The sequence below is a fragment of the Bradyrhizobium sp. sGM-13 genome, assembly GCF_018398875.1.
In the GTDB taxonomy this organism is placed as follows: Bacteria; Pseudomonadota; Alphaproteobacteria; order Rhizobiales; family Xanthobacteraceae; genus Bradyrhizobium.
Genome location: NZ_JAGWDK010000002.1, coordinates 1 through 228,342, shown reverse-complemented (window position 1 = coordinate 228,342; position 228,342 = coordinate 1). Strand labels below are relative to the sequence as shown.

At 62.6% G+C, this 228,342-nt stretch carries 211 protein-coding genes and 3 pseudogenes (1 of these 214 only partly in view); 111 read left to right on the top strand and 103 right to left on the bottom strand.

What is annotated here, in order from left to right; genetic code table 11:
• On the bottom strand, positions 1-537 hold the beginning of the coding sequence (locus tag KJQ96_RS03545) for a sugar ABC transporter ATP-binding protein (protein ID WP_213285318.1). It extends 1,008 nt beyond the left edge of the window; only the first 537 of its 1,545 coding nucleotides appear in the window; the start codon lies at positions 535-537; its stop codon lies beyond the left edge, outside the window.
• A 134-nt stretch (positions 538-671) separates the two neighbouring features.
• The gene (gene ytfQ, locus KJQ96_RS03540; RefSeq protein ID WP_065728285.1) at positions 672-1,637 is read right to left on the bottom strand and encodes a galactofuranose ABC transporter, galactofuranose-binding protein YtfQ; all 966 of its coding nucleotides are present in this window, start codon (positions 1,635-1,637) and stop codon (positions 672-674) included.
• 323 nt (positions 1,638-1,960) lie between these two features.
• Between ytfQ and garD the strand changes: the two genes are divergently transcribed.
• Complete coding sequence (gene garD, locus KJQ96_RS03535; protein ID WP_213285317.1) at positions 1,961-3,496, top strand: galactarate dehydratase; 1,536 nt, start codon at positions 1,961-1,963, stop codon at positions 3,494-3,496.
• Between the two features lie 60 nt (positions 3,497-3,556).
• Here the strand turns inward: garD and KJQ96_RS03530 are convergent, their stop codons facing one another.
• Positions 3,557-4,012: a host attachment family protein gene (locus tag KJQ96_RS03530; RefSeq protein ID WP_057847726.1), complete on the bottom strand. Its 456-nt coding sequence runs from the start codon at positions 4,010-4,012 to the stop codon at positions 3,557-3,559.
• Between the two features lie 145 nt (positions 4,013-4,157).
• Here KJQ96_RS03530 and KJQ96_RS03525 point away from each other — a divergent pair, with 145 nt between their 5' ends.
• A complete protein-coding gene (locus tag KJQ96_RS03525; RefSeq protein ID WP_213285316.1) occupies positions 4,158-4,493 on the top strand; it encodes a hypothetical protein in 336 nt (111 codons plus the stop codon).
• Between the two features lie 131 nt (positions 4,494-4,624).
• Positions 4,625-5,056 carry a CBS domain-containing protein gene (locus KJQ96_RS03520; RefSeq protein ID WP_213285315.1) on the top strand — a complete coding sequence of 144 codons (432 nt, stop codon included), beginning with the start codon at positions 4,625-4,627 and terminating at the stop codon, positions 5,054-5,056.
• Between the two features lie 388 nt (positions 5,057-5,444).
• Here KJQ96_RS03520 and KJQ96_RS03515 read toward each other — a convergent pair.
• A pseudogene (locus tag KJQ96_RS03515) lies at positions 5,445-5,663 on the bottom strand (DUF6496 domain-containing protein); the annotation flags it as partial.
• 582 nt (positions 5,664-6,245) lie between these two features.
• On the opposite strand from KJQ96_RS03515, the gene KJQ96_RS03510 reads away from it, so the two are divergent.
• From KJQ96_RS03510 to KJQ96_RS03500, 3 genes are all read left to right on the top strand, one after another.
• On the top strand, positions 6,246-6,605 hold the full coding sequence (locus tag KJQ96_RS03510) for a hypothetical protein (protein WP_213285313.1): 360 nt from the start codon (positions 6,246-6,248) through the stop codon (positions 6,603-6,605).
• 4 nt (positions 6,606-6,609) lie between these two features.
• Positions 6,610-7,332 (top strand): DUF72 domain-containing protein, encoded by a 723-nt coding sequence (locus KJQ96_RS03505; protein ID WP_213285312.1) that lies wholly within the window; start codon positions 6,610-6,612, stop codon positions 7,330-7,332.
• Positions 7,333-7,418: 86 nt separating this feature from the next.
• On the top strand, positions 7,419-8,957 hold the full coding sequence (locus tag KJQ96_RS03500) for an FAD-dependent oxidoreductase (RefSeq protein ID WP_213285311.1): 1,539 nt from the start codon (positions 7,419-7,421) through the stop codon (positions 8,955-8,957).
• 17 nt (positions 8,958-8,974) lie between these two features.
• Here KJQ96_RS03500 and KJQ96_RS03495 read toward each other — a convergent pair whose 3' ends face one another.
• On the bottom strand, positions 8,975-9,886 hold the full coding sequence (locus KJQ96_RS03495; protein ID WP_213285310.1) for an NAD(P)/FAD-dependent oxidoreductase: 912 nt from the start codon (positions 9,884-9,886) through the stop codon (positions 8,975-8,977).
• 159 nt (positions 9,887-10,045) lie between these two features.
• Between KJQ96_RS03495 and KJQ96_RS03490 the strand changes: the two genes are divergently transcribed.
• Together KJQ96_RS03490 and KJQ96_RS03485 are read left to right on the top strand one after the other, a co-directional pair.
• Positions 10,046-10,225: a CsbD family protein gene (locus KJQ96_RS03490; protein WP_213252361.1), complete on the top strand. Its 180-nt coding sequence runs from the start codon at positions 10,046-10,048 to the stop codon at positions 10,223-10,225.
• A 48-nt stretch (positions 10,226-10,273) separates the two neighbouring features.
• A complete protein-coding gene (locus KJQ96_RS03485; protein WP_213285309.1) occupies positions 10,274-11,131 on the top strand; it encodes an SDR family oxidoreductase in 858 nt (285 codons plus the stop codon).
• A gap of 33 nt (positions 11,132-11,164) precedes the next feature.
• Here the strand turns inward: KJQ96_RS03485 and KJQ96_RS03480 are convergent, their stop codons facing one another.
• Positions 11,165-11,785, bottom strand: a complete 621-nt coding sequence (locus tag KJQ96_RS03480) for an NUDIX domain-containing protein (protein WP_249733694.1) — start codon at positions 11,783-11,785, stop codon at positions 11,165-11,167.
• 107 nt (positions 11,786-11,892) lie between these two features.
• Between KJQ96_RS03480 and KJQ96_RS03475 the strand changes: the two genes are divergently transcribed.
• Positions 11,893-12,069, top strand: a complete 177-nt coding sequence (locus KJQ96_RS03475) for a DUF3072 domain-containing protein (RefSeq protein ID WP_213285308.1) — start codon at positions 11,893-11,895, stop codon at positions 12,067-12,069.
• Between the two features lie 47 nt (positions 12,070-12,116).
• Here KJQ96_RS03475 and KJQ96_RS03470 read toward each other — a convergent pair whose 3' ends face one another.
• The 3 genes from KJQ96_RS03470 to KJQ96_RS03460 form a co-directional block, all read right to left on the bottom strand.
• Positions 12,117-12,353 (bottom strand): hypothetical protein, encoded by a 237-nt coding sequence (locus KJQ96_RS03470; protein ID WP_057847844.1) that lies wholly within the window; start codon positions 12,351-12,353, stop codon positions 12,117-12,119.
• Between the two features lie 84 nt (positions 12,354-12,437).
• Complete coding sequence (locus KJQ96_RS03465) at positions 12,438-12,608, bottom strand: hypothetical protein (protein WP_213285307.1); 171 nt, start codon at positions 12,606-12,608, stop codon at positions 12,438-12,440.
• A 63-nt stretch (positions 12,609-12,671) separates the two neighbouring features.
• Positions 12,672-12,827: a hypothetical protein gene (locus KJQ96_RS03460; RefSeq protein ID WP_176722019.1), complete on the bottom strand. Its 156-nt coding sequence runs from the start codon at positions 12,825-12,827 to the stop codon at positions 12,672-12,674.
• Between the two features lie 445 nt (positions 12,828-13,272).
• Between KJQ96_RS03460 and KJQ96_RS03455 the strand changes: the two genes are divergently transcribed.
• On the top strand, positions 13,273-13,500 hold the full coding sequence (locus KJQ96_RS03455) for a hypothetical protein (protein WP_213285306.1): 228 nt from the start codon (positions 13,273-13,275) through the stop codon (positions 13,498-13,500).
• 146 nt (positions 13,501-13,646) lie between these two features.
• Here the strand turns inward: KJQ96_RS03455 and KJQ96_RS03450 are convergent, their stop codons facing one another.
• Positions 13,647-13,796, bottom strand: coding sequence for a hypothetical protein (locus KJQ96_RS03450; RefSeq protein WP_213285305.1), 150 nt, complete (start codon positions 13,794-13,796; stop codon positions 13,647-13,649).
• A gap of 32 nt (positions 13,797-13,828) precedes the next feature.
• Positions 13,829-14,173: a cupin domain-containing protein gene (locus tag KJQ96_RS03445; protein ID WP_213285304.1), complete on the bottom strand. Its 345-nt coding sequence runs from the start codon at positions 14,171-14,173 to the stop codon at positions 13,829-13,831.
• A 162-nt stretch (positions 14,174-14,335) separates the two neighbouring features.
• Here KJQ96_RS03445 and KJQ96_RS03440 point away from each other — a divergent pair, with 162 nt between their 5' ends.
• Complete coding sequence (locus KJQ96_RS03440) at positions 14,336-14,563, top strand: hypothetical protein (protein WP_213285303.1); 228 nt, start codon at positions 14,336-14,338, stop codon at positions 14,561-14,563.
• A 199-nt stretch (positions 14,564-14,762) separates the two neighbouring features.
• On the top strand, positions 14,763-14,975 hold the full coding sequence (locus tag KJQ96_RS03435) for a hypothetical protein (RefSeq protein ID WP_213285302.1): 213 nt from the start codon (positions 14,763-14,765) through the stop codon (positions 14,973-14,975).
• 31 nt (positions 14,976-15,006) lie between these two features.
• Here the strand turns inward: KJQ96_RS03435 and KJQ96_RS03430 are convergent, their stop codons facing one another.
• From KJQ96_RS03430 to KJQ96_RS03370, 13 genes are all read right to left on the bottom strand, one after another.
• Positions 15,007-16,341 (bottom strand): c-type cytochrome, encoded by a 1,335-nt coding sequence (locus tag KJQ96_RS03430; RefSeq protein WP_213285301.1) that lies wholly within the window; start codon positions 16,339-16,341, stop codon positions 15,007-15,009.
• Positions 16,342-16,354: 13 nt separating this feature from the next.
• A complete protein-coding gene (locus KJQ96_RS03425; RefSeq protein ID WP_213285300.1) occupies positions 16,355-16,741 on the bottom strand; it encodes a gamma-butyrobetaine hydroxylase-like domain-containing protein in 387 nt (128 codons plus the stop codon).
• A gap of 8 nt (positions 16,742-16,749) precedes the next feature.
• Entirely contained in the window at positions 16,750-16,905 is a 156-nt protein-coding gene (locus tag KJQ96_RS03420; protein ID WP_213285299.1) for a hypothetical protein, read from the bottom strand.
• Between the two features lie 35 nt (positions 16,906-16,940).
• Positions 16,941-17,966, bottom strand: a complete 1,026-nt coding sequence (locus KJQ96_RS03415; protein WP_213285298.1) for a formate dehydrogenase subunit gamma — start codon at positions 17,964-17,966, stop codon at positions 16,941-16,943.
• Between the two features lie 67 nt (positions 17,967-18,033).
• The gene (gene fdh3B / locus KJQ96_RS03410) at positions 18,034-18,630 is read right to left on the bottom strand and encodes a formate dehydrogenase FDH3 subunit beta (protein WP_028348819.1); all 597 of its coding nucleotides are present in this window, start codon (positions 18,628-18,630) and stop codon (positions 18,034-18,036) included.
• A 14-nt stretch (positions 18,631-18,644) separates the two neighbouring features.
• Entirely contained in the window at positions 18,645-21,611 is a 2,967-nt protein-coding gene (locus KJQ96_RS03405; protein WP_213285297.1) for a formate dehydrogenase subunit alpha, read from the bottom strand.
• 13 nt (positions 21,612-21,624) lie between these two features.
• Positions 21,625-21,840: a hypothetical protein gene (locus KJQ96_RS03400; protein WP_213285296.1), complete on the bottom strand. Its 216-nt coding sequence runs from the start codon at positions 21,838-21,840 to the stop codon at positions 21,625-21,627.
• Between the two features lie 33 nt (positions 21,841-21,873).
• On the bottom strand, positions 21,874-22,662 hold the full coding sequence (locus KJQ96_RS03395) for a molecular chaperone TorD family protein (protein ID WP_213285295.1): 789 nt from the start codon (positions 22,660-22,662) through the stop codon (positions 21,874-21,876).
• 125 nt (positions 22,663-22,787) lie between these two features.
• Positions 22,788-23,492, bottom strand: coding sequence for a DUF3306 domain-containing protein (locus KJQ96_RS03390; protein WP_213285294.1), 705 nt, complete (start codon positions 23,490-23,492; stop codon positions 22,788-22,790).
• Positions 23,489-24,001 (bottom strand): DUF3305 domain-containing protein, encoded by a 513-nt coding sequence (locus KJQ96_RS03385; protein WP_213285293.1) that lies wholly within the window; start codon positions 23,999-24,001, stop codon positions 23,489-23,491. The genes KJQ96_RS03390 and KJQ96_RS03385 overlap by 4 nt, the downstream gene beginning before the upstream one ends.
• Before the next feature lie 28 nt (positions 24,002-24,029).
• Positions 24,030-25,052, bottom strand: coding sequence for a DUF6352 family protein (locus KJQ96_RS03380; protein ID WP_213285292.1), 1,023 nt, complete (start codon positions 25,050-25,052; stop codon positions 24,030-24,032).
• Positions 25,049-25,624: a DUF6505 family protein gene (locus KJQ96_RS03375; RefSeq protein WP_213285291.1), complete on the bottom strand. Its 576-nt coding sequence runs from the start codon at positions 25,622-25,624 to the stop codon at positions 25,049-25,051. The genes KJQ96_RS03380 and KJQ96_RS03375 overlap by 4 nt, the downstream gene beginning before the upstream one ends.
• Positions 25,625-25,631: 7 nt before the next feature.
• A complete protein-coding gene (locus tag KJQ96_RS03370) occupies positions 25,632-26,366 on the bottom strand; it encodes a biotin/lipoate--protein ligase family protein (protein ID WP_213285502.1) in 735 nt (244 codons plus the stop codon).
• Positions 26,367-26,555: 189 nt separating this feature from the next.
• Here KJQ96_RS03370 and KJQ96_RS03365 point away from each other — a divergent pair, with 189 nt between their 5' ends.
• Together KJQ96_RS03365 and KJQ96_RS03360 are read left to right on the top strand one after the other, a co-directional pair.
• Positions 26,556-28,595, top strand: coding sequence for a 4Fe-4S binding protein (locus tag KJQ96_RS03365; RefSeq protein ID WP_213285290.1), 2,040 nt, complete (start codon positions 26,556-26,558; stop codon positions 28,593-28,595).
• Between the two features lie 7 nt (positions 28,596-28,602).
• Positions 28,603-29,454, top strand: a complete 852-nt coding sequence (locus KJQ96_RS03360; protein ID WP_213285289.1) for an Mrp/NBP35 family ATP-binding protein — start codon at positions 28,603-28,605, stop codon at positions 29,452-29,454.
• Positions 29,455-29,469: 15 nt separating this feature from the next.
• Here KJQ96_RS03360 and KJQ96_RS03355 read toward each other — a convergent pair whose 3' ends face one another.
• From KJQ96_RS03355 to KJQ96_RS03345, 3 genes are all read right to left on the bottom strand, one after another.
• A complete protein-coding gene (locus KJQ96_RS03355; protein WP_213285288.1) occupies positions 29,470-29,703 on the bottom strand; it encodes a hypothetical protein in 234 nt (77 codons plus the stop codon).
• A gap of 138 nt (positions 29,704-29,841) precedes the next feature.
• Complete coding sequence (locus KJQ96_RS03350; protein WP_213285287.1) at positions 29,842-30,867, bottom strand: histone deacetylase family protein; 1,026 nt, start codon at positions 30,865-30,867, stop codon at positions 29,842-29,844.
• Entirely contained in the window at positions 30,864-31,601 is a 738-nt protein-coding gene (locus tag KJQ96_RS03345; RefSeq protein WP_249733693.1) for a GntR family transcriptional regulator, read from the bottom strand. Before KJQ96_RS03345 ends, KJQ96_RS03350 begins: the two co-directional genes overlap by 4 nt.
• 125 nt (positions 31,602-31,726) lie before the next feature.
• Here KJQ96_RS03345 and KJQ96_RS03340 point away from each other — a divergent pair, with 125 nt between their 5' ends.
• The 6 genes from KJQ96_RS03340 to KJQ96_RS03315 all read left to right on the top strand — a co-directional run bounded on the left by KJQ96_RS03340 (position 31,727) and on the right by KJQ96_RS03315 (position 38,571).
• Complete coding sequence (locus KJQ96_RS03340; protein ID WP_213285285.1) at positions 31,727-32,515, top strand: class II aldolase/adducin family protein; 789 nt, start codon at positions 31,727-31,729, stop codon at positions 32,513-32,515.
• Positions 32,516-32,574: 59 nt separating this feature from the next.
• On the top strand, positions 32,575-34,128 hold the full coding sequence (locus KJQ96_RS03335; RefSeq protein WP_213285284.1) for an ABC transporter substrate-binding protein: 1,554 nt from the start codon (positions 32,575-32,577) through the stop codon (positions 34,126-34,128).
• Positions 34,129-34,200: 72 nt separating this feature from the next.
• A complete protein-coding gene (locus tag KJQ96_RS03330; protein ID WP_213285283.1) occupies positions 34,201-35,172 on the top strand; it encodes an ABC transporter permease in 972 nt (323 codons plus the stop codon).
• Positions 35,169-36,008 carry an ABC transporter permease gene (locus KJQ96_RS03325; RefSeq protein ID WP_213285282.1) on the top strand — a complete coding sequence of 280 codons (840 nt, stop codon included), beginning with the start codon at positions 35,169-35,171 and terminating at the stop codon, positions 36,006-36,008. The genes KJQ96_RS03330 and KJQ96_RS03325 overlap by 4 nt, the downstream gene beginning before the upstream one ends.
• Before the next feature lie 2 nt (positions 36,009-36,010).
• Complete coding sequence (locus KJQ96_RS03320; protein ID WP_213285281.1) at positions 36,011-37,618, top strand: ABC transporter ATP-binding protein; 1,608 nt, start codon at positions 36,011-36,013, stop codon at positions 37,616-37,618.
• 17 nt (positions 37,619-37,635) lie between these two features.
• A complete protein-coding gene (locus KJQ96_RS03315; protein ID WP_213285280.1) occupies positions 37,636-38,571 on the top strand; it encodes a glyoxylate/hydroxypyruvate reductase A in 936 nt (311 codons plus the stop codon).
• A 472-nt stretch (positions 38,572-39,043) separates the two neighbouring features.
• Here the strand turns inward: KJQ96_RS03315 and KJQ96_RS03310 are convergent, their stop codons facing one another.
• Both KJQ96_RS03310 and KJQ96_RS03305 read right to left on the bottom strand, forming a co-directional pair.
• Positions 39,044-39,916: an alpha/beta fold hydrolase gene (locus KJQ96_RS03310; protein WP_213285279.1), complete on the bottom strand. Its 873-nt coding sequence runs from the start codon at positions 39,914-39,916 to the stop codon at positions 39,044-39,046.
• 29 nt (positions 39,917-39,945) lie between these two features.
• Positions 39,946-40,995 (bottom strand): hydroxyacid dehydrogenase, encoded by a 1,050-nt coding sequence (locus tag KJQ96_RS03305; RefSeq protein ID WP_213285278.1) that lies wholly within the window; start codon positions 40,993-40,995, stop codon positions 39,946-39,948.
• A gap of 325 nt (positions 40,996-41,320) precedes the next feature.
• Between KJQ96_RS03305 and KJQ96_RS03300 the strand changes: the two genes are divergently transcribed.
• The 3 genes from KJQ96_RS03300 (at position 41,321) to KJQ96_RS03290 (ending at position 42,966) form a co-directional block, all read left to right on the top strand.
• A complete protein-coding gene (locus tag KJQ96_RS03300) occupies positions 41,321-41,920 on the top strand; it encodes a thiamine pyrophosphate-binding protein (RefSeq protein ID WP_213285277.1) in 600 nt (199 codons plus the stop codon).
• A gap of 8 nt (positions 41,921-41,928) precedes the next feature.
• Positions 41,929-42,537, top strand: coding sequence for a thiamine pyrophosphate-dependent enzyme (locus KJQ96_RS03295; RefSeq protein WP_213285276.1), 609 nt, complete (start codon positions 41,929-41,931; stop codon positions 42,535-42,537).
• Between the two features lie 75 nt (positions 42,538-42,612).
• Entirely contained in the window at positions 42,613-42,966 is a 354-nt protein-coding gene (locus KJQ96_RS03290) for a VanZ family protein (protein WP_213285275.1), read from the top strand.
• A 63-nt stretch (positions 42,967-43,029) separates the two neighbouring features.
• Here KJQ96_RS03290 and KJQ96_RS03285 read toward each other — a convergent pair whose 3' ends face one another.
• From KJQ96_RS03285 to KJQ96_RS03265, 5 genes are all read right to left on the bottom strand, one after another.
• The gene (locus KJQ96_RS03285; RefSeq protein ID WP_213285274.1) at positions 43,030-43,413 is read right to left on the bottom strand and encodes a DUF1236 domain-containing protein; all 384 of its coding nucleotides are present in this window, start codon (positions 43,411-43,413) and stop codon (positions 43,030-43,032) included.
• Positions 43,414-43,542: 129 nt separating this feature from the next.
• Entirely contained in the window at positions 43,543-44,430 is an 888-nt protein-coding gene (locus KJQ96_RS03280) for a 2-hydroxy-3-oxopropionate reductase (protein ID WP_213285273.1), read from the bottom strand.
• A 27-nt stretch (positions 44,431-44,457) separates the two neighbouring features.
• On the bottom strand, positions 44,458-45,243 hold the full coding sequence (gene hyi / locus KJQ96_RS03275) for a hydroxypyruvate isomerase (RefSeq protein WP_213285272.1): 786 nt from the start codon (positions 45,241-45,243) through the stop codon (positions 44,458-44,460).
• Positions 45,244-45,258: 15 nt separating this feature from the next.
• A complete protein-coding gene (gene gcl / locus KJQ96_RS03270; RefSeq protein WP_213285271.1) occupies positions 45,259-47,058 on the bottom strand; it encodes a glyoxylate carboligase in 1,800 nt (599 codons plus the stop codon).
• 193 nt (positions 47,059-47,251) lie between these two features.
• A complete protein-coding gene (locus KJQ96_RS03265; RefSeq protein WP_213285270.1) occupies positions 47,252-47,503 on the bottom strand; it encodes a PepSY domain-containing protein in 252 nt (83 codons plus the stop codon).
• A gap of 252 nt (positions 47,504-47,755) precedes the next feature.
• On the opposite strand from KJQ96_RS03265, the gene KJQ96_RS03260 reads away from it, so the two are divergent.
• Positions 47,756-49,090, top strand: coding sequence for an APC family permease (locus tag KJQ96_RS03260; RefSeq protein ID WP_249733691.1), 1,335 nt, complete (start codon positions 47,756-47,758; stop codon positions 49,088-49,090).
• A gap of 14 nt (positions 49,091-49,104) precedes the next feature.
• Here KJQ96_RS03260 and KJQ96_RS03255 read toward each other — a convergent pair whose 3' ends face one another.
• From KJQ96_RS03255 to KJQ96_RS03245, 3 genes are all read right to left on the bottom strand, one after another.
• Positions 49,105-50,166 (bottom strand): ketopantoate reductase family protein, encoded by a 1,062-nt coding sequence (locus tag KJQ96_RS03255; protein ID WP_213285269.1) that lies wholly within the window; start codon positions 50,164-50,166, stop codon positions 49,105-49,107.
• Between the two features lie 167 nt (positions 50,167-50,333).
• Positions 50,334-51,182 carry an IclR family transcriptional regulator gene (locus tag KJQ96_RS03250; protein WP_213285268.1) on the bottom strand — a complete coding sequence of 283 codons (849 nt, stop codon included), beginning with the start codon at positions 51,180-51,182 and terminating at the stop codon, positions 50,334-50,336.
• 126 nt (positions 51,183-51,308) lie between these two features.
• Entirely contained in the window at positions 51,309-53,474 is a 2,166-nt protein-coding gene (locus tag KJQ96_RS03245) for an acetate--CoA ligase family protein (RefSeq protein ID WP_213285267.1), read from the bottom strand.
• Between the two features lie 219 nt (positions 53,475-53,693).
• On the opposite strand from KJQ96_RS03245, the gene KJQ96_RS03240 reads away from it, so the two are divergent.
• From KJQ96_RS03240 to frc, 3 genes are all read left to right on the top strand, one after another.
• On the top strand, positions 53,694-54,389 hold the full coding sequence (locus KJQ96_RS03240; protein WP_249733735.1) for a GntR family transcriptional regulator: 696 nt from the start codon (positions 53,694-53,696) through the stop codon (positions 54,387-54,389).
• 66 nt (positions 54,390-54,455) lie between these two features.
• Entirely contained in the window at positions 54,456-56,186 is a 1,731-nt protein-coding gene (gene oxc, locus KJQ96_RS03235) for an oxalyl-CoA decarboxylase (RefSeq protein WP_213285265.1), read from the top strand.
• Between the two features lie 59 nt (positions 56,187-56,245).
• Positions 56,246-57,523: a formyl-CoA transferase gene (gene frc, locus KJQ96_RS03230; protein ID WP_213285264.1), complete on the top strand. Its 1,278-nt coding sequence runs from the start codon at positions 56,246-56,248 to the stop codon at positions 57,521-57,523.
• Positions 57,524-57,737: 214 nt separating this feature from the next.
• Here the strand turns inward: frc and KJQ96_RS03225 are convergent, their stop codons facing one another.
• Together KJQ96_RS03225 and KJQ96_RS03220 are read right to left on the bottom strand one after the other, a co-directional pair.
• A complete protein-coding gene (locus tag KJQ96_RS03225) occupies positions 57,738-59,156 on the bottom strand; it encodes a sulfatase-like hydrolase/transferase (protein WP_213285263.1) in 1,419 nt (472 codons plus the stop codon).
• Between the two features lie 69 nt (positions 59,157-59,225).
• On the bottom strand, positions 59,226-59,537 hold the full coding sequence (locus KJQ96_RS03220; protein ID WP_213285262.1) for a hypothetical protein: 312 nt from the start codon (positions 59,535-59,537) through the stop codon (positions 59,226-59,228).
• A 57-nt stretch (positions 59,538-59,594) separates the two neighbouring features.
• Here KJQ96_RS03220 and KJQ96_RS03215 point away from each other — a divergent pair, with 57 nt between their 5' ends.
• The 9 genes from KJQ96_RS03215 (at position 59,595) to KJQ96_RS03175 (ending at position 68,681) form a co-directional block, all read left to right on the top strand.
• Positions 59,595-59,732 (top strand): hypothetical protein, encoded by a 138-nt coding sequence (locus tag KJQ96_RS03215; RefSeq protein WP_213285261.1) that lies wholly within the window; start codon positions 59,595-59,597, stop codon positions 59,730-59,732.
• 538 nt (positions 59,733-60,270) lie between these two features.
• A complete protein-coding gene (locus KJQ96_RS03210) occupies positions 60,271-61,281 on the top strand; it encodes a tripartite tricarboxylate transporter substrate binding protein (protein ID WP_213285260.1) in 1,011 nt (336 codons plus the stop codon).
• An 80-nt stretch (positions 61,282-61,361) separates the two neighbouring features.
• Positions 61,362-61,859, top strand: a complete 498-nt coding sequence (locus KJQ96_RS03205; protein ID WP_213285259.1) for a tripartite tricarboxylate transporter TctB family protein — start codon at positions 61,362-61,364, stop codon at positions 61,857-61,859.
• Positions 61,860-61,891: 32 nt separating this feature from the next.
• Positions 61,892-63,394 (top strand): tripartite tricarboxylate transporter permease, encoded by a 1,503-nt coding sequence (locus tag KJQ96_RS03200; RefSeq protein ID WP_213251820.1) that lies wholly within the window; start codon positions 61,892-61,894, stop codon positions 63,392-63,394.
• Between the two features lie 209 nt (positions 63,395-63,603).
• Entirely contained in the window at positions 63,604-64,896 is a 1,293-nt protein-coding gene (gene oxlT, locus KJQ96_RS03195; protein ID WP_213285258.1) for an oxalate/formate MFS antiporter, read from the top strand.
• Between the two features lie 267 nt (positions 64,897-65,163).
• Positions 65,164-65,595: a CBS domain-containing protein gene (locus KJQ96_RS03190; protein ID WP_213285257.1), complete on the top strand. Its 432-nt coding sequence runs from the start codon at positions 65,164-65,166 to the stop codon at positions 65,593-65,595.
• Positions 65,596-65,754: 159 nt separating this feature from the next.
• Entirely contained in the window at positions 65,755-66,843 is a 1,089-nt protein-coding gene (locus KJQ96_RS03185) for a ketopantoate reductase family protein (RefSeq protein ID WP_213285256.1), read from the top strand.
• 560 nt (positions 66,844-67,403) lie between these two features.
• Positions 67,404-67,730, top strand: coding sequence for a hypothetical protein (locus KJQ96_RS03180; RefSeq protein ID WP_249733689.1), 327 nt, complete (start codon positions 67,404-67,406; stop codon positions 67,728-67,730).
• Positions 67,731-67,925: 195 nt separating this feature from the next.
• A complete protein-coding gene (locus tag KJQ96_RS03175; RefSeq protein WP_249733688.1) occupies positions 67,926-68,681 on the top strand; it encodes a response regulator transcription factor in 756 nt (251 codons plus the stop codon).
• 58 nt (positions 68,682-68,739) lie between these two features.
• Here KJQ96_RS03175 and KJQ96_RS03170 read toward each other — a convergent pair whose 3' ends face one another.
• The 4 genes from KJQ96_RS03170 to KJQ96_RS03155 all read right to left on the bottom strand — a co-directional run bounded on the left by KJQ96_RS03170 (position 68,740) and on the right by KJQ96_RS03155 (position 74,073).
• Positions 68,740-70,248, bottom strand: coding sequence for an HlyD family type I secretion periplasmic adaptor subunit (locus tag KJQ96_RS03170; RefSeq protein ID WP_213285254.1), 1,509 nt, complete (start codon positions 70,246-70,248; stop codon positions 68,740-68,742).
• Positions 70,245-71,978, bottom strand: coding sequence for a type I secretion system permease/ATPase (locus KJQ96_RS03165; protein WP_213285253.1), 1,734 nt, complete (start codon positions 71,976-71,978; stop codon positions 70,245-70,247). Before KJQ96_RS03165 ends, KJQ96_RS03170 begins: the two co-directional genes overlap by 4 nt.
• Before the next feature lie 112 nt (positions 71,979-72,090).
• Positions 72,091-72,612 (bottom strand): hypothetical protein, encoded by a 522-nt coding sequence (locus tag KJQ96_RS03160; protein ID WP_249733686.1) that lies wholly within the window; start codon positions 72,610-72,612, stop codon positions 72,091-72,093.
• A 270-nt stretch (positions 72,613-72,882) separates the two neighbouring features.
• Positions 72,883-74,073, bottom strand: a complete 1,191-nt coding sequence (locus KJQ96_RS03155; protein WP_213285252.1) for a hypothetical protein — start codon at positions 74,071-74,073, stop codon at positions 72,883-72,885.
• 484 nt (positions 74,074-74,557) lie between these two features.
• On the opposite strand from KJQ96_RS03155, the gene KJQ96_RS03150 reads away from it, so the two are divergent.
• The 4 genes from KJQ96_RS03150 (at position 74,558) to KJQ96_RS03135 (ending at position 79,139) form a co-directional block, all read left to right on the top strand.
• The gene (locus tag KJQ96_RS03150; RefSeq protein WP_213285251.1) at positions 74,558-75,703 is read left to right on the top strand and encodes a fructose-1,6-bisphosphatase; all 1,146 of its coding nucleotides are present in this window, start codon (positions 74,558-74,560) and stop codon (positions 75,701-75,703) included.
• Positions 75,704-75,724: 21 nt separating this feature from the next.
• Positions 75,725-76,912, top strand: a complete 1,188-nt coding sequence (locus tag KJQ96_RS03145; protein ID WP_213285250.1) for a 6-phosphofructokinase — start codon at positions 75,725-75,727, stop codon at positions 76,910-76,912.
• A gap of 231 nt (positions 76,913-77,143) precedes the next feature.
• A complete protein-coding gene (locus tag KJQ96_RS03140) occupies positions 77,144-78,139 on the top strand; it encodes a nitronate monooxygenase family protein (protein ID WP_213285249.1) in 996 nt (331 codons plus the stop codon).
• A 31-nt stretch (positions 78,140-78,170) separates the two neighbouring features.
• The gene (locus tag KJQ96_RS03135) at positions 78,171-79,139 is read left to right on the top strand and encodes a zinc-binding dehydrogenase (protein ID WP_213285248.1); all 969 of its coding nucleotides are present in this window, start codon (positions 78,171-78,173) and stop codon (positions 79,137-79,139) included.
• 635 nt (positions 79,140-79,774) lie between these two features.
• On the opposite strand, the gene KJQ96_RS03130 is transcribed toward KJQ96_RS03135, so the two are convergent.
• The gene (locus tag KJQ96_RS03130; protein ID WP_213285247.1) at positions 79,775-80,182 is read right to left on the bottom strand and encodes a hypothetical protein; all 408 of its coding nucleotides are present in this window, start codon (positions 80,180-80,182) and stop codon (positions 79,775-79,777) included.
• 125 nt (positions 80,183-80,307) lie between these two features.
• On the bottom strand, positions 80,308-81,306 hold the full coding sequence (locus KJQ96_RS03125) for an aldo/keto reductase (protein WP_213285246.1): 999 nt from the start codon (positions 81,304-81,306) through the stop codon (positions 80,308-80,310).
• Between the two features lie 377 nt (positions 81,307-81,683).
• Here KJQ96_RS03125 and KJQ96_RS03120 point away from each other — a divergent pair, with 377 nt between their 5' ends.
• The 4 genes from KJQ96_RS03120 (at position 81,684) to KJQ96_RS03105 (ending at position 85,277) form a co-directional block, all read left to right on the top strand.
• Positions 81,684-82,103, top strand: a complete 420-nt coding sequence (locus KJQ96_RS03120) for a copper chaperone PCu(A)C (protein WP_309142358.1) — start codon at positions 81,684-81,686, stop codon at positions 82,101-82,103.
• 105 nt (positions 82,104-82,208) lie between these two features.
• The gene (locus tag KJQ96_RS03115; RefSeq protein ID WP_213285244.1) at positions 82,209-83,996 is read left to right on the top strand and encodes a PQQ-dependent dehydrogenase, methanol/ethanol family; all 1,788 of its coding nucleotides are present in this window, start codon (positions 82,209-82,211) and stop codon (positions 83,994-83,996) included.
• A gap of 97 nt (positions 83,997-84,093) precedes the next feature.
• On the top strand, positions 84,094-84,630 hold the full coding sequence (locus KJQ96_RS03110) for a c-type cytochrome (RefSeq protein WP_213285499.1): 537 nt from the start codon (positions 84,094-84,096) through the stop codon (positions 84,628-84,630).
• Entirely contained in the window at positions 84,630-85,277 is a 648-nt protein-coding gene (locus KJQ96_RS03105) for a hypothetical protein (RefSeq protein ID WP_249733684.1), read from the top strand. The genes KJQ96_RS03110 and KJQ96_RS03105 overlap by 1 nt, the downstream gene beginning before the upstream one ends.
• A gap of 389 nt (positions 85,278-85,666) precedes the next feature.
• Here KJQ96_RS03105 and KJQ96_RS03100 read toward each other — a convergent pair whose 3' ends face one another.
• Positions 85,667-88,987 carry an adenylate/guanylate cyclase domain-containing protein gene (locus tag KJQ96_RS03100; RefSeq protein WP_213285243.1) on the bottom strand — a complete coding sequence of 1,107 codons (3,321 nt, stop codon included), beginning with the start codon at positions 88,985-88,987 and terminating at the stop codon, positions 85,667-85,669.
• Positions 88,988-90,192: 1,205 nt separating this feature from the next.
• Between KJQ96_RS03100 and KJQ96_RS03095 the strand changes: the two genes are divergently transcribed.
• Both KJQ96_RS03095 and KJQ96_RS03090 read left to right on the top strand, forming a co-directional pair.
• The gene (locus KJQ96_RS03095; protein WP_213285242.1) at positions 90,193-91,572 is read left to right on the top strand and encodes a cation-efflux pump; all 1,380 of its coding nucleotides are present in this window, start codon (positions 90,193-90,195) and stop codon (positions 91,570-91,572) included.
• Positions 91,573-91,765: 193 nt separating this feature from the next.
• Positions 91,766-94,075, top strand: a complete 2,310-nt coding sequence (locus KJQ96_RS03090; RefSeq protein WP_213285241.1) for a PAS domain-containing sensor histidine kinase — start codon at positions 91,766-91,768, stop codon at positions 94,073-94,075.
• Between the two features lie 2 nt (positions 94,076-94,077).
• On the opposite strand, the gene KJQ96_RS03085 is transcribed toward KJQ96_RS03090, so the two are convergent.
• Positions 94,078-94,968 carry a LysR family transcriptional regulator gene (locus KJQ96_RS03085; protein ID WP_057847652.1) on the bottom strand — a complete coding sequence of 297 codons (891 nt, stop codon included), beginning with the start codon at positions 94,966-94,968 and terminating at the stop codon, positions 94,078-94,080.
• A gap of 362 nt (positions 94,969-95,330) precedes the next feature.
• Between KJQ96_RS03085 and KJQ96_RS03080 the strand changes: the two are divergent.
• A pseudogene (locus tag KJQ96_RS03080) lies at positions 95,331-95,689 on the top strand (NAD(P)H-dependent oxidoreductase subunit E); the annotation flags it as partial.
• 99 nt (positions 95,690-95,788) lie between these two features.
• Here KJQ96_RS03080 and KJQ96_RS03075 read toward each other — a convergent pair.
• The gene (locus tag KJQ96_RS03075) at positions 95,789-96,565 is read right to left on the bottom strand and encodes a DUF4394 domain-containing protein (protein ID WP_213285240.1); all 777 of its coding nucleotides are present in this window, start codon (positions 96,563-96,565) and stop codon (positions 95,789-95,791) included.
• Positions 96,566-96,718: 153 nt separating this feature from the next.
• Between KJQ96_RS03075 and KJQ96_RS03070 the strand changes: the two genes are divergently transcribed.
• Both KJQ96_RS03070 and KJQ96_RS03065 read left to right on the top strand, forming a co-directional pair.
• A complete protein-coding gene (locus KJQ96_RS03070) occupies positions 96,719-97,297 on the top strand; it encodes a sigma-70 family RNA polymerase sigma factor (protein ID WP_213285239.1) in 579 nt (192 codons plus the stop codon).
• On the top strand, positions 97,294-98,046 hold the full coding sequence (locus KJQ96_RS03065; RefSeq protein ID WP_213285238.1) for an anti-sigma factor domain-containing protein: 753 nt from the start codon (positions 97,294-97,296) through the stop codon (positions 98,044-98,046). Before KJQ96_RS03070 ends, KJQ96_RS03065 begins: the two co-directional genes overlap by 4 nt.
• Before the next feature lie 34 nt (positions 98,047-98,080).
• Here the strand turns inward: KJQ96_RS03065 and KJQ96_RS03060 are convergent, their stop codons facing one another.
• Entirely contained in the window at positions 98,081-98,545 is a 465-nt protein-coding gene (locus KJQ96_RS03060; RefSeq protein ID WP_213285237.1) for a hypothetical protein, read from the bottom strand.
• 70 nt (positions 98,546-98,615) lie between these two features.
• Between KJQ96_RS03060 and KJQ96_RS03055 the strand changes: the two genes are divergently transcribed.
• Complete coding sequence (locus KJQ96_RS03055) at positions 98,616-98,840, top strand: hypothetical protein (protein ID WP_213285236.1); 225 nt, start codon at positions 98,616-98,618, stop codon at positions 98,838-98,840.
• Between the two features lie 18 nt (positions 98,841-98,858).
• Here KJQ96_RS03055 and KJQ96_RS03050 read toward each other — a convergent pair whose 3' ends face one another.
• Positions 98,859-99,068, bottom strand: coding sequence for a hypothetical protein (locus tag KJQ96_RS03050; protein ID WP_213285235.1), 210 nt, complete (start codon positions 99,066-99,068; stop codon positions 98,859-98,861).
• 571 nt (positions 99,069-99,639) lie between these two features.
• Between KJQ96_RS03050 and KJQ96_RS03045 the strand changes: the two genes are divergently transcribed.
• The 3 genes from KJQ96_RS03045 to KJQ96_RS03035 are packed head-to-tail and all read left to right on the top strand — an operon-like array spanning position 99,640 to position 104,833.
• A complete protein-coding gene (locus tag KJQ96_RS03045) occupies positions 99,640-101,298 on the top strand; it encodes an efflux RND transporter periplasmic adaptor subunit (protein ID WP_213285234.1) in 1,659 nt (552 codons plus the stop codon).
• A gap of 12 nt (positions 101,299-101,310) precedes the next feature.
• Positions 101,311-104,439, top strand: a complete 3,129-nt coding sequence (locus tag KJQ96_RS03040) for an efflux RND transporter permease subunit (RefSeq protein ID WP_213285233.1) — start codon at positions 101,311-101,313, stop codon at positions 104,437-104,439.
• Between the two features lie 28 nt (positions 104,440-104,467).
• Entirely contained in the window at positions 104,468-104,833 is a 366-nt protein-coding gene (locus KJQ96_RS03035) for a hypothetical protein (protein ID WP_213285232.1), read from the top strand.
• Positions 104,834-104,864: 31 nt separating this feature from the next.
• Here KJQ96_RS03035 and KJQ96_RS03030 read toward each other — a convergent pair whose 3' ends face one another.
• The 5 genes from KJQ96_RS03030 to KJQ96_RS03010 form a co-directional block, all read right to left on the bottom strand.
• On the bottom strand, positions 104,865-107,801 hold the full coding sequence (locus KJQ96_RS03030) for a bifunctional [glutamine synthetase] adenylyltransferase/[glutamine synthetase]-adenylyl-L-tyrosine phosphorylase (RefSeq protein WP_213285231.1): 2,937 nt from the start codon (positions 107,799-107,801) through the stop codon (positions 104,865-104,867).
• The gene (locus KJQ96_RS03025) at positions 107,798-109,264 is read right to left on the bottom strand and encodes a HAMP domain-containing sensor histidine kinase (protein WP_213285230.1); all 1,467 of its coding nucleotides are present in this window, start codon (positions 109,262-109,264) and stop codon (positions 107,798-107,800) included. The genes KJQ96_RS03030 and KJQ96_RS03025 overlap by 4 nt, the downstream gene beginning before the upstream one ends.
• Positions 109,248-109,928, bottom strand: a complete 681-nt coding sequence (locus KJQ96_RS03020; RefSeq protein WP_213285497.1) for a response regulator transcription factor — start codon at positions 109,926-109,928, stop codon at positions 109,248-109,250. Before KJQ96_RS03020 ends, KJQ96_RS03025 begins: the two co-directional genes overlap by 17 nt.
• Before the next feature lie 291 nt (positions 109,929-110,219).
• A complete protein-coding gene (locus tag KJQ96_RS03015) occupies positions 110,220-111,815 on the bottom strand; it encodes a Do family serine endopeptidase (protein WP_213285229.1) in 1,596 nt (531 codons plus the stop codon).
• A gap of 102 nt (positions 111,816-111,917) precedes the next feature.
• Complete coding sequence (locus KJQ96_RS03010) at positions 111,918-112,865, bottom strand: LysR substrate-binding domain-containing protein (protein ID WP_213285228.1); 948 nt, start codon at positions 112,863-112,865, stop codon at positions 111,918-111,920.
• A gap of 113 nt (positions 112,866-112,978) precedes the next feature.
• On the opposite strand from KJQ96_RS03010, the gene KJQ96_RS03005 reads away from it, so the two are divergent.
• From KJQ96_RS03005 to KJQ96_RS02990, 4 genes are all read left to right on the top strand, one after another.
• A complete protein-coding gene (locus tag KJQ96_RS03005; RefSeq protein ID WP_213285227.1) occupies positions 112,979-113,716 on the top strand; it encodes a TSUP family transporter in 738 nt (245 codons plus the stop codon).
• A 95-nt stretch (positions 113,717-113,811) separates the two neighbouring features.
• Positions 113,812-114,252 (top strand): hypothetical protein, encoded by a 441-nt coding sequence (locus KJQ96_RS03000; protein WP_213285226.1) that lies wholly within the window; start codon positions 113,812-113,814, stop codon positions 114,250-114,252.
• Positions 114,253-114,263: 11 nt separating this feature from the next.
• Positions 114,264-114,779 (top strand): MAPEG family protein, encoded by a 516-nt coding sequence (locus KJQ96_RS02995; protein WP_213285225.1) that lies wholly within the window; start codon positions 114,264-114,266, stop codon positions 114,777-114,779.
• A 588-nt stretch (positions 114,780-115,367) separates the two neighbouring features.
• Positions 115,368-116,081 carry a hypothetical protein gene (locus KJQ96_RS02990; protein ID WP_213285224.1) on the top strand — a complete coding sequence of 238 codons (714 nt, stop codon included), beginning with the start codon at positions 115,368-115,370 and terminating at the stop codon, positions 116,079-116,081.
• Positions 116,082-116,315: 234 nt separating this feature from the next.
• Here KJQ96_RS02990 and KJQ96_RS02985 read toward each other — a convergent pair whose 3' ends face one another.
• From KJQ96_RS02985 to ccmI, 5 genes are all read right to left on the bottom strand, one after another.
• A complete protein-coding gene (locus tag KJQ96_RS02985; RefSeq protein ID WP_213285223.1) occupies positions 116,316-116,840 on the bottom strand; it encodes a DUF1993 family protein in 525 nt (174 codons plus the stop codon).
• Between the two features lie 75 nt (positions 116,841-116,915).
• Positions 116,916-117,413, bottom strand: a complete 498-nt coding sequence (locus KJQ96_RS02980) for a cytochrome c-type biogenesis protein (protein ID WP_213285222.1) — start codon at positions 117,411-117,413, stop codon at positions 116,916-116,918.
• 4 nt (positions 117,414-117,417) lie between these two features.
• Positions 117,418-119,400, bottom strand: a complete 1,983-nt coding sequence (locus tag KJQ96_RS02975) for a heme lyase CcmF/NrfE family subunit (RefSeq protein WP_213285221.1) — start codon at positions 119,398-119,400, stop codon at positions 117,418-117,420.
• Positions 119,397-119,888 carry a cytochrome c maturation protein CcmE gene (gene ccmE / locus KJQ96_RS02970; protein ID WP_213285220.1) on the bottom strand — a complete coding sequence of 164 codons (492 nt, stop codon included), beginning with the start codon at positions 119,886-119,888 and terminating at the stop codon, positions 119,397-119,399. Before ccmE ends, KJQ96_RS02975 begins: the two co-directional genes overlap by 4 nt.
• A 41-nt stretch (positions 119,889-119,929) precedes the next feature.
• On the bottom strand, positions 119,930-121,036 hold the full coding sequence (ccmI, locus tag KJQ96_RS02965) for a c-type cytochrome biogenesis protein CcmI (RefSeq protein ID WP_213285219.1): 1,107 nt from the start codon (positions 121,034-121,036) through the stop codon (positions 119,930-119,932).
• A 495-nt stretch (positions 121,037-121,531) separates the two neighbouring features.
• Between ccmI and exbB the strand changes: the two genes are divergently transcribed.
• Genes exbB through KJQ96_RS02950 form a run of 3 tightly spaced genes read left to right on the top strand, consistent with a single transcriptional unit; the run spans position 121,532 to position 123,425 of the window.
• Positions 121,532-122,242 (top strand): tonB-system energizer ExbB, encoded by a 711-nt coding sequence (exbB, locus tag KJQ96_RS02960; RefSeq protein ID WP_375293133.1) that lies wholly within the window; start codon positions 121,532-121,534, stop codon positions 122,240-122,242.
• Between the two features lie 5 nt (positions 122,243-122,247).
• The gene (gene exbD, locus KJQ96_RS02955; RefSeq protein WP_213285217.1) at positions 122,248-122,673 is read left to right on the top strand and encodes a TonB system transport protein ExbD; all 426 of its coding nucleotides are present in this window, start codon (positions 122,248-122,250) and stop codon (positions 122,671-122,673) included.
• The gene (locus KJQ96_RS02950) at positions 122,670-123,425 is read left to right on the top strand and encodes an energy transducer TonB (protein WP_213285216.1); all 756 of its coding nucleotides are present in this window, start codon (positions 122,670-122,672) and stop codon (positions 123,423-123,425) included. The genes exbD and KJQ96_RS02950 overlap by 4 nt, the downstream gene beginning before the upstream one ends.
• 46 nt (positions 123,426-123,471) lie before the next feature.
• Here the strand turns inward: KJQ96_RS02950 and KJQ96_RS02945 are convergent, their stop codons facing one another.
• Entirely contained in the window at positions 123,472-126,390 is a 2,919-nt protein-coding gene (locus KJQ96_RS02945; protein WP_213285215.1) for a TonB-dependent receptor domain-containing protein, read from the bottom strand.
• Between the two features lie 464 nt (positions 126,391-126,854).
• Between KJQ96_RS02945 and mntR the strand changes: the two genes are divergently transcribed.
• Positions 126,855-127,343, top strand: a complete 489-nt coding sequence (mntR, locus tag KJQ96_RS02940) for a manganese-binding transcriptional regulator MntR (protein WP_375293134.1) — start codon at positions 126,855-126,857, stop codon at positions 127,341-127,343.
• Between the two features lie 20 nt (positions 127,344-127,363).
• Here mntR and KJQ96_RS02935 read toward each other — a convergent pair whose 3' ends face one another.
• The 4 genes from KJQ96_RS02935 to KJQ96_RS02920 all read right to left on the bottom strand — a co-directional run bounded on the left by KJQ96_RS02935 (position 127,364) and on the right by KJQ96_RS02920 (position 131,509).
• Positions 127,364-128,770 carry a hypothetical protein gene (locus KJQ96_RS02935; protein WP_213285213.1) on the bottom strand — a complete coding sequence of 469 codons (1,407 nt, stop codon included), beginning with the start codon at positions 128,768-128,770 and terminating at the stop codon, positions 127,364-127,366.
• Positions 128,771-128,934: 164 nt separating this feature from the next.
• Positions 128,935-130,308: a sensor histidine kinase gene (locus KJQ96_RS02930; RefSeq protein ID WP_213285212.1), complete on the bottom strand. Its 1,374-nt coding sequence runs from the start codon at positions 130,306-130,308 to the stop codon at positions 128,935-128,937.
• A 98-nt stretch (positions 130,309-130,406) separates the two neighbouring features.
• Entirely contained in the window at positions 130,407-131,078 is a 672-nt protein-coding gene (locus KJQ96_RS02925; protein ID WP_028348898.1) for a response regulator transcription factor, read from the bottom strand.
• Positions 131,079-131,356: 278 nt separating this feature from the next.
• The gene (locus tag KJQ96_RS02920; RefSeq protein ID WP_176722012.1) at positions 131,357-131,509 is read right to left on the bottom strand and encodes a hypothetical protein; all 153 of its coding nucleotides are present in this window, start codon (positions 131,507-131,509) and stop codon (positions 131,357-131,359) included.
• 261 nt (positions 131,510-131,770) lie between these two features.
• Here KJQ96_RS02920 and KJQ96_RS02915 point away from each other — a divergent pair, with 261 nt between their 5' ends.
• Together KJQ96_RS02915 and KJQ96_RS02910 are read left to right on the top strand one after the other, a co-directional pair.
• Positions 131,771-132,736 (top strand): Ku protein, encoded by a 966-nt coding sequence (locus tag KJQ96_RS02915; RefSeq protein WP_213285211.1) that lies wholly within the window; start codon positions 131,771-131,773, stop codon positions 132,734-132,736.
• 40 nt (positions 132,737-132,776) lie between these two features.
• Complete coding sequence (locus tag KJQ96_RS02910; protein ID WP_213285210.1) at positions 132,777-133,013, top strand: hypothetical protein; 237 nt, start codon at positions 132,777-132,779, stop codon at positions 133,011-133,013.
• 62 nt (positions 133,014-133,075) lie between these two features.
• Here KJQ96_RS02910 and KJQ96_RS02905 read toward each other — a convergent pair whose 3' ends face one another.
• A complete protein-coding gene (locus KJQ96_RS02905) occupies positions 133,076-133,240 on the bottom strand; it encodes a Flp family type IVb pilin (protein WP_213285209.1) in 165 nt (54 codons plus the stop codon).
• Positions 133,241-133,455: 215 nt separating this feature from the next.
• Between KJQ96_RS02905 and KJQ96_RS02900 the strand changes: the two genes are divergently transcribed.
• Complete coding sequence (locus tag KJQ96_RS02900; protein WP_213285208.1) at positions 133,456-133,623, top strand: hypothetical protein; 168 nt, start codon at positions 133,456-133,458, stop codon at positions 133,621-133,623.
• Between the two features lie 62 nt (positions 133,624-133,685).
• On the opposite strand, the gene KJQ96_RS02895 is transcribed toward KJQ96_RS02900, so the two are convergent.
• A complete protein-coding gene (locus tag KJQ96_RS02895) occupies positions 133,686-135,284 on the bottom strand; it encodes a porin (protein WP_213285207.1) in 1,599 nt (532 codons plus the stop codon).
• A 396-nt stretch (positions 135,285-135,680) separates the two neighbouring features.
• Between KJQ96_RS02895 and KJQ96_RS02890 the strand changes: the two genes are divergently transcribed.
• On the top strand, positions 135,681-137,315 hold the full coding sequence (locus KJQ96_RS02890; RefSeq protein WP_213285206.1) for a thiamine pyrophosphate-requiring protein: 1,635 nt from the start codon (positions 135,681-135,683) through the stop codon (positions 137,313-137,315).
• A 59-nt stretch (positions 137,316-137,374) separates the two neighbouring features.
• Here KJQ96_RS02890 and KJQ96_RS02885 read toward each other — a convergent pair whose 3' ends face one another.
• Together KJQ96_RS02885 and KJQ96_RS02880 are read right to left on the bottom strand one after the other, a co-directional pair.
• Positions 137,375-138,949, bottom strand: coding sequence for an MDR family MFS transporter (locus tag KJQ96_RS02885; protein WP_213285205.1), 1,575 nt, complete (start codon positions 138,947-138,949; stop codon positions 137,375-137,377).
• A 161-nt stretch (positions 138,950-139,110) separates the two neighbouring features.
• The gene (locus KJQ96_RS02880) at positions 139,111-139,626 is read right to left on the bottom strand and encodes a YcgN family cysteine cluster protein (protein ID WP_213285204.1); all 516 of its coding nucleotides are present in this window, start codon (positions 139,624-139,626) and stop codon (positions 139,111-139,113) included.
• Positions 139,627-139,902: 276 nt separating this feature from the next.
• Here KJQ96_RS02880 and KJQ96_RS02875 point away from each other — a divergent pair, with 276 nt between their 5' ends.
• The 3 genes from KJQ96_RS02875 (at position 139,903) to KJQ96_RS02865 (ending at position 143,530) form a co-directional block, all read left to right on the top strand.
• Positions 139,903-142,188: a transglycosylase domain-containing protein gene (locus tag KJQ96_RS02875; protein ID WP_213285203.1), complete on the top strand. Its 2,286-nt coding sequence runs from the start codon at positions 139,903-139,905 to the stop codon at positions 142,186-142,188.
• Between the two features lie 152 nt (positions 142,189-142,340).
• Positions 142,341-142,919, top strand: coding sequence for a DUF1214 domain-containing protein (locus tag KJQ96_RS02870; protein ID WP_213285202.1), 579 nt, complete (start codon positions 142,341-142,343; stop codon positions 142,917-142,919).
• The gene (locus tag KJQ96_RS02865; protein ID WP_213285201.1) at positions 142,916-143,530 is read left to right on the top strand and encodes a DUF1254 domain-containing protein; all 615 of its coding nucleotides are present in this window, start codon (positions 142,916-142,918) and stop codon (positions 143,528-143,530) included. Before KJQ96_RS02870 ends, KJQ96_RS02865 begins: the two co-directional genes overlap by 4 nt.
• Here KJQ96_RS02865 and KJQ96_RS02860 read toward each other — a convergent pair whose 3' ends face one another.
• Entirely contained in the window at positions 143,531-144,385 is an 855-nt protein-coding gene (locus KJQ96_RS02860; RefSeq protein WP_213285200.1) for an MBL fold metallo-hydrolase, read from the bottom strand.
• Positions 144,386-144,479: 94 nt separating this feature from the next.
• Between KJQ96_RS02860 and KJQ96_RS02855 the strand changes: the two genes are divergently transcribed.
• The 4 genes from KJQ96_RS02855 (at position 144,480) to KJQ96_RS41935 (ending at position 147,523) form a co-directional block, all read left to right on the top strand.
• Positions 144,480-145,340, top strand: a complete 861-nt coding sequence (locus KJQ96_RS02855) for a LysR family transcriptional regulator (RefSeq protein ID WP_213285199.1) — start codon at positions 144,480-144,482, stop codon at positions 145,338-145,340.
• A gap of 219 nt (positions 145,341-145,559) precedes the next feature.
• On the top strand, positions 145,560-146,129 hold the full coding sequence (locus tag KJQ96_RS02850; RefSeq protein ID WP_213285198.1) for a VOC family protein: 570 nt from the start codon (positions 145,560-145,562) through the stop codon (positions 146,127-146,129).
• 191 nt (positions 146,130-146,320) lie between these two features.
• Complete coding sequence (locus tag KJQ96_RS02845) at positions 146,321-146,776, top strand: GFA family protein (protein WP_309142356.1); 456 nt, start codon at positions 146,321-146,323, stop codon at positions 146,774-146,776.
• A gap of 345 nt (positions 146,777-147,121) precedes the next feature.
• On the top strand, positions 147,122-147,523 hold the full coding sequence (locus KJQ96_RS41935) for a lipocalin-like domain-containing protein (RefSeq protein ID WP_213285197.1): 402 nt from the start codon (positions 147,122-147,124) through the stop codon (positions 147,521-147,523).
• A gap of 352 nt (positions 147,524-147,875) precedes the next feature.
• Here KJQ96_RS41935 and KJQ96_RS02835 read toward each other — a convergent pair whose 3' ends face one another.
• Both KJQ96_RS02835 and KJQ96_RS40080 read right to left on the bottom strand, forming a co-directional pair.
• Complete coding sequence (locus KJQ96_RS02835) at positions 147,876-148,649, bottom strand: hypothetical protein (RefSeq protein ID WP_213285196.1); 774 nt, start codon at positions 148,647-148,649, stop codon at positions 147,876-147,878.
• Positions 148,650-148,665: 16 nt separating this feature from the next.
• Entirely contained in the window at positions 148,666-148,866 is a 201-nt protein-coding gene (locus tag KJQ96_RS40080; protein WP_249733679.1) for a hypothetical protein, read from the bottom strand.
• Positions 148,867-149,109: 243 nt separating this feature from the next.
• Here KJQ96_RS40080 and KJQ96_RS02830 point away from each other — a divergent pair, with 243 nt between their 5' ends.
• Positions 149,110-150,087: a DUF2336 domain-containing protein gene (locus KJQ96_RS02830; RefSeq protein ID WP_213285195.1), complete on the top strand. Its 978-nt coding sequence runs from the start codon at positions 149,110-149,112 to the stop codon at positions 150,085-150,087.
• A 13-nt stretch (positions 150,088-150,100) separates the two neighbouring features.
• Here KJQ96_RS02830 and KJQ96_RS02825 read toward each other — a convergent pair whose 3' ends face one another.
• The 3 genes from KJQ96_RS02825 to KJQ96_RS02815 are packed head-to-tail and all read right to left on the bottom strand — an operon-like array spanning position 150,101 to position 153,020.
• Entirely contained in the window at positions 150,101-150,445 is a 345-nt protein-coding gene (locus KJQ96_RS02825) for a DUF1491 family protein (protein WP_213285194.1), read from the bottom strand.
• Between the two features lie 33 nt (positions 150,446-150,478).
• Positions 150,479-151,201 (bottom strand): peptidoglycan-binding domain-containing protein, encoded by a 723-nt coding sequence (locus KJQ96_RS02820; protein WP_213285193.1) that lies wholly within the window; start codon positions 151,199-151,201, stop codon positions 150,479-150,481.
• Positions 151,194-153,020, bottom strand: a complete 1,827-nt coding sequence (locus tag KJQ96_RS02815) for an ATP-binding protein (protein ID WP_309142355.1) — start codon at positions 153,018-153,020, stop codon at positions 151,194-151,196. Before KJQ96_RS02815 ends, KJQ96_RS02820 begins: the two co-directional genes overlap by 8 nt.
• A 422-nt stretch (positions 153,021-153,442) precedes the next feature.
• Between KJQ96_RS02815 and KJQ96_RS02810 the strand changes: the two genes are divergently transcribed.
• On the top strand, positions 153,443-153,874 hold the full coding sequence (locus tag KJQ96_RS02810) for a DUF5330 domain-containing protein (RefSeq protein WP_213285191.1): 432 nt from the start codon (positions 153,443-153,445) through the stop codon (positions 153,872-153,874).
• Between the two features lie 82 nt (positions 153,875-153,956).
• Positions 153,957-154,385, top strand: a complete 429-nt coding sequence (locus KJQ96_RS02805; RefSeq protein ID WP_213285190.1) for a SufE family protein — start codon at positions 153,957-153,959, stop codon at positions 154,383-154,385.
• A gap of 21 nt (positions 154,386-154,406) precedes the next feature.
• Here KJQ96_RS02805 and KJQ96_RS02800 read toward each other — a convergent pair whose 3' ends face one another.
• Together KJQ96_RS02800 and KJQ96_RS02795 are read right to left on the bottom strand one after the other, a co-directional pair.
• Positions 154,407-154,820, bottom strand: a complete 414-nt coding sequence (locus KJQ96_RS02800) for a MucR family transcriptional regulator (protein WP_065728006.1) — start codon at positions 154,818-154,820, stop codon at positions 154,407-154,409.
• Between the two features lie 173 nt (positions 154,821-154,993).
• The gene (locus KJQ96_RS02795) at positions 154,994-155,884 is read right to left on the bottom strand and encodes a DUF308 domain-containing protein (RefSeq protein WP_213285189.1); all 891 of its coding nucleotides are present in this window, start codon (positions 155,882-155,884) and stop codon (positions 154,994-154,996) included.
• Positions 155,885-156,225: 341 nt separating this feature from the next.
• On the opposite strand from KJQ96_RS02795, the gene KJQ96_RS02790 reads away from it, so the two are divergent.
• Complete coding sequence (locus tag KJQ96_RS02790) at positions 156,226-157,875, top strand: glycosyltransferase family 39 protein (protein ID WP_213285188.1); 1,650 nt, start codon at positions 156,226-156,228, stop codon at positions 157,873-157,875.
• 105 nt (positions 157,876-157,980) lie between these two features.
• Positions 157,981-158,964 (top strand): NAD(P)-dependent oxidoreductase, encoded by a 984-nt coding sequence (locus tag KJQ96_RS02785; protein WP_213285187.1) that lies wholly within the window; start codon positions 157,981-157,983, stop codon positions 158,962-158,964.
• Between the two features lie 144 nt (positions 158,965-159,108).
• Here the strand turns inward: KJQ96_RS02785 and KJQ96_RS40075 are convergent.
• The 4 genes and pseudogenes from KJQ96_RS40075 to KJQ96_RS02765 all read right to left on the bottom strand — a co-directional run bounded on the left by KJQ96_RS40075 (position 159,109) and on the right by KJQ96_RS02765 (position 164,127).
• Positions 159,109-159,639, bottom strand: a pseudogene (locus tag KJQ96_RS40075) (transposase).
• A 58-nt stretch (positions 159,640-159,697) separates the two neighbouring features.
• Complete coding sequence (locus KJQ96_RS02775) at positions 159,698-161,101, bottom strand: M20/M25/M40 family metallo-hydrolase (protein ID WP_213285185.1); 1,404 nt, start codon at positions 161,099-161,101, stop codon at positions 159,698-159,700.
• Positions 161,102-161,107: 6 nt separating this feature from the next.
• Positions 161,108-162,427 carry a glycosyltransferase family 87 protein gene (locus tag KJQ96_RS02770; RefSeq protein ID WP_249733721.1) on the bottom strand — a complete coding sequence of 440 codons (1,320 nt, stop codon included), beginning with the start codon at positions 162,425-162,427 and terminating at the stop codon, positions 161,108-161,110.
• Between the two features lie 80 nt (positions 162,428-162,507).
• Positions 162,508-164,127: a helicase HerA-like domain-containing protein gene (locus KJQ96_RS02765; protein ID WP_213285184.1), complete on the bottom strand. Its 1,620-nt coding sequence runs from the start codon at positions 164,125-164,127 to the stop codon at positions 162,508-162,510.
• Between the two features lie 327 nt (positions 164,128-164,454).
• Here KJQ96_RS02765 and KJQ96_RS02760 point away from each other — a divergent pair, with 327 nt between their 5' ends.
• The 9 genes from KJQ96_RS02760 to KJQ96_RS02720 all read left to right on the top strand — a co-directional run bounded on the left by KJQ96_RS02760 (position 164,455) and on the right by KJQ96_RS02720 (position 172,537).
• On the top strand, positions 164,455-164,820 hold the full coding sequence (locus KJQ96_RS02760) for a DUF2267 domain-containing protein (RefSeq protein ID WP_213285183.1): 366 nt from the start codon (positions 164,455-164,457) through the stop codon (positions 164,818-164,820).
• Positions 164,821-164,871: 51 nt separating this feature from the next.
• Complete coding sequence (locus KJQ96_RS02755) at positions 164,872-165,279, top strand: DUF4332 domain-containing protein (RefSeq protein ID WP_057848113.1); 408 nt, start codon at positions 164,872-164,874, stop codon at positions 165,277-165,279.
• An 86-nt stretch (positions 165,280-165,365) separates the two neighbouring features.
• Positions 165,366-166,223 (top strand): dihydropteroate synthase, encoded by an 858-nt coding sequence (gene folP / locus KJQ96_RS02750; RefSeq protein WP_213285182.1) that lies wholly within the window; start codon positions 165,366-165,368, stop codon positions 166,221-166,223.
• Complete coding sequence (gene folB / locus KJQ96_RS02745; protein WP_028348933.1) at positions 166,220-166,591, top strand: dihydroneopterin aldolase; 372 nt, start codon at positions 166,220-166,222, stop codon at positions 166,589-166,591. Before folP ends, folB begins: the two co-directional genes overlap by 4 nt.
• A 1-nt stretch (position 166,592) precedes the next feature.
• Positions 166,593-167,084, top strand: a complete 492-nt coding sequence (gene folK / locus KJQ96_RS02740; protein WP_213285181.1) for a 2-amino-4-hydroxy-6-hydroxymethyldihydropteridine diphosphokinase — start codon at positions 166,593-166,595, stop codon at positions 167,082-167,084.
• A 92-nt stretch (positions 167,085-167,176) separates the two neighbouring features.
• Positions 167,177-169,039, top strand: coding sequence for a methylmalonyl-CoA mutase family protein (locus KJQ96_RS02735; protein ID WP_375293132.1), 1,863 nt, complete (start codon positions 167,177-167,179; stop codon positions 169,037-169,039).
• Positions 169,040-169,041: 2 nt separating this feature from the next.
• Positions 169,042-169,509, top strand: a complete 468-nt coding sequence (locus tag KJQ96_RS02730; protein WP_213285179.1) for a GFA family protein — start codon at positions 169,042-169,044, stop codon at positions 169,507-169,509.
• Between the two features lie 42 nt (positions 169,510-169,551).
• Positions 169,552-171,708 (top strand): methylmalonyl-CoA mutase, encoded by a 2,157-nt coding sequence (scpA, locus tag KJQ96_RS02725; RefSeq protein ID WP_213285178.1) that lies wholly within the window; start codon positions 169,552-169,554, stop codon positions 171,706-171,708.
• A 55-nt stretch (positions 171,709-171,763) separates the two neighbouring features.
• The gene (locus KJQ96_RS02720) at positions 171,764-172,537 is read left to right on the top strand and encodes a DUF3298 and DUF4163 domain-containing protein (protein WP_213285177.1); all 774 of its coding nucleotides are present in this window, start codon (positions 171,764-171,766) and stop codon (positions 172,535-172,537) included.
• A 7-nt stretch (positions 172,538-172,544) separates the two neighbouring features.
• Here KJQ96_RS02720 and KJQ96_RS02715 read toward each other — a convergent pair whose 3' ends face one another.
• Entirely contained in the window at positions 172,545-173,015 is a 471-nt protein-coding gene (locus KJQ96_RS02715; RefSeq protein WP_213285176.1) for an SRPBCC family protein, read from the bottom strand.
• 216 nt (positions 173,016-173,231) lie between these two features.
• Here KJQ96_RS02715 and KJQ96_RS02710 point away from each other — a divergent pair, with 216 nt between their 5' ends.
• From KJQ96_RS02710 to KJQ96_RS02685, 6 genes are all read left to right on the top strand, one after another.
• The gene (locus KJQ96_RS02710) at positions 173,232-174,227 is read left to right on the top strand and encodes a tripartite tricarboxylate transporter substrate binding protein (RefSeq protein ID WP_213285175.1); all 996 of its coding nucleotides are present in this window, start codon (positions 173,232-173,234) and stop codon (positions 174,225-174,227) included.
• 46 nt (positions 174,228-174,273) lie between these two features.
• Positions 174,274-174,759: a tripartite tricarboxylate transporter TctB family protein gene (locus KJQ96_RS02705; protein ID WP_213285174.1), complete on the top strand. Its 486-nt coding sequence runs from the start codon at positions 174,274-174,276 to the stop codon at positions 174,757-174,759.
• 3 nt (positions 174,760-174,762) lie between these two features.
• Positions 174,763-176,274 carry a tripartite tricarboxylate transporter permease gene (locus KJQ96_RS02700; protein WP_213285173.1) on the top strand — a complete coding sequence of 504 codons (1,512 nt, stop codon included), beginning with the start codon at positions 174,763-174,765 and terminating at the stop codon, positions 176,272-176,274.
• Positions 176,275-176,327: 53 nt separating this feature from the next.
• Positions 176,328-177,320, top strand: a complete 993-nt coding sequence (gene meaB / locus KJQ96_RS02695) for a methylmalonyl Co-A mutase-associated GTPase MeaB (RefSeq protein ID WP_213285172.1) — start codon at positions 176,328-176,330, stop codon at positions 177,318-177,320.
• On the top strand, positions 177,317-177,961 hold the full coding sequence (locus KJQ96_RS02690; protein WP_213285171.1) for a pyroglutamyl-peptidase I: 645 nt from the start codon (positions 177,317-177,319) through the stop codon (positions 177,959-177,961). The genes meaB and KJQ96_RS02690 overlap by 4 nt, the downstream gene beginning before the upstream one ends.
• Before the next feature lie 270 nt (positions 177,962-178,231).
• A complete protein-coding gene (locus KJQ96_RS02685; RefSeq protein ID WP_213285170.1) occupies positions 178,232-179,602 on the top strand; it encodes a TIGR03808 family TAT-translocated repetitive protein in 1,371 nt (456 codons plus the stop codon).
• Between the two features lie 18 nt (positions 179,603-179,620).
• Here KJQ96_RS02685 and KJQ96_RS02680 read toward each other — a convergent pair whose 3' ends face one another.
• The 4 genes from KJQ96_RS02680 to KJQ96_RS02665 all read right to left on the bottom strand — a co-directional run bounded on the left by KJQ96_RS02680 (position 179,621) and on the right by KJQ96_RS02665 (position 183,752).
• Complete coding sequence (locus tag KJQ96_RS02680) at positions 179,621-180,160, bottom strand: TIGR03809 family protein (protein ID WP_213285169.1); 540 nt, start codon at positions 180,158-180,160, stop codon at positions 179,621-179,623.
• Positions 180,161-180,706: 546 nt separating this feature from the next.
• Positions 180,707-182,440, bottom strand: a complete 1,734-nt coding sequence (locus KJQ96_RS02675) for a S8 family serine peptidase (protein WP_213285168.1) — start codon at positions 182,438-182,440, stop codon at positions 180,707-180,709.
• Between the two features lie 35 nt (positions 182,441-182,475).
• Positions 182,476-183,186, bottom strand: a complete 711-nt coding sequence (locus KJQ96_RS02670; protein WP_213285167.1) for a hypothetical protein — start codon at positions 183,184-183,186, stop codon at positions 182,476-182,478.
• Positions 183,183-183,752, bottom strand: coding sequence for a sigma-70 family RNA polymerase sigma factor (locus KJQ96_RS02665; protein ID WP_028348949.1), 570 nt, complete (start codon positions 183,750-183,752; stop codon positions 183,183-183,185). The genes KJQ96_RS02670 and KJQ96_RS02665 overlap by 4 nt, the downstream gene beginning before the upstream one ends.
• 419 nt (positions 183,753-184,171) lie before the next feature.
• Between KJQ96_RS02665 and KJQ96_RS02660 the strand changes: the two genes are divergently transcribed.
• Positions 184,172-185,320 (top strand): GGDEF domain-containing protein, encoded by a 1,149-nt coding sequence (locus KJQ96_RS02660; RefSeq protein WP_213285166.1) that lies wholly within the window; start codon positions 184,172-184,174, stop codon positions 185,318-185,320.
• 62 nt (positions 185,321-185,382) lie between these two features.
• On the top strand, positions 185,383-186,489 hold the full coding sequence (locus KJQ96_RS02655) for a DUF2336 domain-containing protein (protein ID WP_213285165.1): 1,107 nt from the start codon (positions 185,383-185,385) through the stop codon (positions 186,487-186,489).
• A 14-nt stretch (positions 186,490-186,503) separates the two neighbouring features.
• Here the strand turns inward: KJQ96_RS02655 and KJQ96_RS02650 are convergent, their stop codons facing one another.
• Positions 186,504-187,142 (bottom strand): NrsF family protein, encoded by a 639-nt coding sequence (locus KJQ96_RS02650; protein ID WP_213285164.1) that lies wholly within the window; start codon positions 187,140-187,142, stop codon positions 186,504-186,506.
• Positions 187,143-187,144: 2 nt separating this feature from the next.
• The gene (locus KJQ96_RS02645) at positions 187,145-187,690 is read right to left on the bottom strand and encodes a sigma-70 family RNA polymerase sigma factor (RefSeq protein WP_213285163.1); all 546 of its coding nucleotides are present in this window, start codon (positions 187,688-187,690) and stop codon (positions 187,145-187,147) included.
• 347 nt (positions 187,691-188,037) lie between these two features.
• On the opposite strand from KJQ96_RS02645, the gene KJQ96_RS02640 reads away from it, so the two are divergent.
• Both KJQ96_RS02640 and KJQ96_RS02635 read left to right on the top strand, forming a co-directional pair.
• On the top strand, positions 188,038-188,715 hold the full coding sequence (locus KJQ96_RS02640; RefSeq protein WP_213285162.1) for a hypothetical protein: 678 nt from the start codon (positions 188,038-188,040) through the stop codon (positions 188,713-188,715).
• A gap of 120 nt (positions 188,716-188,835) precedes the next feature.
• A complete protein-coding gene (locus tag KJQ96_RS02635) occupies positions 188,836-189,615 on the top strand; it encodes an enoyl-CoA hydratase (protein WP_213285161.1) in 780 nt (259 codons plus the stop codon).
• A gap of 130 nt (positions 189,616-189,745) precedes the next feature.
• Here the strand turns inward: KJQ96_RS02635 and KJQ96_RS02630 are convergent, their stop codons facing one another.
• Positions 189,746-191,599, bottom strand: a complete 1,854-nt coding sequence (locus tag KJQ96_RS02630; RefSeq protein ID WP_213285160.1) for an acetyl-CoA hydrolase/transferase C-terminal domain-containing protein — start codon at positions 191,597-191,599, stop codon at positions 189,746-189,748.
• A 341-nt stretch (positions 191,600-191,940) separates the two neighbouring features.
• Between KJQ96_RS02630 and KJQ96_RS02625 the strand changes: the two genes are divergently transcribed.
• From KJQ96_RS02625 to KJQ96_RS02605, 5 genes are all read left to right on the top strand, one after another.
• Complete coding sequence (locus KJQ96_RS02625; RefSeq protein ID WP_213285159.1) at positions 191,941-193,353, top strand: TolC family outer membrane protein; 1,413 nt, start codon at positions 191,941-191,943, stop codon at positions 193,351-193,353.
• Between the two features lie 208 nt (positions 193,354-193,561).
• Entirely contained in the window at positions 193,562-193,984 is a 423-nt protein-coding gene (locus KJQ96_RS02620; protein ID WP_213285158.1) for a hypothetical protein, read from the top strand.
• Positions 193,977-195,077 carry a hypothetical protein gene (locus KJQ96_RS02615; RefSeq protein WP_213285157.1) on the top strand — a complete coding sequence of 367 codons (1,101 nt, stop codon included), beginning with the start codon at positions 193,977-193,979 and terminating at the stop codon, positions 195,075-195,077. Before KJQ96_RS02620 ends, KJQ96_RS02615 begins: the two co-directional genes overlap by 8 nt.
• The gene (locus tag KJQ96_RS02610) at positions 195,067-195,411 is read left to right on the top strand and encodes a hypothetical protein (protein WP_213285156.1); all 345 of its coding nucleotides are present in this window, start codon (positions 195,067-195,069) and stop codon (positions 195,409-195,411) included. The genes KJQ96_RS02615 and KJQ96_RS02610 overlap by 11 nt, the downstream gene beginning before the upstream one ends.
• A gap of 147 nt (positions 195,412-195,558) precedes the next feature.
• Positions 195,559-196,734: a LysM peptidoglycan-binding domain-containing protein gene (locus KJQ96_RS02605; protein ID WP_213285155.1), complete on the top strand. Its 1,176-nt coding sequence runs from the start codon at positions 195,559-195,561 to the stop codon at positions 196,732-196,734.
• A 329-nt stretch (positions 196,735-197,063) separates the two neighbouring features.
• On the opposite strand, the gene KJQ96_RS02600 is transcribed toward KJQ96_RS02605, so the two are convergent.
• Positions 197,064-198,662 carry an FAD-binding protein gene (locus KJQ96_RS02600; protein ID WP_213285154.1) on the bottom strand — a complete coding sequence of 533 codons (1,599 nt, stop codon included), beginning with the start codon at positions 198,660-198,662 and terminating at the stop codon, positions 197,064-197,066.
• A 152-nt stretch (positions 198,663-198,814) separates the two neighbouring features.
• Between KJQ96_RS02600 and KJQ96_RS02595 the strand changes: the two genes are divergently transcribed.
• On the top strand, positions 198,815-199,780 hold the full coding sequence (locus tag KJQ96_RS02595) for an amidohydrolase family protein (RefSeq protein WP_213285153.1): 966 nt from the start codon (positions 198,815-198,817) through the stop codon (positions 199,778-199,780).
• Here KJQ96_RS02595 and KJQ96_RS02590 read toward each other — a convergent pair.
• The 5 genes from KJQ96_RS02590 to KJQ96_RS02570 form a co-directional block, all read right to left on the bottom strand.
• Entirely contained in the window at positions 199,768-200,676 is a 909-nt protein-coding gene (locus KJQ96_RS02590) for a hypothetical protein (RefSeq protein WP_213285152.1), read from the bottom strand. The genes KJQ96_RS02595 and KJQ96_RS02590 overlap by 13 nt on opposite strands.
• 15 nt (positions 200,677-200,691) lie before the next feature.
• Positions 200,692-202,167 carry a hypothetical protein gene (locus KJQ96_RS02585; protein WP_249733675.1) on the bottom strand — a complete coding sequence of 492 codons (1,476 nt, stop codon included), beginning with the start codon at positions 202,165-202,167 and terminating at the stop codon, positions 200,692-200,694.
• A gap of 104 nt (positions 202,168-202,271) precedes the next feature.
• Positions 202,272-205,394, bottom strand: a complete 3,123-nt coding sequence (locus KJQ96_RS02580; RefSeq protein WP_213285151.1) for an efflux RND transporter permease subunit — start codon at positions 205,392-205,394, stop codon at positions 202,272-202,274.
• Between the two features lie 29 nt (positions 205,395-205,423).
• Positions 205,424-206,665 carry an efflux RND transporter periplasmic adaptor subunit gene (locus KJQ96_RS02575; RefSeq protein WP_213285150.1) on the bottom strand — a complete coding sequence of 414 codons (1,242 nt, stop codon included), beginning with the start codon at positions 206,663-206,665 and terminating at the stop codon, positions 205,424-205,426.
• Between the two features lie 138 nt (positions 206,666-206,803).
• On the bottom strand, positions 206,804-208,198 hold the full coding sequence (locus tag KJQ96_RS02570; protein ID WP_213285149.1) for a CoA transferase: 1,395 nt from the start codon (positions 208,196-208,198) through the stop codon (positions 206,804-206,806).
• A 149-nt stretch (positions 208,199-208,347) separates the two neighbouring features.
• Between KJQ96_RS02570 and KJQ96_RS02565 the strand changes: the two genes are divergently transcribed.
• The 4 genes from KJQ96_RS02565 (at position 208,348) to KJQ96_RS02550 (ending at position 211,420) form a co-directional block, all read left to right on the top strand.
• Positions 208,348-209,118 carry an SDR family NAD(P)-dependent oxidoreductase gene (locus KJQ96_RS02565; RefSeq protein WP_213285148.1) on the top strand — a complete coding sequence of 257 codons (771 nt, stop codon included), beginning with the start codon at positions 208,348-208,350 and terminating at the stop codon, positions 209,116-209,118.
• A gap of 299 nt (positions 209,119-209,417) precedes the next feature.
• Positions 209,418-209,690 (top strand): PilZ domain-containing protein, encoded by a 273-nt coding sequence (locus KJQ96_RS02560; protein ID WP_213285147.1) that lies wholly within the window; start codon positions 209,418-209,420, stop codon positions 209,688-209,690.
• A gap of 280 nt (positions 209,691-209,970) precedes the next feature.
• Positions 209,971-210,888 (top strand): hypothetical protein, encoded by a 918-nt coding sequence (locus KJQ96_RS02555; protein WP_213285146.1) that lies wholly within the window; start codon positions 209,971-209,973, stop codon positions 210,886-210,888.
• 70 nt (positions 210,889-210,958) lie between these two features.
• Positions 210,959-211,420 (top strand): MgtC/SapB family protein, encoded by a 462-nt coding sequence (locus tag KJQ96_RS02550; protein ID WP_213285145.1) that lies wholly within the window; start codon positions 210,959-210,961, stop codon positions 211,418-211,420.
• Positions 211,421-212,124: 704 nt separating this feature from the next.
• On the opposite strand, the gene KJQ96_RS02545 is transcribed toward KJQ96_RS02550, so the two are convergent.
• The 5 genes from KJQ96_RS02545 to KJQ96_RS02525 form a co-directional block, all read right to left on the bottom strand.
• A complete protein-coding gene (locus KJQ96_RS02545) occupies positions 212,125-212,940 on the bottom strand; it encodes a slipin family protein (RefSeq protein WP_213285144.1) in 816 nt (271 codons plus the stop codon).
• 11 nt (positions 212,941-212,951) lie between these two features.
• Positions 212,952-214,334 carry a nodulation protein NfeD gene (locus KJQ96_RS02540; protein ID WP_213285143.1) on the bottom strand — a complete coding sequence of 461 codons (1,383 nt, stop codon included), beginning with the start codon at positions 214,332-214,334 and terminating at the stop codon, positions 212,952-212,954.
• A 278-nt stretch (positions 214,335-214,612) separates the two neighbouring features.
• Entirely contained in the window at positions 214,613-218,047 is a 3,435-nt protein-coding gene (locus KJQ96_RS02535; protein WP_213285142.1) for an error-prone DNA polymerase, read from the bottom strand.
• A complete protein-coding gene (locus KJQ96_RS02530; protein WP_375293131.1) occupies positions 218,044-219,759 on the bottom strand; it encodes a DNA polymerase Y family protein in 1,716 nt (571 codons plus the stop codon). Before KJQ96_RS02530 ends, KJQ96_RS02535 begins: the two co-directional genes overlap by 4 nt.
• On the bottom strand, positions 219,650-220,444 hold the full coding sequence (locus KJQ96_RS02525; RefSeq protein ID WP_213285140.1) for an ImuA family protein: 795 nt from the start codon (positions 220,442-220,444) through the stop codon (positions 219,650-219,652). The genes KJQ96_RS02530 and KJQ96_RS02525 overlap by 110 nt, the downstream gene beginning before the upstream one ends.
• Before the next feature lie 225 nt (positions 220,445-220,669).
• On the opposite strand from KJQ96_RS02525, the gene KJQ96_RS02520 reads away from it, so the two are divergent.
• A complete protein-coding gene (locus KJQ96_RS02520) occupies positions 220,670-222,037 on the top strand; it encodes a UdgX family uracil-DNA binding protein (RefSeq protein WP_213285139.1) in 1,368 nt (455 codons plus the stop codon).
• Between the two features lie 346 nt (positions 222,038-222,383).
• Here the strand turns inward: KJQ96_RS02520 and KJQ96_RS02515 are convergent, their stop codons facing one another.
• Entirely contained in the window at positions 222,384-222,854 is a 471-nt protein-coding gene (locus tag KJQ96_RS02515; protein WP_213285138.1) for a VOC family protein, read from the bottom strand.
• 428 nt (positions 222,855-223,282) lie between these two features.
• Between KJQ96_RS02515 and ppk2 the strand changes: the two genes are divergently transcribed.
• Positions 223,283-224,209 (top strand): polyphosphate kinase 2, encoded by a 927-nt coding sequence (gene ppk2, locus KJQ96_RS02510; RefSeq protein WP_213285137.1) that lies wholly within the window; start codon positions 223,283-223,285, stop codon positions 224,207-224,209.
• A 163-nt stretch (positions 224,210-224,372) separates the two neighbouring features.
• On the opposite strand, the gene KJQ96_RS02505 is transcribed toward ppk2, so the two are convergent.
• On the bottom strand, positions 224,373-225,545 hold the full coding sequence (locus KJQ96_RS02505; protein ID WP_213285136.1) for a M20 aminoacylase family protein: 1,173 nt from the start codon (positions 225,543-225,545) through the stop codon (positions 224,373-224,375).
• Between the two features lie 173 nt (positions 225,546-225,718).
• Here KJQ96_RS02505 and KJQ96_RS02500 point away from each other — a divergent pair, with 173 nt between their 5' ends.
• A complete protein-coding gene (locus tag KJQ96_RS02500; protein WP_213285135.1) occupies positions 225,719-227,341 on the top strand; it encodes a GMC family oxidoreductase in 1,623 nt (540 codons plus the stop codon).
• Between the two features lie 56 nt (positions 227,342-227,397).
• Here the strand turns inward: KJQ96_RS02500 and KJQ96_RS02495 are convergent, their stop codons facing one another.
• The gene (locus KJQ96_RS02495; RefSeq protein WP_213285134.1) at positions 227,398-227,646 is read right to left on the bottom strand and encodes a hypothetical protein; all 249 of its coding nucleotides are present in this window, start codon (positions 227,644-227,646) and stop codon (positions 227,398-227,400) included.
• A 105-nt stretch (positions 227,647-227,751) separates the two neighbouring features.
• Here KJQ96_RS02495 and KJQ96_RS02490 point away from each other — a divergent pair, with 105 nt between their 5' ends.
• Entirely contained in the window at positions 227,752-227,928 is a 177-nt protein-coding gene (locus tag KJQ96_RS02490) for a hypothetical protein (RefSeq protein ID WP_213285133.1), read from the top strand.
• A 59-nt stretch (positions 227,929-227,987) separates the two neighbouring features.
• Positions 227,988-228,302: an EthD family reductase gene (locus KJQ96_RS02485; RefSeq protein WP_057848059.1), complete on the top strand. Its 315-nt coding sequence runs from the start codon at positions 227,988-227,990 to the stop codon at positions 228,300-228,302.
• Positions 228,303-228,342 lie beyond the last annotated feature (40 nt).

The window sequence follows — 228,342 nt, the reverse complement described above, 5'->3', positions numbered from 1 at the left end:
ATCGAGGCTCGCGGTCGGCTCGTCGAGGATCAGCACGCGCGCCGACTGGTCGACGGCGCGGGCGATCGCGGCGATGTGCTGCACCGCGACCGAGTAATTTCCGAGCGGCTCGGCGACGTCGATGTGCAGATCGAACTCGGCCAGCAGCGCGGTGGCGTTGCGGCGCATCTCGGCCTCGCGCACCAGACCGAACTGCGTCGGCTGTCTGCCGAGATAAAGGTTTTGCGCCACCGACAGGTTCAGGAGCAGATTGACCTCCTGATAGACGGTCGCAATCCCCGCATCGACCGCTGCCTTGGCCGAGCGCAGCGCAACCTCGGTGCCACTGAGCCTGACAATGCCGGCATCGCGCGGGAAGACACCGGTCACCGCCTTGATCAGCGTCGACTTGCCTGCGCCATTCTCGCCGAGCAGCGCGTGGATTTCACCGGCCCGCAAGGTGAAATCCACCTCCTGCAGGGCCCGCAGTGCGCCAAAACTCTTGCTCAGGCCCCGCACTTCCAGCAGAGCCGGGCCTGGGTCGGAAACTGCATTCATGCCGGCATTACTCCCACCGACGTTCGCGTCGACCGCGAACGCCTGGCATGTGCGCCTCGTGAGGCGGATTCGTCGAGAAGGCTTTCGCCGCCGGGCCGGAGCTAACTCGAGCCCGGCGGCGCAACGCCGGACGGTCAGTAGCCGAGGCCCTTCTTGCTGTCATAGATCTTCTGCGGATCGTCGGCCGCCGTGTAGAGCTTCGATTCCGTCTGGATCCACTTCGGCGGCACCGTTCCCTTGGCCTTGTAAGCCATGATGGCGTCCAGTGCCGGCCCCGCCATGTTTGGCGTCAGCTCCACGGTAGCGTTGGCCTCGCCGGCCGCGATGGCCTTGAAAATATCAGGCACTGCATCGATAGAGACCGTGAGGATGTCCTTGCCCGGCTTGAGGCCGGCCTCCTTCATCGCCTGGATCGCGCCGACCATCATGTCGTCGTTGTGCGCATAGACCGCGCAGATATTCTTGCCGCCGCCCTCGGCCTTGATGAAGCTTTCCATCACCTCCTTGCCCTTGGCGCGGGTGAAGTCGCCGGTCTGGCTGCGCACCACCTTGAGGTTGGCGTTCTTGGCGACGACGCTGTCAAAACCCTTCTTGCGGTTGGTCGCGACGCTCGCGCCGACCGTGCCCTGCAGCTCGACGACGTTGCATGCTTTCCCGGCTACCGTCTTCGCCAGCCATTCGCCGGCGACCGCACCTTCATGCACGCTGTCAGACGTGACGGCGGTGAGATACAGCTCCTTGCCCGACGGATCGATGTCACGGTCGAGCAGCACGACCGGAATCTTGGCTTCCTTGGCCTCCTTCAACACCGCATCCCATCCACTCGACACGACCGGCGCGAGGAAGATCGCGTCGACGCCCTGGGCGATGAAGGAACGGATCGCCTTGATCTGGTTCTCCTGCTTCTGCTGGGCGTCGGCGATCTTGAGCGTAACCTTGCGCTTGGCGGCCTCCGACTTGGAGACTGAGGTTTCCGCCGCCCGCCAACCGGATTCCGATCCGATCTGGGAGAAGCCGACGGTCAATTCAGCGGCGGTTGCCGGCAGCGAGAGGGTGATGGCGACCAAGGCGGTGGCCGCAAGGAGGGCTTTGGAGGTCATAAGGCGCATTCTCCCAAAAATGTTGTCAGGGTGCCTCGCATCACCGAAATCGGTATCTAAGCACCTCTAGCGCTATCCATTGGCGGCAGCGCCGGGAATATTTCACGGAAGATATCTGCTGACTAGTCATATTATTTGACTATTTGTTTCCAAGCCGAGCTGCGCCAGCCGAGCACTTGCTCCCCCACAGGAGGCCGGCGCCCTCACCGCCCGGCGCCTTGCCCGGGGGCTGCTTGATCACGCGCGCGGTTTGACCTTGATTTGCCTCACTCACACAGCGCAGCTACGCGTTGTCTGATACCGCTCGCGAACAAGGATTCGATATGCAGCCCGTCACCGCCAAACCGCTCTACATCCGCATGCACGCGGACGATAATGTCGCGATCGTCGCGAACCGCGGAGGTTTGCATCCGGGCGCTGAGTTCTCGTGCGGTTTGCGGCTGATCGAACAGATCCCGCAAGGCCACAAGGTTGCCCTCGCCGATATCGGAGAAGGCGAAGCCATTCGCCGCTACGGCGAGGTCATCGGCCATGCCGCAGCGCCGATCGCGAGAGGTAGCTGGGTCAAGGAATCGCTGGTGCAAATGCCCGACGCGCCCTCGTTCGATAATCTGCCAAGGCCGAACGGCGGCGCGATCCGGCTGCCGCCGCTGGAAGGCTACACGTTCGAAGGCTATCGCAATGCCGACGGTTCGGTCGGCACCCGCAACATCCTCGCGATCTCGACCAGCGTGCAGTGCGTCGCCGGCACGGTCGAGTTCGCACTGGAGCGGATTCGCAAGGATCTATTGCCGAAATATCCCAACGTCGACGACGTCGTTGCGGTCACGCATGCCTATGGCTGCGGCGTTGCGATCAACGCACCGGGCGCAGCCGTACCGATCCGCACGCTGCAGAACCTGGCGCGCAATCCCAATTTCGGCGGCGAGGTGATGATCGTTGGCCTCGGCTGCGAGAAGCTGCAGCCAGAACTGCTGCTGCCCGAGGGCATGAGCGCCGATGACGAAATCATGCGCATGCAGGACGAAGGCCTCACAGGCTTTGGCGAGATCGTCGAGGACATCGTGCAGATGGCCGATGCGCGCCTCAAGATTTTGAACCGGCGCCGCCGTGAAACCTGCCCGGCCTCGGCGCTAGTTGTGGGCATGCAATGCGGCGGCAGCGATGCGTTCTCGGGTGTCACTGCCAATCCTGCGCTGGGTTTTGCTGCGGATCTGCTGGTGCGCGCCGGCGCCACCGTGATGTTCTCTGAAGTGACGGAGGTGCGCGACGCGATCCATCTCTTGACGCCGCGCGCGGCGACCCAGGACGTTGCCGACGCGCTGGTGCGCGAGATGGCCTGGTATGACCGCTACCTCGCCGGCGGCGAAGCCGACCGCAGCGCCAACACCACGCCGGGCAACAAGAAGGGAGGCCTCTCCAACATCGTCGAGAAGGCGATGGGCTCGGTGATCAAGTCCGGCACCAGCCCGATCGCGGGCGTGCTTGCGCCGGGCGAACGTGTCAGCCAAAAGGGGCTGATTTTTGCTGCGACTCCGGCAAGCGATTTTGTCTGCGGTACGTTGCAATTGGCCTCCGGCATGACGCTGCATGTCTTCACCACCGGCCGCGGCACGCCCTATGGACTTGCCGCCGTGCCGGTCATCAAGGTCTCGACCCGCAGCGAGCTGAAGCAACGCTGGCACGACCTGATCGACGTCGACGCCGGCAGCATTGCGACCGGCGATGCGACGATTGAGGACGTCGGCTGGGAGATATTCCGCTTGATCCTCGACGTGGCGAGCGGCCGCGAGACCTGGGCCGAGCACTGGAAGCTGACCAACGCGCTCGCGCTGTTCAACCCCGGTCCGGTGACCTGACCGGGAGCAAGGCAAGATACCTGAACTGCGGCCGCCGCGAGATGCGGGGACCGTAAGCGACTAAGCTGCCATCAGCCTTTCGATATCGGGTATCGGATGGGAAGTTAACTGCTTCGGAATCTCGCCTACGATCCGCTCTGTCACTTCGGCATGAAAGGCCTGTCGAAGGTTGCCCAGCACTTTCGCCGGTGCGACCACAACCAATTTTTCGAAATGATTGCCGTGGGCAAGCCGATAGAGCGCGTCGGCAATGGTGCCAGCGAACCGCTCTTCGGCGATATAATGCCAGTCGGCTTGCTCCATTGCGCTTCGGGCCGCGCCGACGCTCTGGACGGACCGCCCGGGACGATCGGTTCCCTGTTCGCGCGTCGCCGGATTTTCCTGCTCAAGCACGTGCTCGACTTCCAAATTGAGCTGCTGCGGGGTGCCTTTGTTACGGAGGAAGAGGGCCTTTTTGCCATCGCCGATGAGAACAAGCGCGTTGTGAGAAATACGAGGTTTCGCTTCAGAGGTCATATTCGGTGCTCCATGTGGGCCCAACGCATGAATTTCTGGCTGGTTGCCTCTACCGGAACTTTCTCCTCCATTAACTTAGCTTCCGGAACCAAAGTGGATGCGACGCTTTGAGCCCGCGGGCAGCATTCGAACGAGAGGAACTTTAATGAGGAAGATCGCAATCGGCCTGGTGGCCGGCACGGGTCTGCTCCTGACGGGCAGCGCAAATGCCTCCGACGTATATACCGACAGCGAATACAAAAACTCCGACCTGATACAACAGGTCCGCATGGTGTGTGACGATGATGGACGCTGCTATCGCACCCGCCGCGGCAGCCGCGTGATCGTTCGCGATTCATATGCCTATGCGCCGCGCGAGCGATACATCGAGCGTCGACACTATCATCATCATCGCGACTGGGACGACGGGTCGCGAGCCGGCGTTGGTTTCCGGGCACCTGGCGTAAGCGTGGGCGTCGGCGTGGACAGCGACCGCTGGTAGGACAATCGAGGAGAGACTTCGGGCTCGTCTGAGGTCTCCCCACCAGTGTCGGAATATTTCATTTGCCCCACTGGAACGGCGATCCGACATGCCTGTTAGCGGGTGAAGAACCGGCAAGCGGAGAGGCTCACATGAAAGTTTCCGATGCGATGACGCCCGAGGTTCAACTTTGCACTCCGGATGATACGTTAAAGGACGCCGCGCAGGCCATGGCGGCGCTCGGTGTCGGGTTGCTCCCGGTAACGGACAATGAACGCCTGGTCGGCATGATTTCCGACCGCGATATCGCGATCCGTGGGATCGGCATGGGCCGAGGTCCCGAGGCGCGGGTCGGCGACGTGATGACGGCCGACGTCAAGTACTGCTACGAAGACCAGGATCTCGACGAGGTGTGCGCCAACATGGGTGACATCCAGGTCCGTCGCCTGCCCGTGCTCAATCGCGACAAGCGGCTCGTCGGCATCATTGCGCTGGGCGACATCGCGCTGGTGCAAGGCGGCAACGGGACGGGTGCGGCGTTGAGCCGAATTTCACGTCCCGGCGGGCAGCATGCGCAGGTTTAATCTGCGGAAAAGCCGGTAGAGATGTCCCCGTCGATTTTGCGCGGGATGACAGGAACCCCGGTCAACCGCTCGCCGTTCTAATCGTCGTCCCGCGGACGGGGGATGCCGACGGAGCGGCGCAGACCGATGACACGAAAGCCAACGTTTCCCCGACGCCGAAAAATCTCGTCGTTCCGAAATCCCGAGCGCTATCGGCTTCGTGCGCTCGACGATTCCGCGGATGAACTGCTTGATGACTGGATGGTAGCGTATCCCGCCGCCGATCTGGCCCGATCGGACTAGTTCGACCGCGTAATAACTGCTCAACGACTCATCCTGAAGGGCCCACCAACGGTCCGCGCTGCGCGCAGACCCGGCGCTCCTCGCGATGAGGGCTTGTGACGGGCTAGGACTTCTTCGAACGCTTCTTGCTCGAACGCTTTTTGGGCACCTTGGCGCCCTCCCTTCGAGCTTCGGACAGGCCGATTGCGATCGCCTGTTTCCTGCTCTTTACCTTCTTGCCGGATCGGCCGCTCTTCAGCGTGCCGGTTTTGCGCTTCTTCATGGCACGGCTTACCTTCTTTGCCGCGCCCTTTGAATATTTGCGCTTCTTCGCTTTCTTCGCCATCTTGCTAGTCCTCGCTATTCAACAGTTCGCACGGACGCCGCTACCGGCGTTCCGTGCGACCCATGTCAGGCAATCGGCCCTTAACTAATCCTTCCCGACGGTCAATCAGCGATACTCCCTATAGTTCCCGGCACCTCACTTCGATCCCCAACGGCGGATTCGGCCGCCTTTTCGCACTGCAGGAAATTTTCTTGCATTTTGCTCGGTGTTGCCGCAAGGGCATATGTTAGGGATCAGACAGACGACAATTCGTCGGTGGGTTAATCTTGCAATGAGGTTAGCCAATGTTCGCCGCCCTCTTACCCATCGAATGTCCGCGTTGCGTCAGATGCCTGACCCGAATGCGACTGGCCGATGTTGCCCCGGGTGCCGACCGTTCCGAAAAGCGAACCTTCGAATGCGCAAAATGTAACGCTACCGAAATCAGATTCGTTGCAGATCCGCTCGATTCAGAAGAATTGAACCGCCTGACGGACAACATCAGGCCGCCATCATGAACCTGACGCGAAGTGCGATGCGGATCGGAATGTCCTGCGCATTCAGCGCCGTCGAGCCCTTCATCAGACATATGGGTTGGCTTCGATGACGTTGCTGCCAGCGATCTTTACCCTTGATATTGGCGGAAGACCAACCCTCGCCTTCGAAGCCAAGAACTTGCGGGAATCTCAGCAGCTTTGTCACGAGCATTGGCTGCGTCAGGATATCGCCGGTTTGACCTCGAACGGTGCACCTCTCTGGGATGGTAAGGCGCGGCTCCGGGCCCGACGCTCGACCGAGAACGAAATTGCCCTGTACCGGGAAGCCGCACGGGATGCCGCGCAACCGCAGGAAGACCTGCTGCTGGCCTTTCTCGTGGAGCTGGACGACCTCGAAGAGGCCCCGGACCCCGCTTGCTGCGAGCACGAGAAGGACGGCTTCATCAAGGTCGTCGTGAAGTCGTGATGCCATGCCGCGCGTCCTGATCGGCACGTCGGGTTGGCACTACGATTCCTGGCGCGGGCCGTTCTTTCCCAAGGGACTGCCGCTCAAAGAGCAATTGCAGTTTTACGCCGGTCAATTCCCGACCACCGAACTGAACGGGGTGTTTTACCGGACGCCGACACCGGAAGCGGTTAAGGGCTGGCGTGCGCAGACGGGAAGCAATTTCGTATTCGCCTGGAAGGCATCCAAATTCATCACGCATTGGAAGCGGCTCTCGGAGAATTCGGTCAACAGCCTCGAACTGCTCGAAAGCCGCCTCTCCCTGCTCGGCAGGAAGGCGGGACCGGTGCTGTTTCAACTACCACCGAATTTCCCAGCCAACGCCGACCGGCTTGCCTCGTTCTTCAAGCTGCTCTCGAAGAAGCGCCGGTACAGCTTCGAATTCAGGCATCCGAGCTGGTACGAGCCCAGGATCATCCGGCTGCTGCGCGAGCACAACGTCTCGCTTTGCATTTCCGACCATCATGACGCACCGGCGCCGTGGAAGCGCACCGCCGATTTCGTATACGTCCGCGGGCATGGGCCCGGAGGCCGTTATCGAGATCACTATGGCGAGGCCGCCCTTGCCGGTTGGGCCCGTCGCATCAAGTCCTGGAAAAGGCAGGGCTGCGACGTGTTCGTCTACTTCGACAATGACCAGAAGAGCGCCGCGCCGGCCGATGCCCGACGCCTGATCGAGCTAATGTGACACGCCTGATCGCGGCAAAGCCGGGGAACCAACGCGTCGATCTGCCGTTGGCCCTTCGAACTATTTTCTGGTTATCGAGTTTTCGGATGAGCCATTTCGCCGATCGCCGCAGCAGGTCGCTGTGGATGGACGTTGCGGTCGCTCCCAACGCAGCACCGCTGCAGGGCGACAAGGAATGCGACGTCGTCGTCATTGGCGCTGGCATCGCAGGAATCTCCACCGCCTACGAAGTGGCGATCGAAGGCTCGCGGGTCATTGTGGTCGACCGCGGCGATATCGCCGGCGGCATGACGGCGCGAACCACGGCGCATCTCGGCTCGCTGTGCGACGATCTGACATCGGCGATGATCCGACTGCGCGGCGAGGTGCTTTCGCGTCTGTTCCATGAAAGCCAGGCGGCTGCGATCGATCGCGTCGAAGCGGTGCATAAGAAGGAATCCATCGATTGCGATTTCCGTCGGCTCGACGGCTATCTTTTTCAGGCGCTCAATACGGATTCGAAAATCATCGAGGATGAGCTTGATGCCGCTCGCAAAGTTGGCACGCCCGTTTATCGGCTGGTCGGCGTCCCCTTCTCTCACTGCGAGCAACAACACGTGTTGCGCTACCCGCGGCAGGGTACGTTTCATCCGCTCAAATATCTCAAGGGGCTTGCCGCGGTTATTGAAGCGAAGGGCGGGACGTTCCATGCCGGCACGGTGGTCGAGTCCGTCGAAGAACGTGACGATGGCAAAGTGGTCGTCTCAACCGGCGGCGGCAAGGTCATTGCCCGGGCCGCGGTCGTGGCGACGAACTCGCCGATCGTGGATCGATTTGCCTTGCATACGAAGATGGCGCCCTATCGCACCTATGCAATGGCATTCTCGATCCGGAAGGGGACGATCCCGGACGCCTTGTATTGGGACACGCTGGATCCCTACCACTATGTGCGGCTGCAGCCGGGCGAGGATCAGACCGACTATCTCATCGTCGGAGGTGAAGATCACAAGAGCGGTGAAGCTGACGATGCCGAGATGCGTTTTCAGGCCCTCGAAGCCTGGACGCGCAATCTCATTCCTGACGTTCAGGAGGTTACCAACCGCTGGTCGGGGCAAGTTCTCGAGACCATCGACTATGCGGGCTTCATCGGCAAAAATCCGGGGAGCGAGAATATCTACGTGCACACCGGCGATTCCGGCCAAGGCATGACACACGGGGTGGCGGGCGCCATGATCAACGCGGCATTGATTCTGGGCCGCGACGCCAAATGGACCGAGGTCTACGCGCCCTCACGCAAGACCCCTGCCGCCATCGGCAATTTCCTGAAAGAGAACCTGACCCCGGTGAAGAATTTCGCAGAATATCTCGCGCCGGGCGAACTAAATTCGGTGAGCGACTTAGAGGCCGGACACGGCGCCATCATACGGCACGGCCTCAGCAAGATCGCCGCCTATCGCGATTCCTCTGGCAAACTCTATACCCGCTCGGCCGCTTGCACGCATATCGGCTGCCATCTGCATTGGAATTCTTTTGAGACGTGTTGGGACTGCCCCTGCCACGGATCTCACTTCGCATTCGACGGGACGCCGCTCAACGCTCCCGCAGTAGGCCCGCTGGCCGCGCACGACATAGAGGATCAGCCGTAGAATTCCATAGCCGGCCGTCAGCGGAAATTGCGCGGCAAGCCGTTATGGATATCGGTGGCGGCGACGGCAGCGTGACCTGTTGCGACCGCGATCTGGTGCAGGTCTGAAACGGCATCTCCGACAGCGTACAATCCCGGCACGTTCGTGCGTTGATGTGCATCGACGTCAAGGCAGCCGGCATCGTTATGGCTGGCACCAAGTTTCCGTCCCAACTCGGAGCGCACCTCGCAGCCCAAAACCGGATAGATCACGTCGAAGGCTTCGACCGTTCCGTCGCTCAGTGACACGGTCATTTGCTTGTCCTGCCTGCGGAAGGCGACGGCGCGGGCCGTTAGCAAGCGAATGTCCGCCTCCGACAACTCGCGCGAGAGCGGCTCGCCACAGCCATTGCCGTCCAGCGTCAGCAGCGTGACGTATCTGGAATAGGTGCGCAGAAATAGCGCTTTTGTGCCCGCATCATTGGCGCTGCCCAGCACTCCGATGCGCAGGTCCGTTGCCTCGAACCCGTCGCATATCGGGCAGTAACGGACCAACCCGTAGCCGATAGCCTGTTGCAGATCAGGATTTCCGAGGTCGCGATCGATCAATCCGCTTGCCAGCACGGCCCGTTTTGCCGTGATGGTACCTTGCGAGCAAGTCGCCTCGAAGCCGCTCCTGGCGAGCTGCAACTCCGTAACCCGATCGGCGATGATCTCGACACCGTAAGTCTTTGCCTGCGCCGCGAGCGATTCCAACAATTTCGGGCCGGCAATTCCGTCGGCAAAGCCCGGATAGTTATGCGTTGCTGGGATCAACGCTGCCCGGCTTTCCCTGCTATCGACGACGACTACTTTGCGCCGGTAGCGCGCCAAGTAAATCGCGCAAGTCAACCCGGCCGGCCCGCCGCCGATGATCAGCGCATCGAGGTCGTTTGGCGCAAATCGTGGCATCACCTTCTCTCCTGAACTAAACCAAGCCCGATGCGTATCGCAACGTTCCTGCAGCCCGCGCGATCAGGAGCGCGACGTCATGGCCTGCCCTCGCTCAGGAACGAAGGCCGCGGCCGGACATTGACCTGGACCAGACCCACCACAGCGCAGGTCACGATTATGGGTACCATTAAACGGACGACCCGCCGAGTTGCGGGGAAGACCAAGGAAGTCATCGCCGAAGTCGTCGGCGACGGTAAGTTGCAAGAGGAAGCCAAGGCGGAACAGCGCAAGAGCGAGGATGAGGATAAGGAACCCAGCGAGCTCAATCCGTTAGGAAACCTCCACCGCCTCACCTAGCCGCAGCACCAAGGCTGCGGGGCCGGCGCTGCTTTCAGGAGAGATACAATGCTGCACTATCCGCGGCCGCCTTTTCCCAGCCAGCATCAGCCGATGCCGGGCACGACCGGCGCGATGAATCCGCTGCCAGACCACGGCGAAACTTCCTACAAAGGCAGCGGCCGGCTCGACGGCAAGAAGGCGGTCATCACCGGAGGTGATAGCGGCATCGGTCGCGCGGTTGCTATTGCCTTCGCCAGGGAGGGCGCCGACGTTTTGATCTCATATCTCGAGGAGCATGACGATGCTCGCGAAACCGAACGGCTGGTGACGGAAGCCGGCAGAAAGGCCGTTCTTGTTTCGGGCGACATCCAACACCCCGATCACTGCCGCGCTGTGATCGCGAAGGCCGTATCGGCATTCGGCGACATCGACATCCTCGTCAATAACGCCGCACATCAAGCCAGCTTCAAGTCCATCGAGGATATCAGCGACGAGGAATGGGAGTTGACCTTCAAGGTCAACATCCACGCGATGTTCTACCTTACCAAAGCGGCCGTCAGCCACATGAAGCCGGGAAGCTGCATTATCAATACCGCATCGATCAATTCGGATGTGCCCAACCCGAGCCTGCTGGCCTATGCGACGACCAAGGGAGCGATCCATAATTTCACGGCAGGGCTGGCGCAGATGCTGGCCGAGAAGGGCATTCGCGCCAATGCCGTCGCCCCGGGGCCGATCTGGACGCCGCTCATTCCCTCAACCCTGCCCGAAGATTCCGTGAAGAACTTCGGCAAGCAAGTTCCAATGAAGCGTCCGGGCCAGCCGGTCGAACTGGCGACCGCCTACGTCATGCTAGCTGATCCGCTTTCCAGCTACGTCTCCGGTGCGACCATCGCGGTCACCGGCGGAAAGCCGTTCCTGTAACGGATGCAGGCCGAACGCGGCAGCCGGTACCGTCTAGCTGCGAATAGTAGCTTGCATGCGATCACGCAGATACTGAATGAGAACGACCGTCTTTGCATCGACGATCTCTCCAGTTGAGATCATCGCGGCAGCCTGCTCCAGGGTCGTCTCGACCACCTCGATATCTTCCCCCTCCTCCTTAAGTCCGCCGCCGTCGGACACCTTGTTCGCCGGTGAGTAAGTGCAGATGAAGAAGACGATCTTTTCCATGATCGCGGCTGGGCTCACATACAGCTCGAACAAGCGTTCCAGTTTCGAGATCTTGTAACCGAGTTCTTCCTGCATCTCTTTCACAATGCGCTGTTCAGCTTCCTCGCCATCGAGCTTGCCGGCGCACGCCTCTACGGTTCGCTCCATGCCGTCCTGCAGGAATATCGGCAGCCGCAGTTGCCGGGTGAGCAGCACGGTCATGCGATCCGCATCATAGGGCAGAATGACGGCCGAATTGCCGTTGTCGTAGATCTCGCGCTGGCGCCGTTGGCGTTCGCCGTCACGCCTGCGCTGTTCGTAGCTCACGCGGATCAGCTTTCCCTTGCCCTGAGCAATGGTCTCGATCTCGTCTATGTGTACGGCTTCACCGTCCATCTTCATGGTATCCAAAACGCCGGTGATCAAGCTTCGATCCCTCCGGTAAGCGAGCGACTTTCCTACGCACCCCATCCCCGGTACGCAGCCCGGAACGTGCCTCCATCCTCCACGTTAGTCAGACAAAGGAGGTCGCCATGGTTCTGAATGCCCATACGGATCCGATGACGGAGGAGCAGAGGAAGGAAATCAAGCGCCTCTGCGACGCCGCGGATATTCCCGACAAATCCGGTGAATTGCTGACTCGCTCGGGTGCCCAGCAGATGATCGAGGAGCTTCGGCGGAAAGTCGCAGAGCAGCGGCATGATGATTGAAGCGACCCTTCCACTTGCGCTCGCGCAAGGGGTTCCGATCCACGCGATCAGGCCGAAGCGAGCACCGGATGCTCGGACTGCTGCCGCCTGAACTGCTGATAGGCCGCGATTGCCTTGTTGGCCAGCATCAGCCGCCGCCGCTCGCCACGTCGCACCATCAGTTCTATCGTGTCGCTGAGAAAGCGACCGGCCACCATCGCATCACCCAGCTCTCCCGTACGCTCGAGATAGTCCCAGGCGATTTCAATCGAGCTCTCTATCAACAGGGGCAGCGGTTCCGTCATCTTCGCGTCCAACCATTTTTTGAAAGAACGCCCGGCGACAATGTCCGTTCCTGCAGTAGCGGATGGCAGCCTGTGCGGAAACGCTCACGGTCCTCCGGCAACAGCTCCCGCAATCACCATCGTCAGATCGTCCAGATCGATCTTGCCCTTGACGACGAGGCCTTCGGAGTCATCGATGCTGAGCGCCCGCGGATCATTCGCTGCCTGCCGTTTCAGTTCAGCAACGATTGCTTCCTTCAATTTCTCTTCAAGCATCTGCAGCGTCTCCATCCATCCCACAGTGGCGGGCCAAGTTTACTGCGCCATAGACCCAGTAAACTAATGCGTGTTGGTCTCATGCCACTTTTCCAAGTCTACTTTCGACGACGACCGCTGCTCCTTCTCCGGCTTCTCTTTCCACGGCTTGTCAGTCTGCTTGTGTGATCCCCAGTCGGTCTGCTGGCGCGGATCATCGGTGGGCTTTTCCTTGCTCATTTGGACACCTCCAGAATTGGAAGCCGAATGCACGGGATTTAGTTCCGATAAATCGGTGGATCAGGGTTCCAACGTCTAGAATCGTACAGACAGACGCTGTTCCCGCCTCCTAATCTTTCTGAATGGACAAGAAAAAGGTCGAAGATGGGCCGCAGCGGGACCTTCATTCCGAAGCGCTGGCAGCGCTGGAGAAGGCGCGGGCCATGCCTCATGGTCCTGCACGAAGCGAAGCTTTGAAGCGCGCAGGTCTTCTACAGAACGCGGCCGACATGCAGGGGCTGCTATTTGCCAAGCGTGGACGTCCCCCGAAAACCTGACCCGCTCCCCTTCACAGCAGGGGCCCCCAAGCGCCCGGCGCAGCGCGCGTGACGCCTGCCAAGCGGTCACCCGATCGGAACCCGGCAACAGTCTCGACGTTGGCCTTGCGAACAGCAAGGAGGCTCCGATGGGATTGGCCGAATACATGATCGTCTCCGAGCCGGACGGGTGGACGGTCCTCCATGACGGGAATGCGCCGCATAGATATGAGACCAAGGAAGCAGCCTTCGAAGCGGCCGTCGCTGCCGCGTCGCTGGCGATGCGCCAAGGGCACGAGATTCATATCAGCGTCCCCGGTCGCGACGGCGGTTACAAGACCCCAGTCGGCGCCGAGGAATCGCACGGCGTGCTGTGATCCGCAGTCCAGCGAAGTCGGATGTAGAGTCGTAACCCGGATGAGCGAAGCGCCACCCGGGTTGTCTCGGGGCACCTGTCCCGGATCTCGCTTCACTCATCCGGGCGACGAAAATACTCCTGTTAGAGAATTGAATTTTCCCGGCCTCAGCCTTGGTTCTCCCGATACCGCTGCTTCACGATTTCATCGCCGGCCCGCGTCGCGGCCTTGTTGCGGTAACGATAGCTCAGCGTCCCATAGATCAGCGCGGTAAGAAGCACGAACGCTCCGATGAAATAGAGTGCTTCGAGTCCCATCACGTTCTCCCAAAAATATTGTTGTGTGCCGGCTACGCTTTTACTTCGTCGCGGCCATGCACTTGCGCGGGCGGTGCGGTCGCCTCCACGGCCGTAAATGGCTCGAGAATGCGATAGCTGTGTTCGGCATGCGCAGGCACCAGCCAGGAGTCGCCTGGCTCCAGCCTTATCGTCTGGCCCTCGATAACAAGTTCAGCACGTCCACTCACGACATAGCCCACCGTTTCATAATCTCTCGGCCGGGATACGTCGGTTTGCGGCTGTTCGTTTTCCCATAAGCGCATCGAGAGGCGTTTGCCGGAAACGAGATAGGTTTGACCCATCGTTCCCTTGGGTGCGGTTTTGCTGGATACCTTCTTGACGGTGCTGTCGCTCATCTGCCGCTCCATCTCGCTTCACCTGGAGTCAATTGGGCGTGGCACTGCCGGTTCCATCTAATGCTTCAATTTAACGGCGCCTCCTGACGGATGCAGGAGGAACCTGATTCTCCGCTCCGCGTTTCCCGAACGTGCGGATAAATGGAAGTCGGGGAGGATTTTGTGGACGACTTCAGGGACACTCAACACGGCGTCAACGATCCCGTTGGTGGCCTCGACGTCAAGCGAAAGTTCAAGGACAATCCGACTGAGCACGAACGCGCCCAATCCGCGGCGGACGTTCGCTCCAGCGCCGTTGCCGCCCCGGACGAAAAATTCCTGCCGGAAGCCTTGAGGCGCCGGCCGACGGGTCCGCTCAATCCGCGGACCGGTCGTCGTCCTGCTCCGTAAGCAGATTCCACTCCATCTGCGCAATTCGCCGCTGGAAATGTTCAGCAAATGCGGACGCGTGTTTCGTTACGCGCTAGGGAACCGGCCCGATCGTCAAAAACAAGATCGTGATAGGTGATGCAGGCCACATTCGCGCGTGACCGTTGGCCGTATTGCGGTGGTGCAAGCCACACTGCATTTCGAACCAACGGAGTTTTCCATGAAGCTGTTGATTTCCGGATTCGTGGCAGTCGCCCTGCTCGCGGTCGCAACCTCGATGCGCTCGTACTCAATTTCCCATGAACGCTCTACCGTAACCACTGGCGTGGCATTGTCGAAGAAATCTCCGGCTGCCGCGGGCGTCACCAGGCTGCCGATCGAAGAGTACGAGGATATGTCGCTGGTCTTCTCGACACCACCCGCGAAGCATTGACGCAATCGGCGTAGTCGCCGCGCCGAGCGCTCTATCGCTTTGTCGCCCGCTCGAGGAATTGCACCAGCGCGGCGCGGTCCTGCTCCGAGCCGATGCGCTGCTCCGGCATCTTGGTGCCGGGCGTGTAGGCCTGCGGCCCGACCTCGAACAGCTTGGAAACCGTCTCCGGCGTCCAGACGATATCGAGGCGCTTGAGCGCTTCGGAAAAATTATATCCGGGCGCGGTGGCAATTCGCCGGCCGAAGATGCCGGCCAGCGTGGGGCCTGCGCGGTTGACCTGATCGGCACCGAGCGTATGGCAGGCCACACAGGCGCGAAAGACCTCCGCGCCGCGATCGCCGGCATAGGCGGCGAGCGGATCTCCTGCCGTTTCCACGAGAAGCGGATCGACCGGCTCGCCTGTCGCGGCATTCCAGCGCCGGATGATGTTGTCAGCGCCGCCCGTGAGCAGCGTGCGGCTGTCAGGTGCGAATACGACTGACCAGACCGGAAGGCCCGGGCCGACCAGCGTGCGCGCGAGCGTACGCGCTTGGCGATCGATCACCGCGACCGTACCGCCGATACCCGCGGCGGCCACATGCGCGCCATCAGGTGAAATCGCAATCGAGATCACCGGCCTTGGCCCTGCCACAAGCTCGCCGACGCGCGCGCCGCCAGCGGTCAGGAGGTAAACCTTGCCGTCGGCACCGCCGACCGCGATTTCACCGTCACGGCCTACGGCCACGGCGTTGAGCGGCGTCGGCATCGGAATGACGGTCGGCGGCTGCGCGCCCGACAGCGGCCAGATGCGAACGCTGAGGTCGTAGCTGACGCTGACCAGCGTGCGGCCATCGGCCGTAAACGCCACGCCGTTGACGTTCTGCGTATGCTCATCAAATACCCGCGGCGCGCCGCCTGCGAGCGGCCAGAGCCGCACCGTGTGATCCCACGACGCCGACGCGAGCGTCGCGCCATCAGGCGATACGGCGAGCGCTACGATCGGCGCCGTGTGGCCTTCGAACACCGCGTCGGGCTCTGCCTTGCCAAAAGTCCAGATGGCGATGCGACCGTCAGCGCCGGCGGTCGCTGCGCGTCCCTCCCCGAGCAGCACGACCGCGTTGATTGCGTCGGAATGGAAACGAAGCACCTGCTCGGCCGCATTGCGCGTCAGCGACCAGCGGATCGCGGTTGAATCGAAACTGCCGGAGATCGCGCTTTGCCCGTCGGCCGAGATCGCCAGCGCCCGAACCGGCCCGCCATGCCCGCGCAGTTGCGCGATGGCAGCTGTTGCGCCGATCGGCAGCGCGATCAGCACGGCCGCAAGCGCCAGAAGCTGCGAGCGGACTGCCTTGCGACGTGAAGCTTTCGCCAAATCGCTGGTTGCCATTACCGCCGGCCCTTTAGCGTACGCCCGGCCTGTCGCGGTCGAGCCCCTTGGCTTGCAGGTCGTCGAGGTAGTCCTGAAAGCGCCGCTCGGCATTCTCACCGAGATCGCGCAAGAACGCCCAGGAGTAGATGCCGGTCGCGTGCATATCGTCGAACCCTATTCTGACGGCATAATTGCCGACAGGATCGACCGAAAGAATGGTGACATTGCGTTTGCCGCCGACCGTCTTGCGCTCGGCTTCGGAATGCCCCTGCACTTCGGCCGACGGGCTGGTCACCCGAAGCAATTCGGCGGAGAGATCGAATGTGCGGCCATCGTCGAAGGTAACGCGCAAGCTGCGGCGATCCTTCGGCAGACGGATTTCGACCGGCCACGCCAGCGTGACGTCAGGCGCGCCCACCGCCGGCGTCAGCCCGGGCCGATCAGATTGTGGCCGGGATCGCTGACCCTGGCGCCCGTGGTCGTAAAGGCGACGGAGCTCGACTCCTGAAAGTTGTTGAGCACCATCGCAACGCCGACAGCAGCAACGACTGCGAATGCTACTGCCGCAACAAATGATTTCATGTCACTTCCTCACGTTTTGCTTGCGCCTGACCGGACTATTCGGCCGGTACTGCGCGGGCCGTGCCATCAGATGGAGCTTCGCCCTTTGCCTGCTGTTCCTTGACCCAGATCGCGTGATGTTCCTTGGCCCAGTTGAGATCGACCTCACCCGTTCCCATCGCATCAAACGCCCCCTCCATGCCGATCGAGCCGATATAGATGTGCGCCAGCATAGCGGCGATGAAGAGCATCGCGATCACGGCGTGGATCACGGTCCAGAACTGGAGCGCCGTGACGTTGCCCGGGAGATACGGGAATAGCAGGAACCAGCCCGACACCGACATCAGCACGCCGCCGATGATCACGATCCAGAAGATGCCCTTCTGGCCCGCGTTGAAACGCTTGGCCGGCGGATGCTTGTCGTCAGACAGAAGGCCCCCGCCCTGCTTGAGCCATTCCCAATCGAGCTTGCTCGGAATGTTATCCTTGATCCAGATCAGGAACATGATCGCAAGCCCCAGCATGAAGGGGAATGCCAGGTAGTTGTGCGCAAGCTTGGCCCAGGCCGACATGGTCGCAAAAGCGTCGGGGCCGAACAGCGGCAAGATCAGGGCGCGTCCGAAGCTGACGTTCAGGCCCGAGAGCGCCAAGATGATGAAGCAACTTGCCGTGAGCCAGTGTGTAAACCGCTCGAAACTGGCGAACCGCAGCATCGTCTTCCCTGAGAACCCCTCATGCACGCGAATCCGGCCGCGCACCATCAGGAAGATCGCGAGCACAGCCAGCATGCCGAGGATGGAAATGCCGCCGATCCAGGGCAGCTTGCTACGCTGGAAGTCGCGCCAGTCGCGCCCGGCGGGCTGGATCAAGCTGGCAGCCATCCCGTCGGGGATCGATACGCGCCCGGTGATCTTGTCGCCCTCCTTCAGCGCGTTCAGAAGCTTGTCTTCCTGAACGGCCTCGGCGGTCGGCTTGAAGGAAATCTGTGCGGCCGCAGGCTGTGCGAGAACGAACAGCAAAGCGAATGCGGCGAACAGCGGTTTGAACACCGCGAATCTGAGAATTGAAAGTGAGCCTGGCATTTGCCAACGCCTTTCGGTTATCGGAATTACCCTGATGCCGCCGCGCCGAAGCGCGGCGGCCGTTGCATCAGCCGGTCGGTGAATCGCTGTAGGCCGTCTTCCAGCCCCACATGCCCGAGCCATAGCCGCGCTTCATCACCCGCTCCTTGTAGATCTCGGCGATGATCGCGCCGTCGCCGGCGAGCAGTGATTTGGTCGAGCACATCTCGGCGCAAATCGGCAGCTTGCCTTCGGCCAGACGGTTGGCGCCGTATTTGGCGTATTCGGCCGGGGTGGAGTCGGCTTCCGGCCCGCCCGCGCAGTAGGTGCACTTGTCCATCTTGCCGCGCGATCCGAAGTTGCCGACCTTCGGATATTGCGGCGCGCCGAACGGACAGGCGTAGAAGCAGTAGCCGCAGCCGATGCACAGATCCTTGGAGTGCAGCACGACGCCGTCGGCGGTGGTGTAGAAGCACGACACCGGGCAAACCGCGGCGCACGGCGCATCCGTGCAGTGCATGCAGGCCATAGAGACCGAGCGTTCGCCGGGCTTGCCGTCATTGATGGTGACGACGCGGCGGCGATTGATGCCCCACGGCACTTCATGTTCGTTCTTGCAGGCGGTCACGCATGCATTGCACTCGATGCAACGGTCGGCATCACAAAGAAATTTGACGCGAGCCATGATCTATTCTCCTCTCACGCCGCTTGGATCTGGCACAGGGTCACCTTGCCCTCGTGCATGCCGGTGACCGGGTCGTAGCCGTAGGACGTGATCGTGTTGACGCTTTCGCCCAGCACGATCGGGTCTGAGCCCTTCGGATATTTGCCGCGTTGGTCGACGCCCTGGAACCAGCCGGAGAAGTGGAATGGCATGAACGCCACCCCCTTGCCGACGCGGTCGGTGACCAGCGCCTTGACGCGGGCCTTCGAGCTGTTTTCCGGACCGTAAACCCAAACCCAGCCGCCATCCTTGATACCGCGCTCGGCGGCATCCGAGGTGTTGACCTCCACGAACATGTCCTGCTGCAATTCCGCGAGCCATTTATTGGATCGGGTCTCTTCGCCGCCGCCTTCGTATTCAACGAGGCGTCCCGAAGTCAGGATGATCGGGAATTGCTTGGCGAGCCCCTTCTCGACCGCCGCCTTCTGGATCGAGAAGCCCACATTGGCCATGCGGAACTGACGCCCATCCGGACGCGTCGGATATTTTGCGACGAGATCGGGCCGCGCGGTGTAGATCGGCTCGCGATGCACCGGCACGGGATCCGGCAGATTCCACGCCACCGCGCGGGCCTTGCCGTTGCCATACGCCATCACGCCGTGCTCCAGCGTGACACGGATAATGCCGCCCGACAGGTCGACCGCCCAGCCGACGCCATCAGGGTTGTTGCCGCCGATCTTGTTGATGGTCGCAAGCTCGTCCGCGGTCAGATCCTTGTCCCAGCCGAGCTTCTTGAGCACGCCATAGGTGAACTCGGGATAGCCGTCAGTGAGCTCCGACCCCTTGCTGTAGGATCCTTCGGACAGCATGTTGACATTCTTGACCGAGCCGTCCGGCTGCTTCTCCTCGTAGACCACGCCGAAGCGCGCGCGGAACGTGCCGCCGCCATCCTTGGCGTGCAGGTTGGTGTTGTAGAGCGTGTGCGTGCCCGGATGTCGGATCTGCGGCGTGCCCCAGCACGGCCACGGCAGGCCGTAATAGTCACCGCCGATCTCCGGCTCGTCCGCCTTGGCGCGCAGGGTCACCAGGTCGAACTTGCCCTGGTTCTTCATGTGCGCCTTCAACCGCTCCGGCGACTGGCCGGAATAGCCGGTCGAGAAGCCGCCGCGGTTGATTTCCCGCAAGAGGTCCTCGGCCGACGGATGCTTGTTCTCGACCTTGATGTTCTTGAACATCTTGTCGGCGAAGCCGAGCTTTTCCGACAGCCGATAGATGATCTCGTAGTCGTCCTTCGATTCGAAGATCGGCTTGACGATCTGCTCGCCCCACTGCAGCGAACGGTTGGACGCCGTGCGCGAGCCGGAAGTTTCGAACTGGGTGCAGGCCGGCAGCAGGTAGGTGCCGTTCTTGCGCTCGGAGATCGCGGCAAAGGTTGTCGGATGCGGATCGGCGACCACCAGCAGCTCGAGCTTTTCGAGGCCCTTCACCATCTCCGTCATACGCGGCACGGTGTTACCGCCATGGCCCATGATGACCACGCCCTTCACGGCGTCGCGCTGATCGACGTCGTCGGGGTTGGACAGCGTCGCATCGAACCAGCGGGTCCACGGGATGCCCGGCAGCTCCATGTTCTGCTTGCGGGTGCGTGCCGGACGGCCCGCCTTCGCTGGCACTTCGTCGAAGCGCGACTGCAGGTAGTCGTACTCAACTTCCCAGACGCGCGCCCAATGCTTCCAGGCGCCTTCGACGAGGCCGTAGTAGAGCGGCAGCGTCACGATATCGAGCCCGATATCGGTCGCGCCCTGCACGTTGCAGTGGCCGCGGAAGATGTTGGCGCCCGAGCCGAAGGAGCCGACATTGCCGGTCGCCAGCAGCAGGTTGCAGTAAGCGCGGACGTTGGCCGTGCCGACCGTATGCTGGGTGCCGCCCATGCACCAGACAATGGTCGATGGCTTCTGCTTGGCAAAGGTCTCGGCAACTTTCTTCAGTTGCTCGCCGGGAATGCCGGTGACGCGCTCGACCTCTTCTGGCGTCCACTTCGCAACTTCGGCGCGGATCTGGTCCATGCCGTAGACGCGTTGCTTGATGAATTCCTTGTCTTCCCAGCCATTGTTAAAGATGTGGTGCAACATGCCCCAGATCACGGCAATATCGGTGCCGCCGCGGAATCTAACATATTCGGTTGCATGCGCCGCGGTGCGGGTGAAGCGCGGATCGAGCACGAATACGTTGGCGCGATTGAGCTCCTTGCCGGAAAGGATGTGCTGCAACGACACTGGATGCGCTTCGGCGGCGTTCGATCCCATGAAGATGATCGTCTTCGAGTTGCGCATGTCATTGTAGGAATTCGTCATCGCGCCGTAGCCCCAGGTATTGGCGACGCCGGCGACGGTGGTCGAATGACAGATGCGGGCCTGGTGATCGATCGAATTGGTGCCCCAGAACGCCGCGAACTTGCGGAACAGATAGCCGCCCTCGTTGGAGAACTTCGCGGAGCCGAGCAGATAGACGGAATCGGCGCCGGACTTGGCGCGGATCTCCAGCATCTTGTCGCCGATCTCGTTGATGGCCTGATCCCACGAGATCTTCTGCCACTCGCCGTTGACCAGCTTCATCGGATATTTCAGCCGGCGGTCGCCATGGACGAGTTCGCGCACGGCTGCGCCCTTGGCGCAATGCGAGCCGCGGTTGATCGGGCTGTCCCAGGCCGGCTCCTGGCCGACCCAGACGCCGTTCTGCACTTCGGCGATCACGGTGCAGCCGACCGAGCAATGCGTGCAGATGTTCTTTCTGATTTCGGTGGACGCGCCGACCTTCTCAGGCCCTGCCTGCGCCTTGCGCACCGAGCCGAGCGGCATCAGGCCGATCGCAGCGCCCGCGCCGGCCGCCAGACCGGACCGCCGCAGAAACGTACGGCGGTCGAGAACTCCCGACGCGAGGCCGGCGGCGATACCCTGCAAACGCGCCCTGCCCGCGGATCCATCTCTTCGCTTCATCAACATGTGCGTGGTCCCATCAATAGCGGTTGACGCGATAGAAATTCTTGACGTGGTCGCTTTCCTTGTAGCGCGCCTTGACGCGCTCGGCCTGCGACTCGTCCGCAGCCGCCTCGCTTCCAGTAAGCGGGACAACGGCTGCCGCGGCGACCGCCGAACCGCCCATCAGAAACAGGCTGCGCCGATCCACCCCCGCGGCCTGTGACTTTCCCTTACTCTCAGATGGCTTGCTCATTGCGATCTCTCCTATTCTCGTCGCCTTTCACCGTCACTCGGACAGCGTGAAGGCCTCAGATTCCAATTCCATGAAGACACGGCCGGTGCGGCCGACGGCGCGGTAGAAGCGCGCCGATTGCGACATTTCGAGATCGGCGAACATCCGCGCCGCCCATGGCTTGAGATGACGCTCGAAAAAGCGCGCATGCTCGGCGAACTCGGCCTCGAAGTCGCCGCGTGCGAGGCCCGCCATGACTTCGAGCAGGATGGCGATGTGATCTTCCGGCTCACGCGAGGTACCTGCGCGCTCGATTCCGAGCGCACGCAGATCCTCGCGCACCCGCGCCAGCGGACGCTCGTGAAGAAAGCCGGTGAGATAATAGGAAGCATAGGGCAGCAGTTCGCCGCGACCGAGCCCGATGAAAAGATCGAAGAACTCCTTGCTGACGGCGCGATCATCCGTCGCCGCAGCGGCAGATGCGAGTTCGACATGCGCCATGCCGAGATCGGAGCCGTCGCCCTTCAGCGTGGCAACCTGTTGCAGCGTTTCCGCATCCGGCGCCTTGCCAAGCAGCAACGACAACAGGCCGTATTCAGCGGCACGCAGTTGGTCGATCTCGTCGATTTCGGGTTTCGATGTCACCTGATCCTCGGACGATCCGTAGAGATCGGGGCGAAGGGCGAAACGGTCCACCTGCGTCAGTGTCTCGACCGCGAGAACCCGCTCGGCGGGAATACGCGACCATGCGGAAACGGAGGGCTGCGCAATGCCTAACCCCCGCGCCAGCGATCCGACGCCACCTGCTGCCTTAATTGCTAGTTCCAGTCCGGCATCACGCATGGTGCTACCGATATCTCCCCGCCCGCGCCCGCGTGCCTCTTATTCAGGCACACACTTTAGAACTGGAATTATTCCAGGAAGAAATTTGTAGCATAGGCGGGGCCTATGTCCGCAAATACTTTTGTCTAAACAATTGGTTTTGCGGTGCCATGGCGTCGCACTCGTTGCTGCGATGCAACAGATTTCGCTGCCTCTGATTCGCCCACCGATGCGGGTTCCCCTGTACCCCGTTTCGCTTCTGAAACGAGTTCCGTTTCTGTCGAGGGTTCATGAGACTGTCGCGGAGACTCCTCAGGAAGGTACTCCTGCGGTTTTGCCGAGACTTCACGTTCAGCCGGTTGTGGCGAAGGACCTGCCATCTCGGTTCCGGAATTTGCGTCGGAATTCGTTGTTTCGGCCGTCTGCTCGCCCATGATTTGCGCGACCAGCCGCGCCACATCGACGCCTGCGCCGAGCTCGCCACCGCCGGGCACTCCGCCCGGTGCGTTCCAGTCGTAGGCATATTCAAGTGCTGGACTGACGTAGTTGCGAATCGCGGGGTCCAACGCCCAGGACTTTCGCAAAGCTGCATTCCGCAAATGGTCGGGAACGCCTTTACGAAGAAAGGCAGTTATATCGGTGGCTTCTGTCAGCTCCTCGAGCTTGGGCAGCGTCGAGAGATCGAACTCCGGCTCGACCGCCTCGGCTTGCGCTGAGGGTGGAGCTGGCGAATCGCCGCTTTCGGCAGCCGGCGTATCCCGCTTCGGCTCGGTCTGTTTGGCTTCCTGCTTGCGCTGCGACCATCGCGCCAGAAAGCTCTTGTCTCGATCGGCTTCGTCCGGACCACTCATTTGCGACCCATCTTCTCGTCCGGCCCGCCGCCCGGCACGCGCGGCCGATCGCCGCTGGCGCGATCCCGCTTGCGCTTGTGAAACACGCGCTCGACATGGAATCGATCGACGAAGGCGGCAATCCATGACGCGATCTCAGGCGGCATCTGCACCGTGCCGATCACGTCGCAGCCGCTTTCGAACATCGCCTCCCCTTCGGTCGGGTCGGCGGTCACTTTCGTCAGCTCAAGCTCAGGACCACCATCCTGGCGCCGCAACGCAACCCAGATCCGCGGCTCCCCATCGGCAAGGTTGTCGCGGTAGTTCGCCGTTTCCGAGCTGAACAGGTCGATGCTGGCCGATCCAGCGTAATAGATCGTCGCGTCGGCTTCGGTGGACAGCGCAGTCCAGGGTGCGGTCGCGGGCACCTCATCCAGGATCATTGCCGGCGACCACAACTGGTCGATCCAGGGATTGTCGATCGAACGGCGCCGCACCACCACGCCGACCTCGCGGGATGCTTCCGTCATCGCCATGTCCCATCCTCCATTCGGTGGATCATGTGGCATTCGCGGCCGCGGCCAGCGGCAGCCCCGCAACCAGATTTTGCGGCTTTAGTCTCACCACCTTGTCCGCGCCCATGGCGAGGATGAGGTAAACCGGCTTGTCGCCGACCCGCTCGTCCACCAGCCGCGTATCTTCGAACGTCAGACGCATCAGCGCTACGATGCGTTCGGCAATGCCGCCCTCCAGCCGCTCGCCGCGCCACAGCGCATTGCCGATCCGCGTCGCCTCGCTGTCGAGGCCTATGAACCAGCGCCAGTCGCGATCCTCGATCGCGGCGATGGTTTCGACGTTGACGGTGATGCCGAGCAGATGAGCGATCCACCGCTCGATGACCCGGCAGAGCCCAGCCCGCGCTTTCTTGTTGCCGCCGATGTTCATCACCATCGCATGCGCATCCGACCGCGACCAGTAGGTCCAAGCGTTTTCGTCGTCCATGACGTCCATCTCGCCGAACGACTTCGGCTGCTGCAGCATAGCCGTGAGCGGCGATGAGTGCAGGTCGTGCTGGGCATGCTGCTCCGCTTCGATGACTTCCGCATCGGCGAGCAACAACGTGCCTTCGTGAACGGCGGCCAGTTGGCTGCGATAGAACAGCTCCGCGGCACGCAACGTATAAGGATCGTCGCAGCCTTCGAGCGCGTTGCGCAGGATCAGGTGGCACAATTGCGACAGAAAGATCGGCGGCAGATCGCCGGCACCCTTGCGGGCGAGCGCGACATAGACCGCCTCCAACGAGGGCGCCGCCATCAGCCGATCGCGGAAATTCACCATGAAGGACCAGTTTTCGCGCGCATCGGCATCGGCCAGCGCGGCGATATCGGCGTTCGAGACCGGGCGCAGCGGATCGGCCATCAGGCTCCCATGCAAATGGCGCTCGGCCTCGCAGGCGTCGGCCGGCGGCATCAATTCGGGCCGCGCCAAATAGGCCATGATGAGTTCGGGCGTCGCGACCAGCCCGCCATGATCCGCGCGGCGCGTGAGGTGATGGCCCGAGGCGACCCAGAATTCTCTCATGTACGATCCGTCGTCCTGGCGTCTGTCCTGATCAGCCCAAGAAGATCGACCTCTTCGGCAGGTTCAACATCGCCTTCGACTTCATGGAAGGTAAAGGCGCTGGCATGGGCGTGCAACCGGTCGGCATCCGCAGCAGCCGGGCGGGCTTTAAGGGTACGAAAGCGTTCGCGGATCTCGCCGTTTTCGACGCTGCGCTGAACGGCAAGCAACGTCTGCGGCGGATGTTCGCACAGGGAAGCTGCGAACGCGATCTCTTCCTCGGCGGCAAGACGCGCGGCATCCGCATCGGGCGCCCCAAATTTCTCCAGCAACTGGCTTGCAAGCCGCTCGATCATCGCCTCCCGTTCCGCTTCGCTCGCTTCAGTGACGACGGCAAGCGTCGACCATCCGAGACTGTCGATCCCGAGAAAGCCGGAACGCAGCGCTACGCGCTGCTTCTGGCCAAGCGTCGCCGGATCCCGGTTCCAAAAAACGAACGCGCCGGAAACCGCCCATTCGCCGGGTTCCGCCGCCCGTTCGAAGACGAAAGTATCGGACGGGTCCAGCCTGATGGTTCGCGGAAACTTCAACATATCCGCCTCATCCGAATTTCGGACCGCGCGCCTGCGGATCATACCAACTGACTCTTGCCAGCGCATCCACAAGACTGTTCCGCTCCGGCGCTCCGCCGCCGGCCGGCATGCCGACCAGAAGATCGCCATTAACGTCGATGCCCCGGCGCTCGCCGGCCTTGCTCTTGGGAAGCCGTTCCAGATAGTCCCGCGCGATCGCCTCGAAGCCGCGCTCTTGCCAGCGATCGAACGCGGTCATCAGGTGCCTGGTGAAGCTTTCGATGATGGCATCGGTATCGACCATCTCGAAACCCTCGCTCAGCAGGGACACGCCCGAGGCCGCCTGCACCTCCGGAACATGCGCCATGGCGGCCGCGCGCAGGATCACGCCGAAAACGAGCCATGACGGTGTGTCGTCTTCGGTGCATTCAGCGGGCCAGCCGAGCCGCCCGCCGCCAAGCAATCCCGCGTCAAACCGGATTCCGTCGGGCCAATCGAAACTGACCTCTCGTTCCGGCGGACAATGAGCCGCAATCGCATCCGCCAGCGCATTCATGCCGGCAAAGAACGCCCGCCGCGCCGATTTGAGCGGCTCGTCGGGTTCAAGCACCACCGCAAATTCGACCAGATCGTAGCGGCGCACCCATACCAGCGTTCCGGCCCCCGCCTCCGCCGCGATCTCGCGAGCATGGGCAAAGGCGTCGCCGAGCTCGCGCAACGCGACCAAAGTATAACCGGGTGGCAAATCGAGCGTCTGTTCCATATCTCTTGGACGAACGATCACGAGCGGCTAATCCCTAGTTGCTCCACGAGCCGCCTGTGTATGCTATTCCGTGCATGTTGGCCACGCGAGCGGCCTTTGTATCTTGCAGATATCCGTCCGAGCGGTTACCGCAGAACCGTAGGATGAAGCAACAACCCGCTTGATGCTCCGGGTTCAAGGTATTTCAAAATGAGTGCGGCGAAGTCTCGCCTCCTGATTTGCAGTTGCGAGAAGACCATGCCGCTCGATGCGGAAGCGATCGGTCGCGGCTGCATGGGCAAGATCACGCAGGCAAATCAGCTCTGCGGGCTCGAACTCGACCGCTTCAAGGAGGCGCTCGCCGAGGGCGCGCCGATTACGGTTGCCTGCACCCAGGAAGCGCCGCTGTTTCGGGAAGTAGCGGAGAACACCTCGCAAGCCCAGCTCACCTTCGTCAACATCCGCGAGACCGGCGGCTGGTCAAAGGACGCCGCGGCAGCCGGTCCGAAAGCCGCAGCGCTGATTGCTGCGGCGGGCGAAGAAATGCCGCCGCTCTCGCTGGTGACGCTCGAGAGCAGCGGCGTCGCACTGATCTATGGCCGTGACGAAATCGCCATCGAGGCGGCGCAGCGTCTCGCCGATCGTTTGGACATTACCGTGCTTCTGACCAAGCCCGGCGATGTGATCCCACGCCGCACCAACGAATTTCCCGTGCTCAAAGGCACGATCCGCAACGCCCGCGGCCATCTCGGTCAATTCGAGCTTGCGATCGACGACTACGCGCTGCCGTCCCCCTCCTCGCGCGCCAAGCTCGTGTTCGGACCCTCGCGCAACGGCGCGACGTCGACCTGCGATCTGATCCTCGATTTATCGGGCGGTACACCGCTGTTCCCCGCGCATGAACTGCGTCCCGGCTATCTGCGCGCCGATCCGCGCGACAAGGCCGCCGTCGAGCGCGCGATCGCAGATGCCGGCGGCCTGGTTGGCACCTTCGACAAGCCGCGCTTTGTCAATTTCGAACCGTCGCTCTGCGCGCATTCGCGCTCATCCATTACCGGATGCACGCGCTGTCTTGACCTCTGTCCGACCGGCGCGATCACGCCGAACGGGAACGCGGTTGCGATCGATGCCAATGTCTGCGCCGGCTGCGGCTCCTGTGCGTCGGTATGTCCGACCGGCGCAGCGTCTTATGCATTGCCGAGCGCGGACGCGCTGATGCGGCGGCTGCGCACACTGCTGCAGACTTACCGCACGGCGGGCGGCAGCGACGCCGTGATCTTGTTTCATGACGGCGAGCATGGCGAGGATATCATCGATGCTCTGGCGCGGTTCGGCGAGGGTTTGCCGGCCAACGTACTGCCGCTGCGCGTCAACGAAGTAACGCAGGTCGGACCGGAGATCATCGCGTCCGTCTTCGCCTATGGCGGTAGCGGCGTCGCGCTGCTGACGCGCGCAAAGCCCCGTCACGATATCGCGGCGCTTCGCCGCGCGGTCGAGACATCGGATCGGATCGTTAGCGCGCTCGGCTTCGGTGCCGGGATCGTCCAGATCATTGAAACCGACGACCCGGACCAACTGCGCGCCATGCTGGATGCTGCCCCTCGCGGGATAGCAACGCAAAAGCCGGCCGGCTTTGTGCCGCGCGGGGCGAAGCGCGGCCTGCTCGAAACGACGTTTCGCGAGCTTCATCTCGCCGCGCCTGCGCCCGTCGAAGTCGTGCCGCTGGCGCCGGGCGCTCCCTTCGGCACCGTGAAGCTGAATGTCGACGGCTGCACCCTCTGCCATGCCTGCGTCACTGCCTGCCCGACTGGCGCGCTATCAGATAACCCCGATCGCGCGATGCTACGCTTCACCGAAAGCCTGTGCGTGCAGTGCGGGCTCTGCCAATCCACCTGCCCGGAAAAAGTCATCAGCATCGAACCGCGTCTCGACTTTCAGGCCTGGAACACGCCGCAGCGCGTGCTGAAGGAGGAAGAGCCGTTCAACTGCATCGCTTGCGGCAAACCCTTCGGCACCAAGAGCTCGATCGATCGCGTGCTGGCCAAGCTCGGCGGCGAGAGGCACTGGATGTTCCAGGGCGCCAACGCGAAGCGCCTCGACGTCATCAAGATGTGCGCGGATTGCCGCGTCGAAGCGGTGGTGAACGAGAGTTTCGACCCGCATGCGGTGCCGCAGCGGCCGCCGGTCATGTCGACGGAAGATTATCTGCGCGCGCGCGAAGTGAAGAAGGACGATCCGCTTGGATCGTGAGCCGCCAGTGTCCGCCACCCCTTCAGATCTCAAGGCCCGCGCGACCTCAAAGGCCGCCGGCATTCCCGGCGTCAAGCACGTCATCGCCGTCGCCTCTGGCAAGGGCGGCGTCGGAAAGTCGACCACCTCGTGCAATCTCGCGCTTGGCTTCGCCGCGCTCGGACTGAAGGCCGGCATTCTCGATGCCGACATCTACGGTCCGTCGCAACAAAAACTGTTCGGACTGCGCGGCAAGCCGCGCCAACTCGGCCCGCGCATGCTGGAGCCGCTGGAGCGGTTTGGCGTCAAGGTGATGTCGATCGGCTTTCTGGTCGAGGAAGACAGCGCCATGATCTGGCGTGGCCCGATGGTGATCTCGGCGATCACGCAGATGCTGCGCGAAGTCGCATGGGACGATCTCGATATCCTGGTCGTCGACCTGCCGCCCGGCACCGGCGACGCCCAGCTCACCATGGCGCAACAGGCGCCGCTGGCCGGCGCGATCATCGTCTCGACGCCGCAGGACATCGCCTTGATCGACGCGCGGCGCGGCATCGCCATGTTTCAGAAGGTGAGCATTCCGATCCTGGGCGTGATCGAGAACATGTCGAGCTTCTGCTGCCCGACCTGCAACCACGTCACGCCGATCTTCGGCCACGGCGGCGCGCGGACGGAAGCCGAACGCCGCGGCGTTCCCTATCTCGGCGAGATACCGCTGGATATGCAGATTCGCCAGACCTCCGACGATGGCCGGCCGATCGTCGCCGTCGAGCCCGACGGCGTTCACGCCAAGCATTATGTGAGTATTGCGCGTGAAGTCTGGACCGCGATCGTAACCGGCGCGGCGCACCGGCCACCGCCGCGCATCGTCATCGAATAGGCGCAGCCCGGTAGCTCACGGGCTCATAAAGATCGCGTCGATCCGCTCTGCGCCGCCGGCAAGGCCGAGCGCTCGCAATTCGTCGCGATACAGGTCAACGATGAGAATCGACAGCACCACGAAAAGAACGGTGGCAACCAACACCAGAATTCGCGAGACCGATGTGTCGGTTGCCTCGCGTTCCGCGGCCATCCGATCCCGAGATCTGCTCCAGAGCGGTGCCATGAGAGCCAGCAAGGCATAGAGCATTGCGATCTCTCCTCTCTGCGTCGCGCTTCCGAAGCGTAAACCGGCCGCAGGCCAATGTCGATAATTGTCCGGCACGATTGCTCTGAGCACAACATCGCCTACAAGCAGATGTGGCGGGAGCATGCGTGTGCTGGCGGGCTAACGCGCCTCCTCGAAGCCGCCGAGCACAGCCGTGAGATTGGCGCCAAGAATATCCGAGAGATAACCGCCCTCCTGGACGAAAACCGTCGGCAGGCCCAATCGGGCGATCGCGGCGCCGATGCGGCGGAAGCCGGCCGTGGTCACCGCAAGACCGGCGAGCGGATCGTGCTCCGAGGCATCGAGGCCGAGCGCCACCACCAGCGCGCCGGGCGCAAACGCGCGGATGGTTTTTTCGGCATCGCCGAGCGCCCTGATGTAATCGTCATCCCCGGTGCCCTTCGGCAGCGGGATGTTCAGATTGGCGCCGAGGCCCGGACCGGCACCGCGCTCATGCGCATATCCCCACACGAAGGGATAGAAGAAGACGGGATCGGCATGGATCGACACCGTCAGCACGTCGGAGCGCTCATAGAAGATACCCTGCGTGCCGTTGCCGTGATGCACGTCCACATCGAGGATTGCCACGCGCTCATGCTGCAGCCGAAGCTGCGCCGCTGCCACCGCGCTGTTGTTGAAGAAACAGAAGCCGCCCGACATGTCGGCATAGGCGTGATGGCCCGGTGGCCGGCACAGCGCATAGACGGCGTCTTCGCCGTCCAGGACGAGTTGCGCCGCGGTCGTGGCAACGTCGGTGGCGGCACAGGCGGCGGCGTAAGTGCCCTTGCCGATCGGAGCCGCGGTATCCGCCGCGTGCCAGCCGAGACGGCCGACGATATGGGTTGGATATGTCGCGCCGTAGCGAACCGGGTGGATGTTGGCGATCATCTCCGAACCGGAATCACCGAGCGCGACCCAGGCGTCCCAGGCTTCCTCCAGAAAACGCAGATACTCCGCGCTGTGAACGCGCGCCCGCGGGCCTTGGCCGAACACCGTCGGCTCAACGAGGCTGTGCTTGCCGGCCTTAAGTCCCGCCAGCAACCGGTCGGCACGCTCGGGCTGCTCGGTGGTGCGCTTGATGACGCCGCGCACCAGGAAGAATTGCGGATCGTGGCTTCGATGCAGTTCGGTGTAGACGGCCTTCACACGGATGCTCCGTTGGTTGGAAACAGGATGCTGTTCGGCTCAGTGGCATTGCCGAGCGGCGGCGTGAGCTCTCGCACCAGCCTGCCAACTTCGCGCCAGGCGTGGCCGATATGGTAGTCGACGTGCGCGGTGATGCGCTCCGGATGACCGGCTTCGATCGCCGCCAGCAGCGGCTCGTGGGTCCTCGCGATCTCGTGCGGGTCGTCGTAAAGGCGGCCGATCAGGCCGATGACCATGCGCAGCTCTGCTGCGAGATCATCGAACAATCGCAGCAGGCGGCGGTTATCCGCGATTTCAAAAATCAGCCGGTGAAAGCGATAATCCTCTTCCACCTGCCGGGCGGGATCGTCGAGATCGGCGGTCCGGTGCAGAACATCGATTTGCCGCCGCAACATATCTCGCGACCCCGGAGAGAGACGCTTCGCCGCCAGCACGCTGGCATGCCGTTCGATGCACAGACGCAAATCGTAGATCTCGTCGATGTTTCTGATTTCGAGTTTGCGGACGAAAAAGCCGCGGCGCGGGCTCGCGACCAGCAGCCCCTGTTTCTCCAGAAGGCGTGCCGCTTCGCGCACCGGCGCGCGGCTGACGCCTAATTCCCGGGCAACCCCCGCCTCTACCACCTTGGAGCCAGGAGGCAGCCGGCCCTGAACAATGGCCTGCATCAGGATTCGAGCGATCTGGCCGACCAGATCGCTGTCCGCAAGTGCCGGTAATCCAACCGGAAGAGACATAGGCCGCATCGGCTAAACCCGCGCCAGTCTGTGATTATTTTTTAATCGTCGATTGTCGACACTTTAATCTTGCCCAGATGCTGCGCGGCACGCAAGCTGAAAAAGTTGAAAATGGATAGGCGGAAATGACAAGCGCAGCCCACCACACCGCGAAGGCCTGGCCGGCGGTGGACGACCAGACCCGGCAAATCCGGACCGACCTCGCAGCGGCCTACCGGCTGATTCACCGGCTCGGTCTCGACGACAGCATCTACACCCACATCTCCGTCCGCCTTCCGGGCCGGCAAGACCGCTTTCTCATCAACCCCTATGGTTTGCGTTTCGAGGAAGTGACGGCGTCTAACCTGGTGACGGTCGATCTCGACGGCAATGTCATCGACGATCCCACGGGGCTCGGCATCAACCCGGCCGGCTTCACCATTCACAGTGCGATCCACGCCGCGCGGCATGACGCGATCTGCGTCCTGCACACGCACACGGTCGCGGGCATCGCCGTCGCCTGCCAGAAGCAGGGGCTGCTGCCGCTCAATCAATGGTCGCTGCAGTTTACTGATTGCCTCGCCTATCACGACTATGAAGGCATCGCGCTCGATCTCGACGAGCGATCGCGCCTGGTCGCCGATCTCGGCGACAAGTTCGTGATGGTGTTGCGCAATCACGGCATGCTGACCTGCGGGCGCTCCGTCGCCGAAGCCTTCAAGCTGATGCACAATCTGGAGCGCTCCTGCCGCGCCCAACTGGCAATCCAGTCATCGGGTTCTGAGGTCATCGAGCTATCCGCAGCCGTCGCCCGCAAGACGGCCGGCCAATACGCAAGCTTCTACGACGCGATCGAAACCAATGGCGTGCCCGACAGCGAATGGGCTGCCTTCAAGCGGATGCTCGAGCGGACCGATCCCGACTTTGCCAACTGATAGACCCGCCCTCGCCGAAGTGAGAGCGCCAAAAACCTTTTCTTTAAACGAGGTATGCGATGCCCAAGCGTAAGATTTTGATGAGCTTTGCTGCGATCTGCATGCTGAGCACCGCGGCGGTGGCCGAGGGGCCGAAAGCAGGCGGCGTCGTCAATGCCGTGATCCAGCCCGAGCCGCCGAGCCTGATGATGGGCCTGGTGCAGAACGGCCCGACGCAGATGGTGGCCGGCAATATCTATGAAGGCCTGCTGCGCTACAGCCCCAAGCTCGATCCCCTGCCCGGCCTCGCCGAAAGCTGGTCGGTCAGCGAGGACGGCAAGGTCTACACCTTCAAGCTCGTGAAGGGCGTGACCTGGCATGACGGCAAGCCGTTCACCGCGGCCGACGTGCTGTTCTCGATCGAGTTCCTGAAGCAGACCCATGCGCGTGCGCGCGGCAATCTTGCGCAGCTCGAAAAAGTGGAAGCACCGGATGAATCCACCGTCGTCTTCACGCTGAAGCAGCCGTTCGGCCCGTTCATCGGCATCTTCGAAGTCGGCTCGCTGCCGATGATTCCGAAGCACCTCTATGAAGGCACCGATTTCAAGACCAACCCGGCCAACAACACCCCTGTTGGTACCGGCCCCTTCATGTTTAGGGAATGGCAGAAGGGCTCGTTCATTCGCCTCGTCAAGAATCCGAGCTACCACGTCAAGGGCAAGCCCAACATCGACGAGATCTATTGGCACGTGATTCCGGACGCCGCCGCGCGTTCGGTCGCTTACGAGACCGGCAAGGTCGACGTGCTGCCCGGCGGCTCAGTCGAAAACTTCGACGTGCCGCGCTTGAGCAAACTGAAAAACACCTGCGTCACCGGCGCCGGCTGGGAATTCTTCAGCCCGCATTCCTGGCTCTGGCTCAACAACCGCTCTGGCCCCACCGCGAACAAGAAATTCCGCCAGGCGCTGATGTTTGCGATCGATCGCAACATGGCCAAGGACGTGGTCTGGAACGGCCTCGGCAAGATTGCGACAGGTCCATCCGGCTCGGCGATCAAGTACTACACCAGCGAGGTGCCGAAATACGACTACGATCCGGCCAAGGCGAAGACCCTGCTCAAGGAAGCCGGCTACAAGGGCGAGAAGGTTCGCATGCTGCCGCTGCCCTATGGCGAAACGTGGCAGCGCTGGGCCGAGATGGTCCGCCAGAACCTGCAGGACGTCGGGATCAACGTCGAGATGATCGCGACCGACGTCCCCGGCTGGAACCAGAAAGTCAGCGAGTGGGACTACGACATCGCGTTCACTTATCTCTACCAGTACGGCGATCCCGCGCTCGGCGTCGGTCGCAACTATGTCTCGAGCCAGATCGCCAAGGGCTCGCCGTTCAACAACGTTGAAGGCTATTCGAATCCCGAGATCGACAGGCTGTTCGCCGATGGCGCAGTCGCCTTCCCCGATGCGGCGCGCGAGGAGATCTACGCGAAGGCGCAGAAGATCCTCGTCGAGGACGTACCGGTCGCATGGATGCTCGAACTGCAATTCCCGACCATCACCCGCTGCAGCGTTAAGAACCTGATCACGACCGGCATCGGCGTCAACGACGGTTTCCGCGACGCCTGGATCGAGAAGTAATCGCCGCCTCGTCGGGTGTCGGGGTTCAATCCTGACGCCCGAACACCGCGCCTCCAACGCCAGCGACAGCCCATGATCTCCTTCATCGCCCAGCGGATCGCGAAAGCTATCGTCGTTCTTCTCGCGCTTGTTGTCATGAACTTCTTCCTGATCCGGATGGCGCCGGGCGATCCGGCGGTCGTGATGGCGGGCGAAGCCGGCGCGGGCGACCAGCTCTTCATCGCCCAGCTCCGCGAGAAGTTCGGCCTCGACCAGCCGCTGCCGGTGCAACTGTTCCTGTATGTCAAAGGCATCCTCAGCCTCGATCTCGGATTTTCGTTCCGCCAGCAGATGCCGGTCTCGAAGCTGATCCTCGATCGCCTGCCGGCGACGCTATTGCTGACGGGCACCGCGTTTGCGATCTCGCTCGCGTTCGGCATCCTGTTCGGCGCATTGGCCGCGCGCTTTGCCGGCACCTGGGCCGACACCGTGATTACGATCGCTGCGCTGATCTTCTACGCCACGCCGCTGTTCTGGGTCGCGTTGATGGCGATTCTGTTGTTTTCGGTCACGATGGATTGGCTGCCGAGTTTTGGTTACGAAACGGTCGGCGCAGGCTACACCGGCCTTGCGCATGTCCTCGACGTCGCCGCCCATCTGATCCTGCCGGCGACGACGATCGGGCTGTTCTTCATGGCGACCTACGCCCGCATGACGCGTGCCTCGATGCTGGAGGTTAGTCGGCTCGACTTCGTCAAGACCGCGCGCGCCAAAGGCCTGTCGGATGCCGTGATCCAGCGCCGTCACGTGCTGCGCAACGCGCTGTTGCCGGTGGTCACGCTCGCAGGCCTGCAGGCCGGCACGCTGGTCGGCGGCGCCGTGCTGACCGAAACCGTGTTCGCCTGGCCCGGCATCGGACGACTGATGTACGAGGCGCTGCTGCAGCGCGACTACAATCTGTTGCTCGGCGTCTTCGTCGTCTGCTCGGCCATGGTGCTGGCCTTCAACCTGATCACGGACCTCCTCTATCGCTCCGTCGATCCCCGCATCGAGTTCGCCGCATGAAACAGGTTTCGCGAATGCTGTTGCGCAATCCCGGCGCCATGATCGGCATCACGATCCTCATCGTTGCGGTGACTGTCGCTCTGATTGGCCCGCTGCTGTTTCCGACCTCGCCGTGGCGCATGGTGCAGCGGCCGTTCCTGCCGCCGTTCACGCTGGCCGGCTTTCCGCTCGGCACCGATGCGCTCGGCCGCGACGTGATGGCCGGCATCATCTATGGCGCGCGCGTCTCGCTGCTGGTCGGCCTGATCTCGACGCTGGCCTCGCTCGCGGTCGGCATTCCGCTCGGCGCGGTGGCCGGATATTTCGGCGGCAAGATCGACGATGCCCTGATGCGGTTCACCGAATTCTTCCAGACCGTTCCGAGCTTTGCGCTGGCGATCGTGCTCGTCGCGATCATGCAACCGTCCATCGTCTCGATCGTGGCGGCCATCGCCATCGTGAGCTGGCCGCCGGTGGCACGGCTGGTGCGCGGCGAGGTGCTGTCGTTGCGCACGCGCGACTACGTCCAGGCGGCGGTGGTGACCGGCCAGACTAATTGGTGGATCATCTGGCGCGAGATCCTGCCCAACGCGCTGTCGCCCGTCATCGTGCTGGCTTCGCTCATGGTCGCGACCGCGATTCTCCTGGAGTCCTCGCTCTCCTTCCTCGGCCTCGGCGACCCCAACCTGATGTCGTGGGGCTACATGGTCGGCGCCGGCCGCACCGTGATCCGTCAGGCCTGGTGGATCACGGTATTCCCCGGCATCGCCATTCTGGTTTCGGTGCTGGCGCTGAACCTGATCGGCGAAGGCCTCAACGACGCGCTCAACCCTCGCCTCGCCAAGGGAGGGCGCTGAGCATGGCCGTCGTCGTCAAGAACCTGAAGCTTGCGCTGCCGCCGGGCAGTGACCGTGCCCACGCCGTGGACGACGTTTCGTTCGATCTCACCGCCGGAAAAATCCTTTGCGTGGTCGGTGAATCCGGCTCCGGCAAATCGATGTGCGCCCACGCGCTGATGGGGCTGCTGCCGGATACCGTGACGGCAGAATCCGGAGAGATTCTGTTCGAGGGAAAGAACCTCTTGTCGCTCAGCCCGGCGGAATGGCTGGCGTTCCGCGGCCGCGGCATCGCGATGGTGTTCCAGGAGCCGATGACGGCGCTCAATCCATTGATGCGCATCGGCGAGCAGATCGCCGAGATGTTCGAGGCGCATGGCCTATTGACGCCGAAGGAGCGGCAGCAGAAAGCCCTCGCCTTGATCCGCGAAGTCGGCCTGCCCGATCCCGAGCGCGCGGTGCGCGCCTATCCCCATCAACTATCCGGGGGCCAGCGCCAGCGCGCCATGATCGCGATGGCGCTGGCGCTCGAACCCGCCGTGCTGGTGGCCGACGAGCCGACGACCGCGCTCGATGTCACAACACAGGCGCAGATCCTCAAGCTGATCCGCGACCTGCAGCGCCGCCGCAACATGGCCGTCATGTTCATCACCCATGATTTCGGCGTCGTCGCCGAGATTGCCGATCGCGTCGTCGTGCTTCAGCACGGCAAGGTGGTCGAGCAAGGCACCGCCGACGACGTGCTGTTGCGCGCGCAACATCCCTATACCCGCGCATTGCTCGCCGCCGTTCCAACCCTGCAGCCGCCGCAGCGGATGCCCCTGCCCGATCGCAATAAGGCGGTGGAAGTGATCGGACTCGGCAAGACATACGTCAGCGGTGGCGGCTGGTTCCGCAGCGAGCGCCGCGTACAAGCGGCGAAGGACGTCAGCTTCGACATTTTTCGCGGCGAGACGCTTGGGCTGGTCGGCGAATCCGGTTCGGGAAAATCGTCCGTCGCCCGCCTCGTGATGCGCCTGATCGAGCCGGACGCCGGCACCGTGCGTATTGGCGATGTCGATCTCACCCGGATCGGCGGCAAGGCTTTGCGCGAGCAGCGCCGCCGCATCCAGATGGTGTTTCAGGATCCGTTCGCCTCGCTCAATCCGCGCCGGAAGGTCGGCAACATCATCACCGACGGGCCGATTGCGCATGGCGTCGATCCGGCGGCAGCGCGAAAACGCGCCGGCGAGTTGCTCAGCCTCGTCGGCCTCAATGCGAGCGCGATGGAACGCTTTCCGCATGAATTCTCCGGCGGGCAACGCCAGCGCATCGGAATTGCGCGGGCGCTCGCGCTCGACCCGGAAATCCTGGTTGCCGACGAAGCCGTCTCCGCGCTCGACGTATCCGTGCAGGCACAGGTCCTGGACCTCCTGGAAGATTTGAAGGCGCGGCTGGGCCTGTCGATGCTGTTCATTACTCACGATCTGCGCGTGGCAGCGCAGATTTGCGACCGTATCGCCGTGATGCAGCACGGCGCGATCGTCGAACTCAAATCTGCATCGCTCCTGTTCGCGGCCCCCGAGCACGCCTACACGCGCGAGCTGCTTTCCGCAGTACCCGGGCAAACGTCGTCGTCCAAGGCTGCATGAACAAGGCAGCTTGAACGATGCGTTGTGTTCTCGTCAGCAAGAGCCTCGATCTCCGCTTCTATCTCGGCCCGCAGTTCATGCGCGCCGCCGACCGCATCGAAATCGTCAGCCACCCCCACGACGGTCCGGCAACGGACGTGCGGCTGGCGGTGGCCTGGCATCCGCCGGATGACGCCTTCGAACGCTACCCCAACCTGCAGGCCGTGTGCTCAATCGGCGCCGGCGTCGACAACATTTTGGCGTGTCCTAGCCTGCGGCCCGACGTGGACGTGATCCGTGTCGTCGATCCGGCGCAGGCGCAGATGATGTCGGGCTTTGTTGCCTGGCACGTGATCGGCCATCAGCGGCGCTTTGCAACCTATCAGGCGCAGCAGCGCGAGGAACGCTGGCAGCGCCTCGGCCAGCGCCGGGCGCAGGACGTGCCGGTCGGCATTTTGGGATTTGGCGAAATCGGCCGCCGTGTCGCCACCGACCTTGCCTTGCTTGGCTTTCCTGTCATGGCGTGGAGCCGGACCGCAAAGCCGACGCCGCAGGGCATCCGCGGCTTCGATAGCGCCGCGGGCCTCGAAGCCATGCTCGGCCAGACCGAGGTTCTCGTGAACCTGCTGCCACTCACGCCGGAGACAAAAGGCATTCTCAACCGCAAGACATTCGCCCGAATGCATCGCGGCGGCTACCTGATCCAGGTCGGCCGCGGTGAGCATCTGATTGAAGCTGACCTGCTCGCCGCGCTGGAGGACGGGCAATTGGCCGGCGCTGCGCTCGATGTCTTCGCCACCGAGCCACTGGCGCCGCGCCATCCATTCTGGCGGCATCCTCGCATCGTCGTCACGCCGCACGATGCCTGCGAGGTGAGCGTGGAAGCGATCGGCGCAACGTTTCGCGCGACGGCGGAAGCGATACGGGCCGGCCGCCGGCCGCCGCACTCGATCGACCGTGAACGGGGCTATTGAGGACCTGCTCGTCCACCGCCTCGATCAGGCGCTGACAGAGTTAGACGTGATTTCGGAGCAGTGAAAGACGCCTGCGTCTCAAGCGCCGGCGGACGGCAGGCTGGCGGCGGCAATGGCCACGATCTGGGAAAGCCGGCGGCCGATCCGGGAGGACGCCCTGCTCAGCAATGTACGAACTTGTCGCATCTCTTCGTCTTCCATGTGCGCCGGGGGAGAGAAAATGGTCCCAAGCGGCAAACCAGTCGAGATGTCGGGGAAAATAGCAATGCCCGCTTCGTCAGGAGGCCGCCCGGCAGTGGAATTATTGCCGCGCTCGACCCGCCGGCGGATGAATTTTTCTCCGCGGATCCTGACCTCAGAGCCCGGTGATTCCGCTATCGACCGCCAGCCTCTGGGCGTTCACTTAGACGCTCTCGAAGATGAAGAACAGCGCTGCATAGGCGACTTCCCAGCCGGTCGCCATCCGCCTGCCTCACTTCGCGGTTTGCGCAGCCTGTGGTGCTCCGAGAAACCGTCGCAGCGACGCCAGGACCACATCGAGCCGGTCATGGTGCAACCAGTGGCCGGCGCCCGCGATTTTTTGGAGTTCGGCGCTCTTGAAATGCGCGAGCAGGCCGGCGGGATCGGGCAGAAAGCTTTCATCGCCCCACATCAACAGGGTCGGACAGGTGATGCGCGACCACAGAGCGATGTAGTCCTCCGGCCACAGCCGGTATGGCGCCCTCGCCCGCTGATAATGATCGAACTTCCAGCGATAGAGGCCGTCGGAGCCCTGGCGAACACCGTGGCGAGCAAGATGTTGCGCCAGTGCCGGCGTCAGCCGCTTGTTGCGCGTGGACAACCGCTTCGCCGCCTCCTCGATCGTCCGGAACGTGCTCTCTTGATGCTCCGAGATGCGATCGAGCTGGTCGATCCAGCGCGACATCTGCTCGGCGATCGGCGCAGGCTGCGAGTCCGATAGGAACGCGCCATCCAGCACGACGAGGCGCGAAACCTTTTCCGGATAGGTGCCGGCATAGGCCAACGCGACCATGCCGCCCATCGAGTGGCCGACAAACGCCGCGTCCTGCAGCCCCGCAAAGCGCATCAGCCGGGTGAGGTCGTAGACGTTGTCAGCCAGGCTGTAGCTGCTCCCCTTCGCCCATTCGGAATCGCCGTGCCCGCGCAGGTCCGGCGCCATGATATGGAAATGCGGCTGCAGGTCCCGCGCTATCGCGTCCCAGCTACGGCAATGGTCGAGCCCGCCGTGAATCAGAATCAAGGGCGGCGCTGATACGTTGCCCCAGTCGACATAATGCAACCGCAGCCCCTGCGACTCGTAAAAGCGATCTGCCGGCTCGGCCATCGTGGATCTTCCCTCGCGGAGGTGATGGCCTATTTCGGCGCGAACCCGAACGTCCGTTCGAAGCGCTTGGCGTAGTCGGGCCACACCTCGGGATTGACGATGCGCGGCGGCCGCCTGCCGTCGAGCGCATCGAGAATCTGTTCGGCGGCGATCCGGCCCATGTTGATGCGCGCTTCCTTGGTCACGCCCGCGGTATGCGGGCTCGCCAGCACATTGTCGAACTGCAGCAGCGGGTGCTCCGGCGGCGGCGGCTCCTTGTCCCAGACGTCGAGGCCGGCCCCCGCAATGCGTTTGTCGCGCAACGCCTCGTACAGCGCTTCCTCATCGTGAATGAAACCACGCGCTGTGGTGATGAAGAAGGCGTGCGGCTGCATCAGCGCGAACTCGCGGGCGCCGATCATGCGGCGATTCTCCTTGGTCAGGGGGCAGGAGATCGAGACGAAATCCGAACGGCGCATCAGATCGTGAAGCTCGATCTTTTCGCCGCCGCGGGCGGCGATTTCTTCCGCGGTCAGATAGGGATCGTAGGCGATCACCTTCATATGCAGCAGGCCGTTGCAGAGCTCGGCGATACGGCGGCCAACATTGCCGATCCCGACGATGCCGACCGTTTTGCCCTGCACCTCGTTGCCGATCAGCGCGTTGCGGTTGACGTTGGCCTGGCGGCGCAGCGCGCGGTCGGATTCGAGGATGCGCTTGGACAGCGTCAGCATCATCCCCAGCGCATGTTCGGCGACCGAATTGGCGTTGCCGCCGGACTGGTTGACGACGAGCACGCCGGCCGCCGTGCAGGCATCCACGTCGACGGGATCGAAGCCCGCCCCGTTCGAGGAGACGATCAGGAGGTTGGGCGCCCTCCGCAACAGATCCTGATCGACATGGAACTGCCTGGCGATCTCGTCGCGTGCCGCGCCGACCTGGTAGGCATGCGCCGCCGACAAGATCGGCGCTGCGATCGTATCCGGGCTGTCATTCTCCAGTCGATCGAGCCGCACGTCGGGGCGCGCTTTCATGATATCGACATAGATCTCGTGGGCGAGGTATTTGACGTAGAACACGCGCTTGTTGTTGACGGTCATTTTCCTTGGCAACTTTCAGTTCGGAAGAGCGCAGACTTGTTCGATTTGGCGGGAGCCGATCAGGAAACAGGTCTGGGCGGAAGGACGGGCGGCCCAGGTGCGGCAGCCGACGCCGCGTCGGCGGCAGTCCGGACAAATCTAGCCATGGGCATCCCCTCTCGAAATCTTTTCTTGCTTATCTCACATCGTCGCATGCCTGATGTAGCGGCGCGCGGCGCAGAGCAGGATACGATCGGAACATGTTGACAATCTCGCTCACGGCGTCAAGTTTCGCCGCTCCAAGGATGAACGCCAGCGAAAATCGGCGCGGCAAAGGGAGACCAAAATGGCGGTTGCAGAGGAAAAAACCTCGCCAGGTACTTCCGAGAAGAGCACTTCCGAAAGGAGCACTTCCGAGAGCAGCACCTCTGAGAAGAGCTGGCACGGCATCGTGCTGCAATCCCTCAAACGCAACGACATTCGCCTCGTCCCCTACGTGCCCGATCGCGTCCTCACGACGCTGATCAGGAACCTGCACGCCGATCCCTTCTTCACCACCTTCCCCGCGGCACGCGAAGAGGAAGCGGTCGGCATCGTCTCCGGCGCCTGGATGGCCGGCATGCGTGGCGCAGTGCTGATGCAGACTTCGGGATTTGCAACGCTCGCGAACGTGCTGGCGTCGCTGGCCGTGCCCTATCAGATCCCGCTGATCATGTTCGTGTCCGAACGCGGCACGCTCGGCGAATTCAACTACGGCCAGTCGCTGGTATGCCGCACCATGCGGCCGGTGCTGGACTCGCTCGCGATGGAGCATCACACCGCGACAAGGCTCGACGAGTTCGAATTCATCGTCGACCGCTCCATCAAGCAGGCTATCGCCACGCAAGCACCGGTGGCGCTGATCCTCTCGCCGCTTCTGACCGGCGGCAAAGTGTTCGACAAGTGAGCGATCTCATGAACAGCGATACCCCTGCCCGCAACACCAAGGTCATGAACCGCTTCGACCTCACCTCGCGGCTGATTGCGAAGTTGAAGAACGAGGAAGCCGTGATCGGCGGCATCGGCAACACCAATTTCGACCTGTGGGCCGCCGGCCACCGGCCGCAGAATTTCTACATGCTCGGCAGCATGGGCCTCGCCTTCCCGATCGCGCTCGGCGTTGCGCTCGCGCAACCGAATCGACGCGTGTTTGCGCTGGAGGGCGACGGCTCGCTGTTGATGCAACTGGGATCGCTCTCGACGATCGCGACATTGGCGCCCAAAAATCTCACCATGATCGTGATGGACAACGGCATCTACCAGATCACCGGCGCACAACCGACGCCGGCTGCCGCCGTGGCCGACATCGTCGCTATCGCGGTCGCGAGCGGCCTCGCCAACAGCGCCTGGGCGGCGGACGAGGAGGACTTTGAGCGCCTGATCGAGCAGTCAATGTCGGCCGCGGGCCCGGCGCTGATCGGCGTCCGCATCGACGACAAGCCAGGCGTCGGCACCACCCGCCGCGACCCCGTCCAGATCCGGGAGCGCTTCATGCACGGTATGGGCGTACGGGAGCCGCTCTGAGCGGCAATTAACCACAGGCCTTGCCGGTTTGCGTGCATGGGATGGCCGGCACAGAAATCGTGCTATGCCATTCCGATGACGATCATCCTTCGACTATTCGCCTGGGGCCTTGCCGCGGCAATCGCCTTCGCGACGCTCGGGCCGGCGGGACAGCGGCCGCATTCAAACCTCGGGCAGAACGGGGAGCATGCGCTTGCTTTTGTGCTGCTCGGACTGGCCTTCGGATTGGCCCACACACGCAACCGGTTGCACACGGCGGCCTTCATCATCGCTTACACCGGCCTGATCGAAATCCTGCAGTTCTGGGCGCCGGGCCGGCATGCTCGCATGGAGGACTTTGTGGTCGACGCGCTGGCGGCAGCCGTCGGGCTTGCGGCTGCTATGGTTCTCGATTGGAAGATCAGGCGATCGCGCCATCGCGCATCGTGACAAGAAAAATCCTCGCGGGACGATCGCCCGCGAGGATGGGTCAGTACGAGCTGCGTTCGTTCGTTAGTCGAGGATCCTCACAATCCTGCGCGTGCGCGGCTCCACGATCACGCGACGATCGTTGACCACCGCATAGCGGTATTCGCTGTATCGCGGCACCGGACGAAGTTGGACGGTCGGCGGCAGCGGCTCGCCCACCACCACATGCTCACGAACCACGACAGATCGGTCTCGCGGGACCGAGTTGATCACGGCGTTCGGAATCTCCACGGCCGCGCCGAGCGCAGCACCCACCGTGCCGCCGACGATCGCGCCGACCGGGCCACCAACTTCAGCGCCCGCGGCGGCGCCATCCGCGGCACCTTGCGCGGTTGTCGATTGAGCGAATGCCGCGCCAGAGGTCAGCAACGAAGCAGCAATCAGCGAAACTGCCAAACGATAATTCATCACGTGCTCCAGTAAATTGATGATGTGTCTCAACCACGGGAGGCGTACGAAAGTTCCGGTTCCAATGCGGCAGCAAAAAGGGCCGCGCCGATAGCTCGACGCGGTTCCAGTCACAGGGAGAACGAAAGATCAGGCTTTGGTGATTTCGTGGCTCGCCATCATTTCAAGCGCGCGCACCATTCCCGAATGGTCCCATGCCTTGCCGCCATGAGCGGTACAGGAGCTGAATAATTGCTGGGCCAGCGCCGTGCTCGGCAAGGAAAGGCCGAGCGCACGCGCGCCCTCCAGCGCCAGATTGAGATCCTTCTGGTGCAGCTCGATCCGAAAGCCCGGCTCGAAATTGCGCTTCACCATGCGCTCGCCATGCACTTCGAGAATCCGCGACGATGCGAAGCCGCCCATCAGCGCCTTGCGCACCAGCGCTGGATCCGCGCCGGCCTTCGACGCAAACAACAGCGCCTCGCCGACCGCCTCGATCGTCAGCGCCACGATGATCTGGTTGGCGACCTTGGTGGTCTGCCCGTCGCCATTGCCGCCGACCAGGGTGACGTTCTTGCCCATCTTGTCGAACACGGGCTTCATCGCGTTGAACGCGCGCTCCGGTCCGCCGACCATGATGGTGAGGCTCGCCGCCTTGGCGCCGACCTCGCCACCGGAGACCGGCGCGTCGAGATAGTCGGCGCCGAGCGCCTCCACCTTCTTGGCAAATTCCTTGGTGGCGAGCGGCGAGATCGAACTCATGTCGACGACGATCTGCCCCCTGGAGAGACCCTGGGCGACGCCGTCCTTCCCGAACAAGACCGCCTCCACATGCGGCGTGTCAGGCACCATGATGATGACGACGTCGGCCTTCTCGGCGACTTCCTTGCCCGATTTGCAGACCTCGCCGCCCGCCGCAACCAGCTCTGGTGCGATGGGTCCGATATCGTGCAGGAACAGGCGGTGGCCTGCCGCCTGCAGATGGCCCGCCATCGGGCGCCCCATGGTGCCGAGGCCGATAAAGCCGATATCGATCATTTCAACTCCCCTTATTTCGTTTCTTGTTCAGGTATCGGCGGTCAGCGCGGCGTGCCAGCCGAGGCTCTCGACCGTCGTCGTCCTCGGCTTGTATTCGCAGCCGATCCAGCCGCGATAACCAATAGCGTCGAGATGGCGGAACAGGAAGGGATAGTTGATCTCGCCGGTGCCGGGTTCATTGCGGCCGGGGTTATCGGCGAGTTGCACATGGGCGATGCGCGGCAGATGCTTTTGCAGGCTTCGCGCAATGTCACCCTCCATCACCTGCATGTGGTAGATGTCGTACTGCACGAACAGATTGCTTGAGCGCACATCGGCAATGAGCTGGAGCGCCTGTGCGGTCTTGTTCAGGAAAAAGCCGGGGATGTCGATCGTGTTGATCGGCTCGATCAGGAGTTTGATCTGCTGCTTAGCGAGCGCGTCCGCCGCAAAGCGAAGATTGCCAATCAATGTCTCGTTGAGATCGATCGCATCAGCACCGTCAGGCGCGATACCGACCAGGCAGTTGAGCTGGCGGCAATCGAGCGCCTTGGCGTAATCGATGGCGCGTCCGACGCCGTCACGAAATTCGTCGGCGCGATCGGGCAGGATAGCGATGCCGCGCTCGCCGGCTGCCCAGTTGCCGGCGGGGAGATTGTGCAGCACCTGCGTCAGCCCGTGCTGGTGCAACTGCTCGCGCAGATCGGCCTTGTCGAAATCATACGGGAATAGATATTCGACCCCGGTAAATCCTGCCGCCTTGGCGGCCGCAAAGCGATCGAGGAACGGCTGCTCGCCGAACAGCATGGTGAGATTGGCGGCAAATTTCGGCACGATCAGATTCTCCCTTTATGCCGGCAGCAGCTTGCCGGATTGTGGCGCGCTCGCTTTGGCCGGGGTGTCGTCCAGCGGCAGATGGAGCACCTCCTCGAACTCAATGATGTTGTCGATCTCGGTGCCCATCGAGATGTTGGTGACCCGCTCGAGAATGAACTCGACGACGACGGGCACCTGGAATTCCGCCATCCACTCGCGCGCGGTGGCGAACGCCGCCTGCGCGTGGTTCGGGTCGGTGACGCGGATCGCCTTGCAGCCGAGTCCCTCCGCGACCGCGACGTGGTCCACGCCATAGACGCCGATTTCGGGTGCGTTGATGTTCTCGAAGGAGAGCTGGACGTGATAGTCCATGTCAAAACCGCGCTGCGCCTGGCGGATCAGCCCGAGATAGGAGTTGTTCACGACGACGTGAATGTAGGGCAGCTTGAACTGCGCTCCGACCGCGAGCTCCTCGATCAGGAATTGGAAATCGTAATCGCCCGACAGCGCAACGATCTGGCGCGACGGATCGGCCGCACGCACGCCAAGCGCCGCCGGCAATGTCCAGCCGAGCGGGCCGGCCTGCCCCGCATTGATCCAGTTGCGCGGGCCGTAGACGCCTAGGAATTGCGCGCCGGCGATCTGCGATAATCCGATCACGCTGACGTAGCAGGTATCGCGTCCGAACGCCTTGCTCATCTCCTCGTAGACGCGCTGCGGCTTGATCGGGATGTCGTCGAAATGGCTCTTGCGCAGCATCGTGCGCTTGCGGTCCTGGCACGCCGCCGGCCATGCCTGCCGCTCCCTCAACTTGCCGGCCTTGCGCCACTCTCTGGCAACGGCGACGAACAATTCCAGTGCAGCCTTGGCGTCGGAGACCATGCCGAAATCGGGATTGAACACGCGTCCGATCTGCGTCGGCTCGATGTCGACATGCACAAATTTGCGACCCTTGGTGTAGGTCTCGATCGAGCCGGTGTGCCGGTTGGCCCAGCGGTTGCCGATGCCGAGCACGAAGTCGGATTGCAGCATGGTCGCGTTGCCGTAGCGGTGGCTGGTCTGCAAGCCGACCATGCCCGCCATCAGCACGTGATCGTCGGGAATAGCGCCCCACCCCATCAGCGTCGGCACCACGGGAACGTTGACCGTCTCGGCGAACCGCACCAGCAGCTCGGACGCGTCGGCATTGATGACGCCGCCGCCCGCCACGATCAGCGGCCGCTCCGCCGCATTGAGCATGTCGAGCGCCTTCTCGATCTGCTTGCGGGTCGCCGCAGGTTTGTAGACCGGCAGCGGCTCATAGGTCTCGTCGTCGAATTCGATCTCCGCAACCTGCACGTCAAGCGGCAGGTCGATCAACACGGGACCAGGACGGCCCGAACGCATGATGTGGAACGCCTGGCTGAACACGCGCGGCACCAGCGCCGGCTCGCGCACGGTCACCGCCCATTTCGTCACCGGTTTTGCAATCGATTCTATATCGATGGCCTGAAAGTCTTCCTTGTAGAGCCGCGCCCGCGGCGCCTGCCCGGTGATGCACAAGATCGGGATCGAATCCGCGATCGCCGAATAAAGCCCGGTGATCATGTCGGTGCCGGCCGGACCCGAGGTGCCGATGCAGACGCCGATGTTGCCCGCCTTGGCGCGGGTATAGCCCTCGGCCATGTGCGAGGCACCCTCGACATGGCGCGCCAGAATGTGCCCGATCGAGCCGCGCTTCTTCAGCGCGGAGTAAAGCGGATTGATCGCAGCGCCCGGAACGCCAAAGGCGATGGTCACACCTTCCTTCTCCAGGATCCGCACAGCCGCATCGATCGCCCGCATCTTCGCCATGTCGCGCCTCGCTCAAACAGTGTTGGCTCTGGCGGCGATCTTCGTGGCGGTGAGACGCAATCTCAACGCGGGTGATTTTATTTCCCGCGGTGTGGAAGGGAGTTAGAAAATGCGCGACAAATCAGGCGCTTGGTTTGCGAACGTGGTGGAAAGCCTGTGAGGACGCCCTTGCGAGGAGGATTTGCGTCGGAACTCAGTCCAGATTCTTCCGCTTCAACTTCATTTGCATATCAAACTTGAGATCATACTTCTTGCCGTCCGCGCAGACGGCGTCATCGACCTCAAACTGCTGGTCGTCTTCATCTATCTCGAGCTTGCCGCCTGAGCATCCCTCTGCCTGAGCCGCAGCGACAAGTCTTATGCGCTCGTCTTCAGTGACCGCGCGATCGGCGAGCGCAGGAAGCGCCGATAGGACCAGTATCGCAGTTGATGTGATCAATCGCATGTCAAGCCCTCCCGAGATTCGCTTCGAGCCAGCCAATTGAATGGCTGCGGCTGGCAATGGTTCCGGATTTCAGCCAATTCGCACCGCCGAACCCTAGGGCAGAATTATTGCACAAGGCCTTCAACTACCAGTAGACTGCGCTGGCGCCACCGATAAAAAGGACGTGCGATGACCGATGTCCCCATGAACGCCGGTACTCAATCGATCGCCGCCGAACCGAGCCTTCGTAGGGTCATGGGCCCCTGGCTGCTCTTGCTGTTCATCGTCGGCGATATTCTCGGCACCGGAATCTATGCGCTCACCGGCCAAGTGGCGAAGCAGGTCGGCGGTGTCGTGTGGCTGCCTTTTGTGGTTGCGTTTGTGGTCGCCCTTGTGACCGCGTTCAGCTATCTCGAACTGGTCACGAAATATCCAAAAGCTGCGGGCGCGGCGCTCTACACTCACAAGGCTTTTGGCATCCATTTCGTCACTTTCATCGTTGCATTTGCGGTGATGTGCTCGGGTATCACCTCGGCATCGACCGCTTCCCGGGCTTTCGCCGCGAACATGTCGAACGCAATGGGCCTCAACCTATCGGCCCTTGCCATCACGATTACCGGTCTCGCTTTCATGGCAGTCGTTGCCGCGGTCAATTTCCGCGGTGTTGGCGAAAGTCTGAAAGCTAACGTCGTTCTCACCTGTGTGGAGCTGACGGGACTGCTGATCATCATTGTGATCGGCCTTTGGGCGATCGGGCTAGGCCAGGGCGATGTCTCGCGTGTCATCCAGTTTCGTTCGACCGCTGACGGCGGCATGTTCTGGCCGGTGATTGCCGCGACCACCCTCGCATTCTTTGCCATGGTAGGCTTCGAGGATTCGGTCAACATGGCCGAGGAATGCAAGGATCCAAGCCGCCACTTTCCAAAGGTGCTGCTTGTAGGCCTTGTGATTACCTGTCTGATCTATGTTCTTGTCTCGGTCTCGGCAATCACCCTGGTGGCGCCGGAGCAATTGGGCGAAGGCGAAACACCCCTTCTGAAGGTCGTCCAACAGGGCGCGCCAAATTTTCCGATCTGGATCTTTGGATTCATCACCATGTTTGCCGTGGCCAACACCGCTCTCATCAATATGCTCATGGCCAGTCGACTTGTGTATGGCATGAGCCGCGAGCATGTGCTTCCGCCAGCTCTCGGGAGAGTACACAGGGAGCGGCGGACGCCTTATGTCGCCATCGGCTTCACGACCTTGCTGGCGTTTGCCCTGATCACGTTCGTCGGTGAGGTGCCGGCACTCGGAGGCACCACCGCGCTGCTTTTGTTATGCGTTTTCACGGTGGTTAACGTTGCGGTACTGGTGCTTCGGCGCGATTCTGTAAGTCATCAGCATTTTCGCACACCGACCATTCTGCCGATCCTGGGCGCTGTATTTTGCGCTTTCCTCGCCAGTCCCTGGGCCGGCCGTGACCCCGTTCAGTACCGGGTCGCCGGCGTCCTGATCGGGGTGGGCGTCGTTCTGTGGCTCATCACGATCATGATCAACCGGATGACCGGGATAACGAGAGTCGAGCCAGATCTGGAGCATTTAGGTCGCGGCGGGCCCGTCAACTAGACGATGCTGGCCGCTCAGTTCATCCGCAATTCTGTGATGTGCCGCGGATCGACGCTCAGTTCGCCGCGCTCCACGCGCTTGACGATATCCGTCAGCGCGGCGTTTGCGGTGCAGGCGATGCCGAGCTTCTCGCCCTCGCGCACGACAAAACCGTTGAGGAACTCGATCTCGGTGCGACGGCCCTTCTGCATGTCCTGACCCATCGAGGGGCGCTGCTCGGAAGACGTGCGCTTTGAGTCCTTGAAGCGCTGCTCGTCGCAGACCCGCATCGCTTCCTCGTCGCCCTCGCCTGCCCGCGCAATCGTGTCCGGCGGCAAATGCAATATCTCTTCCAGTTGATAGCCATGCGCTTGGCCAACGCGGATCGCTTCGCTGCCGAGCCTGGTGGAGAACCGGCGCAGCGGCTCGCTTTGCAAAATTTCTCCGCCCGGCAGGCCGGTGCAGGCCGAGAGCCCGTTGCCCATGACGTTGGCGACCAGTTTCGACCAGCGCTCGCCCCAGAGATTCTCCGTCACCTTGGCGCTATCGGAATAGCCGACCAGGCGACAGACTTCCTCCGCCCGCGGCGTGATGCGGCCGTGCACCTCGCCGGCGCGAAACACCGTATGCGCCGCCCCGCCTTTGCCGGCGCCACGGTGGATATGGCCGGGCTCCGGCAGGTTCACCGTGATGCTGCTGGCAATGCAGCCCAGCGTCTTGCCCCAGCCGACGATGCCGGCAATCGTTTCCTCGTTCATGCAGTTCTGCAGCGACACGACATAGCCGTCCGGCGCCAGATATTGCTGGATCAGCATGGTCGCCCAGGCGGTGTCGTAGGATTTCATACAGACGAAGGCGACGTCGATCGGTTTTTCCTTGGCGAGCCGCTGCGCATCCGTGACGTGAAGCGCGCGCACGGGCACCGAGAATTCCGCGACATCCATCGCGTGGGTGACGCGCAGCCCGTGCTTCCGCATGTGCTCGACATGCTCGGGCCAGGGATCGATGAACGTGACGTCCTCGCCCGCCTGCACCATATGCGCGCCGGCGTACCCGCCAACGGCCCCTGCTCCGACGATCGCGATCTTCCGCGCCATGCTCTCTCCCGTGAATTTTCTTGCGACAGAGGACGCAACTGCATCCGCGTGTTCTTTGGAGAGAACAGTCTAGCGGATCGGAGTTCGCTGCCAACCGGCCGCTTTGTGGCAAAAGCGGACCCATGCCATACCGATAATCATGGATGGCTTGTGGCTGCGGCCACGGCTCAGCCGGCCTTCGCCTCCGGCATCACCCCACCAAGCGCCACCGTCAGCTCAGCCGCCACCTCGCGCACAGTCTGACCGATTGCTGGCAGGCGCTCATCGGTGAGCCGGCTGGTCATGCCGGAGACGGAAATCGCCGCCAGCGGCTCGGCGCAGTCATTATAGACGACGGCCGCGATGCAGCGCAGGCCCATGCAGGCCTCCTCGTCGTCGATCGCAAAACCCTGGCGGCGGATTTTTTCGAGTTCCTTGAACAGATCGCCCGGGCGCACGATCGATTTTTCGGTCAGCCGCGGCATGCCGTGATGACGGATGATCGCGCTGACGTCCTCGTTGGAATAGGTCGCCAGCACCGCCTTGCCGACGCCGGAGGCGACCATCGCGACGCGGCCGCCGACCTTGGTCAGCGACCGCATGATTTCGCGGCTTTCCATGCGGGTCAGCACGATGATGAATTCGTCGTCGACGACGGCGAGATTCGCCGTCTCCCGCGTTAGGTCGCGCAGCTTGCGCAGGTATGGCATCGCCTGTGCCGTGAAATTGCGGCGGCGGGCGAAGGTTGCTCCCACCGTGAAGGCGCGCGCTCCGACATGCCATTTCGATTCGGTACGGTCGAACTGCACGAAGCGGCGGCTTTCCAGCGTCCCGAGCAGGCGGTGCACGGTTGAGGTTGACAGCCCCGTGCGGATGGCGAGATCGCTCAGGCGATAGCCTTCGTCGTCTTCGGCGAGCGTTTCAATGATCGACAGCGCGCGGTCGACGGACTGGACGCCGCCGTCGCGGGCATTCTCGTCCTGGTCTGAACTCGATTTCGGCTCGATGGGCTTGCGCCGGATCACGTCTCTCTTCATCGCGACCTGCATCCATCAATCAGTCAGAGTGCCAGCGCGTCGAACGGCGAATGTCCGTTTGTTGTTATTCGTTGGACAAAAATGCCGCTTCGGATGTTTCCGAAGCGGCATTTATCGTTGATAAGCTCAGAGCAAGCCCGCGCCGCGTGCCCACTTGTACTTGGCCCCCAACACCTCGACCGGCAGTTCGGTCGAATAGGCATAGGCCGGGATGCCGTTCTGGTAGAGATACTCGGCGGCCTCCTCGACCTCGACGTCGCCGGCGAGCGAGGCGACGATCGGCTTCACGAAGCCCTTGGCCTCCATCTCCTTCTTCACCTCGACCATGTTGCGGGCGAACACCATCGGCGGGGTGACGATCGTGTGCCAGTAACCGAGGATCAGCGAATGGATGCGCTCATCCGACAGGCCGAGCTTCACGGTATTGATGTAGGTGATCGGCGGCTCGCCACCGGTGATATCCACAGGATTTCCGGCCGCGCCGAACGGTGGGATGAATTTTCGGAAGGCCGCGTCGAGATCCGGCGGCATCTGCATCAGTGACAGGCCGTTATCCACACAGGAGTCCGACAGCAGCACGCCCGAACCACCGGCGCCGGTGATGATTAGCACGTTCTCGCCCTTCGGGGTCGGCAACACCGGCACGCCGCGCGCAAACTCGAGCAATTGCCGCAAGGACCGGGCGCGGATCACGCCCGACTGCTTGAACACGTCCTCGTAGATCTTGTCGTTGCCGGCGAGCGCGCCGGTATGCGACGAGGCCGCCTTCGCACCAGCAGACGTGCGGCCCGCCTTGAGCACGATCACCGGCTTCTTCTTGGCGACGCGCTTGGCGGCTTCCGCAAACGCACGGCCGTCCTTCAGGTCTTCGCAGTGCTGGGCGATCAGGTTGGTGTTGGGGTCCTGCTCGAAGAACGCCAGCAGATCGTCCTCGTCGATGTCGGACTTATTGCCGAGACCGACGATCGCTGACACACCCATTTTCGCCGAGCGCGAAAAACCGATGATCGCCATGCCGATGCCGCCGGATTGCGACGACAAAGCCGCATGGCCCTTGACGTCGTAGGCGGTGCAGAACGTCGCGCAGAGATTCGACCACGTATAGTAGAAGCCGTAGATGTTCGGCCCCATCAGGCGGACGTTGTACTTCTTGCCGACCTCGACGATTTCGGCCTGCAATTCAGGCGCGCCGGCTTCGGCAAAGCCCGACGGAATCAGCACGGCACCTGGAATTTTCTTCTCGCCGCATTCGGCCAGCGCGCCTGCAACGAATTTTGCGGGGATCGCGAACACTGCGGTGTCGATCACGCCCGGCACGTCCTTGACGCTCTTGTAGGCCTTATAGCCGAGAATATCGGCCGCCTTCGGATGGATCGGATAGATCTCGCCCTTGTAGCCGCCGTTGATCAAGTTCTTCATCACGGAGTTGCCGATCTTGCCGTCCTCGGCGGAGGCGCCGATCACAGCAACGCCCTTCGGCTGCATGATGCGGTTCATCGCAGTGACGATTTCTTCGGTCGGGCGCGGCGCCGGACGCGGCTTGTAGTCGAAATCGACGACGATGCGCACGTCGGCGGCAATCGCGTCCTTCTTGGTGGCGAATACCGGATTGAGATCGAGTTCAACGATTTCGGGGAAATCGCTGACGAGCTGCGAGACCTTGACGATGACGTCAGCCAGCGCATCGCGGCTGACCGGATCGCCGCCGCGCACGCCCTTCAGCATGTCATGAGCCTGGATGCCGTCGAGCATCGACAGCGCATCGTCCTTGGTTGCGGGCGCCAGGCGGAAGGTGATGTCTTTCAGCACCTCGACCAGCACGCCGCCGAGGCCGAAGGCGACAAGCTTGCCGAACGAACCATCGGTAATGGAACCGACGATGACTTCGGTGCCGCCGGCCAGCATCTGCTGCACCTGGATGCCCTCGATCTTGGCGTCGGCCTTATACTTCTTCGCATTGGCGAGAATGGTGTCATAGGCCTTCGCGGCATCGGCCGCGGACTTGATCCCGACCATGACGCCGCCGGCTTCGGTCTTGTGGAGAATATCCGGCGAGACGATTTTCATCACCACCGGGAAGCCCATGCTGGATGCAATCTTGGATGCATCGGCGGCAGATTTGGCCACGTCTTCTTTAGGAACCGGGATGCCATAAGCATCGCACACGACCTTGCCTTCCGGCGCGGTGAGGCTCGTGCGCTTCTCGGCTTTCACCGTATCGAGCACCCGGCGGACAGCCTCTTGGGCGCTGGGCTCGGCGATCTTGCGGGCCGCATCTGCAGAATTTGACATTGGCTTCCTCCTGGGGCTAGTTTTATGGCATTTGGTATGCCAGAGATTAGATTGTCAAGACAAACTATCGCGCGGAAACAGCGAAAACACGGGCATCTTGACATCCTGGTATTTGGTATGCCAAAAATCTTCGGGTGTTTCTTCTGCTAAGAAGACGTCTCCAAAACAGGGAGGAGACGAGTCGTGCCCGCACGTAAACAAACCAAGGCGCCGCCTGTCATGGCTGAGGCAGATATCGCAATCGTTCGGATTGCGCCTGAGACGAGCTTCAAGAACAAGGCCTATGAGGCCTTGAAGGAAGCTATTCTCAAGATGGATATCTATGCGACGCCCGAGCAAGTGATGCTCGACGAGCGAGCGCTGTCCGAACGCCTCGGCGTCAGCCGCACCCCTATTCGCGAAGCCATCGCGATGCTGGAACAGGATGGCTTCGTCAAAACCGTGCCGCGTCGCGGCATCGTCGTGGTCCGGCGCACCAAGACCGAGATCGTCGACATGATCCGCGCCTGGGCCGCACTCGAGAGCATGGCGGCGCGCCTGATCACGACCACCGCGCGCAAGAAGGACATCACCGCGCTGCGCGATTTCTTCAAGGATTTTGGCAAGGACCGGCTGCCGCAGGATCATGTCGAGGAATACTCCAAGGCCAACATCGCGTTCCATCAGGCGCTGATCTCGCTTTCGGAATCGCCGGTGCTGGTCGATTTGACCAACGATCTGCTGCTGCATGTGCGCGGCTACCGGCAACTGACCATCGGACGCAAGGACCGCACCGCGACCTCGCTGCCCGAACATCTTGCCATCATCGAAGCGCTGGAAGCACGCGACACCGAACTCGCCGAGAAGCGCGCGCGCGACCACACGCTGGGCCTTGCCGCCTACGTCGAAGCGCACGGGCAGGAACTTTTTAGCTAGACGAACCTTCGCACCAGAAGACGACGAAAAATCGTCCGAACCAAAACGATCAGGGAGATGAAGCCCATGCTGAATACCGCGACCAAGTCCGAAGCACCGGGCACCGAGCAAGAGCTGACGGATGGCTTTCATCTCGTCATCGATGCGCTCAAGCTCAACGGCATCAACACCATCTATGGTGTGCCGGGCATCCCGATCACCGACCTCGGACGCATGATGCAGGCCGCGGGCATGCGCGTATTGTCGTTCCGCCACGAGCAGAACGCCGGTTACGCGGCCTCGATCGCCGGCTTTCTCACCAAAAAACCGGGCGTCTGCCTCACGGTCTCCGCGCCCGGCTTTCTCAACGGCCTCACTGCGCTGGCCCACGCCACCACCAACTGCTTCCCGATGATCCTGATCTCGGGTTCCTCCGAGCGCGAGATCGTCGACCTGCAGCAGGGCGACTATGAAGAGATGGACCAGCTTGCGATCGCCAAGCCGCTCTGCAAGGCAGCGTTCCGCGTGCTGCATGCCGCCGACATCGGTATCGGTCTCGCCCGCGCGATCCGCGCCGCGGTGTCGGGACGTCCGGGCGGCGTCTATCTCGACCTGCCGGCCAAACTCTTCGGCCAGGTGATGGACGCCGGCGCCGGCGCGAGGTCGCTGGTGAAGGTGATCGATGCAGCCCCCGCCCAGATCCCTGCCCCGTCGGCCGTCAAGCGCGCGCTCGACGTGTTCAAGGGCGCCAAGCGTCCCCTCATCATTCTCGGCAAGGGCGCGGCTTACGCACAGGCCGACAACGAGATCCGCGCCTTTGTCGAAAAGACCGGCGCGCCGTTCCTGCAGATGAGCATGGCCAAGGGCCTGCTGCCCGACACGCACGCCCAGTCGGCCGGTGCCGCGCGCTCGACCGTGCTGAAGGACGCCGACGTCGTGATGCTGATCGGCGCCCGCCTCAACTGGCTGTTGTCGCACGGCAAAGGCAAGACCTGGGGCGATGCGCCGAAGAAATTCATCCAGGTCGACATCGAGCCGAAGGAGATGGATTCCAACGTCGAGATCGCGGCCCCCGTGGTCGGCGATATCGGCTCCTGCGTATCCGCTCTGCTCGAGGGCATGGGCGGCAACTGGCCGGCCGCGCCAGCCGACTGGGTCTCGACCGTCAACAAGAAGCGTGACGACAACGTCGCCAAGATGGCGCCGAAGCTGATGAGCAACGCTTCCCCGATGGATTATCACGGCGCGCTCGGCGCACTGCGCACCATCATCAAGGAGCGGCCGGACGCCATCCTCGTCAACGAAGGCGCCAACACGCTCGACCTCGCCCGCGGCGTCATCGATATGTACAAGCCGCGCAAGCGGCTCGACGTCGGCACCTGGGGCGTGATGGGCATCGGCATGGGCTATTCGATTGCAGCGGCCGTCGAAACCGGCAAGCCGGTGCTCGCGGTCGAAGGCGACTCGGCGTTCGGCTTCTCCGGCATGGAGATCGAGACCATCTGCCGCTACCAGCTTCCGGTCTGCATCGTCATCTTCAACAATGACGGCATCTACCGCGGCACCGACGTCAATACGGGCGGTTCAGATCCGGCGACGACGGTGTTCGTTAAGGGCTCGCGCTACGACAAGATGATGGAAGCCTTCGGCGGCGTCGGCATCAACGCCACCTCGCCCGACGAATTGAAGCGCGCCGTCAATGCGGCGATGGATTCCGGCAAGCCGACGCTGATCAACGCCGTGATCGATCCGGCGGCAGGCTCGGAGAGCGGCCGCATTGGCAACCTCAACCCGCAAAGCGTCCTGAAAAAGAAATAACCGACTTCCATCCATTCAATCTGCATCACGCAGTACAGACACAGTACGGAGCAATGACGATGACAAAGGCGCTCACGGGCGTTCGCATTCTTGATTTCACCCACGTCCAGTCGGGGCCTACCTGCACGCAATTGCTCGCGTGGTTCGGCGCCGATGTGATCAAGGTCGAACGCCCAGGCGTCGGCGACATCACGCGCGGTCAGTTGCAGGACATCCCGAACGTAGACAGCCTGTATTTCACCATGCTGAACCACAACAAGCGTTCGATCACGCTCGACACCAAGAACCCGAAGGGCAAGGAAGTCCTCACCGCGCTGATCAAGAGCTGCGACGTGCTGGTGGAAAACTTCGGCCCCGGCGTGCTCGACCGCATGGGCTTCCCCTGGGAGAAGATCCACAGCATCAACCCGAAGATGATCGTGGCCTCGATCAAGGGCTTTGGTCCCGGCCCCTACGAAGACTGCAAGGTGTATGAGAACGTCGCGCAGTGCACCGGCGGCGCCGCCTCGACAACCGGCTTCCGCGACGGTCTGCCGCTCGTCACCGGCGCGCAGATCGGCGACAGCGGCACCGGGCTGCATCTGGCGCTCGGCATCGTCACCGCGCTCTATCAGCGCACCCACTCGGGCAAAGGCCAGCGCGTCACCGCAGCGATGCAGGACGGCGTCTTGAATCTTGCGCGCGTAAAACTGCGCGACCAGCAACGCCTCGCCCATGGCCCGCTGAAGGAATACAGCCAATACGGCGAAGGCATTCCGTTCGGCGATGCCGTGCCGCGCGCCGGCAACGATTCCGGCGGCGGTCAGCCGGGCCGCATCCTCAAGTGCAAGGGCTGGGAGACCGATCCGAACGCCTACATCTACTTCATCACCCAGGCGCCGGTCTGGGAGAAGATTTGCGACATCATCGGCGAGCCCGGCTGGAAGACCGATCCGAACTACGCCAAGCCGCCGGCCCGCCTGCCCCGGCTGAACGAGATCTTCGCCCGCATCGAACAGTGGACGATGACGAAGACAAAATTCGAGGCGATGGAAATCCTCAACAAGGACGACATCCCCTGCGGCCCGATCCTGTCGATGAAGGAGATCGCCGAGGACCAGTCGCTGCGCGCCACCGGCACCGTGGTCGAGGTCGATCACCCGACCCGCGGCAAGTACATCTCGGTCGGCAATCCGATCAAGCTGTCGGACTCACCGAGCGAGGTGACCCGCTCGCCGCTACTCGGCGAGCACACCGACGAAATCCTGCGCCAGGTGCTCGGCTTCAGCGATCACCAGGTCGCCGAGATCCACGATTCCGGCGCGCTCGAGCCGCCGCGCAAGCAGGCGGCGGAGTAACGACGCCATCCGAACAGCACAAAAGGCCGCCGGTTTCGGCGGCCTTTTTGTTAGGGCGGGAGGAAGTCAGGTTGAATCGGTATGGCGGCCACCCGCTGCACCTCTCCCGCTCGCGGGGTCGCATCGAAGGTGCGTCCGCGGGCTACAAGGCTTCAGCCACAAGGGCGCAGGGCCGGCCCTCGCTGTCCAAGCGATTCAAGATGTGACGCTCGGCTTACTGCGCTTGCCGCCTCGGCACGAGTGCGCTGCTACGCGGCTGCAGCCGATACCACGCAACCTGACCGTCCGCGAATTGTGCTCGGCCAAGCCTCGACCACAGCGGTGGCCCATGATCGCCGACCACAAGGATGTCGGCCGGGCCGACGGCCGGGTCACGCGCGATCTTCGCTACCACAGTGAAAACGTCGTGCCATAGCTCCGCCATTTGGCACACCCTGAGCTCGCCGAAGCCGCTGCCGTCACGACCGCAATGGAAATCGGTCTGGGATTCGTTGGGCGCGATCGGAACGTGCGTGTTGAGCGTCAGCCAGTAGATGAAGCGCGACTTGCCTTCCCTCGCCGCCTCCCGGGACGCGGCGGAGATTGCCGGCGCTAGATCGGCGTCGCAGGCGCCGCGGAAGGTGCTGCCGCAGGTGCGGTGCGTCGTCCCGACGAGGTCTTCGCCAAACAGCTCCTTGTCGAAGCCAACCGTCGGATACCATTTCGTCCGCTCGAACATGCCACCCGAGAAGGCGTGCACGGCGATGTTTACGTAGCTCCGCGCCTTGAGCAAGTTGGGCAGGCAGGAGGCCGTGTCTCCCGAAACAAAATCGGCATAGAAGGTGCGGGTGTTGCACAGCTCGCGCATCTCGCCCGAAGTCGTCGAGCCGTAATAGGGGGTATGACCTCCGGTGACGATATAGTCTTTGGTAACGTCCGCGTCGAAGAGCGGCGCGGCGATGCGCTCGCGAGCGGCTTGATCAAGCAGGTATCCAAGGCCCTCGACCATCACCAGGACGACGTTGTTGCCGTGTGCGGTCGCCGCGGCGGTGAAACCCGAAACCTCGGCTGCCGACTGGACGGGCTTATCACGGCCGAGCATTGAGCCGAAATGATAGTTCCACGTGATATTGCTGAGATAATCGAGCGTGGCAAAGGCGAGCGCCAAAACGAAAAGGAGGATGGCATTACCGCGCATGAGCATGCTACGCCGACTGAGGCACGCCAGCGCCGCCAGCGTAGTCGCTGCTATGGTGCCGATCAGCGCCTGATAAAGTGGCGAGGCGAAGAGATGCAGGTGGCGCACCAGTTCGATGGCGACCATCAGCTCCATCGGCTCAAGGCGGAACAGCAGCGAGAGCGTTTGCACGATGTCGAAGGCGAGCACGCAGAGGAACAGCACAACCGTGGACGCGAACGGAATACGGCGCGCCAGGATCGCAAGGCTTGCATAGAATATGATCGCGAAGGTCCGCGGCGGCAGAGCAATGTCGACGATCGAGGTCAGCCCCACTAGCGAAGTCAGATTCGGGAGCAGCAGCCCGCCCGCGAGCAGGAGCGCGTTAGGCGCGCTGAAGGGCAGCAGCAACGTACGCCAGCTTCGGCGCGCAGTTTCTGCAACGCCGGACGCGGCGAACGTCGTCGCTTCGCTCATTACTGGCCATCCTCGTCGATGTGTAACCTGTCCTTTGCAATCTAACGGCGAAAGGTAAAGCGTCTGTTCTCACGATTGCAAAAAAGCCTTCCGATCGAAAAAGGTACCGAGGTCGCCGCTGAGCACACCGACGAGAGCCTCCGCCAGGTCCTCGGCCTCAGCGATCACCAGGTCGCCGAAATCCACGACTCCGGCGCGGTCGATTCGCCGCGGAAGCAGGCGGCGGAATAAGCAGCCTTGGGATTCTGGAATACAACGGCCGCCAGTTTTCCGGCGGCGTTTTTCATTCTGGAGTGCCAGCACCCCAACTCGTTGCTGCAATGCAAACGTCTGATTGCTGCTATGCAAACAAAGCCACTGTTGGTGGTATCTGGTATACATAACGTCTCCCCGTATCACGAAGCGGGGCTTCTCCGCTACTTCAGAAAGGGGACATCCATGTCCAAGACTGGATCCATCGGCCTCCTGCCCTCCCCAACCCTGTTCGGCCGCCTGATGGCTTCCATCGACCGTCTGCTGATCGCGAGCAGCCGCATTGCGGTTCGCAACGGCGAGCTCCCCCATTTCGGTCTCTGATGCTTCTAGAGTAAGGGCTTTTTTGCGCGGCACCGCGCGAAATCCCGCAGCAACCATCGATTGCATTCGACCAACGGCCCCGGCTTCCGGGGCCGTTTTCGTTCGCCGCTCACCGATTGCCTGTTTGGGCGCCACCTGCGACAAATTGGCCGAGTCTTCTGTCGAAACCAAAAACCAGTTGCATCGTGGCATATCATATACAACAATTCTAAAAACGCCCATACCAGAACAAGGGCGCATACCAGGGGGGAGCTAGGTCGTGCAGTCCGCAAGGGACAGCGAAGGCGATATTGCAAGGAACGGGCAGCGTGAGCGTGCCCACCCCTCTTCTTGCGCCTCTCAGACTCACAATTGGCCGAAAGGAGCGGATGCCGCCCGATCAGGCACCTCGTACAATTCGAACCTGCGGGACGCGCAATGAGGCAACCATTGCGGCGCGACGATCATGGGTGCATGAAGACCCGAAACGTTTGATCGGGAATGAACTTACCAAGCCGGCAAAGACCGGCGTAACCACAGTTCAACGGGAGTGAAGCAAATGAGGCGTTCTACACATCTTGCGTTGGGAGCGATTGCGGCGCTGTGCACGGGCGGGGTCGCGGCCCCCGCAACGGCGGCGTGGGAGCCGGTGCGGCCCGTTGAATTCATCGTCCCCGCCGGCACAGGCGGCGGCGCCGACCAGATGGCGCGCACGATCCAGGGCATCGTCACCAAGCACACTCTGATGAAGCAGCCGCTGGTCGTCATCAACAAGTCCGGCGGCGCCGGCGGCGAAGGCTTCCTCGACGTCAAGGGATCGGGCGGAAATCCGCACAAGATCATCATCACGCTCTCCAACCTTTTCACCACTCCGCTTGCCACCGGAATTCCGTTTAGCTGGAAAGATCTCACGCCGGTCGCGATGCTGGCATTGGATGAATTCGTGCTGTGGGTGAACGCCGACAAGCCGTACAAGACGGCCAAGGAGTACATCGATGCCGTGAAGGCCGCTCCCGCCGGCTCGATCAAGATGGGCGGCACCGGCTCGAAGCAGGAAGATCAGATCATCACCGTCGCCGTGGAAAAAGCCGTCGGCACCAAGTTCACCTACATTCCCTATAAGGGCGGCGGCGAAGTCGCCGTTCAGCTCGTCGGCAACCACGTCGATTCGACCGTCAACAATCCGATCGAGGCGGTCGCGCAATGGCGCGGCGGCAAGCTGCGTCCGCTCTGCGTTTTTGATGCAAAGCCGATGGCCTACGACGAGCCGATTGCGGACGGCAAGGCCTGGAAGGACATTCCGACCTGCAAGTCGGCAGGTCTCGACATGGAATATCTGATGCTGCGCGGCATCTTCATGGCGCCCAGGGCCACCAAGGACCAGGTCGAGTATTATGTCGAACTGTTCAAGAAAATTCGCGCCACTCCTGAGTGGCAGGACTTCATGAAGAGCGGCGCATTCAACACGACATTCCTGACCGGTGCAGAATACGCCAAATGGGTCGAGGCCGAGGACAAGCGTCATCAGGCTCTGATGAAAGAGGCCGGTTTCCTCGCTCCGAGCAACTGACCGAGAAGCACTGATCGATTAGGGTAGCAACGCAGACGGCGGGCTCGGTTTCCGCGGGCTGGATCGCGCATGGAGTTTCGATGACAACAGGCAGTTCGAGCAACACCGGCCCGACCCACAAGCTCGTGGAAGCAGGCGTCACCCTACTGATCGCTCTGTTCGGAGTGATCGTGATCGTCGGCAGCCTCAAGGCGGGGATCAATTGGGGCGCTGAGGGCCCCCGCGCCGGGTTTTTCCCATTCTATATCGGGCTTTTCATCGTCGCTTCCAGCGCGATAAATCTGTGGCACGGGCTGCGCGAAGACAATGACGCCCTGTTCGCGGAGTGGGGACAGCTTCGCCAAGTGCTGAGTGTCGTCATTCCGACAGCCATCTATGTCGGCGCCATGCCATTCACTGGGCTCTACGTCGCTTCGATCATCTTCATCGCATGGTTCATGCGATGGCTGGGCAAATACCGCTGGCTTACCGTGCTGGCGGTGGCGTTCGGCATGCCCATTGTCACCTACTTCATTTTCGAACGCTGGTTCATGGTCCCGCTTCCCAAGGGGCCGGTTGAAGAGTGGCTCGATCTGTAACTTCGACGCTCAGTCAGGATTGGATTATCGGGATGGAAGAACTCGTCAATCTTTTTCACGGCTTTGCAGTCGCGCTGCAGCCGTTCAATATAATGGTGATGGTTCTCGGCATCGTGCTCGGCGTCATCATCGGCGTGCTCCCGGGACTGGGCGGCGCCAACGGCGTTGCCATCCTGTTGCCGCTGACATTCTCGATGCCGCCGACCTCGGCCATCATCATGCTGTCCTGCATTTACTGGGGCGCGTTGTTCGGTGGAGCGATCACCTCGATTCTCTTCAACATACCGGGCGAACCATGGTCGGTAGCCACCACGTTCGACGGCTATCCGATGGCGCAGCAGGGCAAGGCCGGCGAAGCACTGACGGCCGCCTTCACCTCCTCCTTCGTCGGCGCGCTGTTCGCAGTCGTCATGATCACGCTGGTCGCGCCGCTGGTTGCAGGTTTTGCACTGCAATTCGGGCCTGCGGAGAAATTCGCGGTCTATTTCCTGGCGTTCTGCAGCTTCGTCGGCCTCAGTAAGGAGCCACCGTTCAAGACCATCGCGGCCATGATGATCGGCTTTGCGCTTGCCGCTGTTGGACTCGATTCCATCACCGGCCAGTTGCGGCTGACATTCGGCTTCACGCCATTGCTGAACGGGTTCGACTTCCTCATCGCGGTGATTGGACTGTTCGGTATCGGCGAAATCCTGCTGACGATGGAAGAAGGGCTCGCCTTCCGCGGTGGAAAAGCCAAGATCAATTTGCGGGTCGTGCTGCAGACCTGGAAGGAATTGCCCAAGTACTGGATGACTTCATTGCGTTCCTGTTTCATTGGCTGCTGGATGGGCGTTACACCGGCGGGCGCTACTCCGGCCTCGTTCATGAGCTACGGCATCGCGAAGCGCATGGCGAAGAACGGCAAGAACTTCGGCAAGGGCGAGATCGAAGGCGTGGTCGCACCGGAAACCGCGGCCCACGCCGCGGGCACCTCCGCCCTGCTGCCGATGCTCTCGCTTGGCGTGCCCGGTTCTCCGACGGCTGCTGTGTTGCTCGGCGGCCTGTTGATCTGGGGCCTGCAGCCCGGACCGATGCTGTTTGTCGAACAGAAGGAATTCGTCTGGGGCCTGATCGCCTCGATGTATCTCGGCAACATTGTCGGCCTCATCGTCGTGCTGACCTGCGTACCGATTTTCGCAGCTATCCTGCGCGTGCCTTTCAGCATCATTGCGCCACTGATCCTGGTGCTGTGCGCGATCGGCGCCTATTCGGTCCATAGCAGCACGTTTGACGTCATGCTGATGCTGGTGTTCGGCGTGATCGGTTATCTGCTCAAGAAGTGCAACTATCCCCTCGCGCCGCTGGTGCTGGCGATCGTGCTCGGCGACAAGGCCGAAGAGGCCTTCCGCCAATCGCTTCTGGGATCCCAGGGATCGTTTGGGGTATTCCTTTCCAATCCGCTGGTCAGCACGATCATGATCCTGGGATTGATCGCGTTGTTCTGGTCGCTCATTCAGGAAGGATATAGCCGCCTGCGATCTGCGGCGACCGCATGATTGAGCTCTAAGCAAAGCAATAGCTTAAGACGCTTCCGACGGATTGGGCCGCGCAACCGCGCGGCCCTTTTCGTTTGTGCACTTTTCCACCGAACGCGGGCGAATTCTTAAAACGTGTGGAAATTTTTCTCTTGTCTACTGGCATAACATATACCACACTCGCGCCGAGCTGTCAGGCAACGATAGAACAGCAGCCCTTTGGAGGAAGAATGACGGATACAGTGCACGGAGCAGCCCCCGTCGCGGAGGCGCGAGTGAGCGATGCCTATCGCTGGACTCAATTGGCCATCGGCGTCGCTGCGATGGTGATGATCGCGAACTACCAATATGGTTGGACGTTCTTCGTCCCCGACATCCAGCAGAAATTCGGATGGGATCGCGCCTCGATCCAGTGGGCATTTACGCTGTTCGTGCTGTTCGAGACCTGGCTGGTGCCGGTCGAGGGATGGTTCGTCGATAAATACGGCCCGCGCCTCGTCGTCCTGATCGGCGGCATCCTCTGCGCCGTCGGATGGGCGATCAACGCCCAGGCGACCACGCTCAACGGCTTCTATCTCGGCATGATCATCGCAGGCATCGGCGCGGGTGGCGTGTACGGCACCTGCGTCGGCAACGCGCTGAAGTGGTTTCCCGACAAGCGCGGCCTCGCCGCCGGCATCACCGCCGCCGGATTCGGCGCGGGCTCGGCGCTGACCGTTGCGCCGATCCAGGCCATGATCAAGGACTCCGGCTTCCAGACCACCTTCCTCTATTTCGGTCTCGGCCAAGGCATCATCATCGTCATTCTCGCCTTCCTGATGTTCTCGCCGAAAGCGGGACAGGTGCCGACGGTGCAAAACAGCAACGTGATCCAGACCCGGCGCAACTATCAACCCACCGAAGTAATCCGTCAGCCGATCTTCTGGCTGATGTATTTCATGTTCGTGATCGTCGGCGCGGGCGGATTGATGGTGACGGCCAACCTCAAGCCGATCGCCGTCGACTGGAAGGTCGACAGCGTGCCGGTGACGCTAATGGCGGTGACGATGACGGCGGTGACGTTCGCGGCCACGATCGATCGCGTCCTCAACGGCCTGACCCGTCCGTTCTTCGGCTGGATCTCCGACATGATCGGCCGCGAGAACACCATGTTCATCGCGTTCGGCATGGAAGGCATCGGCATCTGGGGCCTCTACATGCTGGGCCACGACCCGGTCTGGTTCGTGCTGCTGTCGGGCTTCGTGTTCTTTGCCTGGGGCGAGATCTACTCTCTCTTCCCATCGACCTGCACCGACACCTTCGGCGCGAAGTTCGCGGCCACCAATGCCGGCCTGCTCTACACCGCAAAGGGCACCGCGGCGCTGTTGGTGCCGGTGGCGAACTACATGCAGCAGTCGTCAGGCACTTGGGACACCGTGTTCATCGTCGCGGCCGGCGCAAATATCCTGGCCTCGGTGCTGGCGATCGCGGTGCTAAAACCCTGGCGCAAGATGGTGGTCGCCAAATCGCAGATTGCGGCCTGACCACACCGATCCACGGCAAGAACAAGACGCGTTCACCTCCGGGTGGGCGCGTTTTCTTTTGACGACCAGCAAGCTCTGGCATACCTGACGCCACATTGAGACCGATAAAGCCCGAGGCCCTCCCCCTGGAATGTCACGGCACGTTCCAGAAACGTCAATAATACTGCCTATTTATCTCGATCTTGGCTGCGAAAATTCCACGTTCCGCGTGTTGACAATTGGCATTATGTATACCAGACTTCGCTATAGTCACCCAAGGAGGTTGCCATGCAAGTCGGAGATATCCTGCGCAAGAAAGCCGCCCGTGTCGCAACGGTCCGCATGAACGAGACCGTCGCCATTGCCGCGCAACTGATGCGCTCCGGCAATATCAGCGCGCTGGTCGTAAAGGATGTCGTCCGCACCGAAGGCAACACGGCGGTCGGCATGTTCACCGAGCGCGACGTGGTTCGCGCGATCGCCGAACACGGCGCAGCCGGCGTGAACATGCGCGTCTCGCAATTCATTTCGGTGCAGCAGCTCGTCTCCTGCACCTCGGCGGACACGCTTGAGCATGTCCGTCACCTCATGAGCAAGCATCACATCCGCCACGTGCCGGTGATCGACAATTACAGCCTGATCGGCGTCATCAGCATTCGCGACATCACGGCAGCGTTCGACGACGAAGCAACGCCCTACAGACTGGCCGCGTCGGCCTGACCGGTCCCTTCGAACTCCGCCGGCATTTCATGGGCCGCACTCCAGGGAAGCCGGCGGTATCGCACCGAAAATTCGGCTTAACTCCTGTCGCAAAGCAGGCGCTCGCAATTTTGCGCCGGAGGTGTGGCGCGCCGGAAAGCATTATCTGTGGGAGGGCGCATGGCGCGTAACATTCTGATCCTTGGAGCCTCGTATGGCTCATTGCTGGCGACAAAGCTTTTGATGGCGGGTCACAGCGTGACCCTGGTTTGCCGGAAGCAGACGGCAGAACTCATCAATCGCGACGGCACCGAAGTTCGCATCAAGCTGCGCGACGAGGCAGCCCACCGGCCGATCTTCTCGCGCGACCTGCCTGGCACCCTGGACGCGGTCGAGCCCGCCGACGTCGATCTTTGCCGTTATGATCTGGTTGGTCTTGCGATGCAGGAGCCGCAATACACCGACCATGCGATCCAGGCTCTGATGATCAAGATCGCCGAGGCGAAGCTGCCTTGCCTTTCGATCATGAACATGCCGCCCCTGCCCTATCTCAAACGGATCCCGGCGCTTGCGAAAATGGAGCTGGAGGACGCCTATACCAACGCTGCGGTATGGGAACGGTTCGAACCGGGTCTGGTGTCGCTCTGCTCCCCTGATCCGCAGGCCTTCCGTCCACCGGAAGAGGCGGCAAATGTCCTTCACGTCGGCCTGCCGACAAACTTCAAGGCAGCGTCATTTGCGGATGAGAAACATAACTTGCTGCTTCGGGAGCTGGAAGCCGACGTCGATGCGGTGAAGCTGGATGGCCAGGACGTTCCGGTGAAGCTCAAAGTGTTCGATTCGATGTTCGTCCCTCTGGCCAAATGGTCGATGCTGTTGACGGGGAATTACCGCTGCATCACGCCGCACGAGCCGCAATCGATCTGCGACGCGGTGCACGGCGATATCAATCTCTCGCAGTCGATCTATGACCATGTCGATGCCATTGCCCAGCGCCTCGGTGCCGATCCCAAGGATCAGGTCCCTTTCGAGAAATACGCCAAAGCAGCAGAAAGCCTTCTCAAGCCCTCGTCGGCGGCCCGGGCGGTCGCTGGTGGCGCGCCTTCCATCGAGCGCGTCGACCTTCTGGTGAAGCTGATTTCGCATCAGCTTGGCGTACCCAACGCCGAAATCGACCGTACGGTCCAGATCGTCAACCAGAAACTGAATAAGAGCATCGAGGCGGAAGCATCCGACGCGCCTCGAGGCGTTCCAGTCTCAGCAAAGTAGAGCCTTATCGGCTCTGATTGAGCTAAAAGCGGCTCTAGTCTCTTGTTTCAAGCGCTTCTTACGCGAACGGTCCCTGCTTCGCTCAAAAACGCGCTCGATCATTGGCCGCCGACAGGCCAATTCGAGCCCATCCCCCGCAATGTGCACGGGCCCACCGCCGCGGCGCGGGATGGGCGTTTAGCAACAGTTAAGACTTTTGCGCAAATGATAGACAACCAGCGCAACATTTTAGATCGCCGCAAGAATTGCGAGCGCACCTCAGGCCCCTTTTTTGAGGGATTAGCATGAGAACGCTTCTCATTGGTGTTCTGGCTGCGACCCTGGTTGGCTGTAGCTGCCTCTTACCGCCGCAAGCGAGCATGGAAGCATGCACAGACGCGAGTGGGTCCGGCTGTCTCAACGGGATGGCGGCCAGTCGGCCGATTGAACCGGCGTCAGCGCCACCCAAGCCCCATTCTGCGGCAACAAAAGTCAAGTCCGCAATCGCGACGAAGACGCAAGAGCCGTCGATTGACGTCCGCGACGGGCACCAACTCGCTGAGAAAAAGGCGAAGTCCGCCATGATCGAAGCGAAAGTCGAAGCTCCGGCATCTGGTCGGCCCGCTGAGACGTCCGATCCGGTCATTATCAAGGCGAAGACCACGATTGCTGCGAAGTTGGAGGAGCCGGCGTCCGCCGAGTTCGGTGAGATGAAACGGGCCATCCGCAAAAATACGCTCGGGCAGTCCGTCGACACCATTTGCGGCCGTGTCAAAGGAAAAACGGCGTCGGGCGAAGATACCGGAGACAGGCCGTTTCTATATCTCGTGACGGAAGATGAAGCATACGTCGTCGATGGCCCCGCCAAGTCGGCTTCGGCGAGCGCGTACCGCAATATTTGCAGCTAGCCGGAATAATAAGACCGCTGAAGATCTATTGCGACGGACCAGAAGGTCCGTGACGACGTTGCGAACGAACTCGAAGCTCGGAAGCAACGTCGCGATCAGCAGCAATTCGCTGCAGAGTGTGTGGGGCAGATTTGCTCCATGGAAAATGGAAATCAAAACTTGTGGAGACAGCTAATCTCTGACTTCGGGGACATCATGGACGATTTTTCTAATTCCGCGGAACTAGCCTCGGTATCACAAAACTCGCCGGTGCTCGTAATCATCGAGCAACATGTACTGGCGCGTACATGCATCCTCAATATTCTCAAAAGAGAACTCACTGGATTCGAGATCGTCGAGATGGCAACGACCAGTGGCCTGAACTGGCTATCCGGTAGAGACATCCGCTTGATTGCGCTGAATATCGGGCACAAGCAGATCACTGATCCCTCGATCGAGGAGAGCCTCGCCCTCCTTGCAGAAACCTGCCCGAAAGCGTCCGTTGCTGTGTTGTCAAACCGCGACGACGATGCGACGGCTTCGGCCGCAATGCAACGTGGAGTGCGCGGCTTCTTTCCGACATCGATCCCGGTCGAACTCGCTATTGCCGGATTACGCCTGGTCCTTGCCGGTGGGGTCTACCGACCGTTACCGATCGTTGGGCAAAATGGAGGGACAAGCCACAAGACGATATCGGGATGCCCAGATACGTCCGAGCTATTCGGAACTAACGAGGGCAACGGCGCCACCAGGATTGTGCCGGAGAAGGCGATGGTCGACCTTACGCCGCGCGAACAACATGTGCTCGAGGCGCTGCAGCTTGGCCTTCCGAACAAGTTGATTGCCGTCAGGCTCAACCTGTCGGAAAATACCGTAAAAATGCATATTCAACGTATCATGCGAAAATGCTCCGCGCATAACCGCACCGAGGCGGTCGTTCGCTGGAGCCGGCGAGCCAACGGTCATGCCTAGCCCCTCACGCATGCGATCATCTTGAGAGCTGCCCGAGGTCGCCGGTCGGGTCGCAAGCTTAATCCTCGCGGAACGCGCCGTGGAAGCTGTCGAGCAGAGGGCTGAGAGCGTAGAGCGCCACGGTGCCGCGACCCGTCTTGATGAACACCTGGGCCGGCATTCCCGGAACAATCTGGACATTATCGATCCCGGCGCCGACCAGATCCTGAACTCGAATCTTCGCTGCGTAGTACGGCTGATCAGTGCGCTTATCGACTAGACGGTCGGCAGAAACGTGCGTCACAGTCCCATGGAGACGTGGCATGCGGCGCTGATTGTAGGGCAGGAGATTCACTTCGGCGCTCAGTCCGGGACGGACCACATCGATGTCTTCGGGCCTGACGCGCGCAATCACGATGAGCCGATCCTGCCGGGGAACCAGATCCATGAGAGGTGCCCCGGCGCCGATAACGCCGCCTGGCGTATGGATCTTCAGGTCCGTTACCACGCCGTCCTCGGGCGCCTTGACCGTCGTTCGCGAGAGTTGGTCGTCGGCCGCCCGCAATCGTTCCCATATCTGAAAGATCTGGTTCTGTACCTCGCGCAGCGACTGCGCGATCTCGTTTTGACGATCATGCTCCAGTTTGAGGAGAACAGCCTCGGATTCGTTGATGACCTGCCCCGCGCGCGATATCTGCGCGACAATCTCTCCCCGCCGTCCTTCGATGTCAGCTATCTCTCGCTCGAGGTTCAGAAGCCGCGGGCGCCGCTCAAGCCCCTTGCTGACGAGCGTGGCCACCGTTGCCGCTTCCTCGCGGACGATGTCGATGCGCCTTGCGGCCGCGCTTTCCTGCGCCCTGAGGCCCTCGATCTCCTTTTCCACCTGCGACCGCTTCTCCCGATTTACGGCCGCTTGCGATTGAAAGACCTGCCGGCGCGTTTCGAAGATGGCTTGCTGACCCGCAAGGACATCCGCGACTGATGGACTCGCCATCTGCGCCATCTCCAACCTGGCCGGAAATGATACCCGCTCGTCTCCGCGCTGTTCCGCCTGCAGCCGTGCCTCTCGCGCCGTCGCCTCCCACAACTGGCCTTGCAGGCTCTGGGCTTCGGCACGGGCCTTGGTGTCCTCCAACGAGATCAGCGTTTGTCCAGCACGGACAACGTCACCGTCCGCGACCAGAATTTCCCTGATGATGCCGCCCTCAAGGTGCTGAATCGTCTTGCGGCTCGACTCGGACTCGACGGTGCCGACAGCAATCGCGGCGCTCTCGAGGGGTGCATAGGTCGACCAGGTACCGAGACCGATGACGAAGCCGAAAACCAGGAGATTTCCTGTCCAGGTGACACCGCGCAGCCGCTCGCGGAGCGCCGGCGGCGCCGACCTCAGCCACCGTGGAACGTCCCAGATCTCTACGTGAGCGAATGCAATCTTTAGACGAGGCCATCCTCTTCGGGCAAAGAGACGGTGAAGACGTTTGATGCGGATCCAGGTGACACCGCGCAGCCGGTCGCGCAGCGCCAGCGCCGCCGATCTCAGCCAGCGTGGAATCTCCCGAACATCGACGTGAGTGAATGAAATCTTCATGAGACAGGTTCACGCGCAGTAACTTGAGGCCTTGCCAAACACCGTTCGAAAATTTCCCTGCTCTCACCGAATGCGCTGATCGCGCCGCCCTGCATGATGGCGAGCTTGTTCGTTGCGCCGAGGATCCCGATCCGGTGGGTGATGATGATCACCGTTGTATTGGCCGCCTTCATGCGTTCGATGGCGTCGAAGAGCATGCGCTCGCCGAGACTGTCCAGGCTGGAGTTCGGCTCGTCGAGGACCACGAGGTGCGGGTCGCCAAAAAACGCCCGTGCAAGGCCGAGGCGCTGGCGAAATCCACGTGGGAGGTTGGCCGCTGCGCCATTGACGACTGTATCGTATGCCTGCGGGAGACGAATGATCGTCTCATGAAGGCCGGCCAGCTTCGCTGCCTCAGTGATCTTCTGCAGATCGGCGTCGTCCAGCCGTGCAATGATGTCCTTTACTGTTTCTCCGACCAGATCGATATCCTGCGGGAGATATCCGAGGCGCCCGCCGCCGCGCGAATCGTGCAGGGCTAGAATATCGATGCCGTCGAGCAGGACCGAACCTGCCGTCGGCACGGAGATTCCGGTGATGATCCTGCCGAGCGTGGATTTGCCGGAGCCAGATGGACCAATGATGCCCAGGCATTCACCGGGTGCGAGACTGAATGAGACGTCCTTCAGCATCCAACAGTCCGATCCTGAGACGGCGACGCCAACATTGTTGACAATGAGATTGCCCTTCGGCCTCTCCGGCAGGTCGCTGACGTTCGCAACCGTGGTGACGGCGGACATGACGTCGTTGAGCCGGCGGTAGGCGGCCAAGGCCATCGCGAATGCCTTCCAGCCTGCAACCGCCCCTTCAACGGGCGCGAGAGCGCGTCCGAACAAAAGCGTCGTGGCAAAGATGATGCCGGGACTTCGGCTTTGCTCCAGGACGAGCCAGGCGGCAGTACCCATGATCAGGACCTGCGCCAGCGCCCGCGCGGGTTTGGAAATCAGCATGATGGTTTCATGGCGGCGCTGGACCACCTCTTGCTCGCTCCTGGCATCCTGCGCAGTCTGGCGGATCAGGCGCGCGGTGCCGTCGAGCATTCCCATAGCCCTGATCACGTGGAGGTTTCCGACGGCCATGCCGAACCATCCCTGGCTCCTCGTCGCCGCGGCAGCCGACCGCGCCCGCGGTGCTTCCGTGAACCAGTCTTCGGCAAGCCCGAGCCCAAGCAGGAAGAGCACGCTGAGCACACCTATCACGCCGAGCAAGGGATGCACGAGGAAGAGAACCCCGAGGAAGAGCGGCGTCCAGAGCGCGTCAAACAGAGTCGAGCAGGCTCCGGACTGGGCGAACTGACGCAGCACCGCAAGATCGCGATAGGCATCCGATGCCCGCGCCCGATCAGCATGGGCGCATTTGAGGCATGCGGAGAGCGCTGCCGGATGGAGTTCTTCTTCAAGCCACTCGCCCATCCGGCCCAATGCGGCGCGGCGCAGCGCATCAAGCACCCCGCCGACCACGACGGTAAACGCGACGATGAGCGTCAACATCAGGAGCGTATCGCCGCTGCGGCTCGACAACACGCGATCATAGATCTGAAGCAGATAGATGGAAGGCGCGAGAAGAAGGAGATTGTAGCTGCAGCTATACGCGAAAACGAGTCCGAACGACCCCGCGCAGGCCCGCAACGCCGACTTCAACGGCGTCCGCGGTGGTGACATCGTCTGCAGCCGGAGCGGTGGCATCAGCATTGCGGTCCCGCCAGATTTGAAGTCCGAACCTTCCGCCCATTCCTCGTCGACTCCGCGACGAATTGAGAACCGGCGGCATTGCGCCGCCGGTCTCACCCCACACAGGCATTGCTCAGTTGAACATGCCTGAATCGTCGATATGGAAGTACTTGGAATCGTTGAGCACGTCGTTCAGGTTCGCGGATTCGATGCTGGCCTTGAAGTAGATATCTCCGCCTTCGGCCTTGTTGTTGTTTCCGCCATCGCCGCCGACGCCGGCCATCACGGTCTGACTCTGGTCCGCAGCGAGCCAATTGTCCTGATAGGCCTTCGTGTTGGCATGCACGTCGGACTTGTTATGGCCGCTGTCGGATTTCTGGTCGCCATTCGAGACGGCCTTGCCGCCCTCTGCCTTGGAATGCTTCTCCGCCTTCGCATTCGCGCCCCCGGCGTCCCAGTATGCCTTCTGATAGACGTCATCGCCGTTCTTGACGTGGACGTCGGCGCCTTCGGCCTTGTTGGTCGGGTTGAAGTGGATGCTCGGGTTGCTGATGATATTACCCTCGTTGTAACCGTCTCCACCGTTCCCTGCGCTGTTGCCGCCGGTCGATGCCTTGAACACGATCGTGTCGGAAGGAAATGATGCCTTTGCCATGTGAGACTCCCTGACTTGGTTTGTGCACTGTGCGTCCCAATGTGGACAGCAATGATCTTGGATTTGGACACCGGAGCGGTCTAGCCGCCAAAGCTGATGCCACCCAGTGGCAACGGTGTACGCCCGAAATGCTACCGTCGCGCCGCCGAGATCTGGGCAGCTCCAGTGCTGCTCGAGCGGTTTCGAGTGAAGCGAAGAGGTTCGCGCCAGGAAGACGCGTCAAATCAAAACCTGGAATCGCGTTTCGATTCTGTCGAAACCGAAAAGGCTCTAGGCATGATCCAGCAGGTGAAGGTCCGACAACAGATGCATGGCGAAATCGCCGCCAAGCGCAGCATTGCCGTGGCCGCCGTCGCCACCGATTCCGGCAATCTGGATCACGCTCTGGTCGAACACGACATTGTTGCTCTGATGAGCCTCGGCTGTTGAACTGTAGCCGGCGACCGCAATGTTGATCGGGGCGTAGATCGCAACGTCGATGTCGACCATGCTTCCCGAGAAATGGCCGTTGCCGCCGTTGCCGGCGCTGTTGTTGCCGGTCGCTATTACGTCAGAGCCGATTAATTCGAAGATGGAAGAGAAGATGTCTGCAGTTCCGCCAACCGCGTGATTACCGTTCCCGCCATCACCCCCCACGCCAGCCATCTGAAAAGCGGATTGATCGAACACCACATTGTTTGTCTGTTCGGCGTTGGCGGTGGAATTGTATCCCGCCACCGCGATGTTGATCGGATAGTAGAGCGCAAAAGTCGCGTGAACCATGCCCCCGTAGGCGTATCCGTCGCCACCGTTTCCGGCGTTGTTGTCGCCGGTACCGAGCGCGTCGGAGCCGGTAGACCCGACCGCACTGACATTTCCACCCGATGCGGCATTTCCGTTGCCACCATCGCCGCCAACTCCCGCGATCTGGGTCGCGGATTGATCGAACTCCACGTTGTTCGTCTGATGGGCGTCGGCCGTCGCATGGGCACCCGCCACCGCCATATTGATCGGGTTATAGACCGCGACAGGAGCATGCACCATTGCTCCGGAGAAGTAGCCATCGCCACCATTTCCGGCACTGTTGTCACCGGTGGCGATCACGCCAGGGCCGGCAGGCCCGAGCGCGCCGACGCTTCCGCCCGATGCGGCGTTCCAATTGCCGCCATCACCGCCAACTCCCGCGATCTGGCTTGCGGACTGATCAAAATAGGCGATGCTCGTCTGATTGGCGAGGGCTGGCGCATGGACGCCCGGCCATGCCACGTTGAGTGGCTCGAAACCAGCGTAGCTGCTATGGATCAGGCTCCCGGCAAAATGACCTTTGCCGCCATTGCCGGCGCTGTTGTCTCCCGTGTGGGTCAGGAAGCGTGGCCATGAATGCTCGGACAGCCACCACGAGCCTGGCAGATCGTTTCCGAGCTGAGCCTTGCGGTCGAGGGGAACGTGATGAACAGGGTCCGGTACACTCCGATGATTCATGACTGTTGCCCTACCGAATTGTTTCGCGCCGACCGGACGGACGCCTCCCGCACTCAAGAGAGAATGTCACCTCGGCAAGCCAAAAGCCGAGTCGTCAATTCGGATCGCAGACGTTCGGGCGATAGACACGATATCGGTTACACCCGTTCGGGTATGGTACTTGCGTGAATCCAGACCCTCCGCGGAAATGAATTGTACCGGGAAATTAGAGGGCAGACGTGAGCAATACGCGATTCACCGAACTCGTCGGCGCCGAGCACCCGATTCCAGGGCGGCATGAACCGATTATCCTATCACTTCTGGCATGATCATTACGGTGATCATGATCCCGGCTACCGGAATGAGCCTGAGCTTTTCGAGAAGGTTTACCGGAACCTAAAGGAACCTCAGACGTTCTGGTTCGCGGAAATGAGCAGCGCCGTCGCCCCGGCGCAGCAAGCGCAGACGCCGAGGCGTTGCGCTGCGCTGGTCGGAGGAAACGCTCATGAGACTCACTCTTTCGGTCATCAAGGCTGACATAGGCTCCGTCGGCGGTCACACCAAACCGTCCACACGCATGATGGCGGCTGTCGAGGGCGAGGTCGCGAAGGCGATCTGCGATGGCCTGCTGATCGACGCTTTCGTCTGCCACACCGGCGACGACATCGCGATCATCATGACGCACACACGGGGCGAAGGGAGCTCCGAGGTGCATCAACTTGCCTGGAAGGCGTTCCTCGCGGCCACCTCGGTCGCGAAAACCTCCGGGCTTTATGGCGCCGGCCAGGATCTTCTCGTCGACGCACCGTCCGGAAATGTCCGTGGCGCCGGCCCGGGCGTCGCCGAGCTCAGCTTCGAGCACAGCCTCTCGGGCACGAGACCTGCGGAGTCCTTCATGGTGTTCGCCGCCGACAAATGCGGCCCCGGCGCCTACAATCTGCCGCTCTACCTCGCCTTTGCCGATCCCATGTATTGCGCCGGGCTGATGCTGCCCCCGATGATCAAGGGATTCCGTTTCCATGTCATCGACATGGACCACACGGCCGGCGACAGCCTGATCGAACTCGACGCGCCCGCGGACGGCTACCACATTGCCGCGCTGCTCCGCGACAACGAGCGCTTTGGCATTGATCGCATCGTTTCCCGGACCCATGGCGAGGTCGCCGTCGCCGTTTCGGCGCAGCGTCTTCACGCGATCGCAGGCAAGTACACCGGCAAGGACGATCCGGTCGCGATCGTGAGGAACCAGGGGATATTCCCAGCGCCTGAAGAAATCGTCTCGCCGTTCGCGAAGGCGCACTTCGTAGGCGGCGATGCGCGCGGCTCGCACGTGATGCCGCTCATGCCGGTGCCAATTAACACACCGGTGACAGGCATGTACTGCCTGCCGATCGTTTCCTGCACCGGCTTTTCGATCGACAAGGACGGCCGTTTTTCGGAGTCCTTTACCGATTTCTTCGACAACCCGGCGTGGGACGAGGTCCGCCGGCGCGCCCAGAGCAAGGCAATCGAGATGCGCAGCCAGGGCTGGTCCGGTGCTGCGATGCTGCCCTATTCCGAGCTGGAGTATGGTGGCTTCCGCGACACCGTATCCTCACTGCTGAAGCGCTTTCAGGTGCGCAAGGAGCGCAGGCCGGAAGCGGCCGAGTAAGCGATCGCCTGCGAGGTGGGTATGGCAAAAAGGCGTATCGGCATTCTCACGGGCGGCGGCGACGTTCCCGGTCTGAACGCCGTCATCAAGAGCGTGACTTATCGCGGCAGCGAGAACGACATCGAGGTCGTCGGCCTCCGCCGTGGTTGGGAGGCCCTCACGCACGTGAACCTCGAGGACCCGGCCAGCAGGTCCCACTACATCATCCCGCTGAACCGTGACAACACGCGCACCATAGACCGGAGTGGCGGCACCGTGCTGCACTCGAGCCGCACCAATCCGTCCAAGATGAAGAAGCTGCCGGATCATCTCGTCGGCAACGACTTTCCGGTCTCGCTCAGCACCAAGAGCGGCATCGCAACCAAGACGTGGGACGTCACAAGTCAGGTGCTGGCGAACCTCTCGGGGCTCGGCATCGAACATCTGATCGCCATCGGCGGCGACGACACGCTCAGTTACGCAGCCAAGCTCAACGAGCTCGGCGTCAAGATCATCGCTATCCCGAAGACGATGGACAACGACGTCCGCAACACCGAGTATTGCATCGGCTTCTCGACCGCGATCACCCGCGCCAGCGACGCCATCCAGCGGCAACGCACCACTGTCGGATCGCACGAGCGAATCGGCATTTTCCGCGTCTTTGGCCGCGATGCCGGATTTACGGCGCTCTACACCGCATACGCCACCTCGATAAGGTGCGTCATACCGGAATACAAGGTCGATCTCGACAAACTGATCCAGTTGCTCGTCGAGGAGAAGCGCGCCAACCCAAGCAACTACGCGCTGGTCGTGCTCAGCGAAGGCGCCGCGTGGGAGGGCTACGAGGTGCAGGAATACGGGGAGCCTGATGCCTACGGCCACCGCAAGAAGGCGAGCGTGGCGGAATCGTTCGCCGACGAGATCAAGCGACGCGTCGGCGAGGAGACGATCACCTCCGATCTCACCTACGACCTGCGATCGGGCAATCCGGACTTCATGGACAAGCTCGTGGCCCTGACGTTCGGTAACATGGCCTACGATGCCATCCTGGAAGGCAAGACCGGCCGCATGTCGGCGCTGGTGGAGGGACGCTACGACCTCGTGCCCATCCCTAACGCCAAGCTCGGGCCGCGCAAATTGGACGTCGCCAACACATACAACACGGAGCGCTACCGCCCCATCTACGGCAATAAGCGAGGGCTGCCGATCTTTCTCACCCGCGCGTCATAGGGCGGCAGTGATAACTCCCAGGAACGTCTCCTGCGGGTGATCTCGGAAATGCCGGACTCCGTGCGGAATTGTTCGCACTGCGAAAACAAGCCGCGCTTTTGCATGATGGCGTTGCCCTGATCACCGCCCGCCCCCGGTAGACTTTTGCGGGGGGTGACGGCATCCTGCCGCTCAATTCTCACAAGAAAGACGTGCGCGGGCGTCCCGCGCCGGGAAACCAGAGGGCAGGACATGATCAAGACGCGATTCACCGAGCTCGTGGGCGTCGAGCACCCGATCGTCCAGGGCGGCATGCAATGGGTCGGCCGCGCCGAGCTGGTTGCGGCCGTTGCCAATGCCGGCGCGCTCGGGCTGATCACCGCGCTGACGCAGCCGACGCCCGAGGACCTGACAAAAGAAATCGCGCGCTGCCGCGACCTGACCGACAAACCGTTCGGCGTCAACCTCACCATTCTGCCCGCGATCAAGCCGCCGCCTTACGCCGAGTATCGCCAGGCCATCATCGAGGCCGGCATCAAGATCGTCGAGACCGCCGGCAACAAGCCGCAGGAACATGTCACCGAATTCAAGAAGCACGGCATCAAGATCATCCATAAATGCACCAGCGTCCGCCACGCGCTGTCGGCGGAGCGGATGGGCGTCGACGCCATCTCGATCGACGGCTTTGAATGCGCCGGCCATCCCGGCGAGGACGACACGCCCGGCCTGATCCTGATCCCGGCCGCCGCCGACAAGGTGAAGATACCGATGATCGCCTCCGGTGGTTTCGGCGACGGCCGCGGCCTGGTCGCAGCGCTGGCGCTCGGCGCTGAGGGCATCAACATGGGCACGCGCTTCATGTGCACCAAGGAAAGCCCGATCCACCAGCTCGTGAAGGAGCGCATCGTCGCCAATGACGAGCGCGAGACCGAATTGATCTTTCGCACCATGCGCAACACCTCGCGCGTCGCCAAGAACGCGATCTCGACCAAGGTGGTGGCGATGGAAAGGGAAGGCGCGAACTTCGAGGACGTGCGCGAGCTCGTCGCCGGCGCCCGCGGCAAGATGGTCTACGCGACAGGCGATGCCGATGAAGGCATCTGGTCGGCCGGCCAGGTCCAGGGCCTGATCCACGACATCCCGACCTGCGCCTCACTGGTGTCGCGCATCATGCGGGACGCGGAAGCCATTATCTGCAGCCGGTTCGAAGCCATGCTGTCGGGCGCGCAGCGTCAGGCGGCAGAATAAAAGCGGTCTCCGCCAACAACGAGAAGAGCCCATGAAAGCCTATGTCTACGGCGCCAACGGCGCCGAAATATCAGAGGTCGCAAAACCTTCGCCGAAGGGCACGCAGGTGCTGGTCAAGGTCCACGCCTGCGGCCTCAATCGCGCCGACCTCGGCATGACCAAGGGGCACGTGCACGGCGCGGCCGGCGGCGTCGGCACCGTGCTCGGCATGGAATGGGCCGGTGAAGTCGCCGAGCTCGGGCCTGACGCAAAAGGCGTTGAGGTCGGCGACAAGATCATGGGCTCGGGCGCAGCCGCGTTTGCCGAATATACGCTGGCCGACCACGGCCGGCTGTTCCGCGCGCCCTCGAACATGAATTTCGAGGAAGCCGCCACCCTCCCCGTGGCGCTCTCCACCATGCACAACGCCGTCGTCACGTCAGGCGCGCTGCAGCCGGGCCAGAGCGTGCTGATCCAGGGCGCCAGCTCCGGCGTCGGCCTGATGGCGATGCAGATTGCAAAACTGAAGGGCGCCAAACTCGTGATCGGCTCCTCGACAGACGCGATGCGCCGCGGCCGCCTGAAGGAGTTCGGCGCCGATCTCGCAATCGATTCCAGCGACCCCGGCTGGGTCGATCAGGTGCTCAACGCCACCAACGGCGAAGGTGTCGACCTGATCGTCGACCAGGTTTCCGGCAAGCTCGCCAACCAGAATCTCGCCGCCACCAAGGTCAAGGGCCGCATCGTCAATGTCGGCCGGCTCGGCGGCACCCACGCCGATTTCAATTTCGACCTCCACGCCGCCCGCCGCATCAACTATATCGGCGTCACCTTCCGCACCCGCACCATTGAGGAAATCCGCGAGATCTTTGACGAGGTCCGCAAAGACATCTGGCCGGCCGTGGAATCCCGCAAGCTGCAACTGCCGATCGACAAGGTCTATCCCTTCGCCGAGATCGGCAAAGCGTTCGAGCACATGGAAGCCAACAAGCACCTCGGGAAAATCGTGGTGGCGTTCTAGCCGCGTGTCCCGGACGCGGTGCAGCGTTCCCCGGCGATGCGAAGCATCGTCCGGTGCGCTGCTCCGCAGAGCCAGGACTCACGCGCCAGTGGACCCCGGATCAGCAGTGCATCACGCCGCAAGCGGCGTGCTGCACAGCATCCGGGGAACGCGGACCGCCGCTCTTCCGGACGACAGCGCAACCCGCAAGCTTACGGCAGCGACCCCCTCAGGTCTGCGACACCAATATCGAGGGTTGCTCGGCCATCATTCTCGGGGGTGGTGCGCGTGCTCACCTCACTGTGTTGGGACACAGTAGTGACACGGCCACCTTTCTCAGCCAGTCCGAGACTTTGAACGACGATCGCGCCAAGCACTAGAAGCGCGACCATCACCAGCCCACTGAGGGCGGGAGTTAGATGTAGATTGGACCCAAAGCGCATCATGACTGCACCCATGCGCATCGCCCGCAGCCCGCTGCAATAGCGTCGTTGAGTCGTTAGGCGATTTGGTGACGCGGCGGTGGCAATCCGGCGATCACTCTCACGCACCGTGCACTTCAACCCAAGCGCTCGCATGGATGAAGCCGAGTATCCGCACCGACGCCAGTTCGGTCGGGGACTCTGCAAGATCGGCGAGCGGCGCGCGCGCCGCTGCTACCCGGCGCGACTGCGTTGCTCAATATTGGCCGCCGGTCCCCCCGCGCGGACATGGCGAGTACCGGATGGCAGTGTTTGCGAGCCCGCGATACTTTTCCACGGACTAATCGTTTCGACGATGATGTTGATTCCGGCCAACGCGCTGTCGATTTGGCGCTGCACGTTGTTGACCTCGGCCTGCAGGAAGTCCTGCATTTTTTGGAGCTCCGAAGCCAAGCCCTGAAGTTCGCCTATCGAATTTGAGGTCAGCCGGGCGACGGAGGAGTTGATTCGTTCGGCGCTGATCTCCAGCTCGCTAGAGGGCTGCGACTTCTCTTGCGTTTCCGATTTGCTGAGTTGTGTCGCCAAAGCCAATTCCGACGGAGGCGTTTTTTCGTCGGGTGCGGCGGACGTTCGGGTATCCATCAGGTGCTCCCTTGGTGCCGGTTGTCGCGACGCCAATCCCGAACCAGATTGGTTAATAATCCGTTAAGCCTGATGCAGATTGGTTAATAATTCGGTAAGGGGAAGCCGAGGCCGTCGTTTTTCGATCATCGCGCCTCGCCGGCAAACGCCTGCCGCAGTTCCGACAACCGGTCGAGCGCCGCCTGCGGCAGCGGGCCCTTCTCCACCGCGGCGAGTGCATCCTCGAACTGCCCCGGCGTCGCCATGCCGACCAGGATCGTGCCCATCGCCGGATGAGAGATCGCAAACCGCGTCGCGGCCTCGGTCAGGCTGGCGGCAAATCCCTCCTCCACCAGCGGCATCAGACGGCGCGCGCGATCGACATCGGCATCGTAGCTCATGGCAGAGCCGATCGGTTCCGGCGCAGCACCCGCAATCGGATGACGCTCGGCCGAACCCGACAGCGCCCCGCCGGCCAGCACGCGGATGCCCACGGCGCCGACGCCGGCCGCCTCTGTGTGATCGAACAGCCGTCCATAATCCTGCGCCGGATAGCGCGCCGGCAATTCGCCGGCCGCAGACGGATTGAGCATGTTGTAGACGACCTGCGCGCTGTCGAAGACGCCAGCATCGATCACCTGATGCAGCGCCGCCGTATCGCCGAGCGCCGTGATTCCGAGAAACCGGATCTTGCCCTCTCGCCGCAGCCGCTCGAACGCCGGCACCACCTCGTCCAGCACCTGCCGGACGCTCAGCGCCGGCCCGCCGCCCTGCTCGGTAATCGGATTGTGCAGATGAAAGATATCGACCCGCTCGAGCCGCAGCCGCGCCAGACTGCCTTCGAGCGATAGCCGCACCGCCTCATCAATCCGGCCACGATCGCCAGGCGGCAACCGGACCTTGGTGGCGACAACCACGTCGGCCGGCTTCAGCTTCTGCAAAACCCGGCCAAGGTTCCTTTCCGATTCCCCGTCGCCATACTGCACGGCGGTGTCGAAGTAGTTGACGCCAGCCGCAATCGCCCGCGCGATGGTCCGCTCCTGGTCGGCCGCATCGCCGCGCACCATCAACCCGCCGACGGCGCCGCAGCCGAAGCCGAGGATCGAGAGCCGCATCCCGGTGCGGCCAAAGGTTCGAAATTGCATCGCTGTTCCCTCCGAGTGGGTGGAGATTATGTGGGGTTGAACGGCCGTTGCTCAAGCTTGATGTTTGATGGCGCATGCCGGCTTAGCCGCGCCCACAGCAACGTGGTGGCGCATTTTTTGTCGGGAAAAAAGCGCAGCGCCCTTTGAGCGCCTTATTTTGAAGCGTAACTTGGGACGCCAAGAAGTAAGAAAAATTGATCGCGGGAGGCACGCCAATGTGCAGGACGAAAAGTTTCGTTTGGGCATCCCTCGCTTGTGTTCCTCGACTAACAGCGCATTTGCAGGATTACGCTTCGGCCGAGACATAGCCGATGATCGCGACAGCGACATCAGGTGCTGATGGCGCACGGCTTGATCGCGGCCGGATTGCATTTCTTGTGTTCGGGCTGGTTGCTGTTCTTTGGCTGACGCGCGGGTTCGCCGCGGCAGGTGAAGCGTTGCAAGTGACGAACGCCCGGGTGCCTGCGTCCGATCAGATCGGTATCGATCTCCCGCTTGTGATGACGATCAGGAACGATGCGCCCGAAGCCGACGCCCTGTTGCGCGTCCGCTGTCCGTTCGCGAACTTCGCCGTAAGGCACACGGTCGATCGCGGCGAAGGCGCGCCAGCCATGCGCGAGATCAAGTCCATTCCAATCCCGGAGAGCAAGACGACCGAACTCAAACACGACGGACATCACGTGATGCTGCTGCAGACGCGGCAGCAACTTGTCGACGGCGAGACGTTTACATGCACCATCGTTTTCCAGAAAGGCGGAACCAAAGAAACGGAGGTGCAGGTTTCACGAACGCCCTGATCGCGACAGCGGCGCGGTGAGCCGCTGAACGAGGCTTCTCAGCTAAACGCCCGGATGTGCCGGACGCTCGATTTAACGTGGACTGCCAAAAGGAGGGCATTTCTCATGGAGCGATTTTCAGGTCACACAAGAATCTCCGCGCGAGCGCGCCTGCTCGCCATTGCAGTCACTGCCGCGGGCATGGCGGCCGCACTGCCGACATCCGCCGCCGACGAGGTCAATCAGGAACGGCTGCTCAACGTCGAGAAGGAGCCGGGCAACTGGCTTCATCATCATCAGAATTACTCGGCTCACCGGTTCTCCACTCTGAAGGAGATCAACCGCGATAACGTGAAGAACCTGAAGGTCGCCTGGACCTTGCACCTCGGCGGCATCGAAGGCGGCGGCATCTGGAGTCATGGCGGACTGGAAGGCACTCCGATTGCCGAGAACGGCTTTCTCTACGTCACCGATGGATGGGGTTCGGTCTACAAGATCGATGCGCATGGTGGCCGCGGCGTGCTGGTCTGGAAGATGGACCCCAAGACCGATCGTGACTGGGCTGGCGCCGTGGCGTGCTGCGGCGTCGACAACCGCGGCGTCGCATTGTGGGGGGATCTCGTCATTTCCCATACGCTCGATGGCCGGCTGATCGCGACCAACAAGGAAACCGGCCAGGTCGCCTGGCAGCGCACGGTGGCCGATCCGGACAAGGGCGAGACGATCACCGGCGCGCCGTTGATCGTCAAGAACATGGCGATCACGGGCGTCGCCGGCGCGGAGTACGGCATCCGTGGTTGGATCGCCGCCACCGACCTCACGACCCAGAAAGAGGTCTGGCGCACTTACACAATTCCGGGCAAGGGCGAGCCCGGCATCGAGACCTGGAAAGACAGTAACAACGCGGCGGCCGCCGGCGGCGGTTCGACCTGGGTGACCGGCACCTACGATCCCGCAACCGACACCATCATCTGGGGCATCGGCAATCCGGGACCGGACTGGGATAGCGCCTATCGGCCGGGCGATAACCTTTACACCGACAGCTCGCTGGCCCTTGACGCCACAACTGGCAAGATCAAGTGGCACTTTCAGCACACGCCAAACGACCCCTATGACTACGACAGCGTGGCGGAAAACGTGCTGGTGGATATCCCCGGGCCCGGTGGTCCGCAGAAGCTCGCGCTCGAAGCGGACCGCAACGGCTTCGCCTATGCGATCGATCGCACCAACGGCAAGTTCGTCTGGGGCCTGCCGTTCGTGAAGAAAGTCACATGGACCAAAGGGCTCGACCCGGAGAGCGGCAAGCCGATCGAGTATGACCCGAATAAGGCCGTGCAGACCTATATCGCGTCGGTGACGCCAAGCCGCACCAACATGGAAACCGACATCTGCCCCGGCAACATGGGCGGCAAGAACTGGCCGCCGACGGCCTACAATCCGGATTTGAAGCTCTGGTACATCCCGGTGATCGAGAGCTGCAACCGCATCAAAGTTGAGGTGATGACCCCCGACAAACTGAAACCGCGGGAGTTCTGGACCGGCGGCGGCCCGAGCCAGCCGTTCAGGATCACCGGCAGCGTGACTGCGATCGATGTGACGACCGGCAAGATCGCCCAAAAAATGGAAACGCCCTTTCCCAATTTGGGCGGCATGCTTGCAACTCCCGACCTCGTCTTCACCGGTCAGCCGTCCGGCGAAGTGATGGCGCTTGACGCCAAGTCATTGCAGAAGCTCTGGGAGTTCAACACGGGCGGCGGCGTCAACGCACCGCCGATGACCTTTACGGTCGATGGCAAACAATACGTTGCCATTCTGGTCGGCCTGGGCGGCGCCTGGGACAAGTGGTTCATCGATTCGACGCCCGAACTGAAGAAGATACAGCCGGGATCGATGCTCTACGTATTCGCACTCTGACAACCCAAAAAAGGAGGGTCCGCCAACCGCGGGCTCTCCTACTTCTTCGACAAGAGACGCAACGATGTTCTTCAGCAGATTCCCGGCGGCGCCAAGCATGCTGCTCGTGAGTGTCGTCGCCCTGAATTTCTCGATTGGTACCACAGCTTTCGGTCAGTCGGCGCAAGCGCCAGCTTCGGATCCGACCAATGCCGGCAAGGCCGTTTTCAGTAAGGCCAATTGCGTGGGCTGCCACAAATGGCACGGCAATGGCGGCGGCGGCTACGGCGGTGATGCGCTGTCGCTGCGCAAGACCGAGCTGACACGCGATCAGATCATTGAAATCGTCGGCTGCGGTCGGCCGGGCACCGGGATGCCATTCTTTATGCGCGGCGCCTACGATGAGGTGAAATGCCACGGCATGAACCGCCAGGACGCGGGGGCACAGATGCCGCCCGAGGGCGGAACGTTTCTGCGGCCGAAGGATATTGAAGCCGTCGCCGACTACGTAATCGCCCACATCAAGGGAGCCGGCGAACCCACTTACGCGGAATGCGCCGCCTTCTTCTCAAGCACCTCGCGGGTATGCGACGTCTACAAGACCCCGGCGCAGAAGCCAGATGATGCGACCGCCAGCACCGGGAAGGGCCAGTGATGCGCAGACTGAGGCTGCCGGGCGTTCTTGCTGCGGGCCTCTTTGCCTGGCAGGCCCTCGCGCTTGCGAGCTCTCCGGCGCGGACCGAAGAATTCAGCGGCAACGATCTGCGTGACATTCGCCTCGGAATGGCAGCGGCCGAGTTGCCGGACACCGGTTACGTCGACTTCTACTGCGCGGCGGATCCGAAGCGCACATTGGCGGGCTGGCAAAACTGGCGTGACTGCCCTGCCGACGCGAATGGAACACGGTCGATCCGATTTAGTTACGATCCGTCGACCAGCCGCGACGGCACGATGGTGGCGGGTCATCCGGCGATCCTCACCCTTCTGATCGACGATACCGCGCGCGTTGCCGGCTTGCAGATCGAGACCGATCCGAAGGCGCGTCTCTATCTCCGGAAGAAGGCGTTTCTCCTGGGGCTGCAGGCTAGATCGCGCTACGGCTCGGACGGCTGGGCATGTACCGAGGGCCAGCCGGGTGCAGGAGACCAGCCAGTGGGAGGCATCTATCTCAAGGAGCGCTGCACCAAGACGATCAGTGGCCGTTCACTCGTCGTCGAACGCAACCTCTTCCGCCGGTCCGATCAGGACAGCAAGAATTTTGTCGACGAATCTCGAATCAGCATCCTGCGAGCCAAGAATTAGCAGCTCTCAACGATGCCCGTGCGGTGCTGAATTTGCGGCGTTCCCACCATCGAGACGGTGCAGTTCCGAAACACCGAGCTTCAACTCGCCTATGACGGAGATTTCTTCAATTGCGGTACGGGACTCCGCAGAGCAACGCTGGTGATGGCACGATGTAAAGAACACTGGCTCGGCACACTGTGCCAAGGCCGCTTCGGACGGTTCGCCTCGTGGGCGTGGACCTGGGAATCGACAATCACCACCGCGCCTCCGCTTCGTTGCGCGCCATTTTGGACATGCGGCCGGCTCGTGTCCAGATCCCAAGGATGCGGCGCTGCAATGCGTCTGGCAGCGGGCTGGATCAGCGCCTCATCCGCCGCATCTTAGGCGGGCGACGACGGAAGGCGCTATCAACGAAGCTCACCGAGCAAGGCCTTGGCCTTTCGCAGATCGCTTGTGTCAAATCCTTCGGTGAACCAATCGTAGATGGGCGCGAGAAGGTCACGCGCCATTTTCCGTTTGCCCTGACGGCTCAAGAGCCATGCCGAGCTGGTTGCCGCGCGCAATTCCCACGACTTTGCATGCTGCGCTCGCGCAATGGCCAGAGAATGCTCGAAATACGCTTGCGCCTTCGCCTCGTCCCGCTGCGGCGACTTGAGCGCGATTTCACCGGCAACGCGATGAGTCTCAGCCTCGCACCATCTTTCCTTGGTTGCTTGCATCGCTGTCATTGCGTTGCCGATGCAGCGCCAGGCGTCATCGAACTGGCCCGAGTCCGCATGGGCGATCGCCAACATGAACTCCTGCTCCGGTGTAAATATCGTCGATCCGGCCGACCGCCATAAATCAATACCCGCCGTGACCATCTCGACGGCTTTCGCGGCTCGCGTGAGGGTTAGGATGTAGCCCCGCCGTAACACGCCTTCCGCTTTCCGGAACGGGGCGCCTTTTTCCTCCGCTAACGCGACAAGCTCTTTGAGATGCTCGTTTGCCGCGTGATAATTCCCGCAGTAGGTATTAACAAGAATCGGAAAATTCAGCGTGAACATCAAAGTGGCAGCATGATCAATCTGGCGCGCTTCCATTAGCGCGCAGTCTGCATCGTTCATCGCAGCTTCGGGATAACCGAGCAGCCACGAGGCCATTGAACGAAAGGCCAAGCACGTTACCCGGAGGTCCTGGCCAAATCGCGTCATCAATCGCCGGTGCTCGGCGGGACGATAAAGGGCGAGGGCTTCATTGTAGTGCGTCTTGGCTTCAACGAGATCCCCCCTCAACGCCAGCGTACTGGCCATGGTACGGTGCCCGATCAAGAGCGGGACCGCTGCTCCCTCCTTCTCGCCAAGCTCCAGAAACCGGCTTGCGAGCTCGCGCGCCGCGTCACCATCGAAGTTTATGAAATTGACGATCCACTGGCCAAAGAGGGCCGAGAGGAGCAGCGAAGGGTCATTGGGAGACTCTACAAGCTGTTCCGCTTGTTCGATAAACGCCCTCGCCTGCGCCACGGCAGTCTTGGTTTCGGGAGCGCCATATCCTTTGACATGCATCAGCGTGTTCATGAGCGCGACTTGCAGGATGATCTGCTCGCGCCGCAGGTCGGGCGCGCTGGGCAAGGTCGCGATCTGCGCCAGAGCCTGGCCAAGCTGTTCTGCCGCTTCGACCAGCGCCGAGCGCTCCTGTGACCGCAGTCCCGCCTTGCCCCACAGGCGCGCTGACTTCTCGATCAGGTCGGCCTTTGTGTAGTGACGCGCGAGCAGTTCGGGTTGGCTCTCGGCTATTTCCGGGAACTGGCTTTCAAGGATTTCGGCGATGCGCGCATGCAGCGCGCGCCGCGGCTCTCGCAGCAGCGTGCTGTAGGCTGCGTCCTGCACCAGCGCATGCTTGAACCGGTAGCTCGCATGCGGCGGGATGCCCTGTCGAAATAACAGGCCCGCTGCAATAAGCCGGTGAAGGTCGGCATCCAATTCTGCTTCCGGCTTTCGCGCGACCGCCGCCAGCAACATGTGAGTAAATTCCCGGCCGATCGCCGCGCCGACCTGCGCGACGTCTTTCGCTGGGCCGAGCCGGTCGAGCCGCGACATCAGCGAAGCCTGCAGGCTCGCCGGAACCGCCACGACAGGTGTTGGTGCTCCTGCGCAAACCCGCTGCACATCACTCTCACCCTCTGCGTCCAGCACCGCCTTGGTCATCTCCTCGGCGAACAGTGGAATGCCGTCGGTGCGCTCGATGATGTCCTGGCGGATGTCCGCCGGCAACGATCGGTTGCCGACAACGCCCTCGATGATGGAATGGATGTCGCACGGCGTCAGCCGATGGAGGGTCAGCTCGCCCACGTGCGGCCGTCCGATCCAGGACGGCATGAATTCCGGCCTGAAAGTAACGAGTATCAACAGCCGGTGATTCACGGCCAGGTCCACCGCCCTCGCGAAAAATTCGAGGCTGGTTGGATCGGTCCAATGCGCGTCTTCGAAGATCATCAGCACAGGATGGATCCGCGCCAGCGCCTCGATGTGCGAACCAAGAGCCTTCAGCGTTTTCTCTCGGCGGAGCTGCGGCTCAACTTCAACCGGAGGGTAGCGTCCATCGCTGGGTAGCGACAGCATTTCGGCAAACAGCGCTGCATGCTCTGAAGGCGTCGAGCTTTGCGCCAGCAGCGCGTCAAGCTTGTCCGTTTTCGTTTGCTGGCTGTCATCGTGAGCAAAGCCGGCGGCGCGCGACATCTCGCCGATCACCGGATAGAGCGTGCTGTCGGTATGCTGCGGCGAGCAGAAGTACTGCAGCCGAATGTGCGGTTCGCGAGCAAGCTGTTCCAACAGCGCGACGGCGAGCCGTGATTTGCCTATCCCCGCTTCACCGGAGAGCAGCACCACCTGACCTTCGCCACCCTTGGCCCGCTTCCATCGGCTCAGAATTAGTTCCATTTCTTCATCACGGCCGATCAGAGGCAGTACATCACAGCTTTGGAGAGCGTGCGATCGGCTGGTCACTGTTGTCTTGCCGGCGACTTGCCAGGCAGCGACCGGTTTTGCGAATCCCTTGATCTCGACTTTACCGAGATCGAGATACTCGAATTGCGGTCCCGCGATCGTCTTTGTGCGACCCGAGATAACAACGCCACCGGGCGGTGCGAGCGATTGCAGTCGGGCGGCAAGATTCGGGGTGTCGCCGAGGATACCATGCTCCTCGGAAATCGCGCTATCGGACATATCGCCGACGATCGCCACGCCCGTTGCAATACCGACCCGCGCGCTCAACTTCTCTTTCGCGGGCAAGGCGGCGATCGCCTGCACCAGTGCAAGGCTGGCTTGAACAGCACGCTCTGCGTCGTCTTCGTGCGCCTGAGGATAGCCAAAGCATACAATTGCGCCGTCCCCATGATGTCGCGCGACAAAGCCGTCGAAGCGGGTAACGGTTCCAGTAATGCAGCGCCGGTAGTCGGCGATGATTGCGCTGAAGTCTTCGGGATCGAGCCTTGCGGACAGCGCGGTCGATCCGACCAGGTCACAAAAGAGTACGGTAAGCTGCCGGCGCTCGATCGGGCGCGAGTCCCGCGCCAATGGCACCACCGCAGGAGAATCCGCGCGCAATCTGGTCCCGCAATCGCGGCAGAACTTGTTCAGCGCTGGGTTTGCCGCACCGCAGGCCAGACAGCGCCGCACGACCGCCGCTCCACATTGCCCACAAAATTTGCTTTGCTCCGAGACTTCGGCCGCGCAATTCGTGCATTGCATCCGGACCTCAACGGATCAGTAGCGGCGGCACAATGCTCCGGAAGTCGAGGAAACAGTATGATCTCGGTCACAACTCCAGATGTTCCATCTCTATAGATTCTAAAGCAGAAACCAACATTTGGAGTCGACCATGTCAGATCGACCGCGCGTTACAAGGGCGGATTAGCGCAGGTGTGAACGGAGGCATTGATGGGTATCGCTGTCGCTACACCCATCCTTTTACCCTTCGTTCGGCACCAGTCATTGATGTAGATTGGCTGCACGGACCCGATCTGCCGGGAGCAGCCTGCCCCCTCTGTGCCATCAGCACTTACGTGGGACCCGCGCCCCGGCGTGACCGCCAATGTAAGCCAGAACTTACAAACAGCTATTGACGCGATCTAAGACTCTCAAAATGGCAGCGCGCCCAAAAATCGATTTTTTCTGAATAATCTATTTTCCCTAACAACTTCAACGTGATTTGCCCCGTCCAGTCGTCGCATCAAAAATACTCCGCTTCGCCGCAGACCCAAATCACGCTTACAAATCCCGCCGTCCCGTCCCGGCAAGAGGGGCGTTGGCCATCGTCACGAACGTGGGGCGGGATGCGGTGGACGCGGCAGCGTCGGCGCGAGAGGTTGTTCGCAGGGCGGTCTTCCGTGAGCGGACACGGCGCGCAGGACGTACGGCGCTGAAGCGTACGGCAAAGCCGTGTGGTCCTGGCACCCGTGGCTGGTGTCAAGCTGACGGAGGTGCGTCGAGCCCAACCGGGTTTCGCCAAGCCTTTAATCCGGCAGCGATGGAGGCAAGAGGAATTCGTCTCCAGGGAGAGCACGGTATAAGCCGTAAAGCCACTGCGCAGGGAATGCCGGAGTGCCTCGGCTGTACCTGTATGCTCGTGTGCGCATCTCTTAGCGCTTATTGCACACGAGACCGCGGGTGCAGCAAGCACCCGGCATTCCCTGCGCCCTCTTTCTGTAGGGCGAATGAATTTGCAAAGCTCGGGCAGCGCGCCGCGAGAACGCGGAGGCGTGTCTTTCGTAGGATGGGTAGAGCGAAGCGAAACCCATCACCGGCGCGAACGGAGACATTGATGGGTATCGCTTCGCTCCACCCCTCCTACAAACTCAGAACAATTCGCAACAAATCGCTCCTGCAAATGAGTGGCGATTGCGCATTCAACTGTCAGCTTTAATCCCAGACAGCGCCCTGCTAAACCGCCGGCCATGACCACTATCCCCACCATAAAAACCAGCGTCGCGGCGATCTCGATCTTCGCCAGCGCCGGCATGGCTGCGGCGAAGTTCGCGGTCGGTATCGCGATCGGCTCGCTCGCGCTGATCTCGGAGGCGTTGCATTCCTCCGTCGACGTGATCGCGACCGTGATCACCTGGCTCGTGGTGCGGGTATCCGACCAGCCCGCCGACGAGGAACATCATTACGGCCACGGCAAATTCGAAAGCCTGTCGGCGCTGTTCGTCATCGCGCTGCTCTACGTGCTCGCCGGCGGCATCCTGGTCGAATCCTGGAGCCGGCTGCGCGAAGGTGCGCCGCCGCCGACGGTATCGGCTGTCCCCTTCGTGGTGCTGGTGATCGATATCGCGGTCAATTTCTGGCGCGCGCGGGCGCTGCATCGCACGGCGCGGCAGACGCGGAGCCAGGCGCTGGCGGCGGATGCACTGCATTTCGCTTCCGACGTGCTCGGCTCCCTCGCCGTCATCGCCGGCCTCGTGCTGACCGGGCTCGGCTATGCCTGGGGCGACTCGGTCGCCGCCATCGCCGTTGCCGTCATGATATCGATCCTCGGCCTGCGGCTCGGGCGCTCCACCGTCGAAACCCTGCTCGACCGCGCGCCGGCGGGCGCGTCGGAAAAAGCGACTGCGGCGATCCGCGCGGTGCCCGGCGTCGTCGGCGTCGAACGCGTGCGCGTGCGCTTGGTCGGGCCGACGCATTTCATCGACGCCATTGCGAAAGTGCCGCGCACCTACCCGATCGACCGCGTCGAGGCGATCAAGAAGACCGCCCAAGTCGCGGTCACGCAAGCGCTCGGCGACGCCGACCTCACCTTCACCGCGGTGCCGGTGGCGCGCGACAATGAGAGCGTGCGCGAGCGCATCATGGTGATCGCCCGCAATGCTGGTCTCGCCGTTCACCATGTCACCGTGCACGATCTCGGCGCACGGCTGATTGTCGGTATCGACCTCGAAGTCGACGGCGACATGGAACTCACCGCCGCGCACGCCATCGCCCACGACCTGGAGCGCAGCATCCGCGAGGAATTTGGCGAGGACGTCGAGGTTGACACCCACATCGAGCCGCTCGAGCCGGAACTGCCGCACGGCACCGACGCTGCGCCCGAGCGCGTCGAAACCATCAAGGCCGCGCTGTCGCGCTTTGCCGGCGGCAACGGCGCGATCCATGACATTCACAATGTGCGGGTCCGCGACACCGATGCGGGCGAAATCGTCAACTTCCATTGCCGCGCCGCACCGTCGATGAGCGTCATCAAGGTGCATGAGAACGTCGACGAGATCGAGCGCGCGCTGCGTCGCGCGTTCCCTTCGATCAAGCGCGTCATCAGCCATGCCGAACCGCCGCGCGCGTAAGTTTGCGGGCCCGTTCCCGTTTCGGACTCACATCGAGCGTGCCCTAATTCGCGTTGGACAAGATTTATTTCGAATTAACGAATCGTTGACTCTCGACAGCCCCAAAAAAGTGGATTCAAATCGCTGTGATTCGGAAGCTGTGTCGGGCGCTTTCGGACAGTGTGCAAAAGAGCCTTCGGCGGGGGTCTAAAGCATGGCGCGTGCGCATGCGGCGAACGCATGTGTCCAATCCGATTCGATCAAAGGATTGGCGCAATCGATCGCAAAACCTGCCTATCACCGGCTGCTCACCGCGGAGCCGGCGCTTCGCCGTGCCGTGCCCACGCTCATCATCGCCTTCCTGATCACGATCTGCCTCGGCGCCTTCGTGCAGGTGATCGACCAGAGCCGGCAGAAGCGCGCCGCCATGAAGCGCGATCTCTCCGCGCTCACCGAGCTCCTGGCCGAACGGCTCGACCGCTTCGCATCGGTCCGGCAGGATCGCGCCGCCAATATCGAACGGCTGCAGGGCCTGCTGCCCGACCTGATCCCGGCATGGGGCGCTGCGAGCGGCCGCCACGTCATCATCACCGGCTCGGATCACCGGATTCTGGCCCGCGTTCCCGTCGAAGGCAGCCTTGGCGGCGATCGCATCCTCGACGTCATCAGCACGGCGCAACTGCTCGCCACGCCCGGCCAGCAGGGCGTCGTCAGCGACATGACGCTGCCGAACGGCAACGGCGCCATGGCGATCTCGCGGTTGGTCAAATCGCTGGCAGGCATGGTCATCGTCATCCAGGAACGAAACGAGCCGCTGTGGGGTTCGGACGCCGCTCTGTCGGTGACGCTGTCGGCCACCACCGGCTTCGTCGTGCTGATCCTCGGCTTCGCCTTCCACTGGCAATCGACCCGCGCCCGCGAGGGCGATCTCATCAACGACGCAGTGCGCGGCCGGATCGATACCGCGCTCAACCGCGGCCGCTGCGGATTGTGGGACTGGGACCTCTCACGCGGCCGCATCTTCTGGTCGGCATCGATGTTCACGATGCTCGGCCTCGACTCCCGCAACGATCTCCTCACCTTCGGCGAAGTCAACGCGCTGGTGAAATCCGACGACATCGATCTGTTCGCGATCGCCGACCAGATGATCGCCGGCAAGATCACCCACATCGACCAGAGCTTCCGCATGCAGCACACCGGCGGCCACTGGATCTGGCTGCGCGTGCGCTGCGAGCTCAGCCACACCTCGGCCGATGGCGGGCTGCATTTGATCGGCATCGCGGTCGACATCACCGAGCAGAAGAGCCTCGCCGAGAAGACAGTGGAAGCCGACCTCAGGCTGCGTGACGCGATCGAAACCATTCCGGAAGCCTTCGTGCTGTGGGACGCGGAAGACCGCCTCGTGCTCTGCAACTCGCATTTCCAGCGCCTGCACAAATTGCCCGATACGGCGGTGACCCCCGGCACGTCGTACGAGACCGTGATCGAGGTCGGCAGCATGCCGGAGGTCCGCACCAGACTGCAGGAGACCGGCGCGCAAGCGCCGGGAGCCCGAACGTTCGAGGCGCAGCTCGACGACGGAAGCTGGCTGCATATCAGCGAGCGCCGCACCAAGGACGGCGGCTATGTCTCGGTCGGCACCGACATCACCCGCATCAAGGAGCACGAGCAGAAGCTGATCGAGAACGACGCCCGCCTGCGCGCCAACGTGCTCGACCTGAAGCGCTCGCAGGCCGAGCTGGCCGATCTGGCGGAAAAATATTCGCAGGAGAAGAACCGCGCCGAGGAAGCCAACCAGGCGAAGTCGAAATTCCTCGCCAATATGAGCCACGAGCTGCGCACCCCGCTGAACGCCATCATCGGCTTCTCCGAGATCATGGGCAGCGGCATGTTCGGCGTGCTCGGCTCCGACAAGTATCAGGAGTACTGCCACGACATCCTGACCAGCGGCAAATACCTGCTCGAAGTCATCAACGACATCCTCGACATGTCAAAGATCGAGGCCGGCCGCATGAAGCTCGACATGGAGCAGCTCGACCTGTCGAAGATCCTGGCGGAGTCGCTGCGCGTGGTTTCCGGGCGTGCCGAAGACAAGAACCTGACGCTGGACGCCGATATCGAAAGCACCATCTCGGTGGTGGCCGACCGCCGCGCAGTCAAGCAGGTCTTCGTCAACCTGCTGTCCAATGCCGTAAAATTCACCCCCGACGACGGCAAGGTCACCGTGCGCAGCCACGTGCTGCCCAACTCGATCGTGCTGATGATCGCCGATACCGGTATCGGCATCGCGCCGGCTTCGCTGCAGCGATTGGGCAAGCCGTTCGAGCAGGTCGAGAGCCAGCTCACCAAGACGTACCAGGGCTCGGGCCTGGGACTAGCCATCGCGCGGTCGCTGACCAGCCTGCACGGCGGCACGATGCGGCTGCGCTCCAAGCTCGGCACCGGCACCGTCGTCCGCATCGTGCTGCCGCGCGAACCGCAACAACCGAAGCCGATAGCAAGAACTGATGCCGAGGCCGCCTGATCTTACGCCAGCGTCGGCGCCACTTCGCGGGCGACCTGCACCAGCGCCGCGATCAAAGGCGTCATCGGATCGCGCTGCGGGATCACCATGCCGATGCTGTAGTCGACGACGGGATCGACGATCGGAATGCTGCGGACAGAGTCGGCGAGCCCCAGCGTCTCCGCAAGCTTGGCCGGCATGACGCTCGCCCAGCGCCCAGTCTTAACATGGGTGTAGAGCACCAAGAGCGAGTTCGAGGTCAGCGTCGGCGTGGCCTCGGCCCCGACGGACGCCAGCGCGCGATCGATGATGCGGCGGTTCTGCATGTCCGGCGTCAACAGACACAACGGCACCTGCCCGACCTCCTTCCAGGTGACCTGCTTGCGATCGCCGAACATGGCGTCGGGCGCCGTCAGCAGGCGATAGCTTTCGTTGTAGAGCGGAATGGTGCGAACCTTGCCGATCGGCTCGTTCTCGATATAGGTCAGCCCGGCATCGACCTCGAGATTTTCGAGAAGACCCAGCACGTCGGCCGACGTGCAGGATTGGATGCGAAAGCGCACGTCCGGGTATCGCGCGCGGTACGGGGTCGTAAGCTGCGCCACCATGCCGAGCACAGTCGGGATCGCGGCGATCCTGATTTCGCCGGAGAGCTTGTCCTTGAGGCTGTTGATCTCCTGCCGCATCGCGCGGGCGTCGCCGACGATGCGCCGCGCCCAGTCGAGCGTGCGCTCGCCCTCCGGCGTAAAGCCCTGAAAGCGGGAGCCGCGCTGCACCAGCATGACGCCGAGGATTTCCTCGAGCTGCTTGAGGCTGGTCGACATGGTCGGCTGGGTGACGCCGCAGGCTTCCGCCGCCCGCCCAAAATGCCGCTCCTTTGCCAGCGCCAGCAGAAGTTCAAGCTTGTCGATCACCGAGAAAATCCCACGAAATTTGGCCGTATGGGCGGTCGCCCAAGTGCCACAAATAGCACGGGCGTGAAGGCGCCAGTACTTCAAAACGGCGTCCGAGGGACGGAAATTCGACATTCATGTTGTCCAATTTTTACGCCCTATCGAGCGGGCAGGCTCGTAACCGCTGCATACGTATTCATCCCGCGTAACCCACCGCGCTTGTCGACCAAACGCCATCCGCTTGCCGTGTCGGTCATAGGCTTTGCCTATGTTTCACCTTACGCGCCGCTTCATCGCGTTTTGAAATCGCGACATGAGACAGCTTTATTGATATCCCGCGCAATTCCCTACTCATCGGAGCACAACCTCTGATGAGAGCGAGAATGACATCAGCATACGAACCCTGGAATGACGCGCGCGGCGCTGAGATCATTGCCGAGCACGAGAAACTCGAAGGCGCGACGCTGCTGATCCTGCACGCGATGCAAGAGGCGTTCGGCTACGTGCCGGAGCCCGCCATTCCGATGATCGCATCCGCGCTTCGTCTTTCGCGCGCCGAGGTGCACGGCGTGTTCACGTTCTATCATGATTTTCGGCGCGAGCCCGCCGGCCGTCATGTACTGAAACTGTGCCGTGCCGAGGCGTGCAAGGCCGCAGGTGGCGATGCGCTCGCCGCGCGCGCGGAAGCGAGCTCGGCATATCGGTCGGAAACACCACCACCGACGCGCTCGAGACGCTGAAGAAGGCGTAAGCACCTGGCTGAGCCCGAATTCACCGGAAACTTCTGCCGGTCGCGCAAGCAACCGGCAGAATCCAGGCGTCCAGCGATGGCGGCGGTCGGCTACATTCCCATGATGGCGATGTCCTTGACCGTGCCGTTGACGCCGGCGATCTTTGCAGCCTCGGTCGCCTTTCCGGTCGCGAGGTCGATGCTGTAGAGCGTGCCGCCCGCCATCAGCCAGGCTTCGTTCTTGCCGTTACCGTCGGACCAGATGTCAAACGCGACGGTATCCGCCTTGATCCCGAGCTTGCCGATCGCGCCGAGCACGCCGTCATTCGGCGGCGCCTGCTTGATCAATCTGCCGATGGTGCCGTCGACGTTGAACAATGCCGTCTCCTTTGCGCCCTTCACCGAATTGATATAGGCGCCGGCGACTATGTTCGGCTTTTCGCCCTTGTGCATGTCGCCATCGGCAAACTTGTGATTGCCGTCCTTGGTCACCTTGCCGTCATCGACATTCGCCCGCAGGTTCATCCCGTCCGCGCCCATCACGCGCAGGCGATCCGCCACCGGATTGAAATCCACCGTCGCGGCCACGCCCTTGGCAAGCATGACGTCGAGCTTCGACTTCACCGTGGCCTTGCCGTCCATCGCAATGGTCACAATGGTGCCATCGTCAACCAGTCCATAGAGCATGCCGTCAGCCGGACGTACGTCGATGCCGACCAGCGCACCGGAAATGCCGGTGACCTTGACCGACCCGGTCGCCTTCTTCTGCGCGGTATCGACCATCGCAATGGTGTCGCCGCCCATCAGGGCTGCGACCTGCGCGGCGTTGGCGGCTGCGGATGACAGCAATAGTGCGGCCGAAGCGGCGAAAATCGAACGATAATTCATTGGTGAGCTCCCTGTGTTGCTATGATCCTCTCGGGACCAACACAGCGGGTTACCGGCGGCGCGGCGAAACGGATGCAGCACGCTGAAAATTATTTTCGGCACATGCCTCCAAATGCCGCATCTCAAGGTAGAACAACTATGCAAGGCATAGACATGACTGGAAATGGCACCATCACCGCCAACCTGCAGGCTCCTGCCCTGTTCGATGGGGAGCGCGAGGCGCAGCTTGCCGCGGCCCTGGCGCGCTGCGCGGCCGGCGACCGCACCGCATTGCGCGTGATCTACGACAGCGAGGCGCCGCGCATGGTCGGCATCGCGCGCCGCATCCTGTTTCGGCAGGACCTAGCGGAAGAGGCGGTGCACGACGCCTTTATCCGGATCTGGCGCGGCGCGGCCGGCTTCGATCCGCGCCGCGGCAGCGCGCGGAGCTGGCTATATGCGGTGGTGCGCAACCGTGCCCTCAGTATTCATCGCGATGAGCACCGCTACGAAGCATCAGATGAAAGCGTCGCGGATGTCGACTGCGAGACCACTCTGTCACGAATGCCGGAGACCAGCGCGCTGCGCCGGTGTCTCGAGCAGATCGACCGCCCCCGCCGCGACGTCGTGGTGCTGGCCTATGTTCACGGCATGAGCCACGGCGAATTGGCGGGACGGCTCAAGGTTCCGCTCGGCACGGTCAAGAGCTGGGTACGGCGCAGCCTCTTTGCGTTGCAGGAGTGCATGGGATGAACCCGCACGACGCCGATAACGCCATGGCCGCCGATTACGTGATGGGCCTCCTTGACGGTGCAGAGCACGCCGCCGCCGAACGGCGCATTGCAACCGGCCAATCGTTTGCTCAGGCTGTCAGCGCGTGGCGGGAACGGCTTGCGGACCTCGATCTCACTGCCGAGGAAACACCACCGAGCCCGGCGCTTTGGCAGCGCATCGTGGATGCAACCAGAATCGCGCCGATCGACGCCCTGCCCTCCGCGCGCGCCGCGCTGCGCGGCGCCACACTGTGGGACAACATCCGGTTCTGGCGCGGCCTCGGTATCGGCGGCGCCTTCGCCGCGCTGTTTTTTGCGGCGATCATGGTCGGTGCGTTGGCGACGTCGCGCCAGCTTCGTCATGATATGATCGCGCTCGCCCAGCGCAAGCCGATTTACGTCGCCGTGCTGGTGAACGACACGACGAAAGAGGCCGGCGCCATCGTCAACGCCTTTTCGAACGGCCGGGTCGAGCTGATACCGTTGCGGCCGATCGAGGTTCCTCCCGGCCGCACGCTGCAGGTTTGGACCTTGTGGGATCGCGCGATTGGCCCGAAATCGATCGGCGTCACCGGTCAGTCGCGCACGCTGCAGCTCGACCTGGAGTCGCTGCCGGAAACCGTGCAAGACCAACTGTTCGAGATCACGCTGGAGCCTGAAGGCGGCTCACCCATCGGACGGCCGACCGGCCCAATCCTGTTCAAGGGCAACGCGGCACGGGCCTTGTAGCCGCCCTAGAGGGAAAGTGGCTGGCCGTCCGATTTCAGCACCAGCCCTTCTTCCAGTGACCGGGCGGGCAGCCACGGCCGCGCCAACCGACTTTTCGGCCGCGGCTCCAACCGAACGGACGGTAACCGTGCCCGCGGCCCCAACCGTGCCCGCGGCCGTGCCCGCCCTTTACTTCGATCAGATCTCCCGTGACCAGAGAGTCGTGGATCAGCGGGTAGCCGCGGGGCATCGCCGTTGCCGGGGACATGAAAGCGATCGGTAGTGTGAGTGCGATTCCAAACAGTAGTTTGCGCATGGGCCATTCCGCTCCGGGGTTGATGATGCCGCTCTCAAGCAGGAAAAAGCGGCAATAGTTCCACGCGATTGAGGCGGACTTCCGAAAGCGTTCAAATCGGCGGGGCCGCGCCATTTCTTTCACTCGCAACCGAAAAAATTGGGAACGACATCCGCCGTCCGGCGTTAGAGGGGTGAGCAGGTAGTTCAGGAAGGAGAAATCCACCGGAATTATCAGCTCAAAAGCCCCGTCAGTTATCTCAGATAGCTGGCGGGGTTTTGATTGGGAGAGGCTTGTGCCCTACTACGCGCTGTTCGCCGACGACAGGCAGATCGGTCCTGGCCTGCCGACCGAGGCAGAGGTCTGGAAGCAAGCCCTCGACGTTTCCCTGATCTCCGATCTTCCCGTTGCCGACAAAGCCGGCGGGGCGGTTCTGTTGACCCGCTATCACGTGAAGGAAATCAGGGAAGAGTGTTGCGCGCCGGATCCGGCCTGGAGGCTTCCAGACGAAATTTCCTGACGCCGCCTTGCCAGGGCTTCACGCAGATCCGTCTTGTGCCTGCTTGACGAAGGTCAGACCGCTCACGGTCAGTCGTTCCTCGCTGGTTTCGCCTTCGGCCACCAGCCCTTCAAGATGGGTTTCGAGCTCCGGCAGCTTGCGTTCGAAATCGGCGCCAAGGCCCATCAGCTCGCAGGCTTTCCTGATGCGCTCGATGGGTTTGTCGAAAATGTTGATCTCGGTATGCATCCCGGCCTCCTACTCCCGCGACAATTCATAGTGGTCCCAGGAGTTCCAAAGCGCTGCCCAAGTGTGCTATAATTGGATGTCATGCTGAAGCAACTAGTTATATGCGCACTGCGAGCCGCGATCGTCCTGATCGTGCTTTCAATCGCGCCCTCTGTTGCCCAAGCCCATGTCGGCCATGCACACCATGCTGCCGCTGATATCCATGGCGCCCCTGGTCATGCCGCCTTTAATCCATCCGAACGGGCGGTGACGCAAGTAGCGTTGCAACAGGCTCAGCGGAGACAAACCGAAACACCCGCCTCTTCTGACCGGAACTGCGTCGGCGCCTGCTGCACGTTTACATGCGCCGCTTGCTGTGCGGCCGGGTTGCCGAGCTTTGTGCAACTGGTCTCCCTGCCTCGGTCGACAACACGTGTCGCATTTGTCCCGTCCCCGATAGGGCCAGACCGCGCGCCTGATTCCCTCAGGCGCCCTCCCAAATACTTCATCTGAACGCAAACGATCAGTGAATTTTGCGCGGCCCGCGTTACGGCCGGCGGCTGACGGTCATTCAGACTGAAGGATTCTTGGTATGCTTTCCTATTTCGGGCGCGCCCTGCGTGCTCTCGCGGCAGTCGCAGCTCTGTGCCCTGCGATCGCTCCCGCTTCCGCTCATGAGGGTCATGACCATGGCGAACAACCTGCCGTCTCGGCAGGCGCGTTGCCGCGTGGCGAGGCCGATTCCAACGCATTCGAGATCGTTGCCGTCGCCCGCGGCGACCATCTTGAGATCCATCTCGACCGGTTCGCTACGAACGAGCCGGTGACCGGTGCGATACTTGAAGTTGAAACTCCCGGCGGCTCCATAAGGGCTACCGAGAATGCCGACGGCACATACCGACTAGCGGCGCCGTGGCTGGCAAAGAACGGACGTACCGAACTCATTTTTACCGTTACGGTGGCAGACGCCACCGACATTTTGCCAATGACGATTCAGACTGCGCGTGAGACGGCGCAAAGTGCCTTGCCAGATGCAGCGACGCATGGCGAACGCATTGGCCAGACTTCGATTCTTCTCGCTCTAGGCGGCGTGGTGGCAGGCGCGCTGCTAACGGCCGTGGCGCTCCGTGGGCGACGAGCGGCGGCCATCATCGTCATCCTTGCTGCGCTCACCGAGGTCCGCGAGACGAAAGCGCATGAAGGCCACGGCCATGAGGAAGACAAGGCGCAAGTCGCGATCAGCGCCGTTTCAGGAGAGCGCGCCCAGCGCCTGCCGGATGGGACGGTGTTCGTGCCCAAGGCGGTGCAGCGGATATTTGCGCTGCGGACGCTGGTCGCCGAACAGGCGAAGCACAGGAAGGTTACCGAACTTCCAGGCAGGATCATTCCCGATCCCAATGCCAGCGGGTATGTGCAATCCGCCGTGGGCGGCCGGCTTTCCGCGCCGCCGGAGGGTTTTCCTCGGCTGGGCACACGGGTCAAACAGGGCGATATCCTGGGCTATGTCACGCCGCCGATTCAGGCGATCGATATTTCCGACATGCGGCAGCGGCAGGGCGAGCTCGATCAGCAAATCTCGATCGTGGAACGCAGGTTCGCGCGTTACGAACAACTTGCGCCGTCGGGCGCCATTTCCCGGACCCAACTCGAGGACACGCGGCTGGAGCTGGAAGGGCTGCGCGAGCGGCGCGCATCGATTGAAAAATCGCGCCGCGAACCCGAACCGCTGATTGCCCCGGTCGCGGGCGTCATCGCTGAAGGCAGCGCCGTGGCCGGCCAAATCGTCCAGCCAAGCTCCGTGGTCTTCAACATTATCGATCCCGCGCGGCTTTGGGTCGAAGCGCTCAGCTTCGAGACCGTCGAACCATCGCAGGGTGCACGGGCGTCGACCTATACGGGCAGAAATTACGACCTCACCTATCGGGGTACCGGCTTCGCCGACCGCAGTCAGTCGGTGCCGGTGCATTTTGCCGTAACGGGCGACACGGCGGGGCTCAGGGCCGGCCAGTTCCTGACTGTGCTGGCCGCCACCGACGAAACAAAAGAAGGTCTTGCGGTGCCGCGCAGCAGTGTCGTGCGCGCGTCGAATGGCCAGGATTTCGTGTACGAGCACGTCGCGCCTGAGCGGTTCGTGGCAAGGAGCGTGCGCACGGAGGCCCTCGACGGCAACCGGGTGCTGATCGTGTCCGGTTTCTCCCCGGGCAAGCGGGTGGTGTCGCAAGGCGCAGACCTTCTCGATCACGTGCGCTGAAGGAACACGTTCATGTTCACATTCCTGGTCAGCGCCTCCCTCCGCAACCGCCTGCTCGTTCTTGCGATCGCGGGCATCCTTGTTGTGCTCGGCGCTTATACCGCGCCCCAGTTGCCCGTCGACGTATTCCCCGACCTCAATCGTCCGACCGTCACGATCATGACGGAATCGGAAGGCTACGCCCCGCCGGAAGTCGAGCAGCTCGTCAGCTTCCCGATCGAAACCCAGATGAACGGCGTGCCGGGCGTCAGCCGCGTGCGGTCGGTCTCCGGCATCGGCCTTTCGATCGTCTACGTGGAGTTCGACTGGGGCACCGATATCTACCGCAACCGTCAACTAGTCGCGGAACGTCTCGCGCAAGTACAAGGCCAACTGCCGTTGAACGTCACCTCGCAGATCGGGCCCATCAGTTCGATTATGGGTCAAATTCTGCTGGTCGCCGTGACGTCGAAGACGGCCTCCCCAATGGAGGTCCGCGAGATCGCCGATTTCACGATCAGGCCGCGGCTGCTCTCCATACCCGGCGTCGCGCAAGTGATCCCGATCGGCGGCGAGGTCCGTCAGTACCGGATTGCGCCGCTGCCTTCTGCGTTGCGCGCACTCGGTGTGAGCTATGAACAGGTCGAGCTGGCGCTGAGACAGTTTGGCACCAATACCGGCGGTGGATTCACCGATCAGAACGCCCGCGAATATCTGATCCGGAATATCGGGCGCACCACGAGCCTGGAAGACCTGCGCAACATCGTCGTTACTATCATCGAGGGACGCCCTATCCTGCTGCGGCAGGTGGCGAACGTCGAATTCGCGCCTAAGGTCAAACGCGGCGATGCAGGTTATATGAGCAGGCCCGCTGTGATCGTCTCGGTCGAGAAGCAGCCTAATGTCGACACAGTTCGGCTGACGCAACAGATCACGCAGGCGCTCGCCGAGCTGGAGCCCAGCCTGCCGTCCGGCGTGAAAGCCAACGAAATCATCTTCAGGCAGGCTGACTTCATTGAAAACTCGATCCAGAACCTCGAACGAGTATTGATCGAAGCAGCGCTCGTCGTAGCGGCGATCCTGTTCGCGTTTCTCCTCAACTGGCGCACCACGGCAATCTCGCTTACGGCGATCCCGGTCTCGATCCTGACCACAGCCATTATCTTCACGCTGCTCGGTCTCTCGATCAATACGATGACCCTGGGAGGACTCGCTATCGCCATCGGCGAACTGGTCGACGACGCCGTCGTCGATGTCGAGAACATCTTTCGCCGACTGCGCGAGAACAGGGAGCAAGGCAATCCCCGTTCAGTATTCGACGTGGTGGTTTCGGCGTCCAACGAAGTACGATCGGGAATTGTCTATGCCACGATGATCATCGTCCTTGTGTTCGTGCCGCTGTTTGCGCTCTCGGGCATCGAGGGACGACTGTTCGCACCGCTGGGCCACGCCTACATCATCTCGATCCTCGCAAGCCTGCTGGTTTCGATCACGCTGACGCCCGTGTTGGCCTACTACCTGCTACCGGGGATGAAGCGGCTAATGGAACGGGAGAGCTGGCTGGTTCGCAAGCTCAAGTCCGCCAACCATGCGGCGCTCCGGTTCGCTTTCGCCCGCAAAGGATTGCTGCTTAGCCTGACGGCGCTCGCCGTGTTGGGCGCCGGCGCGGGCGCATTCGCCTTGAAGCGCGCGTTCCTACCGGCTTTCAATGAGGGTACTTTCACGATCAATATTGCGTTCGCCCCGGGAGTTTCGCTCTCGGAATCCAGCCGGGTGGGATCGATCGCGGAACGCCTGCTGCTCGATGTGCCGGAAGTAATCAGTGTTGGGCGGCGGACAGGGCGCGCGGAGCTGGACGAGCACGCTGAAGGTGTCCATTCCTCGGATCTTGAGGTCGATCTCAAGCCCTCGCGGCGGCCAAAATCCGAGATCGTCGCGGATATTCGTTCCCGCCTTTCGGTGCTGCCGCTCTCGATCAATGTCGGGCAGCCGATCTCGCACCGGCTCGATCACCTGCTCTCAGGCGTTCGTGCCGAACTCGCCCTCAAACTGTTCGGCGACGACCTCGACACGCTGCGAAACAGCGCAGAAGAACTCCGTACACGGCTCGCCAAGATTGACGGCATCCAGGACCTCCAGGTCGAAAAGCAGGTGCGTATTCCGCAACTCGAAGTCCGCGTCGATTATACGCGGGCAGCCTTGTATGGCGTGCAGCCCGGTGCCGTTACGGAACAATTATCGCGGCTGTCGAGTGGGCGCGTCATCTCGCGCGTGGTTGACGGCTACAAACGCTACGACGTGGTCATGAGGCTGCCCGAGCGGCTGCGCACGACCGAGAAGCTCGGCGAACTCCTGATCAAGACCCCCTCCGGCTGGATACCGGCACGTCAGATAGCAGATGTGAAGGAAACAGATGGACCGAACCAAATCCTGAGAGAGAACGGCCGAAGGCGCATCGTCGTGCTTGCGAACTCCGACGGCAAAACCGACATGGCGGAGATCGTGCGCCGCATTCGCGCTGAATTGCAGGCAACGAGCCTGCCGCAGGGCGTCACCGCGAACCTTGAAGGCACATTCCAGGCTCAGGAGGAAGCCAGCCGCAGAATCGGTATTCTTTCCGCGCTTTCTCTCGCGCTGATCTTTGCGATTCTCTATAGCCGCTATCGCTCCACCGTGCTGGCCTTGATCATCATGGGTGGGGTCCCGCTGGCGCTGGTCGGTTCGGTCGCCGCGCTGGCGCTGACCGACCAGCCGCTATCTGTCGCCAGCATGGTCGGATTCATCACACTGACGGGAATCGCCACACGCAACGGGATTCTGAAGATAAGCCACTACATCAATCTTGCTTTGCACGAACGGATGCCGTTCGGGCCGGAGCTTGTAATCCGCGGAAGCCTCGAGCGCATGACGCCCGTGCTGATGACCGCGCTGTCTGCGGGGCTTGCGCTGCTGCCACTGCTTATCGCTGCGGACGAGCCGGGCAAGGAAATCCTGCATCCCGTCGCAGTGACGATCTTCGGCGGGCTTATCAGCGCGACCTTGCTCGATGCGCTGATTACGCCGGTGCTATTTCTCATGTTCGGCAGAAAGCCGCTGATGCGGCTCGTGCAACGGCAGTCCGACGAGTCCTTCCAGGATCACGCCGCTTCACATTCCTATTGATCGCCCACGTCTTGAAAGGAAACCGCCTATGAAATTCAGACATCTCACGCTTAGCGCAATCCTGCTGGCCGGAATACCGGCGTACGCACACGAGCCGAAAGGTTCACATGGAGGACGTGTTGGCGATGCCGGCGCTTACCATGCGGAACTCGTCGTGAAGGATAAGACGATTGAGATCTTCCTGACAGGTGAAGATGACAAACCAATTGACCCGAAAGGCTTCAAGGGCGTCGCCATCTTCAATTTGGGAGGAAAGGCAGAGCGCATAACGCTCGCTCCTTCGGAGAAAAACGTGCTAAGCGGAACGTCGGCTACGGCCCTGCCGGCCCATCTCAAGGGAGCGGTTCAGTTCACGGCGCCCGACGGCAACACCGCAACCGCGCGGTTTGATTGACGCGCCCTTCGCGCCATCGGCGGGCCAATGCCTAGTCGCCGCCCACCATGGCCCGAAAAACCCGCCTCACCTCGGCCTGGGTTTCACGTACCCGCGCTTCAAGCGTGGAGAAGTCAGGCGTGTCGCCGGCGCGCGCCATCACGCGCAAGAGGTTCTCTCCCGACGTCTCCGGCTTGAATTTGCCGGTAACGCAAAGCCTCAGGATCTGCGTCAGGTCGTGATAGAGCCGCGCCGCCGAACGCAAAATCTCCGCGTCCGATGGCGGCAGCACGCCGAGGCGCGCGGCGTTGTCGAGCACCTGCAGCGTGGAGACGCTGAGGATCTCGGGCTTTTGCGAGGCGTGAACGAGTTGCAAATACTGCGCGATGAAATCGATGTCGACCAGGCCACCGGCAGCCTGCTTGAGGTTCCAGGTATCGTCCTCGCCCTTCTCCAGCGCAATCGCCCGGCGCATGTCCGCGACGTCGCCGGCGGTAGAGGCCGCATCGCGCGGCCGCATCAGCACGCTGCGGATCGCGTCCTCGATCTCCTTCCGAAACGCCGGTGAAGCAGAGATCACTCGCGCCCGCGTCAGCGCCATGTGCTCCCAGGTCCAGGCTTCGCGTTCCTGATAATCGGAAAAGGAATCGATCCGCGACGCCAGCGGCCCGGCGCGGCCCGACGGCCGCAGCCGCATATCGACTTCATAGAGTACGCCGTAGTTGGTCCGCGTCGTGAACGCCGAGATCAGCCGCTGGGTCAGCCGCGTAAAGTATTGCGCACCGTGCAGCGATCGTTCGCCGTCGGAATCGGGGTTGTCCGCGTCGAAATCATACAACAGGATCAGGTCGAGATCGGAAGAAGCCGTCATCTCGCGGCTGCCGAGCCGGCCCATCGCGAGGATCGCGGTCTCCTGTCCCTTGATGCGACCGTACTGGGTCGCGAACTGGTCTCTCACCAGGCCATGCACGGTATGCACAATGCCCTCGGCGACGTCGGCAAAGGCGACGCCGGCGTGCTGGGCGGAAACCGTGCCGGACAGGATCCGCGTGCCGATCAAAAACAGGCTCTCCTGCCCGAACAGCCGCAGGCGATCGAGGAAATCTTCGTAAGAGTCCGCGTCCTTCAGCGTCGCCGCCAGCCGCGCCGACAATTCCTTCCGGTCCGGCATCGCGCCGAAGAAACGGGGATCGATCAAGCCGTCCATGATCTGCGGCTGGCGCGCCAGCATATCGCCGAGCCGTGGCGCGGCGCCGAGGATTAAGGCTACCAGCGCGACCAGATCGCGGTTCTGGCTCAACAGTGAGATCAGCCGGCCGCCGCGCTGCAAGGCGCCGAGAAAGCGATCGAACGTGATCACGGCGTCGTCGGGGTCTTCGGCATGCGCGAGACCGTGGATCAGACCGGGCACGAATTCGATGAAGGCAGCCTTGGTCGCCTCGTTGCGGAGCGCGCGATAGTTGCCCTGCATCCAGTGCTGCAGCGTGCCAGCGACCGCGACCGGCTTCTTGAAACCGAGCATCGTCAGGTGATCGAGCAGACGCGCATCCTCAGGCCCGCCGGCATAATTGAGCTGCGGCAGCTTCACCGTGCCGGTCGGATCGCCCTCGAACAGCTTGCCGTAATGTCCCTGCACGACGTTGAGATGGCCGAGCAGGTCCTTCGCAAAGGCCGCCCGGCTCTCATAACCGAAGAAGTTCGCAAAACGCTCCACGGCCTCGGCATCTTCGGGCAGTGCGTGGGTCTGCTCGTCCGCGATCATCTGCAGTCGGTGCTCGACGCGGCGCAGGAACTCATAGGCCGCGGTCAACTCGTCGTGGGCCTGAAAGCTGATCCAGTTGCTGGTCGCCAGCACCTGCAATGCATGGAGCGTGGGGCGCACCCGTAGTTCCGAATGGCGGCCGCCGGCAATGAGCTGTTGCGTCTGCGCGAAGAACTCGATCTCGCGGATGCCGCCGCGGCCGACCTTGACGTTATGACCTTCGACCGCGATCTCGCTCTGGCCGCGATAGGTCTGCATCTGCCGCTTCATGTCGTGGACGTCGGCGAGCGCGGCAAAATCCAGATGCTTGCGCCAGACGAACGGCGACAGTTCCGCGATCAGCGCCTCGCCCGCTTTGGCGTCGCCGGCGCAAACGCGCGCCTTGATCATCGCGGCGCGTTCCCAGGTCCGCCCTTCCCGCTCGTAATAGTGAAGCGCCGCCTCGGTCGAAATCGCCACCTGCGTCGAGGCCGGATCGGGGCGCAGGCGCAGATCGACGCGGAACACGTAACCCTCGCCGGAGCGTTGCTGCAGCAGGCGGGCGAGCGCCTGCGTCACCCGCACGAAGAACGGCGCCGGCTCGATGTCCGCTACCAGCGAGGTGCGGGTGGGATCGAAAAACACGATCAGGTCGATGTCGCTGGAGTAGTTCAATTCGCCCGCGCCCATCTTGCCCATCGCGAGCACGATCAATCCGCTGTCCTCCTCCGGCCGGTCATGATTGAGCGCCGTCATGCGGCCGCGCGCGACCTCCTGACGTAGCAGGAAGCGCAGCGCCGTCTGCACGGACACGGTTGCAAGGTCGGTCAGCGCCGCCGTCACCCGCATCACCGGCCAGACCCCGCCGATATCGCACAGCGCGATCAACAACGCGGCCTCCGACTTCATGCGGCGAAGCAGATGCATCACGTCGGCCTCGCCCGCGGCAGCAAGTACGTCGCGCGTGCCTTTCTCGATCAGCGAGGTAAGATGTGGTTCGGGGTCGCATGCCAGCAAGCGCAGCAGCCGGGCGGCGTCAGCCCGGATCAGGTCGAACAGGTATGGCGAGAACTCGACGATGCCAAGCAGGATGGTCCTGGCGAGCGGGCGATCCAGCCACGCCATGATCTCAGCCGATTGCTCCGGCTCCAGCTCGGCGAGCCAGTCTTCCAGTCGTCGTTCGGCGTTACTGCTAGCTGCGATATGCGGCCCGCTGACAAACCGTGCGGCCAAGGCGGAGGAATTCATGCCACCTTCTGTGGCATATCCTGCGTTTGAGCCGCAAGCCTGTTGCCCGCGGCAGATAGCGCCGGGACGACCAGCGTCGCGGTCAGGCCGGGACTGGAATCGCCGAGCCTGAGTTCGCCGCCATGCAAGGTCGCCACCGCGGACGCCAGGCTGAGCCCGAGGCCGGAACCCGGCAGCGTGCGGCTCGCCTCAAGCCGCACGAATCGCTCGACCGCGTGCTTGCGATCGCCCTCGGGAATGCCGGGTCCATGATCGGTGACGCTGAGCAGCACGTGGTCGCCTTCGCGCCGCGCCTCGATCAGGATCTCCCGGGTGCGCGCCGCGGCGGCAGGGTCCAGCGGCTTAACCACCGGCGAGGGCTTGCCGTACTTGATGGCATTCTCGACCAGATTGGCAAGTGCCTGGCTGATCAGTTCGCGGTTGCCATGCAGCCGCGCGGTCGCGGTTTTGACGCGGAGCGTCATGCCATCGTCTTCGGCCAGTGGCTCATACAATTCGTGGATGCCCCTGGCGACGTCGGCCGCGTCGAAATCATCCATGTTGCCGCGCGCCTGCCCGGACTCGGCGCGCGCGATCATCAACAGCGCGTTGAACGTGCGGATCAGCCCGTCGGATTCCTCGATGGTCCGCTCCAGCGCAGCGCGGTATTCGGCCTCGCTGCCCGAACTCGCCAGCGCCTCCTCGGCGCGATTGCGCAAGCGCGTTAACGGCGTCTTGAGGTCATGGGCGATGTTGTCGGAGACTTCCTTCAGCCCCATCATCAGGGTCTCGATGCGCTCCAGCATGGCGTTGAGGTTTTCCGCGAGACGGTCGAGCTCGTCGCCGGAGCGGCCGACTGGCAGCCGCCCCGAGAGGTCGCCCGCCATGATGCGCCTTGTGGTGCCGGTCATGGCATCGATACGTTGCAGCACCCGCCGCGCCACGAAGATGCCACCGCCGATGCCGAGCACGATGACCACCAGCAGCGACCATTGCGCGGCGTTGGCAACGATGCCGAACAGCCGGCGGCGCTCCTCCAGATCGCGGCCGACCAAGAGACGAAAACCGTTGGTGAGTTCGGTGACGCGCACCAGCGCGCGGTGATCCGCGGTGTCCTGCTCGTCGAGCCGGCGATAGCCGGTCTCCGACCAGCCGGTTGAAGCCATCACACCCGGCGCCAGCGCGCCGACATTGCCGCCGATCGCCTTCCCCTCAGGCGTGGTGACGAGATAGAGGTTGGCGCCTGGCCGCAGCGCCCGGTTCTCGATCGTGTAGACGAGTAGGCGCAAGCCGCGACGCGTGTAGATGTCAGTAATCTCCGCGGTTTCGGCGTTCACCGTGGCGGTGATCTGCTCGTTGATCAGCCGTCGCGTATTCCAGGCGAAATAGCCGAGCAGCGACGCCGCAAACAGCGCGAACAAAAACAGATAGACCAGCGTCAGCCGAAACGCCGTCGTGCGGACCAGTTTACCGAAGGCCGTCACGGATCATGTATCCGGCGCCGCGGATCGTGTGCAGCAAGGGCCGATCAAAGCCCTTGTCAATCTTGGAGCGCAGCCGCGAAATATGCACGTCGATCACATTGGTCTGCGGATCGAAATGATAATCCCAGACGTTTTCCAGAAGCATGGTGCGGGTCACCACCTGGCCGGCATGCTTCATCAGATATTCGAGCAGGCGAAACTCGCGCGGCTGCAGCGTCAGTTCATCCTTGCCGCGGACGACACGATGAGAAAGACGGTCGAGCTCGAGATCGCCGACGCGGTAGGTGGTCTCCTCGGCCGGGCCGACATTGCGGCGCGACAGCACTTCGACGCGCGCCTGCAATTCGGCGAATGAATAAGGTTTTGGCAGATAGTCGTCGCCGCCGGCGCGCAGGCCCTTGATGCGGTCGTCGACCTGGCCGAGCGCGGAGAGGATCAGAACCGGCGTGCGAATGCCCTTCTCGCGCAAGCTCCCGATCACGGACAGGCCGTCACGCTTGGGCAGCATGCGGTCGACCACCAGCACGTCGTAGTCGCCACTCTCGGCCATCGATAGCCCCTCCTCGCCATCGCTCGCGAGATCGGCGACATAGCCGACTTCACGGAACGCCTTGACCAGATAGTCGGCGGACTCGCGGTCGTCTTCGATGATCAACAGGCGCATCTGGGTGACGGGCGTAGGGATTGCTGCGGGGGCGCTCACAGGATTTGGTTCCTCTCACCATGGCGCGGCCGCCCTGCACATGCAAGGCGACGGCGCAGTATCGCGATCAAGTGAAAAGAGCGGGCGATGAGGCTGGGGGACCTCACCGCCCTTAGGCCCTTCCGACGGAGGGGGGCGTATTCCGAAGGAAGGTTGCCAGAGGGAGCGAGTTTTGGACCCGCTCCCCGGAAGGAGACGTCGGCGGGGGCGACGAATGCCGGCGTAACCCTCCATCTGGTATCTAGTCCTCGTTTAGCCCTTCGCCAGCGGCACCGCGACGAAGCGCGACGAACCGCCGCTCTTCACGCGCATGAGAACGCTGTTCTTGTTCTCGGTCCGCGCAGCGTCGATTGCCTCACGGACTTCGCTCGGGCTGCCGACGGTCTTGCCGGCGACCTCAAGAATGACGTCGCCTTCCTTGAAGCCGCGTTCGGCCGCCGCGCTCTTCGGGTCCACCTCGGTGACGACGACGCCTTCCCGGCCGGCGCCGGCCACGCTGTTGGCGGGGGCCACCGTCAGGCCGAGCTTCGGCACGTCGGTTCCCTTAGTCCCGCTGCCCTTGTCTTCACGATCGGTATTGGCCTTGGCCTCGACCGTGTTCGGCAACTGGCCGAGCGTGAGGTTGACAACCTTTTCCTGGCCCTTTTGCAGCACGTTGAGCTTGACCGCGGTGCCGGGTGCGAGACCGCCGATGGTGCGGGCGAGTTCCCTCGCATCCTTGACCGGCTCGCCATTGACGGCGGTGATGACGTCACCGGACTGGATGCCGGCCTTGGACGCGGGACTGTTGGCCTGCGGTTCCGCCACCAGCGCGCCTTCGGCCTTCTTCATGCCGAGACTGTCGGCGATGTCGGAGGTCACCGGCTGGATCTGGACGCCGATCCATCCGCGGCTCACGGTGCCCTTGTCCTTGAGCTGGGCGACTACGGACTTCACCGTCGAGGCAGGGATCGAGAACGCGATACCGACGCTGCCGCCGGACGGCGAATAGATCGCGGTGTTGACGCCCATCACCTCGCCATTGGTGTCGAACGCCGGACCGCCGGAGTTACCCTTGTTCACGGGCGCATCGATCTGGATGAAGTCGTCATAGGGGCCGTTGCCGATATCGCGGCCGGAGGCCGAGACGATGCCGGCGGTCACAGTGCCGCCGAGGCCGAACGGGTTGCCGACCGCCAGCACCCAGTCGCCGATCCGCGGCTTGCTATCGGACAGCTTGGCGAACGGGAAATCGGTGCGGCCCTCGACCTTGATGAGGGCGAGGTCGGTGCGCTGATCGGTGCCGATCACCTTCGCGGTGTAGGTCTTGCCGTCTTCCATCGTGATTTCGACCTTGTCGGCGCCGTCAACCACGTGGTTGTTTGTCACGGCATAGCCGTCAGGCGAGATGAAGAAGCCGGAGCCCTGACCCGTTACCGGGCCACGGGGGCCACGCGGTCCGCCACGCAGGCCTGGGGGCAAGCCATCCGGACCACCGAAGCGACGGAAGAAACGCTCCATCGGCGAGCCCGGCGGGAACGGCGAATCATCGTCCTTGTTGGCGCTGTCGTCCTTGGAACTCTTGTCGGCGATGTTGATCTTCACCGAAATCACCGACGGTTTCACGCGCTCGACAATGTCGGCGAAACCGATCGGCCGCTCGACCTTGCGGACCTCGGTGTTGACCTGCGCGTGCGCCGCGCCGGCAAAGATATCAGCCGGGCCCTGTTGCGGCGAGAAGCCATACACGGCGGCGCCAAGGCCGGCGACAACGGAGGCCATCAGCGCGAATTTGCGGGCGGAGAACAGCGAACGGCGGGCTGCGCCGGACGACGGTAGCGAGGAAAGATCGACGGGACGTTCGGTCATGTCTGTAAAATCTCCAGAGCGTGAATTCTTCATTCTTCTACGGTGCGGGGGTTGGCACCTGTCACATCGGAAGATGGGGCCTGCCGCCTTACCGCGCGCTGGCTAGGGAATTAAACTTTTGTAATGCGGCCGCTTATGGATGCGGCGGAATAGCGCAGGTAAATCAGCCGGTTGAGACGACGCCTCGAAGCTTCTTCGCAACCAGTCGCGAAAGGCGATGAGACCCGGATCGGTTTCGCGGAACGGACGATACACCAGGTACCAGGCCCGTCCCTTGGGAACAGAAATCGCAAATGGCGCAACTAGGCGCTTCATCGCGAGGTCGTCTTCCACATACGGTCGCAAGCCGATGGCAACCCCGACGCCATCGAGCGCAGCCTGCAAGGCCATTGCGTAATTGGCAAAGCTTGGGCCGAGCGCTTTGCGGCGCAGTTTGACACCCGCTGCGGCCAGCCATAACGGCCAGTCTTCCGGCGAATGCACGACCTGCAGCAAGTTCTCGTTGGCCAGATCCGACGGCTTGCCAAGCCGCCGTGCCATCGCGGCGGTGCATACGGGAAAGAGGTCAGCCGAAAACAACGGCTCGGCCGCTAGTCCGGGCCAATCGCCATTGCCAAGCAGGATTCCGCAGGTCCAGTCGTCCTTGAAGGGATTGATCGCGCCACCGGTCGCGAGCCGCACCTCGATGTCGGGATGCGCGCCGTAAAAGCTCGCAAGGCGCGGAATCATCCAGCGCACCGCGAAGGAAGGTCCGACGCCGATCGTCAAGACCGGCGTGGTCCGCATCGCTGCAACCTGCTCGACGCTGGCAGCGATCGAATCGAACGCCGCAGTGAGGCTCGGCTGCAGCGCCTTTGCTTGCGCGGTGAGCGCAAGGCCGTTGGGAAGCCGCTCGAACAGCTCGAGACCGAGCCGGGCCTCGAGCAACCGCACCATGCGGCTCACCGCCGCTTGCGTGACATTCAGTTCCTGACTCGCACCCACGAAGCTTCCATGGCGCGCCGCGGCCTCGAAGGCACGCAAACCATTCAGCGAAGGCAGACGGCGCATGGGGAGCCAATCCTTAGACTAACTTTTCCTTAGCCTATGGCTGAACTAAACGCGTTTGCGAAGCTCCTGTCAAACGCGCATTGAACGGCATCGGATCCAACCGGACGACGCCCATGCTTAGCCTTCCGCTCGCGGCGGGTTTCGCCGCCGCCATCGTATCGACCTCCTTCATCTCCGGCATCTTCGGGATGGCCGGTGGTATGATATTGATGGGAATTTTGCTGATTTTCATGCCTCTTGCGCCGGCCATGATTTTGCACGGCCTGGTGCAGGTTGCCTCGAATGGCTGGCGGGCCTGCCAATGGCGCGCGCATATCGATTGGCGGATCGTTGCCCATTATGCCGCCGGCGCCATCGTCGCAGCAGCCGCGGTCAGCGCCATGGCACTTGAGGTGAGCAAGGCAATAGCCCTAATTATTGTTGGCGTAAGTCCCTTCCTGGGACTTCTGCTTCCCGGCCGGCTCGCGCCCGACATTGGAAAGCCCAGCCACGGCAATCTCTGCGGCATCCTATGCACCGTGCTGCAGCTCTTGGCCGGTGTTAGCGGCCCCATCCTCGACGTGTTCTTCGTGCGCTCGCAGCTCAACAGCCGGCAACTGATCGCCACCAAGGCCGCCGTGCAAGTGATCGGGCACTTCCTGAAGGCCGCCTATTTCGGCCACCTGCTCGCCGGCGGCGAGACCCCGTCGCCGATCGCCGTCATCGCGGCGATCCCGCTTGCGATCACCGGAGGATACCTTTCCCGGTTCGTGATCGAGGCGATCAGCGAGACACGATTCCGGACCTGGTCGCGCTACGTGATCGGCGCGGTGTCCACCGTCTATCTGATTCAAGGCGTGGTGCTGCTGTGACCCGCGCTGTGCAGATTGACAGAAAACCGGTGTCCTCCCTGCCGATTCACCTCAGGTCTTCATCTTCATACACGCCGTCACAATGGAGGTCTCCAATGACTATCGCCATCCGACACATCATCCTGAGCGCCAATGCAACGTTTCTCCTCGCAGCGTCCGCAGGCGGCTTTGCGAGCGACGTGGGCGGAATCTTCTTCGGCCTTGGGCCGGTCGCGCGTGTTGTGGCCGAGGCGCCCCATGCCGGACTTGGCTTTATCGAGGCGCACGGCCTGGCCTTTATCCTGGGCATCCTGATGTGGCGCGCTCAGCCAGCGCGCGGCTGGCACCTCGCGGCTGCAGCCATTCATGTTCTGCTGGGGACCGCCAATCTGATATTCTGGCAGCTCTTCACTGTGTCCGACATGCTGCTGGTCGGTTACGTCACCACGGCGCTGCATGGCCTGTTCGTCGTGCTGCAGGTGTCTGCCGCGATCTCGGCCCGGGTGCCGGACAGCGCTGCGGTTCACGCCGGTCCGATTTCGTCCGGCTACCGATAGTGGAGACCCCCATGACCCATGAACAGAAAACCGTTGCAATCGGCGCCGCCAGCGGCGTGTTGAGCATGGTGGCCGCAATAGCCGGCATCTCGCAGATCTGGGCGGATACCTCGGCCTTGACCGATGCCGCCGGTCGACTTGCCTATACCCTGAAGGCAAACGCCCTTGCCGCGGCCCCGCTGATGGTCGGCACCATCACCGTCGCCAACAACCGCTTCCTCAGCGAAGCGATCGATCCGACGCTGCACAAGGAGGATCAGGCAACACTGATCAACGGACGTGTGCTCGACAACACGCTGCAGCAATATGTGCTGTTCGTCATCGGCACATTGGCTCTGAGCGTCGGTCTGCCGGCCAGCCAGATGAAAGTCATCGCTGCGGCGACCATAGTGTTCATCGTCGCCCGGTTCGCATTCTGGATCGGCTACCGGATCCACCCGCTGTATCGGGCGTTCGGCATGGCGGCCACGATGTATCTGAACATCGGCATCCTCGCCTGGGCGGGCTGGAACATCCTGCGTGGGTGAATTGCGTCAAACCGAATTTTCCGCAGCCAGCGGGCGCCGCCCTTGTCATCCTCGCCTGCCGATGAAACCCCGCGCGCCGCTGGCGCTGCTCGCACGGCAATCCATAACTACCCCGCGGTATCGCTTATCGATACTTCTAGAAGACCAACCAACTTAGGCTGCGCTTCGATTGCAGTGAAGTTGTGAGAGCATTTCATGCAACCTTATGTTGCGCAAGATCAAAATCATCTTTCGAGCATTCGCAACGCCGCAGGCACTTGAGTTTTGAAAACTTTCGCGCACGGATCGACGTCCGCGAGATCATTTCATTTTTATTTCATTTGCGCGCAGGGCTGAGGAGCTGGCTACCGGAAAGCAACAAGTGAGCCCGAACAATCGGCTCGCAGTTGCGATTGACGATATTAACTTGTTGTCAACATGTCGAATTCGACAGCCGTCGACCGAAGCCATCATAAGGCTTTCGTTAGATAAGGCTTTCGTTAGCCATTTTCGTGCCACAACCTCTGCACGAACAGTAAGAGCGAGGTTGCGGGTCGCCGAAGGCGAACTTCAATCATCGCCGTCAACGACAAGATCAGGAAGAAAACCATGGTCAGCGCCGTTTCCAGCCAAGCCGCCACATTGAATCCCCTCGCCTATACGGCTCTCGACGGGGACGACAACGCCAAACAGCCCGCATCGAACACGACGCCGAACGACAGCGACCGTGGCCCGGCCACGCAGGTGTCGTTGTCGCGGGACGCCCTGGATCGTCTGCTGGCTGCCGCCAAGCAAGGCCCGGACGCCGCACAGCAAGCCGTGAACGCCTTGTTGCAAGCAGGCGAGGATCGTTTCGCTGCAGGCATACAGGCCGTGCATCGCCGGGGCGAATTGGCCAAAATCAACAGTCAATTCACTTTGCTCGACTTGCAGGACGCAAGGCAGGCCACGAACAAAGCTGCGCTCAGAGCGCTTCAAGAAGGCTACGACAAGATGCTGAACTCTCCGATATCTCCCGAAATAACGCTCAACGCTGCGGATACCGCGAAGGCATTGCAGATGTTAAAGGACGCCGGCCGGACACTGCCTCCTCTTGGCCCAAACTTTACCTATGGGTTCGTGAAAGACGGTATCCAGTACAATTTCCGGGGCGACGGCACAGTGACGACTCGGAAGGAAGGCATCGCAACATCAGTCGAAGATCAGCAGAAGTCTTTGGCGACTAGACGTGGCATGATGGATTTCATCGCGAACGACATCCGGGACAACAGCGACGCTCGTGCGAGCCTCATCGCGCAGCGCGACGCGCTGATAGGTCAGTAGCAGCGACAATCTGAAAAACGAACGGCGCAGGAGCTCCTCCTGCGCCGTTTTCTTTGTTTCCTACAGCTTTAGCTGATCTGGATGCCGTTGCCGTTGATGTCGAATACGAATTCTAACGTATCCGTATTGGCCGGATCGAAGAAGCCGACCACGTCGACGTAATTCTGGAAGTTGGTGTCGAGCGCATCGTTGCGGGGACGCGCAACAATCGCACCCCTCGCCCGAAGACCCGCCTCAGCTCTTCTTCATCTTCAGCCGGCCCATGAAATCGCGCTTGCCGAGCGGCACGCCGTTGGTGCGCAGGATGTCGTAGGCGGTGGTGGCGTGGAAATAGAAATTGGGCAGCGAGAACGACATCAGGAAGCCCTCCGCGGTGAAGGGCAGCTTGTGATCACCGACGTGAAAGACGACGTCGCGGCCGCCGAGCGCATTGACTGCCTCCGGAGTCCAGCCCTCCAGAGCCTCGCGGGTTTGCGCGACCAATCCCTGCAATCCCGCATAATCGTACGGCGTGTCGGACGCGGGCGGACGAAACTCTCCGCTTTGCACGCCCTCGATAGCGCCGCGCGAATGCTGGGCGACGGAGATGATCTGGAAACGTAGCGGTAGCATGTCCGGCGCCAGACGCGCTTCGACCATGGTCTCCGGATCGATGTTGTTGTCGCGAAAATGCGTAAGACCGCGCTCGAGGAAGCCGCCGACCGCGCCAAGGGTCTGCAGATAGTTCGCTACGCTGGCGTCGTAGAGTGAAAAGGCCATGTCCCGTCTCCCCTAGTTATGTTTATTTTGACAGGGGGAATGTCATAGCAACCCTGCCCGCTTGCAATGGCGGGTTTAAGGCTTCTTGTCCGGCGCATCGGGTGCGAGCAAGCGCTCCAGCCTCGTCTGTTCCTCCTCCGTCAGATGCAACAGCGAAGGATCGGTCACGCTGCCGGTATTCGAACGGCGGCGACTGTAGAACCAGAGCGCCAGCCCGCCTCCGGCCAACGCGAGCGGCGGCAGCAGCCAGAGCAGCAGCGTATGGGGCGTGAAGCGCGGCTTCAGCAGCACGAACTCGCCATAGCGCGCGACCAGAAAGTCGATCACCTGGCTGTCGCTGTCGCCGGAGGCGATCCGCTCGCGCACCAACAGGCGCAGGTCGCGCGCCAGCGGGGCGTCGGAATCGTCGATCGACTGGTTCTGGCACACCATGCAGCGCAGCTCGCGCGAGAGGTCGCGGGCTCGCGCCTCCTTTGCCGGATCGGCCATGATCTCGTCGGGCTGGACGGCGTGAGCCGGCCCGCAGAGCGTCGCGGCGACAACCAGCACACATGCTGCAATGAGGCGCTTCAAGGCACTACTCCGCCGGCTGCAGCGCGCGGGCGGCCTTGGCCGGTTTGGGCGCGCCGACCCGCAGGCGGCGATCCGAGAGCGACAGCAGGCCGCCGAACGCCATCAGGACAGGGCCCCACCAGATCAGAAGCACCAGCGGCTTGTGATAGATGCGCACGGCGATGGCACCTTCCGCATTGGTGTCGCCGAGCGAAACGTAGAGCTGGCTGGCGCCGCGGGTCAGCAGCGCGGCCTCGGTCGTCGACGAGTCCCGCGTGGTGAAGTTGCGCTTCGATGGCGTCATCACCTCGAGCGTTTCGCCGTCGTGGCTGACCGTAAACTGCGCGATCATCTCACGGAAGTTCGGTCCCTGCCGTTGCGTGATGTCGTCGAGCTTCAACTGATAGCCGGCGACGCTTGCGATATCGCGCGGCTTCATCGTGCCGATATATTCGCTATTCCAGGTGGTCTCGCAGACGATGCCGATCAGCGCGACGCCAATGCCGGCATGCGCGAACGCCGTGCCCCAGGTCGCGCGCGGTAGCCCGCGCGCACGGGCCATCGCGGTGGCGAAGGGAACGCGGAACAGCGCCGTGCGTTCGGCGAGATCACTCAAGGCGCCGCCAATCACGAATATAGCAAGCCCGATCGCCAGCGGGGCGAGCGTGGCTCCGCCATGGGTCCATGCAAACAGCACCGCAATCGCGACCAGCGCCGCGATGCCGGCCGCGGTCAGCCGCTGCGCCGCGCCGAGGAGATCGCCACGCTTCCAGGCCAGCAGCGGCGCAAACGGCATGGCGACCAGGAGCGGCACGAACAGCGGCCCAAAGGTCAGGTTGAAAAACGGTGCGCCGACCGAAATCTTGTCGCCGGTCAGCACTTCCAGCGCCAGCGGATACAGCGTTCCGATGAACACGGTGGCGCAGGCGGAGGTGAGAAAGAGATTGTTGAGCACCAGCGCGCCCTCGCGCGAGACCGGCGCGAACAGCCCGCCCTGCTTCAGTGCCGGGGCGCGCCAGGCGTACAGCGTAAGACTGCCGCCGATGAACAGGCACAGGATCAGCAGGATGAATACGCCGCGCGAGGGATCGGTCGCGAACGCGTGCACCGAGGTCAGCACGCCCGAGCGCACCAGAAAGGTGCCAAGCAGCGACAGCGAAAATGCCAGGATCGACAGCAGGATCGTCCAGACCTTCAGCGCGTTGCGCTTTTCCATCACGACGGCGGAATGCAACAGCGCGGTGCCCGCGAGCCAGGGCATCAGCGAAGCGTTCTCGACCGGATCCCAGAACCACCAGCCCCCCCAGCCGAGTTCGTAATAGGCCCAGTAAGAACCCATGGCGATGCCGAGCGTGAGGAATATCCACGCCACGAGCGTCCACGGCCGCACCCAGCGCGCCCAGGCCGCGTCGATCCGGCCTTCGATCAAGGCGGCGATCGCGAACGAGAACGAGATCGAAAAGCCGACATAGCCGAGATAAAGCATCGGCGGATGCACGGCCAGCCCAATGTCCTGCAGCACCGGATTGAGGTCGCGGCCCTCGATCGGCGGGCTCGCGATGCGCAGGAACGGGTTCGACGTGAGCAGGATGAACAGATAGAACGCAGCCGCGATCCAGCCCTGCACGGCCAGCACATGGGCGCGCAGCGACAGCGGCAAATTGTTGCCGAAAGCGGCAACCAGGCCGCCGAACAGCGCCAGGATCGCCACCCATAGCAGCATCGATCCTTCGTGATTGCCCCACACGCCGGTGATCTTGTAGAGCAACGGCTTCATCGAGTGCGAATTCTCGAAGACGTTAACGACGGAGAAATCCGAGGCGACGTGCAGCATCACCAGGGCCGTGAACGAGGCCGCCACGAACAGCAATTGCGCCAGCGCCGTGGAGCGCGCGACATTCATCAGTGCAGGATCGCCCCAGCGCGCGCCCAGCATCGGCACCGTGGACTGGATCAGCGCAAGTGCAAGCGCCAGCACCAGCGCGTAATGCCCGGCTTCCGCGATCACTTCGCGGTCCCCTGCACCGGCGCAGATGCGGCCGTGGCGCCGGGCTTTGCGCCATAGTCGTCCTTCCAGTGCCCCTGCTTCTTCAGGGCGTCGGCGACGTCCCTGGGCATATAGGTCTCGTCATGCTTGGCCAGCACGGTATCGGCCTTGAACACGCCTGACGCATCGAGCGCGCCCTCGGCGACGACGCCCTGCCCTTCGCGGAACAGGTCCGGCAACATTCCCTTATAGGCGACGGGCAGCGTGGCGCTGCCGTCGGCGATGCTGAAGTTCACGGCAAGGTTGTCGCCGCGCACCAGCGAGCCCGGCTGCACCAGGCCGCCGAGGCGGAACCGCTTGCCGGGCGGGATCTGCTTTTCCGCCGCCATAGTCGGCGTGGAAAAGAACACGATGGAATCGCGCATCGCGTTCAGCACCAGCGCCGCCGCGACCGCAAGCACCGCAAGCGAACCGCAGATCATGGTCAAACGCCGCTGCTTGCGCGTCATCAATATCCCCTGCCTTCGTCTTTGGGTCCCGCCATCCGGCTCTACCCATCAAGCCCGAGATTTTTCAGGCCCTCATTGAGCTTGCGCAAACGTTCGGCATCGCCCGCGACCGCCTGGCGCGCTTCGATGCGCGCGTTCGTCGCCTTGTCGCGTTCGCCCATCACTATATAGGCCCGCACCAGCCGCAACCAACCCTCGACATCGCTGCCGTCCTGCTTCAGCCGCGCCGCCAGCCGATCGACCATGCCGCGGACCATCGTCCCGCGGTCGGCCTCGTTCATGTCCCTGGCGGCGGCCATTGCATCATCGGAGAGCGCCGGCGCGACGGGGGCGCCACCGACCCGGGCCAGCGCCGTCTCGATCAGCGGCCGCCACGGCGCATCCGCCGGCGCCTTTGACAGCATCGCCCGCCAGATCGCCGCAGCGTCGGCCTTCCGGCCGTCCTGCTCGGCAGCGAGCCCGAGGAAATAGCTGGCCCTGGGATCGTCGGCGTTTTGCGCCACCGCACGCTCGAATTCGGCCTTAGCCTCCGCCGTGACGACGCCGCCCGCACTGGTGACCAGCGCCTCACCGAGATCGGAGCGGCGCTCGGCGCTATCGCCAGCATGTTGAATCACGTTGCGGTAGGCCCGGACCGCGTCATCGAAGCGACCGAGCCGCGCCAGCACCGGCGCCAGCACGGTCCAGCCGCGACCGTCGGTCGGATTTTTCTCGAGATGCGCTTCGACCTGCGCCACCATGTTTTCGAGCGGCTGGCTGACGTCCGCCATACGGGTGCGCGAGGCGAGCGGGAAGTCACCGAGACGCGGCGATCCAAGCGCGAGGTAGAACGTCACTGCCGCGATCGGCAACCCCACCAACGCGACGATGGCCGAGGCGCGGCGCAGGCCAAGGTTGGCGCGCGCCGGCAGGGTGCGCTCGCCGTCCGCGGCTGCGAGCAGGCGGCGGCCGATTTCGACCCGCGCCGCCTCGGCTTCGGACGAGCCGATCAGCCCGGCTGCGACATCGCGGTCGATCTCGGCGAGCTGATCCTTGTAGACGACCGCCTCGCTGCCGCCGGCCTGCGCAGAGGAGCCGCGGCTCAACGGCCAAAGCACGGCAAAAATTGCCGCGACCGTCATCAGCGCGAACACAAACCACAGCGTCATCAAGTAGTTCCCGGGGGCGGAACGGCGCCTTCCCAAGCCAGCGCCGATGCGCCGCTTTACACCACCGACGGCAAGCCCGGCAATTGACAATTGCGGCAGAAAAACCGGAAGGGCGGCCAACCGTCGCCGGCGATCCGGAGTTCCTCAGCGCAGTTAGGCCAGGCTTCTCCGCCGGATCGCGGCTTGCAAATCCATTAACCCTAAATTGCAGCGGACCCTGCATGCACCATCGAGCCTGGTGCGTTGGCCTATAGCGTTTGCACCAAGACGTAGGCGATGCTACACAATGAGGCTGAGACATTAATCGCGTGCAGAGGCAGATCGATGCGATTTTGGAAGGCATTTCGACGTGGCGCTGTTCCGTCCACCCCTGTCAAAACTCCAGTTGGCCTGAAACTCCGCCGCAGCGTTCCGCTTTTGTCACTTCCGCTTGTGTCACTTCCGCTGCTGTTGCTGCCATTCCCGGCCGCCGCCCAGGACGCAACGGAAACGACAGTGATCGCGGCTGCAGCGCTGCCCCGCGACCTCAGCCCCTGGGGCATGTTCATGCAAGCCGACGTCGTCGTCAAAGCGGTGATGATCGGTCTGGTATTTGCCACCGCGGTCACCTGGACGGTGTGGCTCGCAAAGACGATCGAGCTGAGCAAGGCGCGACGGAATGCCCGACATGCCTTACGCGAGCTCGCCAACGTCCGAAACGTGGAAGACGCCGTGCGGCAGGTCCCCGAGGGCGCAGTTGCCCAGTTGCTCGACGGTGCCCTGGCAGAATTGAGATTGAGCACCGATCGAATGGACAAGGAGGGGATCAAGGCAAGGATCGCCTCCCGGCTGCAGCAGATCGAGGCGGCGGCAAGCAGGCGCATCGGACTAGGCACCGGTGTGCTTGCGACCATCGGATCGACCGGCCCCTTCGTCGGACTGTTCGGCACGGTCTGGGGAATCATGAACAGCTTTATCGGAATATCGAAGTCGCAAACCACCAACCTCGCCGTGGTCGCGCCCGGAATCGCCGAGGCGCTGCTGGCGACGGCGCTCGGGCTGGTGGCGGCGATTCCCGCCGTCATGATCTACAATCTCTTTGCACGCCAGATCGCCTCCTACCGGGCGCTGCTCGGGGATGGATCCGCAGAGATTACGCGACTGGTCGGCCGCGACCTCGATAGCGGCACCATGCTGGTGCGGCGGCACCTCGCAGCGGCGGAGTAGCAGCCATGGCCGCCAGTCTGAACCAAGGCAACGGCGATCTCGCCGAAGTCCATGAGATCAACGTGACGCCGTTCATCGACGTCATCCTCGTTCTGCTCATCATCTTCATGGTTGCAGCCCCGCTTGCGACCGTCGATGTCGCCGTCGATCTTCCGGCGTCGAACGCGCAGCCGCAGCCGCGGCCGGACAAGCCGGTCTATCTGACGGTGAAGCCGGACCTGTCGCTTTCCGTCGGGAACGAAACCGTGGGGCGTAGCGCACTGCCCGGCGCGCTCGATGCGAGCACCAGCGGCCAGAAGGATACCCGCATTTTCCTGCGCGCCGACAAGCTCGTCCCCTATGGCGAGGTGATGCAGGTCATGAACATGCTGCGGGCCGCCGGCTACCTCAAGGTCGCCCTGGTTGGAATGGAGCAAGCCTCATCGCCATGATGCAGCTTGCCGCCGAAGACCGTTCCGACCTTCAACGATGGATGTTCAGCAGTCTCACGGTGCTATGCGTCTACGCCGGATTGACTGCCACGCTCGCCACCTGGCGCGATGTGGATGACACGGTGGCTGCCGAACCTTCGGGCGCGATCGTGGTCGATCTGGCACCGTTGGCCGCAGCACCAACGACGACGCCGACCGACATTGCGCCCGGTCCGGAGCAGGTGACGTCGGAGGCGCAGCCGGTGGCGAAGCCCGAGGAGACGCCGCCCGATGAAACGCCCGACTTGCCGCCCTCTCCCAATCCGGACGCGGCTGTGGCTTTGCAGAGCAAGCCGCAGCCTGACGTGACGCCGCAGCAGCAGGCGGCGGCCACCACGACATCGGCACCGCCCGCGATTAACGATCGGATCGCACCGGTCGCCGTTGCGCCGACCCAGGGTGTGCCGAATGACAAAAATTCGGAGGCCGTCGTAACATGGCGAACCCAGGTCCTCGCTTTGGTTGAGAAGAACAAGCGATATCCGGAAACCGCGCGGTCGCGGCGCGAGCAAGGGACGACGCAGGTGTCGTTTACGCTTGATCGCAAGGGAATGGTTGTCAGCGCGCGCGTAACTCAAAGTTCGGGATCCGGCGCCCTTGATGAGGAAGCGCTCGCGCTTCTTAAGCGCGCGCAGCCCTTCCCTGCGCCGCCCGCAATGTTTCCCGGCGAATTCGTTGTCGTGAGGCAGCCGATCCGCTTCACTGTCAAATAGAGGCGGCGACCGCAGCACCTGGTCGTCTGATCGCGGGCTTCAGCGGCTAATCCGCGACGATCGCGCCGCCGAACTTGTAGTTCGCCCCGATCCTCACACCATCACTGGTCACCCGCGTGTTGGCGTCAAACGCAACCGCCGTGTTGAGCGCCACAGGCGGCGTCGAACGCACCGAGCCGAAATCCATATGGAGATATTCGAGCTTTGCGGTCCAGTTGCCTGTAAGCTGCTTCTCGAAACCGGCGCCGACAGCCCAGCCGAACCGATACAAGTGCCGATCCAGAGATGCCGTGGTTGCGACACCCGCATTGTCGAAACCTGCAACCGCCGTTGACGTCGTTATCTTGCCGAACGGAACGCCCACGGTGGCGTAGGCAAGCAGGTCCGGCGTCACAAGCGTTCCGACGCGCCCGCGAACCGAGGCTGCCCACCCCAAGCGATAGTCGAGGCTCGCCGTCACGGCGGCGTCAAGCGGAGCGAGCGCCGGGTTGCAGATGTTGCCGGAGCAAACGGTGACGCTGCTTCCGCTCTGGTTGCGATATTCAAAATCGCCTTCAATGCCTGCCAACATCCGGCCCGACATCCAGTTATAGCCGGCCTGTCCACCAATACTGGCGGTGTCGTGCGTGGACGACAGGCGGGCTCCGGCAAGCGAGGCACCGCTTGCAACGTCGTTGAACGCAGCGTTGGTAACGCTCTCACCCCTCAAATATCCGACATTGCCGCCGGCATAGATGCCCGCCCAGTTCCAGGCCGCCGCTTCGAGCGCGGGGCTCTTGTAGTAGCCGTTGCCGGCCGGCCGTCTCGCCGTGCCGATCCAGGTGCCGGGCGGGCCGCTTGGCCGGTCGACACCGTATTTGACGTTGAGAAAAAGCTTGAAGCCACGACCCGGCTGCAGGATCTCGTCCTTGTGGAATTGAACGGAGTTGCGAATGTTGGCGTTGAGCAGATTGTCGCAAACTACCCCGGTCGCGACCTCAACCGCGCCCCACGGCGAATCCTTCCAGAATTTCCGATGCTCAAGTTGTACCTTCACCAAATCATATCCGGCGGTCGGCGTGTCGAATTGCGGAATGTCGTTCTGCGCAAACGCGTGCAACACGCCGACGCGCGCGAACCAATTGTCGTTGCGCCAGTAGACGCCGCCGCCAAGGCGCATCGGAGGAATGCGCGGCACGTTGCTGCCGTCGGTGAAGGTCGCCCGCACCACATCATATTGGCCATCGAGGCCAAGGGTGCCATTGCCAAGTTGCGCGGCGTCCCACTGCCACGCCAGTTCGCCGCCGCGGAAAGTCGCGTCACGCTGATCGTAGTTGACCTGGATGTAATCGGTGCCGGCGCCGCATGAAGCAAACGTTTCCTGACAAAAGATACCGGTGGCGCGCGAGAAAATGAACTTGTCGTACGACGTGTAGTAGGCATTCGCGGCGAACCTGAAATCGCCATCCGTGCGCTTCAAGCCGATTTCCGCGGTATGCGCGGTTTCGATACCGAGGTTGGGGTTGCCGATCTTGAACGTCTTCTCCGAACCGTCGGGACCCTGGGCGAACAGTTCGAGAGCGCGCGGCGCACGTTCGATCCGTTGCAGCGTCAGGCTGGCTTCCAGCGAGGATGGAAGATCCTTGATGATACCGAAGCTGATGCTCTTCGGCATGAAGTCGAGCTTGGCGGCGGCCCTGCCCGGCTCATCCGGTGGTGGGAGAAAATTCGGCGGGAAAGTGAATGCCGTTCCCGCGACATTAACTCCCTCGATGCGGCCCGCCAGTTGCGTGCGCAGTGTGTCCGTGTGCCTGACTTCATTGAGGAAATACGCCGCCGCCGTTCTGGTCTGGGCCGGAAGCAGGATCGCCTGACCTGCCGTATCCAGTTGCTGGTAAGCGCCTTGCGCGCCGATAATGCTGGTCAGAGGACCGATCGGCGTGGAAAACGGCGCAAGTTCGAACTCGAGCTTGCCTTCGGTCTGCCGGTTCTTGAAGGTGGCGGTAATCTCCTGGAAGCCGGTGGTGGCGAGCACCGTCTCGTCGTGCCGGTACTCCGAATATCCGGTCCAGTACCTGATCGCGGCAAGCGCGCTTGCGTCCGGACGATATTCGCCCTTGGAGCTGATCTTGGTTTGCTCGAGATCGTTGTGCTGGCGGGCTTCCGCGGTCGCAATGCCGGGGACATGGTAGTCGCTGGTGAAACGGGAGACGGCGATGCCGGCATAACCGCCGTCGAAAAGCCAGGAGCCACCGACCGCTGCGCCTGCGCTTTGCGAAGCGGAATTCGGCTGCTTGCCGTTGAAGGCAGGCGCAGGGATTGGCGGGACCAGATACGGGTAACCCGGGACGCTGTAATCGCCGGAGGAGCGCCCGTAGATGTCGGCATGAACGGCGGCGTTGCGGCCGCCGGCATCCAGCAACAGGCCGCTCTCCCAGCCATTGTTGACGCTCGTCACACCCGACTTCAGTTCCGCAGCCACTCCCCCGAGCGGCGCAACGGTCGGAATCCGGTTGTTGTTGACGTCGACGACGCCGCCGACGGCTTGTGAGCCGTAGCGGAGCGCACCCGGTCCGCGAATGACATCGACCTTCTGGATGGCGAGAGGGTCGATCGGCACCGCGTGGTCCTGCGCGATGTCAGACACGTCGACCGCACCGACGCCGTTCTCCTGAATACGGACCTTTGCGTCCGACAGGCCACGCAAGATCGGGCGCGACGATTCCGTGGCAAGCCCTGCCGACGTCGCGCCGGGCATATTGGTGAACAGGCTGCCGAACCCACCGTTGCTGCTGCCGGTCTGGATCTGGTTGCTCCCGATCGTCGACAGCGGCGCGAATGGCGGATTGAAGGGTGACGTCGGCGCGGGCGCGGGCGTTGGGCCCGGCAGCGGCGCCGCCACGGTCGTCGAGCGCCGACCAGGCTCGCTGCGCGCGGCCCGCCGCGCGGGTTTAGGCTGACGCCCCTCGACGGTCACTTGCGGCATGTCGATTTCCGCCGGCGCGCTCGGCGTGGCTTGCGGTCCGGCCGCCGGGGCCGGCGCTGTCTGCGACGGAGCCGGCTCTGCCGGGGCTTGCCCCGCTGCCGGCGGCGCCGGAGCGGCTGGTTCGGCAGATGGCGCGGCGTGGGGCGTCGGTGGCGCGGGCGCCGCGGTTTGCGCGAGCGCCGCGGCGTGGCTCAACCAAACCACGGCCAGTGCCGATGTGCCCGCAAGGGCCATTCGCGTCGCGCGCATATTCATCCCCAACCGATCGCGCTTCAGCAACAGCACTAAGCTGTGACATCAAAACGTAGGTGAGGCTACATGTTAATGCTGGACCGTTAACTGTCAAGATGCTGCGAACGAGTCGCAAATTCCAGGCTCCGGCCTGTTGCAGATCGGCGACAAGCCGCCAACTTGCAATGTGGTCGGCAGCACGCCATGGTCGCGCCTCGTCTGGATGGATTCGCCTGGAAGGTGCAGTGGTGCGTAAGCCCTCGACAAATCGGGCCAAACCGATGACGCCGCTGCCTGCGGAACAAACGCAGGCGCGCCGATTCGGAAAGGCACGATCGGCGCGATCGACCGCGGTTCTGGAAGACTATGTCGAATTGATCTCGGATCTGCTCGGCACGACCGGCGAGGCGCGCCCGACCGACATCGCGCGCAGGCTGGGCGTATCGCACCCGACGGCGATCGACACCATTGCGCGGTTGAAGCGCGAAGACCTGGTTACGGCCCGCCCCTATCGCGGGGTGTTCCTGACCGAAAAGGGTGAGACCCTCGCCAAGCGCGTCCGCGCCCGTCACCGTCTGGTGGTCGACGTCTTGCTGGCGCTCGGCGTTCCGCAGGAAGCCGCGGAGGCTGATGCCGAGGGCATCGAACATCATGTTTCCGATGTGACGCTGAAGGCCTTCGCCGAATTTCTTCGCGAGGCCAAGGATCGCCGCAAGGCATGACGCGATAGATCGAGAGGGCGCTAGCCGGCTTTGCTCGTTTTACGTTCGCCGGTCACGGCATTTTCAGCCGCCCGGCTCATCAGCGACGCGTAGTCATGGCCGAACAGGATTTCGCAGAAGCGGATCGCCGCCTTGGCCTGCATCTGCCGGTAGGCGCGCGCCCTGGTGTCGGCGCCGCGCAGCGCCTGCACCAGGCTCTCGGTGGAATGCTCGACGTAGTGCTGCAGGTCGGAATAGGTCCGCAGGGTGACTTCGTTGATGGCGAGTTCGCTGGCATAGGTGCGGCACACCGCCACGAAGTCGATCAGGGCGGCGATCTCTTCGACCTCCGCGGCGTCGATCTTCGGCGCCGAAGCGATATCCTTGTCGGCGCGCTGGCGCAGGATGCGGCGGACCCGGCCGGGCACGCTCTCGATCTCCGACTGCAGCGAATTGGAAATATCTGCCCGGATCGACGTGAGCTGGCGGCCCCACGCGGAATCGTTGCGCAGATCGAGTTCGGTGCGCAAGCCCCGCACACCATCGTGCAGGATTTTCAGTTGGTCGCCGACATTATCGAAATGGCCGCGCCTGATGTCCGTGCGCAGGCAGGCCGTGAGAAACGAGAGATCGTGCAGCGCGATCGTGACGGCGATGCCGTAGGGCGTGGCCGCCACGCGAATCTCGTCATCCGAGGCCGCCATCTTGACCGCGAGACGGATGATCTGCCACGGCGCCGCCAGCCGCTGCATGATCAGCGACAGCGCGAACGGCAGCAATTGCGGCGTCTGCAACGACGGCACGTTGAGCGCCGAAGTCACCGTCTCGAGCTGGGAGGGCGTCAGCGCCCGAACCTGGCCGGGAAGCCGGCTGCCGAGCGTCTCCATCGCCTCACGGGCCCGCAGTACTGCGCCGATCGACAGCAAATCCTCGACAACGTTCGGCGGACCGATCCGCGAGAGCGCGCGATGCCTGTCGTCTCCCTGCACCGGAGTGGCGATCTTGACGATCGCCTCGGCTGCGGCGAGCTGGAATTTACGGGTCGCGGCTTCGAGACCCGCGGTGGAGCCGCTCAGCCTTATGTCGCTGATTGTCGTTTCGAATGCGCGCACGGCCTCGGGCGCGCCGTCGCGGCCCAGCCATTGCCAGACCGGCAGCAGCGACGCGCGCCGGATCTGCCCGGCGCGCACCGGAAAATTACCCTCGACGAGAAATGGCTCGAGCGGGCCGTACAACAGCCGCGCCGGATCGTCAGTGCGCGGACGGGCCTCGTCGTCTTCCTCGGCCCCGCGGACGACCTTGCGCAACTGCTCGAGCACGAAATTGGCGACTGCGAGGTCTTCCCCACGCTCGACGGCGCGCTCGAACTCCCGCATCAGCAGCGCCTGCGATTGAGGCGGGAGCTGGGCGAGATAGTCCCTCAGCCGCTCTGTCGATGTCTGACTCATTCGCCTGGTGTGGATATGTTTGTGTCACGCGGACGGCAAAGCGCGTCCACCGCCGATTTTAGAAGTGCGCGCGTTAAGAAGCCCTTTAGGAATAACGAAATCGGCGGCCGGGCAGCGCCGGACAGCGGCCCTTCAATCCCAGGTAATGCAGCCCGATAAGACGTTCATATCCCCGGCAACACCAGCTCTGCCCGCAGCCCGCCGATCGGGGCATCGCCCAGGACAAGGCTACCGCCATAGAGGCCGGCGAGATCGACCACGATCGAAAGCCCAAGCCCGGAGCCCGGCTTGGATTCGTCCAGGCGCTGGCCGCGCCGGGATACCTGCGCGCGCTCGGCAGCGGATAATCCGCGGCCATCGTCATCGACAATGAGCCGCAGCCGTGGCCCGGTGCCGGGCTCGGCCGGCGGTTCCGCCCGCACCTCGATGAATACCTGCGAGGCCGCCCATTTGCAGGCATTGTCGACCAGATTGCCGGCCATCTCCTCAAGGTCCTGGCGCTCGCCGCGGAACTTTGCCTGCGGGTCTGCCTTGACCGCGATCTTGACGCCACGATCCCGGTGGATCTTTTCCATGGTCCGCCGCAGCGCCTCGATGGCGGGCGCGACCTCGGTGACCGTGCCGACGATGGTGACGCGCGCGGCGATACGTGCGCGCTCAAGGTGATGCGCGACCTGATCCCGCATCACAAAAGCCTGCTCCAAAACCTTGTTCGCAAAGGGGTCCACCGTGTGGGCGGTGGCCTCGTTGACGATCACGGACAGCGGCGTCTTGATGGCATGGGCGAGGTTGCCGACATGGGTGCGCGCGCGCTCGACGATCTCGCGGTTGGCGTCGATCAGGGCGTTGGTCTCGCGCGCCAGCGGCGCGATCTCGACCGGAAATTGGCCCTCAAGCCGCTCGGCGCGTCCGGAGCGGATGTCGGCGATCGATTCCGAAATGCGCTTGAGCGGCGCCAACCCGAAGCGGACCTGGAAGATCGTGGTCAGGAGCAGCACGATGCCGAGCGCTGCAAAGGTGCCGCCGAGGTAATAATCGAAGGCGCGGATTTCGTCGAAAATCTCGGATGCGTCGCCAGCCACGCTGACCAGAAACTTGCCGTCGGCGCCGAGGTCGACCGGCCGTTCGACCACCCTCAGATCCTGGCCCTCCGGACCGTCGACGTAACCGAGACGGATCCCGGCCGGGGTCAACTCCGCGCCGATATCCTCGAGCTTCGGCAACTTCTTGTCCCATAGCGAACGCGAGGCCTTTGTTTCGGCCTTTTCGTCGGTCCGGACGATCTGCCAATACCAACCGGACAAGGGCAGTTCGAACAGCGGTTCGCCGAGCGACTGGAACTGTTGGTCAGGCGGCTCGTCCGGCGTTGCGACTTCGGCAATCAGGGTGCGGAGGTAGAGGTTGAGGCGGCGGTCGAAGGCGCGCTCGGTCGCGTTCCGGTAGACCGATGACAGGATCACGCCGGTGATAATCAGGATCACGACCACCCACGCGGTCGCCGACAGGAACAACCGCGTGGCGAGCGAACTTCCGCGCATCAGAACAAGATCCCGAAAAGCGTATCCCCAGGCTCCAATCCTGCGAATGGAGACGGGCCTTCGGATAAGATCATGCTCGAATAAAAGAGCAAGGCTCATCAGGCGCCCGGTGACGGCGGCGTCAAGAGATAGCCGAGCCCACGCACGGTCTGGATGATGTCGACGTCGAGCTTCTTGCGGATACGACCGACGAACACCTCGATAGTATTGGAGTCGCGGTCGAAGTCCTGGTCGTAGAGATGCTCGACCAGTTCAGTGCGCGACACCACGCGCCCGGTGTGATGCATCAGATAGGCCAGCAGCCGGTATTCGTGCGAGGTCATCTTGACCGGATTGCCTGAGACGCTGACCCGCCCGGTGCGGGTATCCAGCGAGACCGGGCCGCAGGTCAGTTCCGACTGGGCATGGCCGGTGGAGCGGCGCAGCAGCGCGCGAATGCGCGCCAGCACTTCTTCGAGGTGAAACGGCTTTGCGACGTAGTCGTCGGCACCGGCATCAAACCCCTGCACCTTGTCGCTCCAGCGGTCGCGCGCGGTGAGGATCAGGACCGGCATGGCCCGGCCGTTGCGGCGCCACGCCTCCAGGACCGAGATGCCGTCCATCTTCGGCAGCCCGATGTCGAGCACGACGGCGTCATAAGGCTCGCTGTCGCCCAGATAGTGCCCCTCCTCGCCGTCGAACGCGCGATCAACAACATAACCGGCATCCGTCAAAGCCGTCGTAAGCTGACGGTTGAGATCCGGATCGTCCTCAACAACAAGCAGGCGCAAGCTGGCCTCCAATAGTGAGCCCTACAATCAGTTCTCATGATGAGGCTCAGCGGGGTGAACGGGCCATGAACGAGGCACACCGGGCAGTGCGACTTTTTCGTCATCACGCTTTCCGCGGGCCCGGGCGCGCCCGCGAACCGCAGGCCCAACGCCTAACATGCCCGATCGGATGCCCCAAGGGGGCCGGCAGGTGCTTATGGCAACGGCTCCCGAAAAGGCCGGACCCACTTCCCAGCCGCGCGGATAAGCATCCCGGTCGCGCAGCCTCGGTCAGTCCCTTACGTGCGGAAGAATATGAACCAGACGATGCCAAGGATCAGAATCGCGAGCCCGGTCGATACCGTCAGGAGTGCAAGCACGGACGGACCGGGCTCGGCTTGGCGCGCCTCGGTCGGGGTTTCGACGATCTGGCCATGTCGTTTCGTTGCCATGGGGACCTCTTCGAGTAAGTGCCTGTAATGTTAGCGAATGCTCCGACATTGCCTGCGAAAGCAACGCATGATCGAATGTGATGTTCCGGGTATTGGGCCATGTCGCGCGGCCGCCGTGTTCAAAAAGGTCGCAGGCGCCGCCGCAGAACGGCCCCCTCGAGGGTTAACGCCATTCCGAGATTCCGTAGACCGGCATGTTTGAGACGGGGTCATCCGGTGGTATCCTTCCCCGGTCGTCTGTTGCGTATTTTGGAGTAGCCCATGGCCCCCCGCGCCAATTGGAAGGGTTTTCTGCGCCTGTCGCTCGTGACCTGTCCTGTCGCCCTCTATCCGGCGACCTCGGATACCGAGAAGGTCTCGTTCAACCAGATCAACCGCAAGACCGGCCATCGCATCAAATACGCCAAGGTCGACGCCGAGACCGGCGAGGAAGTCGCCAGCGAAGACATCATGAAGGGCTACAAGATCGATACCGACACCTACATCGAAGTGTCGAAGGATGAGCTAGACGACATCGCGCTGGAATCGACCCGCACCATCGAGATCGACGAATTCGTTCCGAAATCCGATATCGACGGCCGCTATCTGATCCGCCCCTATTATCTCGTGCCGGACGGCAAGGTCGGCCACGATGCGTTTGCGGTGATCCGTGAAACTATCCGCAGCATGGACAAGGTCGCGATCGGCCGCGTGGTACTGACCAACCGCGAGCACATTATCGCGCTGGAGCCGCTCGAGAATGGGTTGATGGGAACGCTGCTGCGCTATCCCTATGAAGTGCGCAATGAGAAGGAATATTTCGACGATATCCAGGACGTGAAGATCACCAAGGATATGCTTGATCTGGCAAGACATATCGTCGAGCAGAAATCCGCCTCATTCGAGCCCGAGCAGTTCGAGGACCGCTACGAGCAGGCGCTGATCGATCTGATCAACCAGAAGCGCAACGGCCTGAGCACGAAGGCCAAGGCGGCGCCGAAGACCGGCGGCAACGTCATCAACCTGATGGACGCGCTGAAGCGCAGCGTCGCCAGCGAGAAAGAGGCCGCCCCTGCCGCCGCCAAGGCCAAGGGCAAGAAGCCGAAGAAGGCCGCCGCCGGCCAACGCGAGATGCTGTTGCCGATCAGCGGTAGCGGAAAGCGCGCCGCCAAGGAGACGGCGAAGGAAGCGCCGAAGAAGGCGGAAAAGCCGGTGCGTACCGCCGCCCGCACCAAGAAGGCCGGATGATCGGGCAAGGAGCGCGATAGATAGCACCATCTAGCGCGCGATGCCGTGGTCGACCCCGTTCGATGATCCGATACCGCTTCGCGGCGGCCGTAAGCTCGCGACGCTGCAGCAGGCCGCCGACTATGTCATGGCATTGCCGGAGGAAGTGCAGCACGAGGCGCACTGGCAGGTCGCGGTGGAAAATCTGATCAACGCGGCCGAGACCGGCGGCGGCTGGCTGATGTTCGCGCGGATTGCGATGCTGCGGGCCCTCAATGCGGCGCCAAAAGACAAATAGCGCCGGTTTCAATCCCCGCCGCCGTCCCGTCCCCGCTGCCAAAGTCCAACCCGGCCTTGCCGCTACTTGAGCGAGGTGCTGATGTCGTTGAATTTCGAGTTGAGCGCGCTGCCGATGCCGTTGACGGCGGTGACAATCACGATGCTGAGGCCGGCCGCAATCAGGCAATACTCGATGGCGGTAGCGCCGCATTCATCGTCGACAAATCGCTCCAGTAATCGACGCATAGACAAACTCCTGTCGACGCTCCCCAAAATTCTCCCGCGCCATACTGCTTAAACTCTAGGTCGGAACGGTTGAAGCGGCCTTGCGGAACAGAATGAACGATTGATTAAGCGTGACGAGGAGTCCCGCCCGGAATCCTACGGTACGGACAATTTACCATCGATTGTGTGCCGACCAGCCACCCTCGCCCGATCGGCGTCTTGCGGACTGAGCGCACATGATTGCGCAGAAGCGCGAAGCGGGAAGGAATTACATCGGTCTCGTGCACGACGAGACCGAGGAGCAGCGGGTCGCCGACATCTCGGCGGCCACGAACTACCTTATCCTGGATCAGGTACTCGAGCTCATTGCGGCGATGTTCAGCCGCCGCGGCGAAGCGAGGTAGTCACCCCACCCGCCGCGGCGTTGAAGAAGGGACCGGGCAATGGCCCGGTCCGAGGATCGTTCTCAGAAGTTGCGCTGGGCGCGGAACTGGAGCAGGACCGTGTCCTGATCCTTGAACTCGTACAGCGCGTTCGGCTTCGGAGCGGTCGCCGCGAAGACCGAGGAGCCCGACATCTTCTGGTCGAGATGGAACCACTGGACTTCGCCCGAGAAGGTCAGGTTCTTGACCGGGGTCCAACGGGTAACGACGCCGAGCTGCGAGACGTTGAAGTCGGGGTTACAGGTGTAGTTGCCCGCAGCATTCCCGACCAACGCCTGACCGGAGTGGCTGGCAGCGAAAGCAGCGCAATAGGCGCCCTTGGCCGTCGAGGTCCCCGCACCGAGCAGATTGTCGTTCGCGCCACCGTCATACCTGACCGCGGAATAGCTGCCGAACAGGCTGGTCGACCAGTACGGATTCCAGTTGTGGTTGAACGCGCCGCGGACGCCCCAGGCCGTCGTCAAAGCGATACCGCCGGTACCGGCCGCGCCCGGGAAATAGACGCCGTCGGTGGTCGCGCCGAAGCCCACGCTCTGGTAGCCGAAGCCGCTATCGCCGAACATCGCAAAGTTGGGCGAGGTGCCGCTGGTGGCGATGACGTACTTGGTGGCGCCCTTCGCGTAGGATACGTCGAGCTTGATGTCGTCGCCTGCACCGGTCGGAATGTTCTTGATCTGCAACGCCGCCATCACCGCGCCGCCCCACTTGCTCTCGGGGTGGCCGCTGATTTCGGAAAACGCGGTCGGGACAGAGCCCGCGCCCAGCGTGTTGTACGAACCGCTCACTTCATGCGCGGCTGCCGAAAGCTGGAACAGGCCCCAGGCCTGGTCCACCCGGATTCTGCCGACGATGTCGGGCGCATGCACGCCGGCATAGGCGTTCGATCCGTTGCCGTTGGCGCCGATCGCCGACGGGATGCTCAGATTGTAGACGGCGGTGCGATCCCACACGGTTGGGTCATCGAGACCAATCGAAGCCGATACGCCGTTGCCGAACTCGGCGGTGTACTGGATGTTGTTGACGCCGGTGTCGGTATTCTGGCCGCCCAGCAAGGAGGAGTTGATATTGCCCGGGAAGCCCTGCCACGGCGTGGCATAGGCTGATGCGGACTTACCGAAGGTGAAACCGGCAAACTGAATGAAAACGTATTCGACCGCGACATATCCGCCGCCGGCCTGGTCAAGCAGGTTCGTATTGTTGCCGAGGTTGGTCGCGAGGTTGTTGGGGTTGAACGTGCTGCCGCCGAGCGTGGTGAACTGAATGTCAGCCTGGCCGAAGGTGCGGACGACGCCGTATTCGGTAGCGGTACGGGTATCGACCGTCAGCGCCATGCGGGAGCGGGCGACGAAGTAATTGGCATAGCGGTTCTGCTGACCGATATCACCGTTCCAGGCGGGGGCGCCGTGCGCGCCACCGTTGAACGTGACGTCCGCACGCAGATAGCCGCCGAGCTTGATGCAGGTGTCCGAGCCCGGGATGTAGAAAAAGCCGGCGCCGTAGAGCGAGCAGACCCTCACATATTCGACTGCCTTGGCCTTGACCGGAAGGTCGGCCGCCTGTGCCCCGCTCAGAGCCATCAGACCGGCTGCCGAGCTTAAAAGTAAAATCTGTGCCGTTTTCATTATTATAGTCTCCTGTTCGCGATGCCCCGCGACTCATGCAAGTTGTGTCCCGCGATGCCCCGCGTTTCATGCAAATGCATGCGCACACACCTAGTGCAAAAATCTCCAGCGAGAATGACAAGGCCGTGAAACCGCTTCAGTTGGTCGGCGGCTGTGATTTTTTCGCAACGCAGCAGCGCCGAAGCCGAGTCAAAACGATCCACTTTCGCCTGCAGCTCGGGCGCTCACAGCAAGAATATTCCCCCCGGTTGCCTCATCTTTTGGCTTGGGCGGCAAAACGCATATCAGCACTTCCGAACGCACGCGCCGTCCGCGCTTTACCAGGTCGGAAAATCCTGTCCAACTGTCGCAAATCGGCTGGATCAAACCGGCCCGTATCGAGGGGAGAAGACCGTCATGAAACTCGGCGCCGCCATCGCAGAAATTATGAAGCGCGAGGGAATCGAAATCCTCTGCGGCTATCCGGTCAATCATCTCATCGAATATGCCGCCAATGCCGATATCCGCCCGGTGATGGTGCGGCAGGAACGCATCGGCGTTCACATGGCGGATGCGATCTCGCGCGTCACCTCGGGCCGTTCGATCGGCGCGTTCTGCATGCAGCACGGGCCCGGCGCCGAGAACGCGATGGGCGGCGTGGCGCAATGCTACGGCGAATCCGTTCCCGTGCTGGTGCTGCCGATGGGCTATGCGCGCAGGCTCGCCAATATCGATCCGAACTTCAATTCCAGCCAGGCGATGAAGGCGTTCTCGAAGTCGTCCGAGCCGATCAACATCGCGGCTGAGGTCTGCAACATCTTCCGGAGAGCGTTCACCAAATTGAAGAACGGCCGCGGAGGACCGGTCATTGTCGAAATCCCGGCCGACATGTGGAACGAGGAAGTGCCGGAGCCTCTCAACTATACGCCGGTGCTGCGCACCCGTTACGGCGCGGATCCCATGCATGTAAAGGAAGCGGCGGCCGTGCTCGTCGCCGCCAAGCGTCCGGTGATCTATGCCGGTCAGGGCGTACATTACGCAAAGGCCTGGCCGCAGCTCAGACGGCTGGCCGAGCGCCTCGCCATTCCCGTCACGACCAGCCTTGGCGGCAAGTCGTCGTTTCCGGAGACGCATCCGCTATCGCTGGGCTCGGGCGGCCTCGCCGTGCCACGCGCGGTGCCGAAATTTTTGGGCGACGCCGACGTGATCTTCGGCATCGGCTGCTCGTTCACCGAGACCTCGTTCGGCATCGCCATGCCGAAGGGCAAGACCATCATTCATTCGACGCTCGATCCCAATCATCTCAACAAGGATGTCGAGGCCAAAATCGGTCTGGTCGGCGATGCCGCCCTCGTCCTCGATGCCTTGCTGGAAGAGATCGGCAAGACCGTCACATCCGATCGGGACGCGACCGCGGTCGCCGCCGAGATCGCCGCCTCTCACAAGGAATGGCTGGCGAAATGGATGCCGAAGCTGACGCATAATGAGGCGCCGTTGAGCCCCTATCGGGTATTGTGGGACCTGCAGCAAACCGTCGACATCAACAACACCATCATCACTCACGACGCCGGCAGCCCGCGCGACCAGCTTTCGCCGTTCTGGAAATCGGTCGAGCCTCTGTCCTATATCGGCTGGGGCAAGACCACGCAGCTCGGCTACGGCCTCGGCCTTGCGATGGGCGCCAAGCTGGCAAAACCCGACAAGCTCTGCATCAACGTCTGGGGCGACGCCGCGATCGGCTTCACCGGCATGGATTTCGAAACCGCGGTGCGCGAACGCATCCCGATCATGTCGATCCTGCTGAACAATTTTTCCATGGCGATCGAATTGAAGGTGATGCCGATCTCGACCGAGAAATACCGCTCCACCGACATTTCCGGCGACTACGCCGCGATGGCGCGCGCGTTCGGCGGCTATGGCGAGCGGGTGACGAAGCCGGAAGACATCATCCCCGCCATCAAGCGCGGTATCCAGAAGACGCAGGAAGGCGTCCCGGTGCTGCTAGAATTCATCACCAGCAAGGAGACCGAGGTGTCGCGGCCGGGGACCTGAGATTCAACGCACAAATCGCGAAAACAACCCCATGCAAAGTAGAAGAGGCCGGAGACGGCCTACTCTGCCATCTCCGCTGGCGTCGACGGACCGGCCAGTGGCCGCTCCTCCATCGTGATGATGCACAACGCGGCGCAGGCCAGGAGCGCGGCGGCGGCTCCGAACACGTAGCGGAACGCGGTGATCATGTCGGACATGGGAATCGCATTCGCCGGTCCCCGGTGTTCGCCGAGTGAGATACCGGCGCCCAGCGCCATCAACAGGATCGCGCTGAAGGCGGCGACCGTGAACGACGACATCAGCGCGCGGAAGAAGTTCATCGCCCCGGTGACGGTGCCGATCTGCGGGCGCGCCACCGCGTTCTGCAGCGAGACCACGCTGACCGGGAATGTCGTGCCGAGCCCAAGCGCAAACAGCGACAGGACGATCAGCAAGCCCCACAGCGGCAGCGTCGTCACGGTCAGCACGACACCGAAGATCGCCGCCGCTGAAGTGCCCACGATGGCCACGCGCTTGTAATGCTTGGCCCGCGCCATGGTCCGTCCGGCGATCGCGGCACCGCAGGTGGAAATCGCGGCGAGCGGAATCAGCGCAAGCCCCGCTTCGCTCGCGGTCAAATGATAGACGACCTCGTAATACAGCGGCAGATGCACGGTCAGCCCGGTGATGGCGCCCAGCGCGCAAGCGCCTGCCACCATGGCGTAGGGCACCACTGTCCCGCCGAGGAGCGGCAGCGGCAGGAACGGCTCTTCGGCATTGCGCGCCTGCCAGACAAAGGCGAGCGCCAGCGCCACCGAGGCGCCGATCATCGCCATGATCGCCGGCGACAGCCAAGCATAACGGTTGCCGCCCCAGGTGAGCACCAGCATGACCACGACGGCAGACGCCATCAGCAGCAGGCCGCCGAGCCAGTCGACCTTGCGGCGGCGGTGGAACACCGGGATCTTGCCCATCTTCGGCAGCAGCAGAAACATCGCGCCGACCGCGAGCGGCACGTTGATCCAGAAGATCATCGACCAGTGCAGATGCTCGGCGAACACGCCGCCGAGCACAGGGCCCATCAACCCAGCCGCCATCCAGACGCCGCTGAAATAGGCCTGATACTTGCCGCGCTCCCGTGGGCTCACAACGTCGGAGATCACGGTCTGCACGACCGGCATGATGCCGCCGCCGCCAAGCCCCTGCAGGCCGCGCGCAACGATCAATACCGGCATGTTGGGCGCCACCGCGCAAAGAATCGAGCCGACCGTGAACAGGGCAAGCGAAACCGTGATCATGACGCGGCGGCCGTAGATGTCGCTCAGCGTGCCGAATACGGGTGCGACCGCGGTCGAGGCCAAGAGATAGGCGGTGATGACCCAGGACAGATTGCTGACGTCGTTGAACTGGCGGCCGATGGTCGGCAGCGCCGTCGCCACGATAGTCTGGTCGAGCGCTGCCAGGAACATCGTCAGCAGCAGGCTCATCAGGATGGTGCGGACCTCGTCCGGGGTCAGCGGCGCGGGCGGCGCAATCGGCGGCGCATCGCTGACCTCAATGACCTCTGTCGTGATGTGCGAGAGCTCGCCGCCGATATCGTCGGGCAATGTCGTCTGGTCGGCAGGTTCATGGCCCTGCCGCTGGTGCTGGTTCATGTCGGACGTAATATTGTTCTGCGCGACCAAAGCCGCCGAGATGGAATCGCCATATAGCCAGCACCTTAGAGGGCAAATTCCTCTCGGGGCAGCGCCTCGCGCGCATGGGTGCATCCCGCGAGAATATCGTCGCGTTTCCGTGATCGATCAGGGCGGGAGATTCAGGCTTTGGGCCGCTTCTTGAGCCGCGCCCGCTTCGGCAACAAGGCCGGCCATTGCACGATGTGGTCCTCGAGCTCTTCGTCGGGGATCTCATCCTCGGTGCCCTGGACCCGCCCGCGCACCGAAACGCCGGCTTCATGCACGGTATTGGGATCGCCCGAGATCAGCGGATGCCACCAATAGAGATCGCGTCCCTCGGCTACCAGCTTGTAGCCGCAGCTCGGCGGTAGCCAGCTCAGGGTGCGGACGTTCTCGGGCGTCAGGCGGACACAATCCGGAACCTTGTCGGAACGGTTCTGGTAATCCTTGCAGGTGCACAGGCCGGAATCGAGGAGCTTGCAGGAAACATGGGTAAAGTAGATTTTCCCGGTATCCTCGTCTTCGAGCTTTTCCAGGCAGCAGCGCGCGCAACCATCGCACAGGCTTTCCCATTCGGCGCTGGACATCTCCTCCAACGTCTTGGTTTTCCAGAAGAAACCCTCCTGGCCGGAAGGCGATTTGCGCGGCGCGGTCATGCAATCAATCGTTTTCTCGGGTCGGGTCGGCTGCGGCCCTTCTAGGAGGTCCGGCAACGGGGGCGCAAGCGGGTCTCACTACGGAGCCAAAAGCCAACGGCAGCGTTAGGCCTGACCGTCAAAATGGTGAGCGAGAGCATTGGTTTATAGCCCCCGCTCGGATAGAACAATGGCGAGTCCCCGAGGCCGTAAAAGCGCCTTGGGTTTGCTGCAACATTCAAGCAAGACGTCTCGACCGGCCCCGCCGGACGCGACCAGAACAGATCAAGGGTCCCGGTGCGCCAGATCGTACCTCCAGAGTTGAAGCAGAAGATCCGGAACTTCCTTCTGGATCTGGATGCGCGTATCGACTCGACGCTGTTCTCGTCGGGCAAGGGCCTGCGCGAGCTGTACGAGCGCTACTCCACCTTCATGGACCGCTTCTATGTCGGCCGCTGGAAGCGCTGGGTGTTCATCGAGCCGTTCTCGGAAGCCGCCACCATCGGCCTTGGTGGCCTGATCGTGATGCTGGCGCTGGCGATCCCTGCGTTTCGCGAAACCGCCGATGACGACTGGCTGAAGAAATCCGATCTCGCGGTGCAGTTCCTCGACCGCTACGGCAACCCGATCGGCAACCGCGGCATCAAACATAACGACTCGATCCCTCTGGAAGATTTTCCGGACAATCTGATCAAGGCGACGCTGGCAACCGAAGACCGCCGCTTCTATGACCATTTCGGCATCGACATCCCCGGTACCGCGCGCGCGCTCGTGACCAACGCGCAGGCCGGCGGCGTGCGCCAGGGCGGTTCTTCGATCACGCAGCAACTGGCGAAGAACCTGTTCCTCAGCAACGAGCGCACCATCGAGCGCAAAGTGAAGGAGGCTTTCCTTGCGATTTGGCTCGAGACGCGGCTGACCAAGAACGAAATCCTGAAGCTATATCTGGACCGCGCCTATATGGGCGGCGGCACGTTCGGCGTCGACGGCGCGGCGCATTTCTACTTCAACAAGTCGGCGCGCGACGTCACTCTGGCGGAATCGGCCATGCTGGCCGGGCTGTTCAAGGCGCCGACCAAATACGCCCCGCACATCAACCTGCCCGCCGCCCGCGCCCGCGCCAACATCGTGCTCGACAACCTCGTCGATGCCGGCTTCATGACCGAAGGCCAGGTGTTCGGCGCCCGGCGCAACCCGGCCTTCGCCGTCGATCGCCGCGACGAGAATTCGCCGAACTACTATCTCGACTACGCCTTTGAGGAAATGCGCAGGCTGGTCGACACCTTCCCGAAATCCTACACCGAGCGCGTCTTCGTGGTCCGTACCGCGATCGACATGACCGTGCAGCGCGCCGCCGAGGAAACGGTCGAGAACCAGCTCCGCCAGTTCGGCCGCGACTACCACGCGACGCAGGCATCCGTCGTAGTTGCCGACCTCGACGGCGGCGTCCGCGCCATGGTGGGCGGACGCGACTATGGCGCGAGCCAATTCAACCGCGCGACCGACGCCTATCGACAGCCGGGCTCATCATTCAAGCCCTATGTCTACGCCACGGCGCTCATGAACGGCTATAAGCCGACCTCGATCGTGGTCGACGGCCCGGTCTGCATCGGAAACTGGTGCCCGCAGAACTATGGCCACAACTATTCCGGCTCGGTGACGCTGACCCAGGCGATCACCCGCTCGATCAACGTCGTGCCGGTGAAGCTGTCGATTGCGCTCGGCGGCAAGGTGGCGAATCCGGCCAAGGCCGGGCGCGCCAAGATTACCGAGGTGGCGCGCCGGTTCGGCCTGACCGCCCCTCTGCCCGATACGCCGTCGATGCCGATCGGCTCCGATGAAGTCACCGTGCTCGAACACGCGGTCGCCTATGCGACCTTCCCGAACAAGGGCAAGGCGGTGAAACCTCACGCCGTGCTGGAAGTGCGTACCGGCGCCGGCGACCTGGTCTGGCGATTCGACCGCGACGGCAAGAAGCCGGTGCAAGCCATTCCCGCCTCCGTGGCTGCCGACATGTCGGAAATGATGAGCCATGTCGTCAGCGAAGGCACCGCCCGCCGCGCCGCGATCGACGGCATCCCGACCGCGGGCAAGACCGGCACCACTAACGCCTACCGCGACGCCTGGTTCGTCGGTTTCACCGGCAACTTCACCTGCGCGGTCTGGTACGGCAACGACGACTACTCGCCCACCAACCGCATGACCGGCGGCTCGCTTCCCGCGCAAACCTGGCACGACATCATGGTCGTCGCACATCAGGGCGTCGAGGTGAAGGAAATCCCAGGCTTCGGCATGGGCACGAAGCAGCCCCAGCCCGCTCAATCCGCCAGCGCAGCGGCCAACGGCGCGGCACGGGCGCCAGAGACCAAGCCGGGGCCGCCGCCCGTATTGACGAAGCGCGGCGCGGATATTCTGGTGCGCGTCGAGAAACTGCTCGACGAGGCCGGGAGGGCCGCGGGCAAGACCTCGTCCAACGACCAGAAGCAGCCCTCCAAACCGATCACGTCAGGCGCGCTGGCGTTTCCAGAGAACTATGTGGCAGCCGCTGGCGAGCGGGCCGCGCCGGCGGAGCGGAAGAATTAAAAGGCATGATCCGGCAGAATCTTAACCGGCGTTCCTCGGAACGGATGCGAAGCATCCGCCTCGACATGTTCGAAACAAGAGCAGCGCTTCAGGTTTCGGATGAAGCCGGTTCAGGCGGAATCTGATGCCGTGAGAGTTCGGAGCACTGGCCTGTGCGGCTGATCTTCATCACCTTGCTGGCATTGGCGCTTGCCACGGCCGTAGGTCTCGGCTCGACCTACCTGACGGCGACGCGCGGCACCGATCTCGGCACGCTCACGATCGGCGCATGGACCGCGCGGCCCAAGGCCGGCAGTTCCGAAATCGATCCCTATTCGCGCGCCTCGATTGCCCGCAGCGGCGAATTGCCTGTTGGCACCGGCGACGGCATCGCCTTCACCGCCACCACCGACGACAAGAATAGGCCGCTCGACGGGCGCTGCGACGTCATTGTCAGCGGGGTGACGCCGGCGGCCCGGTTCTGGACGCTGACGCTGTTTGATCGCAAGGGGCACCTGGTCGCCAATTCGCTGCAACGCTACGGCTTCACCAGCCAGGAAATCGTCCGCGGCTCCGACGGTGGATTCGAGATCCGGGTCGCGGCGCGCTCGCGGGCCGGCAACTGGCTGCCGACCGGCGGCATCGAGCGTTACGCGCTGATGCTGCGGCTTTACGATACGCCGGTCGGCGTTGCGACGCGCACGCAGCGCGACGCGCCGATGCCCGCCATCACCACGGTGAACTGCCCATGATCCGGCTGGCATTCACCATCATCGCAGGCGTGCTGCTGGGCGGCGTGGTGCATCTCGTCAGCGTGCTCGCGCTGCCGCGCATCGCGACGCAAGACGCCTATTCGCGGCTGACGCCGATGACCAAAGAGAACGCCGTCACGGCGCTGCCGCTCGCCGAACCGAACAACGCGCCGATGCCGTTCATGGACCCGGCCTTTGCGGTCGCGATCTGCCGCTATAATCTGTCCGACGGTCCGCTCAAACTGACCGTGCCGGTGAGCCAGGCCTATACGTCGGTTTCATTCTATACCCGCAACGAGGTCGCCTACTACGCCATCAACGACCGCTCCGCCGGCCGCAAGGTGATCGAGCTCGACCTGATGACGGAAGAGCAGCATTCCGAACTGCCGGAAGACGAGGAAGTCACCGCCGCTGACCGGCTGATCATCGACTCTCCCACCACGACCGGCCTGATTGTGCTCAAGGCCTTGGCGCCGGAGCCCGGCCTGATGCCGCAGGCGCAAGCCGCGCTCGCGGCGTCGCGTTGCACCACGGAGATCGAGCCTCCACCGGCGAAGCAACCCGAACCGGCGCCGCCTGCACCGGCCCCTGCGCCGCGGTCCAAACGGTGATCACGGGCCGCTGGTGAGCGACACCTCACGGTGTTGCCCGCAACGACAGCGCTCGTAATCAACGGGATCGTGGCTGTTGAAGATCGTTACGGCATCGCCGTGCTTTGCCTTGAGCGTCCGCAAGCGCTCCTGGTTTTGGACGCGCATGGCGCGATCCATGTCGGCGCGGCGCTGAAACATGCCGAGCACCAGCGGCATTCGCGGCGACGCGTGCATCTGGCCGTGGAAGAAATAGGCATCGCCGGCGTGCAGCAGCCACTTATCCCCGCTCCGCACGGCGATGCCGCAATGACCGAGCGTGTGACCTGGCAGCGGGATCATCAGGATATCGGGTTCGCGGTCGCCGAGCGCGCGCACGCCCTTGAAGCCGAACCAGTCCTCGCCACCCTCCCCGTAGAACGCCCAATCCGGACCGTGCTTCCACTGATCGGTGATGTAGCGGCCCTTCGGCGCGGGCGCCGTCCGCGCCACCGCCATGTCATATTCGCGGCGATGGACGTGCACCTTCGCATTCGGGAAATCCGGAATGCCGCCGGCATGATCGCGGTCGAGATGCGTCAACAGCAGATGCCGCACGTCGTCGCGCGAAAAGCCAAGCGCCTCGATCTGCCGCACGGCTGTCTCGGCCGGATCGAGCCGCGGCATCGTCTGCCGGACCCATTTGGGACCGAGCCGCGGTGGGTTCGCGATGTCGTCCAATCCGATGCCGGTATCGACGAGCGCCAGCCCGTCATGGGTCTCGATCAGCAGGCAATGGCACACCAACCGCGCCCGCTGGAAAATGCTGCCGGTGCCGTTCACCAGACGCCGGCCGATCGGGCACATGGTGCCGGTGTTGAGATGATGGACGCGCATACGGGTGCTCCTCTGCTCGGATCGAGGCGCTTGCTTGCCATCCGATCTATCATAGGTAAATATCGATATCCGATAGTATCAATAGGAACAGCCTATGGATATCCGCGAGCTCCGCTACTTCGCCGCCGTGTTCAAGGAGCGCAACCTGACGGCAGCCGCCAAGCGCTGCTTCATCTCGCAGCCCTCGATCTCGGCAGCCATCACCAATCTGGAAGCCGAGCTCGGCACGGCGCTGTTCATCCGGCACAAGAAGGGCGTGGCGCCGACGGAAGCCGCCGAACAATTCCACGCCGTTGCCCGCCGCATCATCGACGAGGCGGACGCCGCGAAAAACCTGTTCCGAAAACCTGCAACGCGAAACGCGCTGACGCTCGGCCTGATGCGCACGCTCGACCGCCCGCGAACCATTGCGCTATTGAAGCCGCTGACCGGGACTTCCGACATCGCGCTCCGGCTCGTCGGCGTCGATGATGCCGCGGATGCGCGGATCATCTCCAAGAACTTGCTGCGCGCTGATGAGCATTTCGTTCCGCTCTGGGTCGAGCGCTACGTCGCGGCCCTGCCGCCGTCGCATCCGCTGACGCTGAAGGAGCGGCTGCGCACCGCGGACCTCGCCGGCGCCGCCATGGTCGATCGCTGTCATTGCGAGCAGAGCGAATTCTTCGGCCGCGCTGCATCGCCGTCGCGCGTGCCCGCAGCGATTGCCGAATCGGAAGACTGGGCGATGGCGCTGGTTGCCGCCGGTGTCGGGATCGCCATCGTTCCCGAAGGCGTAGCGCGCGCCAACTCCGATGTCGCCGTGCGCGAGATCGACGTCGACGTGAAGCGCGAGGTCGGGCTCGCCTACAGCGCGAAGCTGCCACCGTCAGATGTCTTGCAGAATTTCATCGCGAAACTGCAACGGCAGCGGCCCAAAGCGGGCCGCGCCAAATCGGCGGGCAAGACCGGGCGTTAGGACGTGTACCCATAAAACGAGAGATGGCTGCTTTCGAAGCAAAAGCAGACCATGCGCTGGTCACTTCGGAATTTTGCCTTTTGACCCATCTGCGACATCAGGGTAGCGGCCCAATTCGCGTTTCATGCTATTTGTGGTGAACAATATTTGAAGCAATCTACCGTTTAGCGCCTGTCCCATTGCCACCGCTCGCAAAAGGCACCTTAGGGGGAGTTTACCATGGTTGCACCCAGCAAATTCGCTCACGTTGTGTTTAACACCCACCGCTATGACGAGATGATCGACTGGTACGCAGAGGTATTCGAGGCGCGGGTGCAGCACCGCGATGACCGCTTGGCATTCTTGACCTATGACGACGAGCACCACCGCTTTGCATTCGTCAACCTCGGCCTAGCCAAGGATGCTCCTCGGAAACGTGCCGCAATGGCACCCGGCCTCAATCACCTTGGCTACACTTGGCGGAATCTCGATGAGCTGATCGACACCTATGCCAGGCTTAAGCGCCGGGGCGTCATGCCGACGCGGCCGATCCGGCACGGGCTGACGCTGTCGCTCTACTATCGCGATCCGGATGGCAACGGGTTGGAGTTTCAGATTGACCTGATGGAGGCCCAGGCTGCAAACGAGTTTATGAGCGGGCCCGCCTTCGCCGCCAATCCGATCGGCGAGCCTTTCGACCCGGAAGCTCTGGCGGCGCGGCTTGCGCTGGGCAAGCCGGTCAACGATCTCATCTTCCGCTCGGATCAGGCCGAGAGCAAAAGCGACGCCGGTGTCGGGGCTGAACGTTGAACGATGCAAAATGTCCGCCGTTGTGCTGCGGGAATTTAGTCGTTTCCCGGAAAGAGGACTCTGACGAGCTGGTTCGTCCCGGTCGCGAATGATCTCAACGCAGACATCAGGACCTTGGGGGCAGGCTAATCTTGTCCCGCATCGATGCCTGAGTACGATACGCTCGGTTTGCCTCCAACGGAGAGAACGCAATGCCTACAGGAACAGAGAAAAGGTTCGGTGGCCAGACGCGCAACGGAAGAATGAGAATTGAAGGCGGTTGTCATTGCGGCAGGATCAGCTACGACGCAGAGATAAATCCTGATTACGTTGTCATTTGCCACTGCACTGACTGTCAGACCATTTCCGGCGCTCCCTACCGAGCCAGTGTTCCGGTGAAAACAGAGAACTTCAAGCTTAGCGGGCAACCAAAGACATACGTAAAGACTGCCGCCAGCGGTAACAAGCGCGTGCTGGCGTTCTGTGCCGATTGCGGTTCAGCAATCTACTCGACGTCCTTGGAAAACCGTCTTGTGTTTAATCTGCGCCTCGGAGGAGTGAAGCAACGCGCACAGCTCACTCCAAAATATCAAGGTTGGTGCCGCTCTGCATTGCCTTGGGCCATGGACATCGGCCACATTCCGCAGATTCCAGACCAGACCCCTTAGCGGCTATCGGGTGACTGGATGTCGCCTTCTGGCCCAAATGCGAAGTGCCGATCGCATCGAGCAATCTCTGAGTCTGGAGGCGAAGCCGAAAACATCTGCTCGGACAGAGTATTTCGCACTTTGACCCATTGCGAAATGGGACTGGCGTCGGCCCATGTCGTCTATAGAGAAACCCTTTGGCCCTATCCGACAGCGACGTTCCGTGATTTGATGTAACCGCGAACCTCGCAGCTTCAGTTTTTGCGGAGCCTTCATGTTTCGATTGGTCGCGATTTTCACTCTGTTCTTTGTTCACGCATCCTTCGCCCAAAGTGCCCCGGCATCCATGGATAAGATTGTTGGAACTTGGCATTAGTCGCCGCGTCGGCTTCCACCGGAAGCGTTAGGAACGATGCGCCATATGGCCCAACTCCGTCAGGCTTGATCACTTACACAAGTGACGGCAGGGTGATGGCGATAATTTGCCACAGCGACCGCAAGCCGCTCGCAAGCGGTGATCGGATTTCAGCTTCCGTTGACGAGCGGGCTGAGGCGTTCGCGACCTCGTTCTCTTACGCTGGCCGCTATTCATTGGGCGATGACAAAATCACTCATCGTGTCGAAATTGCTTCCGTCCAAAATTGGGTCAATACCGACTTAGTCCGGCTTGTGCGACTTGAAGGCAACCGACTTACGCTGACAACGCCGCCAATTTCTGTCGCAGGCGAAATCCGAACCACGGAGTTGGTCTGGGAACGAGTAAAGTAGGCCTTCCGGTCATCTCGTCCGTTTCTGGCCAAATCAGACTCGCTGAAGGCCGGCCCAGATGTCCGCTTCTGGGCGGATAGTGTTGCAAAAGTCGAAAGTTGCAGCGGTCCAAATTTTTGGCGAAAACCTGAGGCGCAAAGAGATGATTCGCATAGCCTGAGTCGCGCTACCGAAGTCGCCCATGAATTTGGCGCAAGGCGATGAGGTCCCTCAGATCATTACACGAAGAACGCGCCAGCGGCCCTCAGAATTTTCAACATCTCCTGCAAAACGACTTTTGCAACACAATCGGGCGGAATCGGGACATCGCCAAGTAAATGGCTCCTTTCAGACTTATGAGTAACGCGCTAGTCTAGCCCTTCACTGTCACCGCACGCCCGATCACGGGCTGGGCCGCAACTGGCGGATTGGCGGTTTGCGCGGCGAGCTCGCTGATCAGACGGTCGGCATCGGCGGCGATACCGTCGGGCGCGTGAATCACGAGCCGCTCCAGCGCCCAGCGATACGACGAGATACGCCGCTCCAGGCATTGCTGGACCCATTGCACGATCAGCGTGTTCTCTTCCATGCGTGCGATCGCATCCGCCTGTTCGCGCGGCGACAGTTCCGACACCATCTTCAAGCTGGCGCTGCGCTTGCGGTCGAGCTCGATGACGCGGATGGCGGAGGCAAAGAACGGCTCGAACCTCGTGATGTCGTTGCGAACGTCCTCGATCAACTGCTGGTAACGCGAGGTGTGCGAGCGGTGCGGCTCGTCGATCAGCGCGCGTCCATAGGTGGTGCGATCGAACACCACCTTCTGCCGCCATGGCGAGGGCAGCGGCTGGTAATCACCGAACACGCTCTTCCAGGCCGGCCGCGAATGCGGCGGTTCGATCAGGGGATAGGCAAGATCGCGAAGCTGGCGTTCGTTTTCCGTGAGCTGGAAATGCGAAGGTTTTAGGCCGACGCTGGCCGTGGCCTCGGCCCCTAGCCAGCGGTGCATGTCGTCGTTACGCATATCGGCGCGGGTGCGGCCGAAATCGCCGCCGCTGCAAGCGCCGAGCCCTGCACTTACAACAAGCAGCATGAGAGCCGGGAGTGACCGAAGCCCGGTGGTCCGGATCGGGAGACACTTTTCCGGCATTGCAAACGTCCGTTGTTCAGGGGCGCCGCCGGCGACGGCGACCAGGCGCCGTCCCCTCTTCCGGCCCGCGTCCGTCGTCGGTTCCGCCGGCTTGGCGTTCGATGCGGATAACGGGAAGGATCAGCACGATTCCCAGGCCATCGGGTGGAGCGCCATCCATTGTTGAGCCCGGCCGCCGCGAAGCCGCATCCGCCGGAAATTCAATGATGGTGCCCATATTCCGTTCTCTCTGGTTGCCGCGGTCACGATTTTGACCGGCGACATGCCACTATTCAGAACAGAACGTGGTTAACGGCATCTTAATTTGTGCAGGCGGTACAGTTACGGGTTCCGCGGCTCATGCCACCTGCCGAAAGCTCGCATTTTATCGGATTTCTTCAGGGGCTGTTTTCCTTAACCAACTCTTAAAACGCCCTGCGTAGGCTGACGCGAAGGATTATCGAAGTCGCGTACACCTGACATGACTGCAGCTCCATTGTTTCCGGGATTCGACGGGCTGATGACGCTCTCGCGCCGCGAGGGCGTCGATATCCGCCCGACCTTGCTGCGCGTGCTGACCGACCTTTATGTCCAGACCAGCGCCCATTCGGCCGACGAGGAGCGGCAGTTCGTCGAACTGACGTCCCGCCTGATCGACCAGGTCGACGACGCCACCCGCGCGGCGGTGCGGGCGCGGCTCGCGATCTATCCGGCGACACCGGCCGAGATCATGGACAGGCTCGGCCTGCGCCGTGCGCACCCCGACCAGCCCCTGCCGCTCGCGGCTGCAATCACCGCTCCCCCGACCGACGCGCCGACGGTGAAGGCGCCGACCGAGGCGCAGTTGCGGATGGCGTCCAACCTGGCAATGCGGCCCAACGATGCTGCCGAAATCAGCGACATGTTCTTCGCGGCCGGTCCCAGCGAGCGCGCGCTGATCCTGCACAATCTCGCCGATACGCCGCTGAAGGCCTCGGCGCGAATTCCCGCGGCCCGCGCCGCCCGCGCGCTTCATATCCTGGAAATGGCCGCGTTCGCCGAGGACGCCGAAAACTTCGCGCTCGAACTCGGCGACGCCCTGATCCTGCCATCGCGGATCGCAACGCAGGTTGTCAATGATCCCGGCTGCGAGCCGCTGGCATGCGCAGCGAAGGCGCTCGACATGCCGAGCGCGGTCTTCCAGCGCGTGCTGCTGTTCCTCAATCCGGAATTCGGCTCATCCGTGCACAACGTCTATCGCTTGTCGCGACTCTACGACCGTTTGAGCGAACGATCCGCGCTCGTCATGCTGGCTGCATGGCGCGGCTCGACCATGGCAGTCAGCCGCGCCAAATATCGCGCCGCGCTTTACGACGAAGAACGGCACCGCGCGCGTGCGGCGGGTTCGCAAGCACGTCCCGCGGTGCAGCCTGGAACCGCGCCGGCCACACGCACCGGCACTGACGGCTCGAAGCGCTAGGCGTCCGGCGCTTCTAGGCTTTGGCCAGATCGAGGAAGTGCCGCCCTGCGCGGTCTTCGGTCTCGACGATCCAGGCGTCGGGATCGAAACGGAGTTCCTTGGCGAGACGCTCCTCCACCGATTGCTCGGGCACCGGCTGCGGCGAGGCCGGCGCAAACAGCCGCTCGGCCGGGCGGCTCTCGTCATAGACGGTCTGCGGCGCGGGCGCGTACAGCATGGCGCTGCCGTCGAGCAACGCCACCTTGACGAACACCGCCCCCGCCTCCTCCGCCCCGCGCTTGCGCACGGCGCCAAAAATTCCCTCGGTCTGGCAGCGGCGCAGATAAGCGGCCACCCAGATGCTTGATTTTAATCGCATGGAAACGACGATAGGCCAGCGAGCGGGCGGATGCTAGTCGATCGGGTGGCCGATCATCGCCGTGAGCTCCTTCACCAGCCGATCGGACATCTGGCCGGTCACCGGCAGCTTGCGGTCGCGCTCGAATTTCGAGATCGCGGCCTGGGTGTCCGCACCGACCGCGCCGGTCGGCTTCAACTGGCCGTAGCCATATTGCGTCAGTGCGCGCTGCACCGCCGCCACGCGGCGTGCGCCGGCGCTTTGCCCATTCGCCGGAATCGGCGCCGGCGGTCGCACCACATTGGAAGGGGCCGCGGCGGGCGCGCCGGTCGACTTGACCACCAGATTGGTCATCGGATCGGCGTTCTTGGAATCGTTATTCCTGGAATCGGCGCTCTTGGTCTCGACGTGTTTGGGATCGGCGCCCCTCACCTCGACCGGCCTGATTTCCGGCGGATCAGAATCGACCGGCCTTGCGGTTATTTCGACCGGGCGCGGGCGCGGCAGCGGACTCGCGACGGCAGCTTGCGGCGCCGGCAGCGTCACGACCGAGCCGAACATCGGCGAAGGATGGCGGCCGGCCTGCAGGAATAGCGCATTGGCGACAATGGCGCAGATTGCGGCGGCCGCAAGCAGGCCCGCGATCATGTCTTTCGGACTGTGCAGGAGAATGCGCATCATGAGGCCGCGCTCTTGCTTCGCTTCGATCGCAACCGCTTTCGCGCCGCGACGGCGGCGGCGCGGCATCTCGTCATCGTCGTCAATACGCCTAGGCACGTTTCTTCACCTGATGGACTTCATCCTGAGATTCGGGATCCTGAGATTCGGGTCGCTCCGCCGGTTTCAGCGTCGCGACGTTGTTCGAAGTGGTCAGCGAAAGCGCAAAGTCAAGCGGCAGGGTAACAGCCACCGTGGTACCCTCGCCGACCCTGCTCTGCACGTTCATCTCGCCGTTGTGCAATCCGACCAGCCCCTTGACGATCGACAGGCCGAGGCCGGTGCCTTCGTGCTTGCGCTGATAGGTCTTGCCGGCCTGGAAGAACGGATCGCCGATCCGCGCGAGATCCTCGGCCGAGATACCGACCCCGGTATCGGTGACACTCAGCATCAGCCGCGATCCCTCGACCGCGGCGGAAACCGTCACGCTGCCGCCCCGCTCGGTGAACTTGATGGCGTTGGTGATGAGGTTCAGCGCGATCTGCTTGAACGCGCGGGGATCGCCGTTCATCACGGGCAAGTCCTCCGCAGCGCGGGTGATCAGGTCGACGCCGTTGTCGCGCGCCTTCAGCGCCAGCAAATTGCAGCAGTGCAACAGTGCGGTGCGCGGCGCGAACGGCTCCGGCGAAATTTCGAAATTGCCGGTTTCCATCTTGGACATGTCGAGGATGCCGTTGACGACCGACAACAGATGCTGGCCGGAATCGTTGATCAACTGCGCATATTCCCTGCGGCGCGCGGCGTCGAGCATCATCGCCTCTTCGTGCACGATCATCTCGGAAAAGCCGATGATGGCGTTCAGCGGCGTGCGCAGTTCGTGGCTCATGGTAGCCAGGAACCGCGTCTTGGAGGCATCCGCCTGCTCGGCGGCGGTGCGCGCCATTTCAAGAGCCTGCTCCTGGATCTTGCGGTCGGTGACGTCGCGCATCACGGCGACGACATCGGCCTCGGGCGAAACCTGCTCGAGCGGCCGGCAACGCATCTCGACCCAGATGAAATCGGCGGCAGCGTTCTGGCCGCGGATCGCGTCGCGGCGCAGGCGGAATTCCACGCTGCGCTGCTCGCTCCCGCGCGCGGCATCCGACAAGGCCGTGAGATAGGCCGGACGATCGGCGACATGGACACGGTCGAACAGTCCATGGCCGGTGAGCCGGGCGCCGGGCGTGCCGAGCATGGCTTCCGCCGCCGGCGAAATGAACTCCACGGCGCCGCTGCGGTTGTGACGCGAAATCACGTCGCTCATGTTTCGCGCAAGCAGACGATAGCGGTCTTCCTCGAGATAGAGCAGCGATACGGAAGTGCGCGCCAGCGATTCCGCGCTAACGGCCAGTCCCGCCGCATAGAGCGTTGCCGAAGCAACGCCGGCACCCATCAGGATGCCGCGCAGCGCCGCGTTCGGCTCTGCCATTGGCAGCAGGTGAAAATGCCCGAGCGCGATCAACGAGGCGGCGCATGACAGCGCAAGCGCAGAGGCAAACACGACCACGCGGCGCGAGGCCGACAGCGCCGCTTCCAGGGGAACGACGATGAGCCAGACCGCGGCGAACGATTCGATACCGCCGGTGGTCACGGCGACCATCATGACAAGGCCCGCCAGTGCCAGCGCGGACAGGATATGCGCGCCCTCGTAGCGGCCGGTGCGCGACAGGAACCAGGACAACAGGATGGGCGCGATCAGCCAGGCGAAGGCCGCGACTTCGAGCGCCGTGGGCGCCCCGCGCATCGCCAGATAGACCGGAAAGGCCGCAAGCGCCACCAGGCTGCCGAGCAGCCGCGGCGCCATGAAAGCGCGATGACGCGCACTCGTCAGCGCATCATATCGTGCGGAGGGATGCAGCAGCGCATCGAGACAATCGCGGATGATACTCAAAACAATCACGGCTCCCGCGCTTCGGCTTGTTCGTCAGACAGACGCGCCGGAACGCCCCCTTATCTTTGCGTCACCGTGTCAGAGTGAGCTTAAGCGAACGCTAAGGCCCGGCGCATGGCCGACCAACAACGCGCATCCGCGGAGTTTTGACGTCTCGCGCGACGGTCATTCGACCCGGATGGTGAACGATAGGTTTCCAGCGCGATCGATCTATGGTTTCGAAATGGTGGATGCGCGAGCGGCGCGAATTTTCGCGCGGCGATGGTCGTCAATCGAAAATTTACGCCGAATCCAATCGTTGCAGTTTTCGGAAAATTTTCGGCGATTTTACCTCAATGCAAACACTTGCGATTTATCGGAGGCTGTTAGTCAGAAACAAAGCTAGCGGACTTAACCGCAACACAACCATAAGAGACGACCGGGGTCGCGAGATGTTTTTTCTGCTTCGCATGGCATTCTGGCTCGGGCTCGTGCTCGTGCTGTTGCCCAGAGAAAGGACACCTGAATCGGACAAGGTGCCGCAGATCGGCGCGTCCGAAGCCGTATCGGCTGCGACCGCCGCCGTCTCCGACATGGGCCAGTTCTGCAAGCGCCAGCCGGCGGCCTGCGAGGTCGGTGGCCAGGCCGCCACCGCGATCGGCCAGCGCGCCCAGGACGGCGCCCGCCAATTGTACAAGATCATCACCGACAAGAAGCCCGAGCCGCCCGCCGTGCCCGACAAGAAGCCCGACCATACCAGCTCGATCGGCACCGCCGGCGACGCCGAGGCCGTGACCGCGGCCGCTTCGCCCACTGATGCGCTGACGGAGGACGATACGGCGATCGAATGGCGGCTGCCGCGGACGCCGTTGGCTTCAAAATAAGGCCGCGGAACCGGTTCCGTTTCCGTCGCTTTCGTTCAATCCGCATCCTATATAAGACTTACGAAAACGGACGCGGGCCAAGATGACGATCGACGAAATCAGGGACAATTTCGAACTGCTTGACGAGTGGGACGACCGCTACCGGTACGTCATCGAACTCGGCCGCACCCTCGACCCGATGCCGGAGGCCGAGCATTCCGCCGAGAACAAGGTCAATGGCTGCGTCAGCCAGGTCTGGCTTTCCCGGCAGATCGACCGCAGCGGCAACGGCGAACCGAAGCTGAAATATCTGGGCGACAGCGACGCTCACATCGTGCGCGGCCTGATCGCAATTCTCCTCACGCTCTATTCCGGCCGCACGCCGCAGCACATCCTTTCAACCGATGCGCTCGCGGTATTCGACGAATTCGGATTTCGCGAGCACCTGACGCCGCAGCGTTCCAACGGCCTACGCTCCATGGTCGAGCGCATCCGCTCCGACGCGCGCGAGGCGCTTGCCGCGGCCTCGTAGACACCGTTGCATTGATCGGGCTTACTTCCGCTTCCGCGCCTGCTGGCCAAGTCCCATCTTCTTGGCCAGTTGCGAGCGCGCCACCGCGTAGTTCGGCGCCACCATGGGATAATCCGGCGGTAGCCCCCATTTGTCGCGATATTGCTCCGGCGTCATGTTGTACTGCGTGCGCAGATGGCGCTTCAGCGACTTGAAGCGCTTGCCGTCCTCCAGACAGACCAGATATTCCGGCGTCATCGACTTCTTCACCGACACGGCCGGCTTGGCTGGCTCGAGCGGCGTTTCGGGCCGGCCGCTCGAGACCCGCATCAGCGCGGCATGGACCTGGCTGATCAGGTTCGGGATTTCCGAGGCCTGGGTCGGATTGTTGCTGAGATAGGCCGATACGATATTGGCGGTCAGTTCGACGGGCGTCTTGCCGGCGGGATCGGTCATGGCTCAACCTTCTGGGATTACGATGCATCTGTGCGGTTCGGACAGTATCTAACCGCGCCTATACATCGGCGGCATCCTATACAACTTGGCGTATATGAACGAAGTGCCGGGAAACTGACAAGAACAGCGGCGCTTTATTTTCAACAACCGCTCTCGCGACAAGTATTGCCGGGTCAGGACCGCTGATCGAGATGCGCGCGCAGCTCGTCGATCGAGGCGAAGCGCATCATCCCCTCCGGCATCTGGGCTTCGATCGAACCGTCGGAGTAGAGGGAGTAGGCCATGCCATCGACGACGCCGGACTTCAGCACTGTCACCGCCGGCTGATCCTCCGTGCGCGGCGGTCCACCATTGGCTTCCGCCGGCGCCGGGGGTGTGCGGCCGCCGCGGCGCTGCGGCGGGGTTTCGCCGGATTGTGCGCGCTCCGCTTTCGGCCAGGCATTCTCGAACGACGCCCGCGGCGGTTCGGCCGGCTCGACCGGCGGCTCGGCGGGTGGATTGGAACGAAGGTCCGATGACAAAAGGTCCGGCGGCAGCGGCTCACCGGCGCGCCCCTGCGCGCGCTCGCGCTCTCTTCGTGACGTCGAGGAAAACAGCAAATTGCGTTTCGGCTTCTGAGCCGATGGCGGCGGTTCGGGGTGGGTCGGTTCCGGGATCGGGTGATCCCGCAGGACAGCCTCGTTCTGCCAAGGCGGCGGCGCCGCTGGCGAGAACGGCGGCGGTGCCGTTGGGGAAAATGATCCTGGACCAGTGGGCTGTTCGGCGGCCGGGAAACCGCCGCCGAAGGGACCAGATTCCCGCGTCGCGGCAGCGGGAAGCACCGGCCGCACCGCGGCCTCGCCGCGCGCTTCAGGCATACTGGCGCCGAGCCGCCGCGCAACGTTCTTCAGCTCCCGGACCGCTATCCAGAGCGCGAGCATTATCGCGCCGGTGCAGACGCCGATCACGCCGGCGATGATCAGCGTGTTGCCGGTGCTGAATTCCTTGATCGGGATTCCGAAGCCGATCGCCAGCAGCCCCGCCAAAACGAGAGCGATCCCGGCGACCAACATAACAACCATCATTGAACTAACCCCTCAGCCGCGCCCGAAACGCTCGCAAGCCGCCCAAAGCCACGATACCGTCATATTGTGCGCATCGCCACCAATTGCACACTGGGTTCCGCATGGCGTTGCTTGGTTGCAGTAATCCTGGTCGCTGGTGTTTCGTGCCATTCAGGTGCCGTTCACTCCGGCACCCGTAACTTTACCGTCTACCAATTACTTCCCTTTTGTTGCATTGCGTCAGGGATTTACGCCACAATTCCCAATTACTTGGTAATGGAACTGCGCTATATGGGTACCCGGGGAATGAGGCTCAAGAATATCCGCGCTGGGCCATAGGGGACGCTGGGTTACCAATCGCCATGTCATCCATTACGACTTCTGCTCTCGATACGCCTGCGCGGCGCTCGGTGGAGCGGACCTGTGACGACCTCGCCATTTTCGCGTTGGCCGTTGTCACGCTCGTTGCTGGCCTGACCTTCCGCGACTATGGGCTGGGTTGGGACGACTACACGCACGCCGAATATGCCGATCTGCTGCTGCGGATGTACGGTTCCGGCTTCAAGGATACCGGCGCGCTGTCGTTCGCCAATCTCTACATGTATGGCGGCGGCTTCGACATGGCGGCGGCCCTGCTGCACAAGGTCATTCCGCTAGAATTGTTCGAAACGCGCCGCCTGCTCGGCGCCGTCGTCGGCCTGATCGGCCTTGCCGTGACCTGGCGGCTGGCGCGGCGCGTCGGCGGCCCGCTTGCCGGGCTCGCGACGCTGCTGCTGCTGGCGCTGTGCCCGACCTTCTACGGGCACATGTTCATGAACCCGAAGGACGCGCCGTTTGCCGTCTCGATGGTGATCCTGATCCTGGGTCTGGTGCGCCTCGCCGAGGAGTATCCCGCGCCCTCGCCGCGTACCATTCTGATCATAGGCCTCGGCGCCGGTCTCTCCATCGGCTGCCGGATTCTCGGTGGGCTGGCGGTGGTCTATGCAATGGTGGGCTTCGTCCCGCTGTTGATCGAGGACGTCCGCAAGCAAGGCTCGCGCGAGGCGATCCGCCGCTTCGCCCATGTCGTGTATGTCCTGGTCCCGGGGCTCGTGTTCGGATACCTGATCATGGGCCTGGTGTGGCCGTGGTCGATCATGGAGCCCGGCCATCCATTCCAGGCGCTGACCTATTTCTCGCATTTCTTCGAAAAGCCCTGGAAGGAAATGTTCGATGGCGCGCTGGTCTCGGTGCCCGACATGCCGTGGTCGTATCTGCCGACGCTGTTCGCGCTGCAGCTTCCCGAGATATTGCTCGCGCTTCTGATTGGCGGTGTCGTCGGCACTTTCACGTCGCTGTCGCGCGCTGACGTAGCCGCCCGTCGCAAGACCATCCTGTTGATGCTGATGCTGGCGGCGACACTGCCGCTGGTGATCGCGATGGTGAAGCGGCCGGCGCTCTACAACGGCATCCGGCATTTCATCTTCGTGATCCCGCCGATGACGGTGCTTGCGGGCGTCGCGTTCGCCTGGGGAATGAAATGGCTGAAGCAAAATCGCCGCAGTTGGCAGCCCGCCGCGCTTGCGGTGTTCTCGTTCGGTTTGCTGCTGCCAGTCAGCGAGATGATCCGCCTGCATCCTTATGAATACACCCATTTCAATCACATTGCCGGCACGGTTCGCGGCGCCGACAAGATGTTTATGCTGGATTACTGGGGGCTGGCGCTGAAGCAGGCTTCCGACGGTCTGCGCGAGGAGTTGGTCGAACGGCAGGAATTTCCTCCACTGGGACGCAAGTGGAAGGTCGCGGTGTGCGGCCCGCAGCGTCCGGCGCAAGTGGCGCTCGGCCCGGACTTCACGATCGGCTGGGACAGCCAGTCGGCCGACTTCGCGATGACGCTGGGCGAGTTCTACTGCAAGGGCCTCACCGCGCCGGTCATGGTGGAAATCAAGCGCGACGACGTCGTGTTCGCGCGCGTCTACGACATCCGCGGTCGCGCCATCTCGACGCTGTTGGCGATTCCGGCGCCCTGATCCCGCATAACAGCCGCGCCCGGCCGCGCCTTGCTGCTGAGTTGCCGCAGGGCTACGCTCGCTCTCGAAAATCAACAATTCTCGAGCGCGAAAGGTTATAGCGGCGTGACCGTACTGGTGACCGGCAGTTCCGGCCATCTCGGCGAGGCGCTGATGCGTACATTGCAGGCGCATCGGCGCAAGGCCATCGGTATTGACGTTCTGCCCGGCGCGTTTACGCATCATTTGGGCTCGATCACTGACCGCGCTTTCGTGCGCCGTTGCATGAAGGGCGTGACGACCGTGCTACACGCCGCCACGCTGCACAAGCCGCATGTGGCGACCCACAGCCGCCAGGAATTTATCGACGTCAACATATCAGGCACGCTTAATCTGCTCGAAGAGGCCGCCGCAGCCGGCGTCACGGCGTTCGTCTACACCAGCACCACAAGCGTCTTCGGCGAGGCGCTGGTGCCACCGCCGGGCGAGCCGGCGGCCTGGATCACCGAAAATGTCGCGGCCGTGCCGAAAAATATCTATGGCGTCACCAAGGCTGCCGCGGAGGATCTGTGCCAGCTTTTTGCGCGAAATCACGCGCTTCGCATCATCGTGCTACGCACCTCGCGTTTCTTCCCTGAAGAGGATGACAATCGCGCGATGCGCAAGGCCTACGCCGACGCCAACGTCAAGACCAACGAGTTCCTCTATCGCCGCGTCGATATCGAAGACGTGGTCAGCGCACATCTGATGGCGGCCGACCGCGCGCCATCGGCCGGTTTCGCGAAATACATCATCAGCGCCACCACGCCATTTTCACGGAACGACACGGCGGAACTGCGCCACGACGCGCCGCGTCTGGTCCGCCGCTACGTGCCGGAGTTTGAGGCTGAATTTGCGCGGCGCGGCTGGACGATGTTTCCCGGCATCGATCGCGTCTACGTCAACGACCGGGCGCGTGCCGAACTCGGCTGGCAACCGCGCCATGATTTCCGCGCGATGATTGCGCGGCTGCGGGAGGATGACGATATCCGCAGCCCGCTCGCGCGGGAGATTGGCAGCAAGGGCTATCACGACCGCATCTTTCGCGAGGGACCCTACCCGGTAGAGTGAGCGGCGTGAGTATCCGGTGGACAAGCCGCGCGGATGCGCTAAACTGCCTGTCACACACCCTCTACACGTCTCGGAATCAAACGCCGTCCAATCCCGGGCGGCGTTTTTGTTTTGACGTAGATGGCTAGAGCGCAGCGAAACCCATCACGTCGCCTCATCAAGACCGTTCGCCGAAATTCCCGGCCGTAATGTCACTGCCCAATCTTCGGGATTAATTCCAAGCCTCACCATCCGATGAAACGACGAGTGCGGCCAATCCCTAACTCGAGTTACAAAGCCATGCTTTACCGGATTGAGTCGATGTGACGCACCAAATCGTCCTCATCGCGAATCGTATGCTCCCAATAGCGTCGTTGCCAGATGCCGCGTTCGCCCTTGGCGGCCCGGCTGGCTGAGACAGCTCGCCGGGCGCGATACGGCGTGAGAACGTCGACTTGATCAGCCGCCAACGCGTCGAAAAATCCCGATCACTATCGGGCAGCGTCCAGACCGCATGCAGATGATCTGGCAGAACGACCACCGCGTCTATCGTGAACGGATGGCGCTGGCGGGTCTCACGAAATGCAGAGCGGAGGGCTTCGACGTATTCCGTCAGCATCCTCAACCGCCGGTCGGCAAGATTGACCGTAAAGAAGAAACAACCGCCGGGATGAAATTGCGACGGTAGCTGGTCATCTTCACTTGCCCATGCGGTGAGGTGATGGGTTTCGCTTCGCTCTACCCATCCTACACGCTACTTTGCTCCCTCCGCGAACGCGCCGAGGATCCGCGCCCAGGAGCGGATGCCCTTGTGATAGCTCTTCAGATCGTACTTCTCGTTCGGGGAGTGGATGTTGTCGTCGTCGAGGCCGAAGCCGACCAGCACGGTGTCGAGGCCGAGCGTGCGCTTGAAATCGGCTACGATCGGGATCGAGGCGCCGGAGCCGATCAGGAGCGCTTCCTTGCCCCACTCGTCCGTCAGCGCGCGCTTGGCGGCCGCCAGTGGCTTCATGTTCCAGTCGAGCGCAATCGCCGGCGCGTTGGAATGGTCGGTGAATTCGGCCGTACAGTCGGCAGGCACGCGCGCCCGGACATAGTCGCGGAAGGCTTTTCGGATCTTTTCCGGGTCTTGTCCCTCTACCAGGCGGAACGAAACTTTCGCGGAAGCTTCCGCCGGGATCACCGTCTTGGAGCCCTCCCCCGTGTAGCCGCCGATGATGCCGTTGATATCGCAGGTCGGGCGCGAGGAAACCTGCTCGATCAGCAGGCGATCCTTTTCACCGGCCGGAATCGAAAGGCCGATCGGCTTCAGGAATGACTCTGGCGTGAGGTTGAGGTTCTTCCACTGCGCCAGGATGTCCGGCGGCAGGTCTTTTACGCCATCGTAGAATCCGGGAATGGTGATGTGGCCGTTCTCGTCATGCAGGCTGCCGAGAATGTTGGTCAGCACCCGGATCGGGTTGCGCGCGCCGCCGCCAAAAATGCCGGAATGCAGGTCGCGATTGGCGGCCTTGATCTTGACCTCGTCATAGACAAGCCCGCGCAGCGAGGTCGTGATCGCCGGCGTGTTCTGGTCCCACATGCCGGTGTCGCAGACCAGCGCGAAATCGGCCTTCAGGTCAGCCTTGTTGGCCTCAAGGAACGGCACGAAGTTTTTCGATCCGATTTCCTCCTCGCCCTCGATGATGATGGTGATGTCGACCGGCAGCGACCCTGTGACCTTCTTCCAGGCGCGGCAGGCCTCGACGAAAGTCATCAACTGGCCCTTGTCGTCCTCCGCGCCGCGCGCGACGATGATCTTGCGGCCGTCGGCATGGTCGGTGACAATGGGCTCGAATGGCGGCCGGTGCCACAGATTGAGCGGATCGACCGGCTGCACATCATAATGGCCGTAGAACAGAACGTGCGGCCGGCCGTCGCTGCTGCCATTGAGCTTGGCAACGATCGCCGGATGCCCAGCCGTCGGCCTCACCTCGGCCTTGAATCCGAGTGTGGCGATATCCTTCGCCAGATGATCGGCGGCCGCCTTGCAATCGCCGATAAAAGCCGGATCGGCCGAGATCGACTTGATCCGCAACAGCGCGAACAGCCGCTCGAGACTGTTGTCGAAATCGGCGTCGATGTGATCGAGGACCGGCTGGATCTTGGCGTTGGACATGGCTTGCTATCCTTGGCTGTGAGCCTTGTTGTTAGCGTCAAGTTGTAGCTTGCCCGCGGCCTGAGGCAAGGCAACATCCGCGGCAGGTGAATGCAATATGTGCCAGACCAGCCCCGCCGCGAGCAGGATGGTGGCGGCGAGATTGTTGCCATAGGCCTGCAGATCAACCGGGAACAGCGGCAGCGACAGGCACAGCAACCCGCCCGCGACGGCGAGCAACGTCCATGTCCCGGTTTTGACCGCCGGGCGCGGATCGTAAGCAGCGCGGTGGACCAAAACAGTGATCGGGAAGAACAACCACAGGAAGTAGTATTGCCGGGCCAGCGGCGAAGCTACCGTGATCAGGCAAAACAGGATGCCGATCTCTTCGGCATCCGACCGTTCCGTGCGGCGCGAGGCCGGCGGCATGACAGCAAGATAGCCGAGCCCGATCGCGAGCGAGATCGCCACCACAATCCAGTTCGCCGTCCTGAAATCGACGTCGACGATGTTCATCGTGCGCACGGGTTTGGCCGGATTGTCCTGGTTGTAGTTGACCGGCCGCGTCAGCCGGTGCGTCACCGCGATGATCGACTGGTTGACCCACGACCAGTTCTGCGTGTCGCGCTGCCCGAACCCCTTCTCCGAACTCGAACCCACCATGCCCTGGTACCAGGTCCTCAGTTCCGTGAAATTGTGCTGGAAGCCGCGAAACGGCGCCGGCAGCACGAACAGAAATAGGCCGATGAAAAACAGCATGCTCGCGGCTGCCGCCCACTGTCTTCGCCACACCAGATAAGGCAACACCGCGACCGGAAACACCTTGATCGCGGTAGCGAGCGCAAACATGCTTCCCGCCATCCAGCCGCGATGATCGCGCAGCAGCCAGAACCCGTAGAGCATCAGCGCCAGCAGCACGAGATTGGGCTGGCCGAGGTCGAACATGTCGAACACGAAGGTGACGGTGACGAAGCCGGGCAGTGCTTCCAGCCATGGCCCGGGCTTCTTCCCCGATCCCGCCATCGCGTGCGATAACTGCGCCGTTGTCCACCATGCGACGATGTTGAGAAACGACAGGAGGAGATAAAGCGGGATCTTGCCGAAAAAGCTCGGGATCGCCAGCAGCACCGCCGATAACGGTGGATAGATGAATTCGAAATAAGCGGCGGGATTGTCAGGGTAGAGATTCTTGCCCTGCAACACCTGCTGACCGGCCCAGAACCAGAGCGGATAGTCCTTGGTCTTGCCGTTGCCCAAGAGTTCCGGGACGAGGACATCGGCGGTCAGCGCGACGCAACATACCAGAAACAGGATATCGAGCGGCCTTCGTAGCGACGGATATCTCAGCACACGCTCGTTCCGGATTCAGAGGAGATTACGTCGCAGCTCTTCACGCGAACCGACTAACACCTTCGCTCGAAACAGTCCTAGCGCCGCAGCAAGCCGCCGAGCGCGCCGCGCACCAGCGCGCGACCAACTGAACCGCCGAGCGATCCACCAACCGATTTGCCGAGATCGGCGACGATGCCACCGACGACCCTGTTGGTGACCGAACGGGTAACGTCTCGAGCGATGACTTGACCAGTCGTCAGCCTGCCGCGCCTGACGTTGGTGCCGAAGATCGTGCCGACGATCGAGCCGATCTGGCCGAGAATGCCGCCACCGCCACCATCCTGCCCTTCCGCAGGCGCCGCCGTCGTGGCTACCCGCTTCTGCAGCATCTCGTAGGCGGATTCGGCGTCGACCGCGGTGTCGTATTTACCTTTGACCGGGCTCTTGCCCATGATCGCCTTGCGCTCTTCCGGCGTGATCGGCCCGATCCGCGCCGTCGGCGGCCGGATCATGACGCGCTCGACCATGGTCGGCGTACCGCCGCCTTCAAGGAACGACACCAGCGCCTCGCCCTTGCCGAGTTCCATGATGACGCGAGCGGTGTCGAGCTTGGGGTTCGGCCGGAAGGTCTGCGCCGCCGCGTTCACCGCCTTCTGGTCGCGCGGCGTGAAGGCACGCAACGCGTGCTGCACGCGGTTGCCTAACTGGGCGAGCACCTTGTCCGGCACGTCGATCGGATTTTGCGTGACGAAATAGACGCCGACGCCCTTGGAGCGGATCAGCCGGACCACCTGCTCGATCTTGTCGAGCAATGCCTTCGGCGCATCGTTGAACAACAGATGCGCCTCATCGAAGAAGAAGACCAGTTTCGGCTTCGGCAGGTCGCCGGCTTCCGGCAGCTCTTCGAACAGCTCCGACAGCATCCACAGCAGAAACGTTGCGTAGAGCCTCGGATTCTGCATCAGCTTGTCGGCGACCAGAATGTTGACCACTCCCCGGCCGTCGCTGTCGGTCTTCATGAAGTCTTTCAGCAAAAGCGCCGGCTCGCCGAAGAATTTAGTGCCGCCCTGGTTTTCCAGCACCAGAAGCTGGCGCTGAATGGTGCCGATCGTTGCCTTGCTGACATTTCCGTAACTCTGCGCGGCCTTTCGGATCTCCGCGTGTTCGTCCTCCTCGGCATCCGGCCCCCTTTTACCGCCGGCGGGCGCGATCGCATCCAGCAGCGACCGCAGATCCTTCATGTCGAGCAGAGGCAATCCGTTTTCATCCGCCACGCGGAATGCGACATTGAGGACGCCTTCCTGCACGTCGTTCAGGTCGAGCATTCGCGATAGCAAGAGCGGTCCCATTTCCGTGACCGTGGCGCGAACTGGATGGCCCTGCTCGCCGAACACGTCCCAAAATACCGTCGAGAACTGGTCCGGCTGGAAATTGAGCCCCATCTCGCCGGCGCGTTTGAGGATGAAGTCCTTGGCCTCGCCGATCTCGGAAATTCCGGACAGATCGCCCTTGATATCGGCCGCGAACACGGGAACACCGGCGCGGGCAAAGCCCTCCGCCATCACCTGCAGCGACACGGTCTTGCCGGTGCCGGTCGCTCCGGTGACGAGGCCATGCCGATTGGCAAGCGCCAGCGTCAGCCAGGCCGTCTGTTCGCCCTTTCCGATGAAGATCTTCTCTTCGGTATCGGCCGTCTTGTTATCGGAAGTCACCATCGCATCGCCTCTTCGCGCGCCGGGGGATTTGGTTGGCGATCATATCGCATCCTGCCCGCCGATTGAAACCGTCGGCGGTAAATACGTGAGCATTCGCCCGCCTCTTCGTTCAGGCTTTCTCATACTTTTTTCCAACCTTCGGCGGAAAAATTGAGAGCGCAGCGCAGCAAGTCAGCGTGGATCCGGCCTTCACTCTTGCATTGCTGCAACACTTGCGACTCGATCTAAGCCTTCGCACGTGCGGATCGCTTGTATTTCAGATCGCAGGCGCTCAAGATAAATTTGCAAGTAGACGACCCGGTAAAGCCGGTTTGGGGACGGGGCAATATGGACGAACTGGTAGGGCGACTGGCCTCCAAGGCCGGTATCGATCGCGCTGTCGCTGAAAAAACCATCGGCATCGTTCTGGGTTTTCTCCGCAACGAGGGCCCCTCCGACAAGGTTCAGGCTCTGATCGACCAAATTCCGGGCGCCGAAGCTGCGATTGCGGCTTCCAGCGGCAATGGCGGCTTCGCGAAGCTGATGGGCGGAGGCTTGATGGCAGTTGGCACCAGGCTGATGGCGCTCGGTCTGGGCATGAGTGAAATTCAAAACGTGGCGCGTGAACTTTTCAGGTTCGGTCGCGACAAAATCGGAGCGGATCAAATGGGCGAAATCATTTCGGGGACACCAGGTCTCAGCCAGTTCGCATAGGATCTTGGTGAGCACATTCGGCCCGGGCACATTCTTTTTTCATCTGGTATCATGACTTATCCCCTTTCCGAGATCGACGGCTTGACCGCCTACTCTGCCTCGAAACTGAAATCGTTGGGCATTCGCACGACCGATGCGCTGCTGGAAGCCGCTCGCACCGTGAAAGGGCGCAAGTCGCTCGCAGCGAAGACCGGCATCAGCGAGCAGCAACTGCTGGAATGGGCCAATTTTTCCGACTACATGCGCATTCCCGGGATGGGCAAGGCCAAGGTGGGCCTGATGCGCGCTGCGGGCGTCACCACGGTACGCGAACTCGCCCATCGCAATCCGGCGCGACTCGCCCAGAACATGAAAGACGTGAACACGAAGTGCAAACTCGTCCGGGTTTTGCCCTCGGAGCGATCGGTCGAGCAACTGATCGAGCAAGCGCGCAAGCTGCCGCCCAAAATCAGCTATTGAACATCAGCGACTGAACCGCCAGACCAGCCCCGCGGTGCCGGCCCTCACGCCTTGACTCGGCGGCGCGGACCGCGCAAAGCGACCGCATGATGGCAGCCAAGCCCAAACCTCCCGCCGCGTCCGGTCCGGCCGGTCAATCGGTGCTGCCTGCGCTGCTGTCCAGGCCCTATCCGGCGGTGATGGGCGTATTGAATTTGACGCCCGATTCATTCTCGGACGGTGGTCAATTCGCCACTGCGGAGCGGGCGCTGACTAAGGCCCGGCGGATGATCGCCGAGGGCGCCGACATCATCGATATCGGCGCGGAATCGACCCGGCCCTACGGATCGGAACCGATCTCGGCGGAAGAGGAATTGAAACGCCTGCAGCCGATATTGTCCGATGTCGTCGCGCTCGGCGTTCCCGTGTCGATCGACAGCATGAAATCGGCCGTCGTCGCCTGGGCGCTCGATCAGGGCGCCGCCATCGCCAACGATGTCTGGGGGCTGCAGCGCGATTCCGGCATGGCCGGACTGGTCGCGGAGCGTGGCGCGCCCGTCATCATCATGCATAATCGCGAGCGCGCCGATCCTGCTGTAGACATCATGCAGGATATCGCCGCTTTCTTTGCGCATTCGCTCGATATCGCCGCGAAGGCGGGAATTTCATCCGACAAGATCGTGCTCGACCCCGGCATCGGCTTCGGCAAGACGCCCGAGCAGAGCATGACCGCGCTGGCGCGGCTCGGCGAGTTGCAGTCGCTCGGCCTTCCACTATTGGTCGGAGCCTCGCGCAAGCGTTTCATCAGCACGGTGACGCCGTCGGAACCGCATCAACGCCTCGGCGGCTCGATTGCCGCGCATCTGCTGGCGGCCCAAAACGGGGCGCGGATCATCCGGGCGCATGACGTCGCTGAAACCGTACAGGCGCTGCGGGTGGCGGCGGCAATCAGGGAACGGCAATGAGCGACACGATTTTCATCACCGGCGTCGTCATCCATGCCCGCCACGGCGTGATGGAGCACGAAACCAAAGTCGGGCAACGGTTCGTGATCGATATCGAACTCTCCGTCGACCTGTCGGAATCCTCGCACTCCGATCGGCTGTCCGACACCGTGTCTTATGCCAGCGTGGTCGAAACCGCGACCGCCGCGTTCACGAACACCAATTACAAGCTCTTGGAGCGTGCGGCCGGCGCCGTTTCCGACGCCATCTTCGCGGCGTTCCCTCGCGTCCATGGGATCAAGGTCACCGTGCACAAGCCGCATGCGCCGATCGCCGAGATCTTCGAGGATGTCGGCGTGGTACTCGTGCGCAAACGGTCATCGCCCTGACATGGCGGACGTGCTGATCGCGCTCGGCGGCAATGTCGGCGACGTCCGCGCGACGTTCACAAAGGCCATCTCCAATATTTGCGGCATGACGCAGGCTGCGCTGCTCGCGCGTTCCTCTGACTACATCACCCCGCCCTGGGGCGAGGAACACCAGGCGCCCTTCATCAATGCCTGCATCGAGATCGAAACCAGCCTCGATCCGCATGCGCTGCTGTTCACGCTGCACAAGATCGAGAAAAAGTTCGGCCGCGACCGCGCTCATGAGACGCGCTGGGGTCCGCGGACCCTCGACCTCGACCTGATCGCCTATGATGACGTCAGCCTCGACAAGCCGGAACTGACGCTGCCGCACCCGCGGGTTTTCGAGCGCGCCTTTGTGCTGGTGCCGCTGGCCGAGATCGTTCCCGACCGTGTCATTGCAGGACGCCGCGTGCGGGATGCGCTGGCACAATTGTCGACCGAGGGGATTGAGCGCTTACCCGACCTCGATTGAGCCCAAAAGACCCCAAACAACCGTTTGGCTTGGCGGCCGCCCCGTGGCAATTTCCGGCCAATTCAAGAGACGACCAAGGAATAATGGGCCGGATGACCGATAACGATGAGCTGACATTGGCCGCGGAGTTTCCGCAGGCGACCTACGAGGACTGGCGCAAGCTGGTCGACGGGGTGCTGAAAGGCGCACCGTTCGAGAAACTGGTCAGCAAGACGTCCGACGGATTGAAAATCGATCCGATCTATCGCCGCGCGAAAGGCGCCACGCCGGTCGCCGGCCGTGCCGCCGCCGCGCCCTGGCAGATCATGCAGCGGATCGATCATCCCGACGCCAAAGCGGCCAACGCGCAGGCACTGCACGATCTCGAAAACGGCGCCACCGGCCTGACACTGGTGTTCGCTGGCGCCAATGGCGCCCACGGGCTTGGATTGGACCCTTCGGCCGACGCCATCGACGCAGTTCTCGAGGGCATTTATCTCGACGCCGGCATCGGTATCGAGCTGCAGATCGGTCCGCAGTCGCGCATGGCGGCCATTCACGTCGCCGAATACATCAAACGCAAAGGACTTGATGCCGCGGCCTGCGATATCCGTTTCGGTCTCGACCCGCTGGGATCCTGTGCGGTATCGGGCTCCAGTCCCTATAGGTGGGACGAAATCGTGCCCGCGGTTACGGGTGCGATCCAGGGCCTCACCGCCATGGGCTTTAAGGGTCCGTTCGCAGCGGCCGATGGGCGGGTGATCCACGATGCCGGTGGATCGGAAGCGCAGGAACTGGCATTCGTGCTCGCCTCCGGCGTCGCTTATCCGCGCGCGATCGAACAGGCCGGGATTGCGCTCGAAGATGCGCAGGGCATGGTTTATGCACGGCTTGCCGCCGATGCCGATCAGTTTCTGACGCTGGCAAAATTCCGCGCGCTGCGGCTGTTGTGGGCGCGGATCGAGCAGGCCTGTGGCCTGACGCCCAAACCGCTGTTCATCGCCGCCGATACCGCCTGGCGCATGCTGACGCAGCGCGACCCGTATGTGAACATGCTGCGCGCGACGATGGCGACCTTCTCCGCCGGCCTCGGCGGCGCCAACGCCATCACCGTATTGCCGCACACGCTGGCGCTGGGGCTACCTGATCCGTTCGCACGACGCGTGGCGCGCAATACGCAACTGGTGCTTTTGGAAGAATCCAATCTCGCCAAAGTGAGCGATCCGGCAGCCGGCTCCGGCGGCATCGAAACGCTGACGCGGCAGCTCTGCGAAGCTGCATGGTCGCTGTTCCAGGAAATCGAGAAGGCCGGCGGCGTGTTCTCAGCGCTTGAGCAGAACCTGATCCAGAAGAAGGTCGCCGTGACGCGGGCGGCACGTGAAGCCAATATTGCCAAGCGCAGGGACGTGCTGACCGGAGCGAGCGAATTCCCGAACCTGCACGAGGACGATATCGCGGTACTCGATGCCAAGCCGATCGTGCTGCCGCCGTATGGCGAGGCGAAGTACAAGTTCGATCCGCTCACGCCGATGCGGCTGGCCGCGCCGTTTGAGGCGCTGCGAGACAAATCGGACGAAAAGCTCAAGGCATCGGGCGCCCGGCCGAAGATCTTCCTCGCCAATCTTGGCACGCCCGCCGCTTTCACGGCGCGTGCGACCTTTGCCAAGAGCTTCTTCGAGACCGGCGGCATCGAGGCGATCGACACGCAAGGTTTTACGGATCCCGCGGCGCTCGCTGCCGCATTCACGGCGTCCGGCGCGGCAATCGCCTGCCTGTGCTCGTCCGACAAGGTCTATGCGGAACACGCGATACCCGCCGCCAAGGCCCTTCAAGCGGCCGGCGCCAACCATATCTATCTGGCAGGGCGGCCCGACGCACAGGAGGCCGTGCTGCGCTCGGCCGGTGTCGCCGACTTCATCTTTGCCGGCGGCGACGCGCTGGCGATGCTGCAAGCGGCCTGGCAGCGGATGGAGTGAGCATGACGGAAACCAACCACAAGACGGTCCTGACCGGCGGCTGCCAGTGCGGCGCCATCCGCTTTGCGGTGTCGAAAGTGCCGCCCAAGGTCAGCATCTGCCATTGCCGGATGTGTCAGAAGGCATCGGGAGCGCCCTTCGCTTCCCTCGCCGATATCGAGCACGAGCATTTCACCTGGACCCGCGGTAAGCCGGCCTCGTTCCAATCCTCCTCTATCGCCGAGCGCGATTTCTGCGCGGCCTGCGGCACGCCGCTGACCTACCGATTGATCGGCGGTCCCCGGATCGAGATCATGACCGGCACGTTCGACCGCCCAGACCTGGTCGTGCCAACCCGGCAATATGGCACCGAATCCCGGCTCGGCTGGGTGGTCGGCATCGCCAACCTGCCGAGCCAGACAACACAGCAGAATTACGGGCCGGAAAAGATGGCGACCATCGTCAGCCACCAGCATCCGGACCATGATTAGGGGTGGCGATCTCGGCCGGCCAGATATGGTACAATGGGAAACATGAGCCGCATACCGAACTTTGCGAATATCGCCTTTGAAGCCACCGCGCCCGCGAAGCCCGCCGGCAGCGCCGAGCCGTGGCTGACACCGGAGGGCATTCCGGTGAAGCCCAGCTACAGCGAGGCCGATCTCGAAGGCATCGACTTCCTGGAGACCTGGCCGGGCGTCGCGCCCTACCTGCGCGGCCCCTACCCGACGATGTATGTCAACCAGCCCTGGACGATCCGGCAATATGCCGGCTTCTCCACGGCGGAGGATTCCAACGCGTTCTATCGCCGTAACCTGGCCGCCGGGCAGAAGGGTCTTTCGGTCGCGTTCGACCTCGCTACCCACCGCGGCTACGATTCCGATCATCCGCGCGTCTCCGGCGACGTCGGTATGGCGGGCGTGGCGATCGATTCCATCTATGACATGCGCACGCTGTTTGCGGGCATTCCGCTCGACCAGATGAGCGTGTCGATGACCATGAACGGCGCGGTGCTGCCGATCCTCGCGCTGTTCGTGGCGGCTGCCGAGGAACAGGGCGTTCCGCCGGAAAAACTGTCGGGCACCATTCAGAACGATATTCTGAAAGAGTTCATGGTGCGCAACACCTACATCTATCCGCCGGCGCCCTCGATGCGGATCATCTCCGACATCTTTGCCTACACGTCGCAGCGGATGCCGAAGTACAATTCGATCTCGATCTCCGGCTATCACATGCAGGAAGCCGGAGCTACGCAGGATCTCGAACTGGCCTACACGCTGGCCGACGGTGTCGAATATTTGCGCGCCGGGCTTGCGGCAGGCCTCGACGTCGACCGCTTCGCGCCGCGGCTATCGTTCTTCTGGGCGATCGGCATGAATTTTTTCATGGAAGTCGCCAAGATGCGCGCGGCGCGGCTGCTCTGGGCAAAACTGTTGAAGCAGTTCAACCCGAAGGACCCGCGCTCGCTGTCGCTGCGCACGCATTGCCAGACCTCCGGCTGGTCGCTGACCGCGCAGGACGTCTTCAACAACGTGATGCGCACCACCATCGAGGCGATGGCGGCGACGCAAGGCCACACGCAGTCGCTGCACACCAACGCGCTCGACGAGGCGCTGGCGCTGCCGACGGATTTTTCGGCGCGCATCGCCCGCAACACGCAATTGTTCCTGCAGCAGGAGAGCGGCACCAACCGCATCATCGATCCCTGGGGCGGCTCCTATTACGTCGAGCGGCTGACGCGGGATCTCGCGGCAAAGGCCTGGGGCCATATCCAGGAAGTTGAAGCGCTCGGCGGCATGGCGAAGGCGATCGAGGCCGGCGTGCCCAAACTGCGCATCGAGGAAGCCTCCGCCAAGACGCAGGCCCGGATCGACGCCGGCAAGCAGGCCGTGATCGGCGTCAACAAATACAAGCCGGTCAACGAGGCGCCAATCGACGTGCTCAAGGTCGAAAACTCCACCGTGCGGCGGCTGCAGATCGACAAGCTGAAGCGGCTGCGTACCGAGCGCGACCAGAAGGAAGTCGATCAGGCATTGGCCGCGCTGACGCGCAGCGCCGGCGAAGGCAACGGCAATTTGCTGGCGCTGGCGATCGACGCGGCGCGAGCGAAAGCCACCGTCGGCGAAATTTCGGACGCCATGGAAAAGGTGTTCGGGCGTCACCGCGCCGAGATCAAGTCCATCACCGGCGTCTACAAGCGGGAGGCGTCCGCCATGTCCAACCGGGTCGAAAAAGTGCAGGCGCTGATCGATGCGTTCGAGACTGCCGAGGGCCGCCGGCCTCGCATCCTCGTCGCCAAGATCGGTCAGGACGGCCACGACCGCGGCCAGAAGGTGATCGCATCCGCCTTCGCCGATGTCGGCTTCGACGTCGATATCGGACCGCTGTTTGCCACCGCCGATGAAGCGGCGCGGCAGGCGGTGGAGAACGACGTCCATATCCTCGGCGTCTCCTCGCTGGCGGCCGCGCATCTCACCGCCGTGCCGGAGATCAAGGCCGCGCTGAAGAAGCATGGCCGCGAAGACATCATGATCATCATCGGCGGCGTCGTCCCGCCGCAGGACTATGGGGCGCTGTATGCGGCCGGCGCCGAAGCGATCTTTCCGCCCGGCACCGTGATCTCGGACGCCGCCGAAGAGCTGATCCACAAGCTCAACGCCCGGCTCGGCCATAGCGAGGCGGCGGAGTAGCCCTCCGCCGGATATCTGCTCGATAGGATTTCCCTTGCGCCATTCTGCCTCTGTCATGTTGGCCCGCAGAGCGACCCTTGCGGCCGCGCTTGCATGCCTCGCATCGCTCTGTGCCATCGCCGCCGAGCCCAAACCGGACTTTTCCATCAAGACCAAATGGCTCGAGGCCAGCGTCACCCTCGACGCGAAGATCAAGGCCGATCCGGCGCTCGCGGCGAACTGCCTGGCGGAGGGAAAAGCGTGGGCGCAGAAGAACCGCGCCGATGCCGACAAGGAACGCAAGCAGGATCCGGACCTGTTCCGCAACGCGTGGTCGTATGAACGAAAATACGAGACGCGCTCGGTGGTCGATGGCCGCTACGTCAGCATCATCAGGGCCGATTACGAATATACTGGCGGCGCGCACCCCAACAGCTCGTCCGACACGATCCTGTGGGACAGGTCAGCCGGCAAACGCATCAGCATCCGTCCGTTCTTCACGGAAACGGCCGACAACGGCCCGACGATGAAAGCGATGCGGCAAGGCGTCATTGCCTCTCTCAGGGCCGAGAAAAGGAAACGCGGCACGGACGGCACGGACGCCAGCGCCATCGAGGGCATCGAACCAAAGCTTCTCAAGATCGGCCCGGTCGCCCTGGCGCCATCGACTGAGGAAGGCAAGAGCTCCGGCCTGAACTTCTACTACCCACCTTACGCGGTCGGCTCCTATGCCGAAGGCGAGTATGTCGCCTTCGTGCCGTGGGAGACGTTGAAGCCATATCTGGCGCCGGAGGGCGCCAGAATTTTCGGTGGCGCGCGACCGAAGGAAGACGAAGACCGGCCGCGTTGACGGCGGATCAAGCAGCAAGCCGGCCGAGCGACCGTTCGAGCGAATGCGTCCAATCCGGAATCCATGACTCGAACAGCGTCCGCCAGCGATCGACATCCTGCGGCGCGGTGTCGAGTTGCACGAACCATTCGATGAAGGTCCGGTTGCCCTCGACGACCGGAAGCAGATGCATCGTTCCCTCATAGCGCACCGGCGTGGGTGCGTCCGGAGTAAGCTCGGCAGGAAACGGCAGCGGCTCGATGCCTGCATACGTCAGCGAGTGCGCTTCATCGGAGTGCGCGGCGAGGCGCTGCCGGATCCAGTTGCCGAGATAGCAGAAGCGCCTGACCGCGCCGATTTCGTCGCCGCCCTTGTCATCCTCGATCATGCTTTCGCTCACCCCATCGATATAGGCCGGGTAATTGTTGAAATCGCGGATCAGGGCCCACACGGTTTCCAGGGGATGGTTCAGCACGGTGCTGTAATAGGCTGTCGTCATGGTTCTCTCCGCAATCGATCGCGGCCCGATGCTAGCCGCGCATCGATACCTATTTCGGGTAGCCCGATCGCCGCCACCCGATTTCCGGCTGTGGCGAGATGCCCGCCGGTGATGAAACCGCTTCACGACCAATGCCTTGCGAGTGGAGCGCAAAGCCGCCTACAATGCGAACATTACAAGAGCGCCTGACCCCACGGCGCCGCAGGGAGGATCACCATGTCCAAAAAGATTACCCGCCGCGCCTTCGCGGCTTCATCCGTTGCTGCCGCGGCTGTCGCAGGCTTTGGTTTCAAGCCGGCTTTGGCGCAGGCCTATCCGGCACGGCCGGTGACCGTGATCGTGCCCTGGGGTGCCGGCGGCGGCACCGACGCGACCGCGCGCATTGTCGCGGCACTGTTGGAAAAGGATCTCGGCCAGCCGTTCAACGTGGTCAACCGCACCGGCGGCTCCGGCGTGGTCGGCCATTCCGCGATCGCGACCGCACAGCCCGACGGCTACACCATCGGCATGCTGACGGTGGAAATCTCGATGATGCACTGGCAGGGGCTCACTGAACTGGCGCCCAAGAGCTACACGCCGCTGGCGCTGATGAACGAGGATCCGCCCGGCATCCAGGTCAGTTCCACCTCGCCTTACAAGACCGTGAAGGAACTGGCGGATGCAATCAAGGCCGCCCCCGCCGGCAAGTTCAAGGCCTCCGGCACTGGCCAAGGCGGCATTTGGCATCTCGCATTGGTCGGCTGGATGCAGGCGATGGGACTTGCCCCCAATCACGTGGCCTGGGTACCGTCGAACGGTGCCGCGCCCGCGATGCAGGATCTGGCTGCCGGGGGTCTCGACCTCACCACCTGCTCGGTGCCGGAAGCCCGCGCGATTATCGAGGCCGGCAAGGCGCGCAGCCTCGCCGTCATGGCTACGGCGCGCAACCCTGCATTTCCCGACGTGCCGACGCTGAAGGAAGCGATGGGCATCGACTATTCGACCGGCGCCTGGCGCGGTATTGCCGGTCCCAAGGGCCTGCCCGCCGACGTGGCGACGAAACTCACCGCGTCGCTGAAGAAGGTCTACGACTCCAAGGAGTTCAAGGATTTCATGAGCAATCGCGGCTTCGGAACGGTGTGGGGCGATGCGGCCCAGTTCGCCGCCTTCATGGAAAAAGGCGACGCCCAGATGGGTGTGGCGATGAAGGCCGCCGGTCTCTCGAAGGCCTGATCCGTCTTCGCCGGCTGACATCGTCCGAAATCCGCGGAGTTAGTCCATGCGTCTACCCGATCGCGTCACGGGTCTGTTTCTCGTTGGCCTCGGCGCAGCCGCCGCCTATGGCGGCTGGCAACTGCCGCCGGTGCCCGGCCAGCCGGTCGGGCCCAACGTCTTCCCGCTGGTGATCGGAACGGGCCTGGCCCTATGCGGGCTCGCGATTGCATTCGGGATCGGCCGCAGCTTCGAGGAAGAAGAACATCTTATTCCGGTCGAGGGCGGCCAGCCGACGCCGCCGACCGGCAAGCTCTATGGTCTGCGCGCCCTGCTCCCGCCGGCGTTGCTGCTGCTTTACGTCGCGATCGCCGAGCGGCTCGGCTTCATCCTCACGGCGGCAATGATCGTCTACGTGACCTCGACCGCGCTCGGCGCCCGCTGGAAGGTTGCGTTGCCGCTCGCGCTGCTTGCGCCGATCGGCATCCACCTGATTTTCTCAAAATTGCTGCGCGTGCCGCTGCCGCCCGGCGTTTTGCCGATGCCCTGGTGATCGATGCTCAATACCCTAACGCAAGCCTTCGCGCTCATCACCACCTGGGAAGTCATCGTCGCGATGCTGGCGGCATCGGTCTATGGCCTCGTCATTGGATCGCTGCCCGGGCTGTCGGCTACGATGGCGACCGCGCTATTGGTGCCCGTCACGTTCTATCTGTCGCCGATCGCTGCGATCGCGACCATCGTCGCCGCATCCACGATGGCGATCTTCGCCGGTGACATCCCCGGCGCGCTGCTGCGGATTCCCGGCACGCCCGCCTCGGCCGCTTACGCAGACGAAGCCTATGCGATGACGCGCAAGGGCGAAGCTGAACTTGCGCTCGGCGCCGGCGTCTGGTTCTCCGCCGTGGGTGGCATCGCCGGCACGCTGTCGCTGATGATCCTCGCGCCGCCATTGGCCGAAATCGCGCTGTCGTTCTCGACCTTCGAATATTTCTGGCTCGCATTCCTCGGCCTGATGTGCGCCACGCTGGTCGCGCGGTCTTCCCCGGTGAAGGCGATCGCCAGCATGTTCATCGGCCTGCTCGTCGCCTGCATCGGCATCGAAAACCCCGGCGGCGTGCCGCGCTTCACGTTCGGCATGACCAACCTGTTCGGCGGCATCGAACCGATCCCGGCGCTGGTCGGCGTATTCGCGGTGGCGCAGGTCATGCGCGCGATGCTCACGCCCGAGCCGCCGCCAATCCCGCGGCGTAGATTTGGAAGCATCTTGGCGGGCCAATGGAAGCTCACCAAGAAGTACAACTGGCAGATGACACGCGGGAACGTCATCGGCATCATCATCGGCGTGCTGCCGGGCGCCGGCGCCGACATGGCCGCCTGGGTCAGCTACGCCATGTCCAAGCGCTTTTCGAAGGAGCCGGAGAAATTCGGAACCGGCCACGTCGAGGGCCTGGTCGAGGCCGGCGCCAGCAACAACGCCAGCATCGCCTCGGGCTGGGTACCCTCGCTGCTGTTCGGCATTCCCGGCGATACCATCGCGGCGATTGCGATCGGCGTGCTTTACATGAAGGGGCTCAACCCCGGCCCGACGCTGTTCACCGAAAAAGCGTCAAGCATGTATGCGATCTACCTCATGTTCATCATCGCCAACATCATCATGATCCCGCTCGGCATCATTATGATCCGGCTCGCAAGCCACGTGCTGCGCGCGCCGCGCTCCACGGTGATGCCGGTGATCATGCTGTGCTGCGCCGTCGGTTCCTTCGCCATCGGCAACAACATATTCGGCGTGGTTATCGTCGCGACGTTCGGCGTCATCGGCTATGTCATGGAAGAAAACGGCTACCCGGTCGCCGCCATGGTGCTCGGCATCGTCATGGGCACCATGATCGAGCAGAGTTTTGTGACCTCGCTGATCAAGTCTGACGGCAGCGTGCTGCCGTTCTTCGAGCGACCGATCGCCGCGATCCTCGCCGCCATGGCGATCGGCGCGCTGATCTGGCCGGTGCTGGTCTGGGTATGGCGGAAGCTCAAACGCGCGCCCGTCCCCGCCGCGTCGGCGCGCTGAAGGACTGCGCAGGGCCCCCTCGCCTGCATGGCGCGGGCGTTGTAAACCAAGCCATGACCCTGCCGAAGAATCCTTCCCCCGACGTCGGGAAACTCGCCAAAGAACTCCGCTCCGGCCACCGCGCGGCGCTGGCGCGTGCGATTACCCTAATCGAAAGCAGGCGCGCCGATCACCAGGCCGCGGCACGCGATCTGGTGCAGACGCTGTTATCAGACACGGGCAAGGCGGTGCGCGTCGGCATTACCGGCTCGCCCGGCGTCGGCAAATCCACCACCATCGACGCGCTCGGCATGTTCCTGATCGAGCGCGGCCACAAGGTCGCGGTGCTCGCGGTGGACCCCTCCTCGGCGCGCACCGGCGGCTCGATTCTCGGCGACAAGACGCGGATGGCGCGGCTGGCCAATTCGGATGCCGCCTTCGTACGACCTTCGCCCTCGTCCGGTACGCTCGGCGGCGTCGCAGCAAAAACCCGCGAGGCAATGCTGCTCTGCGAGGCGGCCGGCTTCGACGTGGTGCTGGTCGAGACCGTCGGCATCGGCCAGTCCGAAACCGCAGTCTGCGACATGACCGATTTCTTTCTCGCCCTGATGCTGCCCGGCGCCGGTGACGAACTGCAGGGCATCAAGAAGGGGCTGGTGGAACTCGCCGACATGATCGCGATCAACAAGGCCGATGGCGATAACGTCAAGCGCGCCAATCTGGCGGCGTCCGAGTATCGCAGCGCGCTGCATATTCTCAGTCCCCGCTCGGAGCATTGGCATCCACCGGTCGTGACCTATTCGGCGCTGACCGGTATAGGTATGGAAACGCTGTGGCAGAAGATTTTGGATCACCGCACTGCCATGAACGCCTCGGGCGAGTTCGCCGGCCGGCGGCGCGAGCAGCAGGTGAAATGGATGTGGTCGATGCTGGAGCAGCGGATGATGGCGCGGCTCCGCTCCGATGCCGCGATCCGCGCCAAGGTGAAGAAGACCGAGGCCGAGGTCGCCGACGGCCGCATCACGCCGGCGGTCGCCGCCGAGCAGATCGCGGAGTGGATGCGATGAGCGACAAGTTTCGCGTGCTCATCACCGGCTTCGGTCCGTTCCCCGGCGCGCCCTACAATCCGACGCAGCCGCTTGTAGCGCGGCTGACGCGGCTGCGTCGCCCCGCGTTTAGCGAGGTTGAACTGTCCAGCCACATCTTTCCCGTCACCTACAGCGCGGTCGATCGCGAATTGCCAATCGTTCTGCAAAAGCACAAGCCGCATGCGCTGTTGATGTTCGGCCTCGCCTCGCGGACGCCGTATCTGCGGATCGAAGCCCGCGCCCGCAACGCCGTCACCATGCTCTGGCCCGACGCCGCGCAAACCCGCGCCCGGAAAGGCTCCATTGCCGACGGCGCGGACGCGCAGATGTTTGGCCCTCACACCGCCAAGCTGCTGCGCGCAGCCAGAGGTACCGCGATCGATGCCCGCGCCTCGCGCGACGCCGGAAGCTATCTTTGCAACTATCTGAGCTGGCGCGCGATCGAAGCCGTGGACGCCGGCAACGGCCCCCGCCTCGCCGCCTTCATTCACATCCCGCCGCTGGCGCGCAGCGGCGCGGTCAGACGAAAAGGTTTTCCGCGCATCACGCTGGAAGAGCTGGTCGATGCCGGCGAAGCGATGCTCATGGAAATGGTCCGGCTGGCGCGAAGAGCGAACTAGACTCCGTCGTCGTCCCCGCGAACGCAGGGACCCATAACCACCGCTGCCAGTTGTGAGAAAGCCGTCTGCTCTCGTGCCCTTTCCAAGGGCGGCCGCGGTGTATGGGTCCCTGCGTTCGCAGGGACGACGAGAACGGATTGTCGCACCCAACGTTAACCCTACCCCGAACAATGGTCGCCTTTCTTCGCGGTGTTCACCATGCCTAGCCGCCCTTCGCGATACCTATGAAACGCGAATGCCACGACCTGCATCGCGCTAGGGTCATCAGCCATGGACATGAACCGCCGCTATCTCATTGGAGCTTCCGCCGCCGGTGCAGCAGGAGCGCTGGCGATGTCACCTGACGCTGCGCGCGCAGCGCCCCTCACCTCCACGCTCGGCCGCGACGTCACGCAATATGGCGTCCGCCCCGGCAGCCCGGACGATCAGACAGCGAAACTGCAACGCGCGATCGACGAGGCGGCGCGCGCGCAGGTGCCGCTGGCGCTGCCGCCGGGGGTCTATCGCACCGGCATGCTGCGGCTTTCGAACGGCACGCAACTGGTCGGCGTCCGCGGCGCGACTAAGCTCGTGTTTACCGGCGGCGCCTCGATGCTGCAGAGCGAAGGCGCCAACAGCGTCGGCCTGACCGGCATCACCTTCGACGGCGGCCGCATTCCGCTGCCGACGCGCCGCGGCTTGGTGCACTGCCTCGGCGGTCGCGACGTCCGGATCGCCGACTGCGAAATATCGGGCAGCGGCGGCAACGGCATCTGGCTCGAACAGGTCTCGGGCGATATTTCCGGCAATATCTTCACGAAAATCGCGACCACCGCCGTCGTATCCTTCGACGCGCTTGGCCTGATCGTGGCGCGCAACACCATCACCGATACCAATGACAACGGCATCGAAATCCTGCGCACCGCGATTGGCGACGACGGCACCCTCGTCCTCGATAATCGCATCGAGGATATCAAGGCCGGCCCCGGCGGCTCCGGGCAGTATGGCAACGCCATCAACGCCTTCCGCGCCGGCAATGTGATCGTGCGCGGCAACCGCATCAAGAATTGCGACTACTCGGCCGTGCGCGGCAATTCGGCGTCCAATATTCACATCACTGACAACAGCGTCAGCAATGTCCGCGAGGTCGCGCTCTATTCGGAATTTGCGTTCGAAGGCGCTGTGATCGCCAATAATACCGTGGATGGCGCCGCCGTCGGCGTCTCCGTCTGCAATTTCAACGAGGGCGGGCGGATTGCGGTCGTCCAGGGCAACATCATCCGCAATCTCCTGCCGAAGCGGCCGATCGGCACCGCGCCCGACGACGACGCCGGGATCGGCATCTATGTCGAGGCGGACTCCACAGTCACAGGCAATGTGATCGAGAATGCGCCGTCGTTCGGCATCATCGCCGGCTGGGGCAAATATCTCCGCGACGTCGCGATATCAGGCAATGTGATCCGCAACGCCTTCGTCGGCGTCGGCGTATCGGTGCTGCCAGGCGCCGGCACGGCCCTGGTCAACAACAACATGATCTCGGAAACCCCGCGCGGCGCCGTGGTCGGGCTCGATCACGCCCGCACCATCACGACCGACCTGTCAGCCGAAGGTGCGCAGCGTTACGCGCAGGTGGTGGTGGGAGGCAACGCGGTCAGGCGGTAGTTCGCCCTCCTCGTCCACCTACAGCGCGTTGCGCAACGCCGGATAGCGTTCCTTCATCGCGTCGAGATCGATCGCCGGGAACGGCATCTCATCCAGCGCCAGCACATCAGGCACGGACGGCGCCTCGTCCGCCACGACGAGTTGGCTTTCCAGCGCGACCAGAACATCGGCGGGAACGTCGCGCGGCGGCGCGGTCGCAATCGGCGGCGACGTTGCAACGATCGGCGCCGGCTGCGGCTGAAGCTGCACGACCGGCGGACGATAACCCTCGTCGCGCGGCAGTGGCGTCAGCAGCAGCGGCGTCGTTCGACGGCGGCCAAGCCAGGTCATATCGATCTGCGTGTTGTCGAGCGAAGCTTCGCGGCTCAACAGGTCACGCCAGGTTGCGACGGCGGCCTTGGCTTCCTGGATGTTTTCGAGGAATTCGCGTTCGGTGTGGAAGCGGCGCCAGCGCCCGGTCTCGAACAGTTCAGTAAGGTATTCCAACCGTTGCTCGGCAAGGCTGCACCAGCGCGCAACAATGTTGCGGCCACGTGCCACGTCTGCAGGATGTGCCATAAATCAGCCCGTAAGAGAGAGACGGACGCAGACGCAACCGAGACGAATCAGTGGAATGTGACTGGGATATTCTGTGGAAAACTTTTTCGTTGTCCAGTGCGTGAAGCTACAGGAATACGCAACAATCGAAGAAACCCGCACAACTACGGGTTAATCCGCTCTATTCGCGGTCGAGCGCACAGCAGCATGGTCGCGTTGCGCGGCGAGCCTCGATCATTTCGTTTGGGGAGATGCACGGGGAAATTGCGCATCGTGCAGACGAGTCGAAAAACTTGCAGTTGCAAGCCGTCACGGTGCCGCACGAAACGCAGCTTCGTCCAAAACCCTGCGCTGAAAATGAAAGACCCGTCCGGGGGGACAACCGGACGGGTCAAGCTATATGGGCGCTTGGGGTGGATGGGCGCTCGCGCCGAATACAGCCTATGGGGAGGGATTACCGCTCCCACGTAGATAAGTCGCGACACCCTCCCAAGACGTTCAAAACGCCGGACGATTTTTTTAACCTTGTCTTTAGGGACCATCGTCGGAAAATCGCTGCGCGGCAGGCTATTTTGCAGCGTTTGCGGCCGATTTGTCCGCCGCCATCGAGGCCGAGGCGTCGTTCAATGCGCGACTCACGGAAGTGTTATCCGTGGCCGGGTCATGCGCCGGCGCTTTCTCCCCCGCAGGCCTACCGGAAACCGAGGCAAGCGGAACCGCCGGTGCGGCGGCCGCGGCCGTAACGGCGGCAAAGGCATCGGCCTCACCTGCCCCAAACTGATCGTCGCGGCCGGGGGTGCCGAGGTCGCGGGCGGTCCTGGTCAGGATTGCGCGAACATCGCCCGGCTTCAACGAAGGATTGCGCTCCATCATCAGCGCCGCGACGCCGCTGATATAGGCGGCGGAGAACGAGGTGCCCGACGTGATCTGGTATTTTTCATCGGGCGCCGGCAGCAAGATATCCGCGCCCGGTGCAGCAACCGCGATGTGGTTGCCCCGGTTCGATGCCGCAAACAGTCTTTCCTGCGCGTCGGTGCCACTCACCGCAATGACATTGGGATTGGCGGCCGGATAGAGCGGCGGCGATTTCGCGCCGGCATTGCCGGCCGCAGCCACCATCAGGATGCCACGGGCCGCCGTCGCGGCGATGCCTCGCTCGATCAGCGGATCCTTCGGACCGGCAAAGCTCATATTGATGATCTGCGCGCCGTGTTCGGCCGCGTAGTCCAATCCCCGAAGGATTACATAGGACGTGCTCTGCGCGCCCTTCGATCCCGCGCCGAACGCGCGGATCGCGATCAACCTCGCCTCCGGTGCGCTACCCATCAGCTTGGCATGCGCCACGATCGCGCCGGCAATGCCCGTGCCATGGACATGCGGACCTTCCTTGCTTCCGAGCGCATCGAAACTGTCGGCAACCGAATTGGCGAGTTCGGGATGCTTGGCGTCGACGCCTGAATCGATCACCGCAATGGTGACGTTCATGCCGCGGACGAGCGCGTGCGCCTGTGGCAGCCGAAGCTGGGCGACGGCGTATTGCGCGGCATCGCCCGCGGTCGAAGCCTTCTTCTGATCCTGCAGGAAGTAACGGAAATTGAGCTGCACCGAACGCACGCTGGCATCGGCCGCGAGTTCGCGGCGCACGGTGTCCACCGGCCGGTTATCGACGATGCGGAACAGACCGATGGTGCCGCCGAGCAACGGGAAGTTCTGCGACGCGATGCGTTCCAGGCCGTGACGCCGCGCCAGTTGGTCGGCTTCGGCAGTAGATAACGCGCCGTCGATTTCGGCGACGAGTTCGTTCTTGACCGCGCGCAGATTGACCGCTGCCTGTGCGTTGTTGTTGCCCGATCCGCCCTTGCCCTTCTTGGCCGAAGCGCCGTTGCCGCTGCCGGCCGACATCACCGGACGATCAAAGCACTCGCCATCGGGACCGCGAAGCGCATATGCGCAAGCCGGATAGAGGTTGGGCGAAAACCGCGCATGGGGAAGCGTCGATCGCACACCGGCCCCCGGACGGACTCGCAGGGTCGAACTCATGGTGCCGATCCGGGACGGCGGCGTCCGCGCGACGGTATCGGCGCGCATGGCCGGCCGCGCCGTGACGGTCGGACTGATCCGCGGCGTCACCGTCGGACTGATGGTGGGTACCCGCGAGCCAACGTTCAGACTGGGGGTGCGCATGATGCTTTGCGCATGCACCGCCGAGGGTCCGAAAGCGATTAGCGGCAACAGCGCGGCCGACACCACCCATGTCGCACGCTGGGTCCTTGTCCACCAACTCACGCCATCATGAACCATGGGACCTCAGCTTGCCCGGCCCGCGCCAGGCGGCCTTACGGCGTTGCCACCGCCAGGCTGACGATTTTCTCGCGCTGCAGCCTGCTCAGCAGGCCAGCAACTTCGTCCTTGCTCATCGCCTTGTTGCCGAACTGCAGCCGGAACATGCCGCCCTTGGCGCCGTCGATCGAGGCCTGGTAGTTGTCGAGCAGCGCCGTGATGTCGGCGATGCGCGCTTCAGGCGCGAACCGCACCAGCGCGCGCGGCGGCGCGAGGCTGCCTGCGAGATCGCGCGTAATCGGCGCCGATGGCCGCTCGTTCAGGCTTAGCGACGCCGTCTCGAACAACGCGGTCTGATTTTTCATCAGCACGGCGCCGATCACGCCGGCCTGCAGCACGAGCGCCACCGCGCCGAGGCTCGCCGACCAGGCGAGCGTACGCGGCGACAGGCTTGCAAAAAACTCCGATACGCGCGTGGACAGGCTCACCGAGCGCGAGGGCTCGCGCGCAGGCTCCGCGTCGATTGCGGCAAACAGCTTCTGCATGGCGCGCGTGGACGGTGCACCCAGGGTCTCGTTGAGGCTGATCGTCTCGGCGTATTCTTCGCGAATGACGGCATACTGACGGGCAAGCTCGGTATCCTCTGCAAGCGCTTCCTCGACGCGGCGTGCATCGCGCGCGCTCAGGGTGCCGGCCGCATGGAAGGGCAACAGCATCTCGACTTCGCTGGGCTCGTGATCCAGCATTTTTTTGCTCGCTGCCATCATGGCCAACCTCGCTCTATGCCTGCTGCTTTGAGCAACTCGGCCAATTTCTTGCGCGCATAAAACAGGCGCGTCTTGACGGTGTTCTCCGGGATACCGACGATTTCGGCCACCTCCTCCACGGACTTCTCGTGGTAGTAGACGAGATCGACGATCTCCCGATGCTCTGCCGAAAGTGCCGTCAGGCACTTGCGCAGCGCTTCACCCGTATCCTTCTTCTGCACCACCACTTCCGGATCGTCGGACGTATCCTCAATCGCGTTCGCGGTTTCCTCGTCCAGCCCAACGTCCTTGCGGCGCCGAAGTGCCGAAAGAGCCTTGAACCGCGTAATCGCCAAGAGCCAGGTGGTAACGGCGGATCGGCCTTCGAACTTGCCAGCCTGACGCCACACATCGAGAAAAACCTCGCTGATGAGGTCTTCCGCGACCTGTTCGTCCCTTACGAGCCGAAGCCCGAAACGGAACACCCTGACATGGTGCCTTCCGTAAAGCACCTGCATGGCGAGCCGGTCGCCTTGAGCGATCCGAGCGATCAGAATTTCGTCTGAAGCCGCCTGTGTCGCACTCAATGGCCGTCTCGCAAAGTTGGTCGGACGGGGGTGGCCGGCGGTTCGATGGGAACAGTGAGATTCTTCACATTACGGCAATGCCCGCATCGCATGTGTGATCTACCCCACAGATGGCCATTGCCAGGCCATTTTGACGCAAGAATGGAGCCAAACTCCAGAATTGGTATCATATTACGGAAACACTTTCCTGAAAACGCGCTACCCCAACCTTAGCAAGGCTTCGCCGGCAGGGCAGCATCCGCGCGACGCCCCAGGGTCCCCGCACGGGCAGGTTCCGCACTATCGGAATTCGGCAGATTTCCGTTGCGAAATCAGTGCAATGGTCGGGTTTTAACGGAGCCGATTCGGCTTCAAAAGATACCAAACCTAAAGGCTTTATTCCCTAAAGTTTCGTCCGGCATCACCAACAGCGGCGGGACATGAGCGGCGCGGCATCATTGCTTCAGGGGCAAGGCTCCCACAATGCGACCGCGCGCGTCGCCCGCCTGCCGCTGGAGTTATTGAAGCGCCGGGCCGGCCAGCGCCGCCAGATGCTGGCCGTGCAAGGCGTCAGCTATTTGCTCATCACCTCGGTCCTGCTGGTCTATTGCTACGCCGGCACCGTCCCGATCACCATTCCATCGACCTATTTCCTTTCCGGTATCGGCTTGGTGTCGGTCTTTGTCGTGTTGTCGGAAGCCCACTTCAACGACCGGTTCGAGGACCATTATCTCACGATCTTCCAGGTCGCCGGCCACGTCGCGCTCCAGCTCTGTTTTCTGCTGGCCGCACCACAGATCGGATTTGCCTTCCTGAGCGTCGTATTCCTCATCTTCGGATTCGGCGCGCTGCGAATGACGTCCTGGCAGGCGATCATCACCTGGACCCTCACCATTGTAGGCCTGGCGCCGATCTTCCTGTTTGCCAGCACCCCGATCGGCCTGCCGATTACCACCCAGACCGAACGCGTCGCGGCCATGCTTTCCTTTGTCCTCACCATCGGACAATGCGCCTTCGTGGGACTGTACGGCTCTACCATGCGCAAGATGCTTTACGACCGCAGCTTCGAACTGAAGGCGGCGTACAAGCGGATCGAGGAGCTTGCCGAACTCGACGAACTGACCGGGTCGTCCAACCGCCGCAGCATCATGCGGATGCTGGAGGAGGAGATCGCCCGCGCGAGCCGCAGCGGATCGCCCTGCTCGATCGCACTGATCGACCTCGACTGGTTCAAGCGCATCAACGACGCCTACGGTCACCCGATCGGCGACGAGGTGCTGCGGACATTCTCGATCACCATGTTTGCCAACATCCGCAGCATCGACCGGTTCGGCCGATATGGCGGCGAGGAATTCCTACTGGTGCTGCCCGACATGGACGTCGACCAAGCCATGCACGCGCTCGATCGGTTGCGCGCCATTATTGCCGATCTCGACTGGAGCGCATTCTCGCAGGGCATGAAGGTGACGATGTCGGCAGGCGTTGCAACGCTGAACCCGGACGAAACATCAGACACATTTCTCGCGCGCGCCGACAGCGCGCTTTATGCAGCCAAGGCGCAGGGACGTAACCGGATTACCAGCGCCTGATCCGATGTATTTCAGCTCTGGCGGCGAAGAAGCTCCGCCGCTTTTTGCTCCAGGACAGAGTCATGATTTCGAAGACCGCTACTTCTCCTTCTCCCGGAAACCTGCTCGACGAACTGCAGTCCACGCTTGCGCACGGAACCGTCGCTCGCCGGGTAGAGACGCTGCGCCGGGTGACCGATCTCTTCATCAACGGCGCGGTGGATTATTCGGACGAGCAGGTCGGGCTGTTCGACGATGTCTTCCAGTGCCTGATCGACCACATCGAAACCTCGGCCAAGATGCTGCTGGCCAACCGTCTCGCTCCGATCGACACTGCCCCGCCGCTCACCATCCGCGCGCTTGCATTCGACGACGTCATCGAGGTGGCTGGTCCTGTGCTGTCGCAATCGATGCGGCTCGACGATAAGACCCTGATCCAGAATGCGCGCAGCAAGAGCCAGGCGCATTTGATGGCGATCTCGACCCGCAAGACGCTGAGCGGCGCGGTCACCGAGGTGCTGGTCCAGCGCGGCAACGATCAGGTGATCCAGTCGACCGTCAACAATCCCGGCGCGGAATTCACCGAGCGCGGCTTTACCCGCCTCGTCAGCCGCGCCGAGGGCGACGACAATCTCACCGCCTGCATCGGCATGCGTCCCGTGCCGCGGCATCTCTACCTGAAACTGCTCGCGAAGGCCTCCGACACGGTGCGACAACGGCTGGAGGCGGCCAATCCGCAACAGGCGGCCGAGGTGCCGAACGTGGTCAAGGAGGCAACGCTGCGCGCGCGTTCGGCGACCTCTGATATCACCAGGAACACCGAGATTGCGCACGCGCTGATCAAGTCGCTGTACGAGCACGGCCGGCTCGACGAATCCGAAGTGGCGTCGTTTGCCGATGCCGGGAAATTCGACGAGGCCAACGCCTCGATTGCGGCGCTCGCCAACGTGCCGGTCGCAATCGCCGAGAACATGATGATCGAAAGCCGGGCCGAAGGCGTGATGATTTTGGCGAAGGTCGCAGGCCTTTCCTGGTCAACGGTCAGGACCATCATAAGGATGCGCGACGAACTGTCCGGCGGGGAGCCGACCGATCTTGGCGCCTGCAAGGACACCTATGAACGGTTGCGGCCTTCGACGGCGCAGCAAGTGCTGCGCTTCCACCGCATGCAGCAGAACGTACCGGCGTAGGTCCGTAGCACGCTTCAATATTTCAGCAGCTTCGCTCCGGCGAGCGCGCCGATCGCGGCCACCAGCGCGGTCGCGATCGTGTACCAGGTCGCGACGAACAGCGGTGAATCATCCGTGCAATGCGAGGCATAGAGCGTTGCCGCCAATCCCGCCGACAACAGTCCGGCGATGGCGCCCGCCAATGCAGGCCGCGACGGGGCCCCGTGACGCAATCCGAGCAGCGCGCCGGCCAAGATCGGCAACGACAACAGCAGGATCGCCGTCAGACAGACCCACGAATTCTTGCCGACCAGCCGCGTCATCATCGGCAACCGTTGCGGCATCATCATTTCGCCGCCGATCCCGGCGGTCAAAATTCCTACCGGCGCCAGCAGCAGCCAGCCAAATCCGCGCAAGGAAGCTTCAGGCCGCGACAGATGCAGGCTGACGGCAATTGCCGAGATCGCGAGCGCCAGCGTCACCGCGAATTTCAGGTCGAAGAACGGATTGCGCATCGCAACCATCACGTCGGGCCTGACGCCGAGCTCGGCGAAGAACATCAACAGCGAAACCGGTGCGGCGGCCAAGAGCGCCAGCATCAGCGCGAAGCCGACCGGCCGCGCGCGGTGCGCGTTGTCGGCCGCCAACGTTCGAATGAGCTGATCGGTATCCATGCTCAATTTTCCCGCAACTTCGCCGTCAAGCTGGTCAGCCCCCGGTGCAGCGCCACCCGCACCGCGCCCTCGCTCATCGAAAATTTCGCCGCCGTATCCTTGATCGAGGCGCTGTCGACCGCGATCGACTGCAGCACGTCGCGCTGCCGCGCCGGCAGCGTCTGGAGCTGGGCAGCGACCTCGCCTGGCGAAGCCGTTTCGGCCGGCGCTTCGCCCGGCAGCGTCTCGGCGAAATCATCAATATCGACGAAAATGCGCCGACCGCGGCGACGCAGCGCGTCGATCAGCTTGTTGCGGGCGATCGCGAACAGCCATGGGGCAAATGGAGCGGTGACATCCCAGGTATGCCGTTTCAGATGGACCGCCAGCAAAATGTCCTGCACGATGTCCTCGGATTGATCGACCGGTTGCCCTGCCCGCGCCAGACCGCGGCGCGCCGCCGCCCGGAGCACCGGCGTGACGGCCTTGAGCAGGCGATGATACGCCGAGCTGTCGCCTGCAATGGCCGACCGCATCAGGCCGGTCCATTCGTCATCCCGTTCGCGCACCCGCGCTCCTACTTGTAATTCGGTCGATCTTTCAATTTGTTACATCAGGACGACCAGATCACGAACTCGTGACCGAAGGTCCCGCGGGCAGCTTGGGCTGGCTTCCTATCCGGGGAATCGGGGGACAACCGGCTGCGCGATAGCAGGCTCATAACATCGATTGCGCAGGCTCGCATCCGGCGTAGCTCGCTAATTCCGCGTCGGCAAAATGCCCGCAAGCACGTCGGCTGACCGACATTGCCCAGCTTTTGCCAAGTGTTGCCCGAAGATTCCCATTTTCCGCCGTGCTGTGGACACCTGAGGGGTCTCATTTCGCCGCTGGGCGGCGGCCAATGGGGAGATTCCACATGACGATCCGAGCCAGCGCGGGGTCGGCCTTCATTCTTGCGGCAGGCCTTTTGTTGGGTTTCGCAGCACCATCGCCGGCGACGGCGGCCGGCACCGATGACGCCGCGGTGTCGAAACCGGAAAGTGCGACGCCCGAGAAGTCCGCCAGGCAGGGTTCGCGTTCCCTGAAGAAGCGCTCCGCCCATCGCAAATCCACGCATGCGGCATCGAAACCCGTGGAGAACAAGCAGCCTGAGGAAACGCAGGTCGCCGATGCGAGCGGCGGCACTCCGTCCGGGATGCCCGAATGGCTCGCCAACGCCAACGCACAAATGACGGCAGCCGATGCGCCGGCCGACAGCGCCAAGGGGATGTCGGCGGCGATGTCTGAGAAGGCCAACACCGTCCTGCAAACGGCGGCGGACAAGCCGGCTGATGCTGAGGCGCCGGCCGATGCTACCGTAGTTGCCTCCGACGAGCTCAACGACGTCGATCGGGCGCTGCAGGCGACACCGCCCGAGGGCTCCGCCACGCAGACGGTCGCGATGGCTTCGACCAAACCTGCATCGGAAACCTCTGATCAGGTCGCCAGCAACGAGAGTTCCACCCTGGACAAGACCTCGCTGATCGGAAAGATCTTCATCGCCTTCGGTGCGCTGCTGACGGTGGCCTCGGCCGCGCGCATGTTCATGGCGTAGCTATCGGAATACCGGACGCGGCATCCCACATCCCGGATCCGGGGATCCGTTCCAGCCCACTTGAAGCCCACCCCGCCAGCGGGCACATTGCCCGCGAAAAGGACCATCCGGGGGTGGATCATGGCAACGTTCGAGAACATCATTGTCGAGAGCAAGGGCGCGGTCGGCATCATTACACTGAACCGGCCGAAAATGCTCAACGCGCTGTCGTTCGGCGTGTTTCGTGAAATCGCTGCCGCGGTCGATGACCTCGAGGCCGACGACAAGATCGGCTGCATCCTGCTCACCGGCAGCGAAAAGGCGTTCGCCGCCGGTGCTGACATCAAGGAGATGCAGCCGAAAAGCTTCATCGACATGTTCTCCAGCGATTTCACCGCCATCGGCGGCGATCGCGTTGCCACCTGCCGGAAACCGACGATCGCGGCAGTCAGCGGCTATGCGCTCGGCGGCGGCTGCGAGCTTGCCATGATGTGCGACATCATCATCGCTTCCGATACCGCCAAATTCGGCCAGCCCGAAATCACGCTCGGCACCATCCCCGGTATCGGCGGCACCCAGCGGCTGACGCGTGCGATCGGCAAGTCCAAGGCGATGGATCTCTGCCTCACCGGACGCATGATGGATGCGGCTGAAGCGGAGCGTTCCGGCCTCGTCAGCCGCGTCGTGCCAGCCGACAAATTGATGGAAGAAGCGCTCTCAGCCGCGGAAAAGATCGCCTCGATGTCGCGGCCCGCGGCCGCGATGGCCAAGGAAGCCATCAACCGCGCGTTCGAGACGCCGCTGTCGGAGGGCATGAATGTCGAGCGCAACCTGTTCCACTCGACCTTCGCGCTGGAAGATCGCGCCGAAGGCATGGCGGCGTTCATCGAGAAGCGCAAGCCGCTGAACAAGAACAGGTAGGGCCGAGCTCCAGTTTTGTAGGGTGGGCAAAAGGCGCGCAGCGCCGTGCCCACCATTCTAGCCTTCGGCACAAGTGATGGTGGGCACGCTACGCTTTGCCAACCCTACGGCACTAGGCAGGGACGACGGATTATGGCTTGCGGCTGCGCGCAAGTGCCGCGTTGACCAGCGCGCGATAGGCACGTTCGGCAAACGTCGTCGGACGATCGAGGCCTAGCCGCGCCAGGCATTCGCGGTTCGAGGCATCCGGCGGCTGGGTCATCCCCTGCCACAGCAATCCCGGCAGACGTAGCGGCATCCGCTGCGCCTCCCGCAACAACTGTAAGGCCGGTATCAGCCGCTGCTCGACCTCGGTAAAATCGCTGCCGAACGGGAACGATGGCAACAGCCCTTCCTCGCGCGCAGGCTTCAAGGCGTCCGCGATCCGCTCCGGGAAGTTCTCGCGATGCGCGCGCGGAATTTCGAACTCCTTCGGCAGCTTGCCGGCACCCTTGGCGATCTTGACCAGTTCATCCTGGAAACGGGAATCCGTGACCGCGAGCATCGCCGCGATGGTCTCGGCGTCCGATTTGCCCCTGACATCGGCAACACCGTATTCGGTAACGAAGGCGTCGCGCAGATGCCGCGGGATGGTCTCGTGACCGTAGTTCCAGCGGATGTTGGAGTGCGTCCTGCTACCCGCCTGCCGCGTCGCCTCCAGCGTGAGAATCGACCGCGCGCCTTGAAGCGCGAACGCCTGCGCGACGAAATTGTACTGACCGCCGACGCCGCTGACGACCTGGCCATTGTCGAGACCATCGGAGACCGCTGCCCCCATCAGCGTCGCCATCATCGCGTTGTTGACGAAGCGGGCATCGATGCGCGCGCGGCGCTTGGCATCCTCGTCGCCATAGAGCTCGTTGGTGAACGATACCGGCATCATCTGGATGCGCGCGAGCTGATCGGGCGGCATCTCGCGCAACGCGCGATAGAACGATTTCGGCCCAAGGAAAAATGCGCCGTGCAGCACGACGCCGTCGACCTCGCGCTTGAGAATATCGGCCTCGATCAGATTGAGAAACGCCTCGATCAGCATTTCGCTGACCCCATACAGCCCCTTCGCGAACGGCGCGCTCTCCACCGGCTCCACGCCGGGCGCAAGCCGCTTCATGATGGCGCGGAACTGCGCACTGTCCCGATGACGGACGATCAGCCCCTGCGCCAGCGCATCGCCGACTTGCCCGATGCCGATCTGCAGCGTGCCGCCATCAGGTACGAGACTCGCGGCGTGAAGCCCAATCGCGTATTTGGTGTCGCTGACCGGCTCGGCCGGTGGGGCGAACAGCGGGAAATCCGTCGCGGGGCTGTCGAGCACGGCGGAAAATTCTTCCCCCGGCAGATCGCCCGCACCCGGCATGAACGGCAGTTCTGAATTGACTTGCGCGAACACTTTGAACGAAGCGCGCCCCTCGGCGCGGGCGCGCAGCAGATCGAGCGCTGTGTCGGTGTTGCAGCTCAGGCTGTAACGCGTTGCGCCATCGACAACGCGCTTGGCCACCAATGGCGTGACGACATTGAGCCCGCGCGCCAGCAAATACGATGCAGCATGGGTATAGTTCGCGGAGATGTAATGCTGCTGCGCGAACGGCACGTGCAGCCATTTGCCGGCCAGGAAGAAGAACTCGATCATCTTGACGTTGGGCGGCAGTTCTCCGGCATGCAGTGCATTGGCATAGGCGAGGTCAGGATAACCACCAAACAGACGATCGATCACCGGGCTGATGAAACGTTGTTCGAGCAGGCTCGAGGGCCGCGGCTTTTCCAGCGTCAGTGCCGAAAATAACGTCAGCTTGATCGAACGGTCGGCCAGTGCGCGTGCATAGAGCGCGTTGACGATGTGGTTGGCCTTGCCGAGCCCGAGCGGCAATCCAACCACGAGACTGGTTCCGACATCGCGGATGATATCCTCCGCGATCGCTTCGGGATCGGAAAACAGCTTTGGCATCGAATGCGAACCTGGGGCGTAGCAGGCAGCCGCCCTGGAATCGGACGCCAGCCACGAGAGCTATAGCCTATCTTCACCCAAGATTCGTCTGTGACGAACCGGCAACAGCCAAGCACGGACTTTCACCGAATTAATGTACTGATGTCGCGCGGCAGTTTGCCTGTGGCCATGGCGCCCCCTAAACAGGTAGACGAACCGAGGATGTCGGCGGGGGCGGACGGACAGTGCATGATCCGGAATGACGGGTAACCGTCATTCCCTGTGATCATGCTCAAACAAGAAGATTGAGCGGGATGGCTCGAAGCAGGGTTATCACGTTCTCGTGTTGACTACGGAATCAAATGGCTAGGCGCGCCGCCAAAGTTGGCTACGTTGAACGGTTACTTCGATCGGGCATTTGCCTTGCTGTGGCTTGCCTCGCGTTTGCGGCGCCGGCCGCGCATGGTGAAAGCCTCCCCGAGGCGCTGGCCAAGGCCTACCAGACCAATCCCGCGCTCAATGCCGAACGTGCCCGCCAGCGCGCCACCGACGAGAACGTGCCGCAAGCGCTTTCGGGTTATCGGCCGCAGATCATCGCTACTCTCTCTGCCGGCTTTCAGGCGGTGCGCAACCTGCTGCCCGACAACACCGTCCAGTCGGCGAACCTGAAGCCCTGGACCATCGGCGTGACCGTGTCCCAGACGTTGTTCAACGGCTTCAGGACCGCCAACAGTGTACGCGTGGCGGAATTGCAGGTGCAGGCGGGTCGCGAGGCGCTGCGCAATGTCGGTCAGGGCGTGCTGCTGGATGCGGTCACGGTCTATACAAACGTTCTCGCCAACCAATCGCTGGTCGAAGCCCAGCGCGCCAACGTGGCGTTTCTGCAGGAAACCCTCGGCATCACACAGAAGCGTCTGAATGCCGGCGACGTCACGCCCACCGATGCTGCGCAGGCCGAGGCGCGTCTGAGCCGGGGCCGCGCCGATTTGAATGCCGCTGAGGTCAATCTGGCCGTCAGCCAAGCGACTTATCTTCAGGTCATTGGCAACGCGCCGAACCAGCTCCGCCCCGCTGACACCGTTGACCGCCTGCTGCCGCGCAGCCGCGATGACGCCACCGGGCAGGCCTTCCGCGGGCATCCCGCCGTGATGGCGGCAAGCTTCGATTTCGACGTCGCCACGACTTCCATCCGCGTCGCCGAAGGCAGTCTGATGCCAACGATCACGCTGCAAGGCAGCGCCAGCCGCAGCAAGGACTCGGATCCCACGCTTGGCACCCTCGGGACCGACCAGGCTTCTGTGACCGGCCAGCTCACGCAGCCGATCTATGATGGCGGCATGGCCGCCTCACAGACCCGGCAGGCCAAGGAAATCGCAGCGCAAAGCCGGCAGGTGCTGGACCAGGTCCGCAACCAGGCTCGCACCGCCGCGGTCGGCGCCTGGGTCGCCAATGAAGGCGCCAAGATTGCGGTCACGGCATCCGAAGCTGAAGTGCGCGCTGCCACCGTCGCTCTGCAGGGTGTGCAGCGAGAGGCGGCGGGCGGCCAGCGAACCACGGTCGACGTGCTGAACGCCCAGCAGGACCTGATCTTGGCCAAGGCTCGTCTGATCGGCGCGCAGCGCGACCGCGTCATCGCTTCCTATACGCTGCTGAGCGCCATCGGTCGGCTCGACGTCAAGAATCTCGGCCTCAACACGCCGGACTACCTGCCGGAAGTGCACTACCATCAGGTGCGTGACGCCTGGCACGGCCTGCGGACGCCGTCCGGGCAGTAGGTTGTACTCCCCCAGTCATTCCGGGGCGATGCGAAGCATCGAACCCGGAATCTCGAGATTCCGGGTCTGGTCCTTCGGACCATCCCGGAATGACGACAAACGCGGTGTTAACCGGACGCTGATCATGTCCGGTATTTTCAGTCGCCAGCAACTCAAGACAATTGGAAAACTCTAGACTGGCCCGAGATTCGAACCGGCCGGAGACATCATGGACGTCATCAGATTGTGCGCCTGGGGCTACGCCGCCCTGCTCGGCTTCGTGATCCTCACCGGCTACATCCCGGCCCTCATCGACGCCAATGACATGATCTTCGGCCTGTTTCGCCGCACCTGGTATGCCGATGGGCTGCATCTGGTGTCGGCGCTATGGGCCGCAATTGCGGCGATGACCTCGCGCCGCGCCTCGGAATTGTTTTTTCAATTGTTCGGCGTGTTCTATTTTGCCGACGGCGTGCTCGGCCTGCTCACCGGCAGCGGCTATCTCGACTTCGGCATCCTGATCAACGGTGTCCTCAACCTGCCGCTCTCGACGCGGTTTTTCGCCAACGCGCCGCATCTCGCTCTCGGCGGCGTCGCCATCCTGATCGGCTATCTGCTCGCGCCGCGGACGCGGACCGCCGTTCATGCTTAAGTGGCTGCGGCGCATCCTGGCTGTCGTCGCGATCCTGATTGCGCTGATCGTGCTTTTGCCGCTGGCCTATATCGAGGGCACGTGCCGGCCCGCGGTCAGCACATTGGCCTCGACTGCGCCGGCCGTCACCCTGCCCGCCATCGATGAGCCGGGCTATCGGCGCAAGCTGAACAACACGTTCTTCACGTTCCCCGAATGGTACATCGTTTATTCGTTCGAGGATTTCGGCCGCTTCCTCGACCGCTCCGGCGAAAGCCGTTTCAACTATCTCGGCCACATCTTCGGTTTCTGGCGCAGCTTCTGCACCATCAACCGCGCCGTGCCCGCAACGGGAGAATCGCTGGCCGAAGTGAAGACGATGATTTACGTGATTGGGATCAGCTATTCCGTGGAATATGCCGTCAAGGGATTGTACGAGAATACCATCGGCCGCATGTTCGAATGGATCAGAGGCGAGAAGCGCACCCCGCAGGATGAATTCGGCCGCGCCGTGCTGCAGGACTATGCCGCGTTCCTCTACACCGTCCCCTGGTACAAATACCCGTTCCAGGAAAAGCTCGACGGCCTGATGGCAATTTCGGCGCCGACGCCAAGCAGCTTGCGTAGCCGGGAGCGCGACTTCGCGCTCGGCGCGGAATACTTCGTCAAGGTCGGCTACGCCGCGCTGATTCAGAAGGCGCTCGACGCCAGCAATGACAACGAGCCACGCGACATCATGTTTGCCGTCGCGACGCTGCCGCCGGAGGTGCTGGCAAAAGAACCGCGCATCAAGCCGATCCGCGCGCTCAACGCACAATGGCAGCTCGTGCAGACGCCGCGCTACAAGGCGTTCACCGACATCCTGCAGCGAGTGCTGGATCAGGGTTATGGGGTTGCAGAGATCGCGGGCAATCACGACATCCTTATCACCGTGATTGCGCCCGACGCCGCCAAGCTCGATATCAAGGGTACGACGGAGCTGTTTTCACTGGAGCTGGATGCGAAGCCCGGCTTCCGCCGGGCGGGCCTGAAGGCAAGGATCGATCAGTTCGTCGATATCAACCGCGAGCTCAAGGCCAGGGGTGCAAGTATTGAGCACTTCTATGACTACTGACGGACGCCAGCGCGGCGGTGGGCGTTGGGGCCAGATTGGCGGCGCGATCGCCCTCGTCGTGTGCGGCTGGCTTGCCGTTGTCACCGTGTTGACCTTCGGCTCAGCCCCCGGCAAGTCAATGGCAGTCATTGGCCCGCCGTCCCAGGCGCTGGCCGCCATCGCCAAGGCCAACGGCCGCATTCTCGCGTCGAACAACTACGTCACCATCGCGCGTTCCGACGACGCCGATTTCGTCGGACGTCTCTACGCGGCCGGCGCGCTGCTGGTGCTCGACGCCGAACAGGCGGGCGGCTGCAGCGGCCTGCCGCCGAATCGGTTCACCGCGCAGCTTTGACGAACCAGGGTTCCAGCCTGGCCGGCCTGCCCTGGACGGCTTAATCCTTCTGTGCCTGCGGGTTATCTCTCGGCTTGAGTACCCATTTCGGCCGAAGTACCTGTATAATGGTGGCGGGCCGACCTCCCGGCCGACGGGCTAAAGACCATGATCAAGACATCAATGAACCGGTTGGTCGTGCCCTTAGTAGGGCTTGTTGCGGCGACTGGCATCGGAACGATCGTCGCCATGCAGTATATTGGGCGCGAGCCGACTGCTGATAAGGCTGCAAGCGTCGCGCCAAAGCCTGCCACTGACGAGCGCATTAAGGGGCCGGCACTCGCAAGCGTGCAGGCGGAGGCAAACGCGGTGGCGGCCGCACTGGCCGGATCGACCGCCACGCCCGAGACCGGCGACGGCGAGCCGGCGTTCGATGTCGCCCGCATCGAACCGAACGGCGAAGCTGTCATCGCGGGACGCGCGGCGCCGGGCGTCACCGTGGAACTGCTGCGCAATGGCGAACTGCATGACCGCATGATCGCGGATCAATCCGGACAATTCGTGATGATCCCGCGCCCGCTTCCGCTAGGCACCTACGATCTGACGTTGCGCGCCAAGCAGTCCGACGGCAGAGAGATCATGTCCAAGCAGAGCGTGACGGTGGCGCTTGAGCCGAACCTGAAGGAACGGCCGGTCGTGGCCCTGATGACGCCAAACAAACCCACCGTCTTGATGTCACAGCCATCTCAGGCGAAGCCAGACACCGCTGCGGTGGTTGTGGAGGCGGTCGAGATCGAGGCCGGCGGCAAATTCCATGTGAGCGGCCGCGCGCGCTCAGGCGCTCCGGTGAGGCTCTATCTCAACGACAGCTTTATTGCGTCGGTAACGGCGGCGGCGGATGGACGCTTTGCCGTCACGATCAATGAAGGAATCGGGCCCGGGAATTATCGCGTAAGGCTGGACGAGGTGGATTCGAAGTCCGGCGTGGTGCGTGGACGCGCCGAGGTGCCGTTCAACGCGCCCGACCCGGTGGTTACCGCGTCGGTACCGCCGCGCACCTCACCTTCCAAACCGGACTCCGCCGCCCTGCCGAAGTCCCAGGTGGCGGATGCGTCGGCCGGCGCCCTGCCGGACGTCACGAACTCCTCGAGCGTCGTGGTGCCGAAGATCACGACCACCACGGTATCGCGCGGCGACAGCCTATGGCGTATCAGTCAGGCCACCCTCGGCGCGGGCACGCGCTACGCGACGATTTACAAGGCCAACCGAGAGCAAATCCGCAATCCCAACCTCATCTATCCCGGCCAGACCTTTGTCATTCCCAACCGGGAAGCCAATCCTTAAGGGGTGCTCAAACGGACTTTCATGCTCCTGCCGTTCTAAAAAAATGGCCTTCGAAAAACAACGAACGCGTCAAAGGCGCTGTTTGGTCGGCTCCGTACTCGGTGCTTGACGGCACGTTGGACGAATGCATCACCAAGTTTCTGGAGCAACCGCTCAGCCAACGTCATCTCTACGAGATTCATACCGCTCCACAGGGCGACTTGATCCCAAAAATAATCTCCGCCGAACTCGTCGTTGAACTTGCGAGGCTGCGGGATTTCTTGTGATGTCCATGATTGCCATTTTGCTTTGCCGAGCGATGCACGATGCTCCCGGATGGCAGACAGGCATCACGACGCGTACTTCTGGTAAAACGCATTGGTGAACAACTCGCCCGGATCATACTTCCGCTTCGCTGCGAAGAAATCGTTGATCTCCGGGTATGAGCGCTGCAACTGGTCTTTCGAATAGTAGAGCTGGTAAGGCAGGAAGAACCGGCCCTTGTGCGCGATGGTGAGATCGATCAGTTCTTCCGTCGCCTTCTTCATCCGCCGGTTGCCCTCTTCGTCCGTGGTCTGGTTGATGTAGAGCACCAGCGAGAATGCCGGCTCCGGCGAATAAGTCAGGAAATTGTTTTCCTGATGCACGACTCGCACCGATGCGTTCAGCAGATTGGTCTTGTTGTCAGTCAGCACCTTGCGCATACCATCGACGAACGAGACGAACTGGCTGCGCGGGATGAAATATTCGTGCAGGATGTCGGTATCGTCAGGGAGCGAGTTGCGCAAATAAGGCACGGAATCGTGCATCGGGTCGTTGCGGTTGACGAGACAGGCCTCCGCCGATCCGATCGCCTGCGCGCGCGTCACCGTGCAGTTTTCCATCCGATGCTCGATGTGCTTCTCGGATAGCCACTTTATTTCCTGAAACAGCGGCCCTTGCTTGGACAGGTTGATGGTCAGCCGCCGCAGCTTGGTGCCGCTGACCTCGCCGAGCGGCTGGCGCTTGAAATCGGTGCCGTCGATTTTGGTGTAGGTATAGAGCAGCAACTCCTTCAGGAACGTGCTCGGCGCGGTTGAGAGATGGCCGTACATCAGGCCGACATTGCTATCCTTCTCGATCTCGCCGGCGAACAGCGCCGGAAATTCCTTGTAGTTCATCACGCGACGGCCGGTCTGGTAGACGAGGTTATCGGCAATATCGAGCTCGGCCTCGACGATCACGCCGAACAGGCCGTATCCGCCGACCACGAGGTTGAACAGATCCGCATTCTCGGTCAACGATACCGTGCGCAGCGAACCGTCCGCCAGCATCACCTTCATCGACTTGATCGATTTCGCAAGCGCGCCGGCCTGATGGTCCATGCCATGGGCATTGACCGAGATCGAGCCGCCGACGGTGAAGATGTCGGTCGACTGCATGGCGCGCACCGCAAAGCGCGGGTGCAAGACGTTCTGGATGTCGTGCCAGGTCGCGCCCGGCTGCACGGTGATCGACCGCGCGCTCTCGTTCAGCAAAATTTTGTTGAAGCCGCGCATGTCGAGCACAATGCCGCCCCTGCGGAAGGCGTGCCCGCCCATGCTGTGGCGGACGCCGGCGGTGGTGACGGAGAGCTTGTTGTCGCGCGCAAAGGCCAGCGTCTTCGCAATGTCCTCCACGCTGCGCACCGCGACCACGCCATAGATTTCGGTCTTGTTTAGACAGCTCGCATCATTGATGCTGCCGCCAAGCTGCGACCATTTCACGTCCTTGAGCGGCGCTATCGCCTTGATCCGCTCCAGATCGATTTTCGCCTGCTCGCCGCCGCCGACCGCCGGGCTGCAATCCTTTTCCCCGGTAGGATCGGCGGCCAGCGCCTGAAGCTTGCGGTAGCTGTAAACGCCGAGCAGCACGACGACCACGGCGGCCACGGAGACGCCGGTTTTGAACTTTTGCGAAAATTTCTTCATGAATTGATTCCAGGGGATTGCAGGATATTCCGGGCGGGCGGATCTTTAGTCAAATTTGGGCGGCTTCTGGTTCGATAGACCGGTTGCGTTACCGAAGCGATAAGCCGGAGCGGACAATTGCAGAGCTGCCGAATACATGTGAGAGAACACCAATGCTGACGCGACGCAGTATGATGTTCGCCTCCATCGCAGCCGGAGTGACCATGAACAATAGAACCGCCTCTGCCAAAGCGGCGCAGCCGGCAACGCCGGTGAATTTCGATGTGCCCGCGGGCGCCTGCGACTGCCACACCCATATCCACCCCGATCCCGAAAAATTCCCGTTCTTCTCCGGCCGCGTCTATACGCCCGAACTGGCCTCGCCCGAGGAAATGACCGCCCTGCACAAGGCGCTGCACATGGAGCGCGTGGTGATCGTCACGCCCTCGGTCTACGGCACCGACAATTCGGCCACGCTGTTCGGCATGGCGGCACGGGGGCCCACCGCGCGCGGGGTTGCCGTGATCGACGACAAGACGTCGGAAAGCAATCTCGATGTCATGGGCAAGGCCGGCATTCGCGGTGTGCGCCTCAATCTCGCAACCGGCGGCGTCAACGATCCGAGCGTCGCGCGGCCACGCTTCACAGCCGCCGTCGAGCGCATGAGAGCGCGCGGCTGGCACATGCAGATCTACACCAACCTGGCGATGATCGCCGCGATCAAGGATCTTGTCATGGCCTCCCCACTGCCGGTCGTGTTCGATCATTTCGGCGGCGCCAAGGCAGGTCTCGGCGTCGAGCAGCCGGGCTTTGCCGACCTCGTGGATCTCGTCAAATCGGGCAAGGCCTATGTGAAGATTTCCGGCGCCTATCGCGCCTCCAAACTCGCGCCCGATTACACCGATTGCATCCCGCTCGCCAAGGCGCTGATATCAGCCAATCCCGATCGCATCGTCTGGGGCACAGATTGGCCGCACCCGAACTCGGTCACGCCTGCGGACAAGAAGATTACCGACGTTACTCCGCTGTTTCAGATCGACGACGGACGGCTCTTAAATCAGCTTCCGGTGTGGGCGCCGGATGCGGCGATCCGCAAGAAGATTTTGGTCGACAATCCCGCCCAGCTCTACGGGTTCTGAAGCCCGGCACTCGACATCGCGGCCCGCTGCTGTCCGAACAGATCGCGGTCGTAATTGCGCAGCCAGTCACCGGCCTTGCGTAGGCCGCCGAACGGGAACAGGTGGAATCCGGCGATCGGCGCGGTTGCCGCCGCAGGCGCCGCGCGCAATCCCCTGACGACGTCGTCAGGTCCGGTATCCGTCAGCAGGCGGCCGAACCGGCCGATCTGGGCCCGCAGCGCGCGCATGGAATTGCCGATGCCGCAGCGGAGCGCGAATTTTGTCAATGTCGCCGGCGTTGCCGGACCGGCTAGGCCAACGATGACAGGCAGATCGATGTCCGCGCGATCGAGGGCGCCGATCCATTCCAGGATCGGCGTGCTCTCGAAGCAAAATTGTGTGACGACATCGATCCGCGTTCCCGTCCGCCGTCCCCAGTCGCGCCATTCCTTGAGGCCGTTCAGCGCGTCCGGCAGATCGAGATAGGGGTGCCCCTCGGGATGACCGGCCACACTGACGGATGCAATCGCATGCGTCTCGAGCAAGCCGCTGGCGGCAACATCGCGCGTCGATTTGAACGGGCCTCTCGCAGCGGCGACATCGCCGGCGATCAGAAGGATGCGCGAGACATCGGCTTCGCCGCGCGCCCGCGCCAGGAAATCGTTAAATGCTTCCCGCGAGGCCATTTCGCGCGCCGCAATATGGGGCACCGGATTGTAGCCGGCGCGGCGCAGCGCGGCAGCCGTCTCAATGTTGTGGCGATAATTATCGCCGGGCAGGAACGTGATCGTGACGTTGGTGCCTCCAGCGAAACGATCGCTCAGTTCCGCAATCTGATGCCCGCGCGAGGAAATTTCGACGGATGCCTTCGACAGTAGCGCGGCTAATCTGGCGGATGCCTTGTCGGAGACGATCAATGGCGCCTCCCTTTGTCATGCCGGCGCGCGGCGGCGCGAGATCACATAGGTCTCGTCGTTGAACCAGAGACCGCCATGTTTCTTCAGCACGCGGTCGGTAGCTTCGAGATAGCGGCCATCGCGAACCACTTCCGACAGCCTGTTGTCCTCGATCTGCGCCACATAGATGGCGGCGTTCCAGGCCGCAAACAGCGTCGAGGTGCCGATCGGGCCGCTGACCTCGTCCGGCAGCGTGTGCATCTGGTAGCGGAAGATTGAGCGCGCATCGGAGGAGGCATTGAAATTGTAGTGGCGTGCGGCCGCGCCAAGCTCGTGCTTGACCTGGCGAAGGATCGCGTAGCGGTCGGTCTTGAAGGGATCGTCGCCCGGCCAGAGCTGATCGATGATCTCGATGCCGGGATCCTTGCCATGCGAATGGATGCCGATCAGCCGCCCACCCGGGCGCAGCGCCTTGACCAGCGGTGTCACCACTTTCGAAGCCTTGAACTCGACGCTCGCCCGCGCCCGATAGGGCTGCGAGGCGATGACCAGATCGTAGTCGGCCATCACGCGGCCGGGCCGCGGCATGATCGGATCGAGCAGGAAGGAATGATCCTCGCGCCGCAGCGTCAGGATCACCGGGCGCTGATAGACCGGATTGCCCGTGGTCGGGCTGATGCCCGCGCGCCAGTTCTCGGCCAGGAAGCTCTCGAGCTCGCCGATCTGCTCGGCGAAACCATGCGCGGTGTTGCCTGATAGCGTGATGTCTTTCCAGATCAGGCCTTGCGCTGACGTGACCGAGCGTGGCGTCAGCCATGGCGCCTCGGCGTAATAGAGGTTGGTCACAACCAGCACGGTGGCGGGATGCTCGAACAGGCGATCCGCCATCTTCTCCAGCATCAGGCGCACGTCTTCGTAAGAGATCTCCTTCGCCACGACATAGAGCGGCATGGTGGGAAATCGCGCATGCACCGCCCGCATCACCCGCGACAGCACGGTGCCGTCGCCGACGCCGGCATCGAAGATACGAAGCGCCGGCGGCGCCGGCTGCAGATTGCCGAGCTCGAGCGAAATGCGGTTGCCGACCTCGGTCTTCTCGCTGCAGGTCGAGACGAACAACAGGTACTTTTGGCGGTTGTCGAAGAACCGGAAGCCCGGCGGCGCGACCGCATTGGCGGCGGCCGTGTCGTTCAATGGTTGGGCCGAGAGCGAATTGGCCGGCGCGCCGCCCGACTGCGGCCGGTGCTCGGCGAGATACGCGCGGACCTTGTCGAGCGTGCCGGTCGTGATCCGGGCGCCATCGCGTAAGCGCGACACCAGCTTACCGTCATTGACTACCAGCCGCCCGAAGGTCGATTCGGCCGTGCGCGTCTGGCGGCAATAGTCGCGGATTTCTCCGAGGATTTGCTCCGCTGTGGGCGCCGATTTCGTCGGCGACGCGTGGCCGTTTGGTTGCCCCGCGGATACTTGGCTGGATCCTTGGCTAGATCCTTGGCTTTCCTCGATCCGCATGGCTTGCTCCTGCGGTTGTCCCTGCCGGCATCAAGGGACGGCCGCCGGATCGCGTCAACCACAAACCGAGTGGGCAGGAAACATGGGCATGTGCCCACACGGATCTAGCGCGCGCGGCGCGAAAACACCGAGATCAGCACCGGCAGCGTCACCAGGATCACCAGCGGCGCCAGCATCATGCCGGTGACGACCACGATCGCCAGCGGCTTTTGCACCTGCGAACCGATTCCCTCCGACACCGCCGCCGGCAGCAGGCCGACGCCGGCCACCACGCAGGTCATCAGCACCGGCCGCAATTGCAGTTCGCCGGTGCGGATCACTGCCCGCATCCGCTCATAGCCTTCGTCGACGAGTTGATTGTACTGCGACAGGATGATGATGCCGTCCATCACGGCGATTCCGAACAGCGCGACGAACCCGATTGCCGCCGAGACGCTGAAGGGAATGCCTGAGATCAACAGCCCGAGCACGCCGCCGAAGATCGCCATCGGGATCACGCTCATCGCGAGCAGCGTATCGACGATCGAGCCGAAGTTGAAGAACAGCAGCACAGCGATCAGCGCCAGGCTGATCGGCACCACGATCGACAGCCGCCGGATGGCGTCCTGCAGATTGCCGAATTCGCCGACCCATTCGATCCGCGATCTCGGCGGCAATTGCACCTCGGCGGCGACCTTGTCCTGCGCTTCATGGATCGCGCTGCCGAGATCGCGGTTGCGGACCGAGAACTTGATCGGCAGATAACGCTCCTGCTGTTCGCGGTAGATATAGGCGGCGCCCGAGATCAGGTTGATCGAGGCGACCTCGCTGAGCGGGATCTGCGTGATCGTGCCGCCCTGCCCGGCCACGCCGATCCGTAAGTTATGGATCGCCTCCGCGCTCTTGCGGTATTCCGGGGCGAGGCGAACGATGATCGGGAAATGCCGGTCGCTGCCGGGCTCATAGAGATCGCCGGCGCTGTCGCCGCCGACGGCGACCTTGATGGTGGCGTTGATATCACCGGGCGATAGGCCATAGCGTGCCGCGCGGGCACGATCGATATCGATCTGGATTGTGGGTTGGCCGAGCGAAGTGAACACTGCGAGGTCGGTAACGCCCTGCACCGTGCCGAGCACGGATTTGATCTTGTTGGCGGTATCCGTCAGCGCCTGCAGGTCGTTGCCGTAGAGCTTGATCGAGTTCTCGCCCTTGACGCCCGAGACGGCCTCCGAGACGTTGTCCTGCAGATATTGCGAGAAGTTGAACTCGACGCCCGGGAAGTTGTCCTGCAACTGCCCCAGCAATTGCGCTGTCAGCTCGTCCTTGTCATGGGTATCAGGCCACTCGCTGTTCGGCTTGAGCGGCGCGAAAAACTCCGCATTGAAGAGACCGGCGGCGTCCGTTCCGTCGTCGGGCCGGCCGTGTTGCGACACCACCGATTCCACCTCAGGACGCGCGCGGATGATCTTGCGCATCTCGTTGACGTAGGCATTGCCCTCCTGCAGCGAGATGGTCGGCGGCAGCGTGGCGCGGATCCACAAATTGCCCTCTTCCAGCTTGGGCAGGAATTCCAGTCCGAGCAGCCGCGCGAAAGCAATGGTCATGAGCACTAGAACGGCCGCGCCGGTGAGCACGATCCTGCGGTTTACGAGGGCCCATTTCAGCACCGGCACGTACAACCGGTCGAGCTGTTTCACGATCCAGGTTTCGGCTTCATCCAGATGCGAGGGCAGAATGATCGCGCTCAACGCCGGCGTCACCGTGAAGGTCGCGATCAGCCCGCCGGCCAGCGCGTAGGCATAGGTCCGCGCCATGGGCCCGAAGATATTGCCTTCGACCCCGCTCAGCGTGAACAGCGGCAGGAAGGCTGCGATGATGATCGCGGCGGCGAAGAAGATCGAGCGCGACACGTCGGCCGCTGCAGACAGGATGGCGTGGCTCTTTATCCCAATCGTGGTGTCGAACGAAATGTGGCTGCGCTCGGCTTCCGACAGCGTGGTGGTCTGCGTCAGCCGCCGGAAGATCGCCTCCACCATGATCACGGTGGCGTCGACGATGAGACCGAAATCGATCGCGCCGACCGACAGCAGATTGGCGGATTCGCCGCGCAACACCAGGATGATCACGGCGAAGAACAGCGCGAAGGGGATCGTTGCGCCGACGATCAACGCGCTGCGGAGATCGCCGAGAAACACCCATTGCAGCAACACAATCAGGATGATCCCGATCACCATGTTGTGCAGCACCGTATGCGTGGTGATGTCGATCAGATCCTTGCGGTCGTAGATGCGCTCGATCTGCACGCCAGGTGGCAGGATCGAGGAATGATTGATGTCGTGAACCAGTTTTTCGACCCGGGCAATGGTCGGCGAACTCTGCTCGCCGCGCCGCATCAGGACGATGCCCTGCACGATGTCGTCGTCCTGGTCGAGGCCGGCGATGCCGAGCCGCGGCTTCTCGCCTATCGTGACATTGGCGATGTCGCGCACCAGCACCGGATTGCCGCCGGACTGCGCTACCATGGTGTTGTTGAGGTCGTCGATCGAGCGGATCAGCCCGACGCCGCGCACCACGGCGGACTGCGCGCCGATATTGACGGTATTGCCGCCGACATTGATGTTGGCGTTGCCGACGGCCTGCAGCACCTGTGGCAGCGTCAGCCCGTTGGCGACGAGCTTGTTGAAATCGACCTGCAACTCGTAGGTCTTGGTCTTGCCGCCCCAGCCAGTGACATCGATGACGCCGGGCACCGCGCGGAAGCGGCGTTGCAACACCCAGTCCTGCAGCGTCTTGAGATCGAGCACGCTGTAGTTCGGCGGGCCCTTCAGCCGGTAGCGGAAAATTTCGCCGGTCGGGCTGAGCGGCGAGATGGTCGGCTGCACGTTGCCCGGCAGTGACGCGAGCTGCGACAGCCGGTTCAACACCTGCTGCAGCGCTTCGTCATAGGTGTAGTCGAACGAGAACTGCAGCTTGACGTCGGACAATCCGTACAGCGAGATGGTGCGGATGGTGCGCAGGTTCTTGATGCCGGCGACCTGGGTTTCGATCGGGATCGTGATGTAGCGCTCGATCTCCTCCGACGACAGCCCCGGGCTTTGCGTCACGATGTCGACCATCGGCGGGGTCGGATCCGGATAGGCCTCGATGTTGAGCTGCTTGAACGCGATCAGGCCGCCGACCAGCACGGCTATGAACATGCCGACCATCAAATAGCGGCGGCTGACGGCTAGGGCGACCAGGCGATCCATTCAGATCGAAGCTTTCAATGAGCGAGGCATCAGCTTCCGGATGCGGCCCGGTCTATGAACAATGCGCCCTTGGTGACGATCTGCTCGCCGGGCTTCAAATTGCCGACCACCTCGACGAGATCGCCATTGGTGAGGCCAGGCTTGACCTGACGCAGTTCAATCGTCTTGTCCGGATGCGCGACCCAGATCCGGACCTGATCGCCTTCATAGATCAACGCCTGCTTCGGCACGCCGACCGCCGGACGGTCACCTGCCGAATAGATCGTGACGTTCGCGAACATTTCAGGCTTCAGCGTACCGTTCTTGTTGTCGATCGTGGCGCGGACGAGCAGCCGCCGCGTCGCAGGGTCAATTGCGGTTGCGACGTAGTTGATCCGCGCCGAAAGCGAACGGCCCGGCAGCGCCAGCACGCTGAACGTCACCTCTTGCCCGACCGCGACGTTCGCGCAATCGCTTTCGCGGACGAAGGCAGTCATCCAGACGGTGGAGAGATCGCCGATCACATAGACGGGGTCGCTGGCGCCGGCGTTGACGTATTGCCCCGGGCCGATCTTGCGTTGGACCACGGTGCCCGCGATCGGTGCGAAGATGGCGATTTCGGGATTGATGCGGCCCTTCTCCTGGAAAGTCGCGATGTCCTCGTCGGTGAGGCCGAGAAGGCGCAATTTGTTGCGTGCCGCCTGCACCGCCGTTTCCGACGAGCGCATGTCGTTCTGCGCCTGGATCAGCGTCGCCTGGCTCTGCTGATAATCCTTCAGCGGAACGGCCTTGCCCTCGAACAGATCCTTGGCGCGCGCTCCCTGCAACTCCGCCAGATCAAGCGCGGACTTCGCCTTGTTCATCGCGCTCATCGCCGCAATGAAATCGTTTTGCGCCTGAACGTTGTCGGCGGCCTCGATCACGAACAATGGCTGGCCCTTGACGACGCTATCGCCTGGCTTGGCCAGCAACCTGGTGACGCGGCCCGCATAGGGCGAGAACACCGGTGTCGAGCGATCTTCGTCGATTGCGATCTTTCCTTCGGTGACGCGCTCGGCGCGGAAGTCGCGTTCAGTGACGGGCTGAATGGTCAGGCTGGCCCACTCGGCGGGGCTCGGCGTGTAGCGCTGCGAGCCCTTGCGGGACTGGCTCGAGATTTCCGAATGCCCGCGCTTTGGGCCGCCGAGATGGATGGCGCCATAAGCGGCCGCCCCAGCCACTGCCATCAGGGCAATGACCACGGCCACTTTTGAACTAACCAGCTGTAATTGCTTGCAAAGTCCGAAAAACATACGACGTGGGTTCCAGCGACAATTTGTCTCACCCAGCGCTATAGTGCCCAATTGGCGTCCCGCACAAGCCAAAAAACAAAATAGCCGTACCGGACGCGATGAGAATTTGGAGAGGCAGGCTCTGAGCGAGGGGACGTGCTATTCGCGTACGGGCCATTGCGGCGGGTGGCTGCCGAGTGGCATCGCCCGGCGCGCCCAGAACGCCGGCGTTTTCGACAACAGCGCCGAGTGCGTCACGTACCGCAACGGCCCGAAGCCGGAGCCCGCCTCCGCGATGAACGGCTTCACCGCTTCCCCCTTCAAATCCTCGATCGCAAGACCGTCGGTGACGCGGCCGAGATTCCACAGCCAGCGTCCGGTTTGCGCCAGCGAAACCTCGACGTGCCAACTACCGCCTTCGCGCGCCTGGCGCACTTTGGCCATCATGGCGCCGAACGCCATGAAGTAACCGGTGGCGTGGTCGAGCATCTGCGCCGGCAATTCCTTCGGTCCATCGACACCTGCGGCCTGCCCCTCGGCATGGTTGAATCCGGTCGCCGTCTGCACCAGCGAGTCGAAGCCGCGACGTTCCGCCCACGGCCCGGCATGACCATAGGCCGACAACGTGACGTAAATGATGCCTGGATTGATGCGCGCGGCATCCTCCGGCGAGAAGCCGAGGCCGGCGATCGCGCGCGGCCGATAGCCTTGCGAAAAGATATCCGCCTGCGCCAGCAGATCGCGCAGCACGCCGCGCCCGTGCTCGCTCTTGAGTTCGACGAAGCTCGATAGCTTGCCCCTCCCGGTGTCGATGACGAGCCAGGGGATCGCTGGCAAATCGGGCCCCGAGATCAGCAGCACGTCGGCGCCATGCGCGGCGAGCGTTCGCCCCGCAACGGGGCCGGCGATGACACGCGACAGATCAAGCACACGGATACCTGCGAGCGGCCGCTCGCCCTTGGGCCACGGCTTCGGCGGAGCCTCACCAATCTTCGTGATCGAGATCAGCGGCAATCCGGCGAGCGCCTCGGCCTGTGGTGTCGCCAACCATTCGTCATGCGAGCGCATGAAGGCAACGACGCCACCGCTCGTATCGGCCGCGGTCTCGAACGCCTCGCCGTCCCATTGCAACAGCGCGGCCTGCACCGCGTCACGCTCCGGCTTGCAGTTCAGCACCTTGCAGACGGCGTCGCGGTGATGGGGAAAATTGGTGTGCAGGCGCACGAAGCCGTCGCGGATCTTGTAGATGCCGGCGATGGCGTCCCAGGCCGGCGGCGGCGGCTTGCCGTCGACGCGCAGATAACGTTCGCTTCGGCATTCGACCACGGCATGGCGCATATCCACCGCGACGTCCTGCGCCTCGCCGCTGCGCATTTTCCAGATCTCGGCGGCTGCAAGCCCGGTTGCCGCGACGCTGACTTGCGCCGCCACGGCGACGCGAAAGGACGACGGCAATTGCGGTTCGTCGCCGGTCAGCGTGAGCGCGCCGAGCGCGGACGGATCGCCGCCAATGGAGGTCCAGATATCGGAGAGGATTTCTCTGGGACTTTGCATCCGTGTGTCTCTCCCCTACCCTTCAAGTTCTGCCCGCCAGCGTAGCCCGGATAGAGCGCGAGCGAAATCCGGGGACGGTTCTTCGGTTTGAGCTTTCGTCGTGACCACGGTCGCTACAATATGGTCAGATCAAACGAAGGAAGAACAAAATGGACTTGGGTTTGAAAGGCAGAAACGCCATCGTGCTCGGCGGCACGCGCGGCATCGGACGGGCGATTGCGGACACGCTGGCGGGCGAAGGTTCGGGCGTCGCTGTTTGCGCCCGCAATGCGAATCAGGTCGCGGCCACCGTTGCCGAGCTGAAAGGACTTGGCGTGCGCGCGACCGGCGAGCCGGTTGATGTCACCGACGCGGCCGCGCTGAAATCATGGGTATCGGACGCGGCCGCCGAGCTGGGCGGCATCGACATGCTGTTTTCCAATGCCGGCGCCATGGCACAAGGCGGCGACCCTGCCTCGTGGGAGCAGAATTTCCGGCTCGATGTGCTCGGCGCCGTCAACGCATTCGAGGCCGCGCGGCCGTTGCTCGAAGCGAGCGCACAGAAAACCGGCGATGCGGCCTTCATCATCATATCGTCGATCTCGGCGGCGCAGGCGGATAGCGCCAGCTCCTACGGCCCGATCAAGGCGGCGCTGATCCACATGGCCAAGGGACTGGCGCGGCAATACGCGGAGAAGAAAATCCGCGTCAACGTGGTGTCGCCGGGCACGGTCTATTTCAAGGGCGGCATCTGGAACATGGTCGAACAGAATATGCCGAAACGGTACCAGGATGCGCTGGCGCGTAACCCGACCGGCCGCATGGCGACGCCGCAGGAAATCGCCAACGCAGCGGTGTTCCTGGCGAGCCCCGCCTCCTCGTTCACCACGGGCTCGAACCTCGTCGTCGACGGCGCGATTTCGAACCGCGTGAATTTTTGAGGAAGTTGGGTGGGCAAAGGCGCGTCGCGCCGTGTCCACCATCTATCCCGCTCGTGAATGGTGGGCACGCTTGCGCTTTGCTCACCTTACGATTCTGCGCGTGCCCCGGAATGACGGACGGAGCGCCGTATTGCGGAGGCCTCAACATCTCGAGAACTGGCAAGGTTGTGAGAGCTCGTCTTACAACTCGCGAAGCAAACCAGTCAATTTGAATCGATAAGCTAACTGAACTTTACGAACTTGCCCTCACTGTGACGCCTGCTTCGATGACCCACTGGGTCCAATGACGGATGGCCACGATGATTGTCGACGAGCAAAGGACAAAGGTGCAGCGCGAACCGCGACGCGAGCTCCGCAAGCGGCCGACATGGATGACGATCGACGACGGGGTGACGAGGATTGAATGCTTTGTCCTGGACGTCTCACCGGGCGGCGCCAAGATCGTGACCGATGTCGCGTTCGACGTCAGGGATAGCTTTCAACTGGCGCTGGTGCACGACCATGCGACGCGCCAGTCGTGCGAGGTGGTCTGGCGCCGTGGCAAGACCTACGGCGTGAAATTCCTGTCTTGAGATAGCGGCGCTTTCGCCGCGGGGTCTCGTGGTTCTCCCGGCGATGCGAAGCATCGTCCGGAGACGGCGTTTTGCGCCTCCTCACCACCACGAGGAGGATAGAATTTCGCAGCCGCCTGTTAATCTTGCCCAACGCCAGCATAGAATCTCACCCTGAGCGCGGCATCTTTGCTGCGTCTCGGAATGCCATTCCGCCCCGCCCTACTCTCGTCGCCATTGGCTTCGATATGTGACTGTATTATTACAGTCAGATGTCAATTCAATTACGGCGGAGCGGCGAATGAGCTTGGAATGGCAGGCGCGGTCAGGTTCCCTGGCCTGGTCGAATCCCGTGTCCTGGTGGTGGGGCCTGCTGACGCTGGTGAGCGGCGTCAATATCGCCATCTGGTTCGCTCTGTATCGCGAGCTTCCCGTCCAGCCGACCGGCGCTGCCGGCGGCTCGGCCGGCATCGGGATGATGCTGCTGTTCTGCGCGGCCTATGTGTTCGGCTGCGCCTTCAGGTCGTTTCTGCCGCGCGCCGATGTGCAGCGGATCTGCCTGTTCGACACCTGGCTGTCGAGCGTCATGGTCGGACGTTCGGTGGCGACCGTGGCCGAGATCTGCTTTGTGGCGCAATGGGCGATTATCCTGCACCAGCTCGGCACGATGACCGGCGCGGAAACGACCGTAAATGTCGCGTGGGCGATCGTGCCGCTGATCCTGATCGCGGAATGCCTTTCATGGTATGCGGTGCTGACCAGGAATTATCTCGGCAACGCCATCGAAAATTCGCTGTGGGCGGTTGCCTTCTTCGCCGTCGGCGTCGGCCTTTGCCGCCTGCTCCCGGAATTCAATGGTGCGGTTCGCGTAGGCCTCGTCGTCGCCATCGCGGGCATTGTGGGCTTCCTGGCGTTTCTGATGACGATCGACGTCCCGATGTACCTAAAGCGCTGGCGGACCGGAGACGCCGATGGCGACAAGCGCCTGACGCCGCGCGAGGGCCTGCGCGACGTCAGCACGCGCTGGGTTGTGACGCACGACCTGGCCGAGTGGAAGGACGAGATTGCCTGGATGTCGCTTTATTTCAGCCTGGCCGTCTGGTCCAGCCTTGCGCTTTGCGTCTTCTATTCGCTCGAACATCGTTTGCCGCAGTACCGAACCGAAGCAGCGATCACGAGCGCAGCGGCGAGCACGACCGTCGTCGGCAGCACCCGGTGACACAACCGCCGCCGCGCTGAAACTTTACGCAGCATTGCCGCGGTAGCGCGGCTTTTCAGAAGGGCGTGTTTTGGACCGGTTTCAGATAGGTATCCATTTTCTGACACTGGCCGCGGCTTTCGTGCTGGCCGTTCCGATCGGTTGGGATCGTGAAAAGCGGGCGCGGAGCGCAGGCCTGCGCACTTTTCCGCTGGTCGCCCTGGCAAGCTGCGGCTTCGTGCAGGCCAGCGAACAGTGGATGGTGAATTCTCCCGATGGCATGTCGAAGGTGATCGAAGGCGTGATCACCGGCATCGGCTTCATCGGCGGCGGCGCGATCCTCAAGCAGGGCGCCACGGTGCAGGGCACGGCGACGGCGGCAAGTCTGTGGGCCACCGGCGCGATCGGCGTTTCCGTCGGCCTCGGCAGCTACGACGTCGCGGTGACGATCGCAGCGTTCACATTCCTGACACTGAGGCTGCTCACGCTGGTGAAGGAAGAGCGCGATCTCCAGATCGGCCCGGATGGCAGGGAGGAAGAGAAGAAGGATTGAGTGCCTCGCCCGGGTGGCCAAGGCTCGATTTTACGGAACTGGCCGCGGGGGGATCGCGCCGCAGGAGCAATCCGACGTCTACGATGCATAGCACTCACCGCACTGTGAGGGTGTTTCGTCGCCCGGGGACAGCGTGAAATATCCGCGCCTTTGGCGAAGCCATTTTCTCAACCGAGGAAAAAGTCTGGAAACAACATGATGTTAGGGTACCAATGATCAAACCTGGAGTTCGATCGTGTGGAACCTCATCAACATACTGTATCGGGAATATTGCCTGGCCCGGTTGGAGGAGATGCGCAGGGTTCACCTCTCGCACTGAATACCAGTGGCGCGAGCGATCCGTTGCAGCCAACATCTAAAGCGTGTGACTTGCGGTGAACCGGCATCGGGAGAATTTAATCGGGACCAAAATCGAGGGACGAGGATATGCAGCCATCGACAGACGATCTGCTGATACGCCAAATCAGTGCTCTGATATCGGCGACCGCTAATGCGGTGTCCAGCAACAGAGAACACGCTCCACTCGTGGAGGCAAGGCTGTATGAAAAGCTTGCTGCACATTGCGCAGAAAAGCAGAGACTTGCAGCGGCGTTTGCCAAAAACGGAGTCGGGGCGACGCGGAGCGGGTTGATCTACTGGTAAAGGAAGACGTGTCCAGGCGAAAGAGGCCGCAGGTTTCGGCTTCCGATCTCCGCGGAAGAGCGTCACGCCTGGGCAGCCTCTGATCCCCGCCGGCGACTTGCCGTCTCCCGCTGTACTGTCGCCGGCGCCGCCAGAGCTTGAAGAAACTCCACAGGCACCGGGAACACGATCGTCGAATTCTTTTCACCCGCGATATCCTGCAGCGTCGACAGGTAGCGCAATTGCATGGACTCCGGCCTCCTTGCGAGCATCTCGCCTGCTTCCACCAGTTTCTCGGCAGCCTGCTGCTCTGCTTCGGCACCTATGATTCGTGCGCGGCGGTACCGCTCGGCCTCGGCTTGACGAGCAATGGCACGAATCATGCTCTCGTTGATATCGACGTGCTTGATTTCGACATTCGCGACCTTGATACCCCACGCATCGGTTTGGCTGTCGAGAATTTCCTGAATATCGCGATTGAGCTTGTCCCGCTCTGCCAGCATTTCATCCAGCTCGTGCTTGCCGAGCACCGACCTGAGGGTCGTCTGCGCTAGCTGGCTGGTGGCCGCCATGAAGTTTTCCACCTGGATAACCGATTTGTCCGCATCTACCACGCGGAAGTAGATAACCGCATTGACCTTTACCGAAACGTTGTCGCGAGAAATCACGTCCTGGCTTGGAACGTCGAGCACGAGCGTACGAAGATCTACCCGAACATATTGCTGGACGATCGGCACCAATATGATGAGCCCGGGACCTTTCACGCCGGAAAAGCGCCCCAATGTGAAGACGACCGCACGCTCGTATTCCCGCATGATGTGAATCGCCGACAGGAACACCGCAATGATCACGGCTCCGATCACGATATACGGGAGGGTTTCTGTTACGAATGTTGGCATGGTTTCACTCCTCATGATTTCGGTGGGGCGTCGGGATCTGGCTCGACGAGCAGCTTCAGGTTTTGACGTTCGAGAACACGCACGCGGTCACCCCGGGTGAACTCGCTTTCCGATTTCGCCGCCCATCGTTCTCCTCCGACCAGGACCTCGCCTTTGCCGTCGGCCCACCACAGCACCTGCCCCGCGCTGCGAAGCAGAACCGCTTCGCCCGTGACCACGTCGCGCCGATGCGCCCGCCACACCGCCGCGAGTGCAATCACCAGGAATCCCGCGCTGGCAATGGTGGCCGTGGCGACCACCGCCCATGAGAGATGGAAGCCCGGCACATCGCCGCGAAACAGGAACAGCGAGCCGACGGCGAATGAGATGACGCCGCCAATTCCGAGCACGCCAAACGAGGGCAGAAACGCTTCTGCAATCATCATCGCGATGCCGAGCAGTAGCAGGCCGGCACCGACGTAACTGATCGGCAGGAGATTCAAGGCATAGAGGCCGACCAGGAGAGCGATTCCGCCGATCACCCCGGGGAAAACAGCGCCTGGACTGATGAACTCGAATAGAAGTCCGTAGAGCCCGATCAGCATGAGTATGTAAGCGATGTTCGGATTGGTAATCGTGGCCAGAATGCGGTTGCGCCAATTGGCCTCGATTGCCGTAAGGCTCAGGCTCCGGGTATGCAGCGCGACCTGTTGATCATTGATCGTTACGGTTCGGCCCTCGGCCTGGGACAACAGATCGGCTAAATCCTTCGCAACAATCTCGACGACACGCTGCGACTGGGCCTCGCTGACGGTTAGAGTGGCGGCTTCCCGGACGGCTTTCTCCGCCCAAGAAACATTTCGGCCCCGAAGCTCCGCCAGTCCCCTGATATAGGCCACCGCATCGTTGATCGCCTTCGCCTCGCCTGCATTGGTCGGCGACGAGGCTCCTTTCTTATCACCGTCTTTCTTGTCATCATCTTTCTTGTCATCGGTCCGCCAGCCGGAGCCACCGCCGAGCTGGACGGGCGTGGCTGCACCGAGATGCGTGCTCGGCGCCATTGCGGCGAGGTGGCTGGCATAAACGATATAGGTGCCGGCGCTGGCGGCTCGCGCACCGCTCGGGCTCACGTAGGAGACCACAGGAATGGGGGACTTGAGTATTTCTGCTACGATCTCGCGCATTGAGGGGTCGAGACCGCCAGGCGTATTCAGTCTCAGCACGATGAGCTTCGCCTGTCGCCGACGCGCCTCCTCAAATCCATCGCGGATATATTCAGAAGTCGCTGGCCCAATCGCTCCATCCACATCCAGCAGAATGGCGACGTTTGCCGGCTCGCTACTTTGTCCAAGTGCTGCTCCGGGGCTAAGTACGAGCAACGCTACGGTAATAAGCCTGTAAAGAAAGTGCACCATGGTAAGTCGCTCAAAAGCTTGCGCGACGAAACAGTCAGAACCAGGTGGCCATTCGCAGGTGAACCTGACTGTTACGGCTGGAGCGCAGGATCCGGTGCCGGGCGGGCGTGACATGTCTGAAGCCCTGATGCGCAAAGCGCGCTCCGCAAGTCATATGAAGCGAACGCACATCCGAAATCCCGGTTCCCCAAACATACGCCTCCGGGACGGATTTCATCCCGGTGAGCCGGCAACACCTGGATGATGCACGGCGATCACCGCCGCCCGAAGAGAGCGGCTCAATGAAAATCCCGGGACGGCGGCAGGATGCGGACGTCGCGGGGGTGACGGATTTTCTGCGCGGGCGCGTCAAGGTGATCGCGGCGGTCGTCGTTGAGCGGTTCGACCAGCGTGGGCCCTGCGGGCACCGGATGCTTGCGGCTTAACGCATCGTTGGCGAGGCCGATCAAATCGTGGGAGCGGTCGAACATCCGCTGCGCCACCAGATGCGTCACCTGCTCCGGGCTACTCTGGATGTAGCCCTCGACCATAATCAGGCGGGCGCCCATCACCTCCTTGCGGTACTGCTCCATCACCTTTGGCCACACCACGATGTTGGCGATGCCGGTCTCGTCCTCCAGCGTCATGAAGACGACGCCCTTGGCGCTGCCCGGCCGTTGCCGCACCAGCACCACGCCGGCGCAGCGGATACGGCGCTTGTCGTTCTTGTAATTGACATCCTTGCAGGCAACGACACGCTCTTTCGTGAACCGCTCGCGTAAAAATTCCATCGGGTGGCCTTTCAGTGACAGCCGGACCGTCTGGTAATCGGCGACCACCTGCTCCGGCAGCGGCATCTCGGGCAGCGGCTTGGCGTTCTCGTCGGGCTGCTCGCGGGCGATCGCGGCCTGAAACAGCGGCAGCGGCACGTCGTCAGGCAGCCGCCGCACCGCCCAGAGTGCTGCGCGGCGATCGAGACCGATCGAGCGGAAGGCATCGGCGTCGGCAAGCAGGATCAGCGCACGCTTCGGCAGGCCGGTGTCGCGGGCAAATTCCTCCAGCGAGGTAAAGGGCCGGCGTTGGCGGGCGGCGACGATGCGGTCGGCCCAGTCGATCTCGTCATTCCGGGGCACGCGAAGCGTGAACCCGGAATCTCGAGGTTCCGGGTCTGGTGCTAACGCACCATCCCGGAACGACGACTGCATTCGCTTCAGCCGCTCCTCGTCTTCATCGAGCCAGTGAAACCCGTCGATCTGGCGAAAACCCAAGCGCACTGCGCAGTATTTGCCCTGCCCCTCCTCCAGCGTGTTCTGCGCAAAACTGTAGGACACGTCGATCTCGCGGACCTCGACGCCGTTCTTGCGGGCGTCGCCGACGATCTGGGCGGGGGCGTAAAAGCCCATCGGCTGCGAATTGAGCAGGCCGCAGCAGAACGCATCCGGATGATAATGCTTCAGCCATGACGAGACATAGACGAGCTGCGCAAAACTTGCGGCGTGGCTTTCCGGAAAGCCGTAAGAGCCAAAACCCTTGATCTGGTCAAAACAGCTCTTGGCGAATTCCGGGTCGTAGCCGCGCGCGATCATGTTGTTGATCAGCTTGGTCTCGAATTTGCCGATGGTGCCGACGTTACGAAACGTCGCCATTGCGCGGCGCAAGCCGTTGGCTTCTTCGGGCGTGAATTTTGCGGCCTCGATCGCGATCCGCATCGCCTGTTCCTGGAACAGCGGCACACCGAGTGTCTTGTGCAGCACGCGGTACAATTCGTCCGAAGGGCCGTGCTCGGGCGCTGGCGAGGGATAGCTCACCTTTTCCTGGCCGTTCCGCCGCCGCAAGTAAGGATGCACCATGTCGCCCTGGATCGGGCCCGGCCGCACGATCGCGACTTCGATGACGAGATCGTAGAAGGTGCGCGGCTTCAGGCGCGGCAGCATGTTCATCTGGGCGCGGCTCTCGACCTGGAACACGCCGAGGGATTCGCCTCGCTGCAGCATTTGATAAACTTCGTCGTCGTCCTGCGACTTGATGTCGGCCAGCTCGTAACGCCGCCCCTTGTGGTCGGCGATCAGATCAAAGCTCTTGCGGATGCAGGTCAGCATGCCCAGCGCCAGCACGTCGACCTTCATCATGCTGAGCGCGTCGACGTCGTCCTTGTCCCATTCGATGAAGGTGCGGTCGTCCATCGCGGCGTTGCCGATCGGCACATAGGTGTCGAGCCGGTCTTGCGTCAGCACGTAGCCGCCGACATGCTGCGACAGATGGCGGGGGAATTCGATCAGCTCGGAAGCCAGCGCTACCGCGAGTTCGACCATTGCATTTTGGGGATCCAGCCCGGCCTGGCGGACCTGCATCTCGTTGAGGCCCTTGCCCCAGCTTCCCCACACGGTGTCGGCGAGCGCTGCGGTGACGTCCTCGGTCAGCCCCAGCGCCTTGCCGACGTCGCGGATGGCGCTGCGCGGGCGATAATGGATGACGGTCGCAATGATCGCGGCGCGGTGACGGCCGTAGCGGCGGTAGACATATTGCATCACCTCCTCGCGCCGCGAATGCTCGAAATCGACGTCGATGTCGGGCGGCTCCAGCCGCTCCTTGGAAATGAAACGCTCGAACAGTAGGTCGACCTTGGTCGGATCGACCGAGGTGATGCCGAGCACGTAGCAGACGGCGGAGTTGGCCGCCGATCCCCGGCCCTGGCACAGGATGTTCTGGCTACGCGCGTAGCGGACGATGTCGTGCACGGTGAGAAAATAATGCGCGTATTTCAGCTCGGCGATCAGATCGAGCTCTTTGCGCAACGTGGCGCGCAGCTTGTCGTCGATTACGCCACCGAAATATTTGTCGACACCGGCCCAGGTCAGGTCTTCGAGGTGCTGTTGCGCGGTCTTGCCCGGCGGCACCGGTTCGTCCGGATACTGGTATTTGAGCTGGTCGAGCGAAAACGAAATGCGTTTCGCAAAGTGCATGGTTTCCACAATCGCCTCGGGCAGATTGCGAAACAGCCGCGCCATTTCATGGACAGGCTTGAGATAGCGTTCGGCATTGGCCTCGAGCCGCCTGCCGATCGCGTCGATCGTGGTCTTTTCCCGGATACAGGTCAATACGTCCTGCAGCGGCCGACGGGCGGGATGGTGGTACAGCACCTCGTTGGTCGCCAGCAGCGGCACCTTTGCCGCGAGCGCCAAGCGATGCAGCCGCGCCAGCCGGCGCCTGTCGTCACCACGGTAAAGCAGGCTTGCGGCGAGCCACACGCCATCGGCATCAGAGTTCTTCAGGCGCTCCAGCGTTGCCTGCGCGCTCGCCACGTCAAAGCGATGTGGCAGCGCCAGCACCAGAAGCTGGCCCTCGGCGAAATCGAGGAGGTCGTCGAATTTCAGGTGGCATTCGCCCTTTTCGATCCGCATGATGTCGTCGCCGCGTTTGCTGCGGGTAAGTAACTGGCAGAGCCTGCCGTAAGCCGTGCGGTCGCGCGGATAGACCAGGATATCAGGCGTGCCGTCGATGAAGACCAGCCGCGCGCCGATCAGAAGCTTTGGCTTATGCGTGACGGCAGGGTTGTCGAGCTCGCTCCAGGCGCGCACCACGCCGGCCAGCGTGTTGTGGTCGGAGATGCCGATCACGGGAATACCAAGCTCGCTCGCCTGATGCACATAGGCGCGCGGGTCCGAGCCGCCGCGCAGGAACGAGAAATTGGTGGTGATGCCGATTTCGGCATAGTCGGGCACAGGGCTTTTCATGCGAACAATCCATGCACGAACCACCTGATAGAAGCGGGCTCGCCCTCCGCATCCGCCGATTCGCTTTCATAGAGCCCGTCGCGAAAAATCCAGAAACGAAGTCCCGCTTCATCCTCGATACGGAAATAATCCCGCGTCGGGCCGTCGCCGTTTTGTTTCCACCATTCCATCGCGATGCGTTCGGGCCCCTCCACCCGCACCACCGCGTGCGTGACGCGCCGCCAGGTGAATTGATGCGGCGGGCCGTCGGGCACGGTTGCGAACGGCACTTTTATCGGCTCCGGCTTCTCGAACAGGCGCAACGGGCGCAGCGGCGGCTCGCCCTCGATACGCTCGGGCCATGCCGCCTGCGCTGCGGCCGCCAGATGATGCTGCGCTGGCACGGACAGCACTGCACGTTCGGGGATGTGGGTATTTTCCGGCAGATGCACGACGACGCGTTTTCCGCCGATGCGCGCGGCGATGCGGTCGATCAGCGCGGACAGTTCGTCATTGTCATGGACATTGGCATCGAGATCGCGCTGCTGCTGCACCACGATCTCGGTGCGGCTGGCGGAGAGACGGATGAGATCGAAACCGAAACCGGGGTCGAGGGGATCGTTGAGCGCATCGAGCCGCTCGCGGAACAGGCGGTCGATCACTTCAGCTTTTGTCACCGGACGCCCGGTATCGACCGAGATCGTCCGCACCGCGCCGTCGGTGCGGAAGAAGCTCGCCTCCAGCCGCCGCGCGCCCTTGCCCTGCTTGTCCATCGCCGTAACAAGCATTTGAGCGAGCGCGGACAGGTTCATCGCGATCACGGTGTCGGTGGCGACCGGATCGGGAAAACGTTTCTCGACGATGTAATCCGGCGGCGGTTTGCGCGGGCTGATCGGCGCATCGCCCTGCCCCAGCGCCTGCTGCAACAGCGTCGTGAAGGGCGCACCGAACCGCGCCGTGATTTCGTGCGGCGCGCGCGAGGCGACGTCGCCGATGGTCTTCAACCCAGCGCGGCGCAGGCCGGCGGTGATGGCATCGCCGGCGCCGAGCGCAGATACCGGCAACGGACTGACGGCTTCGGCCTCCTCGCCCTCGGCAATGATCTTTCCGGAAGTCTGGCGCGTCAGCGTGCGGGCGCAGATCGAGGTGCTCGCGATCGCGGCGCTGACGGCAAAACCACGATGGCTCAGCGCGCTGCTGACGATCTGCAGCAGCGCGCGCTCGCCGCCGAACAGATGGGCGCAGCCGGTGATGTCGAGGAACAAGCCGTACGGCGGATCGAGCGCCACCAGCGGGGTGAAGCGATCGCACCAGTCGGCGATGTCTTCGAGCGTTTTGCGATCGGCGACTTCATCCGCGTCGAACACCGTCAGCTCGGGGCAGATCGCGCGCGCATTGGCGAGCGGCAGGCCGATCGAGAGACCGGCCTGGACGGCGGCCTCGTCGAGCGAGTGGATCAGGATGGCATTGTGCTGCTTGGCGACGACGACAGAGGGGTAGGTTTGCGTCATCTTGAGAGTGGGACTCGCGGCGATGCCTCCGCCCCAACCCTCCCCCGCAAGCGGGAGAGGGAGCGCACCGGTCGTGTCGCAGACAGTGTTGCACGAAACCGCTTGGCAATTTTCAGCTTGCGCGGCGCTGGCCGGCGAAAGCTTGCGCTTGATGCGGTCGATGGGCAGGCGTGGCAGCCAGAGGCTGAGGATACGCCGACGGTTCACTGAATAGGCACTCATCACAATTCCATTCCATGATCCAGCGGCCGACCGGGCCATGACGGTTACGAACGAGCTGCGCGTCGAACACCGGCGCGCCCCACGCGCTCCACGGAGCTGACGGCGGCGAATGCGCCGCGCGCACGATCCATCTTGTCTCCGCGGTCGAGGGGCGCGGCTCTGCCGCCACCCGCAGCAGCAATGCGGTGACGCCGGAGGCTGCTGCGGCCAGCGTGAGCTTGCGGCTGGCAACAAGATCGAGCTGACGCGCCTGCCCCCAGACTTCCAGCACGACGGCGCCAAGCGCGTCGCAGGCCAGCGCGTCGGCGGCGGTCCGCAGCGCAGCGTCGGTGTCGGTCGCGCGCACGGTGACGAGCAATCGCGGATCGAGCCCGAGTTCGGCGAGCCCGCTCATCGACAGCGCGCCCGATTCAATTTCCGAAAAATCCTGCCGTACCCAGACCAGCGGCTGGCGCGGCGACACCCTTCCCGCCAGCCCTGCGATGAAGCCGGTTGCGGTCGCGCTCTGGTGTCCCTCGGCGAACACTTCATGCACCGTTGCGAGCGCAAGCCCGCCGTGCAGCACAGCATCCGCCGCCTTATGGCCAAGCGTAATCTTGTTGAGGTCATGCGCATCGCCATGTGCCTCCAGGCGCTCGATGCTTCCGCGCAAACTCGCAAGCGTGCTTGTGCGTGCGGTGCTCATCCGCCGTTCCTTCAGAAAATTGGCCTTTGCCGCTTTTTCCCTAAGTGAACGCGCGGCTGGCTCATTTGTTCATGATATGTTCTAATAAAGCTAACAGCGCCGGCAGAGTCAATCGAGATCGACGCTTTGGCGATTCATGAGCGGAATCAAAGGGATTCGCGGGCCCCTCCAGACGGCGGCAAAGCCGTTGCGCGGGGATGCGGACGGAGAGTGTGGAGTAAGCACATGCACCACATCATCCTAGATAGCCAAACTGATTTCGATGGCTGGCGTAAAGCAGCCCGCGCGCTGGCGCTGAATGACGTGAAACCGTCCAACGTGAGCTGGCGCGTGGCTGATGATGCGCCCGAACTGCTCGCGCCGACCGCGCCGCCGCTCGAGCCGCCACAGGGCACCTTCAACGTACCGGCCAGATTCGTCGAAATGGCGGAGATTGCGATCCTGCACCGCAACCCCGAGCGCTTCGCCCTGCTCTATCGCCTGCTATGGCGGTTGCGAACGCATCACGATCTGCTTGAACTCGCGACCGATCCGGACGTGGCCGAGATCACAGCGATGGCCAAGGCCGTACGCCGCGACGAGCACAGGATGCATGTCCTTGTCCGCTTCCGCGAAATAGGCCGCGAGCAGAAATCGCACTTCGTCGCCTGGTTCGAGCCGGAGCACCACATCGTCGAACTGGCCGCCCCGTTCTTCGCGCGCCGTTTTGCCGACATGCCCTGGTCGATCCTGACGCCTGATCTCTGCGCGCATTGGGACGGCTATGTCGTCTCGTTCACGCCGGGCGTCAGAGGCGAAGCCCCCAGCGCGGACCGGCTGGAGGAAACCTGGTGGCGCTATTACGTCAGCATTTTCAATCCCGCCCGGCTGAAAGTGCAGACCATGCAAAAGGAGATGTCCCGGAATTACTGGCGGAACCTGCCGGAGGCTTCATCGATTAACCCCCTGGCAAGCGACGACAAGGCAAGCGATATGCCCCGCAAACACGCCGATGATCTCGAGACGCTGCGCGAAGAAGCCGCCGATTGCCGCGCCTGTCATCTTTACAAGAATGCCACCCAGACCGTGTTCGGCGAAGGCCGGCAAACCGCGCGGATCATGCTGGTCGGCGAGCAGCCTGGCGACAAGGAAGACCTCGCCGGAAAGCCATTCGTCGGGCCCGCGGGGCAAATGCTCGACCGCGCGCTGGAAGAAGCCGGCATCGACCGCCGCACGGTCTACGTCACCAATGCGGTGAAGCATTTCAAGTTCGTGCCGCGCGGAAAAATCCGCCTTCACCAGAAGCCGAACACCCCGGAGATCAAGGCCTGCCGGCAGTGGTACGAGCGCGAGCTGGCCGCGATCAAACCCGACCTGGTGGTGGCAATGGGCGCAACCGCAGCGCAAAGCGTGTTCGGGAAGATTACGCCGATCAACAAGAACCGCGGCCGCGCGATCGATCTCGACGACGGCACCAGGGCGCTGGTGACGGTGCACCCGTCCTATCTGCTGCGATTGCCGGACGCCGACGCCAAGGCGCGCGAATACCGGCGCTTCGTCCAGGACCTCAAAATCGCCGCCGACGTGCTGCGAAAATCGGCACATGCAGCCTGAATTCCGCCAATCCGATAGTCGCAATTTCTGTTGAAATATAACGGGAAAAATTGACAATCCCGCTTGCAACTATTAATTGATAGAAGACACAATCACATTCTCAAGGGAATGTGGCAAGGGAATGTGGGACGTCTGCTCACGCTATGATGCTCCCACATGGTCGACGCGCTGCGCGGTTCCCTACCTCCAGCCCCGGCGCCGTGCAGCGCGCGACCCTCTTGCCATAGCGTTTTCTAGCGAAAGCCTGCTCCGGACTTGATCCGGGGTGGACACCGGTTCGCGTCAAGAAAACGCGTCAAACAAGAATCTGGAGCCCGGTTCCGATTCAATCAGAACCGAAAAGGTTCTAGCCTCTCGCCACGGCCTCCAGTTCAGCAATATCGAACTTGACCATCTTCAGCATGGCCTCGGCAACGCGCTTGGCTTTCGCGGGATCGGCATCATTCATCAATTCGCCGAGCCGTTTGGGCGCGATCTGCCAGGACAAGCCCCAGCGGTCCTGCAACCAGCCGCATTGCTCGATCTTGCCGCCCTCTCTCAGAGCGTCCCACAAGCGGTCGATCTCGGCCTGCGTGTCGCATTCGACCATGATCGAAAAACTGTGGTTGAACGGGTCGAGGGGCCCCGCCTCGATCGCCATGTAGCGCTGGTCGCCGAGGGTAAAGGCCGCAATCTTGACGCTGCCGGGCGGGCCGCTCGGGCTCTCGGCAGGCAGCGACGAGACCCACTGGACTGACGAGCCGAGGATCAGCGAGGTGTAGAAGCCGATCGCGGCCTCCATGTCCTTTTCGAACCAGAGATGCTGTGTGACCTTCATCGACGCTGCCTTTCTCTATTAGTTACTGGCCGGCGCGCTACCGCTCCTGTGACAAGGACGGATGGAATAGGCGGCGTTCCGACACGGGCGATTAAAAATATCGTGGAATTTCCTTGAACCACCTGTGGCCCGGACAGCGCGCATCCCTGGCCGTACGCGGCCGGGATTGCCCGACTGTCATTAACGGTCGCAATCTCCTGCTGGCATGGTGCCGGCCGCGATCTGCTATCGGCGAGCCTCTACATCTTGTTCTCGAACCTGACGCCCATCGATGCGGTCGGCACGCTGCCGTGCCAAGCCCCGACGGATAGCGGGAGACCGGAACCAAACTGCGGCCTTCTACTTTCAGCAAAGTGACGGATGATACGGCAAGCACACCGACATTCACACATCACGCGAACCCAACAGCTCTGCAGCCGGAGCCCGCCATGACCAAAAAGCCCCCGAACGGCACTAAGCTGATCCATGACCCGATTCGGGAGGAAATGCTGGACAGCTTCGATGAGGAACTGGAACTTGAGATCGACGACGATCGCCTCGATGCGCTGACCAATGAATTTGCCGATCATACGGCAGAAGAGACGATCGATCGTCGCGTATATTTCAAGGAACTATTCCGTCTGCAGGGTGAATTGGTAAAATTGCAGACTTGGGTGCAGCACCACCAGCTCAAGGTGGTGGTGATTTTCGAGGGGCGCGACTCCGCCGGCAAGGGCGGCGTCATCAAGCGCATCACCCAGAGGCTCAATCCGCGGATCTGCCGCGTCGCGGCGCTGCCGGCGCCGAATGAGCGTGAGCGTACTCAATGGTACTTCCAGCGTTACGTTTCGCACTTGCCTGCCGGCGGCGAAATCGTGCTGTTCGACCGCAGCTGGTACAACCGCGCCGGCGTCGAGCGGGTGATGGGCTTCTGCACTGAAGACGAAGTCGAGGAATTCTTCCGGTCGGTGCCGGAATTCGAGCGCATGCTCGTGCGCTCCGGAATCACCCTCATCAAGTACTGGTTTTCCATCACTGACGAAGAGCAGCATTTGCGCTTCATGATGCGGATCCACGATCCGCTCAAGCAGTGGAAGCTCAGCCCGATGGATGTGGAATCGCGCCGCCGTTGGGAGCTATATACCAAGGCCAAGGAAGCGATGCTGGAGCGTACCCACATTCCGGAAGCTCCCTGGTGGCTGGTCGAAGCCGACGACAAGAAGAAGGCACGGCTGAACTGCATCGCGCATCTGCTCGAACAAATTCCCTACCATGAAATCAAGCTAGAAACGGTGGCACTGCCGCCGCGGGTTCGCCATCCGGAATATAGCCGCGGGCCGATTCCACGCGAAATGTACGTACCGGAGCGCTATTGAGCGCCGCGTGACCACCGTCCTCATACTGAAGGCGGAGAGCCCTCCCCGCACTTCAAGTTGCGGCTGAGCGGCAACTAATGAAGGCCTGTATTGGAGATACAGGCCTTCATTGATGCTCTCTCGCACTTCATGTGCGATCGAAGTTGAAGTGGCGTCGCGCGCGTTACGACGCCGCCAGCTTGTTCTCGACCAGCTTGATCCAGTACGAGGTGCCGTACACGATCGCCTCGTCGTTGAAATCGTAGGCGGGGTGATGAAGCCCCGCGCTGTCGCCGTTGCCGCAGAAGATGAACGCGCCCGGCCGCGCCTCCAGCATGTAGGAAAAATCTTCCGCGCCCATCAGCGGCGGCATCTCGTGGACGTTCTGGGCACCGGCCACCTCCTTGGCCACTTGCGTGGCGAACTCGGTCTGCTCGGCGTGGTTCTTGGTCACGGGATAGCCGTGCTCATAGACGAGGTCGATCTTTGCCCCGGTCATCCTGGCTACGCCTTCACACACCTCGCGCACCCGCTTCTCAACGATCTCGCGGACTTCCGGCGTTAGCGTCCGCACGGTGCCCCGGAGTTCCGCGGTGTGCGGGATCACGTTGCGGGCCTTGCCGGCGTGGAACTCGCAGATCGAGATCACCGCCGACTCCAGCGGATCAATGGTCCGCGAGACGATCGACTGCAGTGCGGTAATCAGCTGTGAGCCGACGAAGACGGAATCGATGCATTTGTTGGGACGCGCGGCGTGCCCGCCGAGCCCCTCGATCTTGATGTCGACCGAGTCGGTTGCCGCCATCACCGGGCCGGAGCGGATCGCGAACGAGCCGACCGGAATGCCCGGACCGTTATGCATGCCGTAGACCTGCTCGATGCCGAACCGGTCCATCAGGCCGTCCTGGATCATGGCGGCGGCGCCCGCGCCACCCTCCTCGGCCGGCTGGAAAATCACGACCGCATCGCCGGCGAAATTCCTGGTTTCGGCGAGGTACCGCGCTGCACCCAAAAGCATCGCGGTGTGGCCGTCATGGCCGCAAGCGTGCATCAGGCCCGGCGTCCTAGAGGCATGAGGAAGGTTGGTCGCCTCCTCGATCGGCAGCGCGTCCATGTCGGCGCGAAGCCCGATCACCTTGATCTCGCCCTTGCCAGGCTGCTTGCCCTTGATGACGCCAACAACACCGGTACGGCCAAGGCCGGTGGCGACCTCGTCGCAGCCGAATTCGCGCAGCCGATCGGCCACGAATGCTGCAGTGCGGTGCACGTCGTACAGCAACTCGGGATTTTGATGGATAACGCGGCGCCAGGCCTGGATATCGGGTTGCAGATCGGCGACGCGGTTGACGATGGGCATGGGAATTCTCGAACCTCACGTTGGAACGTTAGACCTCTGTAGCATGCAAGCGGCGGTCCACCCAACAGAGCCTGGAGACGCCGCCCATTCCCAGGCGTCATGGCCGGGACTTGTCCAAGCCATCCACGTCTGACTATTAGGCACAAGGGGCGCGTGATGGGCGGAAACTGAGCATGCCGAAAAGGCTTGAAGGCGATTTCGATTATATCGTGGTGGGCGCGGGCACCGCCGGCTGCATCATGGCCAACCGGCTGTCGGCCGATCCCAAAAACCGCGTGCTGATCCTCGAGGCCGGCGGCAACGACAACTGGATCTGGTTTCACATCCCGGTCGGCTACCTCTTTGCGATCGGCAATCCCCGCTCGGACTGGATGTTTCGGACCGAGCCGGAGCCCGGGCTCAATGGGCGGTCGCTCGCCTATCCGCGCGGCAAGGTGATCGGCGGCTGCTCCGCCATCAACGCGATGATCTCGATGCGGGGCCAATCCGCCGATTACGATCACTGGCGCCAGCTCGGCCTCACCGGCTGGGGCTATGACGACGTAAAGCCGCTGTTCAAGCGGCTGGAGGATCATTTCCTTGGTGAAAGCGAACATCATGGCATTGGGGGCGGCTGGCGCATCGAGGCGCCGCGGTTGTCGTGGGAGGTTCTCGACGCGGTCGGCGACGCCGCCGAGGAAATGGGCATCAAGCGCATTGCGGATTTCAACACCGGTGACAACGAAGGCGTCAGCTATTTCCACGTCAACCAGAAGCGCGGCCGGCGCTGGTCGTCCGCGCGCGGTTTTCTCAAGCCGGTGCTCAACCGCGCCAATCTGCGGCTGGAAAAGCACGTGCTGGTCGACCGGCTCATCATCGAGAACGGCCGCGCCGTCGGCGTGCGCTTCGTCCAGCGCAATGAGGTGATCGAGGCCCGCACCAAAGGCGAGGTCGTGTTGTGCGCTGGATCGATCGGCTCGACACAGGTGCTGCACCGCTCCGGCATTGGACCGGCCGACTGGCTATCACCGCTCGGCATCGATGTTGTGCTCGACAGACCGGGTGTGGGGCGCAATCTGCAGGACCATCTGCAGCAACGCGCGATCTACAAGGTCGAGGGCGTCCGCACGCTGAACGAGACCTACTGGTCGCTGGTCCGGCGCGGGATGATGGGGCTCGACTATGCCTTCCGCCGCCGCGGGCCGCTGACGATGGCGCCCTCGCAGCTCGGCATCTTCACGCGCTCAGATCCGCGCCGCGCCCGCGCCAACATCCAGTTCCACGTGCAGCCGCTGTCGCTCGACAAGTTCGGCGATCCCCTGCACCGCTTCCCCGCCATCACCGTGAGCGCCTGCAATCTGCAGCCGACCTCGCGCGGCACCGTACGCATCCGCTCTGCAAAACCTGACGAAGCGCCGTCGATCGCGCCGAACTATCTCTCGACCGACGACGACCGTCAGGTCGCGGCCGATGCTATCCGCACCACGCGCCGGCTGATGAAGCAGAAAAGGCTGGAGCGATATCGGCCGCAGGAGTACCTGCCCGGCCCGACTGTCGGCGACGACGATGCATCGCTGGCAAAGGCTGCCGGCGATATCGGCACCACGATCTTCCATCCCGTCGGCACCGCGAAGATGGGCACAGCTAACGATCCGATGGCCGTGGTCGACGAGCGGTTGCGGTTCTTTGGGCTCGCCGCCTTGCGCATCGCCGATGCGTCGGTAATGCCGACGATCACGTCGGGCAACACCAACACGCCGACGGCGATGATCGCGGAGAAGGGTGCGACGTTGATCCTGGAGGATGGGCGCAAATAGCTGCGTAACGAAGCAGCGCAGATGGCCCAACGCATCATCCAGGCTGCACGCTCACGCTACTGCGCCCTCCGCTGATTCCTCGGCGTGACGGACCTCTGCCGCATTCGCGGTGCGGGCGCGGCCTCGTTGTAATAGGCATTGGATTGATCGAACGACCGGTATGCCGACCGGCCGCGGAGCACATCAGCATTGGGATAAAAGAAAGAGTAGGCGCCGGGCTCCTGGATCGCGGGTTGCGCGAACACCGGCGTTGCGATCGCGGTCATCAGAAACGCGGCGGCGAGTGTTGGGATAGACTTGGTCATTGGTGATATCCTCTTTTGTCGTGAAATCACTCCATCCAATTGGGTATCGCAGCGCAGAAGCGGATAGCCATGCGACGGCTCTCACCGCGATTTGAAAAGCCGTGCTTGAAAGCGCGCGATGGCGTGAACGCGCGGAATATGCTCGCCAACAAGTCAGCAGAATATTTGCCTACAAATGAAACGGTCGGCCGGCCTGCCCACGCTGAATATCGCGCAGACGTGCGGCGGCGGCAGGATGAGGCGGAGATGTGCCGCTTCCGGTTGCAAGATCCGCAAAACTGACACAGATTCCGACTATTGCCGGAGAATAACGGTGAACGCGAGAATCGGAGGGCACGTCCATGATCAAGGTAAGCGTGATGTATCCCAATACGCCCGGCGGGCGCTTCGATCACGACTACTACCGCGACAAGCACATGCCGCTCGTGAAGGCGCGCATGGGCGACGCCTGCAAGTCCTACACGGTCGATAAGGGCCTGGCCGGCGGCGCGCCCGGCGCTCCCGCCACCTATGTCGGCATGTGCCACATCTTCTGCGACTCGATCGAGGCGTTCCAGACCGGCTTCGGGCCGCATGCCAAGGAGATCATGGCAGACATCCCGAACTATACCGACCAGTCTCCGGTGATCCAGATCAGCGAAGTCGTCGTAGGCTGATGGCGCCGGCTCGCAATGATGTAGGGTGGGGAAAGCGAAG

Coding starts and splice junctions, on each gene's coding strand:
- ytfQ (WP_065728285.1), bottom strand. CDS start 1,637: ATGACCTCCAAAGCCCTCCTTGCGGCCACCGCCTTGGTCGCCATCACC.
- garD (WP_213285317.1), top strand. CDS start 1,961: ATGCAGCCCGTCACCGCCAAACCGCTCTACATCCGCATGCACGCGGAC.
- KJQ96_RS03530 (WP_057847726.1), bottom strand. CDS start 4,012: ATGACCTCTGAAGCGAAACCTCGTATTTCTCACAACGCGCTTGTTCTC.
- KJQ96_RS03525 (WP_213285316.1), top strand. CDS start 4,158: ATGAGGAAGATCGCAATCGGCCTGGTGGCCGGCACGGGTCTGCTCCTG.
- KJQ96_RS03520 (WP_213285315.1), top strand. CDS start 4,625: ATGAAAGTTTCCGATGCGATGACGCCCGAGGTTCAACTTTGCACTCCG.
- KJQ96_RS03510 (WP_213285313.1), top strand. CDS start 6,246: ATGACGTTGCTGCCAGCGATCTTTACCCTTGATATTGGCGGAAGACCA.
- KJQ96_RS03505 (WP_213285312.1), top strand. CDS start 6,610: ATGCCGCGCGTCCTGATCGGCACGTCGGGTTGGCACTACGATTCCTGG.
- KJQ96_RS03500 (WP_213285311.1), top strand. CDS start 7,419: ATGAGCCATTTCGCCGATCGCCGCAGCAGGTCGCTGTGGATGGACGTT.
- KJQ96_RS03495 (WP_213285310.1), bottom strand. CDS start 9,886: ATGCCACGATTTGCGCCAAACGACCTCGATGCGCTGATCATCGGCGGC.
- KJQ96_RS03490 (WP_213252361.1), top strand. CDS start 10,046: ATGGGTACCATTAAACGGACGACCCGCCGAGTTGCGGGGAAGACCAAG.
- KJQ96_RS03485 (WP_213285309.1), top strand. CDS start 10,274: ATGCTGCACTATCCGCGGCCGCCTTTTCCCAGCCAGCATCAGCCGATG.
- KJQ96_RS03475 (WP_213285308.1), top strand. CDS start 11,893: ATGGTTCTGAATGCCCATACGGATCCGATGACGGAGGAGCAGAGGAAG.
- KJQ96_RS03470 (WP_057847844.1), bottom strand. CDS start 12,353: ATGACGGAACCGCTGCCCCTGTTGATAGAGAGCTCGATTGAAATCGCC.
- KJQ96_RS03465 (WP_213285307.1), bottom strand. CDS start 12,608: ATGCTTGAAGAGAAATTGAAGGAAGCAATCGTTGCTGAACTGAAACGG.
- KJQ96_RS03460 (WP_176722019.1), bottom strand. CDS start 12,827: ATGAGCAAGGAAAAGCCCACCGATGATCCGCGCCAGCAGACCGACTGG.
- KJQ96_RS03455 (WP_213285306.1), top strand. CDS start 13,273: ATGGGATTGGCCGAATACATGATCGTCTCCGAGCCGGACGGGTGGACG.
- KJQ96_RS03450 (WP_213285305.1), bottom strand. CDS start 13,796: ATGGGACTCGAAGCACTCTATTTCATCGGAGCGTTCGTGCTTCTTACC.
- KJQ96_RS03445 (WP_213285304.1), bottom strand. CDS start 14,173: ATGAGCGACAGCACCGTCAAGAAGGTATCCAGCAAAACCGCACCCAAG.
- KJQ96_RS03435 (WP_213285302.1), top strand. CDS start 14,763: ATGAAGCTGTTGATTTCCGGATTCGTGGCAGTCGCCCTGCTCGCGGTC.
- KJQ96_RS03430 (WP_213285301.1), bottom strand. CDS start 16,341: ATGGCAACCAGCGATTTGGCGAAAGCTTCACGTCGCAAGGCAGTCCGC.
- KJQ96_RS03420 (WP_213285299.1), bottom strand. CDS start 16,905: ATGAAATCATTTGTTGCGGCAGTAGCATTCGCAGTCGTTGCTGCTGTC.
- KJQ96_RS03415 (WP_213285298.1), bottom strand. CDS start 17,966: ATGCCAGGCTCACTTTCAATTCTCAGATTCGCGGTGTTCAAACCGCTG.
- fdh3B (WP_028348819.1), bottom strand. CDS start 18,630: ATGGCTCGCGTCAAATTTCTTTGTGATGCCGACCGTTGCATCGAGTGC.
- KJQ96_RS03405 (WP_213285297.1), bottom strand. CDS start 21,611: ATGTTGATGAAGCGAAGAGATGGATCCGCGGGCAGGGCGCGTTTGCAG.
- KJQ96_RS03400 (WP_213285296.1), bottom strand. CDS start 21,840: ATGAGCAAGCCATCTGAGAGTAAGGGAAAGTCACAGGCCGCGGGGGTG.
- KJQ96_RS03395 (WP_213285295.1), bottom strand. CDS start 22,662: ATGCGTGATGCCGGACTGGAACTAGCAATTAAGGCAGCAGGTGGCGTC.
- KJQ96_RS03390 (WP_213285294.1), bottom strand. CDS start 23,492: ATGAGTGGTCCGGACGAAGCCGATCGAGACAAGAGCTTTCTGGCGCGA.
- KJQ96_RS03385 (WP_213285293.1), bottom strand. CDS start 24,001: ATGACGGAAGCATCCCGCGAGGTCGGCGTGGTGGTGCGGCGCCGTTCG.
- KJQ96_RS03380 (WP_213285292.1), bottom strand. CDS start 25,052: ATGAGAGAATTCTGGGTCGCCTCGGGCCATCACCTCACGCGCCGCGCG.
- KJQ96_RS03375 (WP_213285291.1), bottom strand. CDS start 25,624: ATGTTGAAGTTTCCGCGAACCATCAGGCTGGACCCGTCCGATACTTTC.
- KJQ96_RS03370 (WP_213285502.1), bottom strand. CDS start 26,366: ATGGAACAGACGCTCGATTTGCCACCCGGTTATACTTTGGTCGCGTTG.
- KJQ96_RS03365 (WP_213285290.1), top strand. CDS start 26,556: ATGAGTGCGGCGAAGTCTCGCCTCCTGATTTGCAGTTGCGAGAAGACC.
- KJQ96_RS03355 (WP_213285288.1), bottom strand. CDS start 29,703: ATGCTCTATGCCTTGCTGGCTCTCATGGCACCGCTCTGGAGCAGATCT.
- KJQ96_RS03345 (WP_249733693.1), bottom strand. CDS start 31,601: ATGTCTCTTCCGGTTGGATTACCGGCACTTGCGGACAGCGATCTGGTC.
- KJQ96_RS03340 (WP_213285285.1), top strand. CDS start 31,727: ATGACAAGCGCAGCCCACCACACCGCGAAGGCCTGGCCGGCGGTGGAC.
- KJQ96_RS03335 (WP_213285284.1), top strand. CDS start 32,575: ATGCCCAAGCGTAAGATTTTGATGAGCTTTGCTGCGATCTGCATGCTG.
- KJQ96_RS03330 (WP_213285283.1), top strand. CDS start 34,201: ATGATCTCCTTCATCGCCCAGCGGATCGCGAAAGCTATCGTCGTTCTT.
- KJQ96_RS03325 (WP_213285282.1), top strand. CDS start 35,169: ATGAAACAGGTTTCGCGAATGCTGTTGCGCAATCCCGGCGCCATGATC.
- KJQ96_RS03320 (WP_213285281.1), top strand. CDS start 36,011: ATGGCCGTCGTCGTCAAGAACCTGAAGCTTGCGCTGCCGCCGGGCAGT.
- KJQ96_RS03315 (WP_213285280.1), top strand. CDS start 37,636: ATGCGTTGTGTTCTCGTCAGCAAGAGCCTCGATCTCCGCTTCTATCTC.
- KJQ96_RS03310 (WP_213285279.1), bottom strand. CDS start 39,916: ATGGCCGAGCCGGCAGATCGCTTTTACGAGTCGCAGGGGCTGCGGTTG.
- KJQ96_RS03305 (WP_213285278.1), bottom strand. CDS start 40,995: ATGACCGTCAACAACAAGCGCGTGTTCTACGTCAAATACCTCGCCCAC.
- KJQ96_RS03300 (WP_213285277.1), top strand. CDS start 41,321: ATGGCGGTTGCAGAGGAAAAAACCTCGCCAGGTACTTCCGAGAAGAGC.
- KJQ96_RS03295 (WP_213285276.1), top strand. CDS start 41,929: ATGAACAGCGATACCCCTGCCCGCAACACCAAGGTCATGAACCGCTTC.
- KJQ96_RS03290 (WP_213285275.1), top strand. CDS start 42,613: ATGACGATCATCCTTCGACTATTCGCCTGGGGCCTTGCCGCGGCAATC.
- KJQ96_RS03285 (WP_213285274.1), bottom strand. CDS start 43,413: ATGAATTATCGTTTGGCAGTTTCGCTGATTGCTGCTTCGTTGCTGACC.
- KJQ96_RS03280 (WP_213285273.1), bottom strand. CDS start 44,430: ATGATCGATATCGGCTTTATCGGCCTCGGCACCATGGGGCGCCCGATG.
- gcl (WP_213285271.1), bottom strand. CDS start 47,058: ATGGCGAAGATGCGGGCGATCGATGCGGCTGTGCGGATCCTGGAGAAG.
- KJQ96_RS03265 (WP_213285270.1), bottom strand. CDS start 47,503: ATGCGATTGATCACATCAACTGCGATACTGGTCCTATCGGCGCTTCCT.
- KJQ96_RS03255 (WP_213285269.1), bottom strand. CDS start 50,166: ATGGCGCGGAAGATCGCGATCGTCGGAGCAGGGGCCGTTGGCGGGTAC.
- KJQ96_RS03250 (WP_213285268.1), bottom strand. CDS start 51,182: ATGAAGAGAGACGTGATCCGGCGCAAGCCCATCGAGCCGAAATCGAGT.
- KJQ96_RS03245 (WP_213285267.1), bottom strand. CDS start 53,474: ATGTCAAATTCTGCAGATGCGGCCCGCAAGATCGCCGAGCCCAGCGCC.
- KJQ96_RS03240 (WP_249733735.1), top strand. CDS start 53,694: ATGGCTGAGGCAGATATCGCAATCGTTCGGATTGCGCCTGAGACGAGC.
- oxc (WP_213285265.1), top strand. CDS start 54,456: ATGCTGAATACCGCGACCAAGTCCGAAGCACCGGGCACCGAGCAAGAG.
- frc (WP_213285264.1), top strand. CDS start 56,246: ATGACAAAGGCGCTCACGGGCGTTCGCATTCTTGATTTCACCCACGTC.
- KJQ96_RS03225 (WP_213285263.1), bottom strand. CDS start 59,156: ATGAGCGAAGCGACGACGTTCGCCGCGTCCGGCGTTGCAGAAACTGCG.
- KJQ96_RS03220 (WP_213285262.1), bottom strand. CDS start 59,537: ATGTATACCAGATACCACCAACAGTGGCTTTGTTTGCATAGCAGCAAT.
- KJQ96_RS03215 (WP_213285261.1), top strand. CDS start 59,595: ATGTCCAAGACTGGATCCATCGGCCTCCTGCCCTCCCCAACCCTGTTC.
- KJQ96_RS03210 (WP_213285260.1), top strand. CDS start 60,271: ATGAGGCGTTCTACACATCTTGCGTTGGGAGCGATTGCGGCGCTGTGC.
- KJQ96_RS03205 (WP_213285259.1), top strand. CDS start 61,362: ATGACAACAGGCAGTTCGAGCAACACCGGCCCGACCCACAAGCTCGTG.
- KJQ96_RS03200 (WP_213251820.1), top strand. CDS start 61,892: ATGGAAGAACTCGTCAATCTTTTTCACGGCTTTGCAGTCGCGCTGCAG.
- oxlT (WP_213285258.1), top strand. CDS start 63,604: ATGACGGATACAGTGCACGGAGCAGCCCCCGTCGCGGAGGCGCGAGTG.
- KJQ96_RS03190 (WP_213285257.1), top strand. CDS start 65,164: ATGCAAGTCGGAGATATCCTGCGCAAGAAAGCCGCCCGTGTCGCAACG.
- KJQ96_RS03185 (WP_213285256.1), top strand. CDS start 65,755: ATGGCGCGTAACATTCTGATCCTTGGAGCCTCGTATGGCTCATTGCTG.
- KJQ96_RS03180 (WP_249733689.1), top strand. CDS start 67,404: ATGATCGAAGCGAAAGTCGAAGCTCCGGCATCTGGTCGGCCCGCTGAG.
- KJQ96_RS03175 (WP_249733688.1), top strand. CDS start 67,926: ATGGACGATTTTTCTAATTCCGCGGAACTAGCCTCGGTATCACAAAAC.
- KJQ96_RS03170 (WP_213285254.1), bottom strand. CDS start 70,248: ATGAAGATTTCATTCACTCACGTCGATGTTCGGGAGATTCCACGCTGG.
- KJQ96_RS03165 (WP_213285253.1), bottom strand. CDS start 71,978: ATGCTGATGCCACCGCTCCGGCTGCAGACGATGTCACCACCGCGGACG.
- KJQ96_RS03160 (WP_249733686.1), bottom strand. CDS start 72,612: ATGGCAAAGGCATCATTTCCTTCCGACACGATCGTGTTCAAGGCATCG.
- KJQ96_RS03155 (WP_213285252.1), bottom strand. CDS start 74,073: ATGAATCATCGGAGTGTACCGGACCCTGTTCATCACGTTCCCCTCGAC.
- KJQ96_RS03150 (WP_213285251.1), top strand. CDS start 74,558: ATGAGACTCACTCTTTCGGTCATCAAGGCTGACATAGGCTCCGTCGGC.
- KJQ96_RS03145 (WP_213285250.1), top strand. CDS start 75,725: ATGGCAAAAAGGCGTATCGGCATTCTCACGGGCGGCGGCGACGTTCCC.
- KJQ96_RS03140 (WP_213285249.1), top strand. CDS start 77,144: ATGATCAAGACGCGATTCACCGAGCTCGTGGGCGTCGAGCACCCGATC.
- KJQ96_RS03135 (WP_213285248.1), top strand. CDS start 78,171: ATGAAAGCCTATGTCTACGGCGCCAACGGCGCCGAAATATCAGAGGTC.
- KJQ96_RS03130 (WP_213285247.1), bottom strand. CDS start 80,182: ATGGATACCCGAACGTCCGCCGCACCCGACGAAAAAACGCCTCCGTCG.
- KJQ96_RS03125 (WP_213285246.1), bottom strand. CDS start 81,306: ATGCAATTTCGAACCTTTGGCCGCACCGGGATGCGGCTCTCGATCCTC.
- KJQ96_RS03115 (WP_213285244.1), top strand. CDS start 82,209: ATGGAGCGATTTTCAGGTCACACAAGAATCTCCGCGCGAGCGCGCCTG.
- KJQ96_RS03110 (WP_213285499.1), top strand. CDS start 84,094: ATGCTGCTCGTGAGTGTCGTCGCCCTGAATTTCTCGATTGGTACCACA.
- KJQ96_RS03105 (WP_249733684.1), top strand. CDS start 84,630: ATGCGCAGACTGAGGCTGCCGGGCGTTCTTGCTGCGGGCCTCTTTGCC.
- KJQ96_RS03100 (WP_213285243.1), bottom strand. CDS start 88,987: ATGCAATGCACGAATTGCGCGGCCGAAGTCTCGGAGCAAAGCAAATTT.
- KJQ96_RS03095 (WP_213285242.1), top strand. CDS start 90,193: ATGACCACTATCCCCACCATAAAAACCAGCGTCGCGGCGATCTCGATC.
- KJQ96_RS03090 (WP_213285241.1), top strand. CDS start 91,766: ATGGCGCGTGCGCATGCGGCGAACGCATGTGTCCAATCCGATTCGATC.
- KJQ96_RS03075 (WP_213285240.1), bottom strand. CDS start 96,565: ATGAATTATCGTTCGATTTTCGCCGCTTCGGCCGCACTATTGCTGTCA.
- KJQ96_RS03070 (WP_213285239.1), top strand. CDS start 96,719: ATGACTGGAAATGGCACCATCACCGCCAACCTGCAGGCTCCTGCCCTG.
- KJQ96_RS03065 (WP_213285238.1), top strand. CDS start 97,294: ATGAACCCGCACGACGCCGATAACGCCATGGCCGCCGATTACGTGATG.
- KJQ96_RS03050 (WP_213285235.1), bottom strand. CDS start 99,068: ATGCATACCGAGATCAACATTTTCGACAAACCCATCGAGCGCATCAGG.
- KJQ96_RS03045 (WP_213285234.1), top strand. CDS start 99,640: ATGCTTTCCTATTTCGGGCGCGCCCTGCGTGCTCTCGCGGCAGTCGCA.
- KJQ96_RS03040 (WP_213285233.1), top strand. CDS start 101,311: ATGTTCACATTCCTGGTCAGCGCCTCCCTCCGCAACCGCCTGCTCGTT.
- KJQ96_RS03035 (WP_213285232.1), top strand. CDS start 104,468: ATGAAATTCAGACATCTCACGCTTAGCGCAATCCTGCTGGCCGGAATA.
- KJQ96_RS03030 (WP_213285231.1), bottom strand. CDS start 107,801: ATGAATTCCTCCGCCTTGGCCGCACGGTTTGTCAGCGGGCCGCATATC.
- KJQ96_RS03020 (WP_213285497.1), bottom strand. CDS start 109,928: ATGCGCCTGTTGATCATCGAAGACGACCGCGAGTCCGCCGACTATCTG.
- KJQ96_RS03015 (WP_213285229.1), bottom strand. CDS start 111,815: ATGACCGAACGTCCCGTCGATCTTTCCTCGCTACCGTCGTCCGGCGCA.
- KJQ96_RS03010 (WP_213285228.1), bottom strand. CDS start 112,865: ATGCGCCGTCTGCCTTCGCTGAATGGTTTGCGTGCCTTCGAGGCCGCG.
- KJQ96_RS03005 (WP_213285227.1), top strand. CDS start 112,979: ATGCTTAGCCTTCCGCTCGCGGCGGGTTTCGCCGCCGCCATCGTATCG.
- KJQ96_RS03000 (WP_213285226.1), top strand. CDS start 113,812: ATGACTATCGCCATCCGACACATCATCCTGAGCGCCAATGCAACGTTT.
- KJQ96_RS02995 (WP_213285225.1), top strand. CDS start 114,264: ATGACCCATGAACAGAAAACCGTTGCAATCGGCGCCGCCAGCGGCGTG.
- KJQ96_RS02990 (WP_213285224.1), top strand. CDS start 115,368: ATGGTCAGCGCCGTTTCCAGCCAAGCCGCCACATTGAATCCCCTCGCC.
- KJQ96_RS02985 (WP_213285223.1), bottom strand. CDS start 116,840: ATGGCCTTTTCACTCTACGACGCCAGCGTAGCGAACTATCTGCAGACC.
- ccmE (WP_213285220.1), bottom strand. CDS start 119,888: ATGACGCGCAAGCAGCGGCGTTTGACCATGATCTGCGGTTCGCTTGCG.
- ccmI (WP_213285219.1), bottom strand. CDS start 121,036: ATGACGCTGTGGTTTGTGTTCGCGCTGATGACGGTCGCGGCAATTTTT.
- exbD (WP_213285217.1), top strand. CDS start 122,248: ATGGCCGCCAGTCTGAACCAAGGCAACGGCGATCTCGCCGAAGTCCAT.
- KJQ96_RS02950 (WP_213285216.1), top strand. CDS start 122,670: ATGATGCAGCTTGCCGCCGAAGACCGTTCCGACCTTCAACGATGGATG.
- KJQ96_RS02945 (WP_213285215.1), bottom strand. CDS start 126,390: ATGCCGCAAGTGACCGTCGAGGGGCGTCAGCCTAAACCCGCGCGGCGG.
- KJQ96_RS02935 (WP_213285213.1), bottom strand. CDS start 128,770: ATGAGTCAGACATCGACAGAGCGGCTGAGGGACTATCTCGCCCAGCTC.
- KJQ96_RS02930 (WP_213285212.1), bottom strand. CDS start 130,308: ATGCGCGGAAGTTCGCTCGCCACGCGGTTGTTCCTGTCGGCGACCGCG.
- KJQ96_RS02920 (WP_176722012.1), bottom strand. CDS start 131,509: ATGGCAACGAAACGACATGGCCAGATCGTCGAAACCCCGACCGAGGCG.
- KJQ96_RS02915 (WP_213285211.1), top strand. CDS start 131,771: ATGGCCCCCCGCGCCAATTGGAAGGGTTTTCTGCGCCTGTCGCTCGTG.
- KJQ96_RS02910 (WP_213285210.1), top strand. CDS start 132,777: ATGCCGTGGTCGACCCCGTTCGATGATCCGATACCGCTTCGCGGCGGC.
- KJQ96_RS02905 (WP_213285209.1), bottom strand. CDS start 133,240: ATGCGTCGATTACTGGAGCGATTTGTCGACGATGAATGCGGCGCTACC.
- KJQ96_RS02900 (WP_213285208.1), top strand. CDS start 133,456: ATGATTGCGCAGAAGCGCGAAGCGGGAAGGAATTACATCGGTCTCGTG.
- KJQ96_RS02895 (WP_213285207.1), bottom strand. CDS start 135,284: ATGAAAACGGCACAGATTTTACTTTTAAGCTCGGCAGCCGGTCTGATG.
- KJQ96_RS02890 (WP_213285206.1), top strand. CDS start 135,681: ATGAAACTCGGCGCCGCCATCGCAGAAATTATGAAGCGCGAGGGAATC.
- KJQ96_RS02885 (WP_213285205.1), bottom strand. CDS start 138,949: ATGAACCAGCACCAGCGGCAGGGCCATGAACCTGCCGACCAGACGACA.
- KJQ96_RS02880 (WP_213285204.1), bottom strand. CDS start 139,626: ATGACCGCGCCGCGCAAATCGCCTTCCGGCCAGGAGGGTTTCTTCTGG.
- KJQ96_RS02865 (WP_213285201.1), top strand. CDS start 142,916: ATGATCCGGCTGGCATTCACCATCATCGCAGGCGTGCTGCTGGGCGGC.
- KJQ96_RS02860 (WP_213285200.1), bottom strand. CDS start 144,385: ATGCGCGTCCATCATCTCAACACCGGCACCATGTGCCCGATCGGCCGG.
- KJQ96_RS02855 (WP_213285199.1), top strand. CDS start 144,480: ATGGATATCCGCGAGCTCCGCTACTTCGCCGCCGTGTTCAAGGAGCGC.
- KJQ96_RS02850 (WP_213285198.1), top strand. CDS start 145,560: ATGGTTGCACCCAGCAAATTCGCTCACGTTGTGTTTAACACCCACCGC.
- KJQ96_RS02845 (WP_309142356.1), top strand. CDS start 146,321: ATGCCTACAGGAACAGAGAAAAGGTTCGGTGGCCAGACGCGCAACGGA.
- KJQ96_RS02835 (WP_213285196.1), bottom strand. CDS start 148,649: ATGCCGGAAAAGTGTCTCCCGATCCGGACCACCGGGCTTCGGTCACTC.
- KJQ96_RS40080 (WP_249733679.1), bottom strand. CDS start 148,866: ATGGGCACCATCATTGAATTTCCGGCGGATGCGGCTTCGCGGCGGCCG.
- KJQ96_RS02830 (WP_213285195.1), top strand. CDS start 149,110: ATGACTGCAGCTCCATTGTTTCCGGGATTCGACGGGCTGATGACGCTC.
- KJQ96_RS02825 (WP_213285194.1), bottom strand. CDS start 150,445: ATGCGATTAAAATCAAGCATCTGGGTGGCCGCTTATCTGCGCCGCTGC.
- KJQ96_RS02810 (WP_213285191.1), top strand. CDS start 153,443: ATGTTTTTTCTGCTTCGCATGGCATTCTGGCTCGGGCTCGTGCTCGTG.
- KJQ96_RS02805 (WP_213285190.1), top strand. CDS start 153,957: ATGACGATCGACGAAATCAGGGACAATTTCGAACTGCTTGACGAGTGG.
- KJQ96_RS02800 (WP_065728006.1), bottom strand. CDS start 154,820: ATGACCGATCCCGCCGGCAAGACGCCCGTCGAACTGACCGCCAATATC.
- KJQ96_RS02795 (WP_213285189.1), bottom strand. CDS start 155,884: ATGATGGTTGTTATGTTGGTCGCCGGGATCGCTCTCGTTTTGGCGGGG.
- KJQ96_RS02790 (WP_213285188.1), top strand. CDS start 156,226: ATGTCATCCATTACGACTTCTGCTCTCGATACGCCTGCGCGGCGCTCG.
- KJQ96_RS02775 (WP_213285185.1), bottom strand. CDS start 161,101: ATGTCCAACGCCAAGATCCAGCCGGTCCTCGATCACATCGACGCCGAT.
- KJQ96_RS02765 (WP_213285184.1), bottom strand. CDS start 164,127: ATGGTGACTTCCGATAACAAGACGGCCGATACCGAAGAGAAGATCTTC.
- KJQ96_RS02760 (WP_213285183.1), top strand. CDS start 164,455: ATGGACGAACTGGTAGGGCGACTGGCCTCCAAGGCCGGTATCGATCGC.
- KJQ96_RS02755 (WP_057848113.1), top strand. CDS start 164,872: ATGACTTATCCCCTTTCCGAGATCGACGGCTTGACCGCCTACTCTGCC.
- folP (WP_213285182.1), top strand. CDS start 165,366: ATGATGGCAGCCAAGCCCAAACCTCCCGCCGCGTCCGGTCCGGCCGGT.
- folB (WP_028348933.1), top strand. CDS start 166,220: ATGAGCGACACGATTTTCATCACCGGCGTCGTCATCCATGCCCGCCAC.
- folK (WP_213285181.1), top strand. CDS start 166,593: ATGGCGGACGTGCTGATCGCGCTCGGCGGCAATGTCGGCGACGTCCGC.
- KJQ96_RS02735 (WP_375293132.1), top strand. CDS start 167,177: ATGACCGATAACGATGAGCTGACATTGGCCGCGGAGTTTCCGCAGGCG.
- KJQ96_RS02730 (WP_213285179.1), top strand. CDS start 169,042: ATGACGGAAACCAACCACAAGACGGTCCTGACCGGCGGCTGCCAGTGC.
- scpA (WP_213285178.1), top strand. CDS start 169,552: ATGAGCCGCATACCGAACTTTGCGAATATCGCCTTTGAAGCCACCGCG.
- KJQ96_RS02720 (WP_213285177.1), top strand. CDS start 171,764: ATGTTGGCCCGCAGAGCGACCCTTGCGGCCGCGCTTGCATGCCTCGCA.
- KJQ96_RS02715 (WP_213285176.1), bottom strand. CDS start 173,015: ATGACGACAGCCTATTACAGCACCGTGCTGAACCATCCCCTGGAAACC.
- KJQ96_RS02710 (WP_213285175.1), top strand. CDS start 173,232: ATGTCCAAAAAGATTACCCGCCGCGCCTTCGCGGCTTCATCCGTTGCT.
- KJQ96_RS02705 (WP_213285174.1), top strand. CDS start 174,274: ATGCGTCTACCCGATCGCGTCACGGGTCTGTTTCTCGTTGGCCTCGGC.
- KJQ96_RS02700 (WP_213285173.1), top strand. CDS start 174,763: ATGCTCAATACCCTAACGCAAGCCTTCGCGCTCATCACCACCTGGGAA.
- meaB (WP_213285172.1), top strand. CDS start 176,328: ATGACCCTGCCGAAGAATCCTTCCCCCGACGTCGGGAAACTCGCCAAA.
- KJQ96_RS02690 (WP_213285171.1), top strand. CDS start 177,317: ATGAGCGACAAGTTTCGCGTGCTCATCACCGGCTTCGGTCCGTTCCCC.
- KJQ96_RS02685 (WP_213285170.1), top strand. CDS start 178,232: ATGGACATGAACCGCCGCTATCTCATTGGAGCTTCCGCCGCCGGTGCA.
- KJQ96_RS02680 (WP_213285169.1), bottom strand. CDS start 180,160: ATGGCACATCCTGCAGACGTGGCACGTGGCCGCAACATTGTTGCGCGC.
- KJQ96_RS02675 (WP_213285168.1), bottom strand. CDS start 182,440: ATGGTTCATGATGGCGTGAGTTGGTGGACAAGGACCCAGCGTGCGACA.
- KJQ96_RS02670 (WP_213285167.1), bottom strand. CDS start 183,186: ATGATGGCAGCGAGCAAAAAAATGCTGGATCACGAGCCCAGCGAAGTC.
- KJQ96_RS02660 (WP_213285166.1), top strand. CDS start 184,172: ATGAGCGGCGCGGCATCATTGCTTCAGGGGCAAGGCTCCCACAATGCG.
- KJQ96_RS02655 (WP_213285165.1), top strand. CDS start 185,383: ATGATTTCGAAGACCGCTACTTCTCCTTCTCCCGGAAACCTGCTCGAC.
- KJQ96_RS02650 (WP_213285164.1), bottom strand. CDS start 187,142: ATGGATACCGATCAGCTCATTCGAACGTTGGCGGCCGACAACGCGCAC.
- KJQ96_RS02640 (WP_213285162.1), top strand. CDS start 188,038: ATGACGATCCGAGCCAGCGCGGGGTCGGCCTTCATTCTTGCGGCAGGC.
- KJQ96_RS02635 (WP_213285161.1), top strand. CDS start 188,836: ATGGCAACGTTCGAGAACATCATTGTCGAGAGCAAGGGCGCGGTCGGC.
- KJQ96_RS02630 (WP_213285160.1), bottom strand. CDS start 191,599: ATGCCAAAGCTGTTTTCCGATCCCGAAGCGATCGCGGAGGATATCATC.
- KJQ96_RS02625 (WP_213285159.1), top strand. CDS start 191,941: ATGGCTAGGCGCGCCGCCAAAGTTGGCTACGTTGAACGGTTACTTCGA.
- KJQ96_RS02620 (WP_213285158.1), top strand. CDS start 193,562: ATGGACGTCATCAGATTGTGCGCCTGGGGCTACGCCGCCCTGCTCGGC.
- KJQ96_RS02615 (WP_213285157.1), top strand. CDS start 193,977: ATGCTTAAGTGGCTGCGGCGCATCCTGGCTGTCGTCGCGATCCTGATT.
- KJQ96_RS02610 (WP_213285156.1), top strand. CDS start 195,067: ATGACTACTGACGGACGCCAGCGCGGCGGTGGGCGTTGGGGCCAGATT.
- KJQ96_RS02605 (WP_213285155.1), top strand. CDS start 195,559: ATGATCAAGACATCAATGAACCGGTTGGTCGTGCCCTTAGTAGGGCTT.
- KJQ96_RS02600 (WP_213285154.1), bottom strand. CDS start 198,662: ATGAAGAAATTTTCGCAAAAGTTCAAAACCGGCGTCTCCGTGGCCGCC.
- KJQ96_RS02595 (WP_213285153.1), top strand. CDS start 198,815: ATGCTGACGCGACGCAGTATGATGTTCGCCTCCATCGCAGCCGGAGTG.
- KJQ96_RS02585 (WP_249733675.1), bottom strand. CDS start 202,167: ATGCGGATCGAGGAAAGCCAAGGATCTAGCCAAGGATCCAGCCAAGTA.
- KJQ96_RS02580 (WP_213285151.1), bottom strand. CDS start 205,394: ATGGATCGCCTGGTCGCCCTAGCCGTCAGCCGCCGCTATTTGATGGTC.
- KJQ96_RS02575 (WP_213285150.1), bottom strand. CDS start 206,665: ATGTTTTTCGGACTTTGCAAGCAATTACAGCTGGTTAGTTCAAAAGTG.
- KJQ96_RS02570 (WP_213285149.1), bottom strand. CDS start 208,198: ATGCAAAGTCCCAGAGAAATCCTCTCCGATATCTGGACCTCCATTGGC.
- KJQ96_RS02565 (WP_213285148.1), top strand. CDS start 208,348: ATGGACTTGGGTTTGAAAGGCAGAAACGCCATCGTGCTCGGCGGCACG.
- KJQ96_RS02560 (WP_213285147.1), top strand. CDS start 209,418: ATGATTGTCGACGAGCAAAGGACAAAGGTGCAGCGCGAACCGCGACGC.
- KJQ96_RS02555 (WP_213285146.1), top strand. CDS start 209,971: ATGAGCTTGGAATGGCAGGCGCGGTCAGGTTCCCTGGCCTGGTCGAAT.
- KJQ96_RS02545 (WP_213285144.1), bottom strand. CDS start 212,940: ATGCCAACATTCGTAACAGAAACCCTCCCGTATATCGTGATCGGAGCC.
- KJQ96_RS02540 (WP_213285143.1), bottom strand. CDS start 214,334: ATGGTGCACTTTCTTTACAGGCTTATTACCGTAGCGTTGCTCGTACTT.
- KJQ96_RS02535 (WP_213285142.1), bottom strand. CDS start 218,047: ATGAAAAGCCCTGTGCCCGACTATGCCGAAATCGGCATCACCACCAAT.
- KJQ96_RS02530 (WP_375293131.1), bottom strand. CDS start 219,759: ATGAGTGCCTATTCAGTGAACCGTCGGCGTATCCTCAGCCTCTGGCTG.
- KJQ96_RS02525 (WP_213285140.1), bottom strand. CDS start 220,444: ATGAGCACCGCACGCACAAGCACGCTTGCGAGTTTGCGCGGAAGCATC.
- KJQ96_RS02520 (WP_213285139.1), top strand. CDS start 220,670: ATGCACCACATCATCCTAGATAGCCAAACTGATTTCGATGGCTGGCGT.
- KJQ96_RS02515 (WP_213285138.1), bottom strand. CDS start 222,854: ATGAAGGTCACACAGCATCTCTGGTTCGAAAAGGACATGGAGGCCGCG.
- ppk2 (WP_213285137.1), top strand. CDS start 223,283: ATGACCAAAAAGCCCCCGAACGGCACTAAGCTGATCCATGACCCGATT.
- KJQ96_RS02505 (WP_213285136.1), bottom strand. CDS start 225,545: ATGCCCATCGTCAACCGCGTCGCCGATCTGCAACCCGATATCCAGGCC.
- KJQ96_RS02500 (WP_213285135.1), top strand. CDS start 225,719: ATGCCGAAAAGGCTTGAAGGCGATTTCGATTATATCGTGGTGGGCGCG.
- KJQ96_RS02495 (WP_213285134.1), bottom strand. CDS start 227,646: ATGACCAAGTCTATCCCAACACTCGCCGCCGCGTTTCTGATGACCGCG.
- KJQ96_RS02485 (WP_057848059.1), top strand. CDS start 227,988: ATGATCAAGGTAAGCGTGATGTATCCCAATACGCCCGGCGGGCGCTTC.